A 225,792-nucleotide genomic window follows, 5' to 3' on the forward strand; every position below is an offset into this window, starting at 1 on the left:
ACGGACGCCGTGCTCGGCCGCCACGCCCGCGAGGCGCGCGTCGACGGCGGCCACGGCGCTGGGCGCGAAGGACGGCGGGATCGTGCGCATGCCGGCACGGTACGGGAGATGCGCGACGGCCCGCCGCTCCCTTCCGGGAGCGACGGGCCGTCGTGGTGGAGCGGGTCGAGCAGGTGTCAGCCGCGCAGCAGGTTGCGCAGCACGTACTGCATGATGCCGCCGTTGCGGTAGTAGTTCGCCTCACCGGGGGTGTCGATGCGAACGACCGCGTCGAACTCCACGCCCGTGTCGGTGGTGACCTTCACGGTCGAGGGCGTGGTGCCCTCGTTGAGCGCGGTGATGCCGGAGAAGGAGAAGGTCTCCTCGCCGGTCAGGCCGAGCGACTCGGCGTTCTGGCCCTCGGGGAACTGCAGCGGGATGACGCCCATGCCGATGAGGTTCGAGCGGTGGATGCGCTCGTACGACTCGGCGATGACGGCCTTGACACCCAGGAGCGAGGTGCCCTTGGCGGCCCAGTCGCGCGAGGAGCCCGAGCCGTACTCCTTGCCCGCCAGGACGACGAGCGGGATGTCCGCGGCCTGGTAGTTGACGGAGGCGTCGTAGACCGTGGTGACGGGGCCGTCCGCGACGGTGAAGTCACGGGTGAACCCGCCCTCGGTGCCGGGCGCGATCTGGTTGCGCAGGCGGATGTTCGCGAACGTGCCGCGGATCATGACCTCGTGGTTGCCGCGGCGCGAGCCGTAGGAGTTGAAGTCGCGCGGACCGACGCCGTTCTCGGTGAGGTACTTGCCCGCGGGCGAGTCGGCCTTGATCGAGCCGGCCGGCGAGATGTGGTCGGTGGTGACCGAGTCGCCGAGCTTGAGCAGGACGCGAGCACCGGAGATGTCGGTGACCGGGGCCGGCTCGTCGGGCATGCCGTCGAAGTAGGGCGCCTTGCGGACGTACGTCGAGGACTCGTCCCACGTGAAGGTGTTGCCCTCCGGCGTGGGGAGCGAGCGCCAGCGCTCGTCGCCCTTGAAGACGTCGGCGTAGGAGTCGGCGAACATCTGCGAGTTGATCGCACCGGCGATCGTCTCCTCGACCTCGGCCGGCGAGGGCCAGATGTCGTTGAGGAAGACGTCGTTGCCGTCGGTGTCCTTGCCCAGCGGGTCGTTGAACAGGTCGACGTCCATCGAGCCGGCGAGCGCGTACGCGACGACCAGCGGCGGGGACGCCAGGTAGTTCATCTTGATGTCGGGGCTGATCCGGCCCTCGAAGTTGCGGTTGCCCGAGAGCACCGAGACGACCGCGAGGTCGTGCTCGTTGACCGCCGCGGAGACCTCGGGGATGAGCGGGCCCGAGTTGCCGATGCAGGTCACGCAGCCGTAGCCGACGAGGTTGAAGCCCAGCTTGTCGAGGTACGGCGTGAGGCCGGCCTTGTCGTAGTAGTCGGAGACGACCTGCGAGCCGGGCGCGAGCGTGGTCTTGACCCACGGCTTGCGGGTCAGGCCCTTCTCGACGGCCTTCTTGGCGAGCAGCGCCGCGCCGATCATGACCGACGGGTTGGACGTGTTGGTGCAGGAGGTGATCGAGGCGATCGTCACCGCACCGTGGTCGAGCGTGAAGGTGGTGCCGTCCTCGAGCGTGACCTCGACGGGGGTCGAGGCCCGGCCGCCGTCGGTCGCCGCCGCGGAGAGGTGCGCGTTGGGAGCGGCCTCACCGTTGGACTGGGCCGGGTCGTGCGAGGGGGCGTCCGAGCCCGGGAAGGACTCCTCGACCGCCTCGTCGTAGCCCTTGGTGTCCTGCACCTCGCCGGCGTAGTCGACGAGCGCGGTGCGGAACGACTCCTTGGCCTCGGAGACGAGGACCCGGTCCTGCGGGCGCTTCGGGCCGGCGATCGAGGGGACGACGGTCGCGAGGTCGAGCTCGAGCTTCTCGGAGTAGCGCGGCTCGGCGGCCGGGTCGAGCCAGAGGCCCTGCTCCTTGGCGTACTTCTCGACGAGCGCGATCTGCTCCTCGGAGCGGCCGGTCAGGCGCAGGTAGGTCGTGGTCTCCTCGTCGATCGGGAAGACCGCGATGGTCGAGCCGAACTCGGGCGACATGTTGCCGATGGTGGCGCGGTTGGCGAGCGGCAGCGCTGCGACACCGGGGCCGTAGAACTCGACGAACTTGCCGACGACGCCGTGCTTGCGGACCATCTCGGTGATGGTGAGCACCAGGTCGGTGGCGGTCGAGCCGGCCGGCAGCTCGCCGGAGAGCTTGAAGCCGACCACGCGCGGGATGAGCATCGAGACCGGCTGGCCGAGCATCGCGGCCTCGGCCTCGATGCCGCCGACGCCCCAGCCGACGACGCCGATGCCGTTGACCATGGTGGTGTGCGAGTCGGTGCCGACGCAGGTGTCGGGGTAGGCCAGCAGCTCGCCGTCGACCTCGCGGGTGAAGACGGTGCGCGCGAGGTGCTCGATGTTGACCTGGTGGACGATGCCGGTGCCCGGGGGGACGACCTTGAAGTCGTCGAAGGCGCCCTGGCCCCAGCGCAGGAACTGGTAGCGCTCGCGGTTGCGCTCGTACTCGATCTCGACGTTGCGCTGGAAGGCCTCCGGCGTGCCGAAGACGTCGGCCATCACGGAGTGGTCGATGACCATCTCGGCCGGCGCGAGCGGGTTGATCTTGGTGGCGTCGCCGCCGAGCTCGGCCATCGCCTCGCGCATGGTGGCGAGGTCGACGACGCAGGGCACGCCGGTGAAGTCCTGCATGATCACGCGGGCCGGCGTGAACTGGATCTCCTTGTCGGGCTGGGCGGTCTCGTCCCAGCCGGCGAGGGCCTTGATGTCCTCGGCGGTGATGTCCGCGCCGTCCTCGGTGCGGAGCAGGTTCTCGAGCAGCACCTTCAGCGAGAAGGGCAGGCTCTCGACATCGAGACCCTCACCCTTGACCGCGTCGAGGCGGAAGATCTCGTAGGACTTGCCCTCCACGTCCAGGGTGCTCTTGGCGCCGAAGCTGTTCTTGCTGGCCATCGCGTCTCCGTCCTCGTCGACTGAATCGTTGTCGGTAGGTCTCTCGTTCATCCTGCCGCCGCGATGCGCACCGGGGATAGTGAGGCTGACCTAAGTTCGCAGAGTCCCCGAACCCGGGTATCTCTTGATGTCAAGATACACGAGACCGAGGTAGATCTCCACCGTCCTCGGCGAACTGGGTGACGTACAGCTCCTCGTAGCGACCGCCCGCGGCGAGCAGCTCGGCATGGGTGCCCTGCTCCACGATCCGGCCGTCCTCGACCACCGCGATCAGGTCCGCCGCGCGGATGGTGGAGAGGCGGTGCGCGATGACGATCGCCGTCCGCCCGACCAGAGCCTCGCCCAGCGCGGCCTGCACCGCGGCCTCCGAGGTCGAGTCCAGCGAGGCGGTCGCCTCGTCGAGGATGACGACGCGCGGCTGCTTGAGCAGGAGCCGGGCGATGGTCAGCCGCTGCCGCTCGCCGCCGGAGAGCCGGTAGCCGCGCTCCCCCACGACCGTCTCGAGCCCGTCGGGCAGCGAGCGGACCAGGTCGGCGAGCCGGGCCCGGGTCAGCGCGTCCCACAGGTCTTCCTCGGCCGCCTCGGGCCGGGCGAGCAGCAGGTTGCCGCGGATCGAGTCGTGGAAGAGGTGCCCGTCCTGGGTGACCATGCCCACCGCACCGCGGATCGCCTCGGCGGTCAGGTCGCGCACGTCGACCCCCGCCAGCCGGACGGCGCCGGCGTCGACGTCGTAGAGCCGCGAGACGAGCTGGGCGATGGTCGACTTGCCCGCGCCCGACGAACCGACGAGTGCCACGACCTGGCCCGGCTCGGCGCGCAGGGTGATGCCGTGGAGCACCTCCTCGCCACCACGCGTGTCGAGCGTGGCCACCGCCTCGAGCGAGGCCAGCGACACCTTGTCGGCGGAGGGGTAGGCGAACCGGACGTCGTCGAGCTCGACCGCGACCGGTCCCTCGGGCACGGCGCCGGCGCCCGGGCGGTCCTTGATCAGCGGCTCGAGGTCGAGCACCTCGAAGACCCGCTCGAAGCTGACGAGCGCGCTCATCACCTCGACCCGCGCGCTCGCGAGCGCCGTCAGCGGCGCGTAGAGCCGGGTGAGCAGCAGCGACAGGGCTACCACGTCTCCGGCGTCGAGGGTGCCGTTGAGGGCGAGCGAGCCGCCCACGCCGTACACGACGGCGATCGCGAGCGCCGAGACGAGCGTCAGCGCGGTGACGAACGTCGTCTGCACCATGGCCGTCCGCACGCCGATCTGGGCGACGCGACGCGCCCGCGCGGCGAACTCGGCCGACTCCTGCTCGGGGCGGCCGAACAGCTTGACCAGCGTGGCGCCCGGCGCCGAGAAGCGCTCCGTCATCTGGTTGCCCATGGCCGCGTTGTGGTCGGCGGCCTCGCGCTGGACGCCGGCCAGCCGGCGCCCCATCCGCCGCGCCGGGACGACGAACACCGGGAGCAGCACGAGCGCGAGCAGGGTGACCTGCCACGAGATCCCGAGCATCACGACGACGGTCAGCACGAGCATCACCAGGTTGCCGACGACGCCCGACAGGGTCTGGCTGAACGCGCGCTGCGCGCCGATCACGTCGTTGTTGAGCCGGCTCACGAGCGCGCCGGTGCGGGTCCGGCTGAAGAACGCGACCGGCATCCGCTGCACGTGGTCGAAGACGGCCGTGCGCAGGTCGAGGATCAGGCCCTCACCGATGCGCGACGACAGCCAGCGCCCCAGCAGCCCGAACCCGGCGTCGAGGACGGCGAGCCCCGCGATGAGCAGCGCGAGCCCCACCACGACGTCCCGCCGGTCGCCCGCGACGATCGCGTTGACCACCTTGCCGGCCAGCACCGGCGTGGCCACCGCGAGCGCGGCGCTGATGACGCTGAGCACCACGAACCCGATGAGGCGACTGCGGTGCGGCCGCGCGAAGCGCAGGATCCGGCCCGCCGTCTGCTTGTTGAACGCCCGCTTCTCGTCCGGAGCGTTCATGCTCCGGTACACCTGGTTCCAGGCGATCGACTCCATGCTCATGAGGCGACGGTAGAACCTCAAGCCGACTTGAGGACAAGCGAAAAAAGATCCGGCCGCCTGTCGTACCCGTCGCTCCCCCTTCGTGGAGAGGGTGGAAGCGCCCCCAACCCGACCCAGGAGGTCACCATGCGCACCCTGATCTACACCGCCTTCGTCTCGCTCGACGGCGTCGTCGAGGGCCCCGGCGGTGGCGAGGGCTACCGCAACGACGGCTGGACCTTCCAGGACATCGACTTCGTCCCCGAGGCCTACGAGCTCAAGGGCCGCGAGCAGGAGGAGGCCGGCGCGCTGCTGCTCGGCCGGGTCAGCTACCAGGGCTTCGCGCCGGTGTGGCCGACGATGACCGAGGAGTTCCCGCAGTACAACGCGATGCCCAAGTACGTCGTCTCGACCACCCTCGGCGAGGACGACCTGGTCGACAACTGGGGCGAGACCACGATCCTGCGCTCGCTCGACGACGTCGCCGCGCTCAAGCAGACCGAGGGCGGCCCGATCAGCGTCCACGGCAGCGCGTCGCTGGCCCGCGGCCTCGCCGACGCCGGGCTGATCGACCGCTACCACCTGCTGGTGTTCCCGGTCGTCCTCGGCGCCGGCAAGCGGATGTGGAGCGAGACCGACAAGGACAAGCAGATGCTGCGGCTCGTCGAGACCGAGTCCTACGCCAACGGCATCCAGAAGCTCTGCTACGACGTGGTGCGCTGACCCTTCCTACCCCGCGAAGTGCGTCGGTTGCGGGCCCGAAGTGCGTGGGTTGCGGGTCCGAAGTGCGTGGGTTGCGGATCTCGCACCCGCAACCGGCCCACTTCGTGCCCGCAACCCACGCACTTCGCGGGAGCCGGCAGACCGACCTAGAGGACGACGGTCGGCTTGACCCGGGTCGTCGACCAGACCCGCTGGCGGCGGGCGACCAGGCTGGTGAGGGCGAGCGAGCCGACGAGGTAGGCGGCGAGCACGAGCACCGCCGTGGTCGCCCGCGCCGGGTCGCCGCCGTACATGAGCTGGCGCAGGCCGTCGACGGCGTAGCTCATCGGCAGGATGTCGTGGAGCCAGTGCAGGGGTTGCGGGATGGTCTGCCACGGGAAGGTGCCGCCCGCGGTGACGAGCTGGACCACCATCAGCACCAGCGCGAGGAACTGGCCGGGGGTGCCGAGCAGGGCGTTCATCAGGTGCACGATCGCGACGAAGGTCGCCGAGATGAGCATCATGAACAGCCAGGTGCGCAGGCCCTCGACCACGCCGACGTCGAGCACCGAGGCGACCACGACGAAGGCGAGCGTCATCTGCGCGGCGCCGATCAGGGCCGGCGGCAGCCAGCCGCCGACGGCGATGCGCAGCGAGTTCTGGTTGGCCGCCAGCGCCCGGGAGGAGAGCGGGCGGACCAGCAGGAAGAGCACGTAGCCGCCGATCCACGCGGCGAGCGCCAGGAAGAACGGCGCCAGGCCGGCGCCGTAGTTGCGGGCCTGCGCGTTGTTGGCGGAGCGGACGTCGATGGGGCTCGCCACGGTGTCGGCGATGCGCTGGCGGGACTTCTCGTTGGTGTCGGGCACCTTCGCGACGCCGGACTCGAGCCCGTCGTGCAGGCTCTTGGCCCCCTTGGTCAGCTTGCCGAGGCCGGCCCGGAGCTCGACCGTGCCGTCGTGCAGCGTGTCGGCGCCGGTGTGCAGCCGGCCGGCACCGGTGGCGAGCTGCTTCGAGCCGGTGTGGGCCTGGTCGATGCCGTCGACCAGCGCCGGGGCGGCGGCCGCGAGCTGGTCGGCGCCGGCCGCCACCTGGGCCGCGCCCGAGGAGAGCTTGTTGAGCTGGCGCTTGACCTGGCCGGCCTTGGCGTCGACGTCGTGGACGTCGCCGCCGACCCGGTCGTAGATCGCGAGCAGCTGGCGCTGCGCGGCCGGGTCGAGGCCGAGCTGGTCCATCCGGTCGGCGAGGTCGCCGCGGCCCCGGTCGTAGGCGACCCGCGCGTCGTGGACGGCACCGGCCACCCGGTCGCCCGCGTCGGAGACCTTCTTGTCCCCCGCCGCGACCTGGCGTGCGCCGTCGGCGAGCTTGCGCGCCTGGCCGGGCAGTGCGGCGGTCTTGGTGGACAGCGTGGCGAGGCCGTCGCGCAGCCGGGTCGCGCCCGTCGACAGGTCACCCGCGCCGGTGGCGAGCTGCTCGCTGCCGCCGACGAGCTGCTGCGAGCCGCGGCGCGCGTCGCGCAGGCCGTCGTACAGCTGGCCGGCGCCGTCGGCGCCCTGCACCAGGCCGGTGCGGACGTCGGCGATGCCGAGCAGGAACGTGCTCACCGCCTCCTTCGAGACCCGCTCGGAGATCGCGTCGCGGACCTTGGTGGCGACCGTGTTGGCGATCGTCGTCGACAGGTAGGAGTTGGCGTCGTTGGTGAGCATGGTCAGCTTCGCCTGCTCCGGCTCGGCGCCCGCGCTGCTGGTCAGCGCCGCGGAGAAGTCGCGCGGGATGATCAGCGCGAAGTCGTACGTGCCGTCGTCCACGCCCGCCTGGGCCTGCGCCCGGTCGACCTCGTGCCAGCCGAAGTCGCCGGAGTCGAGCAGCTGGTCGGCGACCTCGCGGCCGGCGTCGAGCTCCGAGCCGTCGGCGCTGGTCGAGCCGGCGTCCTCGACGACGAGCGCGGTGGGGACCCGGTCGAGCGCGGAGTAGGGGTCGTGGTTGGCGTAGAGGTAGAGGCCGGCGTAGATGGTCGGGACGGTGACGAGAGCCAGGACCGTGATCCGGCCCATCCGGATGCTCAGCAGCCGCGACAGCTCGGTCCAGGCGATGCGCAGGGCGTTCATGCGGTGGCCTCCTCGGCACGGTGGGCGGGACCGATCGTCGCGGTGTGCCCGGCCGCGAGGTGGTGGCCGGACAGGTCGACGGCGTCGCTGACGGTGACCAAGACGCCGAGCCCGCGCTCGGCGGCCGCCTGGGCGACCGGCCACCAGTCCCGGTGGTGCAGGCCGTGCCGGTCGGGCGAGACCAGCACCAGGAACGCGGCACCGGGCCGGGCCGCGCCCAGCTCGGCGAGCGTCCGGAGCCGCTCGACGGCCGGGACGTCCTCGGTGCGCGCCCGCGCCCGGTCGCTCAGGTGTTGCTCACGCAACCAGCTCGTCGCCGCCCCCCGGCTCGCGGGGAGCCCGGCCAGCGCCAGCTCCTCCCCCACGATCACCCGGAACGGGACGGCGTCGTCGGGCTCGGTCACGCCCGGGACGTCGACCAGCACGACCGCCCGCTGCCGGCGTCGCGGCTCAGGGTCGCCGCCCAGCGTGACGGTGCCGCTCGACAGCGGGAGGCGGCCGGCCAACGCGAGCGCCAGCGCCACATTGCCGTGCCCGGGACGGCCGACCGCGACGACGACCTCGCCGGGGACGACGGTGAGGGAGGTGGGCTCGAGCAGGGTGTCGACGGCGCCGCCGGTGAGCACCAGGTGCTCGGGCTCGGGCTCGGGTTGCGGCTCGGGCTCCTCGGGCGGCTCCGGGGTCGGGTCCGGCTCAGGCGTCCCAGGCGTCGTCATGGGCGCCAGTCTGCCTGCTCCGGACTGCCGGGAGCGCGCGACGAGGCCGGGCACCCCCGCCGCGGGTGGCGGGGCTCACGAACGCCTACAGGTCCGCGGCCATGACGAGGCGATCGAGCGAGACCTCGGCACTCGGGACCTCGAGCAGCAGCGCACCGTCCTGCTGCACCGCAGCGACCATCGCTCGCAGCCGCTGGCGGTCCTTCTTCGTGAGCTCCTCGCTCCGGAAGTCCCGGGCCGTCAGCAGACCGGCCAGGATCGCGAAGTCGCGCCGGTGGCGCCCGAGGCCGGGATCGCTCGCGTTCGCGAGGGCTGCGGCCTTGCCGACGAGGGCACCGACGAGATTCGGCCGACGTACCGCCCCTTCACGACCGGCGACCATCACCGCAACGGTCTCGCTGCGCTGGAGCGCTTGGGTCCCGCCGGCGGTGGCCAGGGTCGGACTGCCCGTGACGCCGTGGCGCAGCCTCGCTCGCTCGCCGACGCCGTCCGGTAGGAGCACGTCGATCGAGGCGTCGCCCCGGACCCAGCGGTGCTGGAGCCCCTCAGCGGAGATGCCGGCCGAGGTGAACCCGAGATCGGTCAGGGCGTTGGTGAAGGTGGCGAGCATCGTGGGCGCCGCGCGGACGTCGATGACCGTGTCGGCGTCGTTGGTCGGCCGGACGGCGAGCAGCCCGCGCTCCGCGCAGTGCAGATGGACCAGCTGGCCGCCGATCAGGGTCCAGCCGTCGGCAAGTCGCTGGTGCAGGTCCAGCAGGCCGAGCCAGGAGGCAGTCTGCTCGGGAGGCATCGCTGGCAAGGCGATCATCGCTCCGCCGCCTGCCACTCCCTGGCCAGCTCGTGCAGTAGCTCGGCTGCCCGGGCCTCCTCCCGGGGGCCCCGGTGCTCGGCGAGATCGGCCGCCAGCCGCAGCCGAGAGTCGGGGAAGGGGTGCTGCTCGTCGGCGATGACGTGCAGGACCACGTTCGCGTCGTGGTCGGCCTCGACGAGGAGGTAGTCCTTCAGCAGGTCGCAGTCGGACGCACGGAGGTATCCCTCGACGTCCGCCGACGCGATGCCGGCGGTCCCGAGATCGACGATCATGGCCCAGCGGTCGTCTGCCCTGAGATCGGCGAGATCCGCAGGCGACGCACGAAGTAGTCGCCGCTGGGCCCGGTTGCGGAACACCGACCTGAGCGACACGGCCAGGTCGCGGACTGCTGCCTCGTCCGCGGCAGGGTCGATCGCAGGCTCCAGCAGCCGACTCAGCTGCACGCGGGCACGCGAGGACGCCGCCGGACCGCTGTGCCTCAGCCGTTCGCGGTCACCCTCCGACGCGGCGACGACGGCCCACGCAGAGCGGGGCGAGAGCGGGCGCCCGGGCCGGGCGCGCTCCTGGACGTGCAGCAGCGAGCGCTCGTCGACCACCCACTGGGAGCCGATCCTCTCGGCGACCAGCGAGCCGTCGGCGATGCGCTGGTGGACCCGCGGCACGCTGACCCCGAGCCGCTCCGCGGCCTGCGCGACGCTGACTGCTCCCATGACACAATCCTAGAAGACTTTCAAGGATTATGAAATGACCGGCTCCAGCAGCGCGACGCACTCGACGTGGTGCGTCATCGGGAAGAGGTCGAAGGCGCGCAGGCTGCTCAGCCGGTAGCCGTGCTCGGCGAAGATCGCCACGTCCCGGGCCAGGGCCGCGGGGTCGCAGGCGACGTAGGCGACGGCGCGGGGCCCGCGCCGGACGACCTGCTCGACGACGGCCCGCTTGGCGCCCACCCGCGGCGGGTCGAGGACGACGAGGTCGGCATGGCCCCACGCGGACGGGAGCCCGTCGGCGAGCACGCCGCCGACGTCGCCGGCCAGGGCGAGCACGCCGGGGCAGTTGCGCTCGGAGAGGGCGGAGGCCGTGGCGTCACCCTCGACGGCGGCGACGCGGCCGGTGGGCCCGACGGCGTCGAGGAGGAAGCGGCTGAAGAGTCCCACGCCGGCGTACAGGTCGAGGGCACTCTCGCCCGCGCGCGGCGCGAGCGCGTCGAGGACCGCGCCGACCAGCGTCTCGGGCGCGCCGGGGTGGACCTGCCAGAAGCCGCCGTCGGCGACCTCGAACGTCCGCCCCCGCACCTCGTACGACGGCCCGGCGGGCGCCTCGAGGAGGCACTCGTCGACCGGCAGCACCTCGTGGGAGCGGTGCTTGCGCATCCCGCGGCGCCCGTCGGGCAGGCCGACGTAGCGCTGCCGGGTGCGCCAGTGCAGGCCGGCGTCGTCGCCGGGCACCGCTTCGACCTCGACGGCGACGTCGAGCTTCGCGACGCGGCGCAGCTGCTCGGCCACCACGGCGGCCTTGAGCCGGCGCTGGGCGTCGAGGGTCACGTGCTGGAAGTCGCAGCCCCCGCAGAGGCCGGGGCCGGCGTAGCGGCACGGCGCGGTGACCCGGTCCGGCGAGGCGACGAGCACCTCGACGGCGTCCCCGCGCCAGAACTTGTCGCCCTCGGTGCCCTCGGTGATCGCCACGACCACCCGCTCGCCGGGCAGCGCGTGGCGCACGAAGACGACCCGGTCGTCGGCGCGCGCGACGAAGTGGCCGCCGTGCGCGACCGGTCCGACCTCGACCTCGAAGGTCCGGCCGACGGCCGAGGCGCCGCGCGGCTTGCGCGCGCGGGTCCGGGCGCGAGGATGCGGACGGCTCATCCGCGCGGGACCTGGCGGTCGTCGCGCTCGCCGGGAGGCGTGACCCGGCCGCGGCGCAGGTCGCCCGGCCGGACCCGGGTCTCCTCGCGCTCCTCGCGCTCGCGCGCGATCTGCGACGAGTGCAGCTGGTAGGGCACCGACGTGACCATGACCCCGGGGGTGAACAGCAGCCGGCCCTTGAGCCGCAGCGCGGTCTGGTTGTGCAGGAGCTGCTCCCACCAGCGGCCGACGACGTACTCGGGGATGTAGACGGCGACGACGCCGCGCGGGTTGGCGCGCCGGATGGCCGAGGCGTACTCGATGATCGGCTTGACCACCTCGCGGTACGGCGAGTGGAGCACCTTGAGCGGGATGCCGGTGTTGCGCTCGTCCCACTCCTCCAGCAAGCGAGCGGTCTCCTTCTCGTCGACGGAGACGTAGACGCCCTCGAGCGAGTTGGGCCGGGTCGCCTTGGCGAAGGCGAGTGCCCGCAGGGTCGGCTTGTGGAGCTTGGAGACCAGGACGATGGCGTGCACGCGGGTGGGCAGCGCCTTGTCGGTCTCGTCGGCGGCGAGCTCGCGCTCGACGTTGTCGTAGTGCTTCTTGATGCCCTTCATCACGGCGAAGAAGAAGGCCATCGCCAGGATCGTGATCCACGCCCCGGCCAGGAACTTCGTCAGCAGCACGACCACGAGCACGACCGCGGTGAACGACAGGCCGACGGCGTTGATGGTGCGGGAGCGGTAGATCTTCCGCCGCTCGGCGGGATCGCGCTCGGTGGTCAGCGCGCGGGTCCAGTGCCGGATCATGCCGAGCTGGCTCAGGTTGAACGACACGAAGACGCCGACGATGTAGAGCTGGATCAGCTTCGTGGTCTCGGCGTCGAAGGCGACGATGAGGACGATCGCCATCAGCGCCAGGAAGACGATGCCGTTGCTGTAGGCGAGCCGGTCGCCGCGGGCGCCGAGCGCGCGGGGGGCGAGGCCGTCCTTGGCCAGGATCGAGCCGAGCACCGGGAAGCCGTTGAAGGCGGTGTTGGCCGCGAGCACCAGGATCACGCCGGTGACGGTGACGACGAAGTAGAAGCCGGGGCTGAAGTCGTGGAAGATCGCCCGCGCGATCTGGGCGATCACCGCGTGCTGGTCGTAGTCCTTCGGGACCGGCTCGCCGTTGAGCGTCAGCCGGCTCAGCTCGTGCGGGTCGACGTACTTGAGGCCCATCTGCTTGGCCAGCGTGATGACGCTGATCATCATCGTGATCGCGATCAGGCCCAGCAGCAGCAGCGTGGACGCGGCGTTCTTGCTCTTAGGCCGCTTGAACGCCGGGACACCGTTGGAGATCGCCTCGACGCCGGTCAGCGCCGCGCAGCCGGACGAGAAGGCCCGGGCCAGCAGGATCAGCAGGCCGAAGGTGGTGAGGGGATCCTCCCAGCCCTCCTTGGGCGTGATGTCGAGACCGGCGCTCTCGGCGAGCGGCAGCGTGCCGAGCACCATCTCGAGGAAGCCGTAGGCGCACATCCCGAGGATGGCGAACATGAAGAGGTAGGTCGGGACGGCGAAGAAGGTGCCCGACTCGCGGATGCCCCGCAGGTTCATCGCGGTCAGCAGCACCACCATGACGACCGCGATGGTCGCCTCGTGGTCCTGGAAGGCGGGGATCGCCGCCGACGCGTAGTTGGCGCCCGAGGAGATCGACACCGCGACGGTCAGGACGTAGTCGACCAGCAGCGCGCTCGCCACGGTCATGCCCGCCGTCCGCCCGAGGTTGACGGTCGCGACCTCGTAGTCACCGCCGCCGGAGGGATAGGCGTGCACGGTCTGGCGGTACGACGCGATCACGGCCGCCATCACGAGGGCGACGGCGATGCCGATCTTCCACGACCAGACGTACTGCGAGGCACCGGCGATGGCCAGCATGATGAAGATCTCGTCCGGGGCGTAGGCCACCGACGAGAGCGCGTCGCTGGCGAACACGGGGAGCGCGATCCGCTTGGGAAGGAGCGTCTCCCCCAGCTGTGCGCTCCTCAGCTTGCGCCCGAGGAGGATGCGCTTCGAGACATCACCGACACCCACGAGCGACAACGGTAGGGCATCCCTCGCCGGTTGGCGTGCTCACCGCACACCTGGTGCTCACCGGTGGGATAGCGTGCACACCGTGCACGTCGTGATCATGGGATGCGGCCGCGTCGGCTCGACGCTGGCGCGCAGTCTCGAGGACCGCAACCACACCGTCTCGATCATCGACTCCGAGCCGGACGCGTTCCGGCGCCTGGGGCCGGGGTTCAACGGCGACAAGATCCCCGGCATCGGGTTCGACCAGGAGGTCCTGGAGAAGGCGGGCATCCGCCGGGCCGATGCGTTCGCGGCGGTGTCGAGCGGCGACAACTCCAACATCATCGCCGCGCGGGTCGCCCGCGAGTCGTTCGGCATCCAGCAGGTCGTCGCCCGGATCTACGACCCGGGCCGCGCCGAGGTCTACCAGCGGCTCGGCATCACCACGGTCGCGACCGTGCGCTGGACCGCCGACCAGGTGCTGCGCCGGATCCTGCCGGCCGGCGCCGAGCCCGACTTCCGCGACCCCTCGGGCTCGATCCGGGTCGACCACCTGGCCGCCCCCGAGGTCTGGGTCGGCGCGCGGGTGGGCCAGCTGCAGGAGCAGGGCCGGTGCCGCGTGGCGTGGATCGACCGGCTCGGCGAGGGCATCCTCCCCGACCGGGACACGGTCGTCCAGGAGGGCGACATGCTCCACCTGGTCGCCCACGAGAAGACCGCCGAGCTGACGTACGAGGTGCTCGGCCGCGGGCCCGAGCACGAGGGCTGAGGAGACCGACGATGCGAGTCGCGATTGCCGGAGCGGGCGCCGTCGGGCGCTCCATCGCCCGGGAGCTGATCGAGAACGGCCACGAGGTCCTGCTCATCGACAAGTCCCCCGCCTCCATCCGCCCCGAGCGGGTGCCGGACGCCGAGTGGCTGCTGGCCGACTCCTGCGAGCTGTCCTCGCTCGAGGAGGCGCGCCTCGACAAGTGCGACGTGGTCATCGCCGCCACCGGTGACGACAAGGCCAACCTGGTCACCTCGCTGCTGGCCAAGACCGAGTTCGGCGTCCCCCGCACGGTCGGCCGGGTCAACCACCCCAACAACGAGTGGCTGTTCACCGAGGCCTGGGGCGTCGACGTCAACGTGTCGACGCCGCGGATCATGTCCGCGCTGGTCGAGGAGGCCGTCACCGTCGGCGACCTGGTCCGGCTGTTCACCTTCCGCCAGGGCAACGCCAACCTGGTCGAGATGACGCTGCCGGCCGACTCGCCGTACGTCGGCAAGGCCTCGGGCCTGATCCCGCTGCCCGAGAACTGCGCGCTGGTCTCGATCCTGCGCGACAGCCAGGTCTACGTCCCGACGCCGGAGCAGCCGGTCGAGTCGGGCGACGAGCTGCTGTTCGTGGTGCCCTCCGAGGCCGAGGACGAGCTCGAGCGGCTGCTCGCGCCGTCGGCCCACCCGGAGCGCCCCGAGCGCGCCGAGCGCCAGGACCGCTGAGCGGGCTCAGGCCTCGGCGGTGCGCGCCGGCTGCTCCAGCGGCGTCGCGTTGCGCGCGAGCAGCCAGATCATCGCCGACCACGAGCCGATCCGGAGCACCCAGCCCAGACCGGTGCGCAGCACCAGGATCAGGACGACGGCCTGGTCGGCGTCCATCGTGCCCTGGTGGCCGAGCAGCCAGATCGGCCCCTGCAGCAGGACGCCGATCGCGCCGGGCAGCAGCATCACCCAGGTGAGCCGGCTGCACAGCTTCACGATCTGCTCGTCGTCGTGCCAGGCGGTCGCGTCGCCGGTGACGCTGCCGAGCATGAACCCGAGCATCGGCCAGCCCACCAGGCAGCTGAAGCCGAGCACGACGGTGTAGCCGAGGCTGATCAGGATGCCGGGCAGGAAGAACGCGAGCGCCTGGTCGGACTCCGACCCGCCCGAGCTCTCGGCCCAGCGCACGAACACCCAGCCGATGCCGATGCCGAAGATGGCGTTGAGGACGAACTGCGTGCTGCTGCGCTGGACCAGCCGCAGCAGCAGGGCCGCGCCGGCCACCACGAGGCTGGCGACCAGGGCCCACTGGAGCTCCTTGGTGCTCAGCCACAGCACGGTGAAGACGATGCCGGGCACCGCGGCCTCGAGCATGCCGCGGCGGCCGCCGAGGGCCGTCGCGAGCTGGCGGCGCACCAGTGCCTCGACGGTGTCGACGCCGAGGTGGGGCGGCTGCTCCTCCGGCGTCTCGGGCGTCTCGGCCTTCTCGTCGGCGCTCACAGCAGCTCGTAGTGGGGGTTGTAGAGGACCCGGGTGCCGTCGCTGGTGCTCACCCGGCCGCGGACCTCGATCGCGCGGCCGGGGCCGATGCCGGCGATCCGGCGCCGGCCGAGCCAGATGACGGTGACGACGCCGGTGCCGTCGTACAGCTCGGCCTCGAGCGCCGGGACGCCGCCCCGGGGGCGCAGCGTCACGGTGCGCAGCGTGCCGCGCAGCCGCACCGGCTCGCGATCGGGCGCCTCGCCGATGCAGACGACGCCCTCACGCTCGAACTCCTTGCGGAGGTCACGGGCCTCGGCCTCGTCGGGGTTCGCCCAGCGGCTGATCGTGCGCCGCAGGCGGCTCTTCGTGCGCATGGAGGGTCGCCGGCTCAGCTCGTCGGGACGGCCCGGGGCTCAGCGCCCTCGGGCAGGGTCAGCGGGAGCTGCTCGCCCACCGGCATCGCGTGGGCACCACGGCGCACGGCGACCCGGGTGATGGCGGACTCCCACTCGGCGGCCGCCTCGGGGTCGCGGGCCGGCTCGCCGAGGAAGGTCGCGCGCAGCAGCCAACGCGGTCCGTTGACGCCGATCACGCGGGTGGTCTGGGTGCCGGTCTGGCCGTCGGGGCGGGTCATCCGCACCTCGCAGACCAGCTCGGTGCCGAAGCGCCCCTCACGCTCGGTGGCGGTGCCGCCCCGGCGCGCGGCGTCGGCGGCGATCTGGGGGCGGACCTCGCTCCACAGGTCGCCGTGGCGCGGGGCCGCGAAGGCCCGCAGCTCGAGCGCGCCGTCGTCGGTGGCGAGGAGGACGGCGCGCACCGCGCCGGACTGCTCGTCGACCTGGACCCGGAGCTCACGGTCGGCCAGGGGCGCGACGAGCAGCGAGCCGAGGTCGAGCCGGTCGACGCCGTCCTCGGGGAGCTCGTCGACGTCGTACGGGCCGTCGTGGGCGTCGTGCCCCGTCTCGTCCGTCGCCGTCTCGGTCGCCTCGGTCGTCTCGTCGACCGGGTCTCCGGCCTTGCGCCGCAGCCTCACTGTGTCCTCCTCGTCGGGTTCGTCGGGTTCGCACCGAACCCCCCGGTAGAACCGTAGCCGCCTTCACCACGCACGCTGTCGGGAAGGGCGTCGACCGCGACGAACCGCGCCCGCTCGACCCGCTGGACGACGAGCTGCGCCATCCGGTCGCCGCGCCGCAGCGCGATCGGCTCCACCGGGTCGTGGTTGATCAGCAGCACCTTGATCTCTCCACGGTAACCCGCATCGACGGTGCCGGGGGTGTTCACGATGGAGAGACCGTGCCGGGCCGCGAGACCCGAGCGCGGGTGCACCAGCGCGACATAGCCGTCGGGCAGCGCGATCGCGATCCCGGTGGGGATCAGTGCCCGCTCCCCCGGTGCCAGCGTGACGTCCACGCCGGCCACGAGGTCGGCGCCGGCGTCGCCGGGATGGGCGTAGGACGGCAGGGGCAGCTCGGGGTCGAGCTGCTGGACGGAGATCACCAGGTCGTCGGGCACGGGGAGACCCTAGCGACGCGCCGTGACCAGGGGGATGGGATCATCCTCCCGTGAGTGAGCGTGCGGCGTCCGGCTACCAGGAGCGCCTGCGCGTCCCGCTGCGCTGGTGGGCCCAGGGCACCATGCTCATCGCCAGCCTGTGGCTGGTCCTCATCGTCGCGCTCGACCCGAAGGCGCCCTGGTTGGCGTGGCTCATCACCGGCCTCGCGCTCGCCGCGCTGACCGCCGCCCTGCGGGCCTACGGCGGGGCGCGGGTCGTCGTCGGCGACGGCTGGTTCCGGGCCGGGCGCGCCCGCATCGAGACGTCGTACGTCGGCACGGTGCAGGCGCTCGACGCCGAGCAGACCCGCCGGGTCTCCGGCCCCGAGGCCGACGCCCGGGCGTTCCTGGTCCTGCGGCCCTACCTCAAGCAGTCGGTCAAGGTCGAGATCACCGACCCGGCCGACCCCGCGCCGTACTGGCTGGTGAGCTCGCGGCACCCGAAGGCCCTGGCCGGCGCGCTCGACGCGGCACGCACCAACGGCACCACCCGCGCCTGAGCCGCCCGCCACGACGGGCCGATAGGCTCGGGCCATGGCAAATGACAGCTCCAAGGTCTGGTCGGCGTTCTCCCTCGTCGCCGCGCTCGGCGCGGCCGCCGTGGCGAAGAAGGGTCTCGACACCGGCTGGCGGGCGGCCACCGGCAAGCAGCCGCCGGCGAACCCGGCCGACCCCGATGTCGACGTCTGGGAGGCGGTCGCCTGGGCCGCGGTCAGCGGCACGCTCGTGGCGCTCGCCAAGATGCTCGCCCAGCGCCGGGCGGCCGGCTACTACCTGAAGTCGACCGGCCAGCTGCCCCCCGGGCTGCGCAAGGACGGCGCCTGACGACAGCGGCAGGACACAGCGAAACGGCCGTGGCGGTCAGACCGCCACGGCCGTCGTCGTCTGTCAGACGCAGTCCCGGCAGATCATCTTCTTCGGGTCCGCCAGCTGGCTTCGGTGGTGGACCAGGAAGCAGCTCATGCAGGTGAACTCGTCGTCCTGCTTGGGCTTCACCTCGACGGCGAGCTCCTCGTGCGACAGGTCGGCGCCAGGCAGCTCGAAGGCTTCCGCCGCCTCCGTCTCGTCCTCGTCGACCTTGCCGGAGTTCTTGTCGTGGCGGCGCGCCTTGAGCTCTTCGATGCTCTCCTCGGACTGCTCGTCCTCGTTCTTGCGTGGTGCGTCGTAGTCAGTCGCCATGACGTGTGTGCTCTCTCCCCTCGGCTTGCCCGCGCATCCGCACTGGCGTGCGGATCGGCGCGGCAGATTGTGCACCATCGATCCAAGGTGTGACCACCCGGGTCGACGCGAGTCGGGGGAACAGTGACCGGGCGCCCGCTATTCCCGCAGGAAGCCGGCCGTCCGCACGGCGGACAGGAGCTCGTCGAAACCGTGCTCCGGGCCACACACCACGGCCTCGGTCCCGGCCGCCCCGACGGTCACCAGGAGGCGGGCCCCGGCGAGCTGCGCGATGAGCCCGCCGGCGGCGTGGTCCCACAGGTGGACCCCCTCCTCGACGTACCCGTCCAGGGCGCCCTCGGCCACCCGGCACAGGTCGAGCGCGCACGAGCCGGTCCGGCGCAGGTCGCGGATCTCGGGCAGCAGCCGAGCGGCGGCAGCGGCCTGGACCGTCCGCACCGGCCGGGTGTAGTTGAAGCCGGTCGCGACGAGGCGGTGGGCCAGCGGCGCCGGCCCGCGGGCGGCGATCGGCCGGCCGTTCCGGGTCGCCGCGCCCCCGCGGTGACCGGCATAGACCACTTGCTTGGCGACGTCGACGACCACACCGGCCACGACCTCGCCGTCGACCTCGGCGGCGACGGAGACGGCGTACTCGGGCAGGCCGTAGAGGAAGTTCACCGTGCCGTCGATCGGGTCGACGATCCAGCGCACCCCGGAGGTGCCGGTGACGTCGTCGCCCTCCTCTCCCAGGAAGCCGTCACCAGGACGGGCCTCGAGGATGAGCCGCCGGATCAGCTCCTCGCTGGCCCGGTCGGCCGCGGTGACGACGTCGACCTCGCTGGACTTGGTGGCCGCGACCGCGACTCCTCGGCCGGCATGCTCGCGGACCAGCGCGGCGGCCTCGCCGGCGACGTCCTCGGCGAGCCCGCGCAGCCCGGCCGGTCCGGTCATGCGGGCGCCGTCCGGGCGCCGAGGCAGCAGCCGGCCGGGCAGCGGTCGTGCGAGGGCCCCCGGACGCCGAGCGCCGGGCGCTCCGGCGCGTCCCCGCGCTCGACCGCCGCGCGCTCGAGCACCAGCTCGCGGACCGCGCCCACGAAGGCCGGGTGGATGCCCGCGGACGCCGCCCGGCGGGCGGGCAGGCCCAGCCGCTCGGCGGTGGCCAGTGCCTCGGTGTCGAGGTCGTAGACGACCTCCATGTGGTCGGAGACGAAGCCCACCGGGATCAGCACGACGGCGGCCGCGCCCTCGGCCGCCAGCTCCTCGAGGCGGTCGTTGACGTCGGGCTCGAGCCACGGGATGTGCGGCGCGCCCGAGCGCGAGCAGTAGACGAGCTCGTGCGGGTGCTCGACACCGGTGGCCGCCGCCACCTCCGCGGCGACGACGGCGGCCACGTCGAGGTGCTGGGCGACGTAGGCGCCGCCCTCGGGGCCGCTGCTGTCGCTCATCGAGATCGGGATGGAGTGGGTGACGAACACCAGCCGGGCCGCGTCGCGGACGTCGTCCGGCAGCTCGGCGAGCGCCGCGAGCACCCCGTCGGTGTTCGCGGTCACGAAGCCCGGGTGGTTGAAGTAGGCGCGGACCTTGTCGATCTGCGGCGCCACGACGTCGTCGGGCAGCGCGGCGAGCGCGGCGTCGATGTTGTCCCAGTACTGGCGGCAGCTCGACCACGACGAGTACGCCGACGTGGTCAGGCAGAGCACCCGGCGCACGCCGTCGGCGGCCATCTGCGCGACCGTGTCGTCGAGGAAGGGCGCCCAGTTGCGGTTGCCCCAGTAGACCGGCAGGTCGAGGCCGTGCTCGGCGAGGTCCTTCTCGACCGCCGCGATGAGCGCCTTGTTCTGGTCGTTGATCGGCGAGCGCCCGCCGAACAGGAAGTAGTGCTGGCCGACCTCCTCGAGCCGCTCGCGCGGGATCCCGCGACCGCGGGTGACGTTCTCGAGGAACGGCACGACGTCCTCGGGTCGCTCGGGTCCGCCGAACGAGAGCAGCAGCAGCGCGTCGTAGGGGTCGGTCGGTCGGGGGGTCGGGTCCGGATTCGGCACGGGACCAGCCTACGGAGGACGATGTCGGGACGATGTTGCAGACCTATCGCCAGATCTTCACCCCCGCGACCGCGCTGTTCAGCCTGACCGGTCTCGTCGCCCGTCTCCCGATCTCGATGGTCGGCCTCGGCATCGTCCTGCTCGCCGAGCACCAGACCGGCTCCTACGCCTTCGCCGGCTCGGTCTCGGCGGTCGCGCTCGTCGCCAACGCGTGCTTCGCGATCGTCCAGGGGCGGCTCATCGACCGGCTCGGGCAGAGCCGGGTGCTGCCCGTCGTGATCTCGGTGTGGGGCATCGGCCTCGCGCTCGCGATGGGCAGCCTGGAGTGGGACTGGCCGCGCTGGACGACGTACGCCTTCGCGGCGCTGGCCGGCGCCTCGCTCCCCTCGGTCGGCAGCTGCGTGCGCGCCCGCTGGTCGCACCACCTCGCCGACCGGCCCGAGCGGCTGCACACGGCGTTCTCGTACGAGGCGGTCGGCGACGAGACCGTCTTCCTGTTCGGCCCCATCGCGGTGACGGTGCTCGCGACCAGCGTGCACCCCGCGGCCGGGCTGTGGACCGCGCTGGCGTGCGGGCTGATCGGGACCTACGTGTTCGCCTCCCAGCGCGGCACCGAGCCGCCGGCGCACCCGCGGACCTCCGCCGAGGTCGCCCGGCCGCCGATGCCGTGGCGCGCGATCGCCCCGCTGACGCTGGTCTCGGCGGCGCTCGGCATCGTCTTCGGCGCGGCCGAGGTGGTCACCGTCGCGTTCGCCGACGAGCAGGGGCACAAGTCGCTGTCCGGCGTCCTGCTCGGCATCTGGGCCTTCGGCAGCCTGCTCGCCGGGGTCGTCTCCGGCGCGATCACCTGGCGCCGGGGTCCGCTGACCCGGCTGCGGATCGGTGCGTTCGGCATGATGCTCGCCGCCGCGCCCCTCGCCCTGGTCCCCAACCTCCCGCTGATGGCGCTGGTGCTGCTGCTCGGCGGCGTCGCGGTCTCCCCCACCCTCATCGCGGCCATGTCGCTGGCCGAGCAGGTGCTGCCGCCGGCCCGGCTCACCGAGGGGATGGCGTTCATCCAGACCGGCCTCGCCGTCGGCCTGGCGCCGGGCGCGGCGATCGCCGGCGTCGTGATCGACCACGCGGGCGCGTCCCCGGCGTACCTCGTGTGCCTGGTGGGCGGGACCCTGGCCCTGATCGGCGCGCTGCTGGTCAAGGTGGTGGCGGCGCCGGATAGCGTGCCTCCCCATGAGCACCCCGCAGCCGAGCGCCTGGCGTAACTGGTCGGGCCTGGAGTCGGCGACCGGCCTGGAGGTCGTCACCCCGGCCGACGCCGCCGAGGCCGCCGCCGTGGTGGCCCGTGCCCGCGCCGCCGGGCAGACGGTCAAGGCCGCCGGCACCGGCCACAGCTTCACCGGCATCGCGACCCCGCAGCACGTGCACCTGCGGCCGGACCGGATGCGCGGCATCGTCGCCGTCGACCGCTCGGCGATGACGGTGACCGCGCTCGCCGGGACCCAGCTCAAGGTGTTCAACGCCGAGCTGGCCCGGCTGGGGCTGAGCCTGCACAACATGGGCGACATCGCCGAGCAGACCCTGGCCGGCGCGATCTCCACCGGCACCCACGGCACCGGCGGTCGCGCCGGCGGTCTCGCCGCGCAGGTGGTCGGCCTCGAGCTGGTCACCGGCACCGGCGAGGTGCTGCGCGCCACCGCCACCGAGAACGCCGACGTCCTCGACCTGGCCCGGGTCGGTCTCGGCGCGCTCGGCGTCCTGGTCACGATCACGTTCGCGGTCGAGCCGCTCTTCCTGCTGCGCGCCGAGGAGCAGCCGATGTCGTGGGACGAGGCGATGGCGTCCTTCGACGACCTCACCGCGGCGCACGACCACGTCGACATGTACTGGTTCCCCCACTCCGACCGGATGCTCACCAAGCGCAACACCCGGGTCGGCACCGACCTCTCCGCCGCCGAGCCGCTCCCCCGCTGGCGCGCCTGGCTCGACGACGACCTGCTCTCCAACACCGTCTTCGGCGCCCAGACCGCCGCGCTCAACCTGGCGCCGCGCGCCATCCCGGCCGCCAACCGGTTCGCCTCGCGGCTGCTCGGGCCGCGCACCTACAGCGACATCGCGCACCGGGTGTTCACCACCGAGCGCAACGTGGTCTTCCGCGAGATGGAGTACGCCGTGCCCCGCGAGGTCGGCCTCGACGTCCTGCGCGAGTGCCGCGCCGCGTTCGAGCGCTCCGGGCTGACCGTCTCGTTCCCCGTCGAGATCCGGGTCGCACCCCCCGACGACGTGGCGCTGTCGACGTCGTACCGGCGCGACTCGTTCTACCTCGCCTTCCACACCCACCGCCGCGCCGACCACCGCGCCTACTTCGGGCTCCTCGAGCCGATCCTGCGCGCCCACGAGGGCCGGCCGCACTGGGGCAAGCTGCACACCCTGGGGGCCGACGACCTGGCGCCGCGCTACCCGCGCTTCGCCGACTTCGTCGCGCTGCGCGACCGGCTCGACCCCGACCGCGTGTTCGCCAACCCCTACCTCGACCGGGTGCTCGGTGCCTGAGCCGGCGTCCCCGGCGCGTCCGGCCTGCCCCTGCGACTCCGGGCGCACCTACGACGACTGCTGCCGTCCCTTCCACCGCAGCCCGGGCTCGGCGCCGACGGCCGAGGAGCTGATGCGCTCGCGCTACTCGGCGTTCGTCAAGGGGCTCGCGTCGTACCTGCTGCACACCTGGCACCCCGCCACCCGCCCGGCCTCCCTCGAGCTCGACGACCGGATCCGCTGGACCGGCCTCGAGGTGCTCGGCGCCGAGGGCGGCGGGATCGGCGAGAAGCGCGGCGTCGTCGAGTTCCTCGCCCACCACGACCTCGACGGCGTCCCCGGCGCCCTCCACGAGGTCAGCCGGTTCCGGCGCCAGGGCGAGATGTGGCTCTACGTCCGCGGCAAGGCCCGCTGGTCGCGGGCGACGAGCCCGCCCATTGTCGACAAATGACCGGCACGCCGGGCGCGGGTCCCGCTCCGGGCGGCCGCCGGGCGTAGGCTCGGCCGGACAGGCGACCAGCACGTGCAGACGACCCGAGGGAATGATGAGCGACATGGCGGACCAGGGCGGTACCGACCGCACCGACCGCCCCGTGCGCCTCACCCTCGCCGCGGGCTCCACCCCGCGCCGGCTGCAGCTGGTGGACGACCAGGGCACGACCTACACCCTCGACATCACGCCTGAGCTCCGCACCGCGGTGCGTGGTGAGACACCGCGTCGATTGGAGACCCCGATGAGCAGCAGCATCCGTCCTCGCGAGATCCAGGTCCGGATCCGTGCCGGCGAGACCGCCGAGGCGGTCGCCGAGGCAGCCGGGACCACGGTCGACGCGATCATGCCCTACGTCGGCCCGGTCCTCGCCGAGCGCGAGCACGTCGCCGGCCGCGCCCAGAAGGCCTCGGTCCGGCGGACCCCCGGCGAGGGCAACGGCCCCGCCCAGAGCCGCGTCCTCGGCGACGCCGTCGCCGCCCACCTGCGCGGGCGCGGCGCCGACCCGGCCGCCGTCGTGTGGGACGCCTACCGCCGCGACACCGGCCGCTGGGTGCTCACCGGCACCTTCGACACCGACGAGCGCGGCGGCGTCGCCCGGTTCACCTACGACGCCCCCGGCAACTACGTGCTCTCCGACAACGACGACGCCCGCTGGCTGATCGGCGACGTCCTGCCCGTCGCCGAGCCGGCCCCGCCGGCCCGCGACGACCTCCAGCAGGTCCGCGAGCGGCGGCTGGCCGCCGTCCCGGCCGAGGAGCTGCCGCTCGGCGACGCCGCGCTGCCCCTGGGCGACGCCTTCGACGAGGCGATCGACCTGAGCGCCGCCGTCGACCAGGCGCCCGCCGCCACTCCCGCGACCGCCGACGAGCCGCTGCGCGCCACCGCCGACGAGGTCGCCGCCGCGACCTCCACCTCCACTGACGGCGACGCCGGCGCCGATGCCGACGCGGAGGCCGAGGCCGAGGCCGAGCGCGCCCGGCACCGCCGTCCGGTGCAGAAGAAGCGGGGCCGCGCGTCCGTCCCGAGCTGGGACGAGATCATGTTCGGCGGCGGCGACCAGTAGGTCCCAGCCCGGTCCGCGACCGGGCAAAAGCGCGTAGCGTGCGCGCATGGCCTACTTCGTGACCGGCGCCACCGGCTTCATCGGGCGCCACCTCATCGCCGAGCTCGTCGACCACCGCGAGGGTCCGGTCTTCGTCCTCGTGCGCGCCTCGTCGCTGCCGCGCATGGAGGCGCTTGTGCGCCAGTGGGGCGCGGACCGGGTCCAGCCCGTCGTCGGCGACCTCACCCAGCCCGGCCTCGGCGTCGACCCCGGCTGGGTCGCCGAGCACGCCGGCTCGATCGACCACTTCTTCCACCTCGCCGCGATCTACGACATCACCGCCGACGACGCGACCAACGACGCGATGAACATCGACGGCACCCGCAACGCGCTGACCCTGGCCGAGTCGCTGCGGGCCGGCGTCTTCCACCAGGTGTCGTCGGTCGCGGCGGCCGGCGACTACCACGGCCGCTTCGACGAGACCATGTTCGAGGAGGGCCAGCCGCTGCCCTCGCCGTACCACCGCACGAAGTACGAGTCCGAGAAGATCGTCCGCGACGAGGCCACGATCCCGTGGCGGGTCTACCGGCCGGCGATCGTCGTCGGCCACTCCGAGACCGGCGCGATGGACAAGATCGACGGGCCCTACTACTTCTTCCCCGTCATCAAGCGGCTCCGCGACGCGCTGCCCGCCTGGCTCCCCCTCGTCGGCCTCGACCTCGGCGACACCAACCTGGTGCCGGTCGACTACGTCGCCAAGGCGATGGACCACCTCGCGCACGTCCCCGGCCACGACGGCGAGGCCTTCCACCTGGTCAACCCGGAGCCGCAGTCGGTCATCGAGATGATCAACGCCTTCTGCTCCGCCGCCGGCGCGCCCCGCTTCGCCACCCCCGTCGACCGCTCGGTCACCACCGCCGGACCCCTCGCGCTGCTCCCCCGCGCGCTGCGCCCGATCAACGTGATGAACGCCGTCATCCGCTCCGCGCCGGCCCAGCTCGTCCTCGACCAGACCGTCGGCCGGCTCGGCATCCCGGCCGAGGTGCTCGCCCACACCTCGTTCCCCTCGGTCTTCGACTCCCGCGCCACCGAGCGCGCCCTGGCCGGCTCCGGGATCAGCGTGCCGCCGCTCGAGACCTACGTCCGCGCCCTGTGGGGCTACTGGGAGGAGAACCTCGACGACGCGACCGGCCGTGACCCCAAGGCCGTCGCCGCCCTCAAGGACAAGTACGTCGTCATCACCGGCGCGTCGTCCGGCATCGGCCAGGTCGTCGCCCTCAAGGTCGCCCAGGCCGGCGGCATCCCGGTCCTCGTCGCCCGCGGCAAGGAGAAGCTCGAGGCCACCAGGGACATCATCGAGCTGCGCGGCGGACGCGCCGAGGTCTTCCCCTGCGACCTGTCCGACCTCGAGGCCATCGACCGGCTCTGCGAGCAGCTCAGCGCCGACCTGCCGAGCGTCGACTACGTCATCAACAACGCCGGCCGCTCGATCCGCCGCTCGCTCAAGCTGTCCCAGGACCGCTTCCACGACTTCGAGCGCACCATGCAGCTCAACTACTTCGGCGCCATCCGCCTGGTCATGGGCCTGATGCCCCAGCTGCACAGCCAGCGCTCCGGGCACATCGTCAACATCTCCTCGATCGGCGTGCAGACCAACCCGCCGCGCTTCTCGGCGTACGTCGCCTCGAAGGCCGCCCTCGACGCCTGGAGCAATGTCGTCTCCTCCGAGGTCGTCGGCCACGGGATCACCTTCACCAACGTGCACATGCCCCTGGTGCGGACGCCGATGATCGCGCCCACCAAGATCTACGACAAGTTCCCCACGATCTCCCCCGCCCAGGCCGCGGACGTGGTGATCAAGGCGATGGTCGACAAGCCCCACGAGATCAACACCGCCCTCGGCACCGCCGGCGAGCTCGCCCACACCATCGCCCCGCGGACGGCCTTCCGCGTCCTCAACCTCGCCTACCAGGTGTTCCCGGACTCCGCCGCCGCCAAGGGCCAGAAGCCCGCCTCGGCCGCCGCCGCGGCCGCCGAGGAGGCGCCCGCCTCGAACCACCGCGAGACCGAGCAGATGCTCCTCGCCCAGCTGTTCCGCGGCGTGCACTGGTGAGCGGCTAGGACCGCTCCACCGGCCGGCCCGGATCGGCCACCCACTCGCTCCAGCTGCCCGGGTAGAGCGCGGCCCGCACCCCCGCGAGCTCCAACGCGAGGACGTCGTGCGCGGCCGTCACCCCGGACCCGCAGTAGACCGCCACGTCCACCCCCGGCACCGCCCCGACCTCCGCGTAGACCGCCGCCAGCTCGGCCGGGTCCCGGAACCGGCCCCGCTCGTCGAGGTTCCGGCTGGTCGGGACGTTCACCGCCCCCGGGACGTGGCCCGCCACCGGGTCGATCGGCTCCACCTCGCCGCGATAGCGCTCCGCCGCCCGGGCGTCCACCAGCACCGCCGCCTGCCGGACCGTGCCGGCGTCGACGGCCGGCAGCGCGCCCGGACGTGCGGTGAACGTGCCGCTGCTCCGGCCGCCTCGCTCATCCTGCCCGTCTCGCCCGGTCTCGATCGGGCCGCCGGCCTCCTGCCAGGCCGACCAGCCGCCGTCGAGGACGCGGACGTCCTGGTGCCCGTGGTACCGCAGCAGCCACCAGCACCGCGCCGCCGCATGACCGGCCCAGTCGTCGTACACCACCACGGGACGGTCGTCGCGCACCCCCACCTCCCGCATCGCCGCCTGGAAGTCGGCGACCTCCGGCAGCGGATGGCGCCCCCGCCCGCCGTCGCCGGCCGGCGCCGCGAGCGCCCGGTCGAGGTCGACGTACGCGGCGCCGGGGACGTGGCCCGCCGCGAACGCCGTCACCCCGGACGGACCGCCGCCCATCCGGTAGCGGACGTCCAGCACGGTCACCTCCGCCTGCTCCCCCACCACCTGCAGCAGCTCGTCGACCCCGATCAGCCCGGACCTCGTCATGGCGCCAGCCTAGGCAGTCGCTCGTCCGACGCTGGTCCTGCCCGGTCGATGCCGCCGGCCCTGTGGAGGAGCCGCCCGCCGCGGCGCCGGATCGGGCAGGCTCCCACCATGTCCGCCGCGTCACCCGCGCCCCCTGCCTCCCCTGGGTCGTCCGCGTCCCCTGGGACGTCTGCGTCTCTGGCGGTCTCGACGGGGACCGCGGCTCGGCCCGGGATCCAGGCGCCGGTGCCCCACCTGCTCCAGCGGGTGCTGCGCCGGGCGGTCCTGGAGCACGCAGCCGGCGAGGCGAGGCGGCGCTACCCCGCGGTCCTGCACGCCGGCCTGCCCTGCGGCGGACCGGCCGAGCACCGCAGCTTCGAGGTCCGCCATGGCGAGCGACTCGACCTCGCCCTGCGGATCGAGATCGTCGAGGCGCTCTGCCGCGACAGCCTGGACCGCGGCGTCGTCCCGCTGCTGTGGCTGACCCGCCCGGTGGACGGTCCCGACCTCGAGGACCTCGCCTGGGCCGCCGCCGTCGGCGCGGCCGGACCCGAGCTCGGCGTCACGCTCGACCTGGTCGTGGTGACCCGGCGGTCCTGGCGGGACCCGCGCTCAGGGGTCGGCCGGACCTGGAGCCGGGTCCGGCCGGCCGGCGCCGCTGCCGCGGCTGCCGGCGCTGCCGCCGAGGCCGGGTGAGCGTCACCAGGTGTGGACCGGCTGGTTGTCGTGCATCCGGGCGCGGTAGTCGGCGAGGACCGCGCGCAGGGCGTCGTACCGGTCGGCGTCGGAGCGCTCGTTGACCTGGCGGACGAACCAGTCGGCGGCGTTGGTCCCGCTCAGGCAGCGCTGCTCGATGATGTCGAGGTAGCGGTTCGCCTCCGCCTCCTCGACGCCCCACAGCGCCAGACCCTCGCGCGCCAGCGGCAGCAGGCGTCGTACGACGAGCTCGGTGGCGCGGACCCGGCCCAGCCCCGGCCAGTAGATCTCGGCGTTGATGCCGTCGCGGGCCGCGGCGTGGAAGTTCTCCTCGGCCGCGCTGAACGACATCTGCGACCACAGCGGCCGGTCGTTCTCGGCGATCGCGCGGACCAGGCCGAAGTAGAACGCCGCATTGGCCACCGTGTCGACGACGGTCGGCCCGGCGGCGAGGATCCGGTTCTCGACGCGCAGGTGCGGCAGGCCGCCGGTGATGTCGTAGACCGGGCGGTTCCACCGGTAGATCGTCCCGTTGTGCAGGCGCAGCTCGGACAGGTTCGGCGTCCCCCCGGCCTCGAGGACGGTGAGCGGGTCCTCCTCGTCGATCACCGGCAGCAGCGCCGGGAAGTAGCGCACGTTCTCCTCGAACAGGTCGAACACCGACGTGATCCACCGCTCGCCGAACCACACCCGCGGCCGGACCCCCTGCACCTTGAGCTCCTCGGCACGCGTGTCGGTCGCCTGCTCGAAGAGCGGGATCCGGGTCTCGGCCCACAGCTGCTTGCCCAGGAGGTACGGCGCATTGGCCGCCACCGCGATCTGCACGCCGGCGATCGCCTGCGAGGCGTTCCAGTACGACGCGAACCGCTCCGGGCTCACCTGCACGTGGAACTGGGTGCTCGTGCACGCCGCCTCCGGCATGATCGTGTCGACCGTCGTCCGCAGCCGCTCGACCCCCTGGATGTCGATCAGGATGTCCTCGCCACGCGCCCGTAGGATCTGCTCGCTGAGCAGCCGGTAGCGCGGGTTGGCGCTGATCACGTCCGCCTCGAGGTGCTCGGGCGCCAGCGTCGGCAGGATCCCGATCATCACCAGGTGCGCGTCGACCGCCGCGGCCCGCTTCTCGGCGTTGTTGAGGCTGGCCCGCAGCTGGGTCTCGTACAGCTCGAGCCCACCCCTAGCCAGCGGACCCGGCGGCAGGTTGAGCTCGATGTTGAACTGACCGAGCTCGGTCTGGAAGTCCGGGTCCTCGATCGCCGCCAGCACCTCGGCATTGCGCAGCGCCGGGTCCCCCGCGCCGTCGACGAGGTTGAGCTCCACCTCGATGCCGGTCCACGGATCGTCAGTGTCGAAGGCCGACTCGCGCAGCATCCGCTCGAACACGTCGAGGCAGCGGCGGACCTTGTCCCGGTAGCGGGTCCGGTCGGCGGGGGTGAACTCCTGGGGCGCGACGTCATCTCCCATGGGCCGACACTAGACAGAACCGGGGCGGGGAGCGAGCGTTCGTCCGCGGGGCGAGTCGGCGTCGGGGGTGGGGCACGGTCGTCCGAGGTGGTTGGGAGCCGGGTCGGTAGCGGGTGCGGCGGCTGCGGCGGGTGTGGGAGCGGCTTCGTGGGCGACGCGCGGGCTTTGGGGGCGCGGGCTGGTCGGGTCGGGTTGGCGCGCCGTTGTCCGGAGGCCAGCTAACCCGTGGCCGGTCCAAGGTCGCGGCGGGGCCGGGCAGGCGGCGCTGAGTACGCGCATGGTCGTCCGGGAACCCGCAGACCGCAGACCGCAAGGGCGGCTCGCCCGCCACGGCGGCCGGGCCGCCACGCAGCGGGCGCCGTGGGCCACGGCGCCGGGAGCAGCGGCTCGTCGGGCGCCGGGGTTCGTGCCGCCCCGCCCCACTACGGCGGCTCTTCCGTGGGGGCCGCGGACGGCGGGAGCGGGGTGGCGGGTGGGAGGCCGGCGGACCAGTCGAAGTCGGCGCTCCACTGGTCCGGGGAGACGGCGTTCTCGAGGAGGAGGGCGAGGTAGGCGGCGAGCCGGTAGGCGGGGTCGGTACGGCGGCAGCGGTCGAGGGCGGCCCAGGCGAGGGCGCCGTCGCCGGACTGCCAGGCGGCCCAGGCGAGGAGGGCGGCCGGCGCTGGGAGGAGGGGGTCCGGGGCGCGGCGGACGGCGTCGGACCAGATCCGGAGGTGGGCGGACGCGGTGGCGGAGGTGAGGTGGGACCAGGCGGCGTCGCGGACCCGGGGCGCCTGCATGACCCACAGGAGGCGGGCCAGGTCGGCGTCGGTGGGAAGGATCGCGCTCTCGACCAGGTCGGTGACGGTGGCCAGCGCCCAGCGGCCGGCGTCGCGGATCGCGCGGCCGGTGGTGGGGATGCCGTGGTCGGCGTGGCGTCCGTCGACCAGGGCGGCGGTGACGGCGGCCGCGGCGGCGGGCCGCTGGGCGAGAGAGTCGACCATGGCGTCGCGGGTCGGGTGGACGAGGCGGCCGGAGGCGAGGGCGTCGCGGATGAAGGGGTGCGCCGAGATGTCGTAGGGGTGCCGTCGGCGGCGCACGGTCGGGTCCGGGTGCTCGAGCTGGCGGTAGTGGGTGCCGTCGGCGAGCAGCGCGGTGACGATGCCGAGGCCGCGGCGGGCGCAGGAGCGGCGCAGTGCCCGGTGGACGGCGGCCGCCGCCGCGGGCTCGTCGGTGAAGTAGAGGAGCACGACGCGGACCGCGCCGTGGCGCCGGGCGGGCACGAGGAGGCGGGTGTCGAGGAGGCGGCGCACGGCGGGGCTCTGCTCGTCGATCGGGGGCAGGTCGATGCGGGCGTGGAAGGGCCGGCGGCCGCCGAGGGTGAGCATGACGATCGAGCGCTCCGGCCAGAACCCGAGCAGCACGGGGGCGACGGCGAGGAGGTCGTCGGTGTCGTGGGCGGTGAGGGAGAGGGGCGTGGCGGTGGTGGGGGCGGTGGGCGAGGCGGTGGTCATGGGAGAAGCGTCGGTGGAGGGGTGGGTGGGGGCGGGGTGGCGAGGTGGGGGCTGTGGAGAGGGCGGGGGGTGGGGAGGGGCTGTGGAGGTTCCGGGGTCGGTGGTGGGGTGGGAGACGACTAACGTGACGCCGTGCGCGCCCACGCTTCGGTCCTCCACCTGGACCTCGATGCGTTCTTCGCGGCGGTCGAGCAGCGTGACAAGCCGTCGCTGCGGGGCAAGCCGGTGGTCGTGGGTGGGGTCGGCGGCCGCGGGGTGGTGTCGACGGCGTCCTACGAGGCCCGCGCGTACGGCGTCCGGTCGGCCATGTCGACCCGGGAGGCGCGCGCCCGCTGCCCGCACGCGGCGTACCTGTCCGGCCGCTTCGATGCCTACCGCGCGTCGAGTGCCGCGGTGATGGCGGTGCTGCGCGCGTGCTCGCCCCTGGTCGAGCCGCTCTCGCTGGACGAGGCGTTCGTCGACCTCGCCGAGGCCGGCCTGCCCGACCTCGAGCTGGCGACGGTGACCGCGCAGGCCGAGGAGCTGCGGGCCCGGGTCCACGAGGTGACCGGCGGCCTGACCGCATCGGTGGGCGTGGCGTCGTCGAAGTTCCTGGCCAAGATCGCCAGCGACCTGCGCAAACCCGACGGCCTCGTCGTGATCGAGCCCGGCACCGAGCTGGAGATGCTCCGCCCGATGCACGTGTCGGTGATCCCCGGCGTGGGACCGGCGACGGTCGAGCGGCTGCGGCGCGCGGGCGTCCACACGGTCGCCGAGCTGGAGCGGATCAGCCAGGACGAGCTGGTCAGCCTCGTCGGCAAGGCACTGGGCCAGGGCCTCTACCACCTGGCGCGCGCCGAGGACGACCGTCCGGTGGTCGCCGACCGGGAGGCGAAGTCGGTGAGCGTCGAGGGCACCTACGAGCACGACCTCACCGACCGCCCGCAGATGACCGCGATCGTGACCCGGCAGGCCGGCGAGGTCGCGAAGCGGCTGCGCTCCCACGGCCTGTCCGGCCGGACCGTCACGCTCAAGGTCCGGCTCTACGACTTCACCACGCTGAGCCGCTCGTCGACGCTCCCGGCGCCGACCGACGACCCGGCGACCATCGCCCGGCTGGCCCGCGCGCTGCTCACCGACCTCGACACCTCAGGCGGCGTCCGGCTCCTGGGCGTGGGCGTCTCGGGGCTGGCCGACTGGATCCAGGAGGACCTGTTCGCCACGTCCGACGAGGACGCCGGCGAGAGCGACCAGGCGCCCGCCGACGACGTCCCCGCCGAGCCCGAGCCCGACCAGGCCGGCGCCAAGTGGACCGGGACGGCGTGGTCGCCCGGCATGGACGTCGTCCACGCGGAGCACGGTCGCGGCTGGGTCTGGGGCGCCGGCAAGGGCGTGGTGACGGTCCGCTTCGAGACCGCCGAGACGCCGCCGGGACCGGTCCGCTCCTTCCGCGCCGACGACCCCGAGCTGAGCCGGTGGCGGCCGCCGGAGACGGAGCAACCGGACCCGCAGTAGCGTTCGGCGCATGCCCGTCCCCCCAGTCGCCCCGCGCCACCCCGTCACCACGACGCTGCACGGCCACACCCGCACCGACGAGTACGAGTGGCTGCGCGCGAAGGAGGACCCGGCGGTGCTCGCCCACCTGGAGGCCGAGAACGCCTACACCCAGGAGCGCACCGCCCACCTGGCCGACCTGCGCGGCGCGATCTACGACGAGATCAAGGCCCGCACGCTCGAGACCGACCTGTCGGTCCCGACCCGGGTGCGCGGCTTCTGGTACTACGGGCGCTCCTTCGAGGGCCGCCAGTACGGCGCCAGCTGCCGCGTCCCGGTGACCGACCCGGACGACTGGACTCCCCCGCAGCCCGCGGCCGACGCGCACCCCGACGAGCCCGCGCTGCCCGGCGAGGAGGTGCTGCTCGACCTCGACGAGCTCGCCCAGGGCCACGACTTCTTCTCGATGGGCGGCTCGTCGGTCAGCCCCGACGACCGCCTCCTCGCGTACGCCGTCGACGTCGTCGGCGACGAGCGCTACACGGTGCGCGTGCTCGACCTCGGCACCCGCGAGCTGCACGACGACGTGCTGACCGACGTCCTGGGGGGCGTCACGTGGGGGGCCTCGGCCGACCACTTCTACTACACGACCGTCGACGACGCGTGGCGCCCGGACAAGGTCTGGCGGCACCGCCTCGGCACCGCCCAGGCCGACGACGAGCTGGTCTTCCACGAGCCCGACGGACGCTACTTCGTGGGCGTCGGGCGCACCCGCAGCCGCCGCTACGTGATGATCGCGGCCAGCTCGAAGACGACCTCGGAGTTCCACGTCATCGACGCCGCCGACCCGACCGCCACGCCGGTCTGCTTCGCCGAGCGCACTGACGGCGTCGAGTACTCGCTGGAGCACGCCGTGGTCGGCGGCGAGGACCGCTTCCTCGTCCTGCACAACGCCACCGGACCCGAGTTCGAGCTGGGCCACGCGCCCGCGAGCCCGACCGCCCCCGCCGACTGGCAGCCGCTGCTCCCCCACGACCTCGCGGTCCGGCTCGAGGACGTCGACGCGTTCGCCGACCACCTCGTCGTCCAGCAGCGCAGCAACGGCAGCTCGCAGGTCCGGATCCTCGACCTGGGCGACGACCCGGCCCACCCGGTCACGGCCGACCGCTTCGTGGAGTTCCCCGGCGAGCTGGCCACCGTCGGCGCGGGCAGCAACCCCGCCTTCGAGCAGCCCACCATCCGGGTCGGGATGACCAGCCTCAGCCGCCCCTCGGCCGTCTACGACCACGACCTGCGCACGGGCGAGCTCGTGCTGCGCAAGCAGGCGCCCGTCCTGGGCGGGTACGACGCCGACGAGTACGAGGAGCACCGCCTCTGGGCGACATCCGTTGACGGCGTCCAGGTGCCGATCTCGCTGGTGGTCCGCAAGGGCGTGCGCGGCGCCGCGGGCACCGACCCGATCCCTGTCCACCTCTACGGGTACGGCGCCTACGAGGCCTCGATCGACCCGTACTTCTCGGTCAGCCGGCTCTCCGTGCTCGACCGGGGCGCCGCGTTCGCGATCGCGCACATCCGGGGCGGCGGCGAGATGGGCCGGCACTGGTACGACGACGGCAAGCTCGCCCACAAGCAGCACACCTTCGACGACTTCATCGCCTCCGCGCGCCACCTGGTCGAGACCGGCTGGACCACCGCCGAGCAGATCGTCGGCGAGGGCGCGAGCGCCGGCGGCCTCCTCATCGGCGCCGTCGCCAACCAGGCGCCCGAGGCCTTCGGCGGCCTCGTGGCCGGCGTGCCGTTCGTCGACACGCTCACCACGATGCTCGACGCGACCCTCCCCCTGACCATCCCCGAGTACGACGAGTGGGGCAACCCGTCCGACGACCCCGTCGCCTACGAGCGGATCGCCGGCTACGCCCCCTACGAGAACGTCGCCGACCTCCCCTACCCCGCGATCCTGGCCGAGACCTCACTCAACGACACCCGCGTCCTCTACGTCGAGGCCGCCAAGTGGGTCGCCCGGCTGCGCGAGCGGGCGCCGCAGGCCGACGTCCTGCTGCGCACCGAGATGGCGGCCGGGCACGGCGGCGTCTCGGGGCGCTACCGGGCCTGGGAGGAGCGGGCGTTCACGCTGGCGTGGATCCTGGACCGGCTGGGGCTGGCCGACCGGCCGCTGCTGGGTTCCCCGTAGAAGCCGGCAGCGCGGCGGGAGACGGCACCCCGGCAGCTTGCTGGCCTCTCCCGCCGTCGGAGACGCGCTCGGCCCGTCGAACTTGAGAAGTCCCTGAGATTCGGCGGAGGGCGCAACTTCCCGGAACCGCCGGACGTCATTGCCTGTGAGAGCAACACCGGAGTAACCCGGGAATCCCGGGTACCTCCCCAGTGTTGGAACCACATGTGCGGCTGGGCTCCACCCGCACGGGCGAAGGAGGGACGCGATGGCCACCACCACCATGACTCGGCCGACGAGCACCAAGCGGAACACCGGGCGCGAGATCGAGGGACGCGACAGCGTCGGTCTCTACCTCGACGAGATCGCCCGGACCCCGCTGCTCGACGCGGCCCGTGAGGTCGAGCTGGCGAAGACGATCGAGGCCGGCCTGTTCGCCGAGCACCTCCTCGCCCAGGGCCGGGTCGGCCGCAAGAAGGGTGGCGCCCCGAAGCAGGCCTCCGAGGCCGAGCTCGAGTGGATCGCCGAGGAGGGCCGCAAGGCCGTCACGGAGTTCATCAACGCCAACCTGCGTCTCGTCGTCTCGATCGCCCGCAAGTACGGGCGGGCCCAGATGCCGATGCTCGACCTGATCCAGGAGGGCAACACCGGCCTGATCCGCGCGGTCGAGAAGTTCGACTACGCCAAGGGCTACAAGTTCTCCACCTACGCCACCTGGTGGGTGCGCCAGGCGATCACCCGCGGCATCGCGCAGCAGGCGCGCGTCGTCCGGCTGCCCGTGCACGTGGTCGAGGAGCTCAACCAGGTCGGCGGCGCCCGTCGTACTCTCGAGCGCCAGCTCGGCCGCGACCCGGAGCCCGCCGAGATCGCCCAGGAGCTCGGCATGGAGGTCGAGCGGGTGCTCGACCTGATGGCCTGGGGCCGCGAGCACGTGAGCCTCGACACGCCCGTGGACGAGGACGGCGACACCTCGCTCGGCGACCTGATGGCGCAGGAGACCTCGCCCGGCCCGGACCTCACCGTCCTCGACGTCGAGTCCCGCGACCGGCTCAACAGCCTCGTCGACCAGCTCGACCCGCGCGCCGCGGACATCATCCGCTCGCGCTACGGCCTCACCGACGGCCGCCAGCACAAGCTCGCCGACATCGGCGTCAAGCACGGCATCTCGGCCGAGCGGGTGCGCCAGCTCGAGCGCGAGGCGCTGCAGAAGCTGCGCCGCCTCGGCGACCCGGACCTGGCCGCCTAAGCCACAGCGGTCAGCACGCCGAAGACCTCCGTCACGCGCTGACGGAGGTCTTCGCGCGTCCCAGTGAGATCGCTCAGTGCCCGGCGTCGATGCCGATCGGGACCAGGGTCCGCAGCCCCGGGCTCGCGCCGACGGTCGGGCCGCTCGCGCCGGCGTCCGGACCGGCCGGGACGCAGGTGACCGGCCGGGATGCCCATGATGCGCAGACCCGGGCCCGGATCGACGTCGGTCCGAGCGGGTTGGTGCTCGTCGCCGGCGGATCGCTCCGGTACATGTCACCGAACCCGAACGCCTGCCCGCTGGCGGTGGTCCACATGTTCACCTGGGCCGATGACTGGTCGCCGGTGATCTTGTAGAAGGTGACATTGGCCGACTTGACCGGCTGACCGGTGACGTTGTCGTAGACGACCGCGTCGATCGTCCCCCGCAGCCCGACGACGACCGTCGCCGTGGCCGTGCGTCCGGCGACCAGCGCGGGCAGGTGCGAGCAGCCGCGCGTGAAGCCGGCGCTCGAGCCCGGACCGGCCGTCCCGCTGGTCGCGCACACCGTGTCGGTGATGTTGTAGGGACTTGCGGCGAGGCCGCGCCAGACGGTCTCGCCCTGCTCGTCCGAGATGGCCTCGCGGCCCAGACCGAACGTCGAGTTGGTGATCGCCGCGCCGGGGACGACCCGACCATCCTGGGTCAGCACCCGCACCCGGAGGGCGGCGGCCGGGCGGACCGCGACGTCGACCCGCACGACGGCGTCGGGCGGGAGCGTCGTGGGCCGGCTCGCCTCGCCGGCCTGGTATCCCGTCGTCCCGGTCGCGCTGAGGCCGGTCCGCACCACACCGGTGACGCCGGCGGGTCGTCCGGTCAGCGTGAACCGGCCCTGGGCGTCGGTGACGTCGCCGCCGCGGACGAAGCCGACGGTGATCCCGGCGAGCGGCTGGTGCGTGTCCGCATCGGTCACGACCCCGGTGACCGTGGCCGAACGGCCCACTCGGCGGTCGACCTGCGTCGCGCGGGCGGGGGCGACCCGGACCGCCTCCGCCCCGCTCTCGCCGACGACGCAGTCCTCGAGGTAGGCCTGTGATCCCTGGGCGTCGTCGCCGCCCTCGAAGCAGAGGTCGTACGTCACGGCCGGGTCGAGCCCGGTGAAGGCGTAGCGCCCGTCGGCTCCCGTTCGGGTGGTGCCACCGAACTCGGGGCTGCCGCTCGTCTGCCGCTTCAGTGTCACGGTCGCGCCGGCCACCGGGCGGCCCGTGGTGACATCGCTCAGGACGCCGGAGATCCCGCCGGCCGGAGCCATGCTGATGTCGAGGGTGATGCTCGGCTGGGCCGGCGTGGGCCGGACCTGGTACTCGAGACCACAGCTCGGTGCCAGGTAGCCGAACGCGCCGCCGCCGCCCGCCTGCGCGCACACCGAGACCTTCGGCGGCGTCACGTCAGCGGGCGGCAGCGGGGTACGGAGCACGTAGCGCCCGGCAGCGTCGGTGGTGGCGGAGAGCCGGTCCGCCTCGTCCGCGACCTCACGGCTCGTGATCCGGGTGACCACCCGGACCCCTGCCAGCGGCGTGCCGTCGGCGGCCCGCACCGTTCCGGCGATCGTCGCGGCGGACCTCAGTGCGATCGATGCCTGCTGCCCCGAGGTCACCGTGGTCGCGGTGCTCGCGCTCTCGCGGTCCGCCGGGTCGTAGTCCACGCCGCCGAAGCAGGCATTGCTCAGGCCCACGGGCGGCACCGGCGCCGCGGCAGCCCGCCCCTGCCCCTCAGCCTCGAAGCACAGCTTCAGCCCCTCGGGGTCCTCGACGTACGGCGAGCCCGCGTAGCGCCCGTCGGCGCCGGTGTGGCCGACGAGATAGGTCTTGCCGTACGACTCCGGGTCGACGAGGTGGACGGCGACACCCTCCAGCGGGCCGCCACCGGTGGCGGCCGTCACTCTGCCGGAGACGGCGATCCGGGGCAGCGGGTCGAGCGCGATGTCCCGCGTGATCGTCTGCCCCGGGGTGAGGGCCGGGACGTCGACCCACGTGGGGGCGAGCTCGCTCCTCGGCGGCGTCACGGTGAGCGACGTCCCGGTGGTGGGGACGCCGCTGATCAGGTAGCGACCGCTTGCGTCGGAGGTGGCCTGAGCGATCGGGCGGTAGGGCGGGAAGATCGTCCAGACCTCGATCCGGACCCCGGCGACGGGCCGTCCGGACCGGGTGTCGGTCGCGACGCCGGTGACGGAGGCCGCCGGATCGACCTTGATGTCGACCGTAGTTGCAGGCCCCGTGCCGATGGTCACCTCCCGACAGGTGTCGACGTAGCCGTGAGCGGCACCACCACCCCGCACACTCGCGCCGGTGACGCATACGGTGAGGGTGCCGACACGCAGGTCGACGGCGTAGGTGCCGTCAGCGCCGGCCGTGGCCTCGTGCGAGGTGCCGTCGGGTAGGCGGAAGGTCATCGCTCCCGCGCTGACGGGCTGCCCGGTCGTCGTGTTGAGGAGCCGGCCCGAGAGCCGCCGCGTGCTCCGATCGGTGGTGACGGTGACGGTCGCGGCCGGCGACCACGTCCCGTCGGCCGCCACGGCCCAGACCGCATAGCTGTACTGCTTGCTGCCGGGCAGCCGGGTGTCGAGGAACATCGGGGTCTGCGCCGGTACGGCCCAGCCGCCCGCCGCGCGGGTCGACGTGGGCGCTGTCGCCCCGTCGGCGCGGGCGATCACGTACGACGCGGCCCCTGCGGGCGGCGTCCAGGTGAGCCGGATCGACTGGCCCTCGACCTCCGGGTACGCGGTCAGTGCCGTCGCGCGCAGGCCGGTGACCGGACCGGTCGGAGCGCCGGCTGGCGTGGTGACCGTCCTGGCGATCGGCCGCGAGAGGTTGCCCGAGGCGTCGCGCACCCACAGCGCATAGGTATAGGTGCGCCCGGGCTCGACGGCCGGGTCGTCGATCGCGGCCCGCTGGTCCTCGGTCTCCCCGACCAGCCGCCCGGACGACGGCGACGCCGGAGCGACGTTCCCGTCGCTGCGCGCCACCAGGACGTGGTCCCACTCGCTCCCCGGCGGCACCACCCAGGACAGGGTGACCAGCTTCGGCTGCGCGGTCGCGCTCACCGAGGAGAGCGGTGCGGGCGCCTGGTCGTCGCCGGACGGCGTGGTCCCGCTGATGGTGAGCGAGCCCGTCGTGTTTCCGGCCGCGTCGACCGCGTAGACCGTCAGCGCGTAGAGCGTCCGCTCCTTCAGCCCTGCCGCGGTGTAGGTCTCGGCCTTGCCGAGGTCGGTCCCGGCGGGCCGCGGGAGTCGGACGCCTCCGCCCTCGACCAGGTCGACCTCGATGTGGTGCACGCCTGGTGGGTTGCTCCACCGGAACGTCAGCCGTCCCGGCTCCGACGTCAGGTCGCCTCCGGTGGGCGGGGGCGGCCCCGGCCGGATCGCGGACGCCGGCGCGGTGAAGCTGCCACCGACCCGGGCGAAGACGGAGTAGCTGTAGCGCTCACCCGGCGACGCGAGGGTGTCGCTGGCGGACGTCGCCACGCCGGTGACCGGCACACTCGTGCCGTCGTTCGGCGTCGTCGGGGCGACCTCGCCCGCGAGCCTGCGCACGACGACCTCGGTCGTGCCGGGCGGGTTGGCCCAGCGCAGGGTGACCGTGTCGGGCTCCGACGAGACGCGCAGCCCGGACACCGCCACGGGCGTGCCCGGCGTCCCCGGGTTCGTCGGTCGCACGGCCGTGGTGTAGCCGACGACCACCGCGGTCAGGTGCACCCCGCGCGGCGAGCTGTTGAAGAGGTGGAGGCGGCCGGTCGCGTCCGGGCGGGCCACGACGGTCGAGCTGTTCACCCCGTTCTTGCTGAACCGCAGGCTCGCGAAGCGCGGGGAGGACAGGAACGACGAGCCCTGGACCGCGATCGTGCCGGGCCGGGTGACGCCGCTCGCGCTGAGCGTGAGCACGACGCCGGTCGCGCCCGCCGGGATCGCGCCCCCGGTGACCCGGGCCGCGACCGCCGACCGCGCGGCGACCGGCCGGCGCGGCAGGCCCACGCCCCGGCGGGTGTCGATCACCCGGGCGGGGGCGATCCGGTGGAGTCGCTCGGTGGTCGTGGGCGCGACGTACCCGGCGACGGTGATCCGGACCCGGACGGCCACACTCGCCCGGTTGCGCACGGTGAACCGGTGATCGGCCGAGAGAGGAGCGATCAGCGTGGTCGTCTGGACGGCACCGCGCCGGTAGGCCACCCGGACCGGTGCGCCGGAGCCGGATCGAGGGGCGACGAGCAGCGTGCCCTTGCCCGCCGCACCAGAGGTGGTGACGGTGAGCAGCAGCGGGACCGACCGGAGCGGCACCACGCTGCCGGGGGCCTTCGTGACGGCCGAGCCGCGGGCCGCGACCCGGGCGCCGAGCACGGCGCGCGGTGCGGTCGAGACGAGTGCGGGGCCCGAGGCCGCGGCAGCGACCGCGGGCGCCGAGATCGCGGGCTCGAGCGACGTGAGGCTCAGCGCGCCCACGACCGTCGCCAGGACGGCCGTCACCGTCGTCAGGATGCGCGACACCGCTGGACCCCCATGTCCGTGTGCCGCTCGGCCACCCGGGCAGCAGTCGGGTCATGCTACGACGCGGAGCGCCCCGCCTCGAGGCGTTCGAAGACATCGACCACGCACTGACGGAGGTCTTCGCGCGTCCCGGTGTTCTCGATCAGGTACGTCGCGACCGCCCGCCGCTGCTCCCGGGTCGCCTGGGCGGCGATCCGGGCCCGGGCGTCGGACTCGGTCCAGCCGCGGTCGCGGACCATCCGCTCGACCTGGACCTCCTCGGGGACGTCGACGACGATCACCGCGTCGAACTCCCCGGCGCGCCCCGACTCGACCAGCAGCGGGATGTCGTGGACGACGATCCCGTCGGCGGGCGCGGCGGCCTCGAGCTCGGCGTACCGCTCGAAGACGAGGGGGTGGACGATGCTCTCGAGCACCCGGCGCTGGGCCTCGTCGGCGAAGACGAGAGCGCCCATCTTGGGCCGGTCCAGCTCGCCGTCGGGGGTCAGCATCTCGGGCCCGAAGGCCTCGACCACGGCGGCGAGGCCGGGGGTCCCCTTGGCGACCACCTCGCGGGCGATGAGGTCGGCGTCGATGACGACGGCCCCCAGCTCGCTCAGGATCGACGACACGGTGCTCTTCCCCGAGGCGATCCCCCCGGTCAGTCCGACGCGCACATGCGGACCCTACTGTGAGCCCGTGGAGAACGGTCGGGTCGCCCTGCTGCTGCCCGGCTCCCGCGCGTACGTCGATGCGGTGCTCCGGCTGCTGACGGCGGGCATCTTCCCGATCCCCCTCGACCCGCGGCTGACCCCGACCGAGCAGGAGCGGATCCTCGCCGGCCTCGAGCCGACGGCCGTCGTCCGGACCGACGACGAGCTCGCCGCCCTGGTCGCGCCGCTCCCGCCTGCCGGTCTCCCCCTCGGCCGGCCGATGCACTGCACGAGCGGGACGACGGGCGTGCCGAAGGGCGTCTTCTCGGGTCTGCTGAGCCCCGAGGACGCCGCCGCGCTGGTCGCCGAGGAGCGCGACCTGTGGGGCTTCTCCCCCAGCGACGTCAACCTCGTGCTGAGCCCGCTGTACCACTCGGCGCCGCTGCGGTTCGCGATGGGCACGATCCTCGCGGGCGGCCGGATCGTCATCCCGGGGCCGTTCGACCCGGCCGCGGTCACGGCGGCGATCGAGACCGAGCGACCGACCACGATGTTCTGCGTCCCGACCCACCTGCAGCGGCTCTTCGCGCACTGGGACGAGCACGGGACCCCCGACCTGTCGTCCTTCCGGCTGGTCGCGCACGCGGGCGCACCCTGCCCCACCGACCTCAAGCACCGGCTCGTCGAGGCGTTCCCGGACGGCTCGACGTGGGAGTTCTACGGCTCCACCGAGGGCCAGTTCACCGCGTGCCGCAGCGAGGAGTGGCTCACCCGACCCGGCACCGTCGGGCGCGCCCGTCCGGGCCGCACGCTGAGCACGGACGCCGACGGCACGATCTGGTGCACCGTGCCGCCGTTCGCCCGGTTCACCTACTACGGCGCGCCCGACAAGACCGCCGCCGCCTGGCGCGAGACCCCCGACGGGCCGGCGTTCTCGGTCGGCGACCTCGGCCGGATCGACGCCGACGGCTACCTTTTCCTCGACGGGCGCCGCGAGGACCTGGTCATCAGCGGTGGCGTGAACGTCTACCCGACCGAGGTCGAGCAGGTCCTCGGCACCTGCCCGGGCGTCACCGACATCGCCGTGTACGGCGTCGCGGACCCCACCTGGGGGCAGCGGGTGTGCGCGGCGGTGGTCGGCTCGGTGGACGAGGCCGAGCTGGCGTCGTACGCGCGGGCGCACCTGGCGCCGCCGAAGCGGCCCAAGGACTACGTCTTCGTCGACGAGCTGCCGCGCACGCTCACCGGCAAGGTGCGGCGGAGCGAGCTGGGCGGACCGTGACCGACGTGGGGGGACCCACCACCTGATCGCCCGTCGCCCGCACCCGGAACGTCCAGCGCGGCGCCACGGGAAGCCGGGTGCCCCGCCAGCTCGGGGTCGTGGTCCGGACCGGCCTGGTCCAGGTGCGGCCGACCCGCCGCTCCACGACGTACGACGTCGCGTCGGGCACCGGGCGCCAGGCCAGCCGGACGCACCGCCGCCCCCGCGCGACCGCGCGCACACCGGCCGGGGCCAGCATCGGGCCGCCGGGAACGAGGCTGACGACGGCGGAGTACACGTCGCCCCCGGGCAGGTCGTCGCCCTTCACCGGCTGCAGCCGGAAGTCGTAGCGGTGGTGCCGGCGCAGGCCGGGTACGACGAGCGTCCCGTCGCGGGGAAGCGGGACCGGCGAGCGGGTCCAGGGCGCACCGGTCGTCACGTCCCGGCGCCAGAGCAGCTGGTGGGTGGCGCCGGGTCCGCTGGTCCAGGCGAGCCGGCCCTCCGCGCCGGCGAGGGTCCCGGAGAACGTCGCCGGGAAGCGCGGGCCGACCGGCGGCATGGTCGCGGGCAGCGTCGCCGCCGGTCCGATGCCGAGCTCGTGGAGTGCGGCGGCGACGGCGGTGGCGATCCGGACCTCGCCCCTCGCGTTGGGGTGGGAGGTGTCCCAGGTGTCGCGGTCGACGTCGTAGCCGGCGGCCGCGGCGGCGAGGACCACCCGCGACGACGCGGTGGTCGCGGCCTGCGCGAGCAGGGCCAGCTGGGCGTTGAGCTCGGGCGCGTCCGGGAACCAGTGCTGCGTCACCTCGCTCAGCACCACGTCGACGTCGGGCCGCGCCGACCGCGCGGCTGCGACCAGGTCGCCGACCCGGGCGGCCACCTCCGCGGGCGCCTGGTCGGTCCAGATCAGGTCGTTGATGCCGAGCATCACGACCACGACGTCGGGCTGGTAGGTCGTCACCAGCGAGGCCACGGGCACGTCGGGCATCCCGGCGAACATCCCCCAGCGCGCGGCGTGGTCGCGGTCGAAGTCCGGGTCGGCGTACGACATCGCTCCCGGCGCGTCCGCACGCAGGTCCCAGAGGTCGTCGCGCGGGCCGACCAGGTCGAACGCGACGCCCGCGTCGACGAGCCGGCGCCACAGGCGGTAGCGCCAGGTCCAGTCGCCCGACGAGCCCTGGGACACGGAGTCGCCGAGGATGAGGATCCGCACGGGATCGGTCGCGGGCGCGCCAGCAGCGGCGACCGGCGGCACCGCGTTCGCCGTCACGACCAGTGCGGCGACGAGTACCCCAAGCATCCAGCGCCGCATGGCTCCCTCCCGACGCGGAGCCTAGGCCAGATCCCGGCTACGAATTGGCCAATTCGAGAGCCAGCCACGCCCCCACCCGCGCCGCCGGGTCGTCGAGGTCGACGCCGAGCAGCCGCTCGACCTCGGCGAGCCGGTTGCGGACGGTGTTGCGGTGGATGCCGAGGTCGTCGGCCACCGCGCCGCGGGAGCCGTGGTGGCGCAGGAAGGCGGCGAGCGTCGTGCGGAGGTCGGGGTCGAGGGGGCCGAGGAGCGAGGCGGCGTACTCCTGACCCAGGCCGGCCGGGATGAGGGCGAGGGGGCCGGCGTCGGCGACGTCCTCCCACCGGCGGACCGGCGTGGCGGCGGTGGTGCGGTCGAGGGCGTGACCTGCGGTCTCGGCGCTGCGGCCGGCGTCGGCGGCGGGCACGAGGCGGCCGATGCCGGCGCGCAGCCCGGCCTCCGCGTGCTGGGCGAGCGTCGCGACGACGGCGGCGACCTGGCCGGGTGGGACGGCGGCGGTGAGCTCGCCGGCGACGCGGCCGGCGAGCAGGCCGTCGTCCTCGAGGCGCTCGAGGACGTCGTCGCGGACCTCGTCAGGCGCCGTGACCCGCAGCACCCGCAGCCGCTCCGGCACGAGGGGCGCGCCCTCGGCGACGGCCAGGAGGACGTCGGCCGAGCGCAGGTCGCCGGCGACGAGGAGCTCGAGAGCGCGGCCGCGCAGCCGGCGCTCGGCGGCCCGGCGCTCGGCCCGGCGCTCGACGGCGAGGCTGAGCAGGACGGCAGCGGTGCTGATCGCGGCCCGCAGCGGGTCGCCCAGGCTGCTGGGGGCGGCGACGGCGAGGTAGTGCTCGGGGCGGCCGGCCAGGCCGATCGGCCGCACGACGGTGGCGACCCGGCCGTGGACGGTGCTGGCGACGGTGCTGGAGACGGCGCCCAGACCCTGGCCACGGATCCCGGCCACCTCGGTGCGCACGAGCGCGAGGTCGAGCCGGTCCGGGTGGGCGCCGAAGGGACCCTCCTCGGGCTCGCCGTCGCGGTGCACGAGCGCGACCGTGCCGTCGAGAAGCTGGGCGAGGCGCTCGAGCAGCGGGCGCAGGTCGAGACCCAGGGCGGCCTGGGTGAGCCGGCGCTGCAGGTCGAGCGCGAGCCGGGTGGCAGCGGCCTCCTGGTCCTGGAGCAGCTCGGCCGCGGCCCGCGAGACCGCGACGAAGGGGGTGGCCCGCGGCACCTCCAGCAGGGTCAGGCCGCGGGCCCGGCACGCCTCGACCAGCCGATCGGGCAGCCGGTCGTGGGTCAGGCCCACGCCCATGCCCAGCGCGGCGGCGCCGGCGCTCGCCAGCCGGTCGACGTACGGGGCCCACTCGTCGCTCCAGCCGCGGGTGCCGAGGCCGGTCGTGAGGAGCAGCTCGCCCCCCTCGAGGTACGGCGTGGGGTCGGCCAGCTCGCTCGTCGCGACCCAGCGCAGTGCCGGTCCGCCGGCCTCGTGCACCAGGCGCAGGCCGAGGCCCGGCACCGCGACCAGGTCCGCCATCGTCACCATGCGGCAATTGTCGCACAGGATGCACAACACGAAAGCGCAGATTGTGCAGGATGGTCATGGCGGGCGCGGGCCGGCCGTCCTACCTTCGTCAGAGACGGCCCGGCGATCCCGGGACCCCGCGCCCACGGATCCCACGGAGGACACCCCCATGAGCCAGCAGCCCACCGGCGGCCCCAGCATCACGCAGGAGCGACGCCTCGTCACCGCCATCCCCGGCCCGCGCTCGCAGGAGCTCGCGGCGCGCAAGGCCAAGGCCGTCGCCTCGGGTGTCGCGGTCGGCCTGCCGGTCCAGATCGTCGCCGCGGGCGGCGGGATCCTGGTCGACGCCGACGGCAACCAGCTCATCGACCTCGGGTCGGGCATCGCGGTGACCACCGTCGGCAACAGCGCCCCGCGCGTCGTCGAGGCGGTCACCCGCCAGGTCGCCGAGTTCACGCACACCTGCTTCATGGTCACCCCCTACGAGGGCTACGTCGCCGTGGCGGAGAAGCTCAACGAGCTCACCCCCGGCACGCACGAGAAGCGCTCCGCGCTCTTCAACTCGGGCGCCGAGGCCGTCGAGAACGCGGTCAAGATCGCCCGCTCCGCCACCGGCCGCCAGTCGGTCGTCGTCTTCGACCACGCCTACCACGGCCGGACCAACCTCACGATGGCGATGACGGCGAAGAACATGCCGTACAAGAAGGGCTTCGGCCCGTTCGCCTCCGAGGTCTACCGCGCGCCGCTGTCCTACCCCTTCCGTGACGGCGGCCGCGACGGCGCCGAGGCGGCTCGCGAGGCGATCGACGTCATCGAGAAGCAGGTGGGCGCCGACAGCCTCGCCGCCATCGTGATCGAGCCGATCCAGGGCGAGGGCGGCTTCATCGTGCCCGCCGACGGCTTCCTGCCGACCCTGGCCGCGTGGTGCCGCGAGAACGGTGTCGTCTTCGTCGCCGACGAGGTGCAGACCGGCTTCGCCCGCACCGGCGAGCTGTTCGCGTGCGACCACGAGGGCGTCGTCCCCGACCTGATCGTCACCGCCAAGGGCATCGCCGGCGGTCTCCCCCTCGCCGCGGTCACCGGCCGCGCCGAGATCATGGACGCCGCGCACGCCGGCGGCCTCGGCGGCACCTACGGCGGCAACCCGCTCGCCTGCGCCGCCGCGCTCGCCGTCATCGAGACGATCGAGGCCGAGGGCCTGGTCGACCGCGCCCGCACCATCGGCAAGACCATGACCGAGCGGCTCGCCGCGCTGCAGGAGAGCGACCCGCGCATCGGCGAGGTCCGCGGCCGCGGCGCGATGATCGCCGTCGAGCTGGTCAAGGCCGGCACCACCGAGCCGGACGCCGACCTGACCAAGAAGGTCGCCGCCGCCGCCAACGCCCAGGGCATGGTCGTGCTGACCTGCGGCACCTACGGCAACGTGCTGCGCTTCCTGCCGCCGCTGTCGATGCCCGACCACCTGCTCGACGAGGCCCTCGAGCTCCTCGCCGAGATCTTCCGGGAGAACTGATGACCGCGCTCCACGAGCCCGTCGCCGCCACGGCGACCGGGCCGCTGGCCGACGCCCGCGAGCAGCTCCGCGAGGCGACCACCCTCCTCGGCTACGACGAGGGCCTGCACCAGATGCTCGCCACCCCGCGCCGCGAGGTGACCGTCAGCATCCCGCTGCGCCGCGACGACGGCACGACCGAGCTGTTCGTCGGGCACCGCGTCCAGCACAACTTCTCCCGCGGCCCGGCCAAGGGCGGTCTCCGCTACTCCCCCGACGTGTCGCTGGACGAGGTCCGCGCGCTCGCCATGTGGATGACGTGGAAGTGCGCGCTGCTCGACGTCCCGTACGGCGGCGCCAAGGGCGGCGTGCGGATCGACCCGCGCAGCTACTCGCAGGCCGAGCTCGAGCGCGTCACCCGGCGCTACACCTCCGAGATCAGCCCGCTGATCGGGCCCGAGCGCGACATCCCGGCGCCCGACATCGGCACCGACGAGAAGACCATGGCCTGGCTGATGGACACCTACTCGGTGCAGCAGGGTCACACCGTCCTCGGCGTGACCACCGGCAAGCCGATCAGCCTCGGCGGGTCCCGCGGGCGCGCCACGGCGACCTCGCGCGGCGTCGTCCACGTGGCGCTCGCGGCGCTGCGCTCCCAGGGCATCGCCCCCGAGGAGGCGACCGCGTCGGTGCAGGGCTTCGGCAAGGTGGGCCGGTACGCCGCCCGCTTCCTCGCCGAGGCCGGCACCCGGGTCGTCGCCGTGTCCGACCAGTACGGCGCGGTCGCCGCAGAGGCCGGGCTCGACATCCCCGGCCTGGAGCGCCACGTCGACGCGACCGGCTCGGTCGTCGGGTTCGCGGGCGGCGACGAGATCGCCGCGGAGGCGGTGCTCGAGGCCGAGGTCGACCTGCTCGTCCCGGCCGCGGTCGAGGGCGTCCTGCGCGGCGACAACGCCGGCCGGGTGCGCGCGAAGGTGATCGTCGAGGGCGCCAACGGCCCGACCACCCCCGAGGCGGACCGGATCCTGCAGGAGGCCGGCCGGCTCGTCGTACCGGACATCCTGGCGAACGCCGGCGGCGTGATCGTGTCCTACTTCGAGTGGGTCCAGGCCAACCAGGCCTACTGGTGGAGCGAGATCGAGGTCGAGGCCCGGCTGGCCGAGCGCATGCTCGCCGCGTGGGACTCGGTCAACGCGGCCGCCGCCCGGCTCGACGTCCCCCTGCGCACGGCGGCGACCTGCCTCGCCGTCGAGCGCGTGGCGCAGGCCCACCAGCTGCGCGGCCTCTACCCGTGACCCCCACCCGTGATCTGGAGACAACGATGACCGCAACCACCTTCGAGGTCCACGACCCGGCCACCGGCCTCGTCATCGAGACCGTCGCCGACGGCACCGTCGCCGACGCCACCGCCGCCGTCGACGCCGCCGCCGCGGCCTTCCCGGCCTGGGCCGCCACGCCCACCCGAGCCCGCGCCGAGATCCTGCGCCGCTGCTACGACCTGATGATCCGCGACGCGGACCACCTCACCGGCCTCATCGCCGCCGAGAACGGCAAGTCCGTCGCCGACGCCCGCGCCGAGGTCACCTACGCCGCGGAGTTCTTCCGCTGGTTCTCCGAGGAGGCCGTGCGCGGCGAGGGGACCTACGGCGACGCCCCCGCCGGCGGCGCCCGCAGCCTCGTCACCCACGCCCCCGTCGGCGTCGCCGCGCTCATCACGCCGTGGAACTTCCCGGCCGCGATGGCGACCCGGAAGATCGCCCCGGCGCTCGCGGCGGGCTGCACCGTCGTCCTCAAGCCGGCGGCGGAGACCCCGCTCACCGCGATCGCCGTCGCGAGGATCCTCACCGAGGCCGGCGTGCCCGACGGCGTCGTCAACGTCGTCCCGACGACGGCCGCCGCCGCCGTCGTCACCACCTGGCTCGAGGACCCCCGCGTCCGCAAGGTCAGCTTCACCGGCTCCACCGGCGTCGGCCGGACCCTGCTGCGCCAGGCCGCCGACCGCGTCCTCAACACCAGCATGGAGCTCGGCGGCAACGCCCCCTTCGTGATCACCGCCGACGCCGACATCGACGCCGCGGTGGCCGGCGCGATGATCGCGAAGTTCCGCGGTGGCGGCCAGGCCTGCACCGCGGCCAACCGCTTCTACGTGCACGCCGACGTCGCGGACGCCTTCCTCGAGAAGTTCGGCGCCGCCGTCGCCGCGCTGAAGGTCGGCCCCTCCGCCGACACCGCGAACCAGATCGGCCCGGTCATCAGCGAGAAGGCCCTCACCGGCATCACCAAGCTCGTCGACGCCGCCGTCGCCGACGGCGCGAAGGTCGCCGTGCAGGGCTCGGTCCCGGCGGAGGGCTGGTTCTTCCCGCCGACGATCCTGGTCGACGTCCCCTTCGGCGCGCCGATCCTGTCCGAGGAGATCTTCGGCCCGGTCGCGCCCGTCGTCACCTGGACCGACGAGGCCGAGCTGCTCGCCTCGGTCAACGACACCGAGTTCGGGCTCGCGGCGTACGTCTTCGCGGGCCGGCTGCAGGACGCCCTGCGCCTCGGCGAGCAGATCGAGGCCGGCATGGTCGGCATCAACCGCGGCATCGTGTCCGACCCCTCCGCGCCGTTCGGCGGGGTCAAGCAGAGCGGCATCGGCCGCGAGGGTGCCCACGAGGGCATCCGCGAGTACCAGGAGACGCGCTACTACAGCGTCGACTGGAGCTGAGTCAGTCACGAGACCCAGCTCAGGCAGCCGCCCCTCACCTTCGTCCTCGGTGAGGGGCGGTTCCGTCTTGGTGCACCCGGCCCGCCCGGACCAGTCGCCGCAGCAGCAGCGCCAGCGAGTGGACGGCGAGCGCGACCGCGAGCACGACCACGGCGAGGCAGGCCAACCGGGTCCACGGCGGCGCGCCGTCGTCCCGGACGCCGCCGAGCGCGAGCCACAGCACGAGCAGGTCGACGACCAGCAGGACGATGCTCGGCTCGGAGCGCAGGCGAAGGGTCCGCACGCAGCGACGATAGCGGCCGCCGGCGCCGGCCGGTGCGGCTCAGTCGAGGCAGAACTCGTTGCCCTCGACGTCCTGCATCACGATGATCGACTCGTTCTCGTCGTCGGCCTCGAGCACCTCGACCATCACCCCACCGAGCGCGACCAGCCGGTCCCGCTCGGCCGCGAGGACGGCGAGCCGCTCGGCGCCCACGAGACCCGTCCCGACGCGGACGTCGACGTGGACCCGGTTCTTGACCACCTTGCCCTCGGGGACGCGCTGGAAGTAGAGCCGCGGCCCGGCGCCCGTGGGGTCGACGCAGGCCGACCAGGTGGTCGCGTCCTCGGCACCGGGCGCGAGCTCGTAGCCGAGCACCGCGCACCAGAAGCGGGCCACGCGGTCGGGGGCCGCGCAGTCGAAGGTCACCTGGATCTGCCGGACGGTCGTCGTCATCCCGACACGGTAGACGGGAGGCCGAACGTGTCGAGGACGTCGTCCTCGACGAAGACCGAGTTGCGGACGACGCCGTGGGTGGAGAGCGCGAGCACCTGCAGGCTGTGCCGGTGGTAGCTCCCGCGCCCGTCGCGCCGGACGTAGGCGGCGAAGCCCGGCTGGCCGTTGGCGTGGACCGGAACGGTGCGCCAGTCGGTGCCGTTGACCTCGAAGACCCACCGCATGAAGACGGCGTAGCTGTCGGGGCCGGTGAACCAGTTGAGCATCGGGGGCATCTCCATGACCACGTCGGCGGCGAGCAGGCGCGTGATCGCGTCGACGTCGGCGGCCGCGAACGCCCTCATGTACTGCTCGACCCACGCGCGCTGCTCACGCTCCGCGGGCTCGCGCAGCCGCTCCTCGTCGGCCGGGGCGACGCTCGCCCGGGCGCGGAGCAGCGCGCTGTTGACCGCGACCACCGTCGTGCCGAGGATCTCGGCGGTCTCGGCCGCCGAGAAGTCCAGGACGTCGCGCAGGATCAGCACCGCGCGCTGCCGGGCCGACAGGTGCTGCAGTGCGGCGACGAACGCGAGCCGCAGGCCGGTGCGGTCGGCGCCCGGCACCCGGGCGTCGGCGATGGGCTGCAGCCACGGCACCTCGCCGCGCTCGAACGGGCTGCGCGGGTCCCGCTCCGGGACCAGGCCCGACGGCAGCGTGCGCCGGCCCTGGCCCCGCAGGGCGGTGAGGGAGGCGTTGGTCGCGATGCGGTAGAGCCAGGTCCGCAGCGAGGCGCGCTGCTCGTCGTACCGGTCGCGGGCGCGCCAGGCCCGCAGGTAGGTCTCCTGGACGACGTCCTCGGCGTCCTGGACCGAGCCGAGCATGCGGTAGCAGTGGGCGACGAGCTCGCCGCGGAAGGGCTCCACCTGCTCGGCGAACCCGGGGTCGTCGTACGTCGTCACGAGGCTCCTCAGGCCGGGCTGTTGTGGTACGCCGCGATCATCCACCTGCCGTCGCGCTTCTCGAAGACCCAGGTGGCGTTCACCCGGCGCTCGGCCGGCACCTCGGTCTCGCCGGCGAGCAGGATGCCGCTCTCGTGGACGGCGATCGCCGCGTCGGCGCCGGCGAACCGCAGGCTCAGCCGGCGGTCGACCGTCCGGCTGCCCCGGAGCGGGCCGGCGAAGCCCGCCGCCATCGCGTCCCGCACGGCGGTCCGGCCGGCGCGCAGGGAGCCGGGCAGGAGCGCGGTCGCGTCCTCGGTGTAGTGGCGCACGAAGGCATCCGCGTCGTTGTCGGCCCAGGCCTGGTAGGTCGCGGCGAGGACGGCGTCGATCTCGGCGGTGGCAGTCATGGTGGTCTCCTCGGTCGGTGGGTGATCTCTGTGAGTACGTACTCGCGCCGCACCCCGGACTCACCGGCTCCGAGGTGACTTTCTGCACGTGTCCACGGGGGTGGGCTGAGGCGGGGTCCGGGCCGCGGCGCCGGTAGGATTCCGATGTGAAGGCACTGCTTCTCGAGAACATCCACCCGGCCGCCGTCGAGACTCTGGAGTCCCGCGGCTACGAGGTCGAGCTGCGCACCGGCTCCCTCTCCGAGGACGAGCTGATCGCGGCCCTCGCCGGCGGGGTCCAGCTGCTCGGCATCCGGTCCAACACGACCGTGACGAAGCGGGTGCTCGACGAGTCCCCCGACCTGCTCGCGATCGGCTGCTTCTGCATCGGCACCAACCAGGTCGACCTCGTGGCGGCGGCCGAGAAGGGCATCGGCGTGTTCAACGCGCCGTACTCCAACACGCGCAGCGTCGTCGAGCTGGTCATCGCCGAGCTGATCGCGCTCGCGCGCCGGCTGCCGGAGAAGACCCAGCGCATGCACGAGGGCACCTGGGACAAGTCCGCCAAGGGCAGCCACGAGGTGCGCGGACGCACGCTGGGCATCGTCGGGTACGGCAACATCGGCACCCAGCTCTCGACGGTCGCCGAGGCGCTCGGCCTCAACGTCGTCTTCTACGACACCGCCGACCGCCCGGCGCACGGCACCGCGCGCCGGATGCGCTCGCTCAAGGACCTCCTCGCGGTCGCCGACGTCGTCAGCCTCCACGTCGACGGGCGGCCCGGCAACGCGGGCTTCTTCGGCGCCGCCGAATTCGCGGCGATGAAGCCGCGGGCCCTCTTCCTCAACGCCTCGCGCGGCATGGTCGTCGACTACGAGGCGCTGCGCGACAACCTGATCTCCGGCCACATCGCGGGGGCGGCGGTCGACGTCTTCCCGGCGGAGCCCAAGGCCCAGGGCGACGCCTTCGACTCCGTGCTGCGCGGGCTCGACAACGTCATCCTGACGCCGCACATCGGCGGCTCCACCCAGGAGGCGCAGGAGGAGATCGGCTGGTTCGTCGCCGAGAAGCTCGCCCGGTTCGCGCTCGAGGGCAGCACCGCGCTCTCGGTCAACCTGCCCGCCGTCCTGCCGCCGGAGCTGCCCAGCGGACGCCGGATCGGCCTGCTCCACCGCAACCTGCCCGGCGTCCTCGCCGAGCTCAACGCGACCTTCGCGACCGCGGGCGACAACGTGGTCGACCAGCACCTGGCCACCAAGGACGGCCTCGGGTACGTCGTCACCGACGCCGCCGCGCCGCTCTCGGCCGAGGCGATCGACACGCTGAGCAAGGCCGAGTACTGCATGTGGGTGCGCACCTGGTGAGCAGCAACGTCTGAGGCGCCGCAAGCAATTCGCCGTCTTAGGCCTCGCCACCCGGAACGAACGGCAGCGCGAAGTCTGAATCGTGCAGTTCATCGTCAGCCATGAGGTGGCCGGGGCGTCCAATACGTGCCATCACGTCGTTGGTCAGTCCGTCTGACAATGAGACGTTGCCTGCGCCTGGCCACACCAGCGCGAGCGATCCTCCGGCGACCGAATCGACCTCTGCCGCCAAAGCCGCCGCCGACTTGGTGGCTCCAGCGCTCGGGACGATGACGTGAACGTAGAGCGACCCTAATGTCCACGTCACGACGTTGATGGTCCCCATGATGGTGATCGTCCCCGACTCGACCTCCTGCTGAGCAGCGTGAACCTGACCGTTCGAGCCCGGCGTCCGGATCCCAGGCGTGAACCTGGTCAGCGCGACACGGACCTCGACGCCTTCTGGAACGTCTCCGTCTCGGTGGAACTCCGCGACGAGCTCCGGATCGATCTCGAGCTTGGCCTTTCGGTCAAGGTGCGCGCGCATGACAGCCGTTCGGAACGCCCAGCGTGCGAAGCGCTTGCACTCGCGCTCGCGCAGGTGCGACCGCCGCCGCAGGGCAAGAGCCACGACCGTCGGTTCCGCGGCGGAATCTACGTCGTTGAGCCAGCCGTTGTTGCAGGGCGCGCAGACCCCGTTCAGGGGCTGGTCCAACGGGTCGACCCGATCGAGCTGCCTCACTGTCACCACCTCATCGGGGAGCATCAGCGTGTGCCTCACACCCGGGGTGGACTCGATGTACTTCTTGAGAGCCTTCCGGTGCAGGTGCTCGCGACTCATCTTGTTCGTGGTAGACCCGCAGAAGATGCAACCACGACCGGGCCCGGCGCCGCCTCCACTCATGATCACATTCTGCCCGGCACCACGGACGATCTCCCGGAGCCGAACGCAGCGAGGGGCCCGATCTCAGTGGAGATCGGACCCCTCGCGCAACCTCTGCCGATGTGGTCGGACCACTGTTCACGGATCACAGTCGCCACGCAGGATCGAGACCTGCCGCGGCCCGACCGGCACAGGGGCGGGACGAGACGGGCATCGTAGACGCCGAGCCGTCAGGCAGGCTTGCCCGGCAGCACTGACAGCATCTCGTAGGCCACGTGGGCCGCGGCGATGCCGGTGATCTCGGCGTGGTCGTAGGCCGGCGAGACCTCGACGATGTCGGCGCCGACGACGTTGAGCCCGTCGAGGCCGCGGAGCACCTCGAGCAGCTGGGCGCTGGAGAGGCCACCGGCCTCGGGCGTCCCGGTGCCGGGGGCGAACGCCGGGTCGAGCACGTCGATGTCGAGCGAGACGTAGACCGGGCGGTCGCCGAGGCGATCGCGCATCCGGTTGATGATGTCGTCGATGGGTGAGCGCACGAAGTCGCGCGCGTGGACGGCGGAGAAGCCGAGCTCCTCGGACTCGTCGAGGTCGAGCTTGCTGTAGAGCGGCCCCCGGATGCCCATGTGCATCGCGTGGGAGAAGTCGATCAGCCCCTCCTCGGAGGCGCGGCGGAACGGCGTCCCGTGCGTGTAGGGCGCCCCGAAGTAGGTGTCCCAGGTGTCGAGGTGCGCGTCGAAGTGGAGGACGGCGATGGGCCCGTGCCGCTCGTGCTGGACCCGCAGCAGCGGCAGCGCGATGGTGTGGTCGCCGCCGATGGTGAGCAGCGTGCGCGAGGTGCCGGACAGGTCGCGGGCGCCGGCCTCGATCGCCGCGATGGCCTCGTCGAGCGAGAACGGGTTGACGCCGAGGTCACCGGCGTCGGCGACCTGGGCGCGGGCGAACGGCTCGCTGTCCTGGGCCGGGTTGTAGGGCCGCAGCAGCCGCGAGGACTGGCGGATGTGGTTCGGGCCGAACCGCGCGCCGGGACGGTAGGAGACGCCGCCGTCGAAGGGCACGCCCCAGATCACGGTGTCGGCGTCCTTGACGTCGCTCAGCCGCGGCAGCCGGGCGAAGGTGGTGTCGCCCGCGTAGCGCGGGACCTGGGTGGCGTCGACGGGTCCGACGGTCATGCGGTGCCTCCGGGGGTGGGGTCGTTGTGGTCGAGGATCTCGGTGGCTCCGCGCTTGCCGGACTCGATGGCGCCGTCGATGAAGGCGCGCCAGCGGGTGGCGGTGTGCGAGCCGGTGAAGTGGACGCGGCCCTCGGGACGGGCGAGCGCCTGCTCGTACTTGGCGAACTGGCCGGCCCGGAAGGTCGCCCAGGTGCCGTAGGAGAACTCGTCGTGCACCCAGTCGTGGCTGGCGGCGTCGACGACGACGGCGTCGGGCGCGTACTCGCGCACCGCACGCTGGACGTCGGCGAGGTCGCTCGCGTCGACCCGGTCGTGCTCGGGCGCGAAGCAGACGAGCACGGTGCCCTGCGGCGACTCGTGCATGGCGCCGACGTAGTCGAACGCCGTGCCCCAGCCGTAGCCGCTGATGTCGTCGGGCACGCCGGTGGCCAGTGCCCAGACCTTCTGGCCCTGGCCGGCGTGGTTCTCGTGGGAGGCGGCGAGCTTGTCGGCCGGCAGCGCGGGCTCCCAGGTGATGTCCTTGAGGACGCCGATCGGGACGGTGACGAGCACCCGCGCGGCGCGCGCCACTCCCCCGTCGTAGGTGACCGTGACGCCGTCGTCGTCCTGGACGACGCTCCGCACGGGCGCGGAGAGCCGGAGCTCGCCGGCGAGGTCGGCGCGGATCGCGTCGGCGAGCGACCTGGTGCCGTCGGTGAACGTGTAGCCGAGCACCGAGGCCTGGACCATGCCCCACAGCGAGTTGTCCATGGACGCGCACCAGCGGATGATGTCGAGCGCCGAGCCGATCGACTCGTGGGCGTTGGCGCAGCCGCAGAACCACGAGATGAGCAGCTCGCGGGCGTTGCCGGTCAGGCCGGCGTCGTCGGCCCACTGCTCGATGGGGACGTCGAGGTCGGCGAGGTCCTGCTCGGACAGCCGCCGGGTGACGTCGAGCCGGTCGCCGGCGGCGAGCAGCTGGCGCACGGCGTGCTCCAGCTCGCCGTACTCGGCGGGCGTGCAGGGCAGCAGGGTGTCGAGCACCTTGCCGTGCGCCGACCAGGTCATCCGGTCCGGCAGCACCGAGTCCTCGATCGGGACGCCGTAGCGCTCGACCTCACCCCAGACGTGGGTCTGCTGGGGGACGATCCAGGTGCCGCCCATCTCGAGCCCGACGCCGCCCAGCAGGTCGGTGCGGTACCAGGTCGAGCCGCCGATCCGGTCGCGTGCCTCGAGCACGAGGACGCTCCTGCCCGCCTCGCCGAGCTCGCGCGCCGCGGTCAGGCCGGAGAACCCGGCCCCGATCACGATGGCGTCGTAGTGCGGATGGTCCATGGGGGTGGCTCCTCGTCACCGGAGAAACTGATTGCCCGTTCAGGGTGACGCGGGTCACCGGGCACCGGCAGGGGCCGAACCTCCAAAGTCTCCGAAGGCCTTTGGAGGAACCTCTAAAGGCGCGTTCCGCCGGCGGGTCCGGTCAGCAGGCGAACTGGCGCCGGTAGCTCTGCGGGCTCACGCCGCGCACCCGCACGAAGTGGTGGCGCAGCGTCGCCGCGTTGCCGAAGCCGACCTCGCCGGCGATCCACTCGACCGGCTGCTCGGTGCGCTCGAGCAGCTCCTCGGCCGCGGCCACCCGCTGCCGGGTGACCCAGTGGTGCGGCGTCGTCCCGGTCTCGTCGCGGAAGCGCCGGGCGAAGGTGCGCGGCGACATCAGCGCCCGCTTGGCCAGCGCCTCGACACCGTGGTCCTCGCCGAGGTTCTCGAGGATCCAGGTGAGCAGCGGGCCGAGCGTGTCGGCCTCGCAGTCGGGCACCGCCCGGGAGATGTACTGCGCCTGTCCCCCGTCGCGGTAGGGCGGGACGACGGCCCGCCGGGCGATGATGTTCGCGATGCTCGCACCGTGCTCCTGGCGCCAGATGTGCAGTGCGGCGTCGAGCCCGGCCGCGCTGCCGGCACCGGTCACCACCTGGCCAGCGTCGACGTACAGCACCTCGGGGACGACCTTCGCCGCCGGGAACTCGCGCTGGAGGCGCTCGGTGTACATCCAGTGGGTCGTGCACTCGCGGCCGTCGAGCAGGCCCGCCTGACCGAGCATGAAGGCGCCGCTGCACACCGACAGGATCCGGGCGCCGCGGTCGTGCGCGGCCCGGATCGCCTCGATCACGGCATCGCTCGGCTCGGCCTGCTTCATCGCCGGGACGCCGACGAGGTCGGCCGTCGCGACCCGGTCGAGGCCGTGCGCGGCCTGCATCGAGAAGCCCGCCGAGGTGCGCATCGGGCGGTCGTCCTCGGCGCACACGGCGAAGTCGATCGGGGGCACGCCGTCGGCGGTGCGGTCGATGCCGAACGCCTCGCAGAGGATGCCGAGCTCGAACGGGGCGACGCCGTCGAAGGCGAGGACGGCGACATTGGTCAGGCTCACCGGACCACCATCGCACCGCACTGGCAGGAAATCAACGCAAACCGGCATTGCTGCCACTGGTGGCAGAAATGCGCTGAGAGAATGATTACTGCCATGAACCTGGCCACGAACCTCCTCGCCGTCCTCCTCCTCGTCATGATCGTCCTGGCCCTGGTCATCTGGGTCCGCCGCGACGACCTCAGCACCGGCCGCGACCTGCACGGCGAGCGCCGTGCGGCCCACCGCGACCGCACCCCCGACACCCGCACGATCGTCGCCCGTCCCGCTGCCGCGCGGGCCGTCGCCGACGCGCCGGCCCGCGAGGTCCGCCCCGCGACCCCGCGGCGCACCGCTCCCCCCGCGCGCGCCGTCCGCGCCACCTCGCGGCCGGCGACCAAGTAACGCCCCCACCGAGAAAAGCCGAAGGCCCCGACCATCAGGTCGGGGCCTTCGTGCTTGCCGTCAGCAGACGATCACACGATCGTCAGGCGATCAGTTGCCGCCGGTCAGCTTCTCGCGGAGCGCCTGCAGCGCCTCGTCGGAGGCCAGCGAGCCGCCGGTCTCCTCGGCCGGAGCGGAGGAGTACGAGTTGGCCTCGCCCGCCTCGATCTCGGCCTGCTTGGCGTCGGCCTGCTGCTTGACGTGGGCCTCCCAGCGAGCGTGCGCCTTGGCGTACTGCTCCTCCCACTTCGCACGCTGCTCGTCGAAGCCCTCGAGCCACTCGCCCGTCTCGGGGTCGAAGCCCTCGGGGTAGATGTAGTTGCCCTGCTCGTCGTACGTGGCCTCCATGCCGTAGAGCGTCGGGTCGAACTCCTCGACGTCCGCGGCGGCGGTGGTCTCGTTGGCCTGCTTGAGCGAGAGGGAGATCCGGCGACGCTCGAGGTCGATGTCGATGATCTTGACCATGACGTCGTCGTTGACCTGGACGACCTGCTCCGGGATCTCGACGTGGCGCTCGGCCAGCTCGGAGATGTGGACCAGGCCCTCGATGCCCTCCTCGACGCGGACGAACGAGCCGAAGGGCACCAGCTTGGTGACCTTTCCGGGCACGATCTGACCGATCTGGTGGGTCCGGGCGAAGTGCTGCCACGGGTCCTCCTGGGTCGCCTTCAGCGACAGGGAGACACGCTCGCGGTCCATGTCGACGTCGAGGACCTCGACGGTGACCTCGTCGCCCACGGTGACGACCTCGGACGGGTGGTCGATGTGCTTCCACGACAGCTCGGAGACGTGGACCAGACCGTCGACGCCGCCGAGGTCGACGAACGCACCGAAGTTGACGATCGAGGACACGACGCCCTTGCGGATCTGGCCCTTCTGGAGCTGGGTGAGGAAGCCGTGGCGGACCTCGGACTGGGTCTGCTCGAGCCAGGCACGGCGCGACAGGACCACGTTGTTGCGGTTCTTGTCGAGCTCGATGATCTTGGCCTCGAGGGTCTGACCCACGTAGGGCTGCAGGTCGCGGACCCGGCGCATCTCGACGAGCGAGGCGGGCAGGAAGCCGCGCAGGCCGATGTCGATGATGAGGCCGCCCTTGACGACCTCGATGACGGTGCCCTCGACGACGCCGTCGGCCTCCTTGATCTCCTCGATCGTGCCCCAGGCGCGCTCGTACTGCGCGCGCTTCTTGGACAGGATCAGGCGACCCTCCTTGTCCTCCTTCTGGAGGACCAGGGCCTCGACCTTGTCGCCCACCTGGACGACCTCGGACGGGTCGACGTCGTGCTTGATCGACAGCTCGCGCGAGGGGATGACGCCCTCGGTCTTGTAACCGATGTCGAGGAGGACCTCGTCCCGGTCGACCTTCACGATGGTGCCGTCGACGATGTCGCCGTCATTGAAGTACTTGATGGTCTGGTCGATGGCGGCCAGGAAGTCCGCCTCGGAGCCGATGTCGTTGATCGCCACCTGGGGGGCGTTGTCATCGTACTGTCCGGCCAGCGGGGTCGAGAGGGTGCTCGTCATGTGGAGGATAGGTCCTTGGGTGGGCAGAAGTAGTCGGAGTGGAGTCCCGTGCCGCACGATCCGATGAGGATCACGAAGGCACAGACACTCCAGGGTACGCGGGAGGCGGTGCCGGAGTCCAACTCGCGACGGCTACTGTTGCTCCTGTGGAGCAGGCCGTCCAGACACACTGGCCCCATCCCCCTGTCACCGCCCACCGGCGGTCGGTCTCCGAGGAGGAGTCCCGGCTGGCCAACGGCGCCGACTGGGATCGGTACGCCGACGAGTACCAAGCCACCCACGGGGGCTACCTCGGCGACGTCGGCTTCCTGTGGGGACCCGAGGGGCTGACCGAGGCCGAGGCCCGGATGCTGGGCGAGGTGCGCGACCGCGACGTGCTCGAAGTGGGCTCCGGCGCCGGCCAGTGCTCGCGCTGGGTGCGCAGCCAGGGCGGCCGGGCCGTCGGGCTCGACCTGTCGCACCGCCAGCTGCAGCACTCGCTGCGCATCGACGACGCGACCGGGCTCGACGTCCCGAGCGTGCGCGGCACGGCGACCCACCTGCCCTTCGCCGACGACTCCTTCGACGTCGTCTTCTCGTCGTTCGGCGCGCTCCAGTTCGTCGCCGACATCGACCGCGCAGTCGCCGAGACCGCCCGGGTGCTGCGCCCGGGCGGGCGCTTCGCGTTCTCGATCACCCACCCGACGCGGTGGATGTTCCCCGACGACCCCACCGAGGACGGGCTGACCGCCACGCAGTCCTACTGGGACCGCACCCCCTACGTCGAGGTGGACGACGAGACCGGCGCGACGTCGTACGCCGAGCACCACCGGACGCTCGGCGACTGGGTGGGCCTGCTCGCCGGCGCCGGCTTCCGGCTCACCACCCTCCTCGAGCCGGAGTGGCCCGAGGGCAACGAGCGGCTCTGGGGCGGCTGGTCGCGGGTGCGCGGCGCGCTGACGCCGGGCACCGCGATCTTCGGCGCCGACCTGTCCTAGGCGTCGCACGCCGTGTCCTAGGCTGCGCACGTGGATGCGGAGGAGATCGCCAAGTCGGCCGCGCTCGAGCACCGGCACTGGTGGTACGCCGCACGCCGGGCCCTCGTGCGCCGGACCGTCGGGTCCTGGCCGGCCGGGCGCGCGATCGACGTCGGCTGCGGCATGGGCGGCAACACCGCGGTGCTGCGCGAGCTCGGCTGGCAGGCCGTCGGCGTCGAGTACACCGCGACCGGCGCCGGCATCGCGGCCTCCCGCGGGATCCCGGTCCTGCGCGGCGACGGCCGGCAGCTGCCGGTGGCCGACGGCTCGGTCGACCTCGTCATGTCCACCGACGCGTGGGAGCACATCGACGACGACGTCGCCGTCGCCCGCGAGACCTTCCGGGTGCTGCGCCCGGGCGGGCGCGCGCTCGTCGCCGTCCCGGCCGGGATGGCGCTGTGGAGCGGGCACGACGTCGCCCTGGGCCACGTCCGGCGCTACGAGCGCCAGCAGCTCGCCGACCTGGTCACCGGGTCCGGCCTGGTGATCGACGACCTGTGGTCGTGGAACGTGCTGCTGCGCCCGGTCGTCCGGGCCCGGCGGCGCAACAAGGACGTGCCGCAGAGCGAGATGGAGGCGGTGCACCCGGTGCTCAACGCCGGCCTGCGCGCGGCCGTCGGGATGGAGCGGGTGCTCCCCCTCAAGCGGCTGCCGGGCGTGAGCCTGGTCTGCCTCGCGCACAAGCCGTGACGCCGTGACCGCGCCGCCGCCGCACCGCTGGGTGGCCGATCCGCGGATCGGCTGGCGGATCCTGCTCACCGCGACGCTCGCCGACCCGGTCGCCCCGGACGCGCTCGCCGCTCCCCTGGCCGCGCTCTGCGACACCCAGGGGTGGGCCTACGAGGCGCCGCGGCTCGCCGGGGCCCGGGACCTGCTCGCGGACTCCCCCGTCCCCCTGCTCGTCGGCGTCGACGGCAACGACGTCGTGCTCTCGGCGCACCACAGCGCGGTCGACGGGCTGGGCCTGCTCACCGTGCTCGACCGGCTCGGCCTCGGGCCGGCGACGTCGTCGGCCCGCGGCACCGGACCGCGGACGACGACCGGCGGGCTCGCGCGCACGGTCGCCCGCCGCCTCGCCGAGGTCGCCCTGCGGCCGCCGTCGGGCGTCGTCCCCCCGGACCGGCCCGTGGCGGACCACGGTGACGTGCTCGTCAGCGCCACCCTGCCGGGCAGCCACCGCACCGCGGAGCTCGTGCACGCGGCGGCGCGCGCCGTCGTCCGGCACCAGGAGGAGCGGGGGCGCCCGGCGCGCCATGTCGCGATCGCGATCGGCGCGACCCGTGATCCCCGCCCGGACGCTCCCCCGGACCACGACGAGGGCCGGATCGAGGACCGCAGCGTGCTGCTGCGGCTGCGCGACGTCGAGCGCCTCGACCTCGACGCGATCCGCGCCGCGATCCGCACGGCTCCGCTGCAGACCCCGCCGGCGCCCGCCGAGCGGCGGCCGTGGAGCCCCGCGCTCGACCGCGCGACCACGGCCGGGCTGCGCCTGCTGGGCCCCCGGCTCGGGTCCACCCTCCTCGTCTCGCACCTCGGCGAGGTCACCGCGCCCGCGGTGGAGCGGCTCGCCTTCCACCCGGTGACCGCGGGCGGCACCGGGCTCTCGCTCGGCGCGGCCGGTCTCGGCGGGCGCACCGTGCTCACCCTGCGCGGCCGCGCCGCCACCTGGAACGACGACGGCCTCGAGCAGCTGCTCGAGGCCGTCATCTCCCTCCTCTAGAGAGGAGTCGGTGGGGCGGGGTCGGTCAGACCCCCGCCATCGCCCGGTCGCGGTGCGCCGCGCCGTTGTCGCCGCCCTTGCCGGAGCGACCGAGCAGCACGCCGCCCGCGGTGAGCGCGAGACCGAGCACCAGCAGCAGGAGCGGGAAGAGCAGCTTCATGCCACCCAGCATCGTGGCGTTGCCCTTGGCGTCGCTGACGAGCTTGTCGACCTGGTCCTGCGTGTACTGGACGGTGCCGGTGAACGCGGGCACCGCGGTGCCGTCGTACCGGAGCTCCTGGACGCGGTCCTCGACCCGGTTGACCGGCGAGCCGGTGGTCGGCTCGACGTAGAAGGTGCGGGTCATCTGGTACCACATCTCGGCCGTGACGTTGCCGGTCGCGGCGGGGTCGAAGACCGAGGCGGGCACGTCGCGGGTCTCGACCATCGTGTCGGGGATGGTCTGCACGAACTTGTAGACCTTGAGCCCGTCGATCTTCTCCTCGCCCTCGAACGTGGCCGGCACGGCCTTGCCGAGGGTGTCGTCCCAGACCGGGTAGTCCTTCTTCTCGGTCGCGAACGGGAACTTGTAGACCAGGCCCTCACGGGTGACGTCGACGCGCTCGGTCTTCTGGAAGTCGCTCGCCAGGGCGACCTCCTCCCACGAGCCGCACTTGGCGCAGTCGACGGCCGCGCCGGTCTTGCCGTCGAACGGCGTGCGCTCCTGCGACTGCTGGAAGTTGGCGCCGCCGACGCGCTTGACCGTCGTCGAGTTGACCCAGACCACCGTGTCGCCGGAGGCCTTGACGCCGCTGTCGGCGATCGTGAACGACGTGATGTCGAGGTCCGAGGTCTCGGTCTTGAGCACCTCGGGGTCGGAGTTGAAGATCTGGGCGCCCTTGGCCTCGAGCTTCGTGGTGCCCTTGTAGTCGGGCGGCACGTTGGCGAGCACGGGGTAGGCGTAGAAGCGGACCAGGGCGGCCGCGACGATCAGGAAGACACCGAGTCCGACGGACACGGGGGCGAGCTTGCTGCGCATGGCGGAGATACCTCTCAGACAGCCACGCGAGCATCGCGTGGAGAACGGTCGGGCCGCGCGTCGGCGGACCCGAGGAGCAGGGCGGTCAGGTCAGTGGCGTTGCGTCGCATCTGCGACCAGTCGAACTGGTGGGCCCAGCTGCCGCACGCCTCGGCGCGGAGCAGGCGGGTGGCCGGGTCGGCCGCGTCGACGAGCGCGCTCTCGAGCGCGTCCGCGAGACGTACGACGAGCACGTCGGGGTCGTCGCTGTCGGGGACGAGCCAGCCGCTCTCGCCCGGACGGATGGAGTCGCGCAGCCCGGGCACGTCCCGGGCCACGGTGGGCACGCCCCAGGCGGCGGCGTCGATGACGGCCTGGCCCCAGCCCTCGGCGTCGGAGCCGCAGACGTGCACCGAGGCCCGGGCGAGCAGGGCGTCCTTGGCCGCCGTCGGCAGGTAGCCGTGGAAGCGCACCCGGCCGGCGAGCCCGCGCTCGGCGACGAGCGCGACCAGCCGGTCGTGCTCGGGCCCCTTGCCGACGACGTCGACCCGCAGGTCGCGCCCGGCCAGCGCGGGCCGGCCAGCGACCTCGTCGATCGCCGCGAGCACGAGGTCGACCCGCTTGTGCGTGACGAGCCGGCCGAGGACGACGATCCGGTCGGGGTCCTTGGCCGCCGGGTCGAGGTCGGCCGCCGACGGGACGTCGGCGCCGTTCTCGAGGATCCGGATGTCACCGGACCAGCCGAGCTGGCGGCGCATCTCGTCCCGCGTGGACGGCGAGACGGCGGCGGTCACGTGGTGCCGGTAGACCCGGCGCATCGCGACCCGCTCCATCCAGCGGCCGAAGGCGGCCACCGGCGCCGGGAAGTGCACCGCGAACTGCGCCTGGTGCACGTGGTGCACGATGAGCAGCGCGGGCGTCCCGCGGCGCAGCACCAGCGGCGAGAACGACGGCAGCCCGCAGGCCGGGTCGATCACCGCGTCGATGCGGCGCCGGTGGCGCAGCAGCCAGGTGAGCGCGAACAGGTAGAAGGTCAGCGCCCCGCCACCGCGCCGCACGGCGATGCCGTCGCGGGTCTCGCGGGCGGCCTGACCCTCGTCGCGGGCCGTCACGAAGTGCACCTCGGCACCCGCCTCGCGCAGCGCGCGGGCATACTGCCAGGCGTAGATCTCCGCCCCGCCGGCGAGCGCGTGGTCGAGGTCGCGCCAGTTGACGACCACGATGCGCTGCCCGTCGAGACGGTGCGGCTGTGGGCCGCTCATCCGTGACCTCCGAGCGGCAGCGCCACGGGCAGCGGCACCGCGGTCGCTGCCGGTGCGGCAGCGGGGACCGGGCGCTCGAACGCGCGGCGGCGCCACGCGATGCTCGCGAGCTCGACGAAGGCACCCGCGCCGTGCCGGGCGGGCACGAAGGTCGAGCCCGGGACGTCGGTCCAGGTCACCGGGATCTCCTCGATCCGGGCGCCGGCGGCGAGCAGCAGGACGAGCAGCTCGACGTCGAACGAGAAGCCCCCCGTCCGCATCTCGCCGACGACCCGCCGGACCAGGTCACCGCGGAAGAACTTGAACCCGCACTGGGTGTCGGCGACTCCCGGGACGAGCCGTCCGGCCAGGCGGCGGTAGGCCGCCGCGCCGGCCGAGCGGGTCCGGCAGTGCCGGGCCTCGGTGTCGCTGCCGGCGAGTGCCCGCGAGCCGATCACGACGTCGGCACCGAGCAGCAGCCGCCGCCAGGCCTCCTCCATCGCGTCGAGCCCCGTGGCGCCGTCGGCGTCCATGAAGCACACGAGGTCGGCGTCGCTGGCGAGAAGCCCCGCGCGGACCGCGGCACCCTTGCCGCGGCGCGCGCACCGCAGCACCCGCACCGGCAGTGCGGACGAGTCCGCCGCGCGGGCGACCTCGGCGGTGCGGTCGGTGCTCGCGTTGTCGACGACGAGCACCTCGACCCGGCCGAGCACCCCACGGTGCGCCGCCACGTGGCGACGCAGGTCGCGCAGGGTGCGCGGCAACCGGCCTTCTTCGTTGTACGCCGGAATGACGATCTGCAGCATCGGACCCTCCCAAGCCGTCTGCTCAGCACGCCTCCCCACGAGGGGGACGCGTGAAGGACACCGCGTGACCCGCCGGAGCGGGACGCGGCGAGCGACCTACTTGCTGTCCGAGTAGCTGTAGAGCTTGTCGTTGCTGACGGTCTTGTGCTCGCCCTGAGCGGCGTTGACGCCGGCGACGAGGACGGCGGTCGAGGCGAGAGCCCCGACGACGGTGGCGATAATCGTGTTCATTGCGCAGGTCCCCTCCCAAAGACCGGCACAGAGCATTCACTCCCCATGACTTTCATGAATGTGATGCTCGTCTCCCAGACCGGAGTATCCCCGCGCAACCGACCAAAAGCAAAAGAATCGCCAAACCGTGACCAACCAGGACGAATATTCGCCGGGCGGTCCCCGCGTGCGGTCCGGCCTCGGCCGCGACCGGCCCCCCGGCGGCGAGGTCGACCAGGGTGAGCCCGCCGCCGTCGTAGGCGATCTCGCCGGCGGGGACGTCGATCGAGCCCATGCCGCGCTCGACGAGCACCCACCGCACCCCGGCGGCGCGCAGCGCGCCGGCCGGGTCGTCGTCGGCGAGGGCGAGGGTGACGGCGATGACCCGCGGGTCCTCGGGCGGCACCACCCGGTCGGTCAGCCTCACCCGGTCGTCGACGACGACCTCCCCCGGCAGGAAGCGCGGGGCGGGGTCGAGGACGGCACGGCGGTGGTTCCAGTCGTAGCCGCGGTAGGAGCCCGCCCAGGGCAGCACCACGGTGGTCTCGTCGTCGCCGACGAGGTGGGCGACGTCGTCCCACGCGCGCGGGTACGAGGAGCGCTGCAGCTCGCCGAGCGCCCCCCAGGCCAGGCTCGGCAGCAGGAGGAGCGGCGCGACGACGAGCAGCGCGACCCCGCTCCACAGGGCCTGGGTGCCCGGCCGGATCCGGTCGCGCAGCCCGGTCGCGGCGTGGGCGACACCGACCGCCAGCACCAGCCCGAGCGGCGCGAGGAAGCGCTGGGAGTCGCGGAGCAGCGCCAGCCCCGGGACGCGGCCGGCGACGCCCTCGAGGAGCCCCGCGCCCCCGGGCACGGCCGGCAGCAGCGCCAGCGCCACGGCGGCGGCGCCCAGGGCCAGCCAGCGGCCGCGGTCCGGCCCGGCGCGGCGCAGCCCGGCGACGGCGGCCACGGTGAGCAGGCACGAGAGGAGCACCAGCAGGGCGCTGGTCCGCTCGGGCGGGACGACCGAGGTCTTCCAGGTGCCGCCCAGCGAGAGCACGCTCGCCAGCGTGCCGGCACCGGACTCCGCGCGTGCCGCGAAGCCGGCGAAGACGCCGTCGGTGCTCACCCGGGCGGTCTCGGCGGTGAGCGCCGGCACCAGCCAGGTGAGGTTCGCGGCCACGGCGAGCCCGGCGACGCGGAGCCAGGTGCCGGCGTCGCGGCCGAGTGCCAGCACGGCGAGCACGCCCACCGCCATCACCCCGCTCGACGGGCTGCACACCGCGGACAGCACGAGGACCACGGCGGCGGGCCTCCAGCCGGAGCGGTCGGCGCGCAGCCGGAGAGCGGCCCGGGCGACCCACGGCAGCAGCAGGTAGCCGAGCAGGATCGCCCACTGCCCCATGAGCAGCCGCTCGTGGACCCACGGGTTCCAGCAGAAGAGCGTGATCGCCGCGGCGCGCGCCCACCAGCGCTGGTCGGCGACGAGCCGCGCGACACCGAGGCCGCCGGCCACGAAGCCGCCGACGAGCAGCAGCCGCTGCACGACGCTGCCGGGCACGACCTGCGAGACGACCGAGACGATCGCGTCCATCGGGACGGCGCGCGGCAGGGCGCCGTCGAGGCCGAGCCAGCCCGCCTTCCACGGCTGGTGCGGGACGAACACCATGTCGCCGAACAGCCAGTAGCCCCCGCCCAGGAGCAGCGGCCCCAGGATCAGGACGGTGACCCCGGCGGTGACGGCGAGGTCGGCGCGCCTCACGGCTGCTCCGGGAGCCCGGCCTCGACGCCGGTGATGCAGACCGTCGACCGGCCGTCACCCCGGAACGTGAGGCCGTCGACCGTGCCGGGCAGCTCGGGCAGCACCAGCCACATCTCGTTGGGTCCGCGGGTGGCGAGGAACTCCGCCTCCCAGTCCCCCGTCGTCACCTGGATGGTCGACTCCTCGGCCGAGAAGTACGCCACCCGCACGGCCACCCGGCCGTCGATCGGGACGACGAACTCGACGTCCTCGGCCGCCGCGCGCACCGGGTAGCCGCACGGCTCGTCCGGCCCGGGCTCGGCGGGGATCGCGCCGTCGAGCTCGACGGGGCGCAGCGTGCCGTCGTCGGCGACCTGGCGCAGGCGCGCCGACGGCTCGTCGAAGCGCAGGTCCTCGGGCAGCGGCGCGAGGATGCGCGAGAGCAGGGAGTCCCGGCCCACCAGCGGCAGCACGACGTCGGCCGGCGCCAGCCGGTCGAACAGGACGACGGTCGGGTCGGCCGCGAGCTCGGCGCGGAGCGTGGTGACGAACGCCTTGTCCTCGGTGTTCTGGAAGTGCGGCACCAGCAGGGCGGTGCCGGCGGTCGAGGCGACCGCGACGGCGCCGACCACGCCGGCCACCACGGCGGCACGGACCCGGCCGGACGCCGCGGCCAGCGGGCGCAGGCCCAGCCAGGGCGGCGAGCCGCGCAGGCTGAGCGCGACGCAGAGGACGGCCGCATGGATCGTGTCGGACGAGTAGCGCGGGTCGAGGCCGATGATCGAGCCGAAGCCGGCCCGGCCGGAGAGCAGCAGGAGGAGATCCGCGGCGACGTACCCGACGAGCAGCGCGAGCCCCCAGCGGCGGGCCGGTCCGCCGCGGCGCAGCAGCAGCGCGGCCCCGGCCAGCGCCAGCACCGCCGACACGATCACCACCCACAGCGCCGGGCGGACGGCTCCGCCGTCGAGCTCGCCGGCCCAGGGACCGCCGAGGATGCCCGGCACCACGTTGCGCCCGACGAACGAACCGGTCACCTCGAGCCGCTGCCGCCAGGTGCTCTCGCCGCCCTCGACGTCGGTGAGCAGGCCGTGCCCGACCAGGAAGCCGGCCAGCAGCAGGACCTGGGCCAGCCAGAGCCACCGGAAGCGCCGCAGCGCGGCCCACAGCCGGCGCCAGCCGGTCGCCTCGTCGGCGAGGGCCACCGCGACGCCGTACAGGACCGGCGCGATGAGCACGGCACGCTCGTGCCAGAGCAGGCCGAAGGCCGTGGTGGCGACGATGGCGGCCAGTGCCCACCCCGGGCGGGCGTCGCCCTGCCGCCAGCGGACGAGCAGGAGGACGGCGAGCAGCGAGCAGAGGACGTGGGGCCACAGGCCCATCGCGGCGCTCCACCACAGCGTCGTCGCGAGCGTCAGCGGCGCCCACGCGAAGAGCGCGAGCAGCACCACCCGGCTCCACCGCTCCCCCAGCAGCCGGGTCAGCAGCAGCCACAGCACGACCGTGGCCGCCGTCTGCAGGACGAGCACGAAGACCGCCACCGACGCCCAGCTGTACGGCGCCGCGTGCGCCACCAGCCAGTAGGTCAGCTGCTGCAGCGGGTTGACGTGGCCGGCGGTGTCGCGGACCAGGAAGCCGAGGGTCAGGTCGGCGTCGTAGGCGCGCCCGGAGAGGTAGAAGTCATCCTGGTTGAACCAGGACCCGCCCAGCAGCACGGCGCGCGCGACCACCATCGACAGCAGGACGCCGAGCGCGGCCAGGCCCTGGCGGCCCTTCCAGGCGCTCACGAGGATGCTCCCGGCGCGGGGCGGTGGCTGCCGCGGGTCCGGTGGGCACGCCGCGCGGGGCGCCCCAGGACCAGTCCGGCGACGAGCCCGACGGCGAGCCCGGCCGCGACGTCCGCCGTCCCGGCGACGAACCGGCCACCGCCGAGGGCGTCGAGGCCGCCGGACGCGGCGAGCAGCACCGCCGCGGCGAGCGGCGTGCGGAGCGACGGGCGCAGGAGCGCACCGGCGAGGACGCCGAGCGCGGCGACCGGGCCGAGCAGCAGGAGCGCCGCGGCCAGCGCGGCGGCCCACCACGGCGCGGGGCTCGCGGGCAGGTCGGGCGGCCAGGGGGCGAGCGCGGGCAGCGGGGCCCGCCGGCGCCGGGTCAGCAGCAGCCAGCCGAGGCAGACCGCGCCCGCGAGCAGCACGCCGCCGCTGACCGCGAGGCCGAGCGGCAGCACGACGTCGTAGGTCCGCTCCGGGGCGTAGCGCAGCTCGACCTGGGCCGGCCCGGAGCCGGCGGGGAGCAGCCAGCCCTGCTGCCAGCCGTCGACCCGGATCGGCGCGAGCTCCTTGCCGTCGAGCTCGGCGACCCAGCCGGGGTTGAAGTTCTCGGGCACCGCGAGCAGCGCCTCGGGCCCGCTCCCCACAGTGACGGCGCGACGCGTGTCGTCCCAGCGCTCGATGCCGACGGAGCGGGTGGCGGGCGCCGGCGGGTCCTCGGCGGCGACCGGTGTGATCGCGGCGTCGAGCAGCTCGAACTCGGCGGTCGGGTCGATCCGGAGCCGCTGGGGACCGGACGAGAGGCGCGGGGTCGCGTCGTCGCCGCACGAGGTGAAGGTCAGCGGCGTGCCGTTGACGAGGTCGGCCATCGTGCCGGTCACCTTGGTCGGGATGGTCCGCCCGCCGAGCTCGATCGGCGGGCCGTAGCCGCAGACCGCACCCGTCGGGATGTCGGCGAGCAGCGGCCGGGTCAGCCGGACGCCGCCCAGCTCGAGCTCCGGCACGACCACGTGGCGGGCGCCCGGCGCCTTCTCGAAGCGGATCTGGAGCTCCCGGGTGCGCAGCGGCTTCAGCGGGACCGGCTCGCCCCCGCCCAGCGCGACCCGCTGCACCCGCCTGCCGGACGTGACGACGGCGGCCACCGGCCCCTCGCCGCCGGCCGGGGCCACGGTGAGGGAGGTGATGGTGCGGAGCTTGCGCCAGCGGAACGTGAGCGTCGGGTAGAGGTCGCCGTCGTCGGACACCCAGGCCGTCGTCGACTGACCGTCGTAGGCGAAGCGGGCGGCGACCTTGGGGTCGTCGCCGTAGGCCGAGGTGGCGCGCACCGGGGGTCGGCGCTCGACCTGGTCGAGCAGCCGGGCCGTCTCGGGCGTGCTGCGGGCCAGCACCTGGCCGGTGATCCGGACGATCGACGAGCCGCTGACGTCGAAGCTGCGGTCGAGCCCGCCGCCCTCCTCGGGCTGGCGGATCCGGGTGACGTCGCAGTCCGGCGTGGTCAGGGTGATGAAGCAGGCCCGCCGGCCGGGCGTCGTGCCGAAGACGCGGGGGGCGTCGGCGGGGGCCGCGCCGGGCAGCGCGAACGTGCGCCGCGGCTCGAGCCCGTCGACGGCGAGCTCGCGGATGCCGATCCGCGCGGTGCGGGCCGACGTCGCGGCGGCGACCACCCGGACCCGGATGCTGGTCACCGGCCGGCCGTCCAGCGCGACGACGACCGGCGCCCCCGAGGCGCCGACCCGGGCCCGCACGCGCTGGCCGCCCGCGTCCACCTCAAGGGTGCGGATCGGCACCACCTGGCTGTCGGCGGCCACCGGCGTGATCGTCACCTCGCGGACCGAGCGGGGCGCGTCGAGGTCGAGCCGGATCCACTGCTTCTCCGGTGCGGTCGCCGTCGAGCTGATCCAGCGGGTGTCGAGGTCGCCGTCGATCGCGGCATAGGGGGCCGAGGCCGGCGTGACCGGCCCGAAGTTGTCGGCATAGCCCTGCGCCGACGAGGCGACGACCCCGGTCAGCCCGTCGTACCGGGCGACGACCTGGGGCTCGTCCGGGCCGGCGGGGAAGTCGTGCGCAGCGCGGTCGACGCGCCACGGCTCGGTCGCGGTCATCAGCGCGGACAGGCCCTCGTCGTTGTTGCCGAAGGCGCGCTCGCGGCGCTGGTCGCTGTCGGTGACCAGGTCGGCCGGCCGGGTCCAGCCCGGCTCGCCCTCCAGCACCGTGGGCCGGTCGGCCTCGACCAGGCCGGAGGTCTGCCCGAGGAGCACGCTCTCGGGCGCGCCGCGGACCGTGCGGACGTCGTCGAGCGCGGTCGCCCGGACCAGCGGCTCGCGCTGCGGCACCCGGAACACCTCGACCTCCGGCTCGCCGGACTCGGTCTCGCCGTAGCCGGCCACCCGCTGCAGCCCGGCCTTCGCCAGCGACACGGCCGCGCCACCGGGGTGCGGCGAGCGGGTCAGCCCGCGGAGCAGGTCGCGGCGGAGCACCACGTGGCCGATCCCCACCCGGGCCAGCTGGTCGACCAGGGCCGGCGTCACCCGCCCGGTCGCGATCGCCTGGTCGAGCGCCGAGAGGTAGCGGATCGACTCCCCCGGCACCAGCGGCACCTGGGTGCGGCTGACGACGTCGACGCCGCCGAGGATCGCCAGCGGCTCGTCGAGGGTCCAGCCCCAGGCCTGCTGCGCGAAGCTCGAGCCGGGGACGACGAGGGTGCGGTCGCCCTGCGCCGGGTCGTCGTCGCTGCGCTGCGCCACGAGGTAGTCGCGCGCCTGCTGCCAGGGGCTGGAGATCTCGGTCCAGCCCGGGGTCCGGGTGGTGCTGCCGAGGAAGGGCTGACCGAGCAGCGCGACGAGCAGCAGCGGGGCGAGCAGCAGCGCGCCGCGGGCCGGCTCGAGCCGGGGCCGGGCGGCCAGCAGGCGCTGGACGAGCACCGCGACCGCCGTACCGAAGCCGAGGGCCAGGGGCAGGCGCACCACCGGGTCGATCTTGTGGACGTTGCGGAAGATCTGCAGCGGCCCGTCGAGCAGCCCGCGCATCGCGTCGGCCAGCGGCGTGCCGGCCGGTCCCCCGTGGGCGACCGTCAGGCAGCCCAGACCGATGAGCGCGGCGAGCGCGAGCGGCCGGCGGACCGGTGCGTCCATCAGCGTGAGCCCGGCCAGGCCCACGCCGGCGACCACGGCCGCCACGACCACGAGCAGCGGGTCGGTCGCCAGGTCGAAGGCGGCCGGCCACCACGGCTGGTCGCCGGAGAGCAGGTACCCGAGCCACGAGGAGTCGCCGCGCGCCGCCTCGGACCAGCCGATCAGCGAGGTGGTGTCGCGGGCGGACTCGACGTACTCGAAGAAGGGCGGGGCGTAGCGCGCGAGCACGAGCAGCGGCAGGGTCCACCACAGGCAGGCCGCGGCGACCGCGCCGCCCCAGCCGGCGGCGAAGCGCCAGGTGGTGAGCCGGCGCCGGGCCCCCCACACGACCAGGATCGCCGCCAAGGGCAGGCAGGCCGCCGTCTCGACGGCGTTGACGCCGCCCATGCAGACCACGGCCGCGCCGCTGAGCAGGGCGGCCTGGCGCCCGGTCAGCCGGCCGCGCAGGTGCAGGAGCACCGTCAGCACGAGCCACGGCATCACCGCGCCGGGCAGCGACTCGGCGGTCTGGACGGTGACCGTGCCGAGCAGCCGCGGCGACAGCGCGAAGACCGCGCCGGCGAGCAGCGCCGGCAGGTCGGCCAGGCCGATCGCGCGACCGACCCGGCGCGCGCCCTCCCAGGCCACGATCAGGACGAGGGCCGACCAGAGCCGCTGGCCCACCCAGTCGGGGACACCGAGCAGGTCGCTCAGCCAGAACCACGTGCCCTGCGGGAAGAGGTAGCCGTAGGCCTGGTTCTGGAACTCGCCGAAGTTGGACTCCGGGTGCCACAGGCTGAAGGCACCGGCGAGGAAGTCACCCGGCCGCTGGGTCAGCTCGGCCCGGGTGTCGTAGGTCGTGGCGCCGGGCTGCTGGAGCAGCATGAGGACGACGACGAGCGCGTACAGCGCCACCGCGACGCTCGCTCCCCGCACCGTCGACCCGGATCTCTCCGCCATCCCCACCTCCTCCCGAAGCGCGGGTGTCACTGTAGGAGACGGGCCCGCGCCACGCAGGCCCGACTTCGGCGGCGCGCCCAGGAACCCCCTAACCTGCTCTGGTGACGACGACCACCCGCCCCGCCGAGTCGCGGCTGATCCGGCTGCTGCGCAGCAGCGCCGGCATCGCCATCGCGATCGCGGCGATGAACGTCGGCACCTACGCCTTCCAGATCGTCTCCGCCCGCCTGCTCGGCCCCGGCCAGTACGGCGCCGTGGCCGGCATGATGGCGCTGCTGATGGTGCTCTCGGTGGTCCAGCTCGGCCTCCAGGCCACCTGTGCGCGGCGGATCTCCGCCGACCCGCACGACGTCGCCGTGATCGAGGCGGCGGTGCTCAAGACCGCCTGGCGCGCGGCCTTCGTCGTCGGCGCGCTCGCCGTCGCCGCGTCGCCGCTCGTGTGGAAGGTGCTGCGGCTCGACGGCCTGCTGCCGGCACTGCTGCTCGGCCTGGCCGTCGTCCCGACGACGGTGATGGGAGCCCAGGCCGGCGTCCTCCAGGGTGAGCGGCGCTGGCTGCCGCTGAGCCTGGTCTACCTCGGCGTCGGCATCCCCCGCGTGCTGATCGGCGCCGCGTTCCTGTTCGCCTGGCGCACCGAGACCAGCGCCATGCTCGGCGTCCTCGTGGCCTCGTGGGTGCCGGTCCTCGTCGGCGCCTGGGCACTCGGCCGGCACCCCCGCCGCGAGGGCGGTGCCGCCGAGGAGCACACCATCCGGCGCGACGTCCTGCGCGAGACCGTCGGCAGCTCGGTGGCCCTCCTCGCGTTCGTCGCGCTCTCGAACCTCGACGTCGTCGTGGCCCGCAGCGGCCTCGGCGAGCACGACGCCGGCCTGTACGCCGGCGGACTCATCGTCACCAAGGCCGTGCTCTTCCTGCCGCAGTTCGCCGTCGTCGTCCTGTTCCCATCGATGTCCACCGACGGCGAGAGCCGCGCGGCCGTGATCAAGGGCCTCGTCTTCCTCTCCGCCCTCGGCGCGGCCTGCATCGGCGCGACGTACCTGCTCTCCGACATCGCACTGGTCTTCATCGGCGGCAACGAGTACGCCGGCGTCCAGGACGAGCTCTGGCTCTTCGCCGTCCTCGGCGCCCTGCTCGCGCTGCTCCAGCTGCTGGTCTACGCCGGCCTGGCCCGCCGCGGTGCCGCGACCAAGTACCTCGTCGCCGGCGGCGTCGTCGCGCTCATCGCGCTCGGCTCCCTCGCCACCAGCGTCACCGGCCTGGCGACCACCGTCGCGGCCGTCGACGCGGCCGTGCTCGTCGTCCTGGTCGTGCTGCAGATGGTCCGGCACCGCTCGGACGCCGAGACCGCCGCCGCCTGAGCGCGCGGCCGTCCCGCAGCGGTCAGTGCGCGGCCTCGTGCCAGCTGCGGCCGGTGCCGACGGAGACGTCGAGTGGCACGGTCAGCTCGGCCGCGCCCGCCATCTGCTCGCGGACCAGCTTCTCGAGGACGTCGGCCTCGCCGGCGGCGACCTCGAACACGAGCTCGTCGTGGACCTGGAGCAGCATCCGTGAGGTCAGCCCCGCCTCGCGCAGGGCGGCGTCGGTGCGGAGCATGGCGACCTTGATCAGGTCGGCGGCCGAGCCCTGGATGGGCGCGTTGAGCGCCATCCGCTCGGCCGACTCGCGGCGCATCCGGTTGTCGCTGGTCAGGTCGGGCAGGTAGCGGCGCCGGCCCATGATCGTCTCGGTGAAGCCGGTCCGGCGCGCCTCGTCGACGACGCCGCCGAGGTAGTCGCGGATGCCGCCGAAGGTCTCGAAGTAGTCGTCCATCAGCCCGCGCGCCTCGCCCGGCTCGATGCCGAGCTGCTGGGAGAGGCCGAAGGCCGACAGGCCGTAGGCGAGGCCGTAGTTCATCGCCTTGATCTTGGCCCGCATCTCGGGGGTGACCGCGTCGGGCTCGACGTCGAAGACCCGCGAGGCGGTCTCGGCGTGGAAGTCACGGCCGGAGCGGAACGCCTCGATGAGCAGCTCGTCCTCGGAGAGGTGCGCCATGATCCGCATCTCGATCTGGCTGTAGTCCGCGGTCATGAGCGAGTCGTAGCCCGCGCCGACGACGAAGCTCTCGCGGATCCGGCGGCCCTCCTCGGTGCGGACCGGGATGTTCTGCAGGTTCGGCTCGGTGCTGGACAGGCGGCCGGTCGCCGCGATCGTCTGGTGGAACGTGGTGTGGATCCGGCCGTCGGGCTGCACCGTCTTGAGCAGGCCCTCGATGGTCTGGCGCAGACGGATCACCTCGCGGTGGCGCAGCAGATGGAGCAGGAACGGGTGCTCGGTCTGCACGAACAGGCTCTGCAGCGCGTCGGCGTCGGTGGTGTAGCCGGTCTTGGTGCGCTTGGTCTTGGGCATGTTGAGCTCGTCGAAGAGCACGACCTGGAGCTGCTTGGGCGAGCCGAGGTTGATCTCCTTGCCGATCACGGCGTACGCCGCCTCGGCCTCCTTGCGCACCTCGTCGCCGAAGTGCGCCTCGAGGCCCTCGAGGTGCTCGGTGTCGACCGCGATGCCGGTCTGCTCGAGCCCGGCGAGCACGCGCACCAGCGGTAGCTCGACGTCGGTCAGCAGCCCGCGGCCGCCGGCCTTCTCGACCTCGTCGGCGAGCTCGGCGGACAGGTCGAGCGCGGCGCGCGCCTGGACCATCGCGCTGCTCGCGACGCCGCCCTGGTCGGTACCGCCCTCGTCGAAGAGGAGCTCGCCCTGGTCGGGGTCGTCGTTCTGGGTGAGCTCGCGGTGCAGGTAGCGCAGCGTGAGGTCGGCCAGGTCGTAGGAGCGCTGGTCGGGGGCGACGAGGTAGGCGGCGAGCGCGGTGTCCTCGACGACGCCGGCCAGCGTCCAGCCCTGCGCGGCGAGCGCGTGCAGCGGGCCCTTGGCGTCGTGGAGCACCTTGGGCTTGGCGGCGTCGGCGAGCCAGCCGGCCACCGCGGCGTCGTCGGCCTGGCTCATCGCCTCGACGTCGATATAGGCCGCGGTGCCTTCGGCGAGCGCGAACGCCAGCCCGCTCACCCGGCCGGTGCCGCTCCCCCACGAGCCCCGCACGCTGAGGCCGACCGTCTGGTCGCCCACCGCGTCGAGCCAGCCGGCGACCGCGTCGGGCGCGAGCGTCGTGCCGTCGAGGTCGACGCCGGCCTCGACCGGGATGTCCTCGGCCGGGGCGACGACGTCGAGGATCCGGGTGCGCAGCTCGCCGCGGAACTCCAGCTCGTCGAGCAGCTCGAGCGCCGCCGCGCGGTCCCACTCGGTCAGCACCAGGTCGTCCATCGCGACGCCGAGGTCGAGGTCGCGCACGAGCGCGTTGAGCCGCCGGTTGCGGATGACGTCGCCGAGGTGCTCGCGGAACGCCTCGCCCTTCTTGCCGGTGATCTTGTCGGCCTGGGCGATCACGTTGTCGAGGCCGTCGTAGGTGTTGATCCAGCGCGCGGCGAAGCCGGCCCCCACGCCGGGGACGCCGGGCAGGTTGTCGGAGGTCTCGCCCACGATCGCGGCGAGCTCGGGGTAGCGGTGCGGCGGGACGCCGTACTTCTCCTCGACGGCGGCGGGCGTCATGCGCGCCAGGTCGGAGACGCCCCGCATCGGGTAGAGCACGGTCGAGCGCTCGGTGACGAGCTGGAGCGAGTCGCGGTCGCCGGTGAGGATGAGCACCTCGAGCCCGGCGGTCTCGTCGGCCAGGGCCTGGGTGACGAGCGTGGCGATGATGTCGTCGGCCTCGTAGCCGGGCGCGGTGAGGTACTTGATCGAGAAGGTGTCGAGCATCCGCTGGATCAGCGGGAGCTGGCTGCTGAACTCACCCGGGGTCTTGTTGCGCTTGGCCTTGTACTCGGAGTACTCCTCGAGCCGGAAGGTCTGCCGGGAGAGGTCGAAGGCGACCGCCACGTGCGTCGGCTGCTCGTCGCGCAGCACGTTGACGAGCATCGAGGTGAACCCGTAGACCGCATTGGTGTTCTGCCCGGTCGCGGTCGAGAAGTTCTCCACCGGCAGCGCGAAGAACGCGCGGTAGGCCAGGGAGTGGCCGTCGAGGAGCAGGAGGCGTGGCGGACGGTTCGGCTCGGTCACCCGGCGACTCTACCGAGGTGGACCGACAGCTCCCGCCACGACGGTGCTCGCTATCGTCGGGGCCATGACCACCGCTGAGGAGATCGCCGAGTTCGCCCGCGCCAACATGGGCGCCCTCAACGAGCGGATGGGCATCGAGCTCGTCGACGTCACGCCCGACCGCGTCGTCGCGACCATGCCCGTCGAGGGCAACACCCAGCCCTACGGCCTGCTCCACGGCGGCGCCTCGGTGGTGCTGGCCGAGACGCTCGGCTCGGTCGCCGCGGCGCTCAACGCCGGCCCCGACAGGTTCGCCGTCGGCGTCGACATCAACGCCACCCACCACCGCTCCGCCACCAAGGGCACCGTCACCGGCGTCGCGACGCCGCTGCACCGCGGCCGGTCGATGGCGAGCTACGAGATCGTGATCAGCGACGAGGAGGGCCGCCGGGTCTGCACCTCGCGGATCACCTGCGCGCTGCTGGCGCGCGACCCCAACCCCCAGGGCTGAGGCGGCGGGCTCAGGCCTGCTCGGGGTCGGGCAGCGACAGCCGCTCGGCCCGGCTGCGACGCAGCGAGCGGCGCGCGGCCAGCACCCGGTGCCGGGTGCCCTCGACGCCGGTCTGCTGGCGCTGCGGCGAGACCCGGCTGCGCAGCAGCGAGGTCGGCGCGATCCGGTACATCACGACCGGCGCCAGGCCCAGCCGCGCCATGAACCGGTTGGCCTCGCGCGAGCTGTTGGGCACCGCGGTGACCACGTGCAGGATGCCGTGCTCCTCGGCGAACGCCGTCGCGGCCTCCATCAGCGCGTGGCCGGCGCCGTGCCGGCGGCAGCGGTCGAAGACCCGCGGCTGGATCGACTGGACGCAGGGCTCGAGGTTGATCGGGGAGAGCGTCGTGATCCGCAGGTAGACCGCGCCGGCCACCTGGCCGTCGTACTCGACGACGACGACGCGCTGCTCGGGCGACATCTCGGCGGCCTTGATCACCAGCTCGATGTCGGCGACCTGGTCGGCGCGGTCGGCCCGTCGTACGGCGTCGCTCCACAGCTCGGCCAGGGCAGGCGCATCGTCGCGCGTCGCTGCGCGCGTGGTCACTGAAGTACGTGTCATAGGACCCTTGCCTCCCCTCCCGAGACCAGCGTGGTGGACCGTCCGGCGGGCCGGTCCGGGGCGCAACACTACGCTCACCGGGACGACCGCGACAGACCGATCCCCCAAGAAGGAGCAGGCCCGTGATCCCCGGTACCGGAACCGCCGTCAACGCGGCCGCCGTCCTGCTCGGCGCCGCCCTCGGCCGGCTCGCCGGCGACCGGCTCCCCCAGCGCACCCGGGACCTCGTCACCGACGGCCTGGGCCTGGTCACCCTGCTCATCGCGGGCACCTCGGCGATGGCCGTGCTCGATCCCGACCTCGCCGCCGCCGTAGGCGACAGCGCGCCGATGCTGATCGTGCTCGGCGCGGTCCTGCTCGGCGGGATCGTCGGCTCGCTGCTGCGCCTGGAGCAGCGGGTCGAGGGGCTCGGTGCCTGGCTGCAGAGGCGCCTCGCCGGTGAGACCGGCAGCGCCGAGCGCCAGCGCTTCGTCGAGGGCTTCGTCATCTCCTCGCTGATCTTCTGCACCGGGCCCCTGACCATCCTGGGCTCGCTCAACGACGGGCTGGGCAAGGGCGCCGACGAGCTCTACCTCAAGTCCGCGCTCGACGGCTTCGCGGCGGTCGCCTTCGCCGCCGCCTTCGGGTGGGGCGTCGCGGCGAGCGTGCTCACGCTGGTCGTCGTCCAGGGCTCGCTCACGCTGGCCGGGCTCGGCCTGGGCGACGTCCTCCCGGACGCCGAGCTCGCCGCGCTGACCGCCACCGGCGGGCTGCTCCTCGTCGGCGTGGCACTGCGCCTGCTCGACCTCAAGCCCGTCGCGGTGGCCGACCTGCTGCCCGCGCTCGCCCTCGCGCCGCTGCTCACCGCCGCCGTCGGCGCCCTGCGCTGAGGCCGCGCCGAGACCCCACCGATACCCCTCCGAAACCCGCCCGAGACCGCGCCGAGACCGCGCCGAGACCGACGGAGCGTCACGACGCGCCGATTCGCAGATCCGGCGCCAAGGTCCTCGTGCAACGGGCCCTGATAGGCCTACAGTGCGGCCATGCGACGTACTCGGATCCTCGCCCTCGGCATCGCCGGCCTGACCACTCTCGCGCTCGGAGCCTGCGGCTCGGAGGACAGCAAGTCCAGCACCGGCGCCGACATCGTCACCAAGGGCACCCTCACCGTGTGCTCCGACGTGCCCTACCCGCCGTTCGAGGACTTCGACAAGTCCAGTCCCACCGGCTTCAAGGGCTTCGACGTCGACATCGTCTCCGAGGTCGCCAAGCGGCTCGACCTCAAGCTGAAGATCCAGGACTCGTCCTTCGACGCGCTCCAGAGCGGCCAGGCGCTCGCCGCGGGCCAGTGCGACCTGGCGGCGTCCGCGATGACGATCACCGACGACCGCAAGAAGAACCTCGACTTCTCCGACGGCTACTACGACTCGAAGCAGTCGCTGCTCGTGCCGGCCGACAGCAAGATCGCGGCCATCGGCGACCTCGACGGCGTCAAGGTCGGCGTCCAGCAGGGCACCACCGGCAAGACCTACACCGAGGAGAACGCCAAGGGGGCCGACATCATCACGTTCCCCAGCGACGCCGAGATGTTCCAGGCGATCAAGGCCGGCCAGGTCCAGGCGCTGCTCCAGGACCTCCCGGTCAACCTCGACCACACCCGTGACGGCAAGTTCAAGATCGTCGAGCAGTACGACACCAGCGAGGAGTACGGCTTCGCCATGAAGAAGGGCAACAGCCAGCTCGTCGACGACGTCGACGGTGCCCTCGAGGAGATGCACAAGGACGGTACCTACGACACGATCTACGCGAAGTACTTCACGACCGAGAACTAGTCGGGCGGGGCTTCGCGAAGGGGGGATGGAGTGACCCGCAGGCAGCGCGCCGCGCTGATCCAGGTCGTGCTGTACGCCGTGCTCGTCGTGGGCATCGTCGTGCTCGCGCTGGTAGCCGACTGGCCGACGATCCGCGACAACTTCTGGAACCCGGACGGCGTCTCGTGGGCCGACGGCAACTGGCAGGACCTGATCACCATCGGTCTGGTCAACACCGTCAAGTACACCGCGATCGCGTTCGGCGGCGGGCTCGCGCTGGGCCTGCTGCTCGCGCTGATGCGGCTCTCCCCCGTGGCGCCCTACCGGTGGCTGGCGACCGCCTACATCGAGTTCTTCCGCGGTCTGCCGGCGCTGGTCGTCATGGTCTTCATGGCGACCGGCCTGCCGATCGCCTTCGGCTGGACGCCGCCGGGCGGCCTGGTCGGCGCGGGCCTGATCGGCCTGATCCTGGTGGCCGGCGCCTACATGGCCGAGACCCTGCGCGCCGGCATCCAGGCGGTGCCCAAGGGCCAGACCGAAGCCGCGCGGTCGCTGGGCATGCGCCCCGGGGCGACCACCGTCCGGGTGGTGCTCCCCCAGGCGTTCCGGATCGTCATCCCGCCGCTGACCAACGAGTTCGTGCTGCTCATCAAGGACACCGCGCTCCTCTTCCTGCTCGGCGCCGCCGCCGACCAGCGCGAGCTGACCTCCGTCGCCCGCGACTTCCTGTCCAGCGGCCCGTCCACCGGTACCGCGACCAGCCTGATCCAGGCCGCGATCCTGTACCTCGTCATCACCCTGCCGCTCACCCAGCTCGTCGCCTGGCTCGAGCGCCGCCAGAGGAGGGCCGTCCGATGACCGCCGAGCAGACCTCGCTCCCCCGCGAGCCCGGTGCCCCGGTGCCGGCGATCCAGGTCCGCGGCCTGCACAAGCACTACGGCAGGCACGAGGTGCTCCAGGGCATCGACTTCCAGGTCGACGCCGGCCAGGTCGTGTGCGTCATCGGCCCCTCCGGCTCCGGGAAGTCGACGCTGCTGCGCTGCGTGAACCGGCTCGAGGAGCCCACCTCCGGCGAGATCCTCATCGAGGGCATCGACATCTGCGACCGCCGTACCGACCTCGACGACATCCGCTCCCGGATAGGCATGGTGTTCCAGCAGTTCAACCTGTTCCCGCACCTGTCCGTCCTCAAGAACCTCACCCTCGCCCAGCGCAACGTGCGCCGGCGCAGCAAGGACGAAGCCGTCGAGATCGCCCGCCAGACCCTGGCCAAGGTCGGCCTCTCCGACAAGGAGTCGGCCTACCCGGCCCACCTCTCCGGCGGCCAGCAGCAGCGCGTCGCCATCGCCCGCGCCCTCTCGATGAACCCCGACATGATGCTCTTCGACGAGCCCACCAGCGCCCTCGACCCCGAGCTCGTCGGCGACGTCCTCGCCGTGATGAAGGAGCTCGCCCAGGAGGGCATGACGATGATGGTCGTCACCCACGAGATGGGCTTCGCCCGCGAGGTCGGCGACCACCTGGTCTTCATGGACGGCGGCGTCGTGGTCGAGGAGGGCCGCCCGGCCGACGTCCTGAGCCACCCGCAGCACGAGCGGACGCAGTCGTTCCTGTCGAAGGTGCTCTAGGGCGTCTGCTGCGCAGGAGCGCACGACGAAGGGCCCCGGCGGTGCCGGGGCCCTTCGTCGTCGTCGTGCCGCGGGAGGCCTAGAGGTCGCCGCCCAGGTAGGCGGCCTTGACCGCCGGGTCGACCGCGAGCTCGGCACCGGTGCCGGACCGCTTGATCTCGCCGGTCTCGAGCACGTGCGCGTCGTGCGAGCGCTTGAGCGCCTGCGCGGCGTTCTGCTCGACGAGCAGCACGGTGGTGCCCTGCTCGTTGATCTCCGTGATGATGTTGAAGATCTGCTGGATCAGCTTGGGCGCCAGTCCCATCGACGGCTCGTCGAGCAGCAGCAGCCGCGGCCGGGACATGAGTGCCCGGCCGATCGCCAGCATCTGCTGCTCGCCGCCCGACATCGTGCCCGAGACCTGGTCGATCCGCTCGGCCAGCCGCGGGAACAGCCCGAGCACGCGATCGACATCCTCGCGATAGGCCGCCGACTTGCGGTCGTTGCGCGTGAACGCGCCCATCTCGAGGTTCTCGCGCACCGTCATGCCGACGAAGCAGCGCCGGCCCTCCGGGGACTGCCCGATGCCGAGCTTGACGCGCTCGTACGGCGGGATGTCGTTGATGTCCTTTCCGTCGAACCTGACCGAGCCGGCGCGGATCTTGCGCAGGCCGGAGATCGTCTTCAGGGTGGTCGTCTTGCCGGCCCCGTTGGCACCGATCAACGTGGTGACGGTGCCCTCGGGGACGGCGAAGCTGATGTCACGGATGGCCTCGATGTGTCCGTAGTTCACACACAGGCCCTCGACCTCAAGAAGCATCTTCCTCGTCCACTCCCAGGTAGGCGGCGATCACCGCGGGGTTGTCACGGATCTCGGCGGGACTGCCCTCGGCGATCTTGCTGCCGAACTCCAGCACGACGATCCGATCGGTCACGCCCATCACGAGCTTCATGTCGTGCTCGATGAGGAGCACGGTGAAGCCCTGGTCGCGAACCTTGCGGATGAGGTTCATCAGCTCGACCTTCTCGGCCGGGTTGAAGCCGGCCGCGGGCTCGTCGAGGCAGATGAGCTTGGGGTTGGTCGCCATCGCCCGGGCGATCTCCAGGCGCCGCTGGTCGCCGTACGAGAGGTTGGCGGCGAGCTCGTCGGCCTTGCGGTGGATGCCCATGAAGCGCAGCAGCTCCATCGCACGGTCGTGCCCGTCGCGCTCCTCCCGGCGGTGCTTCGGCAGCCGGAACAGCGCGGTGAGCATGCCCGTGCTGTGCTGGGCGTCGGCCCCCACGAGCACGTTCTCGAGCGCCGTCATCGTCGGGAACAAGCGGATGTTCTGGAAGGTGCGCGCGATCCCCCGCTGGGTGATCTTGTGCTTCTTGAGCCCGACGATCGAGCCTCCCTGGAACAGGATGTTGCCCGACGTGGGGCGGTAGACGCCGGTGACGGCGTTGAAGCACGTCGTCTTGCCGGCGCCGTTGGGGCCGATCAGGCCGAGGATCTCGCCCTCGTTGATGTGGAAGGTGACGTCGTCCAGCGCGGTCAGGCCGCCGAACTTCAAGGTGAGGTTCTGGACCTCGAGAATGGCCTCAGGCACGAGCGGTCTCCTCTCCTCCGGCGCCCTCTTCGAGCTCGTCGAGCTCCTGCTCCAGCTGCTTGGCGCGCACCGTGCGTCGCGGGGGCAGGAGCCCCTGCGGCCGCAGCGTGGCCAGCAGCACGAGCGCCAGGCCGAAGGCCAGCACCCGGAAGTCCTCGAACCCGCGGAAGCGCTCGGGCAGGTAGGCCACCAGGAAGGCGCCGATCAGCACGCCCCAGCGGTTGCCCTGACCACCGACCACGACGGCCGCGAGGTAGAGGATCGAGAAGAGCAGCAGGAAGGACTGCGGATTGATGAAGCTCTGCTGAGTCGCGAACAGGCCGCCGGCCAGACCACCCACGAAGGCACCGGTGGCGAAGGCGAGCAGCTTGAACTTGAACGTCGGGACGCCCATCAGCTCGGCGGCGTCCTCGTCCTCGCGGGTCGCCTCCCAGGCCCGGCCGACGCGGCTGTTCTTGATCAGCCGGTCGGCGAAAAGGACCACGATGACGGCGGTCAGGGCCACCCAGTAGAAGGGCACGGCGTCGGAGTAGCCGAAGATCAGGAACTTGGTGGTGTCCTTCGTGTCGAGCAGGACCGTTCCGTTGCCCCAGAACAGGTGCGGCAGCTCGAACAGGCCGTCGGGCGCGTCGCCGACGTTGGGCGGCCGGCCGATGTTGTTGATGCCCTTCGAGGCACCCAGCCACTCGGTGTTGAGGACGACCAGGCGGATGATCTCGCCGAAGCCGAGGGTCACGATGGCGAGGTAGTCGCCCCGCACCCGCAGCGTCGGTGCGCCCAGGATGATGCCCGACACCATGGCGGCCACGACGCCCACCGGGATGGCCAGCAGGAGCGGCCAGCTCGCGTGGAACGAGGTGAGGATCGCGACCGTGTAGGCACCGATGGCGTAGAAGCCGACGTACCCGAGGTCGAGCAGGCCCGCGTACCCGACGACGATGTTGAGGCCCAGCGCCACCAGGCAGTAGATGCTGACGGTGAACAGCACGCTCGCGAAGTCCGAGTCGGGCGTCGACAGGATCGGGGGCTCGAGCAGGGGCAGCGCATAGGCGAGCAGCGCCAGCAGCAGCCAGATCAGGATCTTGACGGGCTTCGGGAGCGACGTCACCTTCGACTTCAGTCCGGTGTTCATGCGCGCGCCTTTCCGAGCGACTCGCCCAAGAGGCCGGTGGGCCGGACGAGGAGGATCAGCACCAGCAGGACGAACGCGATGACGTCGCGCCACTGGCTGCCGATCAGCGCCTGACCCCAGTTCTCGGCGACGCCGAGCACGAGCCCGCCCAGCAGGGCGCCGCGCAGGTTGCCGATGCCTCCGAGCACCGCTGCGGTGAACGCCTTGACACCCAGCAGGAAGCCGACCTGGTAGTTGGTCGCGTCGAGCTTGAGCATGTAGAGGAAGGCGGCCACACCGGCCATCAGGCCGCCGATGAGGAAGGTGTACTGGATGGTCCGGGTCGGGTTGACGCCCATCAGCGCGGCCGTCTCGGGGTCCTGGGCCGTGGCCCGGATGCCCTTGCCGAGACGGGACCGGCGGACGAACTGGTCGAGCAGGATCATCATGCCGATCGCAGCGACGATCACGATGACGTCGATGCTGGAGATCGAGACCCCGGCGACCTCGAAGCGCGGCTTCTCGATCGCCCCGGCCATGCTGTTGTTGATCTTGGCCTTGCGGACGTACTCGGACAGGTTGTCGTCGAGGTGGAGCCAGCCCGCGATCCGGTCGCGCAGGCCCATCAGCTCGGCCAGGACGAAGGACGCGCCGATCGCCGAGATGAGGGCGATGAGGCGCGGTGCGTCGCGCTTGATGAGCGGCCGGTAGGCCACCCGCTCGAGCGCGAGCGCGATCAGGGCCGACAGCGCCATCGCCGCGAGCAGGGCGGCGATGAGGATCGCGATCAGCTGCACCCCGTCGGCGTCGGCGGCCCCGAGGGCCATGACCACCCACAGGGTCGCGAACGTGCCGTACATGAACACTTCGGAGTGAGCGAAGTTGATGAGCTGCAGAACGCCGTAAACCATCGTGTAGCCCAGCGCGATCAGCGCGTAGATGGCACCAAAAGCGAGCCCGGTGATGGTGAGCTCGGGAAGGTTGCTGAAGAAGAAGTCGAAGTTCAAGGCTTGTTGCCCCCAGTTCTGGACAGGGACGCGGCCGGGGACTGCGTCCCCGGCCGCGTCTCTGTCATGTCGGACGAATCAGCGCTCGATCACTTGATCTCGCCCTCGGGGACGATCGCACCGTCCTTGACCGTGTACGCGTACACGTGGACGTCGGCCGGCTCGCCCTTGTCGTCGAACTTCAGCTGCTTGGTGATGCCCTTCTCGTCGTAGTCGTTGACGAACTTGAGCATGTCCTCGCGGTTGTCGATGCCGTCACCGATGCCGTCGAGGAAGATGTTCGCGGCGTCGTACGACTCGGCGGCGTAGGTGCCGGGAGCCTCACCGAACGCGGCCTCGTAGTCCTTCGCGAACTGCGCCACGGCCGGGTCGGTGTCCGGGATGCAGGGGCACGTGATGATGGTGCCCTCGGCCGCGTCCTTCGCGTCGAGGAAGGCGGGGTCCTTCACGCCGTCGGCCACGACGAACGTGCCGTCCCAGCCGCCGTCGCGCAGCTGGCCGATGAGCAGCGTCGCCTCGGCGTAGTAGCCACCGAAGAAGACGGCGTCCGGCTTCGCGGAGGTCACCTTGGTGACGGTGGCCGAGAAGTCGGTCTGCTTCTGCTGGATGGTGTCGGTGCCCTTGACCGCGTCGCCGAGGTCCTTCTCGACGATGCCGGCCAGGCCGGCGCCGTACTCGGAGGCGTCGTCGATCACGAAGACCGAGGCGGCCTTGAGCGTGTCCTTGATGTAGCGCGCGGCGGCCGGACCCTGCGTGGCGTCGTTGCCGAGCGCCCGGTGGAAGGTGTCCCAGCCGTTGTCGGCGAGCGTCGGGTTGGTGGCCGACGGCGTGATCGTCGGGACGCCCACGTCCGCGAAGATCGGGCCCGCCGCAGCGGACTCACCGGAGAAGGCCGGGCCCACGACACCGATGATGCTCTCGTCGCCGACGACGTCGCGCGCCAGACCCGGAGCGGCGTCCGGGCTGCCCTGCGAGTCGTACTTCACGAGCTCGACCTTGCAGTCGGCGTCGGCGTTGTACTGGTCGACGGCGAGCTTGGCGCCCTGGATGATCGGCTTGCCGAGGCCGGCGGCGTCACCGGTCTCCGGACCGAAGAAGGCGAGCTTCAGATCGCAGGCAGCGTCACTGCCACCGCCCTTGCCGTCCTCCTTGGTCGTCCCACAAGCAGTCATGGTCAACCCGAGAGCCAGCGCTGCAGCGCCGATGCTGAGTACCTTGTTGCGCCTCAAGACAGTCCCGCTTCCTAGTCGAGCCGAGGGGCAGCGGTGGCTGCCCGCAGAGTTCTTTCTGCCACGGGAACCTACACCGGCGGGACCGCCCGTTGGAAGCGACTCAGTGGTCCAGATCACAAATCATGACGAATCTGTTACCTGAGCGACGCGACCGTCGGATGATTTGCGGCGCGACGACACAGCGGCGCAACGTGGGACGCCTGCTCCCCCGACCCGGCTCCGGGTCGTCTCGATCGTCTCTCGGGGGCCTTGCCCCGGCCGCGGGGCGTGCCTCAGCCCTGGCTGCCCGCGGCGCCCTGCCCGGGCACACCGTGGGTGACGACGCCCTCGGCGACCTCGCGCATCGACATCCGCAGGTCCATCGCCGTCTTCTGGATCCAGCGGAACGCCTCGGACTCGCTGAGCGAGAGCTCCTCCTGGAGGATCCCCTTGGCCCGGTCGACCGCCTTGCGCGTGGCCAGCCGCTCCTTGAGGTCGGTGACCTCGCTCTCGAGCTGCACGATCTCGGCGAACCGGCTCAGCGCCATCTCGATCGCCGGCACCAGGTCGCTCTGCGAGAACGGCTTGACCAGGTACGACATCGCCCCCGCCTCGCGCGCCCGCTCGACCAGGTCGCGCTGCGAGAACGCCGTCAGCATCACCACCGGCGCGATCCGCTGGCTCGCGATCGCCTCGGCGGCGGCGATGCCGTCGAGCACCGGCATCTTCACGTCGAGGATGACCAGGTCCGGGCGCAGCTCCTCGGCCAGCTCGATGGCCCGCTGCCCGTCGCCGGCCTGGCCGACGACGTCGTACCCCTCCTCGGCGAGCATCTCGGCGAGATCCATCCGGATCAGGGTCTCGTCCTCGGCGATCACCACCGTGCGGGGCGTCTGCGTCGGCGTCGGCTGCGCGGTCGGGGCGGTCTCGGCGCTGTCGGTCACGCGCTCAGGCTATCGGGCCGGGCGGTGTGGGTGATGACGACCTTCTCGGCTAACGTTCAGGTCGACCTGGCCGGGTTGGCGGAACGGTATACGCGGCGCTCTCAAAAAGCGTTGTCCGAAAGGGCATGTGGGTTCGAATCCCACACTCGGCACTCCCGTACCGATTCTGTCAGACCCCAGCCCGATGATGTCGGTATGCCGCACGTCCGTCCGACCGAGACCGTCGAGAGCGCCCTTCGCGATTCCGATGCCGGCATGCCCGACGCCGCCAATGCAGCGAAACATGGCGTCGCGATCGCGACGATCCGGCGTTGGCGGCGGCTGTACCAGCGCCGCGGCCAGGCGCGAGGACAGGCGCACACGTCCGTCCCGTGCCCACGCTGTGACGGTGGCGACCTCGACCGAACCGCCTACGCTGAGCTCCTCGGCTGGTACCTCGGCGACGGGCACATCAGCAGCGGACGGCGTTCCGTCTTCAACCTGCACGTGTTCAACGACGAGAAGTACGTCGAGGACAACGCACGTCTGCTCGACCTCATGTGGCGGGTCAAACCCGGAGGCCGGCCACACACGCGACGCGCTCCCGGCTGTGTCATCACCACGGTTTCGTGGCGGCACTGGCCCTGCCTCTTCCCCCAGCACGGCCCCGGCCGCAAGCACGAGCGGCCCATCGTCCTCGAGCCGTGGCAGCAGGCGATCGTCGCCGAGCACCCCGGCCCGTTCCTGCGCGGCCTGTTCCACTCCGACGGCGCCCGGGTCGCCAACTGGGCGCGCCGCCCGGTCGCGGGCCAGCCGAAGGTCTACCGCTATCCGCGCTGGCAGTTCTGCAACGCCTCCGAGGACATCCTCGGGCTGTGCACGGCAGCGCTCGACCAGGTCGAGATCCCGTGGCGCCGGTCCAACCGCCGGATCGTCAGCGTCTCGAGGCGCGAAGGAGTCACCCGCCTCGACGCGCTGATCGGCCCGAAGGTGTAGCGCCCGACGCCCAGCCTCAGCCCTTGCGCCGGTACGCCGGCGCGACCTCGTTGATCGCGTCGCCCATCCGGTGCACCCGCAGTGCGTTGGTCGAGCCGGGGATGCCCGGGGGGCTCCCGGCGATGATGACGACGCGGTCGCCCTCCTTGACCCGCCCGATGTTGAGGAGCTCCTCGTCGACCTGGCGGACCATCTCGTCGGTGTGCTCGACGGGCAGGGTCTTGAAGGCCTCGACGCCCCAGGAGACGGCGAGCTGGGAGCGGACGCGGGCCTCGGGGGTGAAGGCGAGGACGGGGATGGGGCTGCGGAGGCGGGCGATGCGGCGGGCCGAGTCGCCGGACTGGGTGAAGGCGACGACGTACTTGGCGCCGACCCGCTGGGCGACCTCCTCGGCGGCCTTGGTGATGACGCCGGAGGTGGTGTGGGGGTCCCACTCGATGCGGCCGAAGCGGCTGAAGGTGTCGTCGACGAGGGCGTGGGCCTCGGTGGCGGCGATGATCCGGGCCATGGTCTCGACGGTGTGGACCGGGTGCTCGCCGACACTGGTCTCGCCGGAGAGCATGACGGCGTCGGCCCCGTCGAGGACGGCGTTGGCGACGTCGCTGGCCTCGGCGCGGGTGGGCGCCGGGTTGGTCACCATCGACTCGAGCATCTGGGTGGCCACGATGACGGGCTTCGCGTTGCGGCGGGCGGCGACGATGATCTGCTTCTGCAGGAACGGCACCTCCTCGAGGGGGCACTCGACGCCGAGGTCGCCGCGGGCGACCATGAAGGCGTCGAAGGCGTCGACGACCTCGTCGAGGTTCTCGATCGCCTGGGGCTTCTCGATCTTGGCGATGATGGGGAGCATGACGCCCTCCTCGCGCATGATCGCCCGCACGTCCTCGGCGTCGGCGGCGCTGCGCACGAAGCTGAGGGCGATGAAGTCGACGCCGAGGCGCAGCGCGAAGCGCAGGTCTGCGGTGTCCTTGTCGGACAGCGCGGGCACCGAGACGGCGACGCCGGGCAGGTTGATGCCCTTGTGGTTGCTCACCTTGCCGCCGACGAGCACCTCGGTGACCACGTCGGTGGCGGTCACCTCGACGACGCGCAGGCGCACCTTGCCGTCGTCGATGAGGATCGGGTCGCCCGGGGCGACGTCACCCGGCAGCCCCTTGTACGTCGTCCCGCTGATCTGGTCGTTGCCGTCGACGTCGCGGGTGGTGATCGTCCACTGCTGACCGCGGGCCAGGGTGACCGGGCCGCCGGAGAACGTCTCGAGCCGGATCTTGGGGCCCTGCAGGTCGGCGAGGACGCCGACACCGCGCCCGGCGGCGTCGGAGGCCTCGCGCACCAGGCGGTAGGCCTCGGCGTGCTGCTCGTGGCTGCCGTGGCTCATGTTGAGCCGGGCTAGGTCCATACCCGCGTAGACGAGCTCGCGGATGCGACGCTCCGAGCTGGTGGCCGGACCCAGGGTGCACACGATCTTTGCTCTTCGCACGATCCAACCCTATCGGTGGCACGTCAGCCGAAAACGCCGCATCGGCGCAAACTTCGGATGAAGCCTGCGCCGATGCGGCGATGCGGTGATGCTGCGGTGACCCGCGTCTCAGACGACCAGCGGTCGCGCGGTCGGCGGGATGGGCGCGGGCAGCTGGGTGCTGCCGGTGAGGTAGGTGTCCACCCCGGCGGCCGCGGCCCGGCCCTCGGCGATCGCCCAGACGATCAGCGACTGTCCGCGACCGGCGTCGCCGGCCACGAAGACGCCCTCGACGGAGGTCGCGTAGTCGTTGTCGCGCTTGATGTTGCCGCGCTCGTCGAGGTCGAGGCCGAGCTGCTCGACGACGCCGGGCTGCTCGGGACCCACGAAGCCCATCGCGAAGAGCACCAGCTCGGCCGGGATCTCCCGCTCCGTGCCCTCGTGCTCGACGAGCTTGCCGGCCTCGAAGGAGACCTCGACCAGGCGCAGCGCGCGGACGTTGCCGTCGTCGTCGCCGAGGAACTCCTTGGTCGAGACGGCGTAGACCCGCTCGCCGCCCTCCTCGTGCGCCGAGGAGACCCGGTAGATCATCGGGTACGTCGGCCACGGCTGCCCGTTCGGACGGTCCTCGGTCGGCTGGGGCATGATCTCCAGCTGCGTGATCGAGGCCGCGCCCTGGCGGATCGAGGTGCCGAGGCAGTCGGCGCCGGTGTCACCGCCACCGATGATGACGACGTGCTTGCCGTCGGCACGGATCTGGCCCTCGACCTCCTCGCCGAGCGCCACCCGGTTGGCCTGGGGCAGGAACTCCATGGCCTGGTGGATGCCACCGAGCTCGCGCCCGGGGACCGGCAGGTCGCGCGGCACGGTCGAGCCGATGGCGAGCACCACGGCGTCGTAGCGGTCCTTGAGGGCCTGGCCGTTGAGCTTGCCCTCGCCGACGGTGACGCCGGAGCGGAAGACGGTCCCCTCGCGGCGCATCTGCTCCAGGCGCCGCTCGAGGTGCTTCTTCTCCATCTTGAACTCGGGGATGCCGTAGCGCAGCAGGCCACCGGGCTGGTCGGCCCGCTCGTAGACCGCGACGGTGTGACCGGCGCGGGTGAGCTGCTGGGCGGCGGCGAGACCGGCCGGCCCGGAGCCGACGACGGCCACGGTCTTGCCGGTCAGCCACTCCGGCGGCTGCGGCCGCACGAAGCCCGAGTCGTAGGCCTTGTCGATGATCGAGACCTCGATGTTCTTGATCGTCACGGCCGGCTGGTTGATGCCGAGGACGCACGCGGTCTCGCAGGGGGCCGGGCAGAGGCGACCGGTGAACTCCGGGAAGTTGTTGGTCGCGTGCAGGCGCTCGATCGCGCCCTCCCAGTCGTCGCGCCAGACCAGGTCGTTCCACTCCGGGATGATGTTGCCCAGCGGGCAGCCCTGGTGGCAGAACGGGATGCCGCAGTCCATGCAGCGGCTGGCCTGGACGTTGATGATCGGCAGCAGCGCGCGGCCCATCCCGCCCGGGTAGACCTCGTCCCAGTCGCCCACGCGCTCCTCGACGGGACGGCGGGACGCGACCTCGCGGTCGTTCTTCAAGAAGCCCTTCGGGTCAGCCATTCTGCGCCCCCTTCTTCATGGCCTGACGACCGTCGCGGGAAAGGACAGTGTTGCGCCGGACGTCAGCCATGAAGGACCTCCATCACTCGTGCAGCGGCGGCGTCGGCGTCGAGGCCCTCGGCCTCGGCGTCGGCCTGGACCGCCAGAACCTTGGCGTAGTCGCGCGGCATGACCTCGGTGAACCGCGGCAGTGCGGCGTCCCAGTCGGCCAGCAGCTCCTCGGCGACCTCGGAGCCGGTCTCCTCGAAGTGCTTGCGCACGATGGTCTCGAGCTCGGCGGCGTACTCGGCCGTCACCGGACGCAGGTCGACGAGCTCGCCGTTGACCCGGAAGTCCTTGAGGTCGAGGACCCACGCGATGCCGCCCGACATGCCGGCCGCGAAGTTGCGCCCGGTCTTGCCGAGGACGACGACGCGCCCGCCGGTCATGTACTCGCAGCCGTGGTCGCCCACGCCCTCGGTCACGACGGTCGCGCCCGAGTTGCGCACGCAGCACCGCTCCCCCACGCCGCCGCGGATGAAGACCTCACCCGAGGTGGCGCCGTAGGCGATGGTGTTGCCGGCGATGATGTGCTCGTCGGCCCGGAAGCCGGCCGAGCGGTCGGGCCGGATCGCGATCCGGCCGCCGGACAGGCCCTTGCCGACGTAGTCGTTGGCGTCGCCCTCGAGCCGCAGCGTGATGCCCCGCGGCACGAACGCGCCGAAGGACTGGCCCGCCGAGCCGACGAACGTCAGGTCGATCGTGCCGTCGGGCAGACCCGCGCCACCGTGCTTCTTGGTGACCTCGTGACCCAGGATCGTGCCGACGGTGCGGTTGACGTTCCGGATGGTCAGCTGGGCGCGCACCGGCTCGCCCGACTCGATGGCCGCGGCCGCGAGCGGGAGAATCTCCGTGACGTCGAGCGACTTGTCGAGCCCGTGGTCCTGGGTGCCGGTGTTGCGCACGTCCTGGTCGGGGAAGTGCGTGCCGGCGATGTCGACCCGGTGCAGGATCGGCGCCAGGTCGAGACCCTGCGCCTTCCAGTGGCCGACGGCGTCGACGGTGTCGAGCGCCTGGACCTGGCCGACGGCCTCCTCGATCGAGCGGAAGCCCAGCTGGGCGAGCAGCTCACGGACCTCCTCGGCGATGAACTCGAAGAAGTTGACGACGTACTCGGCCTTGCCGCTGAAGCGCGAGCGCAGCGTCGGGTTCTGCGTCGCCACGCCCACCGGGCAGGTGTCGAGGTGGCAGACCCGCATCAGGATGCAGCCGGAGACCACCAGCGGCGCCGTGGCGAAGCCGAACTCCTCGGCACCGAGCAGCGCGGCGATGACGACGTCGCGCCCGGTCTTGAGCTGACCGTCGGTCTGGACGACGATCCGGTCGCGCAGGCCGTTGAGCAGCAGGGTCTGCTGGGTCTCGGCGAGGCCGAGCTCCCAGGGACCACCGGCGTGCTTGAGCGAGGTCAGCGGGGACGCACCCGTGCCGCCGTCGTGACCCGACACCAGGACGACGTCGGCGTGGGCCTTGGAGACACCCGCGGCGACCGTGCCGACACCGACCTCGGAGACCAGCTTCACGTGGACGCGGGCCGACGGGTTGGCGTTCTTGAGGTCGTGGATCAGCTGCGCCAGGTCCTCGATCGAGTAGATGTCGTGGTGCGGCGGCGGGCTGATCAGGCCCACACCCGGCGTGGAGTGCCGGGTCTTGGCCACCCACGGGTAGACCTTGTTGCCGGGCAGCTGGCCGCCCTCACCGGGCTTCGCGCCCTGCGCCATCTTGATCTGGATGTCGTCGGCGTTGGTGAGGTACTCGGACGTGACGCCGAAGCGACCCGACGCGACCTGCTTGATCGCGCTGCGCCGCTCGGGGTCGTGGAGCCGCTCGGAGTCCTCGCCGCCCTCACCGGTGTTGGACTTGGCGCCCAGCCGGTTCATGGCGATGGCCAGGGTCTCGTGCGCCTCCATCGAGATGGAGCCGTAGGACATCGCGCCGGTCGAGAACCTCTTCACGATGGCCGAGACGGGCTCGACCTCGTCGATCGGGATCGGCGTGCGCCCGAAGGCACCGGCGTCCTTGAACTTGAAGAGGCCGCGCAGCGTCATCAGCTTCTCGGCCTGCTCGTCCACGGCAGCCGTGTACTGCTTGAAGATGTCGTAGCGACCGGTCCGCGTGGAGTGCTGCAGGCGGAACACCGTCTCGGGGTTGAACAGGTGCGGCTCGCCCTCGCGGCGCCACTGGTACTCGCCACCGATCTCGAGCTCGCGGTGCGCGGGCGCGATGCCGGCCGGCGGGTACGCACGGGCGTGCCGGGCGGCGACCTCCTGGGCGATGACGTCGAGCTCGATGCCGCCCAGCTTGGAGGTGGTGCCGGTGAAGTACTTGTCGACGACCGTCTGCGAGAGGCCGATGCACTCGAAGATCTGCGCACCCGTGTACGACGCCACGGTGCTCACGCCGATCTTGGACATGACCTTCACGACGCCCTTGCCGAGCGCCTTGATCAGGTTCTTGACCGCCTGCTCGGGCTCCGCCTTGACGTAGTAGCCCTCGCGCGCCAGGTCCTCGACGGTCTCCATGGCGAGGTACGGGTTGACCGCCGCCGCGCCGTAGCCGACGAGGAGCGCCACGTGGTGCACCTCGCGGACGTCGCCGGCCTCGATGAGGAGGCCGACCTGGGTGCGGGTCTTCTCGCGCACCAGGTGGTGGTGGACCGCGCCGGTCAGCAGCAGCGACGGGATCGGCGCGAGGTCGGCCGTCGAGTGCCGGTCGGAGAGCACGATGATCCGGGCGCCGTCGGCGATCGCGGCCGAGACCTCGGCACAGATCTCGTCGATCCGGGTCGCCATCGCGGCGCCACCGCCGTGCACGTCGTACAGGCCGCGGGAGACGTGGGTGATGAAGCCCGGGTGGTCGCCCTCGCGGTTGATGTGGCGGATCTTGGCCAGGTCGTCGTTGTCGATGACCGGGAACGGCAGCACGATCTGCCGGCACGAGGCCGGGGTGGGCTCGAGCAGGTTCGACTCGGGGCCGATCGAGCCGTAGAGCGAGGTGACGAGCTCCTCGCGGATGGCGTCGAGCGGTGGGTTGGTGACCTGCGCGAAGAGCTGGCTGAAGTAGTCGAACAGCAGCCGCGGCTTCTCGCTGAGCGCCGCGATGGGCGTGTCGGTGCCCATCGAGCCGAGCGCCTCGCCGCCGGTGTTGGCCATCGGCGTGAGGATGACGCGCAGCTCCTCCTCGGTGTAGCCGAAGATCTGCTGGCGCCGGGTCACCGAGGCGTGCGTGTGCACGATGTGCTCACGGTCCTCGATGTCGTCGAGCTGGATGAGGCCGCCGTGCAGCCACTCGCCGTAGGGGTTCTCGGCGGCGAGCTGGTCCTTGACCTCCTCGTCCTCGATGATCCGGTGCTCCTCGGTGTCGACCAGGAACATCCGGCCCGGCTGCAGGCGGCCCTTGCGGACGACCGTGGCCGGGTCGAGGTCGAGCACGCCGACCTCGGAGGCGAGGACGACGAGACCGTCGTCGGTGACCCAGTAGCGGGCCGGGCGCAGGCCGTTGCGGTCGAGGACCGCGCCGATCTGGGTGCCGTCGGTGAAGACGACGCACGCCGGGCCGTCCCAGGGCTCCATCATCGTGGAGTGGAAGCGGTAGAAGTCGCGCCGCAGCTCGGGCATCTCGGCGTGGTTCTCCCACGCCTCCGGGATCATCATGAGCACCGCGTGGGGCAGGCTGCGCCCACCCATGTGCAGCAGCTCGAGCACCTCGTCGAAGGACGCCGAGTCGGACGCGCCCGGGGTGCAGATCGGGAACAGCCGGTCGAGGTCGCCCGGGATGGCGTCGGAGGCGAGCAGCGCCTCGCGCGCCCGCATCCAGTTGCGGTTGCCCATGACCGTGTTGATCTCGCCGTTGTGGGCGATGAACCGGAACGGGTGGGACAGCGGCCAGCTCGGGAACGTGTTCGTCGAGAACCGCGAGTGGACGACGCCGATGGCCGAGGCCATCCGCTCGTCGACCAGGTCGGGGTAGAAGTGGTCGAGCTGGTCGGTGGTCAGCATGCCCTTGTAGGCCAGCGTCCGCGACGACAGCGACGGGAAGTACACGTCGGTCTCGCGCTCGGCACGCTTGCGCAGGCAGAAGGCCAGGCGCTCGAGGTCCATCCCGGTGACCGGCGTGCCGCCGAACGGGTTGGCCTGGACGAAGACCTGGCTGAACGTCGGCATGACGCTGCGGGCCATGGTGCCCAGGATCTCGGGGGTGACCGGCACCTCGCGCCAGCCGAGGACCGTGAGGCCCTCCTCGGCGGCGATCTCCTCGATCCGGCCGCGGGTCTTGGCGACCTGCTCCTCGTCGCCGGGCAGGAAGGCCGTGCCGACGGCGTAGGTCCCGGCGGCGGGCAGGGTGAGCCCCGCCTCGGCCGTGACCGCACGCAGGAAGGCGTCGGGCACCTGCAGGAGGATTCCGGCACCGTCGCCGGAGTTGGGCTCGGCCCCCGCGGCACCGCGGTGGTCCAGGTTGCGGAGGGCCGTCAGGGCCTTCACCACGATGTCGTGGCTGGCCTCACCGGTCAGGGTCGCAACGAAGGCGACGCCACAGGCGTCGTGCTCGTGTCGCGGGTCGTAGAGACCCTCCGGCGGCGGGAACGCGTGCGAAGAGGGCACAGGGGTTCTCCCGTCGACTACGTCTGCCACGTCGTCGGCCCCGGACGGGGCGAGTCGGTGCAACAGAAGGTGGGGCGCAAGGGACGGCACTGGCCCACGCGGCGGAGCCCTCAGGTTACCACCGTGTCAACGGTGTGTGTTCAATCGTCATCCGTGCTGGATGCATCTTTTGTCACATCCGACGACTCCTCCGAAGATCCTTCGGAAGCCTCGCCCGGCACCGCAGCGACCGCCCGGCCGTCGGCGTACACGCTCTCCTCGCGGCCGGGCCGGTTCTTGGTCGCCCAGGCGAAGTAGGCGGCGGCGATCACGAAGAGCACGATCGAGGTCCACACGTTGAACCGCAGGCCGAGCACGTCGTTGAGCTGGACGTCGTCGATCCGCAGGTCCTCGATCCAGCCGCGGCCCAGCGTGTAGGCCATCACGTAGACCGCCATCACCCGGCCGTGGCCCAGGCGGAAGCGGCGGTCGAGCCAGATGATGAGCGCGAAGGCGGCCAGGTTCCACAGGCACTCGTAGAGGAACGTCGGGTGGAAGGTGGCGAAGTCGGGGACGGCGCCGCCGTTGTCGGCGAGCAGCTTGCGGTAGTCGTCGCTGGCCTTGTAGGCGGCGCTGAAGTGGTCGCTGTCGATCTTCAGGCCCCACGGCAGGTCGGTGGGCCGGCCGTAGAGCTCCTGGTTGAACCAGTTGCCCCAGCGGCCGATCGCCTGGCCGACCAGGACGCCGGGCGCCAGCGCGTCGAGCAGCGGGAGCAGCTTGATCCCCTTGCGGCGCGCGCCGATCCAGGCGCCCAGCGCACCCAGGCCCACACCGCCCCAGATGCCGAGCCCGCCGTGCCAGACGTAGAGCGCGTCGACGGGGCTGCCGCCCTCGCCGAAGTACTTCTCCCAGTCGGTGGCGACGTGGTAGAGCCGGGCGCCGACGATGCCGAACGGCACCGCCCAGATGGCGATGTCCTGCACCTCGCCGAGGGTGCCGCCGCGGGCCTGCCAGCGCTTCTCGCCGATCCAGATGGCCACGACGATGCCGAGGATGATGCACAGCGCGTAGCCGCGCAGCGGGAAGGCACCGATGTGCCACACGCCGTTGGCCGGGCTCGGGATGCTGGCGGCGATGATCTGGGGCAGCACGTCGGCTCCTGGGGTCACTGGGACTGGTCCTAGTCCTCGGTCAGCAGGGTGTGGATGTCCGCGGCGAACTCCGTGCTGGAGGTCTCCTGGTTCCACAGCGCGACGGCCTTGCCGTCGTGGTCGATGGCCAGGGTGAACGTCGAGTGCCCACCCAGGTCGTAGCCCCCGGAGGGCAGCTTCTTGCCGTCGTTGACGTAGACGGCCAGCGGCTCGCCGACCTCGATGATGGTGTCGAGGTCGCCGGTCAGGCCGATGAACGACTTGTTGTAGCCGTCGAGGTACTTGCGCAGCGCCTTGGTCGTGTCGCGGGTCGGGTCGGTCGTCACGAAGACGACGTCGACCTTGGCCCGGTCGGCGTCGTCGAGGCGGTTCATCGCCGCGGCGATGTTGTTCATGACCATCGGGCAGTAGTCGGCGCAGTGGGTGTAGCCGAAGAAGACCAGCGTCATCGGCTTCTCGGTCGCGGCCAGCGAGTAGGGCTCGCCCGCGGTGTCGGTGAGCGCGATGTCCGGCGCGGTGTAGGGGTTGTCGAGCCGGCTGCCGGTGAACTTCGCCGGGTCGCTGCCGCACGCCGCGAGCGCCAGGCCGAGGACGACGATCAGGGCGGCCAGCGCCGGTCCGCGGTGGAGCGGGCTACGCACGAACCCCTCCGGCGAGCTCGGCGGTCAGGTCGCGCAGCGCCGCGAGCCCGGCAGCCCGGTCGCCGGCATGGTCGAGGAGGGTGCGCACGAACGCGGAGCCCACGATCACCCCGTCGGCGTGGGCCGCGAGGTCGGCCGCCTGCGCGCCCGAGCTGACGCCGACCCCGACGCCGACCGGCAGGTCGGTGGTCGCCTTGGTCCGGGCGATGAGCGGGGCCACGCCCGCCGCGGTCGCCTGCGTGGTGCCGGTGACGCCCATGATGCCGGTGGCGTAGACGAAGCCGCGCGAGGCGGCCGTGGTCAGCGCGATCCGCTCGTCGGTCGAGGAGGGCGCGACGAGGAAGACCTTGTCGAGGTCGCGCTCGTCGGCCGCGGCGATCCACTCGGGCGCGAAGTCGGGCGTCAGGTCGGGCGTGATCAGGCCCGCTCCCCCGGCGCTCGCCAGGTCCTTGGCGAACCGCTCGACGCCGTACCGCTCGACGGGGTTCCAGTAGGTCATCACGAGCGTCGGCGTGCCGGTGGCGGCGACCGCCTCGACCACGCGGAGCACGTCGGCCGTGCGCACGCCGGCGTCGAGCGCCTGCTGCGCCGCGGCCTGGATGATCGGGCCGTCCATCACCGGGTCGCTGTAGGGCAGCCCGATCTCGATGACGTCGCAGCCGGCCTCGACCATCACCTTCAGCGCGGCGATGCTGCCCTCGACGTCGGGGAAGCCGGCAGGGAGGTAGCCGACGAGGGTCGCCCGGCCCTCGGCCCGCGCCTTCGCGAACGCGGTGCTGGTGGTGCTCACTTGCTCTCCCCCGCCTCACCCAGGTGGAACCAGTCCATGGCGGTGCCCATGTCCTTGTCCCCGCGTCCCGAGAGGTTGACCAGGATCGTCTGGCCCGGCCGGTCCCGGGCGACCCGCAGCGCGCCGGCCACGGCGTGCGCGGACTCGATCGCCGGGATGATCCCCTCGGTGCGGGCGAGCAGCGCCATCGCGTCCATCGCCTCGGTGTCGGTCACCGGCAGGTACGTCGCCCGGCCGGCCGCCGACAGCGCCGAGTGCTGCGGGCCGACGCCCGGGTAGTCGAGGCCCGCGGAGATCGAGTGCGACTCGACGGTCTGGCCGTCGTCGTCCTGGAGCACGAAGGTGCGCGCGCCGTGCAGCACGCCGATGGAGCCGGCGAAGATCGTCGCGGCGTGGCGCCCGGTGTCGACGCCGTCGCCCCCGGCCTCGAAGCCGTAGATGGCGACCTCGGGGTCGTCGACGAATCCCGCGAAGAGGCCGATGGCGTTGGACCCGCCGCCCACGCACGCGGCGACCGCGTCGGGCAGGGCGCCGTACTGGTCGAGGCACTGCTGGCGCGCCTCGTCGCCGATGCCGCGCACGAAGCTGAGCACCAGGCTCGGGAACGGGTGCGGGCCGGCCGCCGTGCCGAACAGGTAGGCCGTCTCGTCGACGCTCGCGACCCAGTCGCGCAGCGCCTCGTTGATGGCGTCCTTGAGCGTGCGGGAGCCGCTCCGGACCGGGATCACCTCGGCGCCGAGCAGCTGCATCCGGGCGACGTTGAGCGCCTGGCGCTCGGTGTCGACCTCGCCCATGTAGACGGTGCAGTCGAGGCCGAGGTAGGCCGCGGCGGTCGCGCTCGCGACGCCGTGCTGGCCGGCGCCGGTCTCGGCGATGACCCGGGTCTTGCCCATCCGCTGGGTCAGCAGCGCCTGGCCGAGCACGTTGCGGATCTTGTGGGCGCCGGTGTGGTTGAGGTCCTCGCGCTTGAGCAGGATCCGGGCGCCGGCGTGCTCGGAGAGCCGGGTGGCGTCGTAGAGCATGCTCGGGACGCCCGCGTAGTCGGTGAGCAGCCGCTCGAACTCGCCGGTGAAGGCGGGGTCGGCCATCGCGTCCTGCCAGGCGACGTCGAGCTCGTCGAGCGCCGCGATCAGCGCCTCGGGCATGAACCGGCCGCCGAAGGCGCCCGTGCCACCGAACCAGCCGCGTGCGTCGGCGTCGTACTTGCTCATCGAGTGATCCCTGTCATCGCTGCCACTGCCTCGCGCGGGGCGCCGTCCTTGACGAGCGCCTCGCCGACGAGCACCACGCCGGCTCCTTCGCCGACGAACCGCTCGACGTCCTGGGGTCCGAAGATGCCGGACTCGGCGACCTTGACCCGGTCGTCGGGGATGAGGGGCGCGAGCCGGCCGAAGACGTCGAGGTCGACCTCGAGCGTCTTGAGGTTGCGCGCGTTGACGCCGACCAGCTCGGCGCCGACCTCGACCGCGCGAGCGGTCTCGGCCTCGTCGTGCACCTCCATCAGCACGGTGAGCCCGAGCTCGCGGGCGTAGTCGTGCAGCTGCCGCAACCGCTCACCGGGCAGCGAGACCACCATCAGCAGCGCCAGGTCGGCGCCGGCCGCGCGGGCCTCGAGCAGCTGGTACTCGGTGACGATGAAGTCCTTGCGCAGCACCGGGACGTCGACCGTGGCGCGCACCGCGCGCAGGTCGTCGAGGCTGCCGCCAAACCGGCGCTGCTCGGTGAGCACGCTGATCGCGGCGGCGCCGCCGGCGGCGTACTCGCTCGCCAGGGCGGCCGGGTCCGGGATGTCGGCGAGCGCGCCCTTGCTGGGGCTCTTGCGCTTCACCTCGGCGATCACGCTCGAGCCCGGGCCGCGGAAGTGCGGCATCGGGTCGCGCGGCGGTTCGACGTCGGCCAGGGCGGCCCGCAGGTCCGCCTCGGAGGTGGTGGCCTGACGCACGGCGAGATCCTCGAGCACTCCGGCGACGATCCCGTCGAGCACCGTGGGCCGGGAAGCCTGGGGGGCCGACATTGCGCCTCCGTCACGTCTCGCTTGCGGGCAGGGTCCGACGGCGGCGAACGCCGGCGGTGGTGTCGAGTGTGGCACGCGACGGTTAGGGTTCCACACACCGCCCGGACCTCGGCCGGCCGAACGACATCTGAGAAACACGCAGGAGGAACCGACGTGAGCTACAACGAGCCGCCCAACTACGGCACTCCCCCGCCGCCCGCGCCTGGTGGATACGGCGCCGGTGGCTATGGCGGTGGCGGGGACCACCCCCAGGGCACCACCATCCTGATCCTCGGCATCCTGGGCCTGGTCTGCTGTGGCCCCCTGGGCATCGCGGCCTGGGTCATGGGCAACAAGGCGATCGGCGAGATCGACGCCAACCCGGGTGCCTACACCAACCGCGGCACGGTCAACGCCGGCCGGATCTGCGGCATGATCGCCTCGATCCTCATGGTCGTCGGCATCGTGGTCTACGGCATCATCTTCATCGTGGCGCTCGGCAACAGCTGAGCCGTCCCCGAGGCACGAACGACGCCCCCTGTCCCGGTCGGGACAGGGGGCGTCGGCGTTCGTGGCGCGCCGGGACGCAGGTCAGGGCGCCAGCCAGGCGCCGTACGGCGTGTTGCGCAGCACGGTGAACACCACCATCACCGCGATCATCACGCCCGTGACTCGCGCCAGCCGGCGGCTGTCGGGGTCCCACGGGCGGCCGCTCCAGCGGCCGGCGGTCCAGCGCCAGAACACCCATCCGAAGAGCGGGATGACGGCGAGGAAGAGAAGGTTGCTCGAGGCGGCGTCGACCAGGCGCAGGTTGCTGAGGTCGTTGACTGCGCGCAGGCCCCCGCAGCCGGGGCAGTAGATGCCGAGGGCGGCCGAGGGGCACAGCCCCCAGCTGCCCTGGTCGTGCGGGTCGCGGAAGTGCAGGGCCACGGTGGCGGCGGTGATCCCGCCGGCCACGAGCAGCGGCGGCAGCATCCGCCGCCGGCGCGAGATCGCGCCGGTGGGGGCGGGTGCGGCCGTGAGGGTCATCTCCGCGGAGCGCCCGGGCTCAGTGACCCGGCTCGTGGAAGCCCATCTTCGCCATCACCAGGAACACGACGCCGCCGGCCACGACGACCACGGTGCCGATCCAGAACAGCGGCCAGTTCAGCGGCGAGAGGGACATGCCGATGGCGCCCACGACGAAGCCGACCAGCGAGACAAGGACGGCGGTCCAGGCAGCAGGGGTGTTGCCGTGGTTGTCGGCCATGGATGAGCTCCTCGATCAGTCGGGCGGGTCGTGCGGGTACTGCGGTCAGATTCTAGGGGCACGGGCGCGTCAGTCGGCCGTGGGGTCGCCGCCCTCGTCCAGGGACTTCCACAGGTCGAGGTTCGACTGCTCCTCGGGCTCCTTGGTGGACGCCGCCGCGGCACCGCCCGCGGTCGGCGCGTCGTAGCGGCTGCCCATCTCGGGCCAGGACGGCACCAGGCGGACGGCGAGCCCGGCGGCGGCGAGCGCGACGAGGGCGCCGAGCAGCGTCACCCACAGCCACGGGCTGCGTCCGGCGTCGACCGCCGCGCTGTCGAGGCCGAGCCGCACGGCGAGGTCGCCGGAGGCCTTGTCGTCCTGGACGAAGCCGCCGATGACGACCACGGCGAAGATGCCGGCGGCCGCGACGAGGGCGAGGACCGCGACGACCCGCCGCACCCAGCCGCGGGTGACGAGCAGGACGCCCCAGCAGGCGAGGGCGACGAGCGCGAGCGCACCGGCGAGCGGGAACTCGACCGAGCGGTCGGCGACGCCGGGCGCGATCCCGCCGGCCGCGCGCAGCGTGGCCTCGGGGATGGTCAGCATCTCCTTGTGGCCACCGACGGCGGCGGCGCCGCTGCCGATCAGGCCGAGGAGGACGACGGGGCCGAACGCGCGGCGGGCGCGCCCGTCAGCCATCGATCAGCCCGTCGTCGAAGCAGGTGCGCGCGCCGGTGTGGCAGGCGACGCCGACCTGGTCGACCTTGACCAGCAGCGTGTCGCCGTCGCAGTCGAGGCGGACCTCCTTGACCTGCTGGGGGTTGCCCGAGGTCTCGCCCTTGACCCAGTACTCCTGACGCGAGCGGCTCCAGTACGTCGCCCGCCCGGTGGTGAGGGTGCGGTGCAGCGCCTCGTCGTCCATCCAGGCCAGCATCAGCACCTCACCGGTGTCGTGCTGCTGCACGATGGCGGGCACGAGCCCGTCGGCGGTGCGCTTGAGGCGGTCGGCGAGGGCGCCGTCGAGGGAGGTCACGCGACCATTATCCCGGCTGCCCCGCAGCACCGCGCTGGGCGACCCACGACGCGTGCAGCCGGGCGTACGGCGTCCCGGGCCGGGTGACGAGCTCGGCGTGCGGTCCGTGCTGCACGATCCGGCCCCGGTCGACGACCACCACGACGTCGGCGGACTCGGCGGTGGAGAGCCGGTGCGCGATGGTGACCGAGGTGCGCCCGCTCATCAGCCGCTCGAGCGCCCGGCCGATCCGGGTCTCCAGCGCGGGGTCGACCGCGCTGGTCGCCTCGTCGAGCACGAGCAGGTCGGGGTCGGCGAGCTGGGCGCGCAGCAGCGCGACGAGCTGGCGCTCCCCCGCCGAGAGCGACTCGCCGCGCTGGCCGACCCGGGTGGCGACGCCGTCGGGGAGGCCGGCCACCCAGTCGCCGAGGCCGATCGTCTCGGCGGCCGCGAGGATCTCGTCCTCGGTGGCGCCGAGCCGGCCGTAGCGGACGTTCGCGGCCAGCGTGTCGTCGAAGAGGAAGCCCTCCTGCGGGACGAGCACCACGCTGCTGCGCAGCGCGCTCTCGGCGACCTCGCGCAGGTCGATCCCGTCGAGCAGGACCCGGCCGCGGTCGGGGTCCATCAGCCGGGTGAGCAGCTTGGCCACGGTGGACTTGCCCGAGCCGGTCTCGCCGACCACGGCCACCCGCTGCCCGGCCGGGATCACCAGGTCGATGTCGGAGAGCACCTCGGGACCCCCGGGGTAGGCGAAGCCCACCTCCTCGAAGCGCACGTCGATCGCGCCCTTCGGAAGAGTCCGGCCGTCGGGACCCGGGTCGACGAGGTCGGCGGGCGTGTCGAGGATGCCGATCACCCGGCGCCAGCCCGCGATGGCGTTCTGCGCGTCGGTGAGGATCTGGGTACCCATCTGGACCGGGCCGACGAACAGGGTGACGAGGAAGGCGAACGCCAGCACCTCGCCCGCCGTGATCCCGTCGCCCCAGGCGAAGCCCTGGCCGAGCCAGATGCCGACGATGAGGACGCCCGCGTTGGCGAAGCCGGCCGAGATCCCGCCCAGGCTGAACGAGAACGCGGTGAAGCCCTGGGCCCGCGTGCTCGCCGACTTGTGGACGGCGATCGCGGTGTCGATCCGCTCCTGGGTGCGGTCCTCGATGGCGTAGGACTTGACGACGGCGGCGCCCACCACCGGCTCCGACACGGCGGAGAGCAGCACGCCGACCTGGCGCCGCACGGTGCCGTAGGCCGCGGCCAGCTTGCGCTGGAAGTAGCGCAGGCTGAGGAAGAGCGGTGCGAAGCAGACCCAGACCACGATCGCGAGCTGCCAGCTGTAGACGACCATCACCACGGTCGCGATGAGCATCTGGCCGATGCTGACGACGAACAGCAGGCCGCCGAAGACGAGGAACTGGCTGACCTGGTCGACGTCGCTGGTCACCCGCGAGACGAGCGCGCCGCGGCGCTCGGTGTTCTGCGTCAGCAGGGGCAGGTCGTGGACGTGGCGGAAGGCCTTGACCCGCAGGGTGGCGAGGCCACGCTCGGCGGTCGAGAACAGCCGGGCCGTCATCGCGTACGACGCCCAGCTGGTCGCCACGATCGCGAGCCCCGCCGCCAGTGCGAGCCAGGTCGTGAACGAGACGTCGGGACCGCCGTCGCCGTGCAGGCCCTTGTCGATGGTCTGCTGGACGGCGATCGGGACGACGACCTGGCCGACCGACGCGATCACGGCGAGGGTCAGCGTCCACCCGATGCCCTCGGTCAGCTCGGGCGAGTGCCGGATGCCGCGGCGGATGGTCTCCCAGGCGCCGATCTCCTCGCCGGTGCTGAGCCGGGTCTGCTCGGCGGCGCGCAGCGTGGTGCTCATCGGGTCACCTCGGCGGGCTCGGTCTCGTAGGCGTTGACGAGGTGCGCGTAGTCGGCATTGCGCGCGACCAGCTCGTCGTGGGGTCCGCGGTCGGCGATCCGGCCGTCGACGAGGAAGAGCACCTCGTCGGCCAGCCCGATCGTGGCCTTGCGGTAGGCGACGACGACCAGCGTCGTCTCGCTCTCGCCGAGGCCGGCCAGGATCCGCGCCTCGACCTCGGGGTCGACGGCCGACGTGGCGTCGTCGAGGACGAGGAGCCGCGGGCGCCGGACGAGGGCGCGGGCCAGCGAGAGCCGTTGCCGCTGGCCCCCGGAGAGCGACGTGCCGCGCTCCCCCAGCCGGGTGTCGAGACCGTCGGGCAGGGCCGCGACGAAGCCGTCGGCCTGCGCGGTGCGCAGCGCGGCCCACACCTCGTCGTCGCCGACGTCGGCGCCCAGGGTGACGTTGCCGCGCACGGTGTCATCGAAGAGGAACGCCGTCTGGGGCACGACGGCCAGCACCTCGGCGAGCGCGCCGTGGCGCAGGTCGCGCAGGTCGGTGCCGTCGACCCGGATCGCGCCGTCCTCGACGTCGACCAGGCGCGAGAGCAGCGTCGTCAGCGTGCTCTTGCCGGACGCGGTCGCCCCGACGAGAGCGACCGTGCGGCCGGGCTCGACGTCGAAGGACAGGTCGCGCAGCAGCGTGCGGCCGGGCTCGTAGGCGAACGCGGCCCGCTCGACCTCGAGCCGGGCCCCGCCGGCCGCGGCGGGGGCGGGCGCGTCGCCGTACTCCATGGCGCCGGTGGCACCGATGACGGCCGCCACGCGCCGGTAGCCGACGACGCTGCGCGGGAAGTCGCCCAGGAGCCAACCGATCGAGCGGATGGGGAAGGACACGACGGTCAGCAGGTAGGCGACGGTGACGACGTCGCCGGCCACGGTCGCACCCGACACGACCCGGTGCACGCCGACGACCAGGACGACGAGCACCGCGAGGTTGGGCAGCGCGGCGAGCGTCGGGTCGAAGGCGGCCCGGATCCGGCCGACCCGGATGTTGGCCTCGCGCAGCTCCTCGGCCTTCGCCCGGAAGCGCGCCGTCTCCTCGGGCTCGCGACCGAGCGTCTTGACGACGAGCGCCCCGTCGAAGGACTCGTGGGCGATCTCGGAGAGCTCGGCCCGCAGCTCCTGGGCTCGCGTGGCCCAGCCCTGGGCGAGGCGTTGGTAGACCACGTTGACGACGATGACGAGCGGGAACACGAGCAGCCCGACCGCAGCCAGGACCAGGTCGGTCAGCAGCATCTGGACGACGGCGATGACCATCATCGCGACCGTGCCGACCGCCATCGGCAGCGGCGCGATCGGGCCCCAGGCCGCCTCGACGTCGGCATTGGCGTTGGACAGCAGCTCGCCGGTCGGGTGCTTCTGGTGCCAGGCCAGCGGAAGACGGAGGTACTGGCGCGTCACCGCACGCCGGCTGTGGGCCTGCATCCGGTACTGCATGACACCAGCGCCCAGGCGCCGCGCCACGATGCCCACCGCGCGCAGGATCGCGACCCCGATGAACAGCCCGAGCACCGCCCAGAGCAGACCGGAGCCGATCTCGCCGTCCCGGAAGGCGGGCAGCACGACGTGGTCGGTCGACCACCCGAGCACCCAGGCGTCGGCGACGGTGAGCGCCCCGAAGAGCACGCTGCCGATCGTCGAGGCCGCGAAGATCCAGGGCTCGCGCTTGATCGCCACCCACAGGACGCCGAAGCCTGCCGACGTCGTCCCGGTTGTGCTGCTGCTCTCGCTCGCCACCCGCTCCTGCTCTCTCGTCGCCCGAACCCTGGCCCAACCCTGGGGGGACTGTTGCTATTCCACCTACTCGAGGATGCCGGTGACGTCCCGGTCGCCGTCGTCGAAGGTGTGGACGAGCCACGCTGCGGGGGTCATGGTGCGCGCCTGGGCCGTGGTGCGGGGGTCGACACCCTGCCGCTCCAGGCGATCCAGCCGGCCGTGCCACTCGGCCGTCACCTCGGCCGCCGGCCGGGCCGGCGCGGTCGTGGCGAGCTCGGCGGCGCGGCGCCGCAGGTGGCGCTCCTGGTCCCGGCGGCCGGCTCCGGCCGGCACCTCGTCCGGCGTGCGACGGCGGGTGCGGTCGACCCGGACGGTGACCGCGACGAGGGCGAGGACCGCGAGGACCGCCGGCGGGATCCAGGTGCGCAGCTGGTCCGCGGTGACACCCCGGTCGTCCCCGGTCCCCACGACCAGCCGGTAGCCGACCAGCAGCAGCACCAACCCGCCGGTCGTCATCCCGAGCGTCGTCGCGGCGAGCGGGGTCCCGCCACCGCGCGGCGTCCGGAGCACGAGGACCACCCCGAGCAGCACGACGCCCACGACCGCGGCCGTGGTCGCGACGGGCATCGCGTCCTCGGCCCGCAGGTAGGCGGTCTTGCGACCGGGCGGCCCGGCGAGCGCGGCCGCGGCGAGGACGGCGACCAGCCCGGCGGCGTACAGGAGCCACCAGAGGGCCAGGCCGACCCGTCGCGCGAAGGGCGCACGGGGCGGCACCGGCGTCTCGGCCAGGCGCCGGCGGGCCGCGTGGTGGGCGACGAGGCGCGGGTAGAGGCCACGCCTCGTCGTCCGGTCGCGCCGGAGCGTGCGGACCGCGGCCCGGGCCACGGCGACCACGTCGCCGTCCGTCCCTTCGAGGCGGATCACGCCGGTCAGCGTAGCCTCGGCCTGTGGACATCGCGGACCTGCAGGCCCACTGCCTCGCCCGCCCCGGCGCGTGGGCCGACAACCCCTGGGACCACGAGCTGCCCGTCATCAAGGTGGGTCCCGCCGAGCGCGCCAAGATCTTCGCGTTCCTCGACCCCGACAGCGTCGGCGTCAAGGCCGGCGCGACCCGCGAGGTCGCCGACGAGTGGCTCCAGCGCTACCCCGACGACGCCAGCGTGATGGCCTACATCGGCCGCTCCGGCTGGAACACCCTCGCGCTGTCCGGGGCGATCCCCGACGACGAGCTGCTCGAGGCGGTCGACGAGTCCTACCGCGCGGTCGTCGCGAAGCTCCCGAAGTCGCTGCGGCCCGCAGGCTGGGACGCCTCGTCGGGCGCCCCTTAGCCCGCCGCGCCCGGCGCCGTGATCTGGGCGACGATGCGCACCCGCATGTGGAAGGTCGACGTCGCGCCCTGGATGACCACCAGGAAGCCGTCGGGACCGTCGCGGAAGACCTCGCGCCCCTGGGGCGACCAGGGGTCCGGCGGGTCGAACTCGAAGCTCGCCCGGCGGGCCGCGAGCAGCGCCTGGGTGCGGTCGGCGTGGGCGGTGCGACCGAGCTGGACGATCGTCGGGGGCTTGGCCTGGCCCTGGTTGGAGTACTCGATGGCGACCCGCCAGGGGCCGGCGTCGCCGAGGCCGTCCGCGAGCGCGGGGCCGCCGGCGTCGGCGGGCGCGGGGCCCGAGCCGGGCTCGTACATCTCGTAGCTCATGGGGTCACCCTGCCCGATCCGTGCCGTTCAGCGCACCGGTACGCCGGCCCCGGCCAGCGCGGTCTTCACGTCGGCGATCCGCAGCGTGCCGAAGTGGAACACCGTCGCCGCGAGGACGGCGTCCGCGCCGGCCTCGACGGCGGGCGCGAAGTGCTCGACGGCACCGGCGCCGCCCGAGGCGATGACCGGGATCGAGACCTCGGCGCGCACCTTGCGGATGAGCTCGAGGTCGAAGCCGTCGGTGGTGCCGTCGGCGTCCATGGCGTTGAGCAGGATCTCGCCGGCGCCGAGCTCGGCCGCGCGCACGGCCCACTCGACGGCGTCGAGACCGGCGGACTGCCGTCCACCGTGGGTGGTCACCTCGAAGCCGGAGTCGCCGACCGGCGGGGCGCCCGCGGGCAGCCGGCGGGCGTCGACGGACAGCACGAGCACCTGGTTGCCGAACCGGTCGGCGATCTCGGCGATGAGCTCGGGACGGCGGATCGCCGCGGTGTTGACCGCGATCTTGTCCGCGCCGGCCCGCAGCAGGCGGTCGACGTCGTCGACCGACGAGACGCCGCCGCCGACGGTGAGCGGGATGAAGACCTGCTCGGCCGTGCGCGAGACGATGTCCATCGTCGTCGCGCGGCCCTCGTGGGAGGCGGAGATGTCGAGGAAGGTGAGCTCGTCGGCACCCTCGGCGTCGTAGAGACGGGCGAGCTCGACGGGGTCACCGGCGTCGCGGAGCTCCTGGAAGTTGACGCCCTTGACCACGCGGCCGGCGTCGACGTCGAGGCACGGGATGACCCGCACCGCGAGGGTCATACGAGTCCGCCCTTGGTCAGCGCGAGCGCGTCCTCGAGCGTGAATTGCCCGGTGTAGAGGGCGGTTCCGGCGATCGCGCCCTCGACGCCGAGCGGGACGAGGTCCATCAGCGCCCGGATGTCGTCGAGCGTGGTGACGCCGCCCGACGCGACGACGGGGCGGTCGGTCGCGGCGCAGACGTCCTTGAGCAGCTGCAGATTGGGGCCCTGCAGCATGCCGTCCTTGTTGACGTCGGTGACGACGTAGCGCGCACAGCCCTCGGCGTCGAGGCGGGCGAGCGTCTCGTAGAGGTCGCCGCCCTCCTGGGTCCAGCCCCGGGCGGCGAGCGTGCGCCCGCGGACGTCGAGCCCGACGGCGACCCGGTCGCCGTAGGTCGCGATCGCCCGGGCGCACCACTCCGGCTGCTCGAGCGCGGCGGTGCCGATGTTGACCCGGCGGCAGCCCGTAGCCATCGCGGCCTCGAGCGACTCGTCGTCCCGGATGCCGCCGCTCATCTCGACCTTGATGTCGAGCCGGCCGACGATCTCGGCCTGGAGCGCGCGGTTGTTGCCGTGCCCGAAGGCGGCGTCGAGGTCGACCAGGTGGATCCACTCCGCCCCGGCCTCCTGCCAGCGCAGCGCCGCCTCGACGGGGTCACCGAAGCGCTTCTCGGACCCGTCGATACCCTGCACGAGCTGGACGGCCTGACCACCCTTCACGTCCACGGCGGGCAACAGCTCGAGGTAGGCGCTCGTCATGGCCGCGATCCTAGATGAGCGCAGCCGCGGGCCTTCCGCGTGTCTCGCCCCGGGCAGAAGAGGACTAGAACTTGTTCTCATTTTGTGGTGAGGTATCTCACGCGGCCGTCACTGGGAGGGTGACGGCCGCACCAACTCATACATTCCTCGGGAGGGAATCTCTATGACCTTGCGTCACCGCTTCACCCTGCGCTCGTTCGCCGCGGCCGGCATCCTCGGCCTCACCGCGAGCAGCGCCGTCGTCCTCGGTGCGACCGCACCGGCCAGCGCCGCCAAGATCGCGCTGAGCTGCGAGGTCCCGGTGCTCGGCACCAAGACCTTCGCGGTCGACATCACCACCAACGCGCCGGCGAACGCCGCCCCCGGCTCCTCGCTCACGCCGCGGATCACGTCCAAGATCACCGTGCCTGCCGACCTCGCCGACCTCATGCGCGGCTTCCTCGGCGCCAACGCGATCGCCGGCACGGTCGAGTCGGTGGTCAAGGTCGACGGCGTCGACCGGACCACGACCATCACGATCCCCCGGACGAACGTGCCGGCCAGCGGTCCCGTCGTCCTGACCGGCACCGGTCAGCTGTCGTCGATCGCCGCCGGCCCGGCCGGCGGGCGCCACACCATCGCCGCGGGCGCCCAGAACGTCGCGATGATGCTGTTCCAGCCGGGCAGCCCCGACGGGTCGCTCTTCCCGGTCCCGTGCGCACCGGCCGCCGGGCAGAGCACGACGATCAGCACGATCGCCGTCCGTGGCGCGTCGACGACCAAGGCCAAGGCGGTCTTCAGCGCCAAGAAGCACAAGGCGACCGTGTCGGCGACCGTCAGCTCGACCCCGGCGGCGACCGGGACCGTGACGTTCACGCTCAAGCGGGGCGCGAAGAAGGTCAAGACCGTGCGCGCCTCGGTCGTGCGCGGCAAGGCCACGGCGACCTTCAAGAAGCTGCGCCAGAAGGGCAAGTACACCGTCACCGCGGCGTACAGCGGCTCCTCGACGGTGGCGCCGTCGACCGGCACCGCCAAGCTCAAGGTCCGCTGAGCCGACGCTGACCGGCCGGGACTGGGTCAGCTCAGCGAGCTGACCCAGTTCCGCAGCAGCTGGGCCCCGGCGTCGCCGGACTTCTCCGGGTGGAACTGGGTCGCGCACAGCGGCCCGTTCTCGACGGCGGCGACGAACCGGTCGCCGCCGTGGTCGGCCCAGGTCACCAGCGGCTGGTGGCTGTCGGGCGTGCGGTCGTTGGTGGCCAGCGTCCAGTCGCGCACGCCGTAGGAGTGCACGAAGTAGAAGCGCTCGTCCTCGATCCCCGCGAACAGGCGGGTCCCGGAGGGCACTGCCACCGTGTTCCAGCCCATGTGCGGCACGATCGGCGCCTGCAGGCGCTCGACCACACCGGGCCACTCGCCGCAGCCCTCGGTCTCGACGCCGTGCTCGATGCCCTTCTCGAACAGGATCTGCATGCCCACGCAGATGCCGAGCACCGGGCGGCCACCGGAGAGCCGGCGGGCGATGATCCGCTCGCCGCGGATCGCGCGCAGGCCGCGCATGCAGGCCTCGTACGCCCCGACGCCGGGCACGAGCAGGCCGTCGGCCTCCATCGCCGTGTCGAGGTCGCTGGTCAGGGTGACCGCGGCACCGGCGCGCTCCATGGCGCGCACGGCGGAGCGCAGGTTGCCCGAGCCGTAGTCGAGGACGACGACGGAGGGTGCGCTCACAGAGCGCCCTTCGTGGACGGGATGCCGGTCTCGCGCGGGTCGAGCGCGACGGCGTCGCGGAAGGCCCGGGCGAACGCCTTGAACTGGGTCTCGACGATGTGGTGCGGCTCGCGGCCCGCCAGCACCCGTACGTGGAGCGCGAAGTGACCGTGGAAGGCGATCGACTCGAAGACGTGCTGGGTCAGCGAGCCGAGGTAGGAGACGCCGGAGCCGCCGAGCTGCACGTACTGCTGGCCCTCGGGCTCACCCGTGTGCACGCAGTAGGGCCGCCCCGAGACGTCGACGACGGCGTGCACGAGCGCCTCGTCGAGCGGGACGGTGGCATCGCCGAAGCGGCGGATGCCCTTCTTGTCGCCCAGCGCCTCGCGCAGCGCCTGGCCCAGCGCGATCGCGGTGTCCTCGACGGTGTGGTGGGCGTCGATGTGGACGTCGCCGTCGGTCTGGACGGTGAGGTCGACCAGCGCGTGCCGAGCGAACGCGGTGAGCATGTGGTCGTAGAAGCCGACGCCGGTGGCGATGTCGTGGCGTCCGGTGCCGTCGAGGTCGACCTCGACGAGGACCTTGGACTCGCTGGTCTGGCGCTCGATCCGCGCGGTGCGGCTCATGCTCGTACTCCGTTCACGTCGCTCAGTGCGGCCCGGAAGGCGGCCATCTCGTCGGGTGTGCCGACCGAGACCCGGAGCCAGCCCTCGGGGCCGGTCTCGCGGATCAGGACACCACGGTCCACCAGACCCTGCCAGACAGCATGACGGTCGGCGAATCGCCCGAACAAGCAGAAATTGGCGTCGGAGTCGGCGACGTCGTACCCCTCGGCGCGCAGCCAGCCGACGAGCGCGTCCCGCTCGCGGCGCAGGTCGTCGACCTTGCCGAGCAGCTCGGGGGCGTGGCGCAGCGCGGCCAGCGCGACCGCCTGGGTCACCGCGGAGAGGTGGTAGGGCAGCCGGACCACCCGGATCGCGTCGCAGATCTCGGGCGCCGCGGCGAGGTAGCCCAGCCGCAGCCCGGCGCCCGCGAAGGCCTTGCTCATCGTGCGGGTCACCACGAGGTTGCGGTAGGACGGCAGCAGCTCGAGCGCGCTCGGGACGCCCCCACGGCGGAACTCGCCGTAGGCCTCGTCGACCACGACGATGCCCTCGTCCCCCGCCGCCTCGCACAGCACGCCGACGGCCTCGGGCGGCAGCGCCGTCCCGGTGGGGTTGTTGGGGCTCGGCAGCAGGATGACGCTCGGCTGCTCGGTCTTGACCAGGTCGCGCGCGGCGTCGAGGTCGAGCGCGAAGTCGTCGGCCCGGCGTCCGGCCACCCAGCGGGTGCTGGTGTCGCGGGCGTACTCCGGGTACATCGAGTACGTCGGCGCGAAGCTCACCGCGGTGCGTCCCGGACCGCCGAAGGCCTGGAGCAGCTGGAGCATCACCTCGTTGGAGCCGTTGGCCGCCCACACCTGCGCGGGCGCGATGCCGCGCTCCCCCGCGTCGCGGGAGAGATAGGCGGCGAGCTCGGTGCGCAGCGCGGTGAACTCGCGGTCGGGGTAGCGGTTGAGGGTCGTCGCGGCCGCGGCGGCCGCGGCGGCGATGTCGGCGACGCACGCCTCGGAGGGCCCGTAGGGGTTCTCGTTGACGTTGAGCTGGACGGGGACGTCGAGCTGCGGCGCACCGTAGGGCTCGACGCCGCGCAGCTCGTCGCGCAGCGGTGGCCAGGCCGCCGCGCTCATCGGCCCACTCGCGCGGTGATCGCGGCGCCGTGGCCGGGCAGATCCTCGGCCTCGGCGAGCGTCACGACGTGACCGGCGACCTCGTGGAGCGCCTCGGCCGAGTAGTCGATCACGTGCACCGACTTGGTGAAGGCGCGCACCGACAGGCCCGACGAGTGGCAGGCGCAGCCCGCGGTCGGGAGCACGTGGTTGGACCCGGCGCAGTAGTCGCCGAGGCTGACCGGCGCGTGCGGGCCGACGAAGATCGCCCCGGCGTTGCGCACCCGGGCGGCCCAGCCCGCGGCGTCGTCGGTGTGGATCTCGAGGTGCTCGGCGGCGTAGGCGTTGACGACGTCGAGACCCTGCTCGAGGTCGCGGACCAGGACGATGCCGGACTGCCGGCCGCCGAGCGAGGTGGTGATCCGCTCGACGTGCTTGGTCGCGGCGACCTGGGTGTCGAGCTCGGCCTCGACCTCGGCGGCGAGCCGCTCGGAGGTGGTGACGAGCACCGAGGCGGCCAGCGGGTCGTGCTCGGCCTGGCTGATCAGGTCGGCGGCGACGTACGACGCGTCGCCGGTGTCGTCGGCGAGGATCGCGATCTCGGTGGGACCGGCCTCGGAGTCGATGCCGATCTGGCCCTTGAGGATGCGCTTGGCGGTGACCACCCAGATGTTGCCGGGACCGGTCACGAGATCGACGCGGGCGACGCGCCGGTGGGGCTCGGCGTCGTCGAGGCCGTAGGCGAACATCGCGATCGCCTGGGCACCGCCGACGGCGTAGACCTCGTCGACGCCGAGCAGCGCGCACGCGGCCAGGATCGTGGGGTGCACCGAGCCGCCGAACTCCTTCTGCGGCGGGCTCGCCAGGGCGATCGACTCGACGCCGGCGGTCTGCGCCGGGACGACGTTCATCAGCACCGAGGAGACCAGCGGCGCGAGGCCGCCGGGCACGTAGAGGCCGACCCGGCCGACCGGCACCTTGCGGTGGGTCACCCGCGCGCCGGGCGCCAGCTCGGTGACGGCGTCGTGCTCGAGCTCGTTGGCACAGGTCGCCCGCAGCCGGCGGATCGACTCCTCGAGGCCCGCCCGGATGCTCGGGTCGAGCCGGTCGAGCGCCTCGCGCATCGTGGCGGGAGCGACCCGGATGTCGTCGACGCGCACGCCGTCGAACTTCTCGCCCAGCTCGACGATCGCGTCGAGCCCACGGGTGCGGACCTCTTCGCAGATCGCATGCACCGCCGGCACCGCCGCCTCGATGTCGAAGTCGGCACGGGGCACTGCCGCGCGGTAGTCGACGGACTCGTCGGCGTCGCGCAGGTCGATGCGGCGGATGAGGGACATGCCCCGATTCTACGGTCGGGGCGCCGCTCCCCCGGCGCCGGTGACGCCTACCGGGACGGCGCCTCGTCCAGCACCGCGAGCGCGAGCCGGTGCGCGGTCACCAGCGCGCCGTCGTCGCCGAACAGCTCGCGCCGCGTGTTGGCCGCGACCAGGTAGGCGTCGACACGGAAGGCGGCCTCGTCGGGCCGCGCCACCCCGGCCGCGGTGAGCTCGCGCACGAGCAGGTCGAGCCACTCCTGCTTGAGCGCCCGGACGGCCTCGGCGACCCGGCCGGTGCGGTGGCCGTACTCGGCGGAGGTGGCCGCGACGAAGCAGCCGCCGGGAAACACCTCGGCGCGCAGGTAGGCCACCCACTGGTCGAGCAGCGCGCGCAGCCGCGCGGCACCGGGCGCGGCGCTCCACGCGGGGGCGATGACGTGCTCGACGTACAGCTCCCGGGCCTCGGCGACGGCGGCCAGCAGGATCTCCTCGCGGTTGCCGAAGACGGTGAGCAGCCCGCTCTTGCTGGCTCCGGAGGCCTCGGCGAGCGTGCCGACGCTGAGCGCGTCGAGGCCCTGGACGGTCGCCAGCCGGGCCGCCGCCCGGGCCGCCCGCTGCCGGGTGCGGTCACCGCGGAGCCGGCGGCCGTCGGCGGGTGTGGTCATCCGGCCACTCTACCCGACCGATCGGTCGTATAGTTCCGCCATGACCACCACGAACCAGCCCGCCGTCCCGGTCCTGCACGAGCACATCGAGATCGCCGCCCCTCCCGCCGACGTCTGGGCGCTCGTCGCCGACGTCACCCGGATGGCCGACTGGAGCCCGCAGGTCACCTCGACCCGGCTCGCCGCCCCCGATGCGGAGCCCGGCGTCGGCACCCGGTTCACCAACCGCAACGCCCACGGCGAGCTCACCTGGACCACGCACGCCGAGATCACCCGCTACGACGCCGAGCGCGCGCTCGCCTTCCGGGTCGACGAGAACTACGTGACCTGGTCCTTCGAGCTGGAGCCGACCGCCGACGGCGGCACCCGGCTGCACGAGCGTCGCGACGCCCCCGAGGGCATCTCGGAGCTCTCCCGCGAGCTGACCGACGCCTTCATGGGCGGCCAGGAGGCGTTCACCGCCTCCCAGCTCGCCGGGATGCGGACCACGCTCGAGGGAATCCGCTCGGAGGCGGAGACCCCGATGCCCTAGGGTCGAAAGGTGCCCGACCAGCTGCCGATGTTCCCTCTCAACGCGGTGCTCTACCCGGGGATCAGCGTGCCGCTGCACGTCTTCGAGGATCGCTACCGCGCACTCGTCCACCACCTGCTCCGCGTCGAGGACCCGGCCGACCGGCTCTTCGGGTCGGTCGCGATCCGCGAGGGCTACGAGGTCGGCGACCACGGCAACCAGTCGCTCTTCCGGATCGGCGTGCGGCTGCAGCTGACCGAGGTGGAGTCCCACCCCGACGGCACCTTCGACATCGTCGCGGTCGGGCGCGACCGGCTCCAGCTCGACCGGCTGCGCGGTGGCGGCGAGTTCCCCGTCGGCGAGGTCACCCTGCTCGACGAGCCCGCGGGCGCCGTCCCCGACGACGTCGTCGAGCGGGCCCGGGCGACGTTCACCGCCTACCGGCACGTCCTCGGCGAGATCGCCGGCGACCCGCTCGAGGGCGAGCTGCCACGCGACCCGGCGTACCTCGCCTGGACGCTGGCCGCCGCCACGCCGCTGCCGATGGCCGAGCACCAGCAGCTCCTCGAGGCGGCCGACCCGACCGAGCGGCTGATCCTGGTCACCGACCTGCTCCGCTCCGAGCTGCGCGCCATGAACGTCATCACCTCGCTGCCCGCGACCGAGGTGGCGCGCACGAAGTGGTCGCCCAACTGATGGCGAAGAAGAAGCAGGCCGCCGGCGGGACGCCGGCCACCACCGCCCTGACCGCGGCCGGCGTCGCGTTCACCGTGCACGAGTACGCCCACGACGCCCGCGCCGCGTCGTACGGCGAGGAGGCCGCCGAGGCGATGGGCATCGACCCCGCGCGGGTGTTCAAGACCCTCTTCGCCGACGTCGACGGCGCGCTCGTGGTCGGCGTGGTGCCGGTCGCGGGCCAGCTCGACCTCAAGGCGCTCGCCCGCGCCGTCGCGGGCCGCAAGGCGACGATGGCCGATCCCCGGGCCGCCGAGCGGGCCACCGGCTACGTGGTCGGCGGCATCTCGCCGCTGGGCCAGCGCAAGGCGCACCCGACCGTCGTCGACGCCTCGGCGCTCGCGCACCCGACCGTCTACGTCTCGGCGGGCAAGCGCGGGATGGAGGTCGAGCTCAGCCCTGCGGAGCTGGTACGGATGACGGCCGCGCGGGTGGCTGAGATTCGGAAGTGAGCGAGAGCAGCACCACCAGGTAGCCGAGCAGGGCGCCCACCGGCCAGGCCAGGTAGGGCGTCCAGCCGCTCACGTGGAGGTGTCCCGGCAGCACCGCGCCGATCTTCTTGGCCGCGGCCAGCGACGCCGGGTCGGGCGGGCTGAACGACTCGCCGATCAGGTACATGAGCAGCGTCGCCAGGCCCGCGCCCACCAGCAGCGCCAGCAGCCCGGGGACGGCGACCTTGCGGGCCAGCCAGCCGGAGACCAGACCCAGCAGGAGCGCGAGGCCGAAGCCGACGACGACATAGGTCGCCGTCCCGCTGAAGTCGCGGGTGATGCCGGGGTCGAACGGGTCGGGGTACCAGTGCGGGCCCGCCGTCGTGTCGTAGATCTTGCCCTGCGGGGCTGGCCCCCACCAGGCCCACCACAGCCAGCCACCGGCCGCGCCGAGGACGGCACCGAGGACCGGCGGCACGACGAGCGCGCCGGTCAGGTCGCGGGGCCTCATCTGTCGAGGCACCCCGGGCCGAGGAGCTGCTTGAGGTCGGCGAAGAGCGAGACAGAGGGAGTCACCCTGAGATTGTCCCCCAGGCGCATGAGCTTGGTGGAGTCTCGGCTCAACAGCTGGAGCCGGACCTCGGTCAGCCCGGCATGGGAGACGAGGACCTCGCGCAGCTGCTGGACCACCGGACCGGTGCACCGCGTCGACGGCAGGCTGATCACGACCGGCCCGTCGCTGCCGCGCTCGAGGTCGGGGACGGTGACCTCCTGGCCGCGCAGCTGGGCGGTGTCACGCTCGGTGTCGAGCTGGCCCCGGACCCGGATGATCGCGTCCTCGGTGAGGTACGGCGCCGCCAGGCGGTAGCTGCTGGGGAACAGCAGCACGTCGATGCCACCCTCGAGGTCCTCGAGCGTGACGGTGGCCCACGGGTCGCCGTTCTTGGTGATCTTGCGCTGGATGCCGGTGACCAGGCCGGCCACGGTGACCGTGGAGTTGTGCGGCCGGTCCTCGTCGGTGACCAGCTGGCCGATGGTGCAGTCGGTGCCGTTGGACAGCACGTGCTCGAGGCCGAGCAGCGGGTGGTCGGAGACGTAGAGACCGAGCATCTCGCGCTCGTGCCCGAGCAGGGTCATCTTGTCCCACTCGTCGAGGTCGGGGATGGCCACGCTCACGCCGAAGCCGCCGCTGCCGTCGTCGTCGTCGCCGAGCCCGGCGAAGAGGGAGTCCTGGCCGATCGCCTCGTTGCGCTTGATGTCGACGTACTGGTCGACGGCGGTCTCGTGGATCGCCACGAGCGCGCGCCGCTTGTGCTTCATGTCGTCGAAGGCGCCGGCCTTGATCAGCGAGTCGATGACCCGCTTGTTGCACACCGAGGCGGGCACCTTGGACAGGAAGTCGTTGAAGTCGGTGAACCGGTCCTGGTGGGTGCGGGTCTCGACGATGCCGTCGACGACGTTGGAGCCGACGTTGCGGATCGCGGTGAGGCCGAAGCGGATGTCGCGCCCGACGGCGGTGAAGTTGTGCGCCGACTCGTTGACGTCGGGCGGCAGCACCTGGATCTTCATCCGGCGGCACTCGTTGAGGTAGATGGCCATCTTGTCCTTGTCGTCCTTGACGGACGTGAGGAGCGCGGCCATGTACTCGGTCGGGTAGTTCGCCTTGAGGTAGGCCGTCCAGTACGTGATGACGCCGTAGGCGGCCGAGTGCGACTTGTTGAAGGCGTAGTCGGAGAACGGGAGCAGGATCTCCCAGAGCTGGTCGATCGCCTTCTGGGGGTAGCCCCGCTCGAGCATGCCGGCCTGGAAGCCGGCGTACTGCTTGTCGAGCTCCTCCTTCTTCTTCTTGCCCATCGCGCGACGGAGGTTGTCGGCGGCGCCCAGGGTGAAGCCGGCCAGCACCTGGGCGATGGCCATCACCTGCTCCTGGTAGACGATCAGGCCGTAGGTCTCGCCCAGCACCGGCTCGAGGGCCTCGGCCAGGGCCGGGTGGATCGGCTCGATCGGCTCGCGGCCGTTCTTGCGGCGCGCGTACTTGTTGTGCGAGTCGGCGCCCATCGGGCCCGGCCGGTAGAGCGCGCTGACCGCGGTGATGTCGGCGAACTGGTCGGGCTGCATCGAGCGCAGCAGCGCGCGCATGCCCCCACCATCGAGCTGGAAGACGCCGAGCGTGTCGCCGCGGCCCATCAGCTCGTAGGTCGCCCGGTCGTCGAAGGGCAGCTCCTCGAGGACGACGTCCTCTTCCTTGTTGGCCTTGATGTTGCCCAGCGCGTCCTCGAGGATGCGCAGGTTCGACAGGCCCAGGAAGTCCATCTTGACCAGGCCCAGCGACTCGCACATGGGGTAGTCGAACTGGGTGATCACCGCGCCGTCCTGCGGGCGGGCCATGATCGGCACGATGTCGATCAGCGGCTCGCTCGACATGATGACGCCGGCCGCGTGCACGCCCCAGTTGCGGATCTGGCCCTCGAGGCCGAGCGCCGTCTGGTAGATCGTGCGGACGTCCGGGTCGGACTCGTAGAGCGCGCGGAACTCGCCGCCGTCGTTGTAGCGCTTGTGGTCGGCGTTGAAGATGTCCTTGAGCGGGACGCCCTTGCCCATCACGTCGGGCGGCATCGCCTTGGTGATCTTGTCGCCGATGGCGAAGCCGTGGTCGAGAACCCGGGCGGCGTCCTTGATGGCGGCCTTGGACTTGAGCCGGCCGAAGGTGGCGATCTGGGCGACGCGCTCGGCGCCGTACTTGTCGCTGACGTACTGGATGACCTCGCCGCGGCGGGCGTCGTCGAAGTCGATGTCGAAGTCAGGCATCGAGGGGCGCTCGGGGTTGAGGAAGCGCTCGAAGAAGAGGCCGTGCTCGAGGGGGCACAGGTCGGTGATCCGCAGCGCGTAGGCCGCGATGGAGCCGGCACCCGAGCCTCGGCCCGGGCCGACCCGGATGCCGTTGTCCTTGGACCAGCCGATGAAGTCGGCGACCACGAGGTAGTAGCCGCAGTAGCCCTTCTGCGAGATGATCGCGAGCTCCATCTCGACCCGGTCCTTGACCTCCTGGGTGAGCAGCTCGCCGGGGTAGCGCGCCTCGATGCCGCGCCACACCTCCTTGCGGAACCAGGACTCCTCGGTCTCCCCCGCCGGCACGTCGGCGCGGGCCATGTAGCCGCCGGTGGACTCGGTGAACTCGACGTTGCAGCGCTCGGCGATGGCGACCGTGTTGTCGCAGGCCTCGGGCATGGCGAACCGGTCGGCCCACAGCTCGCGCATCTCGGCCGCGGACTTGATGTAGTAGCCGCCGCCGTCGAACTTGAGCCGGTTGGGGTCGGAGAGGCGCTTGCCGGACGCGACGCAGATGAGGGCGTCGTGGGCGTCGGCGTCCTCGGGGTTGTTGTAGTGCGAGTCGTTGGTGGCGATCGGCGGGATGCCGAGGTCCTTGCCGAGCCGGATCAGGTCGTCGCGGACCCGCTTCTCGATGGAGATGCCGTGGTCCATCAGCTCGAGGAAGACGTTCTCCTTGCCGAAGATGTCCTGCAGCTCGGAGCCCTCGCGCAGCGCCTCGTCGTACTGTCCCAGCCGGAGCCGGGTCTGGATGGCGCCGCTGGGGCAGCCGGTGGAGACGATGAGGCCCTTGCTGTGCTCGGCGAGGATCTCCTTGTCCATGCGCGGCTTGTAGAAGTAGCCCTCGAGGCTCGAGCGCGACGAGAGCCGGAACAGGTTGTGCATGCCCTCGGTGTTCTCGGCCCACATGGTCATGTGGGTGTAGGCGCCACCGCCGGCGACGTCGTTGCCACCCTCCTCGGCCCCGTCGGCGCCGTTGGCCTTGCCCCACCGGACCCGGCGGCGCTCACCGCGCGGGGTGCCCGGCGTGATGTAGGCCTCGATGCCGATGATCGGCTTGACGCCGTACTTCTTGGCCTTGGAGTAGAAGTCGTAGGCGCCGTGCAGGTTGCCGTGGTCGGTCATCGCGATCGACGACATGCCGAGGTCGTTGACGCGCGTGAACAGCCCGTCGAGGAGCGACGCCCCGTCGAGCATCGAGTACTCGGTGTGGACGTGCAGGTGGACGAAGTCCCCGGCGTCAGCAGCCATGTGTGGTTCGGCTCTCCTCAAAGGTCAAGGGCGGTCGCTCGGGGAAGAGGACCAGCCTACGTGACAGTGGCACCGACTCTAGGCCGACCCTCCGACAGATCCCGCCGGCCACTCCATCCGCAGGTCCGGGGCCCGCTCCTCGTTCTCGGCGCCGTCGGTGTGCTCCCGCTCGACCAGGCCCCGGGCGGCGTAGAACGCCCGCGCCGGGAGGTTCTGCTCGAACACCCAGAGGCTGAACCCGCCGGGGTGGCGGGCCTTGACCAGGTCCAGCAGCGCGCCGCCCACGCCCTGGCCCTGGTGGGCCGGGTCGACGTACAGGTCGTTGAGCCAGGTGCGGGTGAACCGGGCGTAGCCGACCACCGCGCCACCGCTCTCGGCGACCCAGTTCTCGGCCGCGCCGAAGCGCTCGGCGAGGTAGGCCCGGATCTCGTCCGGACCGTGGAGACCCGGCGGCATCGCGGCGCTCGCCCGGGCCGCGACCTGGACCGCGGCGATCCCGGGGACGTCGGCGGGCGTCGCGGGACGCAGCAGCAGCTCAGTGGGCGTCACGGATGACGTCGAGCGCGTGCGCGAGGTCGTCGGGGTAGGTCGACTCGTACTCGACGTAGTCCCCCGTCTCGGGGTGCTCGAAGCCCAGCTTCACCGCGTGCAGCCACTGCCGCTCCAGCCCCACCCGGCGGGCCAGGACGGGGTCGGCGCCGTAGGTGATGTCGCCGACGCACGGGTGCTTGAGCGCGCTCATGTGCACCCGGATCTGGTGGGTGCGCCCGGTCTCGAGGTGGACCTCGAGCAGGCTCGCGAAGCGGTGCGCCTCGAGCGTCTCGTAGTGGGTCACGCTGTGCCGGCCGTCGTCCATGACCGCGAACTTGTAGTCGAACTTCGGGTGCCGCCCGATGGGGGCGTCGATCGTGCCCTCGAGCGGGTCCGGGTGCCCCTGGACGAGCGCGTGGTAGGTCTTGTCGACCGTGCGGTTGCGGAAGGCGTTCTTGAGCACCGAGTAGGCGTGCTCGGACTTGGCGATCACCATCACGCCCGACGTGCCGACGTCGAGGCGCTGGACGATCCCCTCGCGCTCCTTGGCCCCCGACGTGGAGATCCGGAAGCCGGCCCCCGCGAGGTGGCCCACCACCGTCTGCCCGCGCCAGCCCGGCGACGGGTGCACCGCGACGCCGACCGGCTTGTCGATCACGACGATGGCGTCGTCGTCGTGGATGATCTTGATGCCCTCGACGATCTCGGGGACCACCTCGAGCGGGTCGACCTCGGCCGGGATCGCGACGTCGAGCACTGAGCCGGCCAGGAGCCGCTCGCTCTTGCCGCTGACCGCGTCGCCGTCGATGCGGACCCTGTCGTCGGCGATCAGCTCGGCCGCGCGCGTCCGGGAGACCCCGAACAGCTGGGCCATCGCCACGTCGACCCGCTCGCCGTCGAGGCTCTCGGGGACCGACAGGGTGCGGTGCTCGGCCGTGCTCACGACTGCTGCTCCTTCTCGGGCTTGGCGCCCTTCTGGGGCTTCTCGACCCGCTGGCCGTCGAGCCCCACGCCGCGGAACACCTGCAGCAGGATGAGCGCCACGCCCACGTTGATGGACATGTCGGCGACGTTGAAGATCGGCCAGTTCGGCAGCATCAGGAAGTCGACGACGTGCCCGCGGAACGGGCTCGGCGCGCGGAACAGCCGGTCGATCAGGTTGCCGTCGATGCCCGCCAGCAGCAGCCCCAGCGCGACCGCCCACAGCGGGCTCACCACCCGCCGGCTGACCCACAGGACGACGAGCGTCGCGGTGATCGCCAGGCAGGACAGGACCACGGTGAACCGGGTGCCCAGGCTGAACGCCGCCCCCGGGTTGTAGGTCAGGTGCAGCTGCAGGATCTCGCCGACCACCTCGACGTCCGGCTCACCGGTGAGGTGACGGACTGCGAGGACCTTCGCGACCTGGTCGACGACGACCACCAGCACCGCGACGGACAGGAACAGCGCCCACGCCCGCGGAGCTGCGAGAAGGGGCCGGGAACCTGCGGTGCCGGGGCCGTCGGGGCCGTCGTCGCGGTCGTCTACCGGCGTTCCTCGCGCTGCTTGCATGTCATGCACAGTGTGGCACGCGGGAACGCCATCAGCCGCATCTTGCCGATGGGGTTGCCGCACGACTCGCACACGCCGTACGTGCCGTCGTCGATGCGCGCCAGGGCCCGGTCGATCTGGGCCAGCTTCTCGCGCTCGTGGTTGAGCACGGTCAGCTCGTGGTCGCGCTCGAAGCTGGTCGCCCCGAGGTCCGCCTGGTCCTGCCCGGCCCCGTCACCGGAGTCGCGCAGCAGGCCCGACAGGTCGGCCTCCTGCTCGGCCAGGATCTGGGCGCTCTCCTCGCGCTGCTCGTGCAGCTCGCGCAGCACCTCGGCCAGCTCGGCCTTGGACCAGGCCTCCTCGTGGTCGAGGACGACGAGCTTGCGGGCGGCCGGGGCGGCCTTCTTGGCGGGCGCCTTCTTGGCCGGCGCCGCCTTCTTGGCGGGCGCGGCCTTCGCGGCCGGCGCGGCCTTCTTGGTGGACGTGGTGGTCGTGGTGGTCTTCTTGGTCACGGTGGCCGGAGCCTTCTTGGTGGTCTTCTTCGCGGGCGCCGGCGTCTTCTTGACCGGAGCGGGTGCGCTCTTCTTGGCGGCGGTCTTCTTGGCGGCGGTCTTCTTGGCCGGCGCCTTCGCCGTCTTCTTCGCGGGGGCTGCCTTCTTGGCGGCCGGCGCTGCCTTCTTCGCTGGTGCGGTCTTCTTCGCGGCCGCCTTCTTGGCCGGTGCCGCCGCGGCCTTCTTCGCCGCCGTCTTCTTGGCCGGTGCCGCCGCCTTCTTCGCGGGCGCCGCCGGCGCCGCGGCCCCCTTGCGGGGGCGGATGATCTTCCGCGCGGCGGACGCGGCCTGACCGGCCAACGACTTCTTCGTGCTGCGGGCCATGACGGACTCCTCAGAGGCGACGTGCCGCGGCCGGCAGGCTGCGGGCGTGCTGCGGAGGGTAACGGGTGCAGCCTAGGCGGCCAAGGAGGCTCACCGTCGGGAACGCGAACCGGCCGGTCCGCACGAGGCGGGACCGGCCGGTTCGAGGGTGGTCAGCAGACCGAGCGGGAGCGCTCGGGCTCAGGCCTCTTCCTCGCCGAGGATGGAGCGCAGCCGCTTGGGAGCGGGGGCCTCCTCCGCGGGAGCGAGGGTGTCACCCGGGGTCTGCAGCGACTCGAGCTGCTGGGTGAAGTAGCTCTTGAGGCGGGAGCGGTACTCGCGCTCGAACGAGCGGAGCGTCTCGACCTCGGCGGAGAGCTTGTCGCGCTCCTTCTCGAGGTCGCCGAAGAGCTGGGTACGACGCTCGGCGGTCTCGCTGTCGAGCATCTCGGCGCGGGTGCGGGCGTCGGACTCGAGGCGGTCGGCCTTGACCTTGGCCTCGGACTCCAGACGCTCGGACTTGGTCCGGGCCTCGCCGACGATCTTGTCGGCCTCGTTCTTGGCGTCCTCGACGAGTTCGTCGGCGTTGCGCGTGGCGATCTCGAGCAGGCGCGCCGCGGCGTTGGACGCCTCCGGCACGGTCTCGACCCGGATCGTCTCGATGCCACCGGTGGCGGCGGGCGCGGCCACGGGGGCCGGGACGACGGGCTCGACCGGGGCGGGCACCTCGACGGGAGCAGCCACGGGGGCCGGGACCGGAGCGGGGGCCGGCGGCTCGGGCGTGAGCTCGGGCACGGGAGCGAGCTGGGTCGGCGCGTCGAAAGCGGCCGAGGAGCCGGCCTGCGCAGCCGCGAGCTTCGCGCGGAGGTCGTCGTTCTCCTGGGTCAGGCGAGCCAGCTCGGCCTCCACCTCATCCAGGAACTGGTCGACCTCGCCCATGTCGTAGCCCTCGCGCAGCCGAACCGGCGTAAAGCGCTTGTTGCTCACGTCCTCAGGCGTCAGCGGCATGACCTCACCTATCTACGAAGATTCATCGACAGTCTGTCTCACCGAACGATAGCGCCTGGCTCACAGAAGCCGTCATCCACCGTCCGGGCGGGCGGGAGTCGGCGTCGGACCGAACCCCGCGGGTGCGTTCAGTAAAGCAGCGTGGAACGGTTCACGGCCAACAGGATGTAGGCCAGGATCATCACCAGGAAGAAGCTGATATCCAGGGCGAAGTTCCCGATCCGGATCGGCTTGATCACCTTGCGCAGCCCCTTGATCGGCGGATCGGTCACCGAGTACGACAGCTCGAGGAACACGAGCAGCACTCCCCGGGGCTCCCAGCCCCGCGCGAACACCTGCACCCAGTCGGTGATGAGGCGGACCCACAAGAATCCGATGAAGGCGAACAGCACGCCCTCGATGATCCAGCCGACGATCGTCACGCACGCAACCTATCGGGTACGCCGAACCCGCCCGACAAGGCCCGCCGTCGGCACGCCCGGTCCCCGCGGCGGCGCGCAACCACCGCCGGTGAAGGTCTGGCCGCCAGCCAACCCGTCACCGAGCGAACCTCGACCGCGCGCGCGGCAGCGCGGCGAGAGCCGGCTCCCGGGCAGCTTGCTGCCTCCCCGAGCCGGCGAAGCCGCGCTCGCGCAGATCAAGATTGGTTGAAGAAACCGCCGGTGTCGGCGATGTGCTGCTTGTCCTCCGCCGCGACGGTGACATTCGGCGGCGAGAGCAGGAACACCTTGTTGGTGACCCGCTCGATGTTGCCGCGGGTGGCGAAGATGAGCCCGGCGGCGAAGTCGACGAGACGCTTGGCGTCGGAGTCGTCCATCTCGCTGAGGTTCATGATCACCGGGACGCCCTCGCGGTACTCCTCGCCGACGGCCCGCGCGTCGTTGTACGTCGTGGGCTGCAGCGTGACGATCCGGGAGCGGTCGGCGACGACCGACGAGGGCGCGACGGCGACCGCGACGGGACGACGGCGCTCCTCGAGGTCGGCGACCGAGGCGGCCCGGGGCTCGTGGTCGGACGGGACGGCGCGCACGGTGCGGGTCGGCCGAGCGTCGCGCTCCCGGGCCGGCTCGGTGACCTCGTCGTCGTACTCGTCATAGCCGGTGTCCTCCAGCAGGCCGAGGTACTCACCGATCCTGCGCATCGCACCGCTCATGACTGTTGCCTCCGTGATTCCTGCCCCTGGGGCTCAGGGACCGCTGGTGGTGTTGTGGACATTACTGGACCGCGGGCCTCGAACCGAGGACCGCGGTGCCGACGCGTACGTGTGTCGCGCCGACGGTGATCGCCGCCTCCAGGTCGCCGCTCATGCCGGCGGAGAGGAGGGTCGCGTCGGGGTGCCGGGAGAGGAAGTCGGCGCGGATCCCGGCGAGCCGGGAGAAGGCCAGCGCAGGGTCCTCGTCGAGGGGCGCGACGGCCATCAGGCCGCGCAGCCGGAGCCCGCTGGTGCGGGCGACCTCGTCGGCGAGGGCGGGCAGCGTGGCCGGGTCGGCACCGAAGCGGTGCTCGCGCCCTGGGGGGTCGAGGCTGACCTGGAGGAGGACGTCGACCTCGCGGCCGGCGTCCTCGGCGCCGCGGGCGAGCCGGCCGACGAGCGCGGTGCGGTCGACGGACTCGACGACCTGGGCGTAGCGGGCGACGGCGGCGGCCTTGTTGGACTGCAGGCCGCCGATGAAGTGCCAGCGCAGCGGGAGGTCGGCGCACTCGGCGGCCTTGGCCTCGGCCTCCTGGTGCCGGTTCTCCCCCACGTCGACGACGCCGAGCTCGGCGAGCAGGCGGACGTCGGAGGCCGGGAAGTACTTGGTGACGACGACGAGCGCGACCTCGTCGGGCGCCCGCCCCGCGTCGGTGGCGGCGCGCGCGATCCGGTCGTGGACGGCGGCGAGACGGGTGCGCAGCTCGTCGGCGCGGCTGGTGCTCACGAGAGCCACACCAGCCCTCCGAGTCGGCCGGCGGCGGCGCCGTCGCGACGGTAGGAGTGGAAGCGCTCGTCCTCGAGCGTGCACCCCGCGACGACGGCCGCGGGCACCCCGGCGGCGTCGAGCTGGGCGGCGACCCCGGCGCCGAGGTCGAGCGCGGGCGTGCCCCAGCTGGTCTCGGCGTAGGTCGCGGGGACCCGGGCGGCGACCTCGTCGCGCATCGCCGCGGGCACCTCGTAGCAGCGGCCGCACACGTGGGGGCCGATCCAGGCGCGGACCTCGGTGGCGCCGAGCGCCCGCATCCGCTCGACGGTGCGGGTGACGACGTCGAGCTCGACGCCGCGGCGTCCGGCGTGGGCGACCCCGACGACGCCGGCGCCCGGGTCGGCGAGGACGACGGGCACGCAGTCGGCGACGCGGACCACGAGCGCGAGGCCGGGCGCGGTGGTCACCGCCGCGTCGGCCTCGGGGACCGGCGCGGCGCCGTCGTCGACCGTGGCGACGTCGGCACCGTGCACCTGGTGCAGCCGGGCCAGGCCGGTCAGGCCGAGGTCGGCGGCGAGGCCGGCGAGGGTGGCGGCGAGCTCCGGGCCCTCCTGCAGGTCGAGCGCGGCGTCCGTGAACGCCACCTCGACCCGGCGCCCGTCAGCGGGGGCCGGGTCGAGTGCGGTGGTCTCACGGAAGGCGAACACGACTCACTTGAGGAAGTCGGGGACGTCGAGGTCGTCGCCGTCGTCGAACTGCATCGGCTGGGGGGTGGTGCGCGCACCGACCGGCTGCGGCGTGGACGCCGGAGCGGACTCCTCGGCCTGGGCCGGGGCGGGCGTCGGGGCCGGGGCCTGGCTCTGGGCCGGGGCCTGCGGCTCGGGGCGGCGGCTGGCGACCGCACCGGCCGCAGCACGCGTCTCGGCCGGCTGCGCGGCGGCGCGGGCGTCGCGGCGCGCCGCACCCTCGTCGCGGCGCTTGGGCAGGCCGCCGTCGAACCCGGCGGCGATGACGGTCACCCGGACCTCGTCGCCGAGGGCGTCGTCGATGATCGTGCCGAAGATGATGTTGGCGTCCTCGTGCACGGCGTCGGCGACCATGGCGGCGGCCTCGTTGATCTCGAAGATGCCGAGGTCGGAACCACCGGCGATCGAGAGCAGGACGCCGTGGGCGCCGTCGATCGAGGCCTCGAGCAGCGGGCTGCTGATCGCCATCTCGGCGGCGGCGAGCGCACGGTCCTCGCCGCGGGCCGAGCCGATGCCCATGAGCGCGGAGCCGGCGTTGCTCATGACGGCCTTGACGTCGGCGAAGTCGACGTTGATCAGACCGGGGGTGGTGATCAGGTCGGTGATGCCGGAGACGCCCTGGAGCAGCACCTGGTCGGCCTGCTTGAAGGCGTCGAGCATCGAGACGTTGCGGTCGGAGATCTGCAGCAGCCGGTCGTTGGGGATGACGATGAGGGTGTCGACCTCCTCGCGGAGCCGCTCGATGCCCTCGTCGGCCGACTTCTTGCGGCGCGCACCCTCGAAGGTGAAGGGACGCGTGACGACGCCGATGGTGAGCGCGCCCAGCGAGCGGGCGATCCGGGCGACGACCGGCGCGCCACCGGTGCCGGTGCCACCGCCCTCGCCCGCGGTCACGAAGACCATGTCGGCGCCCTTGAGCACCTCCTCGATCTCCTCGGCGTGGTCCTCGGCGGCCTTGCCGCCCACGTCGGGGTTGGCGCCGGCACCCAGCCCGCGGGTGAGCTCGCGCCCGATGTCGAGCTTGACGTCGGCGTCGCTCATGAGCAGCGCCTGCGCGTCGGTGTTGATGGCGATGAACTCGACACCCTTGAGGCCGACCTCGATCATCCGGTTGACGGCGTTGACGCCGCCCCCGCCGATGCCGACGACCTTGATGATGGCCAGGTAGTTCTGTGCAGCTGCCACGGCGGCGTCACCTTTCCAGAGGTGTTTCGATCAGTTGTCGTCGTCTGTGTCGTCGAGCTCGATCTCGAGCCAGGCGGTCGGCCACCCTTCCCCGATGGCCGTCCGGCGTGGGTGCCACAACCCTGACCCTCAGCCTGAGGGTTATAGTTATGTCAACCTCGTCGTGCCCATGACAGTAGGTACGCCGACGCCCTCCCCAGCGCAGACACGCCGCACCCCCGCCGAAGTTCCACGTTCCGGCGGGCGAAGGGGCACGTTCCGGCGGTCGAGGGTGCCGCTCCGTGCACCCTCGACCGCCGGAACGTGCCCCTTCGCGCCCCCGCCCCGGTCAGCGGGTGGTGGGGGCGCCGGGGACCGAGACGTCGTAGACCTGGGCCTTGCGGGCGAGCAGCTCGAGCAGGACGGCGGCCTTGTCGTCGGCCTGGTCGGAGCTCCCCCATCGGACGAGGCGGCCGTCGCGCAGGTGGAGCAGGATCTCGTCCACGGTCTGCACCTCGACGAAGTCGACGAGCTCGGTGACCTTCGGGGCGAGGGCGGCGACGACGCGGGCCCCCTCGACCAGGGCGTCGCTGTCGGCCTCGGGGCCGATCTTCACGCGGGGCAGGCCGGGCGGGGCCTTGGTGAGCCGGCCGAAGGCGACGCCGCCGGCGTCGAGGTTGGTGAGCCGGTCACCCCGGTCGAGGACGGCGATCGGGGTCCGCTCGACGATCTCGATGCGGACCTGGTGCGGCCACTTGCGCGACACGTCGACGCTCTTGACCGTGGCGAGCGCCTTGAGGCGCAGCTCGATCGCGTGCAGGTCGACGGTGGCGAGCGGTCCCCCGGTGGGGACGTCGGCGGTGGCCAGGACCTGCTTCTCGGTGAGCTGGGCGTTGCCGACGACGCTGACGCCCTCGGTCCGCAGCCACGACGAGAAGTAGAGGGCGTAGACGCCGAGGCCGATCGCCCCGACCACGAGGACGGCGGCGAGCACGTAGCGCCAGGTCAGCCAGCGGCGCGCACGCTGGCGCCGGGCGAAGGCCTTCCGGGTGCGCTCGAGGGAGTCGGCGGCCCGGCCGCGCGACCGCTTCTCGCGGGCCTCACCCCTCGCCATCGCCCCGCTCCGCGAGGGCGGCGAGCAGTGCGGGTGCGACGGTGGTGACGTCGCCGGCGCCGAGGGTCAGCACGAGGTCGCCGGGACGGGCGATGCCCCCCAGCACCTCGAGGACGGCGGACCGGTCGGCCACGAAGCGCACCTGCTCGGCCGGCAGCGGCACCGCGGCGGCCACGAGGGCGCCGGTGACGGCGGGGTCCGGGTCCTCGCGGGCGACGTAGACGTCGAGCACCACGACCTCGTCGGCCGCACCGAGCTCGTGACCCATCGCGGTGCCGAAGATCCGGGTCCGCGAGACCAGGTGCGGCTGGAAGCAGACGACGAGTCGCCCCGCGTCGCCGACCAGCGAGCGGGCGGCCTCGAGGTCGCCACGGATCTCGCTCGGGTGGTGCGCGTAGGAGTCGTAGACCCGCACCCCCGCGGCCTCGCCGACCAGCTCCATGCGCCGCTTGGCGCCCTGGTGCCGGGCCAGGCCGCGGATCAGGTCGGCCGGCTCGGCGCCCAGGTCGAGACCGACGGCGAGCGCGAGGAGCGCGTCCTGGGCGTAGTGCCGCCCGGGCACGGCGAGCTCGACCCGGCCCAGGTCGACGTCGCCGACCTCGACCCGGAAGGTCGTCGTCCCGCCGGCCAGCACGAGGTCGCTGCCGAGCACGGCGGCGCCCTCGGCGAAGCCGGCGCCCGCCACGCCCGTGCCGTCGACGACGAGCGCGGCCGCGCCCGGGTCGTCGGTGTTGACGACGGCGCCCGCGCTGGCGCCCGCGACGAAGCGCGCGAAGGCGTCGGCGTAGGCCTCGGGCGTGCCCCAGTGGTCGAGGTGGTCGGCGTCGACGTTGGTGACGACGGCGATCTCGGGGGTGTAGACGAGGAAGGCGCCGTCGGACTCGTCGGCCTCGACGACGGCGACGTCGCCGGTGCCGAGCCGGGCGTTGGTCCCGAGGCTGGCGACCTCGGCGCCGATGGCGAAGGTCGGGTCGAGCCCGGCCTCCTGGAGCGCGACGGTGAGCATCGCGGTGGTGGTCGTCTTGCCGTGCGTGCCGCCGACGGCGACGACGCGGCGCCCGACCAGCACCGACTGCAGCCCGGCCGAGCGCGGCCACAGCCGCAGGCCCCGCTCGAGCGCGGCGACGATCTCGGGGTTGTCCTCGCGGGCGGCCGTCGTCGCGATGATGGTGTCGACGCCGTCGAGGTGCGCGGCGTCGTGACCCACGTGGACGGCGATCCCCTCGGCGCGCAGCGCCGCGACGACGGCGGAGTCGTGGGCGTCGCTGCCGCTGACCTCGACCCCGGACTGGTGCATCAGCCGGGCGATCGCGGACAGCCCGGCGCCGCCGATGCCGACGAGGTGGACGCGACCCAGCCGGTCGGCGGGGAGGATCTCGTCGGGGACGGGGATCTTCACCGTGCGGCTCCCGAGGCGACGTCGGCGATCAGCCGGGCCAGCTTGTCGTCGGCGTCGCGCGGGACGAGCTCGGAGGCGGCCGCGCCCATGCGGGCCAGCCGCTCGGGGTCGCGGACCAGCCCGGGGACGGTGTCGGCGACGTAGTCGGCACTGAACGAGGAGTCCTCGACCAGCAGCGCTCCCCCGGCGTCGACGACGGGCCGGGCATTGAGCGCCTGCTCACCGTTGCCGATCGGCAGCGGCACGAAGATCGCCGGGACACCGCTCGACGAGGCCTCGACGACGCTGGAGGCGCCCGAGCGGCAGACCATGAGGTCGGCCGCGGCGAGCGCGTAGTCCATCCGCTCGACGAACGGCAGGACGACGTAGGGCACGCCGGTGGGGACGGGCGCGGTCCAGCTGGGGTCGCTCGCGCCGTTGGGCCCGATCACGTGGAGCACCTGGACGCCGGCCGAGCCGAGCGCCGCGGCCGCGCCGCTGATCGCCTGGTTGAGCCGGCGCGCCCCCTGGGAGCCGCCGGTCACCACGAGCGTCGGCAGCGCGGGGTCGAGGCCGAAGAACGCGCGCGCCTCGTCGCGCAGGGCCGCGCGGTCGAGGGTGCTGATCATCCGGCGCACGGGCAGGCCGACGTACTCGGCCTTCTTGAGAGGGGTGTCGGGGAAGCTGACCGCGACCCGGGTCGCGATCCGGGCGCCGAACTTGTTGGCGATGCCGGGCAGCGCGTTCTGCTCGTGGACGACGAGCGGCAGCTTGCGCCGGCGTGCAGCGAGGTAGGCGGGCATCGACACGTAGCCGCCGTAGCCCACGATCACGTCGGGCCGGACGTCGTCGACCACGTCGAGCGCGGCCTTGACCGCGGCCCGGAGCCGGGACGGCACCAGCGCGAGGTCCTTGCCGGGCTTGCGCGGCAGCGGCACCGGCGGCACCAGCCGCAGCGGGTAGCCGGCCGCGGGCACCACCTTGTTCTCGAGGCCACGGGGCGTGCCCAGGCAGGTGATCTCGACGTCGGGGTCGAGTCGGCGCAGCGCGTCGGCGGTCGCGAGCAGGGGCGAGGTGTGCCCCGCCGTCCCCCCACCGGCCAGAAGAATCCTCACGGGGAGAACCTATCCGCGCGCCGACAGACCGGCCGACCGGGCCCGGCGCCGCTGGGCCAGCGCGCGGGCCGCCGCAGGCTCGCGCCGGGCGAAGCCGATCACCAGCCCGAGCGCGGCCAGGGTCGGCAGCAGGCTCGAGCCGCCGTAGGACACCAGTGGCAGCGGGATGCCGATGACCGGGAGCATCGCGAGCACCATGCCGACGTTGACCATCATCTGGCCGATGAGCCAGACCATGATGCCGAAGGTGCAGTAGCGGACGAAGGGCTGCGTCGTCTCGCGGGCGACCCGCAGGCCGGCGTAGGCGATGACCAGGAAGAGGCCGATCACCAGCAGCGTGCCGACGAGGCCGAGCTCCTCGCCGAGGACGGCGAAGATGAAGTCGGTGTGGGCCTCGGGCAGCGCGCCCCACTTCTGCTGGCTGGCACCGATGCCCTCGCCGAAGATGCCGCCGCTCGACATGGCGTAGAGGCCGTGGGCCGGCTGCCAGCCGGTCGAGTGGTAGTCGCGGAAGGGGTCGGTGAAGCTCGAGATGCGCGCCATCCGGACCGGGTTGGTCGCGGCGAGCGCCAGGGCGAGCACGCTCACGGTGAGGAACGCCATGACGAAGAGCCGGCCGGGGGCGCCGACCACCCACAGCATCGCGACGAGCAGCGCGAAGAAGATGAGCGCCGTTCCGAGGTCGCGGCCGATCACGACGAGCCCGGTCGCCAGGATCATGCCGGGCACCACCGGCACCAGCATCTGGTGCAGGTTGCCGAGCCGGCGCTCCTTGTTGGCGTAGATGTGGCTGGCCCAGATGACCAGCGAGAGCTTGGCGATCTCGGAGGGCTGGATCTGCACCGGACCGAGCGCGAGCCAGTTGGTGTTGCCGTTGACCTCGACGCCGACCAGGGCGGTCAGGCCGAGCAGGATCAGCGAGATCGAGAAGGCCGGGTAGGCCAGCCCGCGCACCCACCGGACCGAGACCCGCGAGGCGATGAACGCGCACGGGATGCCGAGCGCGACCCACATCACCTGGCGCTTGACGATCGTGTAGGAGTCGCCCGTCGCCCGGTACGACGACACGCTCGACGCACTGAGCACCATGATCAGGCCGATGGTCAGCAGCAGCGCGGTGGCGCCCAGCAGCAGGTAGTACGTCGTGAGCGGCCGGTCGAGCGCGTCCTTGAGCGCCCGGGTCCAGCCCGAGCGGGTGGCGGCGGAGCGCGCCTCGCGCAGCGAGCGCAGCGACGGGCGCCCGCTCAGCCGTGGCCGCGGCACCCGCCGCAGCAGGTCGGAGATCCCGGGCCGGGTGCGCTCGGGGTTCGCAGTGGTGATGACGACCCCCTCGCTCCAGTCCGGTCCTGCTCAGCTCGTGCCGACGTGCTCCCGCACCGCGGTGGCGAAGGCATCGCCTCGTGCGGCGTAGTCGGTGAACTGGTCCATCGAGGCGCATCCCGGCGCCAGCAGCACGGTGTCCCCCGGCTGGGCGACCTCGGCCGCGGTCGCCACGACCCGCCTCATCAGGTCGGCACCGACTGCCCCACCAGTCTCAGGGGTCTCGACCTGGAACACCGGCACATCGGGTGCGTGTCGCGAAAGCGCGTCGGCGATCACCTGGCGGTCGCGGCCGATGAGGACGACGGCACGCAGCCGGTCGGCGGTGGCGCTCACCAGGTCGTCGAAGTGCGCGCCCTTGGCCAGGCCGCCCGCGACCCACACGACCGGCGCGAAGGCGGCCAGCGACGACGCCGCGGCATGGGGGTTGGTGGCCTTGGAGTCGTCGACCCAGGTGACGGCGTCGTGCTCGGCGACCACGGCGATCCGGTGCCCGTCGGGGCGGAACGCGCGCAGCCCGTCGCGGACGGCGGCCTGGCTGACGCCGTGCGCCCGAGCCAGGGCGGCCGCGGCGAGGGCGTTGGCGACGAAGTGGGGCGCGGTGGAGGCGAGGTCGTCGAGCGTGCAGAGCTCGGCGGCGCTCGTGTCGCGCTGCTCGATGAACGCGCGGTCGACCAGGATGTCCTCGACCACGCCGAGCATGCCGACGGCGGGCGTGCCGAGGGTGAACCCGATCGCCCGGGCGCCCTCGATCACGTCGGCCTCGCGGACGAGGTCCTCGGTGACCGGGTCGGCGACGTTGTAGACGCAGGCCCGCGCGACGTTCTGGAAGATCCGGCCCTTGTCTCGGGCGTAGTCGTGCATGCCGGTGGGGCCGTCGTACCAGTCGAGGTGGTCCTCGGCGACGTTGAGGACGACGGCGCTCTCGGCCGCCATCGTGTCGGTGTAGTGGAGCTGGAAGCTCGACAGCTCGACCGCGATGACGTCGTACGGCTCGGGGTCCATGACCGCCTCGGTCAGCGGCAACCCGACGTTGCCGGCCGCGACGCTGCGCAGGCCCGCGGCGCGCAGGATGCTGTCGAGCATCTGGACGGTCGTCGTCTTGCCGTTGGTGCCGGTCACGCACAGCCACGGCGCGGGGTGGGCCGGGTCGCGCAGCCGCCAGGCCAGCTCGACCTCGCCCCACACCGGGATGCCGTGCTCGCGCGCGGCCGCGATGAGCGGGGCGTCGGGCCGGAAGCCCGGCGAGACGACGAGCAGGTCGGCCTCGGCAGGCAGCGCGTCGGTGGCGCCCGCGTGGATCTCGATGGTCGCGCCGAGCACCTCGAGCAGCTCGGCGCGCTCGAGGATCCGCGGGTGCGCGCTCTCGGCGAGCGCGTGCACGCTCGCCCCGAGGTGGAGCAGGTTGTCGACCGCGGCCGCGCCGCTGGTGCCGAAGCCGGCCACGACGGCCCGCACGCCCTCCCAGGAGTCGGTGCGACCGAGGGTGGTGGGGTCGGGACGGGTCACAGGCGCGACACCCATTCGGCGTAGAAGATGCCCAGGCCGGTGGCGACGAAGAGGCCGGTGATGATCCAGAACCGGATCACCACGGTCACCTGCTCCCAGCCGAGCATCTCGAAGTGGTGGTGGATCGGCGCCATCCGGAAGATCCGCCGGCCCTTGGTGAGCTTGAAGTAGCCGACCTGCATCATCACCGAGACCGTCTCGAGCACGAACAGGCCGCCGAGGATGACGAGCAGCAGCTCGGTGCGGGTCAGGATCGCGAAGCCGGCCAGCGCACTGCCCAGGGCCAGCGAGCCGGTGTCGCCCATGAAGATCTTGGCCGGCGACGCGTTCCACCACAGGAAGCCGAAGCAGGCGCCGGTGATCGCCGCCGCGATGATCGCCAGGTCGAGGGGGTCGCGGACGTTGTAGCAGCTGGCGCTGGGCTCCTTCTGGCAGAACTGGTTGTTCTGCCAGATGTTCACCAGCGTGTAGGCGCCGAAGACCATCACCGAGGCGCCGGCGGCGAGACCGTCGAGGCCGTCGGTCAGGTTGACCGCATTGCTGAAGCCGGCCACGAACAGCCAGATCAGCAGGATCGCGAGGATCGTCGGCAGCACGAACCAGTCGAGCTCGCGCAGGAACGAGACCTTCTCGCTGGCCGGGGTCCGCCCGTGGGAGTCCTCGAGCCACGGCGAGAGCGCCAGCGACCCGAAGACGAGCGCGATCACGGTCTGCCCGGCCATCTTGGCCTTGCTGCGCAGGCCGAGGCTGCGCTGCTTGTAGATCTTGATGAAGTCGTCGAGGAAGCCGACCAGGCCCATCCCGACGAACAGGAAGAGCAGCAGCAGTGCCGACGCGCTGGGCGTCGTCATCGTGATCAGCTTGGCGAGGAAGTAGCCGACGACCGCCGCCAGGATGATGACGACACCGCCCATGGTGGGCGTGCCGCGCTTGGTGTGGTGGCTGGTCGGTCCGTCGTCGCGGATCTCCTGCCCGTAGCCCAGCTTGGTGAACGCATTGATCGCCACCCGGGTGCCGAGCAGCGAGATCAGCAGGGCGATGCCTCCGACGAGCAGGATCGCTCTCACGCCGTCGTCTCCTCCAGGATCGCCTCTGCCACGCCTTCCAAGGCGACGCCGCGCGACGCCTTGACGAGGACGACGTCCTCCGGACCGGCATTCTGCCGCACCCAGGCCTCGGCTTCGTCCCGCCCCGCCGTGACGATCACCTCACCGGCGCCTCCGGAGGCTCCGTCGGCGATGCCGCGGGCCGCCTCGGTGACGACCACCACCACGTCGACGCCCAGCTCGGCGGCCGCCGCACCGACGGCGCGGTGGGCCGCGTCGTGCTCGTCGCCGAGCTCGCGCATCTCGCCCAGCACCGCGACCGTGCGACGGGGACGGCGCGCGTCACCGCGGCCGATCGCGACGAGCGCCTCGAGCGCGGCACGCATGGAGTCGGGGTTGGCGTTGTAGGCGTCGTTGACGAGCACCAGCCCGTCGGCGCGCTCGGTCACCTCCATCCGCCAGCGGGAGGCGGCATCGGCCTCGCCCAGCGCGGCGGCGACCTCGGCGAGCGGCAGCCCGGCGGCGAGGGCCATCGCCGCGGCCGCGGCGGCGTTGTGGACCTGGTGCAGCCCGCTCTGCCGCAGCTGCACCGGGTGCGACTCGCCGGCGTGCTCGAGGACGAAGCCGGGCCGGCCGCGCGCGTCGAGCCGGACGTCGTGCCAGCGCACGTCGCCGGACGTGCCGAAGGTGACCACCTCGGCGCCCGTGCGGGTGGCCATCGGCGCGACGAGCGGGTCGTCGGCGTTGAGCACGGCCGTGCCGTCGGCGGGCAGCGCCTCGACGATCTCGCCCTTGGCGCGCGCGATCTGCTCGCGGCCGCCGAACTCCCCCACGTGGGCGGTGCCCACGTTGAGGACGGCGGCGATGCGCGGCGGCGCGATCTCGCACAGGTAGGAGATGTGCCCCACACCACGCGCGCCCATCTCGACGACGAGGTGGCGGGTGCCGGCGTCGGCCCGCAGCACCGTGAGCGGGACGCCGAGCTCGTTGTTGTTGTTGGCGGCCGTCGCGACGACGGTCTCGGCGCCGCCCAGCCTGCGGAGCACGGCCGCGAGGTAGTCCTTGGTGCCGGTCTTGCCCTGCGAGCCGGTGAGCGCGAGCACGGTGGTGTCGAGCCGGTCGAGGACGTGCCGGGCGAGCACGCCCAGCGCGACGACGGGATCGGCGACGACGACGGTGGGCGCGGTCGTGGAGCGGCTGCCGAGCACGGCGTGGGCGCCGTCGGCGTAGGCGTGGCCGTCGACGCGCTCCCCCACGACGGCGACGAACAGCCCGTCGGCGACCGGCGTGCGGCTGTCGACGTAGGCGGGGCCGGCGACGGTGACGTCCTCGCCGTGCAGCGTGCCGCCGGTGATGGTCGCGATCTCGGAGAGCTGCAGGGGGATCATCGGGCGCCGCCGGCGAGCTCGGCCAGCACCTCGCGGACCACCTCGCGGTCGTCGAACGGGTGCACCACGCCGGCGACCTCCTGGCCCGTCTCGTGGCCCTTGCCCGCGACGAGCACGACGTCACCCGGGCCGGCGAGCGCGAGGGCCTCGGCGATCGCCGCGCGGCGGTCGCCGGTCTCGCGCACCTCGGCAGTCCCGGTGCGGGCTCCGGCGAGCACCTCGGCCCGGATCGCGGCGGGGTCCTCGGTGCGCGGGTTGTCGTCGGTGACGACGACGAGGTCGGCGAGCTCGGCGGCGATCGCCCCCATGACGGGGCGCTTGCCACGGTCGCGGTCTCCCCCTGCACCGATCACGACGATCAGCCTGCCACGGGTGACCGGGCGCAGGGTCCGCAGGACGGCGTCGACCGCGTCGGGCTTGTGGGCGTAGTCGACGACGACGGTCAGGTCGCGCCCGGTCTCGATCCGCTCGAGCCGGCCCGGGACGCCCCCGGAGCGCGCGATCCCGTCGGCCACCTCGTGGGCGTCGAAACCCGCCTCGGCCGCCGACGCGATGGCGGCCAGCGCGTTGGCCACGTTGAACTCCCCCGCCAGCGGCACCCGGCCGGGCACCCGCAGGCCGTCGGGGCCGTGCACGACGAACGACGAGCCGTCGGCGCCGAGGACGACCTCGCGAGCGGTCCAGTCGGCGGCGCGGTCGTCGCCGACCGCGTAGGTGCGGATCGGGATCGACGCCTCGGTCGCCAGCCGGCGGCCGTGCTCGTCGTCGACGCAGACCAGGCCGAGCCGGGCGTGGGCCGGGGTGAAGAGCGTCGCCTTGGCCCGGAAGTAGTCCTCGACGTCGGCGTGGAAGTCGAGGTGGTCGCGGCCCAGGTTGGTGAAGACAGCGACGTCGAAGACGACGCCGTCGACCCGGCCCAGCACCAGCGCGTGGCTGGAGACCTCCATCGCGCAGGCGGCGACGTCGAGCTCGCGCATGCGGGCGAAGAGCCCGTGCAGGTCGGGCGCCTCGGGCGTGGTGAGGGCGGTCTTGACCTCCTCGCCGGCGATCCGGGTGCCGACGGTGCCGATCGCGGCGCTGCGGACGCCGGCCGCGAGGAGCCCGCCGTCGAGCAGGCGGGTCACCGTGGTCTTGCCCTGGGTGCCGGTGACGCCGATGGTGCGCAGCGCCGCCGCCGGGCGGCCGTAGACCAGAGCCGCCGTCTCGCCCAGCACCGCGCGCGGGTGGGCCACGACGAGCGCGGGCAGCCCGGACGCGCGCGCCAGCTCGGCGCCCTCGGCATCGGTGAGGATCGCGACGGCGCCGGCCGCCGCGGCCTGCGCGGCGAAGCCTGCCCCGTGGGCGCGGGCGCCGGCCAGTCCGGCGTACAGGTCGCCGGGGCGGACCCGGCGCGAGTCGAGGGTGATCCCGGTGACGGCGACGTCGGGGTACGCCTCGTCCAGGCCCAGCGCCCGGGCCACGTCCACCAGGGGCGTGGTGGGCGGGTGCGCGGGGCGCGCGGCGAGGGTCGGGTCCGGGGCGCTCACCATTCCACCGGCGTCTGGTTGGGCTTGGCCCCGGTGGGCGCGACGCCGTAGCGGCGCAGGGTGTAGCTCATCAGCTCGGCGAAGGCCGGGCCCGCGGTGCTGCCGCCGCCGCTGCCGGCGCGCGGCGAGTGGACCACGACGTAGACGGTGAAGCGGGGCTTGTCGGCCGGCGCGAAGCCGGCGAACGAGACGGTGGTCGAGCCGTCGTACCCGCCGTTGTCGCCGACCCGCTGGGCGGTGCCGGTCTTGCCCGCGACCCGGTAGCCGGGGATCGCCGCCCGGGGGGCGACGCCCGCGTCGGGGTCGACCACGCGCTCCATCATGAGCATCGTCTCGTGGGCGGCCTTCTCGCTGATCACCCGGCGCGAGGTCGCGTTGTCGGTGCCCACCGCGACACCGCCGTCGGTGGTCGCCGAGCCCTTGACCAGGCTGGGGTCGATCCGGACGCCGCCGTTGGCGATCGTGTTGACCGCGGCCGCCATCTGGAGGGCGTTGACCGACAGCGACTGGCCGAAGGCGATGCGGTCGCCGACCTGCGACGTCCAGTCGGAGCCGTTGGGCAGGATGCCCTTGGTCTCGCCGCCCAGCCCGACGCCGGTACGGGCGCCGAGGCCGAAGCGCTCGAGGTACTGGCGCAGCTGGCCGCGCTTGAACTGGTCGGCGGCGAGCACCGTGCCGATGTTGGACGACTTGGCGAGGATGCCGGCCAGGGTCAGCTTGAGCATGCCGTGGTCCCAGTAGTCGCCGATCGGCCGGTCCTGGCGGTAGAGCTTGCCCGGGACCTTGAACTTCTGGTCCTTGTAGGCCAGGCCGGCGTCGATGAGCGCGCTCATCGTGAGCACCTTCTCGACCGAGCCCGGCTCGTAGACGTCGGTGAGCGCCGAGGACTTGTAGAGGTCCTTGTCGTAGTCGTAGGGGTCGGCCGCGTCGTAGGTCGGGTAGTCGGCGAGCGCCAGCACCTCGCCGGTGCGGGTGTCGACGACGACGGCGATGCCGGACTTGCCGCCGGCACCGACCACGGTCTTCTGCAGCACCCGCTGCGCGTAGTACTGCAGGTCGCTGTCGATGGTCAGCTGCAGCGACTTGCCGTCGACCGCGGGCGTGATCGTGTTGTCGCCGAGCGGGATCTGGTTGCCGGCGCCGACGGTGTAGCGCGCCTCGCCGTCCTTGCCCGACAGGTAGCGGTTGAACGACGTCTCGAGCCCGGCCAGCGGCTGCGCGGCGCCCTTGTTGGTGGGCGTGCCGAGGAAGCCGACCAGGTTGGCCGCCACGGTGCGGCTCGGGTAGACCCGCAGCGGGTCGCGCTCGGTCATCAGGCCCGCGAAGGGGCGGCCCTTCTCGTCCTTGAACTTCTCGCGGATCTCGTCGACGACCTTCTCGGCCTTGCTCGCCGGGACCTGGCGCGCGATGTACTCGAACCGGCTCGCCTCGGCGCGCAGCCGCTTGAGCGCCTCGAAGTAGTCGATGCCGAGCCGGTCGGACAGGATCGTCGCCAGCTCGGGCGCGACCTTGCTCGTCACCTTGGGGTCGGCCACGATCATCCGGCCGTCGACGCTGCCCGCGAGCGGACGGCCCTTGCGGTCGACGATCTCGCCCCGGGTGGCCGGCAGGACGACGTCCTGGGTGCCCTCGGCCGCGGCCATCTGCGCGTAGGAGCGCGGGTCGACGCCCTGGAGCTGGACCAGGCGCGCGGCGAACACGGAGAGCACCATCGCGATGATCAGGAACCCGATCTGCATCCGGCGGTGCGGCGACCCGCGCCGGACCTCACCGGTACGGCGCAGGAGACGGCTGGTCTTCGGTCGGCTCAACGGTCGCTCTCTGGTCGCTCTCGGGTCGCGGACGGCAGGACCACCAACTTACGGCGAGACGGTCAGCGATCGCGGTTGGGCGCGCCGTTCGCTGCGGTGTCGGCCGTCCCACTCTTGACGGTGACCTGCTTCGGGTCGAGGGAGGCCGGCTTGCGCGGCCCGGGCATCCGCAGCGGGAGCCGGTCGGCGCCGCTGGCCGGCGTCGGGTTGCCGGTGATCCGCCCCGAGCCGAGGTGGAGCACGCCGGCCGGCGTCGACGGGATGACCATGCCGAGCTTCTCGGCGGCCGCGGCCACCCGCTCCTGGTTGTTGAGGTCCTGCAGGTCCATCTCGAGGGCCTCCTGCTGGACGCCGAGGTCGGTGGCCTGCTTCTCCAGCGCGGTCTCGCGGAACGAGGCCTGCTGCATCGAGGTGTTGAAGAGGAGGAGCCCGATCACGCCGGCCAGCAGGATCACGCTGACGAAGGCGACGAACGGCATCCGGGGCGCGCGCGAGCGGCGCCGCGGCACGACGCTGAGCCGGGCGCGCTGGAGCGCGGCCTGGGCGATCCGCGGTGCGGCGTGCGGGAGCCGGTTCCTGGGCTGTGGTGCGGTGCTCGACATCAGCTGTTCCCCCTACCGATCGATGCGCTGCTGGGACGGGTGCGCTCGATCGCGCGGAGTCGGACGGAGGCGGCGCGAGGGTTCTCCTCGATCTCGGCCTCGTTGGCCTGCTCGGCCCCCCGGGTGACGAGCCGGTACGACGGCTCCGCCCCCTCGGGCACGAACGGCAGGTCGTCGGGGACGTCGAGCCGGGTGACGGCCGCGAACGTCCGCTTGACCAGCCGGTCCTCGAGCGAGTGGTAGGACTCGACGACCACCCGGCCGCCGACCCCGATCGCCTCGACGGCGGCGGGCATCGCGCGCTGCAGGACCCGCAGCTCGTCGTTGACCTCCATCCGCAGGGCCTGGAAGGTCCGCTTGGCCGGGTGCCCGCCGGTGCGGCGTGCAGGCGCCGGGATGGCGTCGTACAGCAGCGCGACGAGGCGCGCGGAGCTCGTGAACGGCTCCTTCTCGCGCTCGCGGACGACGGCGTCGGCGATCCGGCGCGCCATCTTCTCCTCGCCGTACTCCCGGAGGATGCGGGTGAGGTCGGCCGCGCTGTAGGTGTTGAGCACGTCGGCGGCGGTGGGCCCGGTGCTGCCCATCCGCATGTCGAGGGGTGCGTCGACGGCGTACGCGAAGCCGCGCTCGGGCAGGTCGAGCTGCATCGACGAGACGCCGAGGTCGAACAGCACCCCGGCCACCTCGCTCAGCCCCTGGTCGGCGATCACGTCGGCGATCTCGTCGTACACGGCCTGGACGCCGGTGAACCGGTCGCCGAAGGGCGCCAGCCGCTCGCGGCTCATCGCGAGCGCCTGGGGGTCGCGGTCGATACCGATCACGCGCGCTTTCGGGCAGCGCTCGAGGACCGCCTCGCTGTGCCCACCGAGGCCCAGCGTGCAGTCGACGAGGACCGCGCCGTCGTGGTCGAGGGCGGGCGCCAGAAGAGCGACGACCCGGTCCAGCAGGACGGGGACGTGGCGGGGGCCGGCCATGTCAGCGCCCGGCGAGGTGCGTGAGGAGGAGCAGGCACGCGCAGCCCACGGACAACGCCGCGGAGAAGGCCATCAGCGTGAGGGCGTCCCGGGCCAGCTCGCGCACACGAGGCTCGCCGGAGGAGACCTCCGGCGGAAGCGTGCGTACGACCCTCATGATTTCGACCCCTCGACCCTGGGAAATGGAACGGATCCGCAGAGCCAGGTCCCTGCCCGCTCCCGTGCCGGCTTGTTCGGGTGCCGTCTGGTGCCGGGGAAGGTGCCCCAGAAGGCGGGTTGCTCGGGTGCTGCGTCGCCTGTGGCCGGGGAAGGTGTCACAGGAGGTGCGGGGCACCGGAGCTGTCGGGAGCGGGAGCGGGCTGAGACCTCGTCCTGCGGATCCGCTGTTCTGTTGTCAGTGCTGCTGCTGGTGGCCGGTGCGCCCGGCCGGGGCGGTGACTAGTCGTCGTCGTCCTCGTCGAGGTCGGCGAACTCCTCCAGCGCCTCGAGCTGGAACTCGCGCCAGGCGGCCGGGTTCCAGATCTCCAGGCGATCCCGGACCCCGATCACGACCACGTCGCGCTCGAGCCCCGCGTACTCCCGGAGGTGGGCCGGGATACCGATCCGGCCCTGCTTGTCAGGGGTGCTCTCGTCGCCACCGGCGAAGAGGACCCGTGCGTAGCGCCGGGCGGCGCGGTTGGTCATCGGCCGGGCGGCTGCCCGCTCGGCCTCGTCGGCGAAGACATCGGTCGGCCAGACGACGAGGCACTTGTCCTGTCCCTGTGTGACCACGAGGCCCTCCGCCAGTCGATCCCTGAACTTCGCCGGGAGGAAGAGGCGGCCCTTGTCGTCGAGCTTCGGGGTGTAGGTGCCCATGAAGAGCATCGGGCACCCCCAGCTGGTCGACGTGGATCACCTTTCCTCCACTTTCCCCCACACTACTCCACTTTCCCCCACCGTCAACCACCGAATCGCCCCTTTTCGCCCCGGTGTCGCCCCCGCGCGCCCCCAAAACCCCAGGTCAGACGCCGGGGAGCGCCGGTGGAGCGGGGTGGAGCGCCGGTGGAGCGCCCGTGGGGAGATCCGCGCGCCCTCGCACCCGCAACCCCCGCACTTCGTCGGGAGGTGCGGGGGTTGCGGGCGCGAGGTGCGGGGGTTGCGGGTCCGAAGTGCGCGAGTTGCGGGTGCGAGGTGCGGAGGTGGCGGCGGCGCAGGCAACAGTTGGGTGACAGCGGCCACCACGTTGGGCACGCTGATCTAGGGTTTGCTCCACCCCTTGACCGCCGGACCCGCAGGAGAAGGATGAGTTCCGTGGAGTCGACCAGCGCCCCCTACCCGGCCCCGGCCCCGACCGGGAGCACCGACGTCGACACCGTCGCGCGCGTCGCCGGCCGGATCCAGGCGAACGTCGAGAAGGTCATCGAGGGCAAGAGCGACGTGGTGGCGGCGGCGATCGTCGTCCTGCTCGCCGAGGGGCACCTGCTTCTCGAGGACGTCCCCGGCGTCGGCAAGACGATGCTGAGCAAGGCGCTGGCGCGCAGCATCGACTCGACGGTGCGGCGGATCCAGTTCACGCCCGACCTGCTGCCCTCCGACATCACCGGCGTGTCGGTGTTCAACCAGTCGACCCGGGAGTTCGAGTTCCGCCCGGGCGGGGTGTTCGCCAATGTCGTCATCGGCGACGAGATCAACCGCGCCTCCCCCAAGACGCAGTCCGCGCTGCTGGAGTGCATGGCCGAGCGCCAGGTGACGGTCGACAACGTGACCTACCAGCTCGAGACGCCGTTCATGGTGATCGCGACCCAGAACCCGGTCGAGATGGAGGGCACCTACCCGCTGCCCGAGGCGCAGCGCGACCGGTTCCTGGCGCGTGTCTCGATCGGCTACCCGGTGCCGGCGGCCGAGATCGCGATGCTCGCCAACCACGGCGCGGTCAGCCCGCTCGACGACCTCGAGCCGGTCACCGACAGCGCCGAGATCCGCAAGCTCTGCGCGATCGTGGCCCAGGTCCACATCGCCGACGCCGTGCAGCGGTACGCCGTCGCGCTCACCTCCGCCACGCGCAGCAGCCCCGAGCTGGTGCTGGGCGCCTCGCCGCGCGCCACGCTCCACCTGGTCCGGGCGGCGAAGGCGCGGGCCGCGCTGCACCACCGCGACTACGTGATCCCCGACGACCTGCGCGCCCTGGTCCAGCCGGTCCTCGCGCACCGTCTCCTGCCCAGCGCCGAGGCCGCCGTCGGCGGCCGCAGCGTGGCCGCCATCCTGGACGGCATCGCCGCCCAGGTGCCGGTACCCGATCCCTCCGCGTGACGGGAGGTCCCGGTCCGTGCGCCGTGCCCTGTCGTCGCTGACGCTCCGCGGCCGCGCTTTCGTCGCGGCGGGCGTCACCGCGGTCCTGTGCGCGGTCCTCTTCGGCCAGCCGGCGCTGACCCGGGTCGGCGTCCTCGTGGTCACGCTGCCGCTGCTCGCCGCGCTCGTCGTCTCGCGCCGCAAGCACGACCCGACGGTCACCCGGACGGTCTGGCCGCGGCTGCTGCGCGCGGGCGAGTCCGCCCGGATCGACCTCACCATCGCCAGCGAGCGCAAGCGCTCCGACGGCGCCCTCCTCGTCGAGGACACGCTCCCCTATGCGCTCGGCGGCCGCGCCCGCTTCCTCCTCCAGGGACTCGGCGGCCAGTGGGAGCGCACCGTGTCCTACCCGGTGCGCTCCGACATCCGCGGCCGGTACGTCGTGGGGCCGCTCGTCGCGCGCCTGGTCGACCCGTTCGGCCTGGTCGAGCGCCGCCGGGCGATCGGCGGGACCGCCCAGCTGACGGTCACCCCGCGCGTCGTCCCGCTGCCCTCGATCCCGCTGTCCGGCGGCTGGCAGGGCGCCGGCGAGCACCGGCCGCAGGCGTTCGCGTCGGGGTCGGCCGAGGACGTCAGCGTCCGCGAGTACCGCCGCGGCGACGACCTGCGCCGGGTCCACTGGCGCAGCTCGGCGCGGATCGGCGAGCTCATGGTGCGCCGCGAGGAGCAGCCGTGGGAGGCGCACGCGACGGTCCTCCTCGACAACCGCAACCTCGCCCACCGCGGCCAGGGACCGGCCTCCAGCCTCGAGGCCGCGATCATCACGGCGGCCTCGGTGGCGGTCCACCTCGAGCAGCACGGGTATGCCGTCCGGCTGGCGACCGCCGACGGCGGTGCCGCCGACGGGGCCGAGGAGACGCTCGAGCGGCTCGCCGTCCTCGAGCTCAGCCACCGGGGCACGCTCGAGGTCGGCTGGTCGGGCGAGCAGGCCCGCGGTGGCGTGGTCGTCGCCGTGCTCGGCGGCTTCCTGCCCAACGACACGGCTGCGCTGCGCCGGATCCGGCACGACGCCGGCACCGCGCTCGCGCTCGTCCTCGACGTCGAGCAGTGGTCGCCGTCCCGGGTCGGGCCGGGCACCGCCGCGGCCGCCGCTCCCCTGCTGTCGATGTCCTGGCGGGCGACCGGGCTCGGCCCGCGCGACCACCTCGACGCCGCCTGGCGCGACCTCGGCCGCGCCCCCGTCCGGGGAGGTGCGGTCCGGTGAGCCGGCACCGCGGGCCCTTCGGCCCGGTCCTCCTCGTCGGCCTCGTCGCCGCGCTGACCTCGTGGGCGGCGCTCACGTCGTGGCACGGCTTCGTCGTCGACCGGGGCAGCTATCTGGGACCGCTCGCGGTCCTCGCCGTCCTCGTCACCCTCTGCGGCAGCCTGCTCCGCTGGACCGGCGCGCCGCGCTGGGTCACCGCGCTCGCCCAGCTGCTGCTCGGCACGGTCCTGGTGACCCGCGAGATCACCGGCTCCCTGCTGCCCCTCGGGGGCGCGGGCACCGAGCTGTGGCGCTCGATCGAGGTCTCCCTCGACTCCGCCCGGCAGTACGCCGCACCCATCAGCGCGAACGTCCCGCCGGTGTGGCCGCTCCTCGTCGTCCTCGGCGCGCTGTTCATCGTGCTCGTCGACATCCTCGCCTGCACCTACCACCGGGTGCCGATCGCCGGCCTGGTGCTGCTCGCCGTCTACTCGGTGCCGAGCGGGCTGCTCGACACCGGTCCCGGCTGGGGCAGCTTCGCCGCCGCGGCCGGTGGCTTCCTCGTGCTGCTGCACCTCGAGTCGCGCGACCACCTGCTCCGGTGGGGCCGCGCCGTCGGCCCCGAGGAGGACACCCTCTGGCGCCACGGCAACCCGCTGCGCGAGGCGATGCGCGCCGGTGCCGGGCGGATCGGCGTCACCGCCACCGCGCTCGCGCTCGTCGTCCCCACGTTCGTGCCGGTGCTGGCCGTCGACATCCTCGACCTCGGCAACGGGCACGGCGACGGCGACATCCGGATCCGCAAGCCCATCGCCGACATGCGCCGCGACCTGGAGCGCGGCCGGGACGTGCCGCTGATCCGGATCACCACCGACGATCCCAGGCCGTCGTACCTGCGGGTGTCGGTGCTCAACCGCTACACCGGCGACGAGTGGAGCAGCGGCGACCGCGACGTGGCGAGCGACGACGTCGCCGACGGCGCCCTCCCCCGCCCGCCGGGGCTCGCGGCCGACGTCCCCACCAAGACGTACGACTACGAGGTCTCGATCAACGACGCCTTCGACTCGACCTGGCTGCCCACGCAGTTCCCCGCCGCCTCGGTCGACGCGTCCGGCGACTGGCGCTTCGACCCCGCGACGATGGACTTCCTCGCCGCCGACGACGGGCTCACCACGAAGGGCCTCGACTACACGATGACCGCGCTCGACCCCGAGTACGGCACCGACGGCCGCTTCTTCGGCGACCCGCGCACCGGCGACGTCCCGGCCGAGCTGCTCCGGGTGCCCGGCAACGTCCCCCCGATCGCGCGCAACCTCGCCGACAGCGTGACCCGCCCCGCGCGCAACGACTACGAGCGCGCGCTGCTGCTGCAGCGCTGGTTCCGCCAGGACGGCGGCTTCACCTACGACCTGCGCCGCGCGCCCGACGGCACCGGCAACGAGACGCTCGCGACCTTCCTCGCCCGCGACGGCCGGGTCGGCTACTGCGAGCAGTACGCCTCCGCCATGGCCGTGATGGCCCGCACCCTCGGCATCCCCGCCCGGGTCGCCGTCGGCTTCCTCGAGCCGACCGAGATCGACGCGGGCGTGTGGGAGTACAGCAGCCACGACCTCCACGCCTGGCCCGAGCTCTACTTCGCCGGCGCCGGCTGGGTGCGCTTCGAGCCGACCCCCAGCGGCCGGGTCGAGGAGGTGCCCGCCTACAGCCGGGTCCCGGTCGCGGGCAGCGGCGACGACCCGACCGGGCTGCCGTCCGACAGCAACCAGGTCCCCTCCGGCGGGACGACGACCGTCGCCCCCAACCCGGGCGCCACCAACAAGCCCCGGCCCGAGAGCGACGCCGGCGCCGACGGCAGCCAGCAGGACCAGGGCATCCCCACCCCCGTCCTGATCAGCGGTGGCATCGTCCTCCTCGTCCTGCTGCTCGCCGCGGTGGCCCTGTACGGCCCGCGCGCCGTCCGGCACCGCGACCGGCAGCACCGCTTCGCCTCCCCCGACCCGGACCAGGCCTGGGCCGAGCTGCGCGCCACCGCGCGCGACCTCGGCGTCCCCTGGACCGACGGACGCTCACCGCGCGAGGTCAGCGCCGTCCTCGTCGACCACCTCGGCGACCCCGGCACCGACCCCGAGCGCCGTCCCGAGCGCCCGCGGACCGGCCCCGAAGTCGCCCCGGAGGCCACCGACGCCCTCGACCGGATCGTGCGCCGCGTCGAGCACGCCCGCTACGCGCGACCCGGCGCGGTCGCCGTCCTGGAGCGCACGGACACGTCCACCTCACTGGCCACCGACGCCGCACTGGTCGTCGCGGCGCTGGAGGCCGGGGTCACGCCGCGGGCGCGGCGGCGGGCGGCGTGGGTGCCGCGGTCGGTGTGGCAGCGGCTGCGGCGGGGGTGAGCCGGAGGTGAGCCGGCGGGTACGGGAGCCGCGCTCGGCTCGGGCTCGCGACTAGACCGGCTCAGCCGGCAGCGCGCAGCGCGGCGGAGAGCCAGGCCGGCAGCGCGGCGGGAGGAGCCGGTGGGGCAGCTCGAACTGCTGCCTCTTCGGGGCTCCGGAGCCGCGCTCGGCCCGACTAACTTCAGGCCGGCAGCGCGGCGGGAGGAGCCGGTCGGGCAGCTTGCTGCCTCGTCGGGGCTCCGGAGCCGCGCTCGGCCCGACTAACTCAGTAGCCGCCGTCGCGGCGACGACGCCAGCGGGCCTGGAGGTTGTCCATGAAGCCGGACGACGAGCGGTTGCCGCGTCCGTGCCCGTGACCGCCACGACCGTGGTGGTGGCGCCGGCCGCCGTCGATGACGCCGAAGCCGGAGGGGTGCGAGGAGACGGAGGGGGCCGCGGCGCCGCCGCGGTGGCCGCGCACGGAGCTCAGCAGGAGCGTGGCGGAGGCGAGCATGATCACGAAGCCGGCCACACCGACGGGCCAGTAGCCGCTGACGGCACCGCCCATCATGACGGCGACACCGACGGCGAAGACGACGCCGGCGAGGATCGCGCGGCGGCGGGCCGCCTGGCGGAGCGTGGTTCCGCGCAGGGTCGAGGCGAACTTCGGGTCTTCCTCGCTGAGGGCGCGCTCCATCTGCTCCAGCAGTCGCAGCTCCTCTTCCGAGAGTGGCACCGGCTCCTCCGACACATGCGAGGCGGATCACTCCGCCGTTGACTTCCTCCAAGTGTAGGCAGCCTGATCCAGCGGTGGTAGGGCTCCCCCGAAATTGCCGTCCCGATCAGAGCAGGCTGGCCCGGCGGACGGCGGCGTGACCGAAGCGGTCGGTAGCCCGGTCGACTGCGCGGTCGGCGTCGGACCAGCCGGGGTCGCGCTCGCCGAGGACGAGCTGGCGGCCGTCGCCGGGGCGCAGGTGGCGCAGTCCCTCGACCCGGACGCCGACGAGGCGGACCGCGACCGGGCGCGGCCCGCGCTCGTCGAGCAGCCCGTCGAGGAGCGGGACGGCGGCCGCGTAGACCTCCTGGGTGACGTCGGTCGGCTCGGGCAGGGTCCGCGAGCGCTGGACGGTCGTGAAGTCGGTGAAGCGCACCGTCACCGTCACCGTGCGCCCGCGGCGGGAGGCGCCGCGGACCCGGGCCACCACGCGGGCGGTGAGCCGGAGCAGCTCGCGGCGCAGCGCCGCCCGGTCGCGGACGTCGACCGCGAGCGTGTGCTGGGCGCCCATGCTGCCCTCGGGCTCGCCCTCGCCGAAGCCGAAGACGCCGGCGCCGCCGGGGACGAGCTCGGTGCGGTCCTGGCCCCAGACCAGGGCGTGGAGGTGGCCGCCGAGGTGCCGGCCGAGCATCTGGCGCAGCTGGTCGCGCGAGAAGGTCGCGACGTCGCCGACCGTGACCAGGCCGAGCTTCGCGAGCCGCCGGCGGGTCGCCTCGCCGACGCCGTAGAGGACCCCGACGTCGAGCGGGTGCACCTCGGCGACGAACCGCTCGGGCGGGATCACCCGGACGCCGTCGGGCTTGGCCTGCCGACTCGCGAGCTTGGCGACCGAGACCGACGCGGCGATGCCGACCGAGCACGCGATGCCGTGCTCGGCCCGGATCTGGGCGCGGATCCGCTCGGCGATCGCCTCGGGCGGGCCGAACAGCCGGACCGCGCCGCGGACGTCGAGGAAGGCCTCGTCGAGCGAGGTCACCTCGACCACCGGCGTCACCGTGCGGAAGGTCTCCATGATCGCCTTGGACACCGGCGTCAGCACGCTGAAGTCGGGCGGGACCGTGATCGCGCCGGGGCACAGCCGGCGCGCCTCGGTGCCGGACATCCCCGAGCGGATGCCGTAGGCCCGCGCCGGGTAGTTGGCCGACAGCACCACCCCGCGGTGCCCGCCGCCGACCACGACCGGGACGTGCTGGAGCTCGGGACGGTCGCGGATCATCACCGACGCGTAGAAGGCGTCCATGTCGACGTGCAGCAGCGGGCAGGGCACCGCGGCGGGCTCCGCCGGGCCGCCGCCGGTCATCGGGGCGACCCGCGCCCTGGGCGGCCGCGCCCACAGCCGTCACGGCGGCCGCGGTCGCGGTGGGCGCCGGGCTCAGCCTCGGGTGGCGAGGACGTGCAGCTGCGTGGCGAGGGGGAGGTACTCGGGCCGTTGGGCGACCGCGCGCTCCAGGTCGACCAGCGCCGCCGCGGCACCGGGCTCGTGGTCGACGAGGGCGGCCGGGACGAGGTCGGCGAAGACGCGCACCGCGTGGACCGCGACGTCGGTGAAGCCGGCCGCGGCGAGGAGGTCGGTGACCTCGGGCGCGGTGAAGCGGCGGCCGGTGCGAGCGTCGACCGGCGCGGGGTCGTCGAGGAGCGTCCGGGCGAGCTGGAAGTGGCCCGCCATGGCCCGGGTGATGACGGAGGCGTGGCGCTGGCCGACGACGAGGCTGAGCAGGCCGCCGGGGCGCAGCACCTGGCTGATCCGGTCGAGGGCGAGGGTGGGGTCGACCACCTCGAGCACCCCGTGGCACAGGACGACGTCGGCACTGCCGGCCCCGACGACGTCGACCAGGTCGGCGACGTCGCCCTGGAGGCCGGAGACGTCGAGGTCGGCCTCGCGCGCCCGGCGCGCCAGCGACGCCAGCGCGTCCGGGCTCGGGTCGACCACGCGGACCCGGTGCCCCGACTCGGCCAGCCGGACGGCGAACCCGCCGGTGCCGCCACCCAGGTCGACCACCTCGCGCGGAGCGCCCGAGAGCGCCGCCTCGAGGGCGTCCCAGACGACCGCGGTCCGCACCGATCCACGCTGCTCGCGAGAGGCCATGCGCTGAACACTACTGATCCCCCTGCCCCCGGACCCCGCCGACGCGTCGGGCGGCCCTCAGCCCGCCACCGCACGGCCGGCCAGGTGCTCGCCCAGCAGCAGGTGCGGGGTGAGCCCGAGGGAGTGCTCGACGAGCGCCAGGAAGCGGTCGGCGTCGCGCACCAGGTCGTCGGCCTCGCGCTCGGTGACCGCCCGGGTGGACCCGGCCTCGGCCGCCGCGCGCTTGGCCGCCCCCGCCGCGAAGAAGGTGGCCCACTCACCGAGCTCGGGCGCGACCTCGGCGAGCAGCACCCAGGCGTTCTTCTGGCTCCGCCGGCGCGGCGCGGCCGCCGGCCGGGCCCGGGCCGCGAGCAGCGCCGCCGCGGCCCGCAGCGCGGCCACGTGGGCGCACGCGTAGCGGGTCGGCACGTCGCGGGCGGCCACCGCCTCGCTCAGCGACTCGGCGGCGCGGAGCAGGTAGTTGTGGGTGGTCGCCGGCAGGCTGTGCGGGCTGACCGTGAAGGGTGCGTTGTGCGGGGCCACGGCGGGGTCTCCTTCGGGTCGCGTTCGAACATCTGTTCGAACGTCTCCGACGGTACACCCGCCCTCCGACACAACGTCAAGAGTCGGTGGAGACCCCGGCGGCCGGCTCGTCGGAGGGCGCCCCGGCGTCGGCCTCGCCCCCGGCAACAGCACCGGCCTCGGCTGCCGCGGCCCCGGTCCCGGCGGCGCCCTCGCGCAGCTCGGGCGGCACCCCCATGGTCCGGACGAACTCCCGGCTCTGCGGGTGCCAGACGAAGACCAGGGTCACCGCGCTGATCACCGCGGCGGCGATGGCCATGCCGTCGACCAGCGTGGGCGGGTTGGTCCGCACGGTGCCGACGGCGACGAGGAAGATCCCGGCGACGATCGCGGCCAGCGAGTGGCGCGCCCAGTTGTGGCCGGCCCGGTAGAGCGCGATCAGGGTGAGGGCGAGGACGGCGGTCACGCCGTAGAGCACGAGGATGACGGGCACGAACTCCACCGGCTGCACGGTGCTGTCGCCGACCTGCATCGGCGACCAGACCGAGCCGAGCTCGTCGCGCTGCACGACCACGAGCACGCACACGAGGAGCCCGGCGGCCACCAGGAACCACAGCAGCCAGCAGGCGAGCTCGACGGCGGGCGGGCGCTTGGTCATCGTTCCTCCAGTACGTGGGGTGGTTCCGGGACTCGGTCGATAGGGTCGGCCCCATGTCGGCCGAGCATCCCTCGATCACCCGGTTCCGCGACGAGCACCAGCGCCGGGGCGGAACCGGCGAGATCGTCATTCTGCCCGACTCGGTCCACACCGCCGCACTGGCCGCCGAGGCACTGGGCTGCGAGGTGGGGGCGATCGCCAACAGTCTGCTCTTCGATGCCGACACGACCCCGGTGCTCATCCTCACCTCGGGCGCGCACCGGGTCGACACCGACCTCGTCCGGTCCACGATCGGCGGGCCGGCGCTGCGCCGGGCCAAGCCCGAGTTCGTCCGCGCGCACACCGGGCAGGTCATCGGCGGCGTCTCCCCCATCGGCCACCCGGCGCCGGTGACGACCTACCTCGACCCCGCGCTGCAGCAGTACGACGTGGTGTGGGCCGCCGCAGGACACCCGGCCGCCGTCTTCTCGACGACCTACGACGAGCTGCTGGCCCTCACCGGCGCCACTCCCCTCGTCGTGGCCGAGGACTGAGCGCGTGGCCCGCATCGTCGTCGTCGGGGGCGGCCTCGGCGGACTCGCGTCCGCGGCCCGGCTCGCCAAGCTCGGCCACGAGGTCGCGCTGCTCGAGGCCTCCGGCCGGCTGGGGGGCGCGCTGGCGCCCGTCGAGCGCGACGGCCACGTCTGGGACGCGGGTCCGACGTCCACGCTGCTCCCGGCCGCGCTGCGCGACCTGTTCCGCAAGTCCGGCCGCCCGCTCGAGAAGGAGCTCGGCACCGACCTCGAGCCGATGCCGGTGCTGCGCGAGCACCGCTTCGCGGACCGCACGTCCGTGCTGCTTCCGGGCGGCTCCCGGGCCGGCCAGCACGCCGCGTTCGACGAGCTCGGCGCCGGGCTCGGCGACAAGTGGGTCGAGCACGTCGACATCTACGCCGAGGTGTGGGAGCGGCTGCGCCTCCACTACGTCGAGGCGCCGTGGGATCCCTACGCCAAGGGCGCGGTGCCCAAGGAGCTCGACTCGCTCTTCAGCATCCGCGAGACGCTCTACAAGCGGCTGCGCCACGACTTCCGCGACGAGCGGCTCGCGCTGGTCGCGGGCTACCCGGCGGTCGCGCAGGGGCACGACCTGCGCAACGTCCCGTCCTGGGTGGGCGTGCAGTCCTACCTGGAGCAGATCTTCGGCGGCTGGCGCGTCCCTGGGGGGATGGGCCGGATCGCCGACCTCCTGACCGCGCGGATGGCCACCCGCGGCGTCACGGTGCGCACCGGCGTCGAGGTCGAGGACCTCGTCGTGCGCGACGGCCGGGTGGTCGCCGTGCGGACCGCCGAGGGGGACGCCGACGCCGACGCTGTCGTCGTCGCGATCGACCCGCGGCGGCTGCCGGCCCTGGCCCCCTACGTCGAGCGGACGATGCCCGCCATCCCCCCGGTGGTCGCCCACATCGGGATGACCGGCGAGGTGCCGGAGCTCCACCACGAGCTGGTGATCCACGAGGAGCCGATGCTCGTCGTGCGCCCCGGGGGGATCGCCCCCGACGGCGGTACGGCGTGGACGGTGCACGGCCGCGGCAAGATCGCCGAGGACCTCCTCGACGCACTGGCGCGGCACAAGATCGACGTCCGCGAGAACGTCGTCACCCGCGTCGACCTCTCCCCCCGCGACCTGGTGGAGCAGTGGCGCGGATCGCCGATGGGCGTGCTGTGGCAGGGCCGCGGCACGGTCCGGCACCGGCTCGGGCCGCGCACGCCGATCGCCGGCGTGTACGCCGCGGGGGCGCACGCCGCACCCGGCGCGGGCGTGCCGCTCGTGACCCAGTCGGGCGCGCTGGTCGCCCAGCTGATCGGGCCTGCCTGAGCGAGCCGGTCTCAGACGGTGATCTGCAGCGCCTCGAAGATCTCGAGCGTCGCCTTCGACCGGTTGAGCGTGTAGAAGTGCAGGCCGGGCGCACCGCCGGCCAGCAGCTCGTCGCACAGCTCGGCGGCGACCTTGATGCCCTCGGCGCGGACCGCGGCCGGGTCGCCGTCGTACGCGCTGATCCGGGCGACGATGTCGTCGGGGACGCTCGTGCCGATCAGCTCGCCCTGGCGGCGGATGGCGCTGAGGTTCAGGATCGGCATGATGCCCGGCAGGATCGGGATGTCGACGCCGCGCGCCCGGACCCGCTCGACCAGCCCGAAGTAGTCGGAGGCGCGGAAGAACATCTGGGTGACCGCGAACTCGGCGCCGGCCCGCGCCTTGGCGGCGAGGACGTCGGCGTCGGCGTCGAGCGAGCCGGCCGAGGGGTGCCCCTCGGGGAAGGCGGCGACGCCGACCCGGAAGTCGCCGCGGGAGCGGGCGAGCTCGACCAGGTCGAGGGCGTAGTTGAGGCCGCCCTCGGTGGGCGTCCAGTCGGCACGCGGGCCCTCCTGCGGGTCGCCGCGCAGGGCCATCACGTGGCTGACGCCCTCGGCGACGTACGCGTCGAGGATCGAGCCCAGCTCCTCGCGGGTGTGGCCGACGCAGGTGAGGTGGGCCATCGGGACGAGCGAGGTCTCGCGGGCGATCCGCCCGGTGATCGCGACCGTCTTGTCGCGGGTGCTGCCGCCGGCGCCGTAGGTCACCGAGACGAAGGTGGGCTGATAGGGCTCCAGCGCGCGGATGGCGTCCCAGAGCTGGGCCTCACCCGCCTCGTCCTTCGGGGGGAAGAACTCGAAGGAGAAGGATCGCCCGCCCTCGCGGATGATCTCGCCGAGGGAGCGTCCGGCACCGGTAGTCATGGGGCGAAGTCTAGGAGGGCGGGACGGCCCCGGACCCGGCATCTCGCGGATTCCCCCGCTCACTAGGCTCAGGGGGTGACCAATCCGGCATGGGACCCGACCGCCTTCCGCACCGAGGTCCAGGCCACCCTCGACGCCTTCCTCGCCACCCAGACCACGCGTCTGGCGCCGCTCGGCGACGACGCCGCCCGGCTGCTGGCCGAGGCCCGGGTCACCGTGTCGGGGGGCAAGCGGTTCCGCGCGGCCTTCTGCCACTGGGGCTACGCCGCCCTCGCCGGCGCCCCGACCGGCGCCGACGCCGAGGCCGTACGACGAGCGGCCGCCTCGCTCGAGCTGCTCCACGCCAGCGCCCTGGTCCACGACGACCTGATGGACGCCTCCGACACCCGCCGCGGGCGGGCCGCCACCCACCGCGCCTTCGAGGCCGAGCACCGCAGCGACGGCTGGCGCGGCCAGCCCCAGCAGTACGGCGCCGCGGCCGCCATCCTGCTCGGCGACCTCCTCCTGTCGTGGTCCGACGAGCTGCTGCGCCACTGCGGGCTGGGCTGGGACCGGGTCGGTCCGGCACTCGACGTCTTCGACCTGTGCCGGTCCGAGGTGATCGCCGGCCAGTTCCTCGACGTCTCGGTGCAGGCGCGCGGCCGGGCGAGCGTCGAGCAGGCGATGACCGTGCTGCGCTACAAGTCCGCGAAGTACTCCATCGAGCGGCCGATCCACGTCGGTGCCGCGCTCGCCGGCGCCGACGCGGCCACGCTCGACCTGCTCACCGCCTTCGGCCTCCCCCTGGGCGAGGCCTTCCAGCTGCGCGACGACGTCCTCGGCGTCTTCGGCGACCCGGCGACCACCGGCAAGCCCGCCGGCGACGACCTGGTCGAGGGCAAGCGCACCGTCCTCGTCGCGATGGCCCTCGACGCCGCGCCCGCGGCCGACGCCGCCCGCCTCGACGCCGCACTCGGCACCGCGCTGAGCGAGGACGAGGTGGCCGGGCTGCGCACGATCATCGACGGGTGCGGCGCCCTCGCCCAGGTCGACACGCTCATCGACGAGCTCGCCGACCAGGCCATCGCGGCGCTGCGCCGCGGGCAGGCCGAGGCCGGCTGGGACGCCGAGGCGTGCGGGGTGCTGGAGCAGCTGGCCGCCGCGGCGACGCGCCGCGCCTACTGAAGGACGGGTACGCCGTCGGGCCCCGGCCCGCGCAGCAGCACCTCGACCGGCGGATCGGCCGGGGTGCGCTCCCCCAGGATCTCGGCGACCACGGCGAAGCGCCGCGGCTCGGCCCGCGCGTAACCGCTCCAGGCGTCCCACAGCAGCACCGTGGGGCCGGGCAGGTCGCGCAGGCAGTCGTGGAGGGCGTCGAGGTTCGCGCCGTAGTGGTCGGGGAACGCGAGGGCGTCGCCGATGGCCCGCAGCACGGCGGGCGTGGTGTCGAGCGGGGCGCCGTCGACGTAGCCGAAGGTCCAGCCGGCCTGCTCGACCACGTGACGGACGTCGGCCGCCGGCAGCGCCGACGCCCACCGGTGGACGCCGGCCGGGTGCCGGCCGGCCAGGACGGCGGCGAGCCCGCTCATCGCTCCCGCCAGATGCGCTCGAACGACTCGTAGTGGTCGGCGGTCCAGTAGAGCTGCCCGCCGTCGCCGGCGATGATCCGCCGGGCGCCGCGGGTGGAGGCGCCGGGCGTGGGCACGGTGTACTCGGCGTAGTAGCCGCGCGAGCGGCGCGGCAGCAGGCCCTCGAAGTTGCCGAAGGTCGAGCCGTCCTTGCCCGCGTAGGGGAACGGGCCGCCGTCGTCGATCAGGCGCACCGTGGTCGCCGCCTCGCGGGGTAGCGAGTCGAGCGCGACATAGGGGATGCCGTCCTCGTCGGCCCGGGGCATCGACGCCGGCGCCGAGGTCGGCGCCGTGGCCGAGGTCGGTGCCGGGTCGCGGGCGACCGGCTCGTCGGAGCCGTCGCCGCCGCCACGGCTCTGCAGCCACCACAGCCCGAGGACCAGGACGACGGTGACGAGCGCCGAGACGACCTGGCCGGTGCGCCGCCCGAGACGAGGCATCGGGCTCAGAGGGCCAGGGCCTGGGCGCGGCGCTTGACCTCGGAGCCGCGGTTCTCGAGCAGGGCGTCGATGGGACGGCCCGGGAGGTCGGCGTCGAGGAAGATCCAGGCGATGCACTCGCGGTCGTCGAAGCCGTTGTCGTGGAGCACGGTCAGCAGGCCGGGCAGGCCCTTGACCGGCTCGCCGTCGGCACCGATGAAGAGGGCGGGGATGCCCTGGCGCCGGCCGTCGCCGGGCACGGCCGCGGCGAGGCGGTGCTCGCGCACCATCGTGCGCACCTTGGCCGGCGTGACGCCGATCAGCTCGGCGGCCTGGTCCCAGTCGAGCCACTCGTCGACGAGGGCGGCGAGGTCGTGGTCGGCGAGTCGCGGTTCGGTCATGGGGCCATCTTCCCCCAACCCGGCGCGGGAGGCCGTCTCGGCGTGGCCTCCCGTCGTGTCAGGGGCGGCGCCGTACCATGGGCGTTCCGGTCACCTTCCCCGGCCGGTCCAGCAGAACATGCACAGGAGGGTCGCTGTGCACGACGACCAGCGCGCCCGCGGCGACAGCGCCGCGCGCCTCAGCGACCCCGCACGCACGCAGGACCACCAGTACGGTCGGCTGCTCGACGGGCGCTACCGGATCGGCGCGCGCATCGCGCGCGGCGGCATGGCCAGCGTCTACGAGGCCGTCGACAGCCGCCTCGACCGCACCGTCGCCGTCAAGATCATGCACCCGGGCCTGGGCGACGCGACCACGCAGGACGACGACTCGTTCGCCCGCCGCTTCGTGCGCGAGGCCAAGGCCGCGGCCCGGCTCTCGCACCCCCACGTGGTGGCCGTCTACGACCAGGGCCGCGACGACAGCGACGGCACCGTCTACCTGGTGATGGAGTACGTGCCGGGGCACACCCTGCGCGACACCATCGGCAAGGAGGCGCCGATGCCGCCCGAGCGGGCGCTGGCGCTGCTCGACCCGATCCTCTCCGCGCTCGCCTCGGCCCACCGGGCGGGCCTGGTCCACCGCGACGTGAAGCCCGAGAACGTCCTCATCGCCGACGACGGCCGGATCAAGGTCGCCGACTTCGGCCTGGCCAAGGCGGTCTCGGCCGACACCCAGCACACCGCGACCAACGGCGTCCTCATCGGCACGGTGTCCTACCTCGCGCCCGAGCTCGTCGTCGAGCAGCGCGCCGACGCCCGCGCCGACGTCTACGCGGCCGGCGTGATCCTGTTCGAGCTGCTCACCGGCACCAAGCCGCACACGGGCGAGACGCCCATCGCGGTCGCCTACCGGCACGTCCACCACGACGTGCCCGCACCGTCGTCGGTGGTGCCGGGCATCCCGGGGTACGTCGACGCGCTCGTCGCCCGGGCCACCTCCCGCGACCCCAGCCTGCGCTCCAGCGACGCGGCCGTGCTGCTCCACCAGGTGCACCGGGTCGCGCAGGCGCTGCGGGCCGGCGTGCGCGACGACCCCGAGCTGGTCGCCGACCTGCTGCCGTCCACCCGCGCTCCCGAGCACGACACGACGCCGGAGCCGGTGAGCTCGCTCTGGGACGGCATCGCCCACCTCGTCACCCCCGACGACGACGACCGCGAGTCGACGTCGGTCATCTCCGGGCCGCCGCCCCCGCCCCCGCCGCCCGTCCCGGCCGCGGCCGCTGCCCCGGCCGGCCCGACCCGCGCCCCGAAGCAGCCGCGCCGGCGCCGCCGCGGCCTCGTGGTGGCGATCGTGCTCGCGCTGCTCGTCGCCGTCGTCGGTGCCGGCGGCTGGTGGCTCGGCTGGGGCCGCTACACGTCGACCCCCAGCGTGATCGGCCTGACCACCGCCGCGGCCGAGGCGAAGATCGACGACGCCGGGCTCGCCGTCCGGGTCTCCGACGAGACCTACTCCGAGACCGTCGACAAGGGCGAGGTCATCTCCACCGACCCCGGCCCGGGCGCGAAGATCCTCCCCGGCGGCGAGGTCGGCCTCGTCGTCTCGCTCGGCCCCGAGCGCTACGACCTCCCCAAGCTGGCCGGGCTCACCCGTGAGCAGGCCGAGGCCGCGCTCGCCGGCGTGAAGTTCGAGAGCGGCCGCGTCGTCGAGCGCTTCTCCGAGACCGTCGGCGCCGGCAAGGTGATCACGAGCAACCCCGCCTACGGCACGCCCGAGGCCAAGACGCTGCCCGTGGGCACCGTCGTCGAGCTCGTCGTCAGCAAGGGGCGCAAGCCGATCGAGGTCGGTGCCTGGACCGGCAAGAGCGCCGACCGCGCCGAGCGGGTGCTGCGCAAGCGGGGCCTCGACGTCGAGATCGACAAGACCACCAGCGAGACCGTCCCCGAGGGCCGGGTGATCAGCCAGACGCCCAAGGACGGCACCCTGTTCAAGGGCGACACCGTCACCCTCACCGTGTCCCAGGGTCCGCCGCTGGTGACCGTCCCCTCCGTGCGCTACTCGTCCACCGACGACGCCATCGCGAAGCTCGAGGACCTCGGGTTCAAGGTGCGCACCGAGCACGCGACGATCTACCTGTCCGGCGACGTGGCGTGGAGCACCGACCCTGACGCGGGGTCGAAGGTGCGCAAGGGCAGCACCATCACGCTCTACGTCGTCTGAATCGCCTGACCAGGTGACTTCCTCGCTGTCCCGTCGTACCGCCCTGCTGGCGACGCTGGCGCTGCTCGCGACGACGGCCTGCTGGGGTTCGACGTTCTTCCTGATCAAGGACCTCCTCGACCGCGTGCCGACGGTCGACTTCCTGGCGGTCCGCTTCCTCATCGCCGGGCTGGTGATGCTGGCGATCGCGCCACGCGCGGTCGCCCGGCTCGCGCCCGGCGTGCGCAACCGGGCGCTCGTCCTCGGCGGCGTGTACGGCGTCGCCCAGATCCTGCAGACCGCCGGGCTGGCGCACACCTCGGCCAGCGTCTCCGGCTTCATCACCGGTCTGTACGTCGTCGCGACCCCGCTGCTCGCGGCCGTCCTGCTGCGCACCCGGATCACCGGTGCCACCTGGGGCGCGGTGCTCCTCGCCACGGCCGGACTGGGCGTGCTGACGCTCGACGGCCTCTCGATCGGCTACGGCGAGGCGATCACCCTGGTCGCCGCCGTTCTCTACGCGCTGCACATCGTCGGGCTCGGCGCGTGGTCGCGGCCGGCCGACGCGCTGGGCATGTCGATCCTGCAGCTGCTCGTGATCGCGGTGATCTGCCTGGTCGCGGCGCTGGTCTCCGGTGCGCCGGGCGTGGTGCTGCCGGAGCGTGGCGGCGACTGGGCATCCCTGGTCTACATGGCGCTCGTCGCCGGTGCGGCGGCGCTGCTCGCGCAGACCTGGGCGCAGGCGCACCTGGCGCCGACCCGCAGCGCGATCATCATGAGCATGGAGCCGGTGTTCGCGACGTTCTTCGCGGTGCTGCTCGGCGGGGAGTCGCTGACGGCGCGGATGCTGGTCGGCGGCGCGATGGTGCTCACCGCGATGCTCGTGGTCGAGCTCGTGCCCCGCCGGCGGATCGAGGGCGAGGTCACCCACCTCGCGGTGTGACCCTGGCGCCGGCGGCGCAGAAGGCGCACCATGGGTTCTTGGAGGGATCCACCGCCACCGACACCGGAGTCACCATGGCTGGTCACATCATCCACGTCCACGGCACCATCCCGGCCCCGCCCGAGCAGGTCTGGGAGGTCATCACCGACATCGCCCACGCGGACGACGTCCTGCGCAGCGTGAGCGAGCCGTACCTCCTCACCGAGGGCGAGTACGACGTCGGCACCACCTGGCGCGAGCGGCGCACCCTGTTCGGCCACCACGGCCCCGAGGAGCTGCAGGTCGTCGAGTCCGAGCCACCGCGACGCACCGTCATCGAGGCGGAGGTCGGCCACGACGTCATCCGCACCGCCTACCGGCTCACCCCGGCCGGACCCGACCATCGCGACACCCGGCTCGCCATGACGACCACGGTCGTGATGAGCGGGCGCTCCCCGATGTCGCGCGCGATGTGGGCGATGTTCGGCGGGTTCAGCTACGACCGCACTCGGCGGGTCCTGGAGCACGACCTGGAGGACATCGAGGCGGAGGCCTGCCGGCGCGCGCTGAGCGCCTGAGCCTGCCCGGACCTGCCTGAGGGACGATTGTCCTGACGAGGGAGCCTGCCCGCAGGGTACGGTGACCCGCGATGACCACCCCGACGTACTGCACGAGCTGCGGGCACGAGCTCGGGATCGGCCGGTTCTGCACCAACTGCGGGCAGCCGGTGCCCGGCCGGCACCCCGAGGCGGCGCCCTCCTCCGGCGCGCCCGCCGCCGTGACCGCGGTGGTCCCGCCGCCGACCGGGCAGCTACCACCCGCGGCCCGCTACCCGCTGTACGCCGACGGCACCCCACCGCCCGCACCGACCGCACCGACAGCGCCGCCGCAGTACGCACCGCCCCCCGGACCACCGGTCGCGCCCGCACCGGCACCGGGCGGCCGGTCCCGGCTGCCCTGGGTGATCGCCGTCGTCGTGGTGGCCCTGGTCGCCGGGGTCGGCGCCTTCCTCGTGGTGAGCGCCGGCGGCGACGACTCCCCCAGCAAGAAGGACCGGGCCAGCGACGGGGGGTCGCCGCGGGCCAGCGACCCGGAGCCGAGCTCGCCGGTCGAGCCCGACAGCACCGGGACCGGCGGTCCGGTCGAGCCGCCCGTCCCCGGTGACGTCGTCGAACTGACGGCCGGCGCGAGCGCGCAGGTCCCCGCGACCGCGCCCGCCAGCCGCGACCGCGACAACCGGCCGGTCACGTTCGACGCGAAGAACATGCTCGACGACCGCCCGCGCACGTCGTGGCGGATGGCCGGCGACGGCACCGGCGCGAGCCTCACCTTCGACCTCGGCCAGGAGGTCGTGCTCACCGAGGTCGGCCTGATCAACGGCTACGCGAAGGTCGACGGCGCCGACAACTGGTACCGCGCCAACCGCCGGATCCGCACCGTGCAGTGGGAGTTCGACGACGGCACCCGGATCACCCAGGACCTCACCGACCGGCGCACCGTCCAGCTGATCCCGGTCGGACCGGTCGTCACCACGCGGGTCGTGCTGCACCTGGTCACCGTCACGCCGCCCGGGCGCGGCCCCAACGGGCGCGACTACACGGCGATCAGCGAGGTCCGCTTCCGGGGCGCGTCGTCCTGAGACCGCCGCGTCGGTCGTGGGTCAGAGACCCGCGAGCACCTTCGCGGCCCGCTCGGCGTCGTCCCGGCTCACGTCGAGGTGGGTGACGAGACGAATCGTCCGCGCGCCGACGGCGCCGATCAGGACGCCGGCCTCGCGGGCCCGGGCCACGAAGCCCGGGGCGTCGGCACGGTCGAAGGTGACGATATTGGTGTCGACCGCCGCCGGGTCGGCCCCGCAGGCCTCGGCGAGCAGCCGGGCGTGGGCGTGGTCGTCGGCGAGCCGCTCGACGTGGTGGTCGAGGGCGTGCAGTCCGGCCGCGGCGAGGATGCCGACCTGGCGCATCCCGGCGCCGAGCCGCTTGCGGCGCACGCGCGCCGCGGCGATCGCGTCGGCGCTGCCGACCACGAGCGAGCCCGCCGGCGCGCCCAGACCCTTGGACAGGCAGACGGCCAGCACGTCGGCGATCGCGCCGTAGTCGGCGAAGGGCGTGCCGGTCGCGACGTGGGCGTTCCAGATCCGCGCCCCGTCGAGGTGGACGGCGACCTGCCGCTCGTCGGCGAACGCCCGCAGCGCCTGGAGGTCGGCCAGCGGGAGCACCGCTCCCCCGGCGAAGTTGTGGGTGTTCTCGACGGAGAGCGCGGCCGTCTGCACGAAGTAGGGCCCGAGGTCGGGCGCGAACAGCTCGCCGAGCACCGCGAGGTCGACCTGGCCGCGCGGGTGCGACCAGGTCCGCATGGTCAGCCCGCTGACTGCGCCGTGGGCCCCCAGCTCGGCCCGCGCGATGTGGGCGCGCGCCTCGCAGAGCACCTCCTGGCCCGGCGCCACCACGGCGGCCACCGCCAGCACGTTCGCCAGCGACCCCGTCGGCGTGAACAGCGCGGCCTCGTGGCCGAACAGGCCCGCCACCCGCTCCTCGAGCGCGCGGACGGTGGGATCCTCGCCGTAGACGTCGTCGCCGACCTCGGCCGCGGCCATCGCCGCCCGCATCGCCTCGGTCGGACGCGTGACGGTGTCGCTGCGGAGGTCGATCACGAGCGGAGCATGCTCGCGACCTGGAAGGCCATCTCGAGCGACTGGACCCGGTTGAGCCGCGGGTCGACGACCGACTCGTAGCGGTGGGCCAGGCCCTGCTCGTCGAGCTCCTCGCCGCCGCCGACGATCTCGGTGACGTCGTCGCCGGTGTTCTCGACGAGGATGCCGGCCGGGACGGTGCCGAGCGCGCGGTGGACGTCGAAGAAGCCCTGCACCTCGTCGAGGACGTCCTCGAAGCGGCGGGTCTTGTAGCCGTTGGACGCCTCGAAGGTGTTGCCGTGCATGGCGTCGCACACCCACGCGACGTCGACGCCCTCGGCGGTGACCTTCTCGACCAGCGCGGGCAGGCCGTCGCGGATCTTGGCGGCGCCGAAGCGGGTGATGAAGGTGAGCCGGCCGGGCTCGTTGGTCGGGTTGAGCTTCGCGGCGAGCGCGAGTGCGTCGTCGGCACTGGCGTTGGGGCCGAGCTTGCAGCCGATGGGGTTGCTGATGTGGCTGAAGTACTCGACGTGGGCGCCGTCGAGCTGACGGGTGCGCTCGCCGATCCAGACCATGTGGCCCGAGACGTTGTAGGGCTTCTCGGTGCGCGAGTCGATGCGCGTCATGGCGTGCTCGTACTCCATGAGCAGTGCCTCGTGCGAGGAGTAGAAGTCGACCCGGTGGAACTCCTCGGGGTCGGCGCCGATGGCCTGCATGAAGGTCAGCGCGCGGTCGATCTCGGCCGCCATCGCCTCGTAGTGCTGGCCCACGGGGCTGTTGCGGACGAACTCGGAGTTCCAGGTGTGCACCTGGCGCAGGTCGGCGTAGCCACCGGTGGTGAACGCGCGCACGAGGTTCAGCGTGGACGCCGACGCGTGGTAGACGTCGAGCAGCCGCTGCGGGTCGGGACGACGCGACTCGGGGGTGAACTCGAAGCCGTTGACCGCGTCACCGCGGTAGGCGGGCAGGGTCACCTCGCCGCGGGTCTCGGTGTCGGACGAGCGGGGCTTGGCGTACTGGCCCGCGAGCCGGCCGACCTTGACCACGGGGACCGAGGCGGCGTAGGTCAGGACGACCGCCATCTGCAGCAGGACCCGCAGCTTGTTGCGGGTGTTGTCGGCCGTCGCGTCGACGAACGTCTCGGCGCAGTCGCCGCCCTGGAGGATGAACGCCTCGCCCCGGCTGGCGGCCGCGATCTTCGCCTTGAGCTCGTCGCACTCCCCCGCAAAGACCAGCGGAGGCAGCGTGCGCAGTCGCTCGACGGTCGCAGCCAGGGCCGCGGGGTCGTCGTACGACGGCTGCTGCTTCGCTCCGATGGCGTGCAACTGCTCGAGGGACGGGAGGGTGCTCACCCCCCAAGGGTACGGCGCCGCACGAGCGGCCGCCGAGTCGGCGGCCGCTCGTGGACGGTGCGGGTCAGCGCGGGTCGTCGCTCGGGTCGACGTCCATGTGCTCGATGTCGGCGAAGTGCCCGCCCTCGGGCTTGTAGAAGAGCCGGGTCGCGGCCCACAGCACGATGCCGATGCCGAGCAGCCCGGCGGCGATCTTGTACTGGATCATGTCGGCCTCGAGGCGGGCCCACGGGCCGAGCAGGTAGGCGCAGAAGATCGCGCCGAGGACCGGGACGATCGTCGGCGCCCGGAAGCCGTTGGGACGGGCCGGGTCGCGGCGCAGGATCAGGCAGGCGATGTTGACGATGGTGAAGACCGCCAGGAGGAGCAGCGCCGTCGTCCCGGACAGGGAGCCGACGATGGTGCTCTCGGAGCCGAGCCGGACGTAGGTGATCAGGCCGAACGCGAGCAGCGTGGTGAACCCGATGGCGACGTACGGCGAGCGACGGCCCGGCAGCACCTTGCCGAGCACCGGCGGCAGCACGTGCTGGCGCGCCATGCCGTAGATCAGCCGGCTCGCCATCAGCATGTTGATCAGCGCGGTGTTCGCGACCGCGAAGACCGTCATGAACGGGAAGAAGTCGTCGATCGGCAGGTCCGGGGCGCCGATCTTGACGACGTCGATGAGGATGCCCGCCTCGGCATTGCTCGGCGCGCCGATCTTGTCGGCGGGGATGACGGCGACCACGGAGATCGCCACGAGCATGTAGATGATCACCGCGATGCCCAGGCCGGTGAGCATCATCCGCGGGAAGATCCGCTCGGGGTCCTTGGTCTCCTCGACCATGTTGACCGAGTCCTCGAAGCCGACCATCGAGAAGAACGCGATGGCCGTGGCGATCGTGACCGCCATGAACAGGCCCTTGTCGTCGGGGCTCTCGAAGACGGTGATCCGGCCGAGGTCGCCGTCGCCCTTGCCGATCACCCAGATGCCGATGCCGATCACGATCGCCAGCGCGGCCATCTCGATCACGGTGAGGACGACGTTGAACTTCACGCTCTCGCCGACCCCGCGCAGGTTGATCAGCGCCAGCACGAGCATGAACCCGAGCGCGACCGCGAGCACGAGTCCCTTGCTGGGCGCGTCGTTGCCGAGGCCGATCAGCAGGTTCGAGGCGAGCAGGCCCGAGGACGTCGAGGCGCTCGTGATGCCGGAGCAGACCACGGTGAAGGCGACCAGGAAGGTCACGAAGTGCACGCCGAACGCCTTGTGGGCGTAGAGCGCCGCACCGGCGGCCTGGGGGTACTTGGTGACCAGCTCGAGGTAGGAGTACGCCGTCAGCGTGGCGATCGCGAACGCCACCAGGAACGGCAGCCAGGCGATGCCGCCGACCTGTCCGGCCAGGCGGCCGGTGACGGCGTACACACCGGCGCCGAGGATGTCGCCGACGATGAAGAGGAGGAGCAGGCCGGGTCCGAGGACCCTCTTGAGCTCCGGATGACCTTGCTGGTCCGGCGCCGTGGCGCCGGTCGTGTCCGTGGACATGAGTGTCAGTTCCTTCCCCGAGTACGGAAGTTCTCGTGCCTCACCCTGGCCCAGCCTGGGACGAAAGGGAAGCATTTGGCGCCGGGACGATGTCGAGGTCGCGCATCAACGAGAGGCAGGCCCGGGCGAAGGGACTGTCCGACGTCGCGGCGGCGACCTCGGCCCAGTCGACCTGCTCGCGGACCGCCCGCGCCACCGGCAGGACGTTGGTCAGGTCGCACGCGTGCTCCTCCAGGGCGCCGAGCTTGTGGGACATCAGTGCGGTCGCGCCGAGCACCGGCATCCGGACCGACTCGACCTCGATCTCGTCGGCGTCCGCGAGGCCCGCCCGGGCCAGCGGCCGCCCGCCGATCCGGAAGATGACGTCGACCATGGCGTCGTCCACGAAGACCTTGAACAGCCAGTCCTCGGGCGGGCGGACGACGTTCAGCCCCCGCTCGGCGAGGAGGCCCTCGGCGCGGGGGGCGTCCTCCTCGGCGACGACGAAGTCGACGTCGTGGTCGGGCTCGGGACCGCCGCGCGCCCACAGTCCGTAGCTTCCCGCCAGCGCGAACGGAACCTCCCCCTCCTTGAGCGCGACGGCCACCAGCTTCAGCGCCTCGCGCAGGGGTCGTAGGGGGCGGGAGTCGGGCATCGGTCATCACCTCGAGGCCCCGGTACCCCGCGAGGTGGCCGCTATGCGCGGGCCCGCACCGGGTACCGACCCTGGCGATGCGCATCGCCACCTTCAACATCCTCAACGGGCGCTCCCAGCACGGCACCGAGGTCGACGTGTCGCTGCTGCAGGAGGCCGTCGCCGAGCTCGACGCCGACGTCCTGGCGCTCCAGGAAGTGGACCACCTCCAGCCCCGATCGGGCCACGCCGACCTCACCGCCCTCGCCGCGGACGCGATGGGCGCCCCCCACCACCGCTTCGTCGCGGCGCTCGCCGGCAGCCCCGGCGCCACCTGGACGGCCGCCTCCGGCGACGAGTCGCCCGACGACGCGGCCTACGGGATCGCCCTGCTGAGCCGGCTCCCGGTCACCGGCTGGGAGGTCACCCGCCTGCCCGCGCCCCGCACCGGCGTCCCGCTCCGCTTCCCCGGCCAGCGCCTGCCCACCTGGGTCCACGACGAGCCACGCGTCGCGGTCGCGGCGACCCTGCGGACGCCGTACGGGCCGGTGACGGTCGCCAACACCCACCTGTCGTTCGTGCGCTGGTGGAACGGCCGCCAGCTCGCCCGCGTGCGCCGCGCGCTCGCCACCCGCCCCCGGCCCCTGGTGCTCACCGGCGACCTCAACATGGCGCCCGACCGCGCCGCCCGCATCACCGGCATGCACCCACTCGCCGCGCACCTGACCTTCCCCGCCGACGAGCCCGTCGAGCAGCTCGACCACGTGCTGGCCGAGCCGGCGCTGCGGGCGCGGTCGGAGGTGCGGTGGCTGGGGGTGTCGGACCACCGGGCGCTGGTGGTGGACGTGGACCTGGGCTAGGGCGCCGCAGGTCAGGGCGCGTCGGCGACGACGCGGAAGTCGAGGCCGACGAGCGCAACCCTCGCGTAGGGCGCCTCCTGGGGCCCGAAGCAGTCGCCGAAGGAGTCCGTCATGGCCGGCGGCAGGCCGTCGTCGAGCGTGGGGGCGAGTCCGTTGCCTGCGCGCCAGCGCAGGTGCTCGGCGACATAGGTGCGCAGCTGCTCCCTGGTGAGCTCGACCTCGGTCACCCGGCCGTCCCACATGAGCCGCCAACCGCGTGGAGACTCCTCGACGACACCCCACTGACCGAGGAACTCGCGGAACCGGGCCCAGAGGATCTCCGCCGGGGGAACCGGGTCGGACGCGTTGGAGGGCATCAGAACGCCGTCCCCTGGCAGTAGTTCGCGTTGGCGGACGGGAATGCCGTCATGATCCGGACACCCGTCCTTCCCAGGATGACGACGATCTGCCGATCGAAGGTGCTGCCGTTCGGTTGGCGGAATCCGAACTTCTTCTGGAAGCAGAACCGGTTGGCGTTCTGCACAGTACGCCTCCCCGGCTCGCTGATCACCCAGCTGACGCTCCAGTGCATGAAGTTGCCCCAGTCACGCCCCTCCATCGCCGCGAGATCGGCGAAGTGTCCCTTGTGGCCCGCCCGCACGTGACGAAGTCCGAAGGCAGATTCACTCTGCGAGCTGACGTGCTTGCCGCAGTACATCTTCGCCTTCGACCCGCTCATCCTTCTGTGCGACCGCGGACGGTTGTACTGCTTCACGATGTGGAACTTGTCTGCGGTACTGGAGTTGGCACCACACTGGCCATCCCACCACGAGTCCGCAGCCGCCGAACCAGGAGAGCCAGCCTCATCCTCTCCCCGGAAGGAGACCTTGTTGCCGTGTCGATCGCTCGTCGTGACGACCAAGTCTGCTTCGGCCGAGCGAGCAGGAAGCTCAACCGCACCGGTCTCCTGTGCGCCAGAGAGCCCTCGTGCATCAGGAACAGCGACCAGCGCAGCGGAGACAGCAACTGCGACGGTCAGCCGAGATCGAGTACTCCACTTCATCAGACCCCCCGAGATGGTTCGATTTGAAGCGAAGCAAACACGGGCCCGACCGAAGTCAACGGAACCGTCGAAAGCGTGCGCTAACCGAAGAAGACCCGCGCCTCGTCGTACTCACGGGGGCTGACGAGCTTGAGCTCACCGGTCCCCTCGACCAGCGGCACCCGGACGATGTCGGTGCCGCGGAGCGCGACCATGACGCCGTACTCCCCCTCGGCGACGGCGTCGATGGCCTGCAGCCCGAACCGGGTGGCGAGCCAGCGGTCGAACGCGGTGGGGGTGCCGCCGCGCTGGACGTGGCCGAGGACGACGGCGCGCGCCTCCTTGCCCGTCCGCTGCTCGATCTCGTGGGCGAGCCGGTCGCCGATGCCGCCGAGGCGGACGTGGCCGAAGGCGTCCTTCTCGCCGCTGACCAGCGTCATGCCGGTGCCGTCGGCGGGCAGCGCGCCCTCGGAGACGACGATGATCGGCGCGTACTCGCTGCGGAAGCGGGTCTCGACGTGGGCGCAGACGGCCTCGATGTCGAAGGGCACCTCGGGGATGAGGACGGCGCTGGCGCCGCCCGCGATGCCGGCGTGGAGGGCGATCCAGCCGGCGTGGCGGCCCATCACCTCGACGACGAGGACGCGGTGGTGCGACTCGGCGGTGGTGTGGAGGCGGTCGATCGCCTCGGTGGCGATGTTGACGGCGGTGTCGAAGCCGAACGTGAAGTCGGTGCCGGACAGGTCGTTGTCGATCGTCTTCGGCACGCCGACCACGTTCACCCCCAGCTCGGCGAGCTTCGTGGCGACGCCGAGGGTGTCCTCGCCGCCGATCGCGACGAGGGCGTCGACGCCCGCGGCGCCGAGGTTGTCCTTGATCCGCTGCACGCCGTCGTCGACGGCGAAGGGGTTGGTGCGCGAGGAGCCGAGGATCGTGCCGCCGCGCGGGAGGATGCCGCGGCACTGCTCGATGCCCAGGGGCACCGTCACTCCCTCGAGAGGTCCGCGCCAGCCGTCGCGGAAGCCGACGAAGTCGAACCCGTGCTCGTTCACCCCCTTGCGCACCACGGCCCGGATCACGGCGTTCAGGCCCGGGCAGTCACCCCCACCGGTCAGCACTCCGACGCGCATGCCGCCAACCTACGTCGGGTACCGGTGCGCTCTCTAGGGGATCTCTAGGGTGAGTCCATGACCTTCTCCATCGTGGCCCGTTCCGCCGACGGCGAGTCGTGGGGCGTCGCCGTCGCCTCGAAGTTCCTCGCGGTCGGCTCCGCCGTCCCGGCCGCCGTCGCCGGGGTCGGCGCCGTCGCCACCCAGGCCGACGCGAACGTCGCCTACAAGGGCCTCGCGCTCTCGCACCTCGACGAGGGCGCCACCGCACCCGTCGCCCTCCAGCGCCTCATCGAGGAGGACGACGGCCGCGCGCACCGCCAGGTCGGCATCGTCGACATCGACGGCGGCGCGGCGTCACACACCGGCGCGGAGTGCATCCCGTGGGCCGGGGGCCGGATCGGCGAGGGGTACGCCGTCCAGGGCAACTGCCTGGCCGGCGAGGAGGTCGTCGAGGCGATGGAGCAGGCGTGGCTGGCGAGCGACGCCGCCGCTCCCCTGCAGGACCGGCTGGTGGCCGCGCTGTCCGCGGGCGACGAGGCCGGCGGCGACCGGCGGGGGCGGCAGTCCGCGGCGATCCTCGTGGTCCGCGACGAGGCCGGGTACGGCGGCCTCGACGACGTCGCGGTCGACCTGCGGGTCGACGACCACGCGGCCCCGATCGACGAGCTGAAGCGGCTCCTGGACCTGCACGAGCTCTACCTGACGGCGTCCACCGACGACGAGAAGGTGCCCGTCGACGAGGCGCTGCGCACCGAGCTCGAGACGTTCGCGACCGACGCCGGGCACCGCGACTTCCACGCCTGGGTCGGCACCGAGAACTACGAGATGCGGGTCGCGGCCGACCTCGCGTGGATCGACCGGCGGGTGCTGGCCGTGGTGCGCGGCGAGGACCGCTGACGATGGCCGAGCTCGAGACCCAGCGGGAGCCGGCGCCCCGCAACGACGACGGCGAGCGCGACACGACGCTCGCCTTCCTCGCGTTCGCCCGGCACAGCGTGCTCAAGAAGGTCGAGGGCCTCGCCGACGACCAGCTGCGCCGGCGTCTCGTCGTCTCGGACACCACGCTGCTCGGACTGCTCCAGCACCTGGTCGACGGCGAGCGCTACTGGTTCGGCCACGTGGTCGGCGGCGACCCCCGCTGGGCCGAGGTCGACTTCTCCATGGTGGTGCCGGACGACCGCACGGGCGCGGACCTCGTCGCCGACTACCGCGCCGCCATCGCCGAGAGCGACCGGCACCTCGCTGCGGCCGGCTCCTGGGACGACCAGGTCGCCGCGCCGCCCGACGACGAGCGCCGGTGGAGCGTGCGCTGGGTGGTGGCGCACATGACCAGCGAGGTGGCCCGGCACGCGGGGCACGCCGACATCCTGCGCGAGCAGATCGACGAGGTCACCGGTCGCTGAGCCGGTCGTCGAGCCGGTCGCGCGCGGCCTGCGCGGCGTCCCGCTCGGCGGTGGCGGTGCGCAGCTCGGCACCGGTGCCGTCACGGACCTCCTCGGCCTCGGCGACCTCCTCGTCGAGGTCGTCGGACTGCTCCTCGAGGTCGGACAGCCGCCGGCGCAGCTCGTCGATCTCGGCCTGCAGCTGCAGCGCCCGGGCGGCCAGCCGGTCGACCTCGGCGCCGGCGTCCTCGTGCGCGGCCAGCGCGGCGTCGTACTCCTCGGTGGCGGCGGCGAGCCGCTCGTCGGCGGCCGCCCGGGCCTTGACCGCCTTGTCCGGGTCGGGGACGACGTGCAGGTCGGGCGGCCCCGGACGGGGCGCCTCGCGCGGCGTCGCCGCGAACCCCAGCGCCTCGGGGACCGCGATCGCGCTCGCCAGGTCGGCCGGGTCCATCGGCTCGATGCCGGTGGTCCGCAGCGCGCTCACGAGCAGGCCGCTGCGCACCGCCCGTCCGCACTCGGCATCGACCATCGCCGCCGTCAGCGTCGCCTCGACCTGCTCGGCGACGGCCTCGGTGACCCGCAGCCCCTCGTCCTGCGCGAGCCGCCGGGCCTGCGTGGTGACCGCGGCCGTGACCTGGCGCCGCTGCTTGGTCAGCGTGCGGAGCTCGCCGGCCGACATCGCCTGCTGCGCCTCGCGCAGCGCGGCCCCGACGTTGAGCACCTGGTCGACCTGGGCGGCCTCACGCCGTACGAGGAGGTCGACGACCCACGCCGCGGTGCTGGGCTTGCGCAGCGCCTTGACCTGCGCGGCGAGCGGCGTCCCCTTGAGCTCCTTGGCCCGGGCGTCGCGCGCCGGCGTGAACTCGCCGAGGGACAGGGCGTAGAGCTCGTCGGCGATCTCCAGCAGGTCAGCCATCCGCCGAGTCTTTCAGCCCCGCGCCGATCATCGCCACGGTGAGGTCCACCAGCTGCTCCCGGTCGACGCCCGCCGGCCGCCCGAGCGCGATCCGCAGGCACGTCGACACGAGCACGCCCATCAGCATGAACACGACGCCCTCGAGCTGCTCGGGGGCGAGGTCGGGCCGGTGCCGGCGCGGGAGGAGGGAGGCGAGGCGGTGCAGGTCGCCCTCGATCTCGGGCAGGACGTTGGCGTTGTTGCCGGCGGGGAGCTGGTTGACCATGGCGGCGATGACGCCGCGGTGCCGCTCGAAGCCGTCGACGAGGGTGCGGACGACGAGCCGCAGGGCGTCGTCGAGGTCGAGCTCGAGGGCGTCGACGACGCTGATCATCAGGTCGTCGCTGATGGCGCGGACGGCCTCCTCGCGCAGGACGCCGAGGAGCTCGGCGCGGTCGTTGAAGTAGCGGTAGAAGGTCCCGCTGCTCACGTGGGCGTCGCGGATCACGGCCGTCGTCGACAACCGCTCGATGCCGTCGCGATCGAGGATCCGCACCGCCGTGTCGAGGAGGAGGCGGCGGGTCTGGACCGCCCGGTCCTGGCGGGGCCGGGCCCGTTGCCGCTCCGCCACAGGGGCCTCCGGAAAAGTGAATAGAAGGTGAGGATCTCTCACTTTAGCCTCGTCGCATGACCACGCGACAGGTCCCGCGGACGATCCCCACCAGCCTCCGGCGCGTCCCGGAGGCGCGCGAGCGGTTCGGCTCGTTCGCCGACCGCTACCTCGACGCCATGGCCGACGGCGACCCGCTCGCCGACGCCTTCGTCGCCGACTTCCCCGCGCTGGGCCACGGCCGGGCGATGCGGATGCTGCGGACGGCGTGCCGCGAGGGCATCGCGGCGGTGCCGGACGCGCCGGCGTCGCTGGTCGCCCTCTTCGCCGAGCTGGACGCCGTCCCGGCCTGGCACGACGCCGACGCGATCGACCGCGACTCGCGCCACACCTCGCGCTACTCGCGGGCGTCGGGGATCGTGCTCGGCGCGGCGTCGCTGGTCAGCGGGTACGCCAACTCCGCGGCGTCACGGCCCCTCGAGCTCACCGGCCGGTACGTCGAGAACGCCGGCGCCCGGACCATCGAGGTCGGCTCCTGGCTGCTCGCAGTCAACCAGCCCGGCGGCCTGACCCGGTTCAGCGACGGCTTCGAGCTGACCGTGCGGGTCCGGATCATCCACGCCCTGGTGCGCGCGAGCCTGCGCGAGCGCCCTGACTGGGACACGGCCGCGTGGGGGCTGCCGATCTCGCAGTCCTACCTGGCCTACACGCTCGTCGAGTTCACGCTCATCCCGCTGCGCGCGATGCGGCGGATCGGGGCGCCGTATCTGGCGCACGAGGAGGCGGCCGCGTACGCCCGGTGGCGCTACCTGGGCCACCTGCTCGGCATCGAGGACGGTCTGCTCCCCCGCAACGCCGCGGAGCAGGAGCGGCTCGAGGAGATCTACCTGCTCACCCGGCCGGTCGTCGACGACTACTGCCGGGCGCTCGTGGCGAGCATCAACCGGGAGTTCCTCGTGCCCGAGATCCAGGGCGTCCTCCCCCAGCGCCTCGGCGGCCAGGCGCCGCGCGTGGTGCACGCGCTGGAGCGGCTGTTCCTGGGCGACGAGATCGCCGACGAGCTCGCGATCCCGCGGACCCGGCTGACCCGGGTGCTCGCCGTGGTGGGTCCGGTGCTCAGCCTGGTCAACCACCTGCGCGACCTCGTGCCCGGCACGCTCGGGCCGCGGACCCGCAAGGGCAAGGCCTACGAGGTCGAGCAGGAGCAGCGGCTGCGGCGCGACTGGAACGTCCAGCACGACCTGGTCGACGCCTCCCCCGGCGGCGGCAGGCCGCACCCGGCGCGCGGCGACGGTTGAGCCGGGCCCGGGCTCACTCGTCCTCGTCGTCGTCGAGCCCCTGCTCGATGACGTAGCGGGTGAGCTCGACGCGGTTGTGCATCTGCAGCTTGCGCAGGGTGTTCTGCACGTGGTTCTGCACGGTGCGGTGCGACAGGACGAGGCGCTCGGCGATCTGCTTGTACGACATCCCCTTGGCGACCATCTTGAGGATCTCGGTCTCGCGGTCGGTGAGCCGCTCGCCGGGCGGCATCGCGGGCTGGTCCATCCGCCGGAACTCGCCGAGCACCAGGGCCGCCAGGCCGGGCGTGAAGACGCTGTCGCCGGCGGCGACGCGGCGGACCGCGTCGATCAGCTCGTCGCGCGAGGCGGACTTGACCAGGTAGCCGGTGGCGCCCGCCTTGACCGCGGCGAGCACGTCGTCCTGCTCGCCGGAGGCCGACAGGATGAGCACCCGCGACGACGGCTCGCTCGCGAGCACCTGCGCGGTCACCTCGACCCCGCTCGGCTCGGGGATCTGCAGGTCGAGGACGACGACCTGCGGCCGGGTCGCGTTGAACCTGTTGACCGCCTCGGTCCCGGTCGCGGCGACCGCGACCACCTCGAAGCCGGCCGCCGCGAGGTCGCGCTCGACCGCGTCGCGCCACATGGGGTGGTCGTCGACGACCATGACCCGGATCCGGTCCGTCATGGGAGGGACCCTAGGGCATGGCCGTCGACGGGCCTGGGTACGACGGGTCAGCGGGCCGGCACGTTCTCCTTCAGCCAGGTCGTGACGTAGGCGAGCACGTCGGGGTCGATCGTCGTCGTCAGCTGGGCGTACTCGTCCGGCGTCCCCGACTGCGCGGGCTGCATCAGGTGGTTGGCACCGGGGAAGACGTGCACGGTGGCGTCGGCGTTCTCCTGCAGGAAGCGGCGCATCAGCGGCTCGTTGAGGGACGGCGGCACCTGGACGTCCTTGCTGCCGAAGAACGCCAGCGACGGCACCTTCAGGGCACGCAGCGCAGGCTCGGGGTCGTACGTCGTCTGGGCCGCCATCGTCGGCGTGACCGTGGGCTCGAGCGCCTGGGCGCCGTCGAGGTCACCGGCGGCGAGCAGGTCGCAGAGCCGCTGGTTCGCCTCGTCGCTCTCGCGCAGCCGCGCGGGCGTGCTCTGGCCCTGGAGCTCGAGCTGGGCGCGCGCCTGGTACTTCAGCACCTCGCACCCGGTCTGCGCCGGACCGGCCATGAGCACCGTGAAGGCGACCTTCTCCGGCGCCCGGGACGCCGCGAGCGGCGCCAGGTAGCCGCCCTGGCTGTGGCCCATCAGGCCGATCCGCTCGGGGTCGATCTCGGGACGCTCCCGCAGGAAGTCGGTCATCGCGAGGGCGTCGGCGACCAGGTCGTCGTACGTCGCGTCGTCGTCGCTGCCGGTGGTTCCGCCGACGCCGCGGTCGTCGGTGCGCAGCACGGCGTACCCGGACCGGGTCAGCGCGTCGGCGAGCACCAGGAACGGCTTGTGGGCGAAGCCCTGCTCGTCGCGGTCCTGCGCGCCGGCGCCGGTCAGCAGCACGACGGCGGGGTACGGTCCCTCGCCCTCACCCTCGTCCTCGGGCAGGGTCAGGGTGCCGGCGATGGTGACCTCGCCGGCCTCGAAGCTGACGTCCTCCGAGCGGTAGGGGAACGGCTCCTCCGGCTCCTGCGGGCGCTCCAGCGGGGCGACCGTGCCGCGCTCGAGGCTGACGGCGAGCTCCTGGCCGCTCGTCGACAGCTTGCCGGTGATCCGCTCCGTGGCCGAGCTGTAGGTGCCGGCGAACGTGGCGTCCGGGGCGAGCTGCGGGACGGCGAACGCGACGTCGGCCACCGTCGTGCGGACGTCGGTCAGCTCGGCCGCGTCGAGGCCCTGTGCCGGGATGGTGATGGTCGCGCCGCCGTCGGCGAACGTCACGCCGATGTCGAGGGGCGCGCCGGGGACCTCGATCGCGCCGGCCCAGTCGCCGTCGAGACCACGGGGCTTCGCGGCGGCAGGCTTCTCGGAGGCGGGCTTCTTTTCGCCCTCGGAGCAGGCGCTCAGCACGAGCGCGAGGACGGCGAGGACGAGAACGATGATGCGGGGGGATTTTCGGGACATGGCGGGACGCTAGGTCGGACCGTGGGCCCCGCACATCGGGATGGTCCCGGGATCGTGCCCCTAGGGGGTGGCGCGGTGGAAGCGCCCGCGGCGGTGCAGCAGCGGGTCGTCGCCGGCCTCGTCGGGGCCGAGCTCGACGTGCTCCAGGACCGCGGCGACCTCGACCGACCAGCCGACCTCGCGCTCGCCGGCGAGACGGACGCCGGCCCAGGTCGCGGCCGACCCGAGCCGGGGTCCGTACGGCGTCGCGACGAACGCCGCCTGGCGGAAGGGGCCGCCCGGGGCGGGCGCCGTCCCGGCGAAGGCCTCGGCGAGCTGGCGGTCGGCCCACGAGAGCAGCTGGACGACACCGCGCCCGGTCTCGCGCAGCACCTCGAGGAGGTCGGAGTCGGGGTCGAGCAGCGCCAGCACGGTGGGCTCCGACCCGAGCGCGACCATGTGCGAGCTGACCGTCAGGCCGGCCCGCTCGGCGTCGTCGCCGGCGGTCCAGAGCGTGACGGCGCCGCCGACGCGGCCGCGGAAGCGCCGGGCCGGGTCGGGTTCGGCGTCGGCGAACGGGTGCGTGCTGTGGATGGTCATCGCGAAGATCCCTGCTCCCTCGGTACGACGAGCACCCACTCGGTGCCGTAGGACCCGGTGTCGAGCGTGGCGGTCCCGCCCAGGTCGCGGACCCGGCCCCGGATCGACTCGGAGACACCCATCCGCCCCTCGGCCTCGGCCGCGGCGAGCCGGCCCTCGGGGATACCGGGGCCCTCGTCGCGCACCGAGACCTCGACCCGGTCGCCGAGGTCCTCGAGCAGGATCCAGGCGGGCGCGCCGGGTCCGACATGGCGCTCGACGTTGTCGAGGCAGGCGCGGACGACGGCGACGAGCTCGGCCGCGGCGTCCGCAGGAAGGGGGACGGCGCCGGCCGGCAGCGCGACCTCGGTGCCGGGCCGGGCGTCGAGCGGCCCGAGCAGCGCGGCGAGGTCGGCGGTCCGGGCGGACTCGGCGGCGGTGCTGGCGGTGACGGCCTGCTGGGACCGGATGAGCGTGCGCAGCGCCTGCTCCTGCTCGCCGGCGAGGCGACCGAGCTCGGCGGCCTCGCCGCCCAGCTCACCGCCGCGGCGCTGCACGAGTGCGAGCACCTGCAGGACGCCGTCGTGGACCACCCGGGCCAGCCGCGCGCGCTCGGAGGCCGCGGCGGCCTCGCGCTGGGCGCGGTCGCGCTCGGCGGCCATCTGCTTGAGCGACTCGCACACGAAGCCGAGCATCGAGCCGCCCAGGAGCAGCAGGAACACGTTGCCCCAGTCCTTCTGGTGCACCTCGGAACGGGTGAGCAGGTCGACGGCGCCGAGCACGACGGCGGCCGCCGTCCCGCCGCGCCAGCCGTAGCGGACCGCCCAGGCCAGGAGCGCGCCCACGATCCAGTAGCCGGGGATGGTCGCGTTGAACCACTCCCCCTTGACCACCGGCGTCGCCAGCAGCAGGCCGACGGCGAGCGCCAGGTCGGCGAGCAGCACGGCGGGGAGCCGGCGCTCCGGTGCGGCGTACACGGGGATCGAGACGAACGTCGCGACCACCATCAGACCGACGCACGCCCAGCCGAGCACCGGGTGCTCGAAGTTGTTGCGGTAGGCGTTGAGCGCCACCGTGTAGCCGAGGACGACCACCCGGAGCACCGCCAGTGCCCGGAACATCCGGTCCTCGACGGCGATCGCTGCCCGCGTCGCCGCCGCGGTCCCCCCGACCGGTTCGGTCAGGACGCGAGCTTCCGCTGCTCGCCGTCGCCGTGCTCGGCCTTCTTGGCCTCGGACTTGGCGCGGGTGGCGTACATGTCGACGTACTCCTGCTGGGAGAGCCGCATGATCTCGTACATGATCTCGTCGGTGATCGAGCGCAGGATGAAGCGGTCGTTCTCCATGCCGGCGTAGCGCGAGAAGTCCATCGGCTTGCCGAAGCGCACGTGGGGGCGGGTCCAGCGGCCGAACGTCTTGCCCGGGGGCGCGACGATGTCGGTGCCGACGACGGCGACCGGGATGACCGGGACGCCGGTCTCGAGCGCGAGCCGGGCGATGCCCGTCTTGCCGCGGTAGAGGCGGCCGTCGTGGGAGCGGGTGCCCTCGGGGTAGATGCCGAAGAGCTCACCGTCGGCGAGGACCTTCTTGGCCGAGATCAGCGCGCCCGCGGCCGCGTTCGCGCCGGAGCGGTCGATCGGGATGTTGCCGGTGCCGCTGAAGAAGTTCTTCTGGAGCCAGCCCTTGACGCCCGGCGAGGTGAAGTACTCCGCCTTGGCGACGAAGCTGACCTTGCGCGGCACGACCAGCGGCATGAACAGCCAGTCGGCGTAGGACAGGTGGTTGCTGGCCAGGATGGCCGGGCCCTCGGCGGGGACGTTCTCGACGCCCTCGGCGCGCGGCCGGAAGATCACCTTGAGCAACGGCCCGAGGGCGATGAACTTCAGGAACCAGTAGAACAACCGATCGCACCTTCCCCTGCGCGTGCACCCGCCCGGACGGGCGCCGACTGATCGAAGCCTAGGGCATGTCTGCCCGTTGGTCGCCGTCGCGAGCGGTGCTTGCGGCCGATCGGGCAAGGCGGAGCAGCGAAGGCGGGCTGGTTGCCCGTCGAGTCTGCGACAACGCCGCCCGATCGAGTCGCACGCGCCGCGCAGCAGGCGAGCAACGGGCAGACATGCTCTGGTGCCTGGGAGCACATCTGCCGACCCGGCGACCACGGGCCGACGGTGCGGCACAATCGCTCCATGCCGCCGACCGCCGATGACCCCGCCGCGCCGCTGAGCGTCCCCGCCCGCCCCGAGCTGACCGGCGGGCGCCGGATCGGCGTCCTGCTCAGCCACGGCTTCACCGGCTCACCGGTCTCGATGCGGCCGTGGGGCGAGCACCTCGCCGCCCTGGGGTACGGCGTCAGCGTGCCGCTCCTGCCCGGCCACGGCACCACCTGGCGCGACCTCAACACCCACCGCTGGCAGGACTGGTACGGCGCGATCGTCGCCGCCTTCGACGCGCTGCGCGCCGAGCACGACGCCGTCGTCGTCGGCGGGCTGTCGATGGGTGGTGCGCTGGTGCTGCGCCTGGCCGCCGACCGGGACGCCGACCTGGCCGGCGTCATGGTGGTCAACCCCGCGGTCGCGACCCAGCGGCTCGACGTCAAGCTGCTCCCGGTGCTCAAGCACCTGGTGCCGTCGTTCCCGGCGATCGCCGGCGACATCAAGAAGCCGGGCGTGAGCGAGAACGGCTACGACCGCACCCCGCTCAAGGCCGTGCACTCGATGATGCAGGCCTGGCCGGTGATTCGCTCCGACCTGGCCCGGATCACGGTGCCGCTGCTCTACTTCCGCTCCCCCGAGGACCACGTGGTCGACGGGTCCTCCGAGCCGCTCATCCTCGGCGGCATCTCGTCCACCGACGTGACCCGGGTCGAGCTGGCCGACAGCTACCACGTGGCCACGCTCGACAACGACGCCCCGGCGATCTTCGAGCAGTCGGCGGCGTTCGTGGCGCGGGTGACCGGGTGAGCCGGTTCACCATCGCGCTGCCCATCGCCGACCGGCACCGGGCGGCCACCTTCTACCGGGAGACCCTGGGACTGGAGCTCGTGGGCACGCCGGCCGATGACGGCCTGCCCGAGCCGCTCCTCCTCCGGCTGGACGACGAGGTGCTGCTGGCCCTCATCCCCGCCGACGGCCTGGCCTGGGTGCTCGGCGAGCAGCCGCTGGCGGCGCCCGGCGTCACCGAGTGCCTCCTCGGCGTCACCGTCGACACGGCGGCCGACGTGGATGCCCTCGCCGACCGCGTCCGCGGCGCCGGCGGCAGCGTGGTCCGCGCGCCCGCCGCGCAGGCGTGGGGCTACACGGCCGTCTGCACCGACCCCGACGGTCACGCCTGGCAGATCACGGCCGCAGCGGCGTCCTGACCGCGGACGTCCTACGCTGGATCCGTGCAGCGGGAGAACCCCGACGAGGACGCCGCCTGGCAGGCCATCGTCGACAACTACGGCGACCGGGTCGAGCTCGACCCCGAGCCTCCCCCCGAGCCCGAGCCCGACGAACCCGACGAGCCCGAGGACCTGACCGACACCGGCGCCGACGGGGACGACGACGAGGACGAGGTCCCCGCCTACGACCGCTTCGTCCCCGAGGACCCGCCGCCGGTGCCGATCCCGCCGTTCGACCGGCTGCTCGCGTGGCTGGGCGTGTTCGGCTCGCCGACGGTGCTGCTGGTCTTTCTGATCTCCGGGCTGAGCATGCCGGGCTGGCTGGGCTGGCTGCTCGTGGGCGGCTTCGTGGCGGGCTTCTGCTACCTGGTCATCCGGATGCCGGGCTCGCCGCGCGACCCCTGGGACGACGGGGCACGCGTCTGATCGCCGCGTGGGCGGCGACGAGCGCGCTCACGCACAGCCCGGCGAGCAGCAGGTTCCGCACGACGAGCAGGGCGACCATCACGCCGCTCCAGGCGTCGTGGCCGAGCAGGTGGCGGTAGCCGACCGGGTAGATCAGGTGGGTCAGCGCCGAGGTCACCAGCAGGACGACGGTCCACCGCAGCAGCCGGCGGCGGTCGGCACCCTCGACCAGGGCGAGGCCGGCGCAGGCGGGCGGCAGCACCCACAGGAGGTACTGGGGGCTGAGCACCTTGCCGCCGGCGATGAACGCCAGCACCGCGGCGAGGGTCAACCAGACCACGGCGGTCAGTCCGGTGCGCGGGTCGGGCAGCCGCACCCACGCGTGGAGCCACAGCGCGACGAGGACCACGAGCAGCAGGGCGGTCGCGACCGTGGTCGCGGTGAGCAGCGCGTCGACCCCGGGTCCGCGGATCTCCCAGGCCTTCGACGGCGCGTAGAACACGTCGTACTCGCCCGGGGAGAGGGCCCAGCGCACCATCGCGGGCGTCGCCGCCAGCGACTCGATCTGCAGGCCGCGGCGGCCCTGGTACGAGAGCGGTGAGACGACCCGGTCCCAGCCGCCGACGGCGATGCTGAGCAGCACCAGGGCGAGCCCGGCGACGGCTCCGGCGAGGACGACCCGGACCCGGCTCGCGGCGGGCGCGGCCAGACCGGGCAGCGCCAGTGCCGGGCTGTACTTCACGCCGGTCGCCAGGACGGCGAGGACGGCCGCCCGGCGCGGGGCGTCGACGAGCGCGAGCAGGGCCAGCGCGACCAGGACGCCGGGCAGCAGGTCGAAGCGCGCGTACGACAGCGCCCCGAGCGCCGGCGTCGCGACCAGCCACGCCCAGACCGCCGCACGCGCACCCGTGGCCCGCGCCCGGCCGAGCAGCACGTGCAGGAACCACGCGTCGAGCAGGAGGGCGAGCAGGAAGACGACGGCCGGGTAGATCCCGCTGAGGCCGACGAGGTCGAGCAGGCCGTAGGGAAGCGCGAGGACCAGGAAGGCGGGCACGGGGTACTCGCGCAGGGTCTCCCCCACGCCGTTGGCGGCGAGGCCGTCGAGGTTGGCGGCGTAGTACTTCAGGTCGAACGCCGAGCCCGTCTCGACGCTCACGAAGAGGATCAGCACGACCAGCCGGCTCAGTCCCCAGAGCGCCCACACCCGGGCGCGGTCCGGCGCCATCAGTCCCGGCCGTCCCGGGCCAGCAGCGCGGCACCGACGGCGCCCGCCTCGGGTCCGAGCGCGGCGGGCAGCAGCGGCGGCACCGCACGGAACGCCGTCCCCTGCAGCGACTCGGCGAGCGCCCGGCGGGCCGGGGCGAGCAGCAGGTCGCCGACCGCGGAGACGCCTCCCCCGACGACGACCACCTCGGGGTCGAACGCCGAGACCAGCCCCGCCGCGCCGACGCCGAGCCAGGTCCCGATCGAGCCGAACGCGTGGAGCGCCACGTCGTCGCCGGCCCGGGCCAGCGCGGTCACCTCGGGACCGTCCAGGTGCCGGCCGAGCGCGACCCGGGTGACCCGTTCGAGGGCGCGGCCGCTGCAGTACTGCTCCCAGCAGCCCCGCAGCCCGCACTCGCAGGCGAGCCCGCCGGGCACCACCTGCATGTGGCCGAACTCCCCCGCCAGCCCGTGTGCGCCGCGCACGACGCGCCCGCCGAGGACGACCGCGCCACCGATGCCGGTGCCGATGGTGATGAGCAGCGCCGAGCCCACCCCGCGCGCGGCGCCCGCGACGAGCTCGGCATGGGCCGCGCAGTTGGCGTCGTTGTCGAGGACGACGGGCAGGCCGGTGCGCTCCGCGATCGCCTTCCGCACCGGGGCGTCGCGCCACGGCAGGTGGGCACCGAACAGGAAGCGCTCGCCGGCGGCGTCGACCAGCCCGGCCGCCGAGATGCCCAGGCCGGCGGGGGTCTCGGTGCCGGAGACGTCGTGGGCGGCGGCGACGATCGCGTCCTCGACCGCGGTGATCGGGGCGGTCCGGCCGGGCATGGGGCGGGTCGCCGTCGCGGTGACGGCACCGGTCGCGTCGATCCGGACGGCGAGCACCTTGGTGCCGCCGACGTCGACGCCGACATGGCCCGCGCCCATGCTCACCCCCGGGCGAGGTCCGCGGCGCCGATCATGCCGGCGCGGTTGCCGAGGACGGCGGGCACGATCGCGGCGCGGGGACGGAAGCCCCGGCCGGTCAGCTCGCGGTCGAACGCCTCCCGCACCGGGGCGAGCAGCAGGTCGCCGGCCGCGGCGACCCCGCCGCCGACCACGACGACCTCGGGGTCGAGGACGGCGACGAGCGAGGCGATGCCGTGCCCGAGCCAGCCGCCCAGCTCGGCGAGGAGGCTGACGGCACCGGCGTCGCCGGCCACGGCCGCGGCGGTGACCATCGGCCCGGTGATCCGCGCCGGGTCGCCGCCCGCGGCCGCGAGGACCGCTGGCGAGGGCGCGGCCTGGGCGGCCCGGACGAGCGCGCTGCCGCTGGCGTAGGACTCGAGGCAGCCGCGGTTGCCGCAGCCGCAGGGCAGTCCGTCGGGGACGACGCACAGGTGGCCGATCTCGGCGGCGACGCCGTAGGCCCCGCGCAGCAGCAGGCCGCCGGTGACCACGCCGCCACCGACGCCGGTGCCGACGGTCACCATCAGCTGGTGCTCCGCGTCGCGGCCCGCACCGTGGCGGAACTCGCCCCAGGCAGCGGCGTTGGCGTCGTTCTCGACCACCACCGGCAGCCCGGTGCGGCCGCCCAGGTCGGCGCCGAGCGGCTCGTTGCGCCACGCGATGTTGGGCGCGAACAGCACCGTGGAGCGGTCGGCCGCCACGTAGCCGGCCGCGCCCACGCCGACCGCGCGGACCGGGTGCCCCGCGGCCAGGTCGGAGACGAGCTCGGCGACCGTCGTCGCGATGGCCGCGGCGTCGGCGGCCGGGGACTCCACCCGGCCCTCCGCGACCACGGTGCCGTCGGCGTCCACCACGGCACCGGCGATCTTGGTGCCGCCGATGTCGATCCCGCAGGTCAGGTCGCTGGTCACGGTGCCGGGTCCGGCCCGTCGTCGTCGAGGTCGATGTGCTGCACCTCGGGCCCGCGCGGGGCACCGGAGCCGCTCTCGGGCGGCTGGGGCAGCGTCTCGAGCAGTCCGGCGGCGGCCTGCAGCAGCGACGAGGCGGCGACCGCGAGGTGTGCCTTGACCTCGGGCGAGGTCTGCCGCACCGCGTGGACCACCCGGCAGACCGGGCAGTAGCGGCACTCGGCCGCGTCGGTGGCGAGGTGCTCGTTGACGTCGTGGGCCATCGCCGCGGCCTGGCCGGCCAGGTGGCCGAAGCCGCCGGCGGCGTCGCCGGTGTGCTGCTTGGCGAGGTCGGCGAAGGCGCCGAAGAGCTTCATCGCCTCCTCGCCGACGCTGCCGATGTCGTCATCGGGCATGGTGCTGGCCTCCCATCGCCGCCGGGTCGGGCTCCGCGAACCGTACCCGCAGCTCGCCCTCGACCACGCTGGCGCCCGCCACCCGCAGCCGGGCCAGGCCGGGCGGGAGGGTCATCAGGCGGCGGTAGGAGCCGACGGTCATCACCAGCTCGTCGCCGTTGCGCGCGAGGTCGACCTCGGCCCGGGTGACGAACGGCAGCGCCAGGTGGGCCACCGCGCCGGTCTCGCCGCGGGTGACCCGGAACGGCCCGTCACCGGCCGGGACGGCGAGCGGGTCGGCGCCGTCGTACAGGCTGGTGGCGAGGGCGGCCAGTGCGTCGACGCCCACCGGCTCGGCAGCCTGGTAGCGGGAGGTCCAGACCGGCAGCCCGCCGAACGACTGCGCCACCTCGCGCAGCACTCCCGCCTGGGCGGCCACCCAGCCGGCCCGCCACGGGTCGCCGTCGCCGTCGGGGAAGACCCGGTTGGCCACCACGCCGTCGACGCGGTAGCCGAACAGGCACAGGCTCGTGTAGGCGCGGCGCGCCTCGGCGAGCACCACCTGCTCGGGCGTCAGCACCAGCCGGACGCTGGCCTCGGGGCCCGACAGCAGCGCGTGGACGTCGTCCAGCTCGCCGTGCAGGCGGGTGATCGCGTCGAAGACCGCGTCGCCGGGCATCGGGACGCCGGCCGCGCGGTTGAGCACCGGGCGCAGCGCCTTGACCAGCCGGCGCTGGATCGGCAGCAGCCGCTCGAGGTACCACCCGAGCGCCTCGGGGAGCGCCAGCAGGCGCAGCGTCTCGGCGGTCGGCGCGCAGTCGACCACGACGACGTCCCAGCGCCCGGACCGGGCGTGCTGGCGCAGCTCGAGGAGCGCGAGCACCTCCTCGGCACCGGGGATGACGGTCATCTCCTCGGCCGCGACCGGGTCCATGCCGACCGCGTCGAGAACCGAGAGGAGGTAGCGCTGGATGTCGGCCCAGGACTGCTCGAAGCGCAGCTGGGCGTCGACCTGCTGGAGGAACAGCCCGGGCGCGACCTCGGTCGGCTCGGCACCGCCGTTGGTCGAGCCTGTCGAGACCGCGCCGTAGGCGTCGGCGAGCGAGTGCGCGGCGTCGGTGGAGATCACCAGCGTGCGCAGGCCGCGCGCCGCCGCGAGTGCCGCCGTCCCGGCCGCGACCGTGGACTTGCCGACGCCACCCTTGCCGGTGAAGAGAACGATCCGCACGCCGGCAGACCTCAGGCGCCGGACTCGACGCGCTTCTTCAGGCCCTTGAGCGCCGTGTCGATGAGGATCTTCTCGCCCTTGCGCTTGAGCATGCCGATGAGCGGGATCGACACGTCGAGGGCGAGCCGGTAGGTCACCTCGGTCGCGCCGGAGCCGGTGTCGCGCAGCACGTAGGCGCCGTCGAGCGCCCGCAGCATCTTGCCCTCGGCGAGGGTCCAGGTGACCTGGCGGTCGCCGTCCCAGACGTAGGCGAGGGTGTACTCGTCCTTGATCGGCGAGACGTCGAGAGCGAAGAACACCTCGCGGGCCCGGCCGGCCTGGGCCGGGTCGCCGTCGTCGTACGACGAGCGGACATCGGCGACCGTGACGCCCTTGGCCCACTGGGGATAGGCCGCGAAGTCGGCGATGACGGCCATCACCTCGGCGGGCGGTGCGTCGACGACGATCGACGAGGACGTCTGTTCGGCCATGCGGGAAGGCTACCGGAGGCGGGCCCGGAGGCGCCGCGGGAGTAGGCTGCTGGCGCTTGTTACCGGCGCGTCAACCCAGCTGACGCCGCAGCTCAGCAGCCAGCAGATCAGGAGACACGGTGCGCGAGTACTCCACCCCGCAGACCATCGAGATCCCCACCACCGGGAACCTCACCGACGACGTGGTCCGCAACGCGGCCGAGGCGCCGGAGGTCGTGCAGTTCAGCCGGGCCACGGCCGACGGCGGCTGGGCGGACGTCACCTGCGCCGCCTTCCTCGACGAGGTCACGGCGGTCGCCAAGGGCCTCATCGCCTCGGGGATCGAGCGCGGCGACCGGGTCGCGGTCATCTCGCGGACCCGCTACGAGTGGACCCTCCTCGACTACGCCATCTGGTTCGCGGGCGCGGCCACCGTCCCGATCTACGAGTCCTCCTCCGAGGAGCAGATCCAGTGGATCCTGTCCGACTCCGGCGCCCGCGCCGTGGTCTGCGAGGACGCCACGCACCTGGCCCGGGTCGACGCGCTGCGCGCCGGGCTCACCGACCTCGAGCACGTCTGGACGATCGACGACGGCGCCGTCGCCGCCCTCACCACCGCAGGCGCCGGCGTCGCGGACGCCGACCTCGAGGAGCGTCGTACCTCGGTGGGGCCGGCGGACCTCGCCACCCTGATCTACACGTCGGGCACGACCGGGCGGCCCAAGGGCTGCATGCTCACCCACGACAACTTCCAGACCGAGCTCTGCGTCGCGGTCGCCGAGCTCGAGCGCCTCTTCGACACCGAGGGCGCCTCGACGCTGCTCTTCCTGCCGCTGGCGCACGTCTTCGCCCGCATCATCCAGGTGGGCTGCGTGAAGTCGCGCACCCGCCTGGGCCACAGCGCCGACATCAAGAACCTGCTCCCCCAGCTGGCCACCTTCCGGCCGACCTTCATCCTCGCGGTCCCCCGGGTCTTCGAGAAGGTCTTCAACACTGCCTCCCAGAAGGCGACCGCCGACGGCAAGGGCAAGATCTTCGACCGCGCCGCCGAGACCGCCATCGCCTACTCCCGCGCCCTCGACGGCGGCCGGATGCCGCTGCGGGTCCGCACCCAGCACGCCCTCTTCGGCCGCCTCGTCTACGGCAAGCTCCGCACCGCTCTCGGCGGCAACTGCGAGTTCGCCGTCTCCGGCGGCGCCCCGCTCGGCGAGCGCCTCGGCCACTTCTACCGCGGCATCGGCGTCACCGTCCTCGAGGGCTACGGCCTCACCGAGACCACCGCGGCGCTGACGGTCAACCTCCCCGACGCCCAGAAGGTCGGCACGGTCGGGCGCCCGCTGCCCGGGACCGCCGTCCGGATCGCCGACGACGGCGAGCTCCTCTTCCGCGGCGGCCAGGTGTTCACCGGCTACTGGAACAACCCCGCCGCCACCGCCGAGGCGCTCGACGAGGGTGGCTGGTTCCACACCGGCGACGTCGGCGAGGTCGACGACGAGGGCTTCGTCCGGATCACCGGGCGCAAGAAGGAGATCCTGGTGACCGCCGGCGGCAAGAACGTCGCCCCCGCCGTCCTCGAGGACCGGGTCCGCGCCTCCGCCCTGGTCAGCCAGTGCCTCGTCGTCGGCGACGGCCAGCCCTTCATCGGCGCCCTCGTCACCATCGACGAGGAGGCCTTCCCCGCCTGGGCCGAGCACCACGGCAAGACCGGCAAGATCGCCGACCTGGTCGACGACGACGACCTCCGCGCCGAGATCCAGGCCGCCGTCGACGAGGCCAACAAGGCCGTCTCGAAGGCCGAGTCGATCCGCAAGTTCACGATCCTCCCGGCCGACTGGACCGAGGAGGCCGGCCAGGTCACCCCGAGCCTGAAGCTCAAGCGCAACGTGGTCATGCGGGAGTGCCGCGACGAGATCGCCGCCCTCTACTCCTGACCTGCGGGCACCGTCGTACCGGACAAAATGGTCGTGGCAGGCCCCGATTCGCGACCATTTCGTCCGGTACGACGCTGACGTAGTCCGGTCGGGCCACTCCGCAGGCGCGATCGGTCATCGATTCTGGGGATTGTGCGATTTTCGCCACTCCCGCTCCCGGACGCGCTAGCCTCGGCCTGCTGCAGCCGGGGAGGGGTGCAGCGGACTGGCTTTGCTTCAGTGAAGTCGCTGACCGCGCGTGTCCGGGAGGGGCGAGCGGCAGCCATGGGGAGCGGGAGGGCTCTGAAGTGGATCGTCGTAGGTTGTTGCTCGTCGTCGCGGCAGTGATCGCGGCCCTCGGAGTCGGGCTCGTCTTCGTCTTCGCCCGAGGCGCCGAGACGCGCGCCGCCGAGAAGTACCGGACCACCAGCGTCGTCACCGTCGCCGCCGGCAAGACCGTCCTGCCGGGCGAGAGCATCAAGTCCGCCCTCGACACCGGCAAGCTCGCCGAGACGCAGGTCCCCGAGGGCCAGGTCCTCGAGAACGCGCTGCGCCAGAGCGACCTCGGCAACATCGACGACAAGGTCGCGCTGACCACCCTCTACGCCGGGGAGCAGCTGCTCTCCACGAAGTTCGGCGGCGTGGGCGACCCGGTCGAGGTGGCCTCGCTGCCGCTGCCGACGGGTCTCATCGCCAAGCCGGAGTCGTTCGACCTGCCGGTCGGCTCGTTCATCGAGCCCGGCTCGCAGCTCGCGGTGTTCCTCACCGTCAACCCGGGGACGCCGACCTGTCTGCTCATCGACCGGGTCACCGTGCTCTCCAAGGGCGCCCAGACGACGACCACCGTCGCGGCCGAGGACGGCAGCGGCGCGGCCGAGGGGGGCGCTCCGGCGCTGCACCTCGCGGTCACCCAGCAGCAGTTCGAGTGGCTGCAGGACGGCCGGGAGCGCGGCAAGCTCTCGGTGGCCCTCCTCAACAAGGAGAGCCAGGTCCAGGTCGACAAGGGCAACAACGTCTGCACCACCATCCGCAACGCTCAGTGAGGACGTCATGCCGGTTCTAGTCGAACAGGATCCGTCGCTCGTCGAGAGCCTGCTGGGGGCGATGCCCACCGGCTCCCACGCGGTCGCCACGACCGAGCGGGGCATGGCGTGGCTCGACCAGCACTCGGACGAGTACGTCGTCGCCCTCGGCCCCTCCGTCGACCTCACGTCGGCGCTGGCCACGGCCGAGGAGCTCCGCATCAAGCGGCCGACCGTCAGCGTCGTCCTGGTCCGCGACCAGTTCGACACCGACGTGCTGACCAAGGCCATGCACGCCGGCGTGCGCGACGTGGTCGTCGCCGGCGGCGACGAGAAGGCGCTCACCAGCGCCGTCGAGCGCGCCCACCAGCTCTTCCAGGCCCTCCGCGGGCCCGGCGGCGCGCGCCAGCTCGGCCGGGTGATCACCGTCTTCTCCCCCAAGGGCGGCGTCGGCAAGACCACCTCGTCGGTCAACCTGGCGCTCGCGCTGACCGACCGCGGGGCGCGCAAGGTCTGCCTCGTCGACCTCGACCTCGCGTTCGGCGACGTCGCGATCACGATGCAGCTCTTCCCGACCCACTCCATCGAGCAGGCCGTCGGGTCCGAGGACTCCATCGACCTCTCGATGCTCGAGGGGCTGCTCACCCGGCACGAGGACTCGCTCACCGTGCTCGCCGCGCCGGCCCACCCCGACGTGCGCGAGCGCGTGACGCCGCTGCTGATCTCCCGGATCCTGCGGGCGCTGCGCGACGGCTTCGACTACATCGTGGTCGACACCTCGCCCTCCTTCGACGACGCGACGCTCACGGCGCTCGACGAGACCGACGAGTGCGTCATCGTCGCCACGCTCGACGTCCCGACCCTGAAGAACGTCAAGGTCGCGCTCGAGACCATGGACATGCTGTCCATCGCCCGCGGGCACCGCCACCTCCTCCTCAACCGGGCGGACGAGCTGGTGGGCATCAGCGTCGAGAAGGTCGAGAGCATCCTCAACATGCCGGTGACGGCCCAGGTGGCCACCGCCGTCGACATCGCCGCCGCCACCAACGCCGGCACCCCGATCGTGTCCCACAAGCCGGGGCACCCGGCGAGCCAGGCGTACGCCCACCTCGCCGCCTCGGTGACGGGCGAGCCGGTCGCCGTACCGGCCCCCACCCCGGTGGCCCAGGCCGAGCAGCCCCGCTCGCGCGGCCTGTTCCGCCGCGGAAGGAGCTGAGCATGTCCAGCCTCTCCGACCGCCTCGCCGCGGCCCGCCGCGAGGCCGCCGCGCAGGGCAAGCACGCCGCCACCCCCGCCGCCGACGCGGCGCTGCTGGCCGGCGTCGTCGACGCCGCGAGCGCCCCCGAGGCCCCGGCCCCCGCGCCGGCCGCACCTGCTGCCGCCGCCGCCGCTCCGGCCGCTCCGGCGCCCCCTGCGGGCGAGGCCGGCAGCGACACCAGGTCGGCACCGGGCCCGCTGTCGTCGCGCGCCGCCGCCGCGGCCGGCGACCACCGCCCCGGACGTCGTCTGGCCGGCAACGACACCGAGCGCCTCGAGGACCTCAAGGCCAGCGTCCACGGCGAGCTCATCAAGCAGCTCGGCCCGCACCTCTACGACGCCGAGATGGACCAGGACGAGCTCGACCAGACGGTCCGCTCGGTGCTCTCCGAGGTCCTCGGCGCGCAGGACCGGCCGCTGAGCGCGTCCGACCGGGCGCGGGTGACCCAGGAGATCACCGACGACATCCTCGGCTACGGCCCGATCGACCCGTACCTGCGCGACCCCGAGGTCTCCGAGGTCATGGTCAACGGCCACGACGACGTCTGGCTCGAGAAGGACGGCCGGCTGGTCAAGGCCGAGGCGCACTTCGCCGACGAGGCGCACCTGCGCCGCACGATCGACAAGATCGTGTCCCGGATCGGGCGCCGCGTCGACGAGTCCTCCCCCATGGTCGACGCCCGGCTCCCCGACGGCAGCCGGGTCAACGCCATCGTCCCGCCGCTGGCGATCGACGGCTCGGCGCTGACCATCCGGAAGTTCTCGACCGACCCGTTGACCGTCCAGGACCTCATCAACTTCGGGTCCTTCACCCCGCAGACCGCCGACTTCCTCGACGCCTGCGTGCGCGGCCGGCTCAACGTGATCGTGTCGGGCGGCACCGGCGCCGGGAAGACGACGACGCTCAACGTGCTGTCGTCGTTCATCCCGCGGGACGAGCGGATCGTCACCATCGAGGACGCCGCCGAGCTCCAGCTCAAGCAGGACCACGTCGTCCGCCTGGAGTCGCGGCCCGCCAACATCGAGGGCAAGGGCGCGGTCACCATCCGCGACCTGGTCCGCAACAGCCTGCGCATGCGGCCCGACCGCATCGTCGTCGGCGAGGTCCGCGACGCCTCCGCGCTCGACATGCTGCAGGCGATGAACACCGGCCACGACGGCTCGATCTGCACCCTGCACTCGAACGGCCCGCGCGACACGCTCTCGCGCATGGAGACGATGGTGCTGATGGCCGGCATGGAGCTGCCCATCCGCGCGATCCGCGAGCAGGTGGCCTCCGCGGTCGACCTGATCGTGCACCAGACCCGCTTCAAGGACGGCTCGCGCCGGATCACGCACATCACCGAGGTGGAGCGGATGGAGGGCGACATCATCACCCTCCAGGACATCTTCGTCTTCGACAACTCCGCCGGCTTCGACGAGAACGGCCGGATCCTCGGCCGGCTGCGCTCGACCGGCCTGCGGCCGAAGTTCCTGGAGAAGCTCGCCTACGCCAACGTCGCCGTCGACCCGACGATCTTCCGGACGGAACGCCTCTGATGTCCGGGCGCCGAGCCCTTCTCCGCCGCTGCGCGGCGCTGCTCGTCGCCGTGCTCGCGGTGCTCCTGGTCCCGGCCCAGGCGCACGCCGAGGACGCGACCATCGGCCACGTCGAGTCCACCGGCGACGGCCTGCGGATCCTGGTCGACGTCCCGGCCGGCGTGCAGGTCGACCTCGGCGGCGTCACCGCGACGCTCGAGGGCCAGGCGCTGGACGCGACGGCCGAGGGCACCAGCAGCGGCTCCGTGGTCAAGCGGACGACGATCCTGGTCGTCGACACCAGCAACTCGATGCGGCGCCAGGGCCGGTTCGCGGCGGCCAAGCAGGCGGCCTCGACGTACCTCGACGCGGTCCCGGCCGACGTCGCGGTCGGCATCGTCACCTTCGACAGCAAGGTCACCGTCGCCCTCGCGCCCACCACCGACCGCGCCGCCGCGCAGACCGTCGTCGACGGGCTCGCGCTGCACCGCGACACCCTGCTGTACGACGGCGTGATCGCCGCCGCCCAGGCCGCCGGCGACGACGGCCAGCGGACCCTCCTGGTCCTGTCCGACGGCGCCGACGCCGGCAGCACCGCGAGCCTCGACGCCGCCACGGCCGCCATCAAAGACGCCGGACTGCGCGTGCACGCCGTCGGCCTCGACCTCGGCGAGAAGCAGCTCACCCCGCTCCGCACGCTCGCCGCCGCCGGCAAGGGCGAGGTCATCACCGCCAGCGGCGCGGCCCTCGCCCAGACCTTCGCCGCCGAGGCGGAGGCCCTGGCCGACCAGGTCCTCGTCACCGCTCCCCTGCCCGACGGCTTCGACGCCGAGCTCGCCAACGTCGAGGTCTCCCTGCCCACCACTGCGTCGGGCACCCTCGTCGCCCGCGCCCTCGCGCCCGTCCAGTCGGCCGGCTCCGCGAGCGTGACCCCGGCGCCGCAGCCCACGCTCACCGACGAGCGCGGTTGGGTGGCCCCCGGCTGGCTGCTCTGGGCGGGACTGGGCGCCTTCGCCCTCGGCCTGCTCGCCGTCGCCGTGCTCCTCGTCCCGTCGCGCCCGGCCCCGATGAGCATCGCGGACCGCGTGACGGCGTACAGCACGCGGGTGACGGGCCTCGAGGAGCGCCACGACACCAAGCCGCCCGCCGAGCCCGTCCTCGACCAGGCCAAGGCCGCCGCGGCCAGCGTCCTCGAGCACAACAGCGCCCTCAACGAGCGGATGACCCGCCGCCTCGCCGCCGCGGGGAGCGAGTTCAAGCCCTCCGAGTGGCTCCTGGTCCACATCGGCGCGGTCCTCGCCGCCGGCGTGATCGGCCTCCTCCTCGGCCGCGGCAACATCATCGTCGGCCTGCTCTTCATGGTGATCGGCTTCCTGGTCCCCCCGATCTACCTGCGGTTCATGGCCGGACGCCGCCGCCGCGCCTTCGACAACGCCCTCCCCGAGGTCCTCCAGCTCCTCTCCGGCGCCCTCAGCGCCGGCCTCTCCCTCGCCCAGGCCGTCGACACCGTCGTCCGCGAGGGCCCGGAGCCCATCGCCTCGGAGTTCAAGCGCGTCCTCGTCGAGGCCCGCATCGGCGTCTCCATCGAGGACGCCTTCGAGGGCGTCGCCGCCCGCTTCCAGAGCAAGGACTTCGGCTGGGCCGTGATGGCCATCCGGATCCAGCGCCAGGTCGGCGGCAACCTGGCCGAGCTGCTCACGACCGTGGCGGCGACGATGCGGGAGCGGCAGTACCTGCGCCGGCACGTGCGGGCGCTGTCGGCCGAGGGCCGGCTGTCCGCCGTCATCCTGTGCATCCTGCCGCCCGCCTTCGCCGTGTTCCTGTTCGTGGCCAACCGGAGCTTCCTCGACCCGCTCGTCCACGATCCGCGCGGCTGGATCCTCACCGGCTTCGGCGTGCTCTGGATGGCGATCGGCTCCTTCTGGATGTCGCAGATGGTGAAGGTGGACGCGTGATGCTTCTCCTCCTTGCTTTCGTCCTGTTCCTCGCGGCGATCGGCGCCGTCGGCGCCGCCTTCGTCCGCGAGCCACCGCAGGGACTGGCCCGCGCGCTGGAGGCCCTCGAGCGCTCCGGGATGGCGGGCCAGGAGCTCGCCGAGGAGGCCGACCGCTCGTTCGCCGACCGGGTCCTCGCACCGTTCCAGCACCGAGCCCTGACCATCGGCCGGCGCCTGACCGGCGCCGACAAGGCCGAGCGGATCCGGCGCAAGCTCGACCTCGCGGGCAACCCGCACGGCTGGACCGTCGACCGGGTGCTGTCGACCAAGGTCCTCTGCGCCGTGGTGCTCCCCGTCCTGATCATCGCCTACGGAGCGCTGCTGGGCGGCTCGATCACCACGCTCGTCCTCGTCGCCCTGGCGGCGACGCTGCTCGGCTTCGTGGCGCCCGACCTCTACCTCTACAACAAGGCCGCCCACCGCGCCGACCAGATCAAGCGCACGCTCGCCGACGCGGTCGACCTGCTGACCATCAGCGTCGAGGCCGGGCTCGGCTTCGACGCCGCGCTGCAGCAGGTCGCCCGGCACACCTCGGGCCCGGTCGCGGAGGAGTTCGCCCGCGTGCTGCGCGAGATGCAGCTGGGAAAGAGCCGTTCCGAGGCGCTGCGCTCGCTGGCCGCGCGTAGCAACGTCGACGACCTCAACACCTTCGTCGGGTCGATGGTCCAGGCCGACGCCTTCGGCATCCCCATCGCCCAGGTGCTGCGCGTGCAGTCGGGTGAGATCCGGGTCAAGCGCCGGCAGTACGCCGAGGAGAAGGCGCAGAAGGTCCCCGTGAAGATCATGATCCCCCTGATCCTGTTCATCCTGCCCTGCCTGTTCATCGTGGTCATGGGACCCGCCGTGCTCAACGCGATTGACGCGTTCAACGGGCAGTAGCGGGCCTAGGCTGAGCACATGCCGAGCAGCCAGACCTACGCCGTGGTCGCAGCGGCACGCCTCTTCGCGCTGCTGGCCATCGGCGGACCGACGCTGTGGCTCCACCAGGAGCAGGGTCTCCTCGCGCTCGCCGCGCTCGCCGCGGTCTGGATCTACCAAGGTGTGACCTCGACACGCCGGGAGCTCGAGCTGTCCTTGAGCCCCTCGACCGAGGCGGCGGCGATCGGCGTGATCTGCGCGCTCGGCCTCGGTGACGCGCCCGTGGTGCTGGCCGCTCTCGTCGTCCCGCCGCTCTACGCCACCGCGGTCGCCGGGGTCCGGACGATGATCCGCACGGTCATCGTCGAGCTGATCGCGGTCGTCGCGCTCGGCCTGATGTGGTGGCAGCGCATCAGCTCCGAGCAGGCGGTCTCGATCTTCACGTGGGCGATGGCCGGCCTGGGCCTCAGCCTCATCGCGGCGGTCACCTTCTCGTCCGACCGCATCCCCGACCCGCTCGCCCCCTACCGCGACGCGCAGGAGCACCTCAAGCAGCTCCTCGAGCTGGCCGGCAGCCTGAGCTCCGGCCTCGACGTCGGCGTCCTGGGCGGCGAGCTGCTCAGCCAGGTCAGCGACGACATCCCCAACCGCGGTCTGGTCCTCTACGTGCCGCGCGGCGACACGCTCACGCCCGTGGCCTCGACGGTCGAGCTCGAGTCGGCCGACGCGCTGGCCAGCGAGACGCTCGCCAACGACGTGCGGATGCAGGCCGGCATCGACGCCGCGCCCGTCGAGATCGGCCAGGGCTTCGCGTTCCGGGTCAGCGACCAGGCGATCGTCGCCGGGCTGCGACCGTCCGGCTCCGACTCGGGCCGCCCGCTCCCCCTGGCCGCCGTCGCGCGCGACGTCGCCGACACCTCGGTCAAGCTCGACGCGGCGCTGCTGTTCGCGCAGTTCCGCGACGCGGCGACCGCCGACGAGCGCAACCGGCTGGCCCGCGAGATGCACGACGGCGTCGCCCAGGACATCGCCTCGCTCGGCTACATCATCGACGCGCTCGCCGCACGGCCCGCCGACGAGCAGCAGGCCAAGGCGCTCGGCATGCTGCGCGACCGGGTGACCAAGGTCGTCGCCGAGGTCCGCCAGTCGGTGATGAACCTGCGCACCAGCATCGGCGAGAGCGAGAGCCTCGGCGCGGCCATCAGCAACGTGGCCCGCCACCTGTCGGAGTCGTCGGGGATCCCCATCCGGGTCCGCCTCGACGAGCAGCCCACCCGGCTGCGTCCCGAGGTCGAGGCCGAGCTGTTCCGGATCGCCCAGGAGGCGATGAACAACGCGGTCAAGCACGCCCGGGCGACGTCGATCGACGTGCGCTGCCAGGTCTACGCCCCCGAGGCGATCATCACGATCACCGACAACGGCGTGGGCCTGCAGAGCGCGAGAACCGACTCGCACGGCCTCAAGATCATGCGCGAACGTGCCAGACTGATCGGCGCGGAGCTCGTCGTCCGTGACAACGCCAGCCGCGGACTCACGGTCTCGGTAGCACTGAAGGTCCCCCGGAGCACCGCCCACGCCGACGCCGACGCGGGCTCCCCTACTCTCCTGGAGAAGCGATGAGCGAAACGATCTCGGTCCTCCTGATCGACGACCACGAGCTGATCCGCGACGGTCTGGGGGCGGTGCTCGACCTCGAGCCCGACCTGCACGTCGTCGCCACGGCAGGCTCCGTGCAGGAGGGCATCCACCGCGCCCACGAGACCCGTCCCGACGTCGTCATCACCGACCTGCAGATGCAGGACGGCACCGGCCTGGACGTCGTCCGCACGCTGCGCAAGGAGAGCGACGAGATCGGTCTCATCGTGCTCACCATGCACTCCGGCGACGAGCAGATCTTCGCCGCGATGCAGGCCGGCGCGTCCGGCTTCGTCGGCAAGGACGCCCCCTCCACCGAGGTGATCAAGGCCGCGCGCCACGCCGCGGTCTCTCCCAAGGCCTTCGTATGCGCCGGCCTGGTGGGCGCGATGATGCGCCGCCAGTCCGCCGAGTCGACCGCCCTGACCGAGCGCGAGCACGACGTCCTCCTGCTGCTCGCCGAGGGCCTCAACGCGGCGGCCATCGGGCAGAAGCTCTACCTGTCCGAGTCGACCACGAAGTCCCACATCGCGCGGATCTACCAGAAGCTCGGCGCCGCCAACCGCGCCCAGGCACTCGTCACGGCCATGCGGATCGGCCTGCTCTCGACCGTGCAGCCGTCCGCCCGCTGAGTGACCGACGACACGTGCACCACCCCTAGTCAGAAGTGACTAGCAGCGAGGAGTCGAACTCCCGATCCCTCGGTGGCGGCGCTCAGGCAGAGTTCTGCGCATCGGGGAAGCACTCCCCGGGGACAACGAACAAACAGTGCACAGGGAGAACCCGATGATCCAGTACCTCCAGATCCTGCTCAACGCCCGCCTCGCCAAGATGGACGAGCGTGGCGCCACGGCCGTCGAGTACGGCCTGCTGGTGGCGCTCATCGCAGCCGTCATCATCGGCGCCGTGGTCATCCTCGGCGGGAAGCTCAACAACGCCTTCACCGAGGTCAACAACAGCCTCAACGGCGCCGGCAAGTGAGCCAGCCCGCGGGCTGAGCCACCTGACCACCGATCGACCGACGGCCGCGTCACCTCCTGGGTGACGCGGCCGATCGCATCCTGCCCCACCCCACCCTGGAGAGACGTCGTGACCGAAGGCGCACCACGCAACGAGCGCGGCGCGTCCGCCGTGGAGTACGGGCTGCTGATCGCGCTCATCGCCGCTGTGATCTTCGGCGCCGTCCTCCTCCTGGGCGGCCAGGTCGGGGACCTCTTCGACGGCACCAACACCAGCCTCGACAACGCGATCAGTCCGTAGCGTCCTTCGCGTCGTCGAACGGGCCCGCCAACCCGATCCGCTGCAGGACCGTGGGGTGCGAGCCGAACCACCACTGCGACCACGCCGGAGGTGTGGGGTCGGCGTGGGATCGCAGGGCCAGACGGCGCTGCAGGTCGACGAACGCCTGGGGGGCCTTCGTCACCTCCAGCGCCGTCTGATCGGCCCTGGTCTCCAGCTGGCGGCTGATCCCGTTCTGGACGGGCGCCGCGACGAGCGTGCCGATCGCGACCAGGGCCAGGACCCGGGGCACCACGCCCACCCCGCCCGCGTACGACGGATCGGCGCCGGCTCCCGGTGCGCCACCATCACGACCGTCACCGTCGTCGCCGTCCGGACGCCGGCGCAGCGGCACCGGCAGGAGCAGGCCCAGGAGGCCGACGCCGAGCAGCGCGCCCGCGGCGCCGAGGGCGGTGCCGGTCATCACGTCGTCGTACTTGGCGTGCGCGAGCTCGTGGGCGACCACCGAGAGCGTCTCGTCGGTCGGCGAGCTGTCGACCAGGGTGTCGTAGAGGACCACCCGGCGGGTCTGGCCGAAGCCGGAGACGTAGGCGTTGAGCGTGGTCGTCCGTCGTGACGCGTCGGCGACGAGGACGTCGTCGACGGCGACGTCCTCCTGCTGGGCCAGAGCGAGGATCTGGGTGCGGAGGGGACCGTCGGGCAGCGGCGTGAAGTGGTTGAAGACCGGCTCGACGACGATCGGGTAGACGAACGAGCCGAGCACGACCAGGCCGGCCGCGGCGAGGCCGGCGACGGCGGGCCAGAGGCGGGGCAGCCGGCGGATGCAGGCGACCAGGGCGATCACGGCGAGCGCCGTGCTCACGACGGTGACGAGGTCGCCCTTGAGGACGTCGAGCGCCCAGTCCCCCCACGAGCCCGCGGCCAGGCCCTCGTCGAGGCGGAGCCGGCGCAGCGCGATCCCGAAGGGCAGCGTGACCAGCGACCCGACGAGCGTCAGGACGGCGACCACGACCACCACGCGCACCCACCACCAGCCGCGGAGCCCGGCGACCAGCGCCCGGCCGGTCCGGCCGAAGCCCAGCCAGCAGGCGACGGCCAGCGAGACCACGAGCCCCGACCAGCTCCACAGCCGGCCCCACAGCGCGAAGTGCTCGGCGCGGTCGATCTCGGCCCGGCTGAACACCGACGACGCGGCGACCGGGTCCGGGAGGCCGCCGGGGACCGGGTGCCAGGGCACCCGGGTGGTCGCGATGAGGATGAACGCCGCGGCGCCGATCAGGACCGTGCCGAGGGCGACCCGCCGCACTGCCGCTCGGTTCTCCACGGCCCCAGGGTAGGGCGCCGGTCCAGCCCGGTCGTCACCTGCCGACGTCGGCGACGTCGGCGAGCCGGTCGCGCCAGGCGGAGGTCAGGTCCCGCTCGCTCCACCCGAAGCCGGCGCGCAGCGCCGCGGCGAAGTCGTCGCCCTCGAGCACCTGGCGGTAGAGGTCGACCAGCGCGCCCTCGCCGCGGTGGTCCGCCAGCGTCACGCAGACCAGCCAGGCCGCCTCGTAGACGGCCCCCAGGTGGCTCGCCGCCGGGTCGAAGTCGCTGGTGGCCGGCAGTGCGTCCGGGAGACCGTCGGCGCGGACCTGGCGGGCGATCTGGCCGGCCGTGCGGCTCGTCGGCAGGTCGACGTCGCGCAGCGCGACGTAGTCAGCGAAGCCCTCGACCAGCCACATCGGCGCCCGCTGGGCCAGCGGCGCCGCCGTCACGGCGTGGACGGCCTCGTGGGTCATCACGACCTGGGCGGCGACGGGGTCGAGGCCGTCGTACACGGGACGGTCGAGGAAGACGTGGATCGGGCTGCCCTCGACCGCGACGCCGTCGACCGGCGCGGTGATCGCGGCGATCGTGTCGTAGCGGCCCGGCTCGACGCCCAGCGCCCGGTGCAGGCCGGCGCTGTCGGCCGGGACCTCGACCACGAGGCCGGTGTCGCCGCCGACGACCGCGCGGACCTGCTCGAGCGCCCGGCGCGCCGCCGGCAGGTAGCGCCGTGCCTGGGCGGGCTCGGCCGCCGCGACGAGCACCTGGCCCGCCCGCCGTACGTCGAGCGGACCGCCGAGCCACAGCGGGAGCCGTCCCTGGCCGGCGCCGACCGCGGCGATCGTGGCACCGCCGTCGGCGAAGGAGAACGGGACCTCGGTCCGCGCCGAGGCGGCGTCGAAGCCCTCGACCCGCCAGGTGAGCGCGACCTGGCCGTCCCAGCCGTCGCTGCCGCTGGTCCGGCCGGTCTCGGTGACGTAGCGCAGGGTCACGTCACCCAGTCGCAGTGCGCCGGCGTTGGCCACGAGCGCGGCGAGCAGGGTCGAGGCGTCGGCGTCCGCACCGAGCGCGCCGGCCGCGTCGCCGTCCCCGGCGGCGATCGCGTCCTGGACCGCGGCCACCGTCGCGGCCGCGGTGACCGGGTCGGCGACGTCGCTCGTGCCCGGCGGGCGCGGCGCGACGTAGTCGTCGTTCGAGCACCCGCCCGCGACGAGCGCGACGGCGAGCAGCAGGGCCGGGAGGACCCGCATGGTCATGGGCTGCCCCCCGAACAGTCCCCGCGGGCTCAGCCCGGGCGGACTGCTCCGGCGTAGGGCATCTCGTCGAGGTCGGAGACCTTGACGCCCGCGCCGGGGTTGGCGGCGTGGACGATCATGCCGTTGCCGAGGTAGATGCCGACGTGGCTGATCGGGCTGTAGTAGAAGACGAGGTCGCCCGGCTGCAGGTCGCTCTTCGCGACGTGCGCACCGCTGCTGTACTGCGCCCGCGACGAGTGCGGGAGGCTGACGTCGGCCTGGGCGTAGGCCATCATCGTCAGGCCGGAGCAGTCGAAGGCGTTGGGACCCGCGGCACCCCAGACGTAGGCGTCGCCCACCTGGGCGAGGGCGTACTTGATCGCGATCGCAGCGCGGCCGCTGGCCGGGATCGACGAGGCGTCGACCGGGCGGCCGGAGTCGCGGGACAGGATCTCGGCGCGCTGCTCGGCCTCGAGCTTGGAGAGCAGCTCCTTGGCCTCGGCCAGCTTGGCGTCGGCCGTCTTCTTCTGCTCGGAGAGCGTGTCCTTGAGGTCGGCGATGTCGTCGCGGCGCTTCTCGGTCTGGTCCTTGCGGATCGAGTAGGCCTTCAGCTCGGTGCCGTAGGACGACAGCAGGGAGTTCTGCAGGTCGCCGACGGTGGCGCTGGTGGAGAGCTCGTCGAGGAAGCCCTCGGAGTCGGAGGCCAGCAGCTCGCCGGCCGGGCCGAGGCCGCCGGACTGGTAGCGCTGGATGATCGAGGCGCGCACGTCGGAGCGGACGCCGTCGAGCGCGTCGCCCTGGCGGGACTGGTCGGCCTCGAGGGAGCTGAGGTCGTCGTTGAGCTCGTCGAGCTCGAGCCGGGCGTCGTTGTAGCGCTCGGCGGCCTGCTCGGACTCGTGGAAGAGCCGGTCGACCTTGGCCCGCACGGTCTCGATGTCCGGCTTCGCCTGCGCCGGGCTGCCGGACGCACTCACGCCGAACGTGATGGCTCCGGTGACGGCGAGTGCTGCGAGCGCAGCGGTGGTACGTGTCCGGCCGTTCAGCACGAGCTGGCGGTCCCCTCTGGTTGTCGTACGCCTACCGGGTGAGCTGACGGATTCGGGCACGACTCGCCCTACCCGCACTCCTCGCTCCCCCGCCGTCCGGTCGGACGTCGTGGTCGCACCTCGTGCGGGATTCACCCCAGAGTGGTTGGTTCCCCGGCTCCGGGACCCCGAGTGGTCCCAGACTCAGCGCGGTGCCCGCGCGGGTCGGTCGACCCACTACCTCGGACACCTGATCGAGCAGCCTAACGGCGCCCACGGGCGAGGCCAAACCCCGCCTCGCGTGTTGGGGACGAAATCGCTCGTCACTCCCGTCACATGCGTCGCATCGGCCTCACCCGCCTCTCCGGTCCCGGATGCGGCGGCGCCGACCGCCGCCACCTCCCGGGCGCCGCGGGTCGATCCGGAGCACGGGCGGACGCCCCGGGTCGGACCGCCGGGCCCTCATGCCGACTCCACCTGCGGCCCGTCGACCGGCCGCACCAGCCGCAGCGGGGGCACGAGCCCGCCGTCGGCCAGCACGTCGAGGGCGCGCAGCTCGTCGTCGTCGATCATCAGCTCGGGCGGCGGCCCGAGCAGCACGGTGACCACGCAGTCGTGGCAGGCCAGGCCGCGTACCACGCACGTGTCGCAATCGATCCTTGTCGTCATGGGCAGGACCGTGCCAGGAGGGCCCGACACAAACCCCCCGCGCCGCCTCCCGAGCGCCTCCCGAACGCCTCCGCGGGCCCTCGCCGGCCCGGCCCGGGAGCCCGGGCGCATCCTCGATCCGGGCGGCCCGCGGCCGCGCTCCCGGGTTGTGTCGGACCCTCGGCCTACCGTCGCTCCATGACCACTGCCCCTCCTGCGTCCCGCCACCGGTGGGAGCTGCAGCGCGGCTTCGACGAGCTCGGCCGCCCGCTGCGCGACGTGACCTTCTGCGTGGTCGACCTCGAGACCACGGGCGGCTCCCCCGGCGACGGCGACCAGATCACCGAGATCGGCGCGGTCAAGGTGCGCGGAGGCGAGGTGCTCGGCGAGTTCCAGACCCTGGTCAACCCGCACACGGCGATCCCCGCGTTCATCGCGGTGCTCACCGGCATCACCAACGGCATGGTCGCCGACGCGCCGCCCATCGAGGCCGCCCTGCCGGCGTTCCTCGAGTTCGCGGCCGGCTCGGTGCTGGTCGCCCACAACGCGCGGTTCGACGTCGGCTTCCTCAAGAACGACGCCCGGCGCCTCGACCTCATCTGGCCCGACTTCGAGATCCTCGACACGGTCAAGCTCGCCCGGCACGTGGTGACCCGCGACGAGTCGCCCAACCACAAGCTGTCCTCGCTGGCTCGCGTCTTCCGGTCGGGCACGACGCCCAACCACCGCGCGCTCGAGGACGCCCGGGCCACCGTCGATGTGCTCCACGGCCTCATGGAGCGACTCGGCGGGCTCGGCGTCCAGACGCTCGAGGAGCTGCAGGGCTACTCCGCCAAGGTCGCCTCCGTGGCGCGGCGCAAGCGGCACCTGGCCGACCACCTCCCCCACGCGCCGGGCGTCTACCTGTTCCGCGACGAGAGCGCGCGGGTCCTCTACATCGGGACGTCGCGCGACCTGCGCCGGCGGGTCCGCAGCTACTTCACCGCCTCCGAGAAGCGCTCCCGCATCGGCGAGATGGTGCAGATCGCGGCGTCGGTCAGCGCCATCGAGTGCGCGACCCCGCTCGAGGCGTCCGTGCGCGAGCTGCGGCTGATCGCCGAGCACAAGCCGCCCTACAACCGCCGCTCGCGCCACCCCGAGAAGGTCACCTGGCTCAAGCTGACCCGCGAGGCGTGGCCGCGGCTCTCGCTGGTCAAGCGGGTGCTCGACGACGACGCCGACTACCTCGGGCCGTTCTCGTCCAAGGCGGCCGCCGAGAGCTCGCTGGCCGCGCTCCACGAGGTGTTCCCGATCCGCCAGTGCCGCGACCGGCTGGCCCGCAAGCCGCAGCGCAGCGCCTGCGTGCTGGCCGAGATGGGGCGCTGCCTGTCCCCCTGCGACGGCAGCGTCGACCCGCAGACCTACGCCGCCGTCGTCCGCCAGCTGCGCGACACGCTGCTGCGCCGTCCCGACGACGTGGTCGACCTGGTCCACGCCCGGATGAGCGCGCTCGCCGACGAGGAGCGCTTCGAGGAGGCCGCCCACCACCGCGACCGGCTGGCCGACTTCGTCCGGGCCGCCGCCCGCACCCAGCGGCTCACCGCGCTCACCGGCTGTCCCGAGGTCGTCGCCGCCCGCCGCGAGGACGACGGCCGCTGGGCGGTGCACGTCGTGCGGCACGGCCGGCTGGCCGCGGCCGGCGTGATCCCGGCGGGCACCGACGCGGTGAGCTACGTCGAGGGGCTGCGGGCCAGCGCCGAGACGGTGCTGCCCACGATCGGCCCGACCCCGGCGGCGACGGCCGAGGAGTCCGAGCAGATCCTGCGCTGGCTCGAGTCCCCCGGGGTCCGGCTGGTCGAGGTGGTCGGCGAGTGGGCGTGCCCGGTCCAGGGCGCCGGACGCCACGCCCGCCGATCGGCCGGCGCCACGAAGGAGTCGCCCCTGGAGCAGTGAGCGAACACTAGAGTGAGCCCATGATCACCGCCATCGTCTTCGTCCAGGCCGAGACCGCTCGGATCCCCGAGGTCGCCGAGGCGATCGCGGCGCTGGAGGGCGTGAGCGAGGTCTACTCGGTGACCGGCCAGATCGACCTGATCGCGCTGGTCCGGGTCAGCTCGCACGACGACATCGCGACCGTGGTCGCCGACCGGCTCAACAAGGTCGACGGCGTCGTCGACACCGAGACCCACATCGCGTACCGCGCCTACTCCCGCCACGACCTCGAGGCAGCGTTCTCGCTCGGGCTCGACTAGCCGGCGCCCGTCCGACGCCCGCGTGCCGTCCGTCGTGCCCGACCGGCCTGCTGCGCCCCCGGCGCCTCGCTTCCCGCTGCTCGCGCGGGTCGCGCCGCCGCTGGCCGGCGTGCTGCTGGCGGTCCTGCTCGTGGCGTTGGTACGTCGTCCGTTCCGGGCGTTCGACACGTACTTCCACCTGCGCTTCGGTGAGGAGTTCCGGCACGACTGGTCGATCGCCCACCCGGGCCAGCTCAGCACCGCCTCGACGGCCGACTGGGTGCCGACCCAGTGGCTGGCCCAGGTGGTCCTGTCCTGGATCGCGGACCGGGCGGGGACGACCGGCCTGGTGGTGACGTTCGCGGTGCTCGTGGCCGGGTTCGCAGCGGCCGTGCACCTGCTCCTGCGCCGCCGGACCGGGCCCGGGACGGCGGTCGCGCTGACCGCGGTGGTGGTGCTCGGGTGCCTGCCGAGCCTGTCGCTGCGCCCGCAGCTGCTGAGCTACCTGTTCCTGGTCGTCGTCCTCGTCGCCTGGGACCGGGCCCGCGAGAGCGGCCGCGCGCCCTGGCCGCTCGTCCCGCTGGCCTGGCTGTGGGCGACGTGCCACGGCATGTGGATCCTGGGCGTCGGCACCGCGGCCGTGCTGGCAGTGGCGGTCTGCCTCGAGCGGCGCCCGGACCGCGGCTCGACGCTGCGCCTGCTCGCCGTCCCGGTGGGGATGCTGGTCGCGGCGCTGCTCACCCCGGTCGGCCCCCGCCTCCTCGGGGCGGTGGCCCTGGTCAGCTCGCGCGCCGACCACTTCGAGGAGTGGAGCGCGCCCGCGCTGATCAGCGTCGGCGCCGCGCCGCTGACGCTGCTGCTGGTGGCGGCCGTGGTGCTGATGGTCCGCCGCCGCGAGGGTGCGCGTCCCTACGACCTGGCGCTGCTCGCGCTGGGCGGCGGCTTCGCGGTCTACTCCGGGCGCACGGTGCCGCTGGCACTGGTCGTCCTGGCCGCGGTCGTCGCGGCCGAGCTGAGCGCGTTGCGCGCCACCCCCCGCCCACCCGTACGACGACCCGAGCTCGCCGTCGTCGCGGCCCTGGCGCTGGCCGTGGTCGCGGTCGCGCCCGCGCAGTCGCTGCTCGACGACCCGGCGGCGGACGTCCGCCCGTTCCGCGACCGCCTGGAGGCCCTGGCCCCGGGCAGCGTCGTGCTGACCGACCGCGAGACCGGGGCGGTGCTGCTGTGGACCGAGCCGGCGCTCGACGTCCCGCTGCACGGCTACGGCGACGTCTACACCGATGCCGAGCTCGACCGGTACGACGACCTGGAGCGCCTCGTCCCGGGCTGGGACGCCACGCTGGCGCGGCTCTCCCTCACGGCGGCCCTGCTGCCCGACGACGCACCGCTGGCCGGCGGCCTGCGCCAGGCCGGGTGGAGCGTCGCCCAGCACGCGGGCGACCTGGTCTACCTCACGCCGCCGCCCGCCGGCTGAGCACGACCGCCCGCGGGCTGAGCACGACGAGCGCCCACGGCACCGCGGATCAGCGCGCGGTGGCCGCGACCCAGCGCTCGAGCGTGGCGCGGGCAGCGCCGGAGTCGATGGCCTGCGCGGCGCGGGCGATCCCGGCGGGCAGTGCGGTCCCGACCGGCTCGCCGGGGGCGTCGTAGACGGCGAGCGCGGCGCCGGCGTTGAGCAGGACGGCGTCGCGGACGGGTCCGGTCGTGCCGTCGAGCAGGCGCAGGACGACGTCGGCGTTGTGGGCCGCGTCGCCGCCGCGCAGGTCCTCGGTGGTGGCCGGCGCGAGGCCGAGATCGGCCGGGTCGACGGTCACCTGGGTGACCTCGCCCTCGTGGACGACCCACAGCTGCGAGGTGGTGGTCGTGGTGAGCTCGTCGAGCCCGTCGTCGCCGCGGAAGACCCAGGCGTCGACACCGCGCCGGGCGAAGACGCCGGCCATCACGGGGGCGAGCCGGGCGTCGGCGCAGCCGATCGCCTGGGCGGCGGGCTTGGTGGGGTTGGCCAGGGGGCCGAGCACGTTGAAGGCGGTGCCGATGCCGAGCTCGCGGCGGGGCACGGCGGCGTGGCGCATGGCCGGGTGGAAGAGCGCGGCGAAGCAGAAGGTGATGCCCGCCTCCTCGGCGACCTCGGCGACCCGCTCGGCGGGGAGGTCCAGGCGGACGCCGAGCGCCTCGAGGACGTCGGCGGTGCCGGACTGCGAGGACGCCGAGCGGTTGCCGTGCTTGACCACGCGCGCGCCGGCTCCGGCGGCGACGATCGCGGACATGGTGGAGATGTTGACCGAGAACGACCGGTCGCCGCCGGTGCCGACGACGTCGAGGACCCGGCCGGGCACCGAGATGGGGGTCATCACGTCGTACATTGCGTCGACGAGCCCGGTGAGCTCCTCGGTCGACTCTCCCTTGGCGCGCAGGGCGACGACGAAGCCGGCGATCTGCGCGGGGGTGGCGGAGCCGGCGAGGATCTCGCCCATCGCCCAGGTCGCCTGGGCAGGGGTCAGGTCCTCCCCGGCGACGAGCGCGCCGAGGACGTCAGGCCAGGTCGCCACGTCAGGCGGGGACGCGGGCGCGGAGCAGCGAGACGACCGCCTCCGCGAGCTGGATCGGGTCGATCGGGTGCGGGACGGCGGCGTCGGCACGCGACCAGGTGGCCAGCCAGGCGTCCTGAGGCCGCCCGGTGAGCACGAGGAGCGGGGGGCAGTCGCGGATCTCGTCCTTGAGCTGCTTGGCGATGCCCATGCCGCCGGCGGGGACCGCCTCACCGTCGAGGATGGCGAGCGCGAGGTGCCCGGCGTCCATGTTCTGGATGACGACGGGCTCGGTGGCCACCTCGACGTACTCCAGCTCGGGCAGGTCGGGGTGCGGCCGGCGGCCCAGCGCCAGGATGACCTGCTCGCGGGTGTGCACGTCGTCGCTGTAGACGAGCACCTTCAGGGTCTTCGTGGAGCTCACTCGCGCGATGCTACTCGGACGGGGGCCGCTCCGGGGGCGCGCCCTCCGTCGCGGCGAGCCGCTGATGCTCCAGCTGCTCGCGTCGCTCGAGCCGGTCGAGGCGCCGGTCCTCGCGCTGGGCCTCCTTGACCGAGGAGCGCACCCACTGCGCGAAGAGCACGACGAAGAAGACCAGGCCGACCAGGTCGCCGGCGCCCCAGAGGATGCCGCCGGCGAGGCGCTGGTCGGCGGCAGGGTCGGGCAGCCAGGCGCCGAGCGGGCCGTCGTGGAGGGACGGGTACCAGTCGCCGCCGAGCAGCGTCGACTGCCCCATGATCGTCACGCCCAGGAAGGCGTGGAACGGCAGCGTCAGCACCGTCAGCAGCACCCGGAACGGGTGGGCGACGCGCCCGGGCAGCGGGTCGACGCCCACGATCGGCCAGAAGAAGAGCGCGCCGACCAGGACCAGGTGGACGTGCATCATCTCGTGCACGTACGTCGAGCGGAGCGAGGCGTCGTACCAGCCGGAGAAGTAGAGCGCCCACGGCGAGAGCACGTAGAGGGCGAACGCCAGCGGCGGGAAGCCGAGCACCTTGGCCACCCGGGAGTGCAGGACGGCGAGCAGCCAGCCGCGCGGGGTCCGGGGCAGCGTGCGCAGCGCGAGCGTCACCGGCGCGCCGAGCGCCAGCGAGAGCGGCACGACCATCGAGAGCACCATGTGCTGGACCATGTGGACGCTCACCAGCACCGTGTCGTACGCCGCGAGGCCGGACGAGGTCGCCACGTAGAAGGCGAGCATCCCGATCAGCCAGGCGATCGTGCGGCCCACCGGCCAGGCGTCCCCACGCCGGCGCAGCGACGCCACGCCGACCAGGTAGAGCCCGGTCGCCCAGACCGTGACCACCAGCGGCAGCGGCTCGAGCCCCCACTGGCTCCAGAACGTGCCCGCGCCGAAGGGCGGGAGGTCCTGGATGCTCCCGGCGGCGACCACCAGCTCGACTTGCACGGTCGTGCTACCTCTCGTTCGAAGCCTGTTCGAGCGTAGGACGCACCGGGGAACGCGCCAGAACAGGGGGTCGAGGTGCCGACGTCGACGCGAACCGCCATAATGGCGCCCGTGGCGATCTCAGCTTCGGCATCTCTTCCTGCCTCGCGCCTTCACGGCCAGCACGACCGACCCAGCATGGTGGCGGTCGGCACCATCATCTGGCTGTCCAGCGAGCTCATGTTCTTCGCGGCGCTCTTCGCGTCGTACTTCACGATCCGCTCGGTCTCGCCCGAGATGTGGTCGCAGAACACCGAGCTGCTGAACGTCCCCTTCGCGTCGATCAACACCACGATCCTGGTGCTGTCGTCCTTCACCTGCCAGCTCGGCGTCTTCGCCGCCGAGCGCGGCCAGGTGAGCCGGGCGGGGTCGCTGCTCCAGGTGGGCAAGTGGGGCCTGCGCGAGTGGTTCATCCTCACCTACGTGATGGGCGCCATCTTCGTCGGCGGCCAGGCGCTCGAGTACGCCGAGCTGATCCACGAGGGCGTCACGATCCCGCACGACGCCTACGGCACGATGTTCTACCTGACCACCGGCTTCCACGGCATCCACGTGACCGGCGGTCTCATCGCCTTCCTCTTCGTCCTCGGCCGCACCTACGTGGCCAAGCGGTTCACCCATGAGCAGGCGGTCAGCGCGATCGTCGTGTCCTACTACTGGCACTTCGTCGACGTCGTCTGGATCGGGCTCTTCGCCACGATCTACCTGATCAAGTGACGGCGGTGCCCACCGTGACGAAGAACTGTTGGACTCCCGCCCCGACCCGGACTCTCAAGGACTGATTGTGCGCCTTCTGAACCGCTCCGCCGGTCGCCTCTCCCGGCACCGCCGCGGCCCGATCGCCGGCCTCCTGGTGCTGGTCTGCGGCCTGCTGCTGACCGGTGGCATGTACGCCGCCTTCGCGCCGGCCCAGGCCGACTCGAACCAGAGCCAGGAAGAGCTGGTCAAGGAGGGCCGCGAGCTCTTCCTCGTCGGCTGCGCCTTCTGCCACGGCCAGAACGGTGAGGGCGTCCTCACCCAGGGCGGCTCGCAGTACGGTCCCGCGCTGACCGACGTCGGCTCCGCCGCCGTCGACTTCCAGGTCGGCACCGGCCGCATGCCGATGGCCCAGCCCGGCGCGCAGGCGCCGCGCAAGGAGGTCGTCTACACCAAGGACGAGATCGCCGCCCTCTCGGCGTACGTCGGCTCGCTCGGCACCGGCCCGCAGATCCCCGACGCGGAGCTCTACTCCACCGACGGCATGAGCCAGAAGGACGTCGACGAGCTCGTCTCGCGCGGCGGCCAGATCTTCCTCGCCAACTGCACCGCGTGCCACAACTTCGAGGGCTCCGGCGGCGCCATGCCGCGCGGCGGCTTCGCGCCCAAGATCCGCGGCGTCGACTCCAAGCACATCTACGAGGCGATGCTGACCGGTCCCCAGTCGATGGACACCTTCTCCGACGGCAACATCCCGCCGGAGGACAAGAAGGCGGTCATCGCCTACCTCAACGAGCTCAACGACGCCCCGAGCTACAGCGGCTTCACGCTGGGCAGCCTCGGCCCGGTGAGCGAGGGCATCATCGCCTGGGTCGGTGGCCTCGGCATCCTGGTCGGCTTCGCCGTCTGGATCGCGGCCCACACCACCCGCTCGAGCAAGAAGAAGGACGAGGCGGCAGCGTGAGCGACGCACACGACACCCACTCCCCCCAGGGCGGAGAGATCGTGCCCACCGGGCCGATCGCCGACCCGGGGCTCCCGGACCACCAGTGGCGGCCGACCGACGTCGACCCCGCCAAGGAGAAGCGCGCCGAGCGCCAGGTGGCGATCCTCTTCGGCCTCTCCGCGGTCAGCACGGTGGCCTTCCTGGTCGCCTACTTCACCTTCGACATCGGCGACAACTGGGACGTCATCGGCGGCTTCGGTGCCTCCACGATGGCGCTCGGCCTGACCCTCGGTCTCGCGCTGCTGTTCATCGGCGTCGGCGTCATCCACTGGGCCCGCAAGCTCATGGCCGACCACGAGATCTCCGAGCTGCGCCACCCGGCCCGCTCCAGCGACGACGACCGCGAGGTCGCCGTCCAGGCGCTCACCGACGGCATCAACGAGTCCGGCATCGGCCGCCGTCCGCTCATCCGCAACTCGCTGCTGGGTGCGGTCGGCCTGCTCGGCCTGCCGGCGATCGTGATGCTGCGCGACCTCGGCCCGCTGCCGGGCAAGAAGCTGTACCACACGATCTGGGGCAGCGGCACGAAGCAAGCCCCCATGCGGATCGTCCGCGACGGCATCTGGACCCCGATCCTCGCCTCGGACCTCGAGATCGGCGACCTGGTCAACTGCCAGCCCGACGCGCTGCACAACCCCGAGCGCTACGGCATCGACCCCTCCGAGGTCGAGGGCGTCAACCTGCAGATCCACAAGTCGAAGGCGTCGCTGATCCTGCTCCGGATGAACCCGGGCGACATCAAGCCGGGCAAGGCCGCCGACGGCAGCAGCCGGGCCAACTGGACGGTCGACGGCATCGTCGCGTACTCGAAGATCTGCACCCACGTCGGCTGCCCGATCTCCCTGAACGAGCGCACGACGCACCACCTGCTGTGCCCGTGCCACCAGTCCACCTTCGACCTGGCGGACTCCGGCCGCGTCGTGTTCGGCCCGGCCGGCCGCCCGCTGCCGCAGCTGGCCATCTCGGTCGACGACGAGGGCTACCTCGTCGCGCAGCACGACTTCGACGAACCGGTCGGCCCGAGCTTCTGGGAGCGTGACTACTATGAGCGTTGATGTGAGCAAGGTCGCCACGACCAACGGTTCCACCCCCGCGACCACCAAGGGCGCTCAGCGCGCCGGTGCCATCGCCAACTGGGCCGACGAGCGCCTCGGCCTCGGCAGCGCCATGAAGAAGAACATCCGCAAGGTGTTCCCGGACCACTGGTCCTTCATGCTCGGCGAGATCGCGCTGTGGAGCTTCGTCGTCCTGCTGCTGACCGGCGTCTTCCTCACGCTCTGGTTCGACCCGAGCATGACCGAGATCCAGTACAACGGCTCCTACGACCCGCTCCGCGGCGTCCACATGTCCTCGGCCATGGCCTCCACGCTCGACATCTCGTTCGACGTGCGCGGCGGTCTGCTCATGCGGCAGATGCACCACTGGGCCGCGATGATCTTCATCGCCTCGATGATGATCCACATGCTCCGGGTCTACCTGACCGGCGCCTTCCGCAAGCCGCGCGAGGTCAACTGGATCATCGGCTGCCTGCTGCTGCTGCTCGGCACGATCGAGGGCTTCACCGGCTACTCGCTCCCCGACGACCTGCTCTCGGGCACCGGCGTCCGGGCCGCGGACGGCTTCATGAAGGCCACCCCGGTGGTCGGCACCTACATGTCGTTCTTCCTGTTCGGCGGCGAGTTCCCGGGTGACGCGATCATCCCGCGGTTCTACGCCATGCACATCCTGCTCATCCCGGGCCTGCTGCTCGCCCTGATCGCCGCGCACATGCTGCTGCTCGTCTACCACAAGCACACGCAGTGGCCTGGTCCCGGCCGGACCGAGCAGAACGTCGTCGGCTACCCGATGCTCCCCGTGTACGCGGCCAAGGCCGGTGGCTTCTTCTTCATCGTCTTCGGCGTCACCGCGCTCATGGGCGGCCTGTTCTCCATCAACAACGTCTGGAAGCTCGGCCCCTACGACCCGTCCAAGGTCACCGCGGGCTCGCAGCCGGACTGGTACATGGGCTGGCCCGACGGCCTGCTCCGGATCATCCCGCCCTGGGAGACGCACCTGTGGGGCATCACGATCTCGTGGAACGTCATGCTCCCGATCCTCGTCATGCCGCCGCTGATGCTGATGATCCTGATGGCACTGCCGTTCATCGAGTCCTGGCTCACCGGTGACAAGCGGGAGCACCACCTGCTCCAGCGTCCCCGCAACGCCCCGACCCGCACGGCGATCATGGTCGCGCTGATGACCTTCTACGGCCTCTCGTGGGCCGCGGGCGGCAACGACATCATCGCGATCAAGCTCCACCTGAGCATCAACCAGATCACGTACTTCATGCGGGGTGCGGTCTTCATCGGACCGGTCATCGCCTTCATCATCACGCGGCGCTGGTGCATCTCGCTCCAGCGTCACGACGAGGGCAAGCTGCTCCACGGCTTCGAGTCCGGCGTCCTGGTCCGCTCCCCCGAGGGCGGCTACGCCGAGAAGCACCTGCCGCTCCCCGAGGGCCAGGCCTACACCCTCACGGCGCGCGACGACGACCCCGTCCCGGAGACCCCGGAGCAGATCGAGGCCAGCGGTGCCACCGGACGCGACCTCCGCGCCCGCAAGCTCCGCGCCCGGCTCGCGACGCTGTTCTTCGCGGACAACGTCCAGAAGCCGACCGCCGAGGAGATCCACGAGGCCCAGCACCACGCCGAGCACGAGCTCCACGAGCTCGAGTCGCAGATCGCCGCCGGTCCCAACCGACACGGTCCGGCGGACCACTGAGCCGATCCGGCTGAACCCCACCGTGGCCCCGAGCCCCGCATCGCGCGGGGGTCGGGGCCACGGTCGTCTCCGGGGCGCGGGGGTCCCGGTTCCGGCCATTCCCCCGCGATCTCCCGGCCCATGACGAACAATCAGCGCATGCCCGACCGTCGTCGCCGAGGCTTCGTCCTCCTCACGCTCGCCGCGAGCGTCATCTTCGGGCTCTCCGCCCTCCACGTCCCCCGGACCACCGACGTCGTCTCCTCCGACGTCGCGGCGTGGAAGATCGCCACGACCGGCTCCCCCTGGCTGGACGACGCGCACGACGACGCCGCACTGCCGGACAAGTGGACGACGGACTACCTCTTCACCACCACCAACCCCGACAACGGCGAGAAGGTCATCGCGCGCAGTGCCGGCCCGATCATCGTCGCGATCCCCGCGTACGTCGTCCAGAGGCTGCTCACCGGCGGCGACAGCGCCGACGTGGTGTCCTTCGTGCCGGCCTCGCTGACCGCGGCCCTGCTCGCGGTGATCGCGCTCCTGCTCCTGGCCGGCAGCATCCCCCGGTCCGTCCCGCTGCCCGTGACCGTCGCGGGGGCGGCCGCGCTGGCCTTCACCACGCCGTACTGGACGGTCGTGGGTGCGTCCCTGTGGCCGCACACGGTCACCGCCGTCGGCATCGGCGGCATGGCCTGGGCCGCGCACCGTGAGCGGTGGTGGCTGGTGGGCCTGTTCGGGGGCGTGGCGATGGTCGGCCGGCTGCACCTGGCGCTCACCGTCGCCGTGCTCGGCCTGGTGGTGGCGTTCGCCCGGCGCCGGCCCCGGATCGCGCTGGAGGTCGCGGCGACGAGCGTGCCGGCGATCGGCCTGCTGGCGGTGTGGGGGCACTGGTTCTACGGCTCCTGGAGCCCGACGACAGGGTACGCCGCGGGCGACCTCGCGGCGTGGCCGGCGACCCGGACGTGGTGGCAGCAGCTCGGTGACCTGGCGGGCGTCTTCGTCTCCCCCGGGTACGGCGTCCTCGTCTGGACGCCGGTGCTCCTGCTGGTCGCGCCGGCCTTCGTCCGCAGCTGGCGCACGGCGCCCGACTGGACCCGCGGCCTGGCGCTCGGCGGGCTCGTCTACCTGCTCGTGCAGGTCTACCTGAACCCGTACCACGGCGGGAACGGCTTCTGGGGCTACCGGCTGCCGCTCGAGGCGCTGTGCTGCGCGTTCCCCCTGATCATGGTCTCGCTGCACCGGATGGGGGCCCGGGCGCGGGCCTGGCTGACGCCGGTGCTCGGCTACCAGCTGGGCACGATCGCGCTCGGCGCGGCCCTGGGGCTCGGGCTGGTCCAGCGGACGGCGTCGTGGGGGTGGCGGCACTACACGATCGCCTCGGCCGCCCAGGCGTCGGTGGCGGTGGTCCTGGTGATGATCGTGCTGGGGCTGGTGACGGCGTACGTCGCACGCGGCTGGCTGCGCGAATCGCTGGCGGAGGCCGAGCCTGTCGAGGCACCTGCACCGGGGCGAGTCGCGTAGTCCGAACGGGCTAGGGCCACGAGGACTGTCGGTCACAGTTGCCCGCGACCCATGTCCGGGACCGCTCCGGCTCACTACTGTCGACCGCGTGAGCACCCCCACCCCCTTCGAGCGCACCGTCGTCGTCGTGCCGACGTACAACGAGGGCGCCATGGTGGGCACCGTCGTCGCGGAGCTGCGCGAGGTCTTCCCCCACGTCGTCTGCGTGGACGACGGCTCGCGGGACGACTCGGCGCAGGCGGCCCGGGCGGCGGGGGCGACGGTGCTGCGGCACCCGGTCAACCTCGGCCAGGGGGCGGCCCTGCAGACCGGCTTCGACTACGTCCTCGGCCGGACGACGGCGAGCCACGTGGTGACCTTCGACGCCGACGGCCAGTACCTGGTCGCCGACGCGGCGGCGATGGTCGAGCTGGCGGTCGCGAGCGAGGTCGACATCGTGCTCGGCTCGCGCAACCTCGGGAGCACCGAGGGGCAGCCGGTGGCGCGGCGGGTGCTGATGGCGGCGGCGCTGCGCTTCTCGCGCTCGATCACGGGCATCCGGCTCACCGACACCCACAACGGCCTGCGCGTGCTCAACCGGCGCGCGGCGGCGAGCATGAACCTGCGCCAGCACGGGATGGCCCACGCGTCCGAGATCGAGTCGCGCATCGTCGGGGCGTCGCTGTCGTGGCGCGAGCACCCGGTGACGATGCGCTACTCGGACTACTCGCGCGGCAAGGGCCAGTCGAACCTCAACGCGCTCAACATCCTCTACGACCTCGCCGCCGAGCGCCTGGGGGCGACCGCATGATCATCCGCGTCTTCCTGCTGGCCAGCATCCTCGTCGGGGTGGCCTGGCTGCTGCGGACCCGTCCCGGCGGCAGCCGGCTCGCGATCACCCGGCTGGCCGGCTTCGTCCTCGCCGCCGGTGCCGCCGCGAGCGTGGTCGCGCCGGGGCTGGTCACCGACGCGGCGCACCTGGTCGGCGTCCGCGAGGGGCCGAACCTGATCCTCTACGTGCTGGTCGTGGTCTTCGTCTTCACCACGATCGTGCAGGGCATGCGGATGCGCGAGCTCGAGCGCCGCCTCGCCCAGCTGGCCCGGGCCCAGGCGCTCGCGGGCGCCGCGGCCGCGGCCGACGAGCAGCAGCGGGTCTAGCCGAGCGGCCGGCGGGCGACGATCCACACGTTGCGCCGCCATCCCGGCAGCCAGGTGAGCAGCGCGAGGACGCGCGGGCGCCGCTTGCGCGGGAACCAGCCGGACACGATCCCGGTGCCCGGCGCGACGCTCTCGTACGACACCCGCTCGACCTCGAAGCCCTGGTCGGCGAAGATCCGGCGCATCGACGTGCGCGTCCACGGGCGGCGGTGGGTGTAGTCGTGCCAGGCCCAGCGCTGGGCGTCCGGCGACGAGGCGAACACCCGGCCGCCCGGCCGGACGACGCGGAAGGCCTCCGCGACCACGCCCACGGGGTCGAGGAGGTGCTCGAGGACGTCCTTGAGGACCACGCCGTCGAACGAGGCGTCCGGGACCGGCAGCGGGCGCTCCAGGTCCGCCAGGCGCACGTCCACGCCGCGCGCGCGGGCCGCGTCGACCGCGGCCGGGGTGTGGTCGAGGCCGACGTACTCCGGGAAGTCCTCGGAGAGCCAGCCGGTGCCGCACCCGATGTCGAGGAGCCGGCTCCCGGGCTCGAAGTGACGCACGACGTCGCGGTAGTAGCCCGGCCGGGCGTGCCACTCGTGATAGCCCACGGCGGGAGTCTAGGGCGTGCGGGCCGCCGCCGCCCGGCGATAGGACGCCACCGTCTGCTCCGCCGCACGACGCCAGGTGAGCTCCGCCGCGCGCCGCAGCCCCGCGGCCCGGAGCTCCGCCTGGCGCGCGGGGTTCGCCACGAGCCGGCGCACCGCGGCGGCGATGCCGGGCGCGGAGGCCGGGTCGAAGGTCTCCATCGCGTCCCCACCGGCCTCGTGCAGGACCGGGAGGTCGGAGGCGAGCACCGGGCAGCCGGCCGCCATCGCCTCGAGGACCGGCAGCCCGAAGCCCTCGAAGAGCGTCGGGAAGACGTAGGCGCTCGCCGTGGCGTAGAGGTCCGCGAGCTCGGCGGCGTCGACCCAGCCGCGCAGGTCGACGTCGGCGGCGAGGCCGTGGCGGCGCACCTCGTCGACGAGGGGGTCCGCGCCGTGGCTGCCGGTGACGACGAGCAGCGGCCGCTCCCCCGCCGGGATCAGCGCCCAGGCCTCGATCAGGCGGGCGAAGTTCTTGTGCGGCATCCGGTTGCCGCCGGCCAGCACGAACGGCCGGCCGGCCGTTGCTGGGCGACGTACGCCGGCCGAGACCGAGGCGGACACCGGCGGTGCCCCCAGCGGGACGACGTCGACATCCGCCGCGGCCCGGCCGCCGACCGCCTCGATGTCGGCGGCCGTGGCGGCACTGTCGGCGATGATCCGGTCGGCCACGGCGAGGGTGCGCCGCTGCAGCCGCCGGACAGCTGCCGCGCGCCCGCCGGGCACCCACTCGGGGTGCCGCAGCGGCAGCAGGTCGTGGACGGTCACCACGGTGGGCAGGACGTGCAGCACCGGGCCGAAGTTGGCCGGGCAGTGGAGCAGGTCGGCCCGCAGCGCCCGGGCGCGGGGCCCGACGGCGAGCGCCACCGCGGCCGCCCACTGCGGCCGGCTCTCACCGGCGACCGGCAGGTGCACGATCTCGCCGGGGAACCACGACGGCGGTGCGGCGCGGAGCTCGCGCCCGGCGATCCCCACCAGCTCGACGCCGGCGTCCGGCAGCTCACCGAGCGCGCCGAAGAGCCGGCGCGCGTAGCTCTCGGTGCCGCCCTTGCGGCCGGTGAAGTAGACGAGCTCGACCGCCACCCTCATCCGCGCACCCCCCGCTCCGCGACCGCGTCGAGGATGCCGTCGACGGTGGCCGCGATCGAGCCGGTCCGGGCCAGCTCGCGGTAGCGCTCGTACGCGCTCGCCCGCAGGGCCGCACCGCCCTCGACCGCCCGCACGATCGCCTCCCCCAGCGCCACCGGGTCGGCGGAGGCCGCGACGACCCCGTTGACGCCGTCGTCCACGAGCTCGACGGCGGCGTTGTCCGGGCCGTCGACCAGGACGACGGGCGTCCCGACCGCGTTGGCCTCGACGACCACCAGCCCGTAGCCCTCGCGGGCCGACGGGTTCACCAGCACCGCCGCGTCGCGCACCGCGTCGTCGAGGACCTCGCGCGCGACGAACCCGGGCGCGCTGACCGCTGCGGACAGTCCGCACCGCTCGATCTCGCGCAGCACCGCCGGACGCGCGGGCCCGTCACCGTAGATCGCCGCGGTCAGGCCCGGCAGCCGGGTCCGGGCGTGGGCGAGCGCCGCGGGCAGCGCCGTGACCTGCTTGTCCGGGATGTGCCGGCCGACGTAGACCACCCGCGCCGCCTCCGGTACGGCGAGCCGCGGCGCGCCGTGGTCGTCGGGGAACACCAGCCCCGGGCTCACCACGAGCAGCGAGCGCAGCCCGCTGGTGGCGAGCCGGCGCCCGCTGAGCGCGCTGTGGCAGGTCGCCACCGGGGAGAGCGCCGCCGCGAGCCACTGGGCCCACCAGGCCAGCAGGCCCAGCACCGGGCCGCTGTAGGCGCGCCAGCGGGCGCGCGACCACACCTCGAGCCAGTCGCTCACCAGCAGCGCCCGGCTGCCGAGGAGGGCGAGCCGGGCCGCGGGGACGTTCGTCGCCGGCAGCGCGCTGACCAGGACGACGTCGTAGCGCCGGCGGGCGCGGAGCAGGTGGCCGAGCAGGGCGAGGGCGTAGCCGAGGGCCGGTCCGAGGCGCCGGGCGCCGGCGTCGTCGTACAGCTCGGCCGGGCCGGCGACGGCGATCACCTCGACGCCGTCGATGCGCGGGGCAGGGCCGTCCCACTGCCGCCGGGTCAGGTAGGTGACCGTGTGCCCGCGAGAAGCGAGCTCCTCGGCGAAGGCGCGGTACTGCCGCTCCCCGCCCCCGAGGGTCCACGGGTAGAGGCAGTCGTAGGCGATCGCGATCCGCACGACGCCATCTTGCCGGGTCAGTGCAGCGCGGACCCCGCGACGTAGTCCTTCCACGGGATGTTCCAGTCGCCGTAGCCGTTGTCGGGCTCCATGCTCCGGTCGGTCCCGGTGTAGTCCACGACGTCACCCCGGCGGGTCATCGAGTAGAGCCAACCGGCGTTGTCGGTGCTCAGGCCGGTGCAGCCGTGCGAGACGTTGGCATGACCCTGCGAGCCCACCGACCACGGCGCGGCGTGGATGAACTCACCGGAGTTGGTCAGCCGCATCGCCCAGCGCACGTCGTTGATGTCGTAGGCCTCGGCCGAGCCCTGCGGGATGCCGACGGTCTCGGAGTTCATCCGCCGCGTCGCGAACTTCTCCATGATCACCTTGACGCCCGAGCGGGTCGTGAAGCCGGGCTTGCCGGTGGTGATGGGCAGCGTGCGGAGCAGCTTGCCGTTGGAGAAGACCTTCATCTGGTGGGTCGCCGCGTTGACCTTGTAGACGTGGGCGTCGCCGACCTTGAAGTCGACCTTGCGGTCCTCCTGGCCGTAGATGCCGCCGCCGGCCGAGACGCCGTTGATGCCGATGTCGACGCTGACCTTCGTGCCGGCCTTCCAGTACGCCTTGGGCCGCCAGTGCGCGACGGTGTCGCTCACCCAGCGCCACGAGCCCTGCTGGACCGGCGTGGTGGCGACCTTCATGTGCCGCTCGAAGCTGGCCTTGTCGCTCACCGGCAGGTCGAACGTGACGATGACCGGCATGCCGATGCCCACCGTCTCGCCCTGCAGCGGCGCCACCGACGGATAGGTCTGCTGGTCGAGGCTGAGCGCCTGGGTGGTGAACGACGAGATGCTCTCGACCTGCTTGCCGTCACCGTTCTTCGCCGTGGCCCGGACCCGGTAGCGCACGCCCGGCTCGAGGCCACCGGAGGAGACCCAGCGGGTCCCGTCGGCGACCAGCCGGCCGGCCACCTTGCCGGCCTTGGACCGGACGACGACATCGGAGATCGTGCCGTGCTCGGCGGTCACCTTGACCACCTTGTCGACCGGTACGCCGCTGGCCCGGTCGGCCACGTTGGTGGTCAGCACCGCCTCGGTCGCGGCGGCCGCGGTCGTCTCGTCGTCCGAACCGCCGCCCCCGCCCTGGGGCGAGAAGCCGGAGCCGTCGCACGCGGCGGCCAGGACGGCGACCGTCGCGAGGACGGCCGCGGCGCGGAGCACGCGCGAGCGACGAGAGGCCACGGGGAAGGACACCGAGAAAGCGTAACTGCACGACCCACGAAAACCCGTGATGATGCGCGTCGGCGGTGTCACACCAGGTGTGACACCGCCGACAGAGCAGCCAGGCCGGCAGCGCGGCGGGAGGCGCCTCCCGGGCAGCTTGCTGCCCCTCGGGCGCCGGAGACGCGCTCGGCCCGATCAGGTCAGTGTGCGTAGTTACCGCGGTAGTACTCGAACACCCAGCCGCTCAGCGCGACCGCGCCGAGCACGATCCCGATGATGAAGAGCCACCACGCGAGCACCGCGATCGCGAAGACCATCAGGCTGAGGGTCAGCGCGCACCAGAACGGCCACCACGAGTACGGCGGGAAGAAGCCGAGCTCGCCCGCGCCGTCGGCGATCTCGCCGTCCTTGCGGTCCTCGGGACGGGCGTCCATGCGCTGGGCGTGGAAGCCCAGGTACAGGGTGACCATCGCGCAGAGCAGGGTGGTCATGACCAGGGCGGAGGTGCCGGTCCAGTCGGCGCCGTGGTCGCTGGCGTCGGTGATGAACCAGTAGGCGGGGCTGACCAGGACCAGGAAGACCGTGGTCACGCCGAAGATCCAGGCTTCGATCTTCATCAGGCGTCGGTTCCCTTCGTGCCGGCCAGCTCGGCGGCCGGCTCGTCGTCGTCGTACATCTCGATGGCCGCGATCTCCGGGTGGTGGAGGTCGAACGCGGGCGACTCCGACCGGATCCGGGGGATCGAGTGGAAGTTGTGGCGCGGCGGCGGGCAGCTGGTGGCCCACTCGAGGGAGCGGCCCCAGCCCCACGGGTCGTCGGTGTTGACCAGCGGGCCCTTGCGGGAGACGTAGACGTTGTAGAAGAAGGGCAGGAGCGAGGACGCCAGGACGAAGGCGCCGATCGTCGAGACCTGGTTCATGAACTCCCAGTTGTCACCCGGCAGGTAGTCGGCGTAGCGCCGCGGCATGCCCTCGATGCCCAGCCAGTGCTGGATGAGGAAGGTGGTGTGGAAGCCGATGAACAGCAGCCAGAAGTGGATCTTGCCGAGGCGCTCGTCGAGCATCCGCCCGGTGAGCTTGGGCCACCAGAAGTAGAAGCCGGCGAACATCGCGAAGACGACCGTGCCGAACACCGTGTAGTGGAAGTGCGCCACCACGAAGTAGGAGTCGGAGACGTGGAAGTCGAGCGGCGGGCTGGCCAGGATGATGCCCGTCAGACCACCGAAGAGGAAGGTCGTGAGGAAGCCGATCGACCAGAGCATGGGGGTGTCCATGCGGACGGATCCGCCCCACATCGTGCCGATCCAGTTGAAGAACTTCACGCCTGTCGGTACGGCGATCAGGAACGTCATGCCGGAGAAGAACGGCAGGTTGACGGCTCCGGTGACGAACATGTGGTGCGCCCACACCGCCACCGAGAGGATCGCGATGCCGAGGGTCGCGCCGACCAGGCCGATGTAGCCGAAGATCGGCTTGCGGCTGAAGACCGGCAGGATCTCGGAGATGATGCCGAAGAACGGCAGGGCGATGATGTACACCTCTGGGTGCCCGAAGAACCAGAACAGGTGTTGCCACAGGATCGCGCCACCGTGCGAGCTGTCGAAGACGTGCGCCCCGATCTGCCGATCGGCCTCGAGCGAGAGCAGCGCGCCGGCGAGGATCGGGAAGGCGATCAGCACGAGGATCGCGGTGATGAGCACGGTCCAGACGAAGATCGGCATCCGGAACATGGTCATGCCGGGCGCCCGCATGCAGATGATCGTGGTGATGAAGTTGACCGCACCGAGGATGGTGCCGAGGCCGGCCATCCACAGACCCATGATCCACAGGTCGCCGCCCACGCCGGGGCTGTTGACCGAGTCGGACAGCGGCGTGTAGGCGAACCAGCCGAACGACGCGGCGCCGCCCGGGGTGAGGAAGCCGGCGCCGGCGATGAGGCCGCCGAACAGGTACAGCCAGTAGCTGAACATGTTGAGGCGCGGGAACGCGACGTCGGGCGCGCCGATCTGGAGCGGCATGATCGCGTTGCCGAAGCCGAAGAACAGCGGCGTCGCGAACAGCAGCAGCATGATCGTGCCGTGCATGGTGAAGAGCTGGTTGTACAGCTCCTCGTTGACCAGCTGGCTGCCCGGGTAGGCGAGCTCGGAGCGGATGAGCAGCGCCATGATGCCGCCGGCCATGAACCAGGCCATGGCGGTGACGAAGTAGAGGTTGCCGATCAGCTTGTGGTCGGTCGTCGTCATGATCCGGACCAGCTGCTGCCCCAGCGGCTTGCGCTGGGTGAGGTCCGTGGAACGCGCGAGAGTGGTCACTCGTGCTCTCCCTCGTCGTCGGTGATCAGTTCGGTGGAGTACTTGCCACCCAGCACCGGCGACTCGGAGACGTGCTCCGGGTTCTTGGCCAGGTCGGCGAGGTAGGCGTCGTACTCGGAGGCGGTGACGACCTTCACGTTGAACAGCATCCGCGAGTGGTAGGCGCCGCAGAGCTCGTAGCACTTGCCGGCGTAGGTGCCGGTCTCGGTCGGGGTGACCTGGTACGAGTTGTTGTTGCCGGGCACGACGTCCATCCGCATGGCGAACGCCGGGACGCCGAAGTTGTGGATCACGTCGGGGCTGTAGAGCTGGAACTCCACGGTCTGGTCGACCGGGATCACCAGGGTGGGGATGTCCTCACCGGTGCCCGAGACGTAGACGTTGGTGCCCTCGGAGGTCTGCACCGAGTCGGGGTAGTTGAAGGTCCACTGCCACTTCTGGCCGACGACCTTGACCACCACGTCGGGCTCGACGTGCTCGAGCGCGATGTTCTGCACGCGCACGGTCTGCGAGAAGAACGCGATCACCATGATGACCGGGAAGATCGTGTAGAAGATCTCGATCGGCAGGTTGTAGCGCGTCTGGACCGGGACCTCGTCGTCACTGCGACGACGGAACCACAGCGGGACGCCGATGATCAGCGCCCAGGTGATCACGCCGACCACCAGTGCTGCGATCCAGGCGCCCTGCCACAGGTGCAGGATGTGCGTGCCCTGGTCGGAGACGATCTTCGGCATGCCGAAGCGCTCCCACTGGGTGTCGGTCGAGCAACCGCTCAACACGGCCGCGAGTACGACGAATCCGGCGAGCGGGATCGCGCGACGGGATCGTCGCTGCGCTCCTCGCGTGCGCTCGGGGTGCCACCAGCCCACGAACGAGCCTTCCTCTCGAGGGTCAGAACTACTGCGAACAGTAGCGGAGAGCGGCCCTGGACGGCGCGCGGGGTGGGTCCTGGCGCGCACGTCCCACCCGTCCCAGGCGTGACCACGCCCCGGAACCGGCGGCGGGCCCCCTCCTCTAGGGTCGGCCTGTGAGCAGCACCCCCGAGGTCTACCTCGACGCCGCCTCCTCCGAGCGGCTCCACCCGGCCGCGCGCGACACCCTCGTCGCCGCCCTGGAACGGGGGTACGCCGACCCGCGCCGGCTGCACCGTGCCGGGCGCGACGCCCGGCTCCTGCTCGACAACGCGCGCGCCGTCGTCGCCGACGCCCTGGGCGTGCACCCCGACGAGGTCGGGTTCACCTCCTCCGGGACCGACGCCGTGCACCGGGGCCTGCTCGGGCTCACCGCCGCCACCGGGCGCGACGGGATCGTGCACAGCGCGGTCGAGCACTCCGCCGTCCTCCACGCCGCCGCCTGGCGGCCCTCCCCCGCCACCACGAGCATCGGCGTCGACGCGACCGGCCGGGTCGACCTGGTCGCGCTCGCCGCGGCCGCGGCGGCCCCCGGCGTGGGGGCGGTGGCTCTCCAGGCGGCCAACCAGGAGGTCGGCACCCTCCAGCCGGTCGACGAGGCGGCGCTGCCGGACGGCGTCCCCCTGCTCGTCGACGCGGCCGCGGCCGTCGGGCACGTGCCGCTCCCCCGGCGCTGGTCCGTGCTGACCGCGTCCGCGCACAAGTGGGGCGGGCCCGCGGGCATCGGCGTGCTCGTCGTACGGCGGGGGACGCGGTGGACCCAGCCGTTCCCCGGCGACGACGGCCTCGAGGAGCTCGGCGGCTTCCCCAACGTCCCCGCGGCACTCGCCGCGGCGGCCGCGCTCCAGGCGGTGCTCGCCGAGCGCGACGAGGTCACGGCCCGGCAGTTCGGCCAGGTCGCGACCATCCGGGCGGCCGCCGCCGCGCTGCCCGACACCGAGGTCGTGGGGGCTGCCGAGGCCCGGCTCCCCCACCTGGTGACGTTCTCGTGCCTCTACGTCGGTGGCGACGAGATCGTCGACGAGCTGGCCCGGCGCGGGTTCGGCGTCGCCAGCGGCTCGGCGTGCACGGCGTCCACGCTCGAGCCGAGCCACGTGCTCGCCGCCATGGGCGCGCTCACCCACGGCAACGTGCGGGTCTCGCTGACCCGCGAGACGACCGACGAGCAGGTCGCCGCCTTCTGCGCGGCGCTCGGCGAGGCCGTCACCGCGATCCGGGAGCGGGCGGGCCTGTGATCGAGCTCGACTGCCGCGACCTGCCCTGCCCGCGCCCGATCATCGAGCTCGCGAAGGCGCTGCCCGGGGTCGCCGTGGGCGACCTGCTGGCCGTCGTGGCCCGCGACCCGGCAGCGCGCCACGACGTCCCGGCGTGGTGCCGGATGCGCGGGCAGGAGTACGTCGGCGAGGAGCGCGCCGACGACGGCGCGCCCCGCTACGTCGTCCGCCGGCTCACTTGACGAAGGCGGCGATCTCGTCGGCGGGCTCGTCGCCGTACGAGAGCCGGACCCGCTCGACGAACTGGGCGGGGGTGAAGTCGTACTCCTGGGTGCCGACGGTCTCGACGACGTACGCCGCGAGGACGCAGCCCACCTGGGCGGCCCGCTCGAGCGAGGTCCCCCACGAGAGCGCGGCGAGGAAGCCGGAGCGGAAGGCGTCGCCGACCCCGGTCGGCTCGACCGCGGCGACGTCCTTGGCGGCGGCGACCTCGAAGGAGGTGCCGTCGTTGGTGGTGACCCGGACGCCGTCCTTGCCGAGGGTGGTCACCTGGATGCCCACGCGCAGCAGCACCTCGTCGGAGGTCCAGCCGGTCTTCTTCTCGATGACGTGCGACTCGTACTCGTTGGAGAACAGGATCGCCGCGCCGTCGATGAGGTCGCGGATCAGGTCGCCCTCGGCGAAGGCGAGCTGCTGGGAGCAGTCGGCGATGAAGGCGTAGCCGCGCTGGCGGCACTCCTCGGTGTGCCTCTTCATCGCCTCGGGGTCGTCGGCGCCGATGAGGACGTACATCGGGGCGCCGACGCGCTCGACGATCGGGAGCAGCTCGATCTGGCTGGCCTCGCTCATCGCCCCCGGGTAGAAGGAGGCGAACTGCGCCATCGTGGTGTCGGTCGTGCAGACGAAGCGGGCGGTGTGCTTGCTCTCGGAGATGTGCACCGAGTCGCAGTCGACGCCGTTGCGCTCGAGCCAGGAGCGGTAGTCGGCGAAGTCCTCGCCCGCCGCACCGACCAGGACCGGGCGCAGGCCCAGCCGGGCCAGGCCGAAGCACATGTTGGGCGCGACGCCTCCGCGCCGGATCTCGAGGTCGTTCACCAGGAACGAGACCGACAGCTTGTCCAGCTGGTCGACCACGAGGGAGTCGGCGAACTTACCGCCGAAGGTCATGAGGTGATCGGTGGCGATCGAGCCGGCGATCAGGAGGGAGCCCGTGGGTGCAGTCACGATACGAAAGGTTAACCGAGCCGTCGCTCCCGTGACCGGCGATCCCACTGGGTCTACCCGGGGGTAACGCCTACCGTCGGAATATGTCGTCCTACGAAGAGCTCGCCGCCCCCGCCGACCTGCACGCCGACTGCGAGGCCGTGAGCCGCCGGCTCGCCGAGGCCGCGGTCAAGGCGACCCGTCCGGCGCCCAGCATCCACTTCGACGACCTCCCCCGCGAGACCCCCAAGCGCGAGATCGAGATCAGCGAGGCCGCCCAGCGCCTCGCCAACGCCCTCCACCTCCACCTGGACTGACGAAGGAGCAAGATCCGGCGCTCGAAGTGCCGAGTTCCGGCCAGGAAATGCGCAAGGCGCCCCGGGTGACCGGGGCGCCTTGTGCGTCGTGCGCGTCTTCGAGCGCCGGATCTTGCTCCTTCGTCAGTTGAAGGAGTCGCCGCAGGCGCAGGAGCCCGTGGCGTTGGGGTTGTCGATCGTGAAGCCCTGCTTCTCGATGGTGTCGACGAAGTCGATGACCGCACCGTTGAGGTAGGGGACGCTCATCCGGTCGACGACGACGGCCACGCCGTCGAAGTCGGTCACCACGTCGCCGTCGAGCGTGCGCTCGTCGAAGAAGAGCTGGTAGCGCAGGCCCGAGCAGCCGCCGGGCTGCACCGAGATGCGCAGGGAGAGGTCGTCGCGACCCTCCTGCTCGAGCAGGTTCTTGACCTTGGTGGCCGCCACCGGGCTCAGGTTGATCTGGTCCTCACGGCGGTCGAGGTCCACGGGGGGCGCGACGGTCGTGGTCGCGCCGGGGGCCTCGTGGCTGTGGCCGCCTCCGCAGCAGCTGTCGCTCATGCTCACTCCAGGTGTGTCAGGTCGGTGGTTCGACTAGCCCAATGGTCGCACAGTCGTGGTTATTCCCCCCACACGAGCACCGGCTTGACCACGGCACCCGACCTCGAGTCGGCGACGGCGTCGGCGATCTTCTCGAACGGGTACGTCGTGACGAGGTGGTCGACGTCGAACCGGCCGGCCTCGCGCAGCGCGATCAGCTCGGGGATCGTGACGAGCGGGTCGGCCTCGCCCTCGATCGAGGAGCGGACGATCTTGCCCGACTGGAGCAGGTCGATCGCGTCGATCGTGTACTCCGGCGCCCCGAGCCCCAGGGCGACGAGCATGCCCCGCGAGCGCAGCGAGCGCTGGGCCTGGAGGACGACGGCGGGGATCGCCGTCGTGTCGATCGCGTACGCCGCTCCCCCGCCGGTCAGCGCCTTGACCTGCTCCTCGACCGGACCGGCCGCCTCGTCACCCGGGTCGACCGCGTGGGCGCCGTACTCCTCGGCGAGGGCGCGGCGGGCCGCGACCGGGTCGACGGCGACGACGGTCTCGACCCCCGCACCGCGGGCCGCGGCGACGGCGGCGAGGCCGACCGCCCCGGCGCCGAAGACGACGATCGGCCGGTCCGCAGTGGCGTCGAGGACGTTGAGCACGGTGCCGGCACCCGTCTGGAAGCCGCAGGCGAAGGGGGCGAGCCGGGTCAGGTCGAGGGACTTGTCGACGACGACGCAGTTGTCGGCGTACGCCAGGGCGTGGCGGGCGAGGCTGGACTGGCCGAAGAAGCTGCCGAAGACGGTCTGGTCGCCGCGCTTCATCGTGGTCGAGCCGTCGGCGCGCATGCCCATGTAGTTGAGCAGCAGCGACTGCTCGCAGTAGCCGACGTCGCCGGCCCGGCACGGCCCGCACTCCCGGCAGGACCGGAAGCTGAGCACGACGTGGTCGCCGACCTCGATCCCGCCGACCGCGGCACCGACCTTCTCGACGACGCCCGTGCCCTCGTGGCCCACGACGGTCGGCAGCATCTCCTGCGGCAGCATCGTGGGGACGGTCAGGTCGGTGTGGCACAGCCCGGTGGCGACGATCCGGACGAGCACCTCGTCGTCCCGGGGCTCCTCGAGCTCGACGTCGGCGACGACGAAGTCACCGCCCGGCTCCTCGACGAGATAGGCAGTGGTCCTCACGCGTCACGCTCCAGCCAGAAGTAGTAGAGGTCGTCGATCCCGAACGTGCCGGCGAGCTTGCCGTTCATGATCCCCATGACCGTGGCGTCGTCGACCTTCTTGAAGTGGTCGAGGACCGGCATCTTGTCGTAGACCATCGTCGCCGTGACCTCGCCGCGGAAGGCGACGGACCACAGCGACGCCTCGCCGCCGCCACCGGCCGCGAGGTTGGAGT

At 72.9% G+C, this 225,792-nt stretch carries 218 protein-coding genes, 1 tRNA gene and 1 riboswitch (2 of these 220 running past the window's edge); of the genes, 77 read left to right on the plus strand and 142 right to left on the minus strand.

Translation table 11 applies throughout. The features are described from left to right. The 3 genes from BM223_RS08130 to BM223_RS08140 form a co-directional block, all read right to left on the minus strand. Nucleotides 1–90, minus strand: the 5' end (the start) of a protein-coding gene (locus BM223_RS08130; protein ID WP_052138523.1) for a nucleotidyltransferase domain-containing protein. Its footprint begins 717 nt before the window's first position; the window shows 90 of its 807 coding nt (coding positions 1–90); the start codon lies at nucleotides 88–90; its stop codon lies off the left edge, out of view. Nucleotides 91–176: 86 nt separating this feature from the next. Continuing rightward, nucleotides 177–2,996 (minus strand): aconitate hydratase, encoded by a 2,820-nt coding sequence (locus BM223_RS08135; protein WP_038678531.1) that lies wholly within the window; start codon nucleotides 2,994–2,996, stop codon nucleotides 177–179. Nucleotides 2,997–3,126: 130 nt separating this feature from the next. After that, entirely contained in the window at nucleotides 3,127–5,019 is a 1,893-nt protein-coding gene (locus tag BM223_RS08140; RefSeq protein ID WP_038678529.1) for an ABC transporter ATP-binding protein, read from the minus strand. Between the two features lie 126 nt (nucleotides 5,020–5,145). On the opposite strand from BM223_RS08140, the gene BM223_RS08145 reads away from it, so the two are divergent. After that, a complete protein-coding gene (locus tag BM223_RS08145; protein ID WP_038678527.1) occupies nucleotides 5,146–5,721 on the plus strand; it encodes a dihydrofolate reductase family protein in 576 nt (191 codons plus the stop codon). A gap of 146 nt (nucleotides 5,722–5,867) precedes the next feature. Here the strand turns inward: BM223_RS08145 and BM223_RS08150 are convergent, their stop codons facing one another. The 6 genes from BM223_RS08150 to BM223_RS08175 all read right to left on the minus strand — a co-directional run bounded on the left by BM223_RS08150 (nucleotide 5,868) and on the right by BM223_RS08175 (nucleotide 13,242). Then, a complete protein-coding gene (locus BM223_RS08150) occupies nucleotides 5,868–7,805 on the minus strand; it encodes a YhgE/Pip domain-containing protein (RefSeq protein ID WP_038678525.1) in 1,938 nt (645 codons plus the stop codon). After that, on the minus strand, nucleotides 7,802–8,521 hold the full coding sequence (locus BM223_RS08155) for a hypothetical protein (RefSeq protein ID WP_052138522.1): 720 nt from the start codon (nucleotides 8,519–8,521) through the stop codon (nucleotides 7,802–7,804). The genes BM223_RS08150 and BM223_RS08155 overlap by 4 nt, the downstream gene beginning before the upstream one ends. Nucleotides 8,522–8,606: 85 nt before the next feature. Beyond that, nucleotides 8,607–9,311 (minus strand): hypothetical protein, encoded by a 705-nt coding sequence (locus tag BM223_RS08160; protein WP_038678523.1) that lies wholly within the window; start codon nucleotides 9,309–9,311, stop codon nucleotides 8,607–8,609. Between the two features lie 14 nt (nucleotides 9,312–9,325). Beyond that, nucleotides 9,326–10,042 carry a helix-turn-helix domain-containing protein gene (locus BM223_RS08165; protein ID WP_038678521.1) on the minus strand — a complete coding sequence of 239 codons (717 nt, stop codon included), beginning with the start codon at nucleotides 10,040–10,042 and terminating at the stop codon, nucleotides 9,326–9,328. A 27-nt stretch (nucleotides 10,043–10,069) separates the two neighbouring features. Next, nucleotides 10,070–11,191, minus strand: a complete 1,122-nt coding sequence (locus BM223_RS08170; RefSeq protein ID WP_038678519.1) for a class I SAM-dependent RNA methyltransferase — start codon at nucleotides 11,189–11,191, stop codon at nucleotides 10,070–10,072. Beyond that, complete coding sequence (locus BM223_RS08175) at nucleotides 11,188–13,242, minus strand: APC family permease (RefSeq protein WP_038678518.1); 2,055 nt, start codon at nucleotides 13,240–13,242, stop codon at nucleotides 11,188–11,190. The genes BM223_RS08170 and BM223_RS08175 overlap by 4 nt, the downstream gene beginning before the upstream one ends. Nucleotides 13,243–13,324: 82 nt before the next feature. Here BM223_RS08175 and BM223_RS08180 point away from each other — a divergent pair, with 82 nt between their 5' ends. After that, nucleotides 13,325–13,990, plus strand: coding sequence for a potassium channel family protein (locus BM223_RS08180; protein ID WP_038684223.1), 666 nt, complete (start codon nucleotides 13,325–13,327; stop codon nucleotides 13,988–13,990). Between the two features lie 11 nt (nucleotides 13,991–14,001). Continuing rightward, the gene (locus BM223_RS08185; RefSeq protein ID WP_038678517.1) at nucleotides 14,002–14,703 is read left to right on the plus strand and encodes a potassium channel family protein; all 702 of its coding nucleotides are present in this window, start codon (nucleotides 14,002–14,004) and stop codon (nucleotides 14,701–14,703) included. A 6-nt stretch (nucleotides 14,704–14,709) separates the two neighbouring features. On the opposite strand, the gene BM223_RS08190 is transcribed toward BM223_RS08185, so the two are convergent. Genes BM223_RS08190 through dut form a run of 4 tightly spaced genes read right to left on the minus strand, consistent with a single transcriptional unit; the run spans nucleotide 14,710 to nucleotide 16,956 of the window. Next, nucleotides 14,710–15,462, minus strand: a complete 753-nt coding sequence (locus tag BM223_RS08190) for a DUF3159 domain-containing protein (protein WP_052138521.1) — start codon at nucleotides 15,460–15,462, stop codon at nucleotides 14,710–14,712. Beyond that, the gene (locus tag BM223_RS08195) at nucleotides 15,459–15,818 is read right to left on the minus strand and encodes an OB-fold nucleic acid binding domain-containing protein (protein ID WP_038678514.1); all 360 of its coding nucleotides are present in this window, start codon (nucleotides 15,816–15,818) and stop codon (nucleotides 15,459–15,461) included. The genes BM223_RS08190 and BM223_RS08195 overlap by 4 nt, the downstream gene beginning before the upstream one ends. Nucleotides 15,819–15,832: 14 nt before the next feature. Continuing rightward, on the minus strand, nucleotides 15,833–16,477 hold the full coding sequence (locus BM223_RS08200; protein ID WP_075018539.1) for a DUF3710 domain-containing protein: 645 nt from the start codon (nucleotides 16,475–16,477) through the stop codon (nucleotides 15,833–15,835). Then, nucleotides 16,474–16,956 carry a dUTP diphosphatase gene (gene dut, locus BM223_RS08205; protein ID WP_038678510.1) on the minus strand — a complete coding sequence of 161 codons (483 nt, stop codon included), beginning with the start codon at nucleotides 16,954–16,956 and terminating at the stop codon, nucleotides 16,474–16,476. Before dut ends, BM223_RS08200 begins: the two co-directional genes overlap by 4 nt. A 50-nt stretch (nucleotides 16,957–17,006) precedes the next feature. Between dut and BM223_RS08210 the strand changes: the two genes are divergently transcribed. Together BM223_RS08210 and BM223_RS08215 are read left to right on the plus strand one after the other, a co-directional pair. Then, nucleotides 17,007–17,495, plus strand: coding sequence for a DUF3093 domain-containing protein (locus BM223_RS08210; RefSeq protein WP_038678508.1), 489 nt, complete (start codon nucleotides 17,007–17,009; stop codon nucleotides 17,493–17,495). A gap of 34 nt (nucleotides 17,496–17,529) precedes the next feature. Beyond that, nucleotides 17,530–17,820: a DUF4235 domain-containing protein gene (locus tag BM223_RS08215; protein ID WP_038678506.1), complete on the plus strand. Its 291-nt coding sequence runs from the start codon at nucleotides 17,530–17,532 to the stop codon at nucleotides 17,818–17,820. Nucleotides 17,821–17,883: 63 nt separating this feature from the next. On the opposite strand, the gene BM223_RS08220 is transcribed toward BM223_RS08215, so the two are convergent. The 3 genes from BM223_RS08220 to BM223_RS08230 form a co-directional block, all read right to left on the minus strand. Continuing rightward, nucleotides 17,884–18,174: a DUF4193 domain-containing protein gene (locus BM223_RS08220; RefSeq protein WP_038678504.1), complete on the minus strand. Its 291-nt coding sequence runs from the start codon at nucleotides 18,172–18,174 to the stop codon at nucleotides 17,884–17,886. Nucleotides 18,175–18,312: 138 nt separating this feature from the next. Continuing rightward, nucleotides 18,313–19,104, minus strand: coding sequence for an inositol monophosphatase family protein (locus BM223_RS08225; RefSeq protein WP_038678501.1), 792 nt, complete (start codon nucleotides 19,102–19,104; stop codon nucleotides 18,313–18,315). Beyond that, nucleotides 19,101–20,195 carry a ferrochelatase gene (locus BM223_RS08230; protein WP_038678499.1) on the minus strand — a complete coding sequence of 365 codons (1,095 nt, stop codon included), beginning with the start codon at nucleotides 20,193–20,195 and terminating at the stop codon, nucleotides 19,101–19,103. The genes BM223_RS08225 and BM223_RS08230 overlap by 4 nt, the downstream gene beginning before the upstream one ends. A gap of 32 nt (nucleotides 20,196–20,227) precedes the next feature. Here BM223_RS08230 and BM223_RS08235 point away from each other — a divergent pair, with 32 nt between their 5' ends. From BM223_RS08235 to BM223_RS08255, 5 genes are all read left to right on the plus strand, one after another. Continuing rightward, nucleotides 20,228–21,454, plus strand: a complete 1,227-nt coding sequence (locus BM223_RS08235; RefSeq protein WP_052138519.1) for an MFS transporter — start codon at nucleotides 20,228–20,230, stop codon at nucleotides 21,452–21,454. After that, nucleotides 21,423–22,742, plus strand: coding sequence for a D-arabinono-1,4-lactone oxidase (locus BM223_RS08240; protein ID WP_038678498.1), 1,320 nt, complete (start codon nucleotides 21,423–21,425; stop codon nucleotides 22,740–22,742). The genes BM223_RS08235 and BM223_RS08240 overlap by 32 nt, the downstream gene beginning before the upstream one ends. Further along, on the plus strand, nucleotides 22,735–23,172 hold the full coding sequence (locus BM223_RS08245) for a YchJ family protein (protein WP_052138518.1): 438 nt from the start codon (nucleotides 22,735–22,737) through the stop codon (nucleotides 23,170–23,172). Before BM223_RS08240 ends, BM223_RS08245 begins: the two co-directional genes overlap by 8 nt. A gap of 103 nt (nucleotides 23,173–23,275) precedes the next feature. Beyond that, nucleotides 23,276–24,277, plus strand: coding sequence for a septation protein SepH (gene sepH, locus BM223_RS08250; protein WP_158510196.1), 1,002 nt, complete (start codon nucleotides 23,276–23,278; stop codon nucleotides 24,275–24,277). 46 nt (nucleotides 24,278–24,323) lie between these two features. After that, on the plus strand, nucleotides 24,324–26,369 hold the full coding sequence (locus tag BM223_RS08255; RefSeq protein ID WP_038678494.1) for an SDR family oxidoreductase: 2,046 nt from the start codon (nucleotides 24,324–24,326) through the stop codon (nucleotides 26,367–26,369). 4 nt (nucleotides 26,370–26,373) lie between these two features. Here the strand turns inward: BM223_RS08255 and BM223_RS08260 are convergent, their stop codons facing one another. Then, nucleotides 26,374–27,222, minus strand: coding sequence for a sulfurtransferase (locus BM223_RS08260; protein ID WP_052138517.1), 849 nt, complete (start codon nucleotides 27,220–27,222; stop codon nucleotides 26,374–26,376). A 225-nt stretch (nucleotides 27,223–27,447) separates the two neighbouring features. On the opposite strand from BM223_RS08260, the gene BM223_RS08265 reads away from it, so the two are divergent. After that, entirely contained in the window at nucleotides 27,448–27,897 is a 450-nt protein-coding gene (locus BM223_RS08265) for a hypothetical protein (RefSeq protein WP_235319258.1), read from the plus strand. A gap of 3 nt (nucleotides 27,898–27,900) precedes the next feature. Here BM223_RS08265 and BM223_RS08270 read toward each other — a convergent pair whose 3' ends face one another. Beyond that, nucleotides 27,901–29,361, minus strand: a complete 1,461-nt coding sequence (locus tag BM223_RS08270) for a glutamate-cysteine ligase family protein (protein ID WP_038678493.1) — start codon at nucleotides 29,359–29,361, stop codon at nucleotides 27,901–27,903. A 422-nt stretch (nucleotides 29,362–29,783) separates the two neighbouring features. Next, on the minus strand, nucleotides 29,784–30,854 hold the full coding sequence (locus BM223_RS08275; protein WP_038678491.1) for a DUF4192 domain-containing protein: 1,071 nt from the start codon (nucleotides 30,852–30,854) through the stop codon (nucleotides 29,784–29,786). Nucleotides 30,855–30,986: 132 nt separating this feature from the next. Here BM223_RS08275 and BM223_RS08280 point away from each other — a divergent pair, with 132 nt between their 5' ends. The 3 genes from BM223_RS08280 to BM223_RS08290 all read left to right on the plus strand — a co-directional run bounded on the left by BM223_RS08280 (nucleotide 30,987) and on the right by BM223_RS08290 (nucleotide 35,743). Beyond that, the gene (locus tag BM223_RS08280; protein ID WP_038678489.1) at nucleotides 30,987–32,348 is read left to right on the plus strand and encodes a DNA polymerase IV; all 1,362 of its coding nucleotides are present in this window, start codon (nucleotides 30,987–30,989) and stop codon (nucleotides 32,346–32,348) included. Nucleotides 32,349–32,358: 10 nt separating this feature from the next. Further along, nucleotides 32,359–34,518 carry a S9 family peptidase gene (locus BM223_RS08285; protein WP_038678487.1) on the plus strand — a complete coding sequence of 720 codons (2,160 nt, stop codon included), beginning with the start codon at nucleotides 32,359–32,361 and terminating at the stop codon, nucleotides 34,516–34,518. Nucleotides 34,519–34,765: 247 nt separating this feature from the next. Then, a complete protein-coding gene (locus BM223_RS08290; RefSeq protein ID WP_235319257.1) occupies nucleotides 34,766–35,743 on the plus strand; it encodes a sigma-70 family RNA polymerase sigma factor in 978 nt (325 codons plus the stop codon). A 73-nt stretch (nucleotides 35,744–35,816) separates the two neighbouring features. Here BM223_RS08290 and BM223_RS08295 read toward each other — a convergent pair whose 3' ends face one another. Both BM223_RS08295 and coaE read right to left on the minus strand, forming a co-directional pair. Beyond that, nucleotides 35,817–40,262: a carboxypeptidase regulatory-like domain-containing protein gene (locus BM223_RS08295; RefSeq protein WP_038678485.1), complete on the minus strand. Its 4,446-nt coding sequence runs from the start codon at nucleotides 40,260–40,262 to the stop codon at nucleotides 35,817–35,819. 56 nt (nucleotides 40,263–40,318) lie between these two features. Beyond that, complete coding sequence (gene coaE, locus BM223_RS08300; protein WP_038678483.1) at nucleotides 40,319–40,918, minus strand: dephospho-CoA kinase; 600 nt, start codon at nucleotides 40,916–40,918, stop codon at nucleotides 40,319–40,321. A 22-nt stretch (nucleotides 40,919–40,940) separates the two neighbouring features. Here coaE and BM223_RS08305 point away from each other — a divergent pair, with 22 nt between their 5' ends. After that, a complete protein-coding gene (locus BM223_RS08305; protein WP_038678481.1) occupies nucleotides 40,941–42,176 on the plus strand; it encodes a class I adenylate-forming enzyme family protein in 1,236 nt (411 codons plus the stop codon). Here BM223_RS08305 and BM223_RS08310 read toward each other — a convergent pair. Then, the gene (locus tag BM223_RS08310) at nucleotides 42,136–43,452 is read right to left on the minus strand and encodes a GDSL-type esterase/lipase family protein (protein WP_158510195.1); all 1,317 of its coding nucleotides are present in this window, start codon (nucleotides 43,450–43,452) and stop codon (nucleotides 42,136–42,138) included. The genes BM223_RS08305 and BM223_RS08310 overlap by 41 nt on opposite strands. A gap of 49 nt (nucleotides 43,453–43,501) precedes the next feature. Further along, nucleotides 43,502–44,983: a PucR family transcriptional regulator gene (locus BM223_RS08315; protein ID WP_038678479.1), complete on the minus strand. Its 1,482-nt coding sequence runs from the start codon at nucleotides 44,981–44,983 to the stop codon at nucleotides 43,502–43,504. 148 nt (nucleotides 44,984–45,131) lie between these two features. Between BM223_RS08315 and gabT the strand changes: the two genes are divergently transcribed. The 3 genes from gabT to BM223_RS08330 are packed head-to-tail and all read left to right on the plus strand — an operon-like array spanning nucleotide 45,132 to nucleotide 49,161. After that, nucleotides 45,132–46,475 carry a 4-aminobutyrate--2-oxoglutarate transaminase gene (gene gabT / locus BM223_RS08320; protein WP_038678477.1) on the plus strand — a complete coding sequence of 448 codons (1,344 nt, stop codon included), beginning with the start codon at nucleotides 45,132–45,134 and terminating at the stop codon, nucleotides 46,473–46,475. After that, entirely contained in the window at nucleotides 46,475–47,749 is a 1,275-nt protein-coding gene (locus BM223_RS08325) for a Glu/Leu/Phe/Val family dehydrogenase (protein WP_038678476.1), read from the plus strand. Before gabT ends, BM223_RS08325 begins: the two co-directional genes overlap by 1 nt. A 26-nt stretch (nucleotides 47,750–47,775) precedes the next feature. After that, nucleotides 47,776–49,161, plus strand: coding sequence for an NAD-dependent succinate-semialdehyde dehydrogenase (locus tag BM223_RS08330; protein ID WP_038678474.1), 1,386 nt, complete (start codon nucleotides 47,776–47,778; stop codon nucleotides 49,159–49,161). A 34-nt stretch (nucleotides 49,162–49,195) separates the two neighbouring features. On the opposite strand, the gene BM223_RS08335 is transcribed toward BM223_RS08330, so the two are convergent. Genes BM223_RS08335 through BM223_RS08350 form a run of 4 tightly spaced genes read right to left on the minus strand, consistent with a single transcriptional unit; the run spans nucleotide 49,196 to nucleotide 51,203 of the window. Beyond that, a complete protein-coding gene (locus tag BM223_RS08335) occupies nucleotides 49,196–49,444 on the minus strand; it encodes a hypothetical protein (RefSeq protein ID WP_038678472.1) in 249 nt (82 codons plus the stop codon). A gap of 39 nt (nucleotides 49,445–49,483) precedes the next feature. Further along, nucleotides 49,484–49,876, minus strand: a complete 393-nt coding sequence (locus BM223_RS08340; RefSeq protein WP_038678470.1) for a VOC family protein — start codon at nucleotides 49,874–49,876, stop codon at nucleotides 49,484–49,486. Then, nucleotides 49,873–50,814, minus strand: coding sequence for an RNA polymerase subunit sigma-70 (locus BM223_RS08345; RefSeq protein ID WP_038678469.1), 942 nt, complete (start codon nucleotides 50,812–50,814; stop codon nucleotides 49,873–49,875). The genes BM223_RS08340 and BM223_RS08345 overlap by 4 nt, the downstream gene beginning before the upstream one ends. Nucleotides 50,815–50,822: 8 nt before the next feature. Further along, nucleotides 50,823–51,203, minus strand: a complete 381-nt coding sequence (locus tag BM223_RS08350; protein WP_038678467.1) for an SgcJ/EcaC family oxidoreductase — start codon at nucleotides 51,201–51,203, stop codon at nucleotides 50,823–50,825. A gap of 146 nt (nucleotides 51,204–51,349) precedes the next feature. Between BM223_RS08350 and serA the strand changes: the two genes are divergently transcribed. Further along, on the plus strand, nucleotides 51,350–52,546 hold the full coding sequence (gene serA / locus BM223_RS08355) for a phosphoglycerate dehydrogenase (RefSeq protein WP_038678465.1): 1,197 nt from the start codon (nucleotides 51,350–51,352) through the stop codon (nucleotides 52,544–52,546). A gap of 37 nt (nucleotides 52,547–52,583) precedes the next feature. Here serA and BM223_RS08360 read toward each other — a convergent pair whose 3' ends face one another. The 4 genes from BM223_RS08360 to BM223_RS08375 form a co-directional block, all read right to left on the minus strand. Then, nucleotides 52,584–53,366 carry a hypothetical protein gene (locus BM223_RS08360; protein WP_038678464.1) on the minus strand — a complete coding sequence of 261 codons (783 nt, stop codon included), beginning with the start codon at nucleotides 53,364–53,366 and terminating at the stop codon, nucleotides 52,584–52,586. A gap of 272 nt (nucleotides 53,367–53,638) precedes the next feature. Further along, entirely contained in the window at nucleotides 53,639–54,577 is a 939-nt protein-coding gene (gene speB, locus BM223_RS08365; protein WP_038678461.1) for an agmatinase, read from the minus strand. Beyond that, on the minus strand, nucleotides 54,574–55,893 hold the full coding sequence (locus tag BM223_RS08370; protein ID WP_038678459.1) for a flavin monoamine oxidase family protein: 1,320 nt from the start codon (nucleotides 55,891–55,893) through the stop codon (nucleotides 54,574–54,576). The genes speB and BM223_RS08370 overlap by 4 nt, the downstream gene beginning before the upstream one ends. A gap of 142 nt (nucleotides 55,894–56,035) precedes the next feature. Then, entirely contained in the window at nucleotides 56,036–56,980 is a 945-nt protein-coding gene (locus tag BM223_RS08375) for a helix-turn-helix domain-containing protein (protein WP_307723156.1), read from the minus strand. A 93-nt stretch (nucleotides 56,981–57,073) separates the two neighbouring features. Here BM223_RS08375 and BM223_RS08380 point away from each other — a divergent pair, with 93 nt between their 5' ends. Beyond that, on the plus strand, nucleotides 57,074–57,361 hold the full coding sequence (locus tag BM223_RS08380) for a hypothetical protein (protein WP_038678458.1): 288 nt from the start codon (nucleotides 57,074–57,076) through the stop codon (nucleotides 57,359–57,361). Nucleotides 57,362–57,451: 90 nt separating this feature from the next. Here BM223_RS08380 and rpsA read toward each other — a convergent pair whose 3' ends face one another. Further along, on the minus strand, nucleotides 57,452–58,924 hold the full coding sequence (rpsA, locus tag BM223_RS08385; RefSeq protein ID WP_038678456.1) for a 30S ribosomal protein S1: 1,473 nt from the start codon (nucleotides 58,922–58,924) through the stop codon (nucleotides 57,452–57,454). 146 nt (nucleotides 58,925–59,070) lie between these two features. Here rpsA and BM223_RS08390 point away from each other — a divergent pair, with 146 nt between their 5' ends. The 3 genes from BM223_RS08390 to BM223_RS08400 are packed head-to-tail and all read left to right on the plus strand — an operon-like array spanning nucleotide 59,071 to nucleotide 61,660. Further along, nucleotides 59,071–59,901 (plus strand): class I SAM-dependent methyltransferase, encoded by an 831-nt coding sequence (locus tag BM223_RS08390; RefSeq protein ID WP_038678453.1) that lies wholly within the window; start codon nucleotides 59,071–59,073, stop codon nucleotides 59,899–59,901. Nucleotides 59,902–59,931: 30 nt separating this feature from the next. After that, nucleotides 59,932–60,630: a class I SAM-dependent methyltransferase gene (locus tag BM223_RS08395; RefSeq protein ID WP_038678451.1), complete on the plus strand. Its 699-nt coding sequence runs from the start codon at nucleotides 59,932–59,934 to the stop codon at nucleotides 60,628–60,630. Nucleotides 60,631–60,634: 4 nt separating this feature from the next. Further along, nucleotides 60,635–61,660, plus strand: a complete 1,026-nt coding sequence (locus tag BM223_RS08400; protein ID WP_038678449.1) for a hypothetical protein — start codon at nucleotides 60,635–60,637, stop codon at nucleotides 61,658–61,660. Between the two features lie 25 nt (nucleotides 61,661–61,685). On the opposite strand, the gene pgfA is transcribed toward BM223_RS08400, so the two are convergent. The 7 genes from pgfA to BM223_RS08430 form a co-directional block, all read right to left on the minus strand. Further along, entirely contained in the window at nucleotides 61,686–62,678 is a 993-nt protein-coding gene (gene pgfA / locus BM223_RS08405) for a cell envelope lipid trafficking protein PgfA (protein ID WP_038678447.1), read from the minus strand. A 14-nt stretch (nucleotides 62,679–62,692) separates the two neighbouring features. Then, entirely contained in the window at nucleotides 62,693–63,919 is a 1,227-nt protein-coding gene (locus BM223_RS08410; RefSeq protein WP_052138513.1) for a glycosyltransferase family 4 protein, read from the minus strand. Then, nucleotides 63,916–64,704 carry a glycosyltransferase gene (locus BM223_RS08415; RefSeq protein ID WP_038678445.1) on the minus strand — a complete coding sequence of 263 codons (789 nt, stop codon included), beginning with the start codon at nucleotides 64,702–64,704 and terminating at the stop codon, nucleotides 63,916–63,918. Before BM223_RS08415 ends, BM223_RS08410 begins: the two co-directional genes overlap by 4 nt. Nucleotides 64,705–64,800: 96 nt before the next feature. Next, nucleotides 64,801–64,935 carry a hypothetical protein gene (locus BM223_RS30040; RefSeq protein WP_255319126.1) on the minus strand — a complete coding sequence of 45 codons (135 nt, stop codon included), beginning with the start codon at nucleotides 64,933–64,935 and terminating at the stop codon, nucleotides 64,801–64,803. 52 nt (nucleotides 64,936–64,987) lie between these two features. Continuing rightward, complete coding sequence (locus BM223_RS08420; protein ID WP_052138512.1) at nucleotides 64,988–66,655, minus strand: MmpA family trehalose lipid delivery protein; 1,668 nt, start codon at nucleotides 66,653–66,655, stop codon at nucleotides 64,988–64,990. Further along, the gene (locus tag BM223_RS08425) at nucleotides 66,652–68,418 is read right to left on the minus strand and encodes a hypothetical protein (protein ID WP_038678443.1); all 1,767 of its coding nucleotides are present in this window, start codon (nucleotides 68,416–68,418) and stop codon (nucleotides 66,652–66,654) included. Before BM223_RS08425 ends, BM223_RS08420 begins: the two co-directional genes overlap by 4 nt. Continuing rightward, entirely contained in the window at nucleotides 68,415–72,470 is a 4,056-nt protein-coding gene (locus BM223_RS08430) for an alpha-(1->3)-arabinofuranosyltransferase domain-containing protein (RefSeq protein WP_038678441.1), read from the minus strand. Before BM223_RS08430 ends, BM223_RS08425 begins: the two co-directional genes overlap by 4 nt. Nucleotides 72,471–72,571: 101 nt before the next feature. Here BM223_RS08430 and BM223_RS08435 point away from each other — a divergent pair, with 101 nt between their 5' ends. Beyond that, nucleotides 72,572–73,828 (plus strand): MATE family efflux transporter, encoded by a 1,257-nt coding sequence (locus BM223_RS08435; protein WP_235319255.1) that lies wholly within the window; start codon nucleotides 72,572–72,574, stop codon nucleotides 73,826–73,828. A gap of 22 nt (nucleotides 73,829–73,850) precedes the next feature. On the opposite strand, the gene polA is transcribed toward BM223_RS08435, so the two are convergent. After that, nucleotides 73,851–76,553: a DNA polymerase I gene (gene polA / locus BM223_RS08440; protein WP_038678437.1), complete on the minus strand. Its 2,703-nt coding sequence runs from the start codon at nucleotides 76,551–76,553 to the stop codon at nucleotides 73,851–73,853. A 64-nt stretch (nucleotides 76,554–76,617) separates the two neighbouring features. Here polA and BM223_RS08445 point away from each other — a divergent pair, with 64 nt between their 5' ends. Beyond that, complete coding sequence (locus tag BM223_RS08445) at nucleotides 76,618–77,043, plus strand: hotdog fold thioesterase (RefSeq protein WP_052138510.1); 426 nt, start codon at nucleotides 76,618–76,620, stop codon at nucleotides 77,041–77,043. Between the two features lie 10 nt (nucleotides 77,044–77,053). Here the strand turns inward: BM223_RS08445 and BM223_RS08450 are convergent, their stop codons facing one another. After that, a complete protein-coding gene (locus tag BM223_RS08450) occupies nucleotides 77,054–77,629 on the minus strand; it encodes a GNAT family N-acetyltransferase (RefSeq protein ID WP_052138509.1) in 576 nt (191 codons plus the stop codon). 137 nt (nucleotides 77,630–77,766) lie between these two features. Here BM223_RS08450 and BM223_RS08455 point away from each other — a divergent pair, with 137 nt between their 5' ends. The 4 genes from BM223_RS08455 (at nucleotide 77,767) to BM223_RS08470 (ending at nucleotide 81,062) form a co-directional block, all read left to right on the plus strand. Continuing rightward, on the plus strand, nucleotides 77,767–78,513 hold the full coding sequence (locus BM223_RS08455; RefSeq protein ID WP_174823533.1) for a DUF554 domain-containing protein: 747 nt from the start codon (nucleotides 77,767–77,769) through the stop codon (nucleotides 78,511–78,513). Nucleotides 78,514–78,666: 153 nt separating this feature from the next. Next, nucleotides 78,667–79,455, plus strand: a complete 789-nt coding sequence (locus BM223_RS08460) for an ABC transporter substrate-binding protein (RefSeq protein WP_052138508.1) — start codon at nucleotides 78,667–78,669, stop codon at nucleotides 79,453–79,455. Nucleotides 79,456–79,485: 30 nt separating this feature from the next. After that, nucleotides 79,486–80,292, plus strand: coding sequence for an amino acid ABC transporter permease (locus BM223_RS08465; protein ID WP_038678433.1), 807 nt, complete (start codon nucleotides 79,486–79,488; stop codon nucleotides 80,290–80,292). Continuing rightward, nucleotides 80,289–81,062 carry an amino acid ABC transporter ATP-binding protein gene (locus BM223_RS08470; protein WP_052138507.1) on the plus strand — a complete coding sequence of 258 codons (774 nt, stop codon included), beginning with the start codon at nucleotides 80,289–80,291 and terminating at the stop codon, nucleotides 81,060–81,062. Before BM223_RS08465 ends, BM223_RS08470 begins: the two co-directional genes overlap by 4 nt. A gap of 79 nt (nucleotides 81,063–81,141) precedes the next feature. On the opposite strand, the gene BM223_RS08475 is transcribed toward BM223_RS08470, so the two are convergent. The 6 genes from BM223_RS08475 to BM223_RS08500 form a co-directional block, all read right to left on the minus strand. Then, nucleotides 81,142–81,834, minus strand: coding sequence for an ABC transporter ATP-binding protein (locus BM223_RS08475; protein ID WP_240532647.1), 693 nt, complete (start codon nucleotides 81,832–81,834; stop codon nucleotides 81,142–81,144). 16 nt (nucleotides 81,835–81,850) lie between these two features. Continuing rightward, on the minus strand, nucleotides 81,851–82,630 hold the full coding sequence (locus tag BM223_RS08480; protein WP_038678430.1) for an ABC transporter ATP-binding protein: 780 nt from the start codon (nucleotides 82,628–82,630) through the stop codon (nucleotides 81,851–81,853). Beyond that, nucleotides 82,623–83,762: a branched-chain amino acid ABC transporter permease gene (locus BM223_RS08485; protein WP_052138506.1), complete on the minus strand. Its 1,140-nt coding sequence runs from the start codon at nucleotides 83,760–83,762 to the stop codon at nucleotides 82,623–82,625. Before BM223_RS08485 ends, BM223_RS08480 begins: the two co-directional genes overlap by 8 nt. Next, complete coding sequence (locus tag BM223_RS08490) at nucleotides 83,759–84,748, minus strand: branched-chain amino acid ABC transporter permease (RefSeq protein ID WP_038678428.1); 990 nt, start codon at nucleotides 84,746–84,748, stop codon at nucleotides 83,759–83,761. The genes BM223_RS08485 and BM223_RS08490 overlap by 4 nt, the downstream gene beginning before the upstream one ends. A gap of 89 nt (nucleotides 84,749–84,837) precedes the next feature. Beyond that, nucleotides 84,838–85,920 (minus strand): branched-chain amino acid ABC transporter substrate-binding protein, encoded by a 1,083-nt coding sequence (locus BM223_RS08495; RefSeq protein ID WP_075018542.1) that lies wholly within the window; start codon nucleotides 85,918–85,920, stop codon nucleotides 84,838–84,840. Between the two features lie 332 nt (nucleotides 85,921–86,252). Next, a complete protein-coding gene (locus BM223_RS08500) occupies nucleotides 86,253–86,840 on the minus strand; it encodes an ANTAR domain-containing response regulator (RefSeq protein ID WP_255319130.1) in 588 nt (195 codons plus the stop codon). Nucleotides 86,841–86,972: 132 nt separating this feature from the next. On the opposite strand from BM223_RS08500, the gene BM223_RS08505 reads away from it, so the two are divergent. Further along, nucleotides 86,973–87,055 (plus strand) — tRNA-Leu (locus tag BM223_RS08505). Nucleotides 87,056–87,098: 43 nt separating this feature from the next. Then, nucleotides 87,099–87,878, plus strand: a complete 780-nt coding sequence (locus tag BM223_RS08510) for a hypothetical protein (protein ID WP_038678423.1) — start codon at nucleotides 87,099–87,101, stop codon at nucleotides 87,876–87,878. Nucleotides 87,879–87,894: 16 nt separating this feature from the next. On the opposite strand, the gene pyk is transcribed toward BM223_RS08510, so the two are convergent. The 8 genes from pyk to trpC all read right to left on the minus strand — a co-directional run bounded on the left by pyk (nucleotide 87,895) and on the right by trpC (nucleotide 100,148). After that, nucleotides 87,895–89,358 carry a pyruvate kinase gene (pyk, locus tag BM223_RS08515; RefSeq protein WP_038678421.1) on the minus strand — a complete coding sequence of 488 codons (1,464 nt, stop codon included), beginning with the start codon at nucleotides 89,356–89,358 and terminating at the stop codon, nucleotides 87,895–87,897. A gap of 108 nt (nucleotides 89,359–89,466) precedes the next feature. Further along, nucleotides 89,467–90,936 carry a glutamate synthase subunit beta gene (locus BM223_RS08520; RefSeq protein ID WP_038678419.1) on the minus strand — a complete coding sequence of 490 codons (1,470 nt, stop codon included), beginning with the start codon at nucleotides 90,934–90,936 and terminating at the stop codon, nucleotides 89,467–89,469. A 62-nt stretch (nucleotides 90,937–90,998) separates the two neighbouring features. Then, a complete protein-coding gene (gene gltB / locus BM223_RS08525; RefSeq protein WP_038678418.1) occupies nucleotides 90,999–95,573 on the minus strand; it encodes a glutamate synthase large subunit in 4,575 nt (1,524 codons plus the stop codon). Nucleotides 95,574–95,713: 140 nt separating this feature from the next. Continuing rightward, nucleotides 95,714–96,703 (minus strand): prolipoprotein diacylglyceryl transferase, encoded by a 990-nt coding sequence (lgt, locus tag BM223_RS08530; protein WP_235319254.1) that lies wholly within the window; start codon nucleotides 96,701–96,703, stop codon nucleotides 95,714–95,716. 29 nt (nucleotides 96,704–96,732) lie between these two features. Next, a complete protein-coding gene (locus tag BM223_RS08535; protein WP_052138503.1) occupies nucleotides 96,733–97,344 on the minus strand; it encodes an SCO family protein in 612 nt (203 codons plus the stop codon). Further along, the gene (gene trpA / locus BM223_RS08540) at nucleotides 97,337–98,134 is read right to left on the minus strand and encodes a tryptophan synthase subunit alpha (protein ID WP_038678416.1); all 798 of its coding nucleotides are present in this window, start codon (nucleotides 98,132–98,134) and stop codon (nucleotides 97,337–97,339) included. The genes BM223_RS08535 and trpA overlap by 8 nt, the downstream gene beginning before the upstream one ends. After that, the gene (gene trpB / locus BM223_RS08545) at nucleotides 98,131–99,345 is read right to left on the minus strand and encodes a tryptophan synthase subunit beta (protein ID WP_038678414.1); all 1,215 of its coding nucleotides are present in this window, start codon (nucleotides 99,343–99,345) and stop codon (nucleotides 98,131–98,133) included. The genes trpA and trpB overlap by 4 nt, the downstream gene beginning before the upstream one ends. Continuing rightward, on the minus strand, nucleotides 99,342–100,148 hold the full coding sequence (trpC, locus tag BM223_RS08550) for an indole-3-glycerol phosphate synthase TrpC (protein WP_038678412.1): 807 nt from the start codon (nucleotides 100,146–100,148) through the stop codon (nucleotides 99,342–99,344). The genes trpB and trpC overlap by 4 nt, the downstream gene beginning before the upstream one ends. Before the next feature lie 153 nt (nucleotides 100,149–100,301). Here trpC and BM223_RS08555 point away from each other — a divergent pair, with 153 nt between their 5' ends. After that, nucleotides 100,302–100,637: a DUF4190 domain-containing protein gene (locus tag BM223_RS08555; RefSeq protein ID WP_038678410.1), complete on the plus strand. Its 336-nt coding sequence runs from the start codon at nucleotides 100,302–100,304 to the stop codon at nucleotides 100,635–100,637. A gap of 81 nt (nucleotides 100,638–100,718) precedes the next feature. Here BM223_RS08555 and BM223_RS08560 read toward each other — a convergent pair whose 3' ends face one another. From BM223_RS08560 to BM223_RS08590, 7 genes are all read right to left on the minus strand, one after another. Then, nucleotides 100,719–101,156 carry a DUF2752 domain-containing protein gene (locus BM223_RS08560; RefSeq protein ID WP_052138502.1) on the minus strand — a complete coding sequence of 146 codons (438 nt, stop codon included), beginning with the start codon at nucleotides 101,154–101,156 and terminating at the stop codon, nucleotides 100,719–100,721. Nucleotides 101,157–101,175: 19 nt separating this feature from the next. After that, nucleotides 101,176–101,376, minus strand: coding sequence for an HGxxPAAW family protein (locus BM223_RS08565; RefSeq protein WP_038678408.1), 201 nt, complete (start codon nucleotides 101,374–101,376; stop codon nucleotides 101,176–101,178). A gap of 69 nt (nucleotides 101,377–101,445) precedes the next feature. After that, a complete protein-coding gene (locus BM223_RS08570; protein WP_052138501.1) occupies nucleotides 101,446–102,054 on the minus strand; it encodes a Trp biosynthesis-associated membrane protein in 609 nt (202 codons plus the stop codon). Next, nucleotides 102,047–102,388, minus strand: a complete 342-nt coding sequence (hisI, locus tag BM223_RS08575; protein ID WP_038678406.1) for a phosphoribosyl-AMP cyclohydrolase — start codon at nucleotides 102,386–102,388, stop codon at nucleotides 102,047–102,049. Before hisI ends, BM223_RS08570 begins: the two co-directional genes overlap by 8 nt. Before the next feature lie 7 nt (nucleotides 102,389–102,395). After that, a complete protein-coding gene (locus BM223_RS08580) occupies nucleotides 102,396–104,231 on the minus strand; it encodes an ABC transporter ATP-binding protein (RefSeq protein ID WP_038678404.1) in 1,836 nt (611 codons plus the stop codon). Further along, on the minus strand, nucleotides 104,228–106,009 hold the full coding sequence (locus BM223_RS08585) for an ABC transporter ATP-binding protein (protein WP_038678403.1): 1,782 nt from the start codon (nucleotides 106,007–106,009) through the stop codon (nucleotides 104,228–104,230). Before BM223_RS08585 ends, BM223_RS08580 begins: the two co-directional genes overlap by 4 nt. A 63-nt stretch (nucleotides 106,010–106,072) precedes the next feature. Further along, nucleotides 106,073–106,912, minus strand: coding sequence for a hypothetical protein (locus tag BM223_RS08590; protein WP_038678401.1), 840 nt, complete (start codon nucleotides 106,910–106,912; stop codon nucleotides 106,073–106,075). Between the two features lie 23 nt (nucleotides 106,913–106,935). On the opposite strand from BM223_RS08590, the gene BM223_RS08595 reads away from it, so the two are divergent. Next, the gene (locus BM223_RS08595; protein WP_038678399.1) at nucleotides 106,936–107,316 is read left to right on the plus strand and encodes an MmcQ/YjbR family DNA-binding protein; all 381 of its coding nucleotides are present in this window, start codon (nucleotides 106,936–106,938) and stop codon (nucleotides 107,314–107,316) included. Here BM223_RS08595 and BM223_RS08600 read toward each other — a convergent pair. From BM223_RS08600 to priA, 3 genes are read right to left on the minus strand one after another with little or no spacing between them, the layout of a single operon-like run. Next, the gene (locus tag BM223_RS08600; RefSeq protein WP_038678397.1) at nucleotides 107,313–107,684 is read right to left on the minus strand and encodes a hypothetical protein; all 372 of its coding nucleotides are present in this window, start codon (nucleotides 107,682–107,684) and stop codon (nucleotides 107,313–107,315) included. The genes BM223_RS08595 and BM223_RS08600 overlap by 4 nt on opposite strands. Before the next feature lie 27 nt (nucleotides 107,685–107,711). Further along, nucleotides 107,712–108,488 (minus strand): imidazole glycerol phosphate synthase subunit HisF, encoded by a 777-nt coding sequence (hisF, locus tag BM223_RS08605; RefSeq protein WP_038678395.1) that lies wholly within the window; start codon nucleotides 108,486–108,488, stop codon nucleotides 107,712–107,714. Then, the gene (gene priA / locus BM223_RS08610) at nucleotides 108,485–109,225 is read right to left on the minus strand and encodes a bifunctional 1-(5-phosphoribosyl)-5-((5-phosphoribosylamino)methylideneamino)imidazole-4-carboxamide isomerase/phosphoribosylanthranilate isomerase PriA (RefSeq protein WP_038678393.1); all 741 of its coding nucleotides are present in this window, start codon (nucleotides 109,223–109,225) and stop codon (nucleotides 108,485–108,487) included. The genes hisF and priA overlap by 4 nt, the downstream gene beginning before the upstream one ends. A gap of 163 nt (nucleotides 109,226–109,388) precedes the next feature. On the opposite strand from priA, the gene BM223_RS08615 reads away from it, so the two are divergent. Continuing rightward, nucleotides 109,389–110,255 carry an Ig-like domain-containing protein gene (locus tag BM223_RS08615; RefSeq protein WP_038678392.1) on the plus strand — a complete coding sequence of 289 codons (867 nt, stop codon included), beginning with the start codon at nucleotides 109,389–109,391 and terminating at the stop codon, nucleotides 110,253–110,255. 26 nt (nucleotides 110,256–110,281) lie between these two features. Here the strand turns inward: BM223_RS08615 and hisH are convergent, their stop codons facing one another. Genes hisH through BM223_RS08640 form a run of 5 tightly spaced genes read right to left on the minus strand, consistent with a single transcriptional unit; the run spans nucleotide 110,282 to nucleotide 114,600 of the window. Then, nucleotides 110,282–110,929 (minus strand): imidazole glycerol phosphate synthase subunit HisH, encoded by a 648-nt coding sequence (gene hisH / locus BM223_RS08620; RefSeq protein WP_038678390.1) that lies wholly within the window; start codon nucleotides 110,927–110,929, stop codon nucleotides 110,282–110,284. Next, nucleotides 110,926–111,534 (minus strand): imidazoleglycerol-phosphate dehydratase HisB, encoded by a 609-nt coding sequence (gene hisB / locus BM223_RS08625; protein WP_038678388.1) that lies wholly within the window; start codon nucleotides 111,532–111,534, stop codon nucleotides 110,926–110,928. Before hisB ends, hisH begins: the two co-directional genes overlap by 4 nt. After that, a complete protein-coding gene (locus tag BM223_RS08630) occupies nucleotides 111,531–112,637 on the minus strand; it encodes a histidinol-phosphate transaminase (RefSeq protein ID WP_038678386.1) in 1,107 nt (368 codons plus the stop codon). Before BM223_RS08630 ends, hisB begins: the two co-directional genes overlap by 4 nt. Further along, on the minus strand, nucleotides 112,634–113,956 hold the full coding sequence (gene hisD / locus BM223_RS08635; RefSeq protein ID WP_038678384.1) for a histidinol dehydrogenase: 1,323 nt from the start codon (nucleotides 113,954–113,956) through the stop codon (nucleotides 112,634–112,636). The genes BM223_RS08630 and hisD overlap by 4 nt, the downstream gene beginning before the upstream one ends. 47 nt (nucleotides 113,957–114,003) lie before the next feature. Beyond that, nucleotides 114,004–114,600: a TetR/AcrR family transcriptional regulator gene (locus BM223_RS08640; protein WP_038678382.1), complete on the minus strand. Its 597-nt coding sequence runs from the start codon at nucleotides 114,598–114,600 to the stop codon at nucleotides 114,004–114,006. 40 nt (nucleotides 114,601–114,640) lie between these two features. On the opposite strand from BM223_RS08640, the gene BM223_RS08645 reads away from it, so the two are divergent. From BM223_RS08645 to ybaK, 3 genes are read left to right on the plus strand one after another with little or no spacing between them, the layout of a single operon-like run. Beyond that, nucleotides 114,641–115,132, plus strand: coding sequence for an SRPBCC family protein (locus BM223_RS08645; protein WP_052138500.1), 492 nt, complete (start codon nucleotides 114,641–114,643; stop codon nucleotides 115,130–115,132). 9 nt (nucleotides 115,133–115,141) lie between these two features. Further along, nucleotides 115,142–115,807: an LON peptidase substrate-binding domain-containing protein gene (locus BM223_RS08650; RefSeq protein ID WP_052138499.1), complete on the plus strand. Its 666-nt coding sequence runs from the start codon at nucleotides 115,142–115,144 to the stop codon at nucleotides 115,805–115,807. Continuing rightward, nucleotides 115,807–116,298, plus strand: a complete 492-nt coding sequence (gene ybaK / locus BM223_RS08655) for a Cys-tRNA(Pro) deacylase (RefSeq protein WP_038678380.1) — start codon at nucleotides 115,807–115,809, stop codon at nucleotides 116,296–116,298. The genes BM223_RS08650 and ybaK overlap by 1 nt, the downstream gene beginning before the upstream one ends. Here ybaK and BM223_RS08660 read toward each other — a convergent pair. The 25 genes from BM223_RS08660 to mraZ form a co-directional block, all read right to left on the minus strand. Beyond that, nucleotides 116,240–116,788, minus strand: coding sequence for a hypothetical protein (locus BM223_RS08660; protein WP_038678379.1), 549 nt, complete (start codon nucleotides 116,786–116,788; stop codon nucleotides 116,240–116,242). The genes ybaK and BM223_RS08660 overlap by 59 nt on opposite strands. Next, nucleotides 116,785–120,357 carry a DNA polymerase III subunit alpha gene (gene dnaE / locus BM223_RS08665; RefSeq protein ID WP_038678377.1) on the minus strand — a complete coding sequence of 1,191 codons (3,573 nt, stop codon included), beginning with the start codon at nucleotides 120,355–120,357 and terminating at the stop codon, nucleotides 116,785–116,787. The genes BM223_RS08660 and dnaE overlap by 4 nt, the downstream gene beginning before the upstream one ends. Nucleotides 120,358–120,435: 78 nt before the next feature. Next, nucleotides 120,436–120,906, minus strand: a complete 471-nt coding sequence (locus BM223_RS08670) for a GNAT family N-acetyltransferase (RefSeq protein WP_052138498.1) — start codon at nucleotides 120,904–120,906, stop codon at nucleotides 120,436–120,438. Further along, nucleotides 120,893–121,831: an RluA family pseudouridine synthase gene (locus BM223_RS08675; protein ID WP_038678375.1), complete on the minus strand. Its 939-nt coding sequence runs from the start codon at nucleotides 121,829–121,831 to the stop codon at nucleotides 120,893–120,895. The genes BM223_RS08670 and BM223_RS08675 overlap by 14 nt, the downstream gene beginning before the upstream one ends. After that, complete coding sequence (gene lspA / locus BM223_RS08680; protein WP_052138497.1) at nucleotides 121,828–122,439, minus strand: signal peptidase II; 612 nt, start codon at nucleotides 122,437–122,439, stop codon at nucleotides 121,828–121,830. The genes BM223_RS08675 and lspA overlap by 4 nt, the downstream gene beginning before the upstream one ends. Then, complete coding sequence (locus BM223_RS08685; RefSeq protein WP_075018543.1) at nucleotides 122,412–123,293, minus strand: TraR/DksA family transcriptional regulator; 882 nt, start codon at nucleotides 123,291–123,293, stop codon at nucleotides 122,412–122,414. Before BM223_RS08685 ends, lspA begins: the two co-directional genes overlap by 28 nt. Before the next feature lie 180 nt (nucleotides 123,294–123,473). After that, the gene (locus tag BM223_RS08690) at nucleotides 123,474–124,280 is read right to left on the minus strand and encodes a DivIVA domain-containing protein (RefSeq protein WP_038678373.1); all 807 of its coding nucleotides are present in this window, start codon (nucleotides 124,278–124,280) and stop codon (nucleotides 123,474–123,476) included. 128 nt (nucleotides 124,281–124,408) lie between these two features. Beyond that, entirely contained in the window at nucleotides 124,409–124,702 is a 294-nt protein-coding gene (locus tag BM223_RS08695; RefSeq protein ID WP_038678371.1) for a YggT family protein, read from the minus strand. 215 nt (nucleotides 124,703–124,917) lie between these two features. Then, nucleotides 124,918–125,433 carry a cell division protein SepF gene (locus BM223_RS08700; RefSeq protein ID WP_038678370.1) on the minus strand — a complete coding sequence of 172 codons (516 nt, stop codon included), beginning with the start codon at nucleotides 125,431–125,433 and terminating at the stop codon, nucleotides 124,918–124,920. Nucleotides 125,434–125,494: 61 nt separating this feature from the next. Then, nucleotides 125,495–126,199, minus strand: a complete 705-nt coding sequence (locus BM223_RS08705) for a YggS family pyridoxal phosphate-dependent enzyme (protein WP_038684171.1) — start codon at nucleotides 126,197–126,199, stop codon at nucleotides 125,495–125,497. Next, nucleotides 126,196–126,888: a purine nucleoside phosphorylase YfiH/LACC1 family protein gene (locus BM223_RS08710; protein ID WP_038678368.1), complete on the minus strand. Its 693-nt coding sequence runs from the start codon at nucleotides 126,886–126,888 to the stop codon at nucleotides 126,196–126,198. Before BM223_RS08710 ends, BM223_RS08705 begins: the two co-directional genes overlap by 4 nt. Nucleotides 126,889–126,891: 3 nt before the next feature. Beyond that, nucleotides 126,892–128,112 carry a cell division protein FtsZ gene (ftsZ, locus tag BM223_RS08715; protein WP_075018544.1) on the minus strand — a complete coding sequence of 407 codons (1,221 nt, stop codon included), beginning with the start codon at nucleotides 128,110–128,112 and terminating at the stop codon, nucleotides 126,892–126,894. Between the two features lie 328 nt (nucleotides 128,113–128,440). After that, the gene (locus tag BM223_RS08720; protein WP_038678364.1) at nucleotides 128,441–129,205 is read right to left on the minus strand and encodes a cell division protein FtsQ/DivIB; all 765 of its coding nucleotides are present in this window, start codon (nucleotides 129,203–129,205) and stop codon (nucleotides 128,441–128,443) included. Next, a complete protein-coding gene (gene murC, locus BM223_RS08725; RefSeq protein ID WP_038678363.1) occupies nucleotides 129,192–130,604 on the minus strand; it encodes a UDP-N-acetylmuramate--L-alanine ligase in 1,413 nt (470 codons plus the stop codon). Before murC ends, BM223_RS08720 begins: the two co-directional genes overlap by 14 nt. Then, a complete protein-coding gene (gene murG / locus BM223_RS08730) occupies nucleotides 130,601–131,698 on the minus strand; it encodes an undecaprenyldiphospho-muramoylpentapeptide beta-N-acetylglucosaminyltransferase (RefSeq protein WP_038678361.1) in 1,098 nt (365 codons plus the stop codon). The genes murC and murG overlap by 4 nt, the downstream gene beginning before the upstream one ends. 9 nt (nucleotides 131,699–131,707) lie before the next feature. Continuing rightward, nucleotides 131,708–132,961, minus strand: a complete 1,254-nt coding sequence (gene ftsW, locus BM223_RS08735) for a putative lipid II flippase FtsW (protein ID WP_235319245.1) — start codon at nucleotides 132,959–132,961, stop codon at nucleotides 131,708–131,710. A gap of 87 nt (nucleotides 132,962–133,048) precedes the next feature. Beyond that, a complete protein-coding gene (gene murD / locus BM223_RS08740; RefSeq protein ID WP_038678358.1) occupies nucleotides 133,049–134,542 on the minus strand; it encodes a UDP-N-acetylmuramoyl-L-alanine--D-glutamate ligase in 1,494 nt (497 codons plus the stop codon). Beyond that, the gene (mraY, locus tag BM223_RS08745) at nucleotides 134,524–135,594 is read right to left on the minus strand and encodes a phospho-N-acetylmuramoyl-pentapeptide-transferase (protein WP_038678356.1); all 1,071 of its coding nucleotides are present in this window, start codon (nucleotides 135,592–135,594) and stop codon (nucleotides 134,524–134,526) included. Before mraY ends, murD begins: the two co-directional genes overlap by 19 nt. Then, on the minus strand, nucleotides 135,591–136,961 hold the full coding sequence (locus BM223_RS08750; protein WP_038678352.1) for a UDP-N-acetylmuramoyl-tripeptide--D-alanyl-D-alanine ligase: 1,371 nt from the start codon (nucleotides 136,959–136,961) through the stop codon (nucleotides 135,591–135,593). Before BM223_RS08750 ends, mraY begins: the two co-directional genes overlap by 4 nt. Continuing rightward, on the minus strand, nucleotides 136,958–138,490 hold the full coding sequence (locus BM223_RS08755) for a UDP-N-acetylmuramoyl-L-alanyl-D-glutamate--2,6-diaminopimelate ligase (protein WP_141267239.1): 1,533 nt from the start codon (nucleotides 138,488–138,490) through the stop codon (nucleotides 136,958–136,960). The genes BM223_RS08750 and BM223_RS08755 overlap by 4 nt, the downstream gene beginning before the upstream one ends. Beyond that, a complete protein-coding gene (locus tag BM223_RS08760; protein WP_075018545.1) occupies nucleotides 138,484–140,298 on the minus strand; it encodes a peptidoglycan D,D-transpeptidase FtsI family protein in 1,815 nt (604 codons plus the stop codon). Before BM223_RS08760 ends, BM223_RS08755 begins: the two co-directional genes overlap by 7 nt. Before the next feature lie 62 nt (nucleotides 140,299–140,360). Continuing rightward, on the minus strand, nucleotides 140,361–140,900 hold the full coding sequence (gene ftsL, locus BM223_RS08765; protein ID WP_052138494.1) for a cell division protein FtsL: 540 nt from the start codon (nucleotides 140,898–140,900) through the stop codon (nucleotides 140,361–140,363). Further along, nucleotides 140,900–141,874, minus strand: coding sequence for a 16S rRNA (cytosine(1402)-N(4))-methyltransferase RsmH (gene rsmH, locus BM223_RS08770; RefSeq protein WP_038678347.1), 975 nt, complete (start codon nucleotides 141,872–141,874; stop codon nucleotides 140,900–140,902). The genes ftsL and rsmH overlap by 1 nt, the downstream gene beginning before the upstream one ends. 1 nt (nucleotide 141,875) lies before the next feature. Next, complete coding sequence (locus BM223_RS28860; RefSeq protein WP_158510194.1) at nucleotides 141,876–142,031, minus strand: hypothetical protein; 156 nt, start codon at nucleotides 142,029–142,031, stop codon at nucleotides 141,876–141,878. Nucleotides 142,032–142,312: 281 nt separating this feature from the next. Then, the gene (mraZ, locus tag BM223_RS08775; RefSeq protein ID WP_038678345.1) at nucleotides 142,313–142,738 is read right to left on the minus strand and encodes a division/cell wall cluster transcriptional repressor MraZ; all 426 of its coding nucleotides are present in this window, start codon (nucleotides 142,736–142,738) and stop codon (nucleotides 142,313–142,315) included. Nucleotides 142,739–143,155: 417 nt separating this feature from the next. Here mraZ and BM223_RS08780 point away from each other — a divergent pair, with 417 nt between their 5' ends. From BM223_RS08780 to BM223_RS08790, 3 genes are read left to right on the plus strand one after another with little or no spacing between them, the layout of a single operon-like run. Continuing rightward, entirely contained in the window at nucleotides 143,156–144,163 is a 1,008-nt protein-coding gene (locus tag BM223_RS08780; RefSeq protein ID WP_052138493.1) for an AAA family ATPase, read from the plus strand. Between the two features lie 16 nt (nucleotides 144,164–144,179). After that, nucleotides 144,180–145,406, plus strand: a complete 1,227-nt coding sequence (locus BM223_RS08785; protein ID WP_038678342.1) for a DUF58 domain-containing protein — start codon at nucleotides 144,180–144,182, stop codon at nucleotides 145,404–145,406. Beyond that, nucleotides 145,403–147,778, plus strand: a complete 2,376-nt coding sequence (locus BM223_RS08790; protein ID WP_038678340.1) for a transglutaminase TgpA family protein — start codon at nucleotides 145,403–145,405, stop codon at nucleotides 147,776–147,778. Before BM223_RS08785 ends, BM223_RS08790 begins: the two co-directional genes overlap by 4 nt. Nucleotides 147,779–148,043: 265 nt before the next feature. Here the strand turns inward: BM223_RS08790 and BM223_RS08795 are convergent, their stop codons facing one another. From BM223_RS08795 to BM223_RS28865, 5 genes are all read right to left on the minus strand, one after another. Next, nucleotides 148,044–148,493 (minus strand): DUF3040 domain-containing protein, encoded by a 450-nt coding sequence (locus BM223_RS08795; RefSeq protein ID WP_038684165.1) that lies wholly within the window; start codon nucleotides 148,491–148,493, stop codon nucleotides 148,044–148,046. A 106-nt stretch (nucleotides 148,494–148,599) separates the two neighbouring features. Beyond that, nucleotides 148,600–149,832 carry a DNA polymerase IV gene (gene dinB / locus BM223_RS08800; protein ID WP_038678339.1) on the minus strand — a complete coding sequence of 411 codons (1,233 nt, stop codon included), beginning with the start codon at nucleotides 149,830–149,832 and terminating at the stop codon, nucleotides 148,600–148,602. A gap of 72 nt (nucleotides 149,833–149,904) precedes the next feature. Beyond that, nucleotides 149,905–150,618, minus strand: a complete 714-nt coding sequence (locus BM223_RS08805; RefSeq protein WP_038678338.1) for a methyltransferase domain-containing protein — start codon at nucleotides 150,616–150,618, stop codon at nucleotides 149,905–149,907. Nucleotides 150,619–150,675: 57 nt separating this feature from the next. After that, on the minus strand, nucleotides 150,676–151,140 hold the full coding sequence (locus BM223_RS08810; protein ID WP_038678337.1) for an SAV_6107 family HEPN domain-containing protein: 465 nt from the start codon (nucleotides 151,138–151,140) through the stop codon (nucleotides 150,676–150,678). A 76-nt stretch (nucleotides 151,141–151,216) separates the two neighbouring features. Further along, entirely contained in the window at nucleotides 151,217–151,777 is a 561-nt protein-coding gene (locus BM223_RS28865; protein ID WP_038678336.1) for a hypothetical protein, read from the minus strand. Nucleotides 151,778–151,830: 53 nt separating this feature from the next. Between BM223_RS28865 and BM223_RS08820 the strand changes: the two genes are divergently transcribed. Both BM223_RS08820 and BM223_RS08825 read left to right on the plus strand, forming a co-directional pair. Beyond that, nucleotides 151,831–152,310, plus strand: coding sequence for a YbaK/EbsC family protein (locus BM223_RS08820; protein WP_038678334.1), 480 nt, complete (start codon nucleotides 151,831–151,833; stop codon nucleotides 152,308–152,310). 4 nt (nucleotides 152,311–152,314) lie between these two features. Further along, a complete protein-coding gene (locus BM223_RS08825; RefSeq protein ID WP_038678332.1) occupies nucleotides 152,315–153,631 on the plus strand; it encodes a phytoene desaturase family protein in 1,317 nt (438 codons plus the stop codon). An 11-nt stretch (nucleotides 153,632–153,642) separates the two neighbouring features. Here BM223_RS08825 and metF read toward each other — a convergent pair whose 3' ends face one another. Further along, nucleotides 153,643–154,533 (minus strand): methylenetetrahydrofolate reductase [NAD(P)H], encoded by an 891-nt coding sequence (gene metF, locus BM223_RS08830; RefSeq protein WP_038678331.1) that lies wholly within the window; start codon nucleotides 154,531–154,533, stop codon nucleotides 153,643–153,645. Between the two features lie 75 nt (nucleotides 154,534–154,608). On the opposite strand from metF, the gene BM223_RS08835 reads away from it, so the two are divergent. Next, nucleotides 154,609–155,697: a polyprenyl synthetase family protein gene (locus BM223_RS08835; RefSeq protein ID WP_038678319.1), complete on the plus strand. Its 1,089-nt coding sequence runs from the start codon at nucleotides 154,609–154,611 to the stop codon at nucleotides 155,695–155,697. Here the strand turns inward: BM223_RS08835 and BM223_RS08840 are convergent. Genes BM223_RS08840 through BM223_RS08850 form a run of 3 tightly spaced genes read right to left on the minus strand, consistent with a single transcriptional unit; the run spans nucleotide 155,691 to nucleotide 156,960 of the window. Further along, nucleotides 155,691–156,101 carry a barstar family protein gene (locus tag BM223_RS08840; RefSeq protein WP_052138492.1) on the minus strand — a complete coding sequence of 137 codons (411 nt, stop codon included), beginning with the start codon at nucleotides 156,099–156,101 and terminating at the stop codon, nucleotides 155,691–155,693. The two genes, BM223_RS08835 and BM223_RS08840, sit on opposite strands and share 7 nt — an antisense overlap. Continuing rightward, a complete protein-coding gene (locus BM223_RS29715) occupies nucleotides 156,098–156,580 on the minus strand; it encodes a guanyl-specific ribonuclease (protein WP_038678317.1) in 483 nt (160 codons plus the stop codon). The genes BM223_RS08840 and BM223_RS29715 overlap by 4 nt, the downstream gene beginning before the upstream one ends. A 5-nt stretch (nucleotides 156,581–156,585) precedes the next feature. Further along, nucleotides 156,586–156,960 (minus strand): Rv2175c family DNA-binding protein, encoded by a 375-nt coding sequence (locus BM223_RS08850; protein ID WP_038678315.1) that lies wholly within the window; start codon nucleotides 156,958–156,960, stop codon nucleotides 156,586–156,588. 136 nt (nucleotides 156,961–157,096) lie between these two features. Here BM223_RS08850 and pknB point away from each other — a divergent pair, with 136 nt between their 5' ends. From pknB to BM223_RS08870, 4 genes are all read left to right on the plus strand, one after another. Next, nucleotides 157,097–159,160, plus strand: coding sequence for a Stk1 family PASTA domain-containing Ser/Thr kinase (gene pknB, locus BM223_RS08855; protein ID WP_235319244.1), 2,064 nt, complete (start codon nucleotides 157,097–157,099; stop codon nucleotides 159,158–159,160). 13 nt (nucleotides 159,161–159,173) lie between these two features. Continuing rightward, nucleotides 159,174–160,082 (plus strand): DMT family transporter, encoded by a 909-nt coding sequence (locus BM223_RS08860; protein ID WP_052138490.1) that lies wholly within the window; start codon nucleotides 159,174–159,176, stop codon nucleotides 160,080–160,082. A 38-nt stretch (nucleotides 160,083–160,120) separates the two neighbouring features. After that, entirely contained in the window at nucleotides 160,121–160,639 is a 519-nt protein-coding gene (locus BM223_RS08865; protein ID WP_141267238.1) for an SRPBCC family protein, read from the plus strand. 71 nt (nucleotides 160,640–160,710) lie between these two features. Then, the gene (locus BM223_RS08870; protein ID WP_052138489.1) at nucleotides 160,711–161,700 is read left to right on the plus strand and encodes a zinc ribbon domain-containing protein; all 990 of its coding nucleotides are present in this window, start codon (nucleotides 160,711–160,713) and stop codon (nucleotides 161,698–161,700) included. Between the two features lie 21 nt (nucleotides 161,701–161,721). Here the strand turns inward: BM223_RS08870 and BM223_RS08875 are convergent, their stop codons facing one another. The 4 genes from BM223_RS08875 to BM223_RS08890 all read right to left on the minus strand — a co-directional run bounded on the left by BM223_RS08875 (nucleotide 161,722) and on the right by BM223_RS08890 (nucleotide 166,204). After that, on the minus strand, nucleotides 161,722–162,714 hold the full coding sequence (locus BM223_RS08875) for a threonine aldolase family protein (protein WP_038678312.1): 993 nt from the start codon (nucleotides 162,712–162,714) through the stop codon (nucleotides 161,722–161,724). Next, a complete protein-coding gene (locus BM223_RS08880; RefSeq protein WP_038678311.1) occupies nucleotides 162,711–164,045 on the minus strand; it encodes a class II 3-deoxy-7-phosphoheptulonate synthase in 1,335 nt (444 codons plus the stop codon). Before BM223_RS08880 ends, BM223_RS08875 begins: the two co-directional genes overlap by 4 nt. Before the next feature lie 64 nt (nucleotides 164,046–164,109). After that, entirely contained in the window at nucleotides 164,110–165,570 is a 1,461-nt protein-coding gene (locus tag BM223_RS08885; protein WP_052138488.1) for an APC family permease, read from the minus strand. 40 nt (nucleotides 165,571–165,610) lie between these two features. Next, a complete protein-coding gene (locus tag BM223_RS08890) occupies nucleotides 165,611–166,204 on the minus strand; it encodes a nucleotidyltransferase family protein (RefSeq protein WP_075018546.1) in 594 nt (197 codons plus the stop codon). Between the two features lie 77 nt (nucleotides 166,205–166,281). On the opposite strand from BM223_RS08890, the gene BM223_RS08895 reads away from it, so the two are divergent. Next, nucleotides 166,282–167,043: an endonuclease/exonuclease/phosphatase family protein gene (locus BM223_RS08895; RefSeq protein ID WP_038678306.1), complete on the plus strand. Its 762-nt coding sequence runs from the start codon at nucleotides 166,282–166,284 to the stop codon at nucleotides 167,041–167,043. An 11-nt stretch (nucleotides 167,044–167,054) separates the two neighbouring features. Here the strand turns inward: BM223_RS08895 and BM223_RS08900 are convergent, their stop codons facing one another. The 3 genes from BM223_RS08900 to BM223_RS08910 all read right to left on the minus strand — a co-directional run bounded on the left by BM223_RS08900 (nucleotide 167,055) and on the right by BM223_RS08910 (nucleotide 169,194). Then, nucleotides 167,055–167,399, minus strand: a complete 345-nt coding sequence (locus tag BM223_RS08900) for a hypothetical protein (protein ID WP_038678304.1) — start codon at nucleotides 167,397–167,399, stop codon at nucleotides 167,055–167,057. After that, nucleotides 167,399–167,797 carry a hypothetical protein gene (locus BM223_RS08905; protein ID WP_141267237.1) on the minus strand — a complete coding sequence of 133 codons (399 nt, stop codon included), beginning with the start codon at nucleotides 167,795–167,797 and terminating at the stop codon, nucleotides 167,399–167,401. The genes BM223_RS08900 and BM223_RS08905 overlap by 1 nt, the downstream gene beginning before the upstream one ends. Before the next feature lie 368 nt (nucleotides 167,798–168,165). After that, nucleotides 168,166–169,194, minus strand: a complete 1,029-nt coding sequence (locus tag BM223_RS08910) for a 6-phosphofructokinase (RefSeq protein ID WP_038678301.1) — start codon at nucleotides 169,192–169,194, stop codon at nucleotides 168,166–168,168. Nucleotides 169,195–169,251: 57 nt separating this feature from the next. On the opposite strand from BM223_RS08910, the gene BM223_RS08915 reads away from it, so the two are divergent. Both BM223_RS08915 and BM223_RS08920 read left to right on the plus strand, forming a co-directional pair. Next, nucleotides 169,252–170,073, plus strand: a complete 822-nt coding sequence (locus tag BM223_RS08915) for a DUF1028 domain-containing protein (protein WP_038678300.1) — start codon at nucleotides 169,252–169,254, stop codon at nucleotides 170,071–170,073. A gap of 2 nt (nucleotides 170,074–170,075) precedes the next feature. After that, nucleotides 170,076–170,579 (plus strand): DinB family protein, encoded by a 504-nt coding sequence (locus tag BM223_RS08920; RefSeq protein ID WP_038678298.1) that lies wholly within the window; start codon nucleotides 170,076–170,078, stop codon nucleotides 170,577–170,579. Here the strand turns inward: BM223_RS08920 and BM223_RS28870 are convergent. Both BM223_RS28870 and BM223_RS08930 read right to left on the minus strand, forming a co-directional pair. Then, the gene (locus tag BM223_RS28870) at nucleotides 170,566–171,474 is read right to left on the minus strand and encodes a hypothetical protein (RefSeq protein ID WP_038678297.1); all 909 of its coding nucleotides are present in this window, start codon (nucleotides 171,472–171,474) and stop codon (nucleotides 170,566–170,568) included. The two genes, BM223_RS08920 and BM223_RS28870, sit on opposite strands and share 14 nt — an antisense overlap. Then, a complete protein-coding gene (locus BM223_RS08930; protein ID WP_052138487.1) occupies nucleotides 171,467–172,084 on the minus strand; it encodes a TetR/AcrR family transcriptional regulator in 618 nt (205 codons plus the stop codon). Before BM223_RS08930 ends, BM223_RS28870 begins: the two co-directional genes overlap by 8 nt. A 56-nt stretch (nucleotides 172,085–172,140) precedes the next feature. On the opposite strand from BM223_RS08930, the gene BM223_RS08935 reads away from it, so the two are divergent. Then, on the plus strand, nucleotides 172,141–173,361 hold the full coding sequence (locus tag BM223_RS08935) for an oxygenase MpaB family protein (RefSeq protein ID WP_052138486.1): 1,221 nt from the start codon (nucleotides 172,141–172,143) through the stop codon (nucleotides 173,359–173,361). A gap of 13 nt (nucleotides 173,362–173,374) precedes the next feature. Here BM223_RS08935 and BM223_RS08940 read toward each other — a convergent pair whose 3' ends face one another. The 5 genes from BM223_RS08940 to BM223_RS08960 are packed head-to-tail and all read right to left on the minus strand — an operon-like array spanning nucleotide 173,375 to nucleotide 177,907. Next, the gene (locus BM223_RS08940; protein WP_038678295.1) at nucleotides 173,375–174,031 is read right to left on the minus strand and encodes a response regulator; all 657 of its coding nucleotides are present in this window, start codon (nucleotides 174,029–174,031) and stop codon (nucleotides 173,375–173,377) included. A gap of 47 nt (nucleotides 174,032–174,078) precedes the next feature. Next, a complete protein-coding gene (locus tag BM223_RS08945; protein WP_038678293.1) occupies nucleotides 174,079–175,449 on the minus strand; it encodes an alpha/beta hydrolase family protein in 1,371 nt (456 codons plus the stop codon). Nucleotides 175,450–175,509: 60 nt separating this feature from the next. Next, nucleotides 175,510–176,028 (minus strand): flavin reductase family protein, encoded by a 519-nt coding sequence (locus tag BM223_RS08950; RefSeq protein WP_038678292.1) that lies wholly within the window; start codon nucleotides 176,026–176,028, stop codon nucleotides 175,510–175,512. Continuing rightward, nucleotides 176,025–177,191: a MacS family sensor histidine kinase gene (macS, locus tag BM223_RS08955; RefSeq protein WP_082003635.1), complete on the minus strand. Its 1,167-nt coding sequence runs from the start codon at nucleotides 177,189–177,191 to the stop codon at nucleotides 176,025–176,027. The genes BM223_RS08950 and macS overlap by 4 nt, the downstream gene beginning before the upstream one ends. Further along, complete coding sequence (locus tag BM223_RS08960) at nucleotides 177,188–177,907, minus strand: lysophospholipid acyltransferase family protein (protein WP_038678290.1); 720 nt, start codon at nucleotides 177,905–177,907, stop codon at nucleotides 177,188–177,190. The genes macS and BM223_RS08960 overlap by 4 nt, the downstream gene beginning before the upstream one ends. A 285-nt stretch (nucleotides 177,908–178,192) precedes the next feature. Here BM223_RS08960 and BM223_RS08965 point away from each other — a divergent pair, with 285 nt between their 5' ends. From BM223_RS08965 to BM223_RS08975, 3 genes are read left to right on the plus strand one after another with little or no spacing between them, the layout of a single operon-like run. Beyond that, nucleotides 178,193–178,966 (plus strand): alpha/beta hydrolase, encoded by a 774-nt coding sequence (locus BM223_RS08965; RefSeq protein ID WP_082003634.1) that lies wholly within the window; start codon nucleotides 178,193–178,195, stop codon nucleotides 178,964–178,966. Further along, nucleotides 178,963–179,364, plus strand: coding sequence for a VOC family protein (locus BM223_RS08970; RefSeq protein ID WP_052138484.1), 402 nt, complete (start codon nucleotides 178,963–178,965; stop codon nucleotides 179,362–179,364). The genes BM223_RS08965 and BM223_RS08970 overlap by 4 nt, the downstream gene beginning before the upstream one ends. Before the next feature lie 24 nt (nucleotides 179,365–179,388). Next, nucleotides 179,389–179,811, plus strand: coding sequence for a hypothetical protein (locus tag BM223_RS08975; RefSeq protein WP_038678289.1), 423 nt, complete (start codon nucleotides 179,389–179,391; stop codon nucleotides 179,809–179,811). Here the strand turns inward: BM223_RS08975 and BM223_RS08980 are convergent. From BM223_RS08980 to BM223_RS09005, 6 genes are read right to left on the minus strand one after another with little or no spacing between them, the layout of a single operon-like run. Further along, on the minus strand, nucleotides 179,756–181,015 hold the full coding sequence (locus BM223_RS08980) for a glycosyltransferase 87 family protein (protein ID WP_038678286.1): 1,260 nt from the start codon (nucleotides 181,013–181,015) through the stop codon (nucleotides 179,756–179,758). The two genes, BM223_RS08975 and BM223_RS08980, sit on opposite strands and share 56 nt — an antisense overlap. Next, a complete protein-coding gene (locus BM223_RS08985) occupies nucleotides 181,015–181,923 on the minus strand; it encodes an ROK family protein (RefSeq protein WP_038678285.1) in 909 nt (302 codons plus the stop codon). The genes BM223_RS08980 and BM223_RS08985 overlap by 1 nt, the downstream gene beginning before the upstream one ends. A 2-nt stretch (nucleotides 181,924–181,925) precedes the next feature. Continuing rightward, nucleotides 181,926–182,855: an ROK family glucokinase gene (locus tag BM223_RS08990; protein WP_038678283.1), complete on the minus strand. Its 930-nt coding sequence runs from the start codon at nucleotides 182,853–182,855 to the stop codon at nucleotides 181,926–181,928. After that, nucleotides 182,852–183,247: a hypothetical protein gene (locus BM223_RS08995; RefSeq protein WP_038678282.1), complete on the minus strand. Its 396-nt coding sequence runs from the start codon at nucleotides 183,245–183,247 to the stop codon at nucleotides 182,852–182,854. The genes BM223_RS08990 and BM223_RS08995 overlap by 4 nt, the downstream gene beginning before the upstream one ends. Further along, entirely contained in the window at nucleotides 183,237–184,454 is a 1,218-nt protein-coding gene (locus BM223_RS09000) for an ArsA family ATPase (RefSeq protein ID WP_038678280.1), read from the minus strand. Before BM223_RS09000 ends, BM223_RS08995 begins: the two co-directional genes overlap by 11 nt. Before the next feature lie 11 nt (nucleotides 184,455–184,465). Further along, nucleotides 184,466–184,924, minus strand: coding sequence for an SRPBCC family protein (locus tag BM223_RS09005; protein ID WP_038678277.1), 459 nt, complete (start codon nucleotides 184,922–184,924; stop codon nucleotides 184,466–184,468). Nucleotides 184,925–185,043: 119 nt separating this feature from the next. On the opposite strand from BM223_RS09005, the gene BM223_RS09010 reads away from it, so the two are divergent. The 10 genes from BM223_RS09010 to BM223_RS09060 all read left to right on the plus strand — a co-directional run bounded on the left by BM223_RS09010 (nucleotide 185,044) and on the right by BM223_RS09060 (nucleotide 196,359). Continuing rightward, entirely contained in the window at nucleotides 185,044–186,834 is a 1,791-nt protein-coding gene (locus tag BM223_RS09010) for an AMP-dependent synthetase/ligase (RefSeq protein WP_038678275.1), read from the plus strand. A gap of 302 nt (nucleotides 186,835–187,136) precedes the next feature. Beyond that, nucleotides 187,137–187,856, plus strand: coding sequence for a CpaB family protein (locus tag BM223_RS09015; RefSeq protein WP_141267236.1), 720 nt, complete (start codon nucleotides 187,137–187,139; stop codon nucleotides 187,854–187,856). A gap of 7 nt (nucleotides 187,857–187,863) precedes the next feature. Beyond that, entirely contained in the window at nucleotides 187,864–189,051 is a 1,188-nt protein-coding gene (locus BM223_RS09020) for a CpaE/TadZ family protein (protein WP_082003633.1), read from the plus strand. A gap of 2 nt (nucleotides 189,052–189,053) precedes the next feature. After that, complete coding sequence (locus BM223_RS09025; protein WP_038678272.1) at nucleotides 189,054–190,631, plus strand: TadA family conjugal transfer-associated ATPase; 1,578 nt, start codon at nucleotides 189,054–189,056, stop codon at nucleotides 190,629–190,631. Beyond that, on the plus strand, nucleotides 190,631–192,565 hold the full coding sequence (locus BM223_RS27850) for a type II secretion system F family protein (protein WP_052138482.1): 1,935 nt from the start codon (nucleotides 190,631–190,633) through the stop codon (nucleotides 192,563–192,565). Before BM223_RS09025 ends, BM223_RS27850 begins: the two co-directional genes overlap by 1 nt. Beyond that, nucleotides 192,565–193,485, plus strand: coding sequence for a type II secretion system F family protein (locus tag BM223_RS09040; protein ID WP_038684142.1), 921 nt, complete (start codon nucleotides 192,565–192,567; stop codon nucleotides 193,483–193,485). Before BM223_RS27850 ends, BM223_RS09040 begins: the two co-directional genes overlap by 1 nt. An 18-nt stretch (nucleotides 193,486–193,503) precedes the next feature. Further along, on the plus strand, nucleotides 193,504–195,084 hold the full coding sequence (locus BM223_RS09045) for a sensor histidine kinase (RefSeq protein WP_052138480.1): 1,581 nt from the start codon (nucleotides 193,504–193,506) through the stop codon (nucleotides 195,082–195,084). Then, a complete protein-coding gene (locus tag BM223_RS09050; RefSeq protein WP_038678270.1) occupies nucleotides 195,081–195,731 on the plus strand; it encodes a response regulator in 651 nt (216 codons plus the stop codon). The genes BM223_RS09045 and BM223_RS09050 overlap by 4 nt, the downstream gene beginning before the upstream one ends. 154 nt (nucleotides 195,732–195,885) lie before the next feature. Further along, nucleotides 195,886–196,080 carry a Flp family type IVb pilin gene (locus tag BM223_RS09055; protein ID WP_038678268.1) on the plus strand — a complete coding sequence of 65 codons (195 nt, stop codon included), beginning with the start codon at nucleotides 195,886–195,888 and terminating at the stop codon, nucleotides 196,078–196,080. Nucleotides 196,081–196,188: 108 nt separating this feature from the next. Beyond that, complete coding sequence (locus BM223_RS09060) at nucleotides 196,189–196,359, plus strand: Flp family type IVb pilin (protein ID WP_082003632.1); 171 nt, start codon at nucleotides 196,189–196,191, stop codon at nucleotides 196,357–196,359. Here BM223_RS09060 and BM223_RS09065 read toward each other — a convergent pair. The 4 genes from BM223_RS09065 to BM223_RS09080 form a co-directional block, all read right to left on the minus strand. Next, nucleotides 196,349–197,662 (minus strand): M48 family metalloprotease, encoded by a 1,314-nt coding sequence (locus BM223_RS09065; RefSeq protein WP_038678266.1) that lies wholly within the window; start codon nucleotides 197,660–197,662, stop codon nucleotides 196,349–196,351. The genes BM223_RS09060 and BM223_RS09065 overlap by 11 nt on opposite strands. Before the next feature lie 34 nt (nucleotides 197,663–197,696). Then, nucleotides 197,697–198,899, minus strand: coding sequence for a hypothetical protein (locus BM223_RS09070; protein ID WP_038678265.1), 1,203 nt, complete (start codon nucleotides 198,897–198,899; stop codon nucleotides 197,697–197,699). Between the two features lie 29 nt (nucleotides 198,900–198,928). Further along, nucleotides 198,929–199,852 (minus strand): C40 family peptidase, encoded by a 924-nt coding sequence (locus BM223_RS09075; RefSeq protein ID WP_235319242.1) that lies wholly within the window; start codon nucleotides 199,850–199,852, stop codon nucleotides 198,929–198,931. Between the two features lie 98 nt (nucleotides 199,853–199,950). Further along, a riboswitch (cyclic di-AMP (ydaO/yuaA leader) is annotated at nucleotides 199,951–200,113 on the minus strand. A gap of 252 nt (nucleotides 200,114–200,365) precedes the next feature. Continuing rightward, nucleotides 200,366–200,572, minus strand: a complete 207-nt coding sequence (locus tag BM223_RS09080; protein ID WP_038678262.1) for a hypothetical protein — start codon at nucleotides 200,570–200,572, stop codon at nucleotides 200,366–200,368. Between the two features lie 177 nt (nucleotides 200,573–200,749). Here BM223_RS09080 and BM223_RS09085 point away from each other — a divergent pair, with 177 nt between their 5' ends. From BM223_RS09085 to BM223_RS09095, 3 genes are read left to right on the plus strand one after another with little or no spacing between them, the layout of a single operon-like run. Beyond that, nucleotides 200,750–202,483 (plus strand): DEDD exonuclease domain-containing protein, encoded by a 1,734-nt coding sequence (locus BM223_RS09085; RefSeq protein WP_038678260.1) that lies wholly within the window; start codon nucleotides 200,750–200,752, stop codon nucleotides 202,481–202,483. A 20-nt stretch (nucleotides 202,484–202,503) separates the two neighbouring features. After that, the gene (locus BM223_RS09090) at nucleotides 202,504–202,782 is read left to right on the plus strand and encodes an Lrp/AsnC family transcriptional regulator (protein ID WP_038678258.1); all 279 of its coding nucleotides are present in this window, start codon (nucleotides 202,504–202,506) and stop codon (nucleotides 202,780–202,782) included. Between the two features lie 22 nt (nucleotides 202,783–202,804). Next, nucleotides 202,805–204,235 carry a hypothetical protein gene (locus BM223_RS09095; RefSeq protein WP_038678256.1) on the plus strand — a complete coding sequence of 477 codons (1,431 nt, stop codon included), beginning with the start codon at nucleotides 202,805–202,807 and terminating at the stop codon, nucleotides 204,233–204,235. Between the two features lie 49 nt (nucleotides 204,236–204,284). Here BM223_RS09095 and trpD read toward each other — a convergent pair whose 3' ends face one another. The 3 genes from trpD to BM223_RS09110 are packed head-to-tail and all read right to left on the minus strand — an operon-like array spanning nucleotide 204,285 to nucleotide 206,698. After that, nucleotides 204,285–205,310: an anthranilate phosphoribosyltransferase gene (gene trpD, locus BM223_RS09100; protein ID WP_038678255.1), complete on the minus strand. Its 1,026-nt coding sequence runs from the start codon at nucleotides 205,308–205,310 to the stop codon at nucleotides 204,285–204,287. Nucleotide 205,311: 1 nt separating this feature from the next. After that, nucleotides 205,312–205,713 carry an Rv3143 family two-component system response regulator gene (locus tag BM223_RS09105; RefSeq protein ID WP_174249951.1) on the minus strand — a complete coding sequence of 134 codons (402 nt, stop codon included), beginning with the start codon at nucleotides 205,711–205,713 and terminating at the stop codon, nucleotides 205,312–205,314. 10 nt (nucleotides 205,714–205,723) lie between these two features. Next, nucleotides 205,724–206,698, minus strand: coding sequence for a cytochrome c oxidase assembly protein (locus BM223_RS09110; RefSeq protein WP_052138479.1), 975 nt, complete (start codon nucleotides 206,696–206,698; stop codon nucleotides 205,724–205,726). A 102-nt stretch (nucleotides 206,699–206,800) separates the two neighbouring features. Between BM223_RS09110 and ctaE the strand changes: the two genes are divergently transcribed. The 7 genes from ctaE (at nucleotide 206,801) to BM223_RS09145 (ending at nucleotide 213,839) form a co-directional block, all read left to right on the plus strand. Next, nucleotides 206,801–207,454 carry an aa3-type cytochrome oxidase subunit III gene (gene ctaE, locus BM223_RS09115; RefSeq protein ID WP_082003630.1) on the plus strand — a complete coding sequence of 218 codons (654 nt, stop codon included), beginning with the start codon at nucleotides 206,801–206,803 and terminating at the stop codon, nucleotides 207,452–207,454. A gap of 67 nt (nucleotides 207,455–207,521) precedes the next feature. Further along, nucleotides 207,522–208,397 (plus strand): cytochrome bc1 complex diheme cytochrome c subunit, encoded by an 876-nt coding sequence (gene qcrC / locus BM223_RS09120; protein WP_218030658.1) that lies wholly within the window; start codon nucleotides 207,522–207,524, stop codon nucleotides 208,395–208,397. After that, a complete protein-coding gene (qcrA, locus tag BM223_RS09125) occupies nucleotides 208,394–209,494 on the plus strand; it encodes a cytochrome bc1 complex Rieske iron-sulfur subunit (RefSeq protein ID WP_038678251.1) in 1,101 nt (366 codons plus the stop codon). Before qcrC ends, qcrA begins: the two co-directional genes overlap by 4 nt. After that, nucleotides 209,484–211,199, plus strand: a complete 1,716-nt coding sequence (gene qcrB, locus BM223_RS09130) for a cytochrome bc1 complex cytochrome b subunit (protein ID WP_038678249.1) — start codon at nucleotides 209,484–209,486, stop codon at nucleotides 211,197–211,199. Before qcrA ends, qcrB begins: the two co-directional genes overlap by 11 nt. A 138-nt stretch (nucleotides 211,200–211,337) precedes the next feature. Next, entirely contained in the window at nucleotides 211,338–212,702 is a 1,365-nt protein-coding gene (locus BM223_RS09135) for a hypothetical protein (RefSeq protein WP_038678247.1), read from the plus strand. Nucleotides 212,703–212,790: 88 nt separating this feature from the next. After that, the gene (locus tag BM223_RS09140) at nucleotides 212,791–213,492 is read left to right on the plus strand and encodes a glycosyltransferase family 2 protein (RefSeq protein ID WP_038678246.1); all 702 of its coding nucleotides are present in this window, start codon (nucleotides 212,791–212,793) and stop codon (nucleotides 213,490–213,492) included. Continuing rightward, nucleotides 213,489–213,839 (plus strand): DUF2304 family protein, encoded by a 351-nt coding sequence (locus tag BM223_RS09145; protein WP_052138477.1) that lies wholly within the window; start codon nucleotides 213,489–213,491, stop codon nucleotides 213,837–213,839. Before BM223_RS09140 ends, BM223_RS09145 begins: the two co-directional genes overlap by 4 nt. Here BM223_RS09145 and BM223_RS09150 read toward each other — a convergent pair. From BM223_RS09150 to ctaC, 7 genes are all read right to left on the minus strand, one after another. Further along, complete coding sequence (locus tag BM223_RS09150; RefSeq protein ID WP_038678244.1) at nucleotides 213,836–214,432, minus strand: class I SAM-dependent methyltransferase; 597 nt, start codon at nucleotides 214,430–214,432, stop codon at nucleotides 213,836–213,838. The two genes, BM223_RS09145 and BM223_RS09150, sit on opposite strands and share 4 nt — an antisense overlap. A gap of 9 nt (nucleotides 214,433–214,441) precedes the next feature. After that, nucleotides 214,442–215,554 (minus strand): glycosyltransferase family 4 protein, encoded by a 1,113-nt coding sequence (locus BM223_RS09155; RefSeq protein WP_038678242.1) that lies wholly within the window; start codon nucleotides 215,552–215,554, stop codon nucleotides 214,442–214,444. Next, nucleotides 215,551–216,711: a glycosyltransferase family 4 protein gene (locus BM223_RS09160; protein WP_052138475.1), complete on the minus strand. Its 1,161-nt coding sequence runs from the start codon at nucleotides 216,709–216,711 to the stop codon at nucleotides 215,551–215,553. The genes BM223_RS09155 and BM223_RS09160 overlap by 4 nt, the downstream gene beginning before the upstream one ends. A 17-nt stretch (nucleotides 216,712–216,728) precedes the next feature. Beyond that, nucleotides 216,729–217,946, minus strand: a complete 1,218-nt coding sequence (locus BM223_RS09165) for a L,D-transpeptidase (RefSeq protein ID WP_235319239.1) — start codon at nucleotides 217,944–217,946, stop codon at nucleotides 216,729–216,731. 170 nt (nucleotides 217,947–218,116) lie between these two features. After that, nucleotides 218,117–218,533: a cytochrome c oxidase subunit 4 gene (locus tag BM223_RS09170; protein WP_038678239.1), complete on the minus strand. Its 417-nt coding sequence runs from the start codon at nucleotides 218,531–218,533 to the stop codon at nucleotides 218,117–218,119. Beyond that, nucleotides 218,533–220,227, minus strand: coding sequence for an aa3-type cytochrome oxidase subunit I (ctaD, locus tag BM223_RS09175; protein ID WP_052138474.1), 1,695 nt, complete (start codon nucleotides 220,225–220,227; stop codon nucleotides 218,533–218,535). Before ctaD ends, BM223_RS09170 begins: the two co-directional genes overlap by 1 nt. Further along, nucleotides 220,224–221,099: an aa3-type cytochrome oxidase subunit II gene (ctaC, locus tag BM223_RS09180; protein WP_038678238.1), complete on the minus strand. Its 876-nt coding sequence runs from the start codon at nucleotides 221,097–221,099 to the stop codon at nucleotides 220,224–220,226. Before ctaC ends, ctaD begins: the two co-directional genes overlap by 4 nt. A gap of 158 nt (nucleotides 221,100–221,257) precedes the next feature. On the opposite strand from ctaC, the gene BM223_RS09185 reads away from it, so the two are divergent. Next, a complete protein-coding gene (locus BM223_RS09185) occupies nucleotides 221,258–222,376 on the plus strand; it encodes a cysteine desulfurase family protein (protein ID WP_038678236.1) in 1,119 nt (372 codons plus the stop codon). Continuing rightward, complete coding sequence (locus BM223_RS09190) at nucleotides 222,373–222,597, plus strand: sulfurtransferase TusA family protein (protein WP_038678234.1); 225 nt, start codon at nucleotides 222,373–222,375, stop codon at nucleotides 222,595–222,597. The genes BM223_RS09185 and BM223_RS09190 overlap by 4 nt, the downstream gene beginning before the upstream one ends. Here BM223_RS09190 and BM223_RS09195 read toward each other — a convergent pair. After that, nucleotides 222,590–223,522 carry a carbohydrate kinase family protein gene (locus BM223_RS09195; protein WP_052139273.1) on the minus strand — a complete coding sequence of 311 codons (933 nt, stop codon included), beginning with the start codon at nucleotides 223,520–223,522 and terminating at the stop codon, nucleotides 222,590–222,592. The genes BM223_RS09190 and BM223_RS09195 overlap by 8 nt on opposite strands. A gap of 140 nt (nucleotides 223,523–223,662) precedes the next feature. Between BM223_RS09195 and BM223_RS09200 the strand changes: the two genes are divergently transcribed. Next, nucleotides 223,663–223,875, plus strand: coding sequence for a hypothetical protein (locus BM223_RS09200; RefSeq protein WP_038678230.1), 213 nt, complete (start codon nucleotides 223,663–223,665; stop codon nucleotides 223,873–223,875). A gap of 123 nt (nucleotides 223,876–223,998) precedes the next feature. Here the strand turns inward: BM223_RS09200 and erpA are convergent, their stop codons facing one another. The 3 genes in view from erpA to BM223_RS09215 are tightly spaced (at most 59 nt apart) and all read right to left on the minus strand, a layout consistent with a single transcriptional unit that may run on beyond the window. Continuing rightward, complete coding sequence (gene erpA, locus BM223_RS09205; RefSeq protein WP_235319237.1) at nucleotides 223,999–224,415, minus strand: iron-sulfur cluster insertion protein ErpA; 417 nt, start codon at nucleotides 224,413–224,415, stop codon at nucleotides 223,999–224,001. Between the two features lie 59 nt (nucleotides 224,416–224,474). Beyond that, complete coding sequence (locus tag BM223_RS09210; RefSeq protein ID WP_038678228.1) at nucleotides 224,475–225,578, minus strand: NAD(P)-dependent alcohol dehydrogenase; 1,104 nt, start codon at nucleotides 225,576–225,578, stop codon at nucleotides 224,475–224,477. Further along, nucleotides 225,575–225,792, minus strand: partial view of a DUF4334 domain-containing protein gene (locus tag BM223_RS09215; protein WP_200887107.1) — the 3' end only. Its footprint extends 253 nt past the window's final position; the window shows 218 of its 471 coding nt (coding positions 254–471); its start codon lies off the right edge, out of view — the gene reads right to left on this strand; the stop codon is at nucleotides 225,575–225,577. Before BM223_RS09215 ends, BM223_RS09210 begins: the two co-directional genes overlap by 4 nt.

Origin of the sequence: Pimelobacter simplex, assembly GCF_900114845.1 — a bacterium.
GTDB classification, from domain to species: Bacteria; Actinomycetota; Actinomycetes; order Propionibacteriales; family Nocardioidaceae; genus Nocardioides; species Nocardioides simplex.

Bases quoted from the DNA above. Each gene is read 5' to 3' on its own strand.
- BM223_RS08135 (WP_038678531.1), bottom strand. From the start codon at position 2,996: ATGGCCAGCAAGAACAGCTTCGGCGCCAAGAGCACCCTGGACGTGGAG.
- BM223_RS08140 (WP_038678529.1), bottom strand. From the start codon at position 5,019: ATGAGCATGGAGTCGATCGCCTGGAACCAGGTGTACCGGAGCATGAAC.
- BM223_RS08145 (WP_038678527.1), top strand. From the start codon at position 5,146: ATGCGCACCCTGATCTACACCGCCTTCGTCTCGCTCGACGGCGTCGTC.
- BM223_RS08150 (WP_038678525.1), bottom strand. From the start codon at position 7,805: ATGAACGCCCTGCGCATCGCCTGGACCGAGCTGTCGCGGCTGCTGAGC.
- BM223_RS08155 (WP_052138522.1), bottom strand. From the start codon at position 8,521: ATGACGACGCCTGGGACGCCTGAGCCGGACCCGACCCCGGAGCCGCCC.
- BM223_RS08160 (WP_038678523.1), bottom strand. From the start codon at position 9,311: ATGCCTCCCGAGCAGACTGCCTCCTGGCTCGGCCTGCTGGACCTGCAC.
- BM223_RS08165 (WP_038678521.1), bottom strand. From the start codon at position 10,042: ATGGGAGCAGTCAGCGTCGCGCAGGCCGCGGAGCGGCTCGGGGTCAGC.
- BM223_RS08170 (WP_038678519.1), bottom strand. From the start codon at position 11,191: ATGAGCCGTCCGCATCCTCGCGCCCGGACCCGCGCGCGCAAGCCGCGC.
- BM223_RS08185 (WP_038678517.1), top strand. From the start codon at position 14,002: ATGCGAGTCGCGATTGCCGGAGCGGGCGCCGTCGGGCGCTCCATCGCC.
- BM223_RS08195 (WP_038678514.1), bottom strand. From the start codon at position 15,818: ATGCGCACGAAGAGCCGCCTGCGGCGCACGATCAGCCGCTGGGCGAAC.
- BM223_RS08215 (WP_038678506.1), top strand. From the start codon at position 17,530: ATGGCAAATGACAGCTCCAAGGTCTGGTCGGCGTTCTCCCTCGTCGCC.
- BM223_RS08220 (WP_038678504.1), bottom strand. From the start codon at position 18,174: ATGGCGACTGACTACGACGCACCACGCAAGAACGAGGACGAGCAGTCC.
- BM223_RS08225 (WP_038678501.1), bottom strand. From the start codon at position 19,104: ATGACCGGACCGGCCGGGCTGCGCGGGCTCGCCGAGGACGTCGCCGGC.
- BM223_RS08235 (WP_052138519.1), top strand. From the start codon at position 20,228: ATGTTGCAGACCTATCGCCAGATCTTCACCCCCGCGACCGCGCTGTTC.
- BM223_RS08240 (WP_038678498.1), top strand. From the start codon at position 21,423: ATGAGCACCCCGCAGCCGAGCGCCTGGCGTAACTGGTCGGGCCTGGAG.
- sepH (WP_158510196.1), top strand. From the start codon at position 23,276: ATGGCGGACCAGGGCGGTACCGACCGCACCGACCGCCCCGTGCGCCTC.
- BM223_RS08255 (WP_038678494.1), top strand. From the start codon at position 24,324: ATGGCCTACTTCGTGACCGGCGCCACCGGCTTCATCGGGCGCCACCTC.
- BM223_RS08260 (WP_052138517.1), bottom strand. From the start codon at position 27,222: ATGACGAGGTCCGGGCTGATCGGGGTCGACGAGCTGCTGCAGGTGGTG.
- BM223_RS08270 (WP_038678493.1), bottom strand. From the start codon at position 29,361: ATGGGAGATGACGTCGCGCCCCAGGAGTTCACCCCCGCCGACCGGACC.
- BM223_RS08275 (WP_038678491.1), bottom strand. From the start codon at position 30,854: ATGACCACCGCCTCGCCCACCGCCCCCACCACCGCCACGCCCCTCTCC.
- BM223_RS08285 (WP_038678487.1), top strand. From the start codon at position 32,359: ATGCCCGTCCCCCCAGTCGCCCCGCGCCACCCCGTCACCACGACGCTG.
- BM223_RS08290 (WP_235319257.1), top strand. From the start codon at position 34,766: ATGGCCACCACCACCATGACTCGGCCGACGAGCACCAAGCGGAACACC.
- BM223_RS08310 (WP_158510195.1), bottom strand. From the start codon at position 43,452: ATGCTTGGGGTACTCGTCGCCGCACTGGTCGTGACGGCGAACGCGGTG.
- BM223_RS08315 (WP_038678479.1), bottom strand. From the start codon at position 44,983: ATGGTGACGATGGCGGACCTGGTCGCGGTGCCGGGCCTCGGCCTGCGC.
- gabT (WP_038678477.1), top strand. From the start codon at position 45,132: ATGAGCCAGCAGCCCACCGGCGGCCCCAGCATCACGCAGGAGCGACGC.
- BM223_RS08325 (WP_038678476.1), top strand. From the start codon at position 46,475: ATGACCGCGCTCCACGAGCCCGTCGCCGCCACGGCGACCGGGCCGCTG.
- BM223_RS08330 (WP_038678474.1), top strand. From the start codon at position 47,776: ATGACCGCAACCACCTTCGAGGTCCACGACCCGGCCACCGGCCTCGTC.
- BM223_RS08340 (WP_038678470.1), bottom strand. From the start codon at position 49,876: ATGACGACGACCGTCCGGCAGATCCAGGTGACCTTCGACTGCGCGGCC.
- BM223_RS08350 (WP_038678467.1), bottom strand. From the start codon at position 51,203: ATGACTGCCACCGCCGAGATCGACGCCGTCCTCGCCGCGACCTACCAG.
- BM223_RS08360 (WP_038678464.1), bottom strand. From the start codon at position 53,366: ATGAGTCGCGAGCACCTGCACCGGAAGGCTCTCAAGAAGTACATCGAG.
- speB (WP_038678461.1), bottom strand. From the start codon at position 54,577: ATGACCGTCGGACCCGTCGACGCCACCCAGGTCCCGCGCTACGCGGGC.
- BM223_RS08370 (WP_038678459.1), bottom strand. From the start codon at position 55,893: ATGGACCATCCGCACTACGACGCCATCGTGATCGGGGCCGGGTTCTCC.
- BM223_RS08380 (WP_038678458.1), top strand. From the start codon at position 57,074: ATGAACCTGGCCACGAACCTCCTCGCCGTCCTCCTCCTCGTCATGATC.
- rpsA (WP_038678456.1), bottom strand. From the start codon at position 58,924: ATGACGAGCACCCTCTCGACCCCGCTGGCCGGACAGTACGATGACAAC.
- pgfA (WP_038678447.1), bottom strand. From the start codon at position 62,678: ATGCGCAGCAAGCTCGCCCCCGTGTCCGTCGGACTCGGTGTCTTCCTG.
- BM223_RS08410 (WP_052138513.1), bottom strand. From the start codon at position 63,919: ATGAGCGGCCCACAGCCGCACCGTCTCGACGGGCAGCGCATCGTGGTC.
- BM223_RS08415 (WP_038678445.1), bottom strand. From the start codon at position 64,704: ATGCTGCAGATCGTCATTCCGGCGTACAACGAAGAAGGCCGGTTGCCG.
- BM223_RS30040 (WP_255319126.1), bottom strand. From the start codon at position 64,935: ATGAACACGATTATCGCCACCGTCGTCGGGGCTCTCGCCTCGACCGCC.
- BM223_RS08430 (WP_038678441.1), bottom strand. From the start codon at position 72,470: ATGGCGGAGAGATCCGGGTCGACGGTGCGGGGAGCGAGCGTCGCGGTG.
- BM223_RS08445 (WP_052138510.1), top strand. From the start codon at position 76,618: ATGACCACCGCTGAGGAGATCGCCGAGTTCGCCCGCGCCAACATGGGC.
- BM223_RS08460 (WP_052138508.1), top strand. From the start codon at position 78,667: ATGCGACGTACTCGGATCCTCGCCCTCGGCATCGCCGGCCTGACCACT.
- BM223_RS08470 (WP_052138507.1), top strand. From the start codon at position 80,289: ATGACCGCCGAGCAGACCTCGCTCCCCCGCGAGCCCGGTGCCCCGGTG.
- BM223_RS08485 (WP_052138506.1), bottom strand. From the start codon at position 83,762: ATGAACACCGGACTGAAGTCGAAGGTGACGTCGCTCCCGAAGCCCGTC.
- BM223_RS08495 (WP_075018542.1), bottom strand. From the start codon at position 85,920: ATGACTGCTTGTGGGACGACCAAGGAGGACGGCAAGGGCGGTGGCAGT.
- BM223_RS08510 (WP_038678423.1), top strand. From the start codon at position 87,099: ATGCCGCACGTCCGTCCGACCGAGACCGTCGAGAGCGCCCTTCGCGAT.
- BM223_RS08520 (WP_038678419.1), bottom strand. From the start codon at position 90,936: ATGGCTGACCCGAAGGGCTTCTTGAAGAACGACCGCGAGGTCGCGTCC.
- trpB (WP_038678414.1), bottom strand. From the start codon at position 99,345: ATGAGCAAGTACGACGCCGACGCACGCGGCTGGTTCGGTGGCACGGGC.
- trpC (WP_038678412.1), bottom strand. From the start codon at position 100,148: ATGTCGGCCCCCCAGGCTTCCCGGCCCACGGTGCTCGACGGGATCGTC.
- BM223_RS08560 (WP_052138502.1), bottom strand. From the start codon at position 101,156: ATGACCCTCACGGCCGCACCCGCCCCCACCGGCGCGATCTCGCGCCGG.
- BM223_RS08565 (WP_038678408.1), bottom strand. From the start codon at position 101,376: ATGGCCGACAACCACGGCAACACCCCTGCTGCCTGGACCGCCGTCCTT.
- BM223_RS08570 (WP_052138501.1), bottom strand. From the start codon at position 102,054: ATGGCTGACGGGCGCGCCCGCCGCGCGTTCGGCCCCGTCGTCCTCCTC.
- BM223_RS08580 (WP_038678404.1), bottom strand. From the start codon at position 104,231: ATGAGCACCACGCTGCGCGCCGCCGAGCAGACCCGGCTCAGCACCGGC.
- BM223_RS08600 (WP_038678397.1), bottom strand. From the start codon at position 107,684: ATGAGCTACGAGATGTACGAGCCCGGCTCGGGCCCCGCGCCCGCCGAC.
- hisF (WP_038678395.1), bottom strand. From the start codon at position 108,488: ATGACCCTCGCGGTGCGGGTCATCCCGTGCCTCGACGTCGACGCCGGC.
- priA (WP_038678393.1), bottom strand. From the start codon at position 109,225: ATGACGAGCGCCTACCTCGAGCTGTTGCCCGCCGTGGACGTGAAGGGT.
- BM223_RS08615 (WP_038678392.1), top strand. From the start codon at position 109,389: ATGACCTTGCGTCACCGCTTCACCCTGCGCTCGTTCGCCGCGGCCGGC.
- hisB (WP_038678388.1), bottom strand. From the start codon at position 111,534: ATGAGCCGCACCGCGCGGATCGAGCGCCAGACCAGCGAGTCCAAGGTC.
- BM223_RS08630 (WP_038678386.1), bottom strand. From the start codon at position 112,637: ATGAGCGCGGCGGCCTGGCCACCGCTGCGCGACGAGCTGCGCGGCGTC.
- hisD (WP_038678384.1), bottom strand. From the start codon at position 113,956: ATGTCCCTCATCCGCCGCATCGACCTGCGCGACGCCGACGAGTCCGTC.
- BM223_RS08640 (WP_038678382.1), bottom strand. From the start codon at position 114,600: ATGACCACACCCGCCGACGGCCGCCGGCTCCGCGGTGACCGCACCCGG.
- BM223_RS08645 (WP_052138500.1), top strand. From the start codon at position 114,641: ATGACCACCACGAACCAGCCCGCCGTCCCGGTCCTGCACGAGCACATC.
- ybaK (WP_038678380.1), top strand. From the start codon at position 115,807: ATGGCGAAGAAGAAGCAGGCCGCCGGCGGGACGCCGGCCACCACCGCC.
- BM223_RS08660 (WP_038678379.1), bottom strand. From the start codon at position 116,788: ATGAGGCCCCGCGACCTGACCGGCGCGCTCGTCGTGCCGCCGGTCCTC.
- dnaE (WP_038678377.1), bottom strand. From the start codon at position 120,357: ATGGCTGCTGACGCCGGGGACTTCGTCCACCTGCACGTCCACACCGAG.
- lspA (WP_052138497.1), bottom strand. From the start codon at position 122,439: ATGCAAGCAGCGCGAGGAACGCCGGTAGACGACCGCGACGACGGCCCC.
- BM223_RS08685 (WP_075018543.1), bottom strand. From the start codon at position 123,293: ATGGCCCGCAGCACGAAGAAGTCGTTGGCCGGTCAGGCCGCGTCCGCC.
- BM223_RS08690 (WP_038678373.1), bottom strand. From the start codon at position 124,280: ATGCCGCTGACGCCTGAGGACGTGAGCAACAAGCGCTTTACGCCGGTT.
- BM223_RS08700 (WP_038678370.1), bottom strand. From the start codon at position 125,433: ATGAGCGGTGCGATGCGCAGGATCGGTGAGTACCTCGGCCTGCTGGAG.
- BM223_RS08720 (WP_038678364.1), bottom strand. From the start codon at position 129,205: ATGGCGAGGGGTGAGGCCCGCGAGAAGCGGTCGCGCGGCCGGGCCGCC.
- murD (WP_038678358.1), bottom strand. From the start codon at position 134,542: ATGGGTGTCGCGCCTGTGACCCGTCCCGACCCCACCACCCTCGGTCGC.
- BM223_RS08750 (WP_038678352.1), bottom strand. From the start codon at position 136,961: ATGATCCCCCTGCAGCTCTCCGAGATCGCGACCATCACCGGCGGCACG.
- BM223_RS08755 (WP_141267239.1), bottom strand. From the start codon at position 138,490: ATGGTGAGCGCCCCGGACCCGACCCTCGCCGCGCGCCCCGCGCACCCG.
- ftsL (WP_052138494.1), bottom strand. From the start codon at position 140,900: ATGTCGAGCACCGCACCACAGCCCAGGAACCGGCTCCCGCACGCCGCA.
- rsmH (WP_038678347.1), bottom strand. From the start codon at position 141,874: ATGGCCGGCCCCCGCCACGTCCCCGTCCTGCTGGACCGGGTCGTCGCT.
- BM223_RS28860 (WP_158510194.1), bottom strand. From the start codon at position 142,031: ATGAGGGTCGTACGCACGCTTCCGCCGGAGGTCTCCTCCGGCGAGCCT.
- mraZ (WP_038678345.1), bottom strand. From the start codon at position 142,738: ATGCTCTTCATGGGCACCTACACCCCGAAGCTCGACGACAAGGGCCGC.
- BM223_RS08780 (WP_052138493.1), top strand. From the start codon at position 143,156: ATGAGTTCCGTGGAGTCGACCAGCGCCCCCTACCCGGCCCCGGCCCCG.
- dinB (WP_038678339.1), bottom strand. From the start codon at position 149,832: ATGACCGGCGGCGGCCCGGCGGAGCCCGCCGCGGTGCCCTGCCCGCTG.
- BM223_RS08805 (WP_038678338.1), bottom strand. From the start codon at position 150,618: ATGGCCTCTCGCGAGCAGCGTGGATCGGTGCGGACCGCGGTCGTCTGG.
- BM223_RS28865 (WP_038678336.1), bottom strand. From the start codon at position 151,777: ATGACCAAGCGCCCGCCCGCCGTCGAGCTCGCCTGCTGGCTGCTGTGG.
- BM223_RS08820 (WP_038678334.1), top strand. From the start codon at position 151,831: ATGTCGGCCGAGCATCCCTCGATCACCCGGTTCCGCGACGAGCACCAG.
- metF (WP_038678331.1), bottom strand. From the start codon at position 154,533: ATGACTACCGGTGCCGGACGCTCCCTCGGCGAGATCATCCGCGAGGGC.
- BM223_RS08840 (WP_052138492.1), bottom strand. From the start codon at position 156,101: ATGAGCGGGCTCGCCGCCGTCCTGGCCGGCCGGCACCCGGCCGGCGTC.
- BM223_RS29715 (WP_038678317.1), bottom strand. From the start codon at position 156,580: ATGCCTCGTCTCGGGCGGCGCACCGGCCAGGTCGTCTCGGCGCTCGTC.
- BM223_RS08850 (WP_038678315.1), bottom strand. From the start codon at position 156,960: ATGACCGAACCGCGACTCGCCGACCACGACCTCGCCGCCCTCGTCGAC.
- BM223_RS08870 (WP_052138489.1), top strand. From the start codon at position 160,711: ATGACCACCCCGACGTACTGCACGAGCTGCGGGCACGAGCTCGGGATC.
- BM223_RS08885 (WP_052138488.1), bottom strand. From the start codon at position 165,570: ATGTCCACGGACACGACCGGCGCCACGGCGCCGGACCAGCAAGGTCAT.
- BM223_RS08890 (WP_075018546.1), bottom strand. From the start codon at position 166,204: ATGCCCGACTCCCGCCCCCTACGACCCCTGCGCGAGGCGCTGAAGCTG.
- BM223_RS08895 (WP_038678306.1), top strand. From the start codon at position 166,282: ATGCGCATCGCCACCTTCAACATCCTCAACGGGCGCTCCCAGCACGGC.
- BM223_RS08900 (WP_038678304.1), bottom strand. From the start codon at position 167,399: ATGCCCTCCAACGCGTCCGACCCGGTTCCCCCGGCGGAGATCCTCTGG.
- BM223_RS08910 (WP_038678301.1), bottom strand. From the start codon at position 169,194: ATGCGCGTCGGAGTGCTGACCGGTGGGGGTGACTGCCCGGGCCTGAAC.
- BM223_RS08915 (WP_038678300.1), top strand. From the start codon at position 169,252: ATGACCTTCTCCATCGTGGCCCGTTCCGCCGACGGCGAGTCGTGGGGC.
- BM223_RS08920 (WP_038678298.1), top strand. From the start codon at position 170,076: ATGGCCGAGCTCGAGACCCAGCGGGAGCCGGCGCCCCGCAACGACGAC.
- BM223_RS28870 (WP_038678297.1), bottom strand. From the start codon at position 171,474: ATGGCTGACCTGCTGGAGATCGCCGACGAGCTCTACGCCCTGTCCCTC.
- BM223_RS08935 (WP_052138486.1), top strand. From the start codon at position 172,141: ATGACCACGCGACAGGTCCCGCGGACGATCCCCACCAGCCTCCGGCGC.
- BM223_RS08940 (WP_038678295.1), bottom strand. From the start codon at position 174,031: ATGACGGACCGGATCCGGGTCATGGTCGTCGACGACCACCCCATGTGG.
- BM223_RS08945 (WP_038678293.1), bottom strand. From the start codon at position 175,449: ATGTCCCGAAAATCCCCCCGCATCATCGTTCTCGTCCTCGCCGTCCTC.
- BM223_RS08950 (WP_038678292.1), bottom strand. From the start codon at position 176,028: ATGACCATCCACAGCACGCACCCGTTCGCCGACGCCGAACCCGACCCG.
- BM223_RS08965 (WP_082003634.1), top strand. From the start codon at position 178,193: ATGCCGCCGACCGCCGATGACCCCGCCGCGCCGCTGAGCGTCCCCGCC.
- BM223_RS08980 (WP_038678286.1), bottom strand. From the start codon at position 181,015: ATGGCGCCGGACCGCGCCCGGGTGTGGGCGCTCTGGGGACTGAGCCGG.
- BM223_RS08985 (WP_038678285.1), bottom strand. From the start codon at position 181,923: ATGGGCGCGGGCCATGTCGGCGTCGACGTCGGCGGCACCAAGGTGCTC.
- BM223_RS08995 (WP_038678282.1), bottom strand. From the start codon at position 183,247: ATGCCCGATGACGACATCGGCAGCGTCGGCGAGGAGGCGATGAAGCTC.
- BM223_RS09005 (WP_038678277.1), bottom strand. From the start codon at position 184,924: ATGGCCGAACAGACGTCCTCGTCGATCGTCGTCGACGCACCGCCCGCC.
- BM223_RS09020 (WP_082003633.1), top strand. From the start codon at position 187,864: ATGCCGGTTCTAGTCGAACAGGATCCGTCGCTCGTCGAGAGCCTGCTG.
- BM223_RS09025 (WP_038678272.1), top strand. From the start codon at position 189,054: ATGTCCAGCCTCTCCGACCGCCTCGCCGCGGCCCGCCGCGAGGCCGCC.
- BM223_RS27850 (WP_052138482.1), top strand. From the start codon at position 190,631: ATGTCCGGGCGCCGAGCCCTTCTCCGCCGCTGCGCGGCGCTGCTCGTC.
- BM223_RS09040 (WP_038684142.1), top strand. From the start codon at position 192,565: ATGCTTCTCCTCCTTGCTTTCGTCCTGTTCCTCGCGGCGATCGGCGCC.
- BM223_RS09045 (WP_052138480.1), top strand. From the start codon at position 193,504: ATGCCGAGCAGCCAGACCTACGCCGTGGTCGCAGCGGCACGCCTCTTC.
- BM223_RS09050 (WP_038678270.1), top strand. From the start codon at position 195,081: ATGAGCGAAACGATCTCGGTCCTCCTGATCGACGACCACGAGCTGATC.
- BM223_RS09055 (WP_038678268.1), top strand. From the start codon at position 195,886: ATGATCCAGTACCTCCAGATCCTGCTCAACGCCCGCCTCGCCAAGATG.
- BM223_RS09070 (WP_038678265.1), bottom strand. From the start codon at position 198,899: ATGACCATGCGGGTCCTCCCGGCCCTGCTGCTCGCCGTCGCGCTCGTC.
- BM223_RS09080 (WP_038678262.1), bottom strand. From the start codon at position 200,572: ATGACGACAAGGATCGATTGCGACACGTGCGTGGTACGCGGCCTGGCC.
- BM223_RS09085 (WP_038678260.1), top strand. From the start codon at position 200,750: ATGACCACTGCCCCTCCTGCGTCCCGCCACCGGTGGGAGCTGCAGCGC.
- BM223_RS09090 (WP_038678258.1), top strand. From the start codon at position 202,504: ATGATCACCGCCATCGTCTTCGTCCAGGCCGAGACCGCTCGGATCCCC.
- ctaE (WP_082003630.1), top strand. From the start codon at position 206,801: ATGGCGCCCGTGGCGATCTCAGCTTCGGCATCTCTTCCTGCCTCGCGC.
- qcrB (WP_038678249.1), top strand. From the start codon at position 209,484: ATGAGCGTTGATGTGAGCAAGGTCGCCACGACCAACGGTTCCACCCCC.
- BM223_RS09135 (WP_038678247.1), top strand. From the start codon at position 211,338: ATGCCCGACCGTCGTCGCCGAGGCTTCGTCCTCCTCACGCTCGCCGCG.
- BM223_RS09145 (WP_052138477.1), top strand. From the start codon at position 213,489: ATGATCATCCGCGTCTTCCTGCTGGCCAGCATCCTCGTCGGGGTGGCC.
- BM223_RS09155 (WP_038678242.1), bottom strand. From the start codon at position 215,554: ATGAGGGTGGCGGTCGAGCTCGTCTACTTCACCGGCCGCAAGGGCGGC.
- BM223_RS09170 (WP_038678239.1), bottom strand. From the start codon at position 218,533: ATGAAGATCGAAGCCTGGATCTTCGGCGTGACCACGGTCTTCCTGGTC.
- BM223_RS09195 (WP_052139273.1), bottom strand. From the start codon at position 223,522: ATGACCTTCGGCGGTAAGTTCGCCGACTCCCTCGTGGTCGACCAGCTG.
- BM223_RS09200 (WP_038678230.1), top strand. From the start codon at position 223,663: ATGTCGTCCTACGAAGAGCTCGCCGCCCCCGCCGACCTGCACGCCGAC.
- erpA (WP_235319237.1), bottom strand. From the start codon at position 224,415: ATGAGCGACAGCTGCTGCGGAGGCGGCCACAGCCACGAGGCCCCCGGC.